The sequence below is a fragment of the Zavarzinia compransoris genome, assembly GCF_003173055.1.
GTDB lineage: Bacteria > Pseudomonadota > Alphaproteobacteria > Zavarziniales > Zavarziniaceae > Zavarzinia > Zavarzinia compransoris.
Window position 1 is genome coordinate 1 of record NZ_QGLF01000007.1, and the last position, 187,541, is coordinate 187,541.

The following is a 187,541-nucleotide window of genomic DNA, read 5'->3' on the forward strand; positions in this document are numbered from 1 at the left end:
CGACAGCCGCGACTGGGTCCCCACCACCGGCCAGGCCCAGTGGAAACAGGTCGCCATCTGGAACGTCATCTCAAAGCGCGTCACCTGGCTCACCATGGACTCACGCTGGCAGGACCTCGAACGTAACCCAACTCCCTCCCTCTTCGACGTCGACCAGCTCAGGGATTACAAGTAATCAACCAGCCGCCCCCATAATACGGGGCGGCACTTCCCGGACAGTCCCCGCCTGGGCCCCCCCAGGTTACTCGGGCAACGCGTTCCAACCGACGCGTTGCCCGCTTTTTATTGTCGAAAATGATCGATGCCCGGGGCGGCGCTTTGATCATTTCGTCTAGTCGATCAGGCCGCTTTGCACGCAAGCATGCCGCACCGCAACAGGACGGTAGCCCCGTGCCGGCGAAGAGGGCAGGGAAACCCGATGCCTTGGCCTTCCGGCCTTCTGGTTGCGATGCAAAAGGTTCCAGGGTCGCGATCGGAAAAAACCTTGGCACGCTGCTTGCAAAACATCGGGGGAAGGCGGCAGGCAATGCCCAAAAGACAATGCAGACAGGGAAGCGAAACGCCGATGGTTATGACAGCAGCCGACAGCCCGCCGCTCGACCTGGCGGCGCGCTGGATCCGGGTGACGGAAGTCAAGGCGCCGTTCGTCCTGTTCGAGTTCACCCTCGGCGATCCGGACCTGATGGTCGAGATGATCATGCCGCTCGACGCCCTGCTCGAATTCCGCGAGGCCCAGCACGCCGAACTGGATATCGCCGAGGGGGCCGTCGGCGCCTTCACGGCCCTCGCCCGCAAACAGTGACCAGCGATCAGGTTCGGAGGAAACCGGCTCATGACCATTGAAATCAAGACCGCAACCATACAGCCGCGGCGCCAGACCTACGCCAATGTGGCGCGCCGGCTGGGGGCGGACAAGCCCGCGTCGCGCTATGACGAATCCATGTTCGACCTGCAGGCGACCGGCGAATTTCACTACCGGCCGACCTGGGCGCCCGATTTCGAATTGTTCGACGCCCGCCGCACCGCGATCGTGCTCGAAGACTGGCACGTGCTGCGCGACCCGCGCCAGTTCTACTACGGCACCTATACGATCGCGCGCTCGCGCATGATGGAAGCGGCCGAAAAGGCCTTCGCCTATGCCGAGCGCCGCGGCCACCTGAACGGCCTGGCCGAGGGCTGGGCCCGTCTCGTGCATCACTATCTCCTGCCGCTCCGCCACTACGAGTGGGGCGCGAACATGAACAATTGCAACATCACCGATATCGGCTTCGGCTCGACCATCACCGAAGCGACCATGTTCGCGACCATGGACCGGCTCGGCATCGCCCAGGTGATCAGCCGCATCGGCCTCTTGCTGGACGGTGGCACCGGCGGCAGCCTGACGGCGGCCAAGGCGGCCTGGCTGAACCACCCGTCGTGGCAGGGGCTGCGCCACGCGATCGAGGATCTGCTGGTCGAGGCGGACTGGTTCGAAGTCTTCGTCGCCCAGAACCTGGTCATGGACGGCCTGATCTATCCCCTGGTCTATCGCGCCTTCGACGATGCCGGCCAGGTCCACGGCGGGGCCGCGCTCTCGCCGCTGACCGAATTCATGCTCGACTGGTTCGACGAAACCGCGCGCTGGGTCGATGCGGTCGTCGGCGCCGCGGCGAAGGAATCGCCGGCCAATGCGCTGCATCTGTCGCGCTGGGCCGCCGCCTGGACCGGCCGCCTGCGCGAAGCCCTGCAACCGCTGGCCCAGGACGTGCTGGGCGACGGTGCCGCCGGCATTCTCGACGCGCTGGCCGCGGATCTTGCCACCCGTTGCCGCAAGATCGGCCTCGAAGCCTGAGGGAAAGCATCATGGCCAAGGTTTCCATCACCCTGCAGAACACCGACGAGGCCCGCAGCCTGGTCGAGGCCATCGTCGCCGACAATCCGGCCGCCGAGGTTTCGCGCATGCCGGCGCTGACCAAGATCGACTGCGAGGGCAGCCTCAGCGTCCGCCGCGAAACCGTCGAGGCGCGCCTCGGCCGGCGTTACGACCTTCAGGAACTCCAGCTGTCCCTGATCTCGCTCGCCGGCAATGTCGAGGAAGACGACGACAGTTTCACCCTTGCCTGGGCGCCGGCTGCCCCCACCGCCAAATCCTGAGGAGACCGATCGATGAACGCGATGCCGCCGCTGCAGAAGCAGCGCAAACTGAGCCTCAAGGAACGCTATGCGCATCTGACCCGCGGCCTCGGCTGGGAAACCACCTACCAGCCGATGGACAAGGTCTTCCCCTATATCAGCTATGAGGGGATCAAGATCCACGACTGGGATGCCTGGGAAGACCCGTTCCGCCTGACCATGGACGCCTACTGGAAATACCAGGCGGAGAAGGAGCGCAAGCTCTATGCCGTGATCGAGAGCTTCGCCCAGAACAACGGCCACCTGAACGTGACCGACGCGCGTTACATCAATGCGCTGAAGCTGTTCCTGACCGGGGTCTCGCCGCTCGAATATTCGGCGCACCGGGGCTATGCCCATGTCGGCCGCCACTTCGTCGGCGCCGGCCCGCGCATCGCCTGCCAGATGCAGGCCATCGACGAACTGCGTCACGCCCAGACGCAGATCCACACGATGAGCCATTACAACAAGTTCTTCGACGGCCTGCACGACGCCCGCCACATGCACGACCGCGTGTGGTACCTGTCGGTCCCGAAGTCCTTCTTCGAGGATGCCTGTTCCGCCGGCCCGTTCGAATTCCTGACCGCGATCTCGTTCAGCTTCGAATACGTCCTCACCAACCTGCTGTTCGTGCCCTTCATGTCGGGCGCCGCCTACAACGGCGACATGGCGACCGTGACCTTCGGCTTCTCCGCCCAGTCGGACGAGGCCCGCCACATGACCCTCGGCCTCGAGATCATCAAGTTCATGCTCGAGCAGGACGAGGGCAATGTTCCGATCGTGCAGAAATGGATCGACAAGTGGTTCTGGCGCGGCTACCGCCTGCTCGGCCTCGTCTCCATGATGATGGACTACATGCTGCCGAAGCGCATCATGTCCTGGGCGGAAGCCTGGGAGATGTATTTCGAGCAGGCCGGCGACGCCCTCTTCGAGGACCTGTCGCGTTATGGCATCCGCAAGCCGAAGTACCACGAGGTCGCCTCGAAGGAGAAGCACCGCCTCAGCCACGAGGTCTGGTCGATCTTCTACAACTACACCCATGCCGCGGCCTTCCACACCTGGCTGCCGTCGGAAGAGGAAATGAAGTGGCTGTCGGCGAAATATCCCGACACGTTCGACAAGCACTATCGCCCGCGCTTCAAGTGCTGGAGCGAGATGCAGGCCGAGGGCAAGCGCTTCTACAACCCGACCCTGCCGCAGCTCTGCGTGACCTGTCAGATCCCGATGGGCTTCACCGAGCCGGACGATCCGACCACGATCTGCTTCCGCTCGACCGAATACAAGGGCGAGCGCTTCCACTTCTGCTCGGACGGCTGCAAGGACATCTTCTGCGACGAGCCGGAGAAATACGTGCAGTCCTGGCTGCCGGTGCACCAGATCTATCAGGGCAATTGCGGCGGCGCCGAGGTGAAGGACGTCCTCGCCTGGTATCACCTGAATTTCGGCGTCGACAATTTCGACTACGAAGGCTCGCCGGATCAGAAGCTGTGGGACGAGTGGCAGGCCCAGAAGGCGTCCAACGCCGTCTGACCGAACGGGTGCGGGCGCGGCCGGGCGCCCGCACCGAAAGAAAAAGGGAGGAATCATGACTGTCGCAGCTATCGGCCGATACGAATTCAAGTCGCGTGACCGGCTGGAATATTTCCACGGCAACCAGGTCGTCTATTTCCACTGGGAAGAACACCTGATGTTCTGCGCCGGGCTCGCCCTGCCGCTGCCGCCGACCATGCCGTTCCGCGCCATCCTTTCCGATGTGCTGCCCGGCTGTTACGGCACGCATCCCGACTGGGCGAGGATCGACTGGGGCAAGGTCACCTGGATGCTCGATTCCCGGCCGTTCAAGCCGGTACTCGACGCCAGCCTCGCCGACAACCACATCGGTCACAAGTCCCTGCTGCGTTTCTGGACGCCCGGTCTTCAGGGCATCGACGGCATTCCCACCTGCTGAGCGGACGGATCCTCGATGACCGGCAATACCTATAGCGTTACCGTCGAGCCGCTGGGCCAGACCGTCAAGGTCGAACCCGGGCAGACCATCCTCGATGCCTGCCTACGCAGCGGCATCTACCTGCCCTATCAGTGCAACCACGGGCTTTGCAGCACCTGCAAGGTTGCCGTGCTCGACGGCGAGGTCGACCTGGGCGATGCCTCCCCCTTCGCGCTGATGGATTTCGAGCGCGAGGAGGGGCGGGCGCTGGCCTGTTGTGCGCGGCCGCTGTCGGATGTCACCATCGAGGCCGATATCGAGGTCGATCCCGATGCCCGCAACTGCCCGGTGCTGGACATCGATTGCACGGTGGCCGAGATCAGGCCGCTGGCCCGCGACATCATCGGCATCTGGCTCGATCCCGGCGCCGCCGCCTTCGATTTCCAGGCCGGGCAATATGTCCAGCTCAAGATCCCGGGCGTCGACGGCGAGCGCGCCTTCTCGCTCGCCAATCCGCCGGGCAGCCGGCATCTCGAACTGCACATCCGCCAGGTGCCGGGCGGCAAGGGCACGACCTATCTGCACCAATCGCTGAAGGTCGGCGACCGGCTTGCCCTGTCCGGTCCCTATGGCCGCTTCTATGTGCGGGAATCCTCGTCCCTGCCGATGATCTTCATCGCCGGCGGGTCGGGGCTCTCCAGCCCGAAATCGATGATCGAGGACCTGCTGGCCCGCGGCTTCGACCAGAAGATCACCCTGCTGCACGGCGTCCGCCAGCGCCAGGATCTCTATTACGACGACCTGTTCCGCGCGCTCGAAGCCGCGCACGGGAATTTCGCCTATGTCCCCGTGCTGTCGGACCCGCAGCCGGGCGACGACTGGGACGGCGAGACCGGCTTCGTCCACGAGGCGGCGGTGCGCCGTTTCGACGGTGGCTTCCGCGGTCACAAGGCCTATCTCTGCGGCCCGCCGCCGATGATCGACGCCGGCATCCGCGCCCTGATGAAAGGCCGGCTGTTCGACCGCGACATCCATACCGAGAGTTTCCTGACCAAGGCGGACGACAAGGCGCCCCAGCGCAGCCCGCTGTCGCAGAGGATGTGAGCCATGACATCGCATCACCGGATCGAGATCGAGAATTGCGGCACCCATTTCCGCTGCCCGGAGAACGAAGGGGTGCTGCAGGCGATGGAACGCCAGGGGCGCCGCGCCATTCCGGTCGGCTGCCGGAACGGCGGCTGCGGCCTCTGCCTCGTCCTCGTGACGGCGGGCGATTTCAAGGCGGGACCGATGAGCAGGCGCCATGTCCCCTGCGGCGAGCCGGCGGGCCTTGCGCTGGCCTGCCGGGTCTATCCGCAAACCGATCTCAGGGTTCGGCTGGCGACCGACGAAGATCGCCAGTGGTCAAAACAACAATGCCCCGCGGGGCGGGACGGGAGGTAGAAAATGGCTATTTCGGGCGTGTTGCGCCCTGGCTATGTCCAGGTGCGCGTGTTGGACATGAAGGCCGCTCTCGAACACTATCGTGACCGCATCGGTCTCGACGTGGTTGCCACCGGCAACGACGGCAGGGTGTTCCTGAAGGCCTATGACGAATTCGACCATCATTCGGTCATCCTGCGCGAGGCCGACGAGCCGGGCATGGATTTCCTGGCCTTCAAGGTGGCGAGCGAGGGCGAACTCGACGTTCTTCACGAAAAGCTGCTGAACGCCGGCGTCGCGGTCGAGGAAATCCCCCCGGGCGACATGCCGGCGGTCGGCCGCCGTCTCACCTTCATCGCCCCGACCGGGCACCGGTTCGAACTCTTCGCGACCATCGGCCTCGACCCCACGGGGCCGATGGTGAACAACCCCGAACTCTGGCATGCCGAGCCTCGGGGCATGCGGGCGCTGCGCTTCGACCATTGCCTGCTCTACGGCGACGACATCGACGGCGCCAAGGCCCTGTTCAACGATATTCTCGGCTTCTCCACCACGGAACAGGTGGTCGCGCCGGACGGCACGGTCATCGCCACCTTCCTGTCGTGCAGCACCAAGGCCCATGACCTCGCCCTGGTGCGCCACGACGAGAAGGGCAAGCTGCATCACATCTCGTTCCTGCTGGAAAGCTGGAATGACATCGGTCACGCCGCCGATATCATGAGCCGTTACGAAATGTCGGTCGACATCGGCCCGACGCGCCACGGCATCACCCGCGGCCAGACCATCTATTTCTTCGATCCTTCCGGCAACCGGAACGAAGTCTTCTCTGGCGGCTATACCTTCTATCCCGACCATCCGGTCCGGACCTGGAGCACCGATTCCGTCGGCAAGGCGATCTTCTATTACGAGCGCGCGTTGAACGACCGTTTCATGACGGTCGTGACCTGATCGGGTGGTATCATGAGCACGGCAAAGATCCTGAATTTCATCGACGGCGCCTATCGCGAGGGCCGTTCCTGGTTCGAGAAGAGAAACCCTTGCGATAACCAGGTCTTCGCCGCAGTGGCGGAGGCCGGCAAGGACGAGGTGGATGCGGCGGTGGCGGCGGCCCGCAAGGCGCTGCGCGGGCCCTGGGGCCGGATGACGGTGCACGAGCGCGCCGCCATCCTGCACCGGGTGGCCGACGGCATCACCGCCCGCTTCGAGGAATTCCTGGCGGCGGAATGCCGCGATACCGGCAAGCCGCGTTCGCTGGCCAGCCATATCGACATTCCGCGCGGCGCCGCCAACTTCAAGATCTTTGCCGACCTGGTGAAGAATGTCCCGACCGAGAGTTTCGTCCTCGACACGCCGGACGGCAAGGGCGCGGTCAATTACGCCCTGCGCCGGCCGAAGGGCGTGATCGGCGTCATCTGCCCGTGGAACCTGCCGCTGCTCCTGATGACCTGGAAGGTCGGCCCCGCGCTTGCCTGCGGCAATACGGTGGTGGTCAAGCCGTCGGAGGAAACCCCCTCGACCGCGGCCCTGCTCGGCGAGGTGATGAACGAGGCCGGCGTGCCCCCGGGCGTCTATAATGTCGTCCACGGCTTCGGACCGGACAGCGCCGGCGAATATATCACCAGCCATCCGGACGTGAACGCCGTCACCTTCACCGGCGAGACCCGGACCGGTGCGGCGATCATGCGGGCGGGGGCGGGCTTCATCCGGCCGGTCTCGCTCGAACTGGGCGGCAAGAATCCGGCCCTGGTCTTCGCCGATGCCGATCTCGACAAGGCGATCGAGGGCACCATGCGCTCGGTCTTCGCCAATTGCGGCCAGGTCTGCCTCGGCACCGAGCGGGTCTTCGTCGAGCGGCCGGTGTTCGATCAATTCGTCGAGCGGCTGCGGACGGGCGCCGAGGGCCTCGTCATCGGCACGCCCGACGACAAGGCGGCCAACATGGGTCCCCTGGTGTCGCGCGAACACCAGTCCAAGGTCCTGTCCTACTATCAGAAGGCGCGGGATCTCGGCGCCGCGGTGGTGACGGGCGGCGGCACGCCCGAGGTGCCGGCGGCCCTGGCCGAGGGCGCCTGGGTGCAGCCGACGATCTGGACCGGCCTCGGCGACGACAGCGCGATCATGCGCGAGGAAATCTTCGGGCCGTGCTGCCACATCTCGCCCTTCGACGACGAGGACGAGGTGGTCGCCCGCGGCAACGATACCGAATACGGCCTCTGCTGTTCGATCTGGACCGAGAATGCCAGCAAGGCGCATCGTGTGGCGTCGCAGATGGATACCGGCCTCGTCTGGGTGAATTCCTGGTTCCTGCGCGACCTGCGCACGCCCTTCGGCGGCTCGAAGCGGTCCGGCATCGGGCGCGAGGGCGGCGTGCACAGCCTGGAGTTCTATACCGAACTCTCCAACGTCTGCGTCAAGCTGTAAGGAACCGATGACGTGACATCGACTCTGCTCAACGTCGAAGAGGCGGCGGCGCTGCTGCGCACCGCCGTCGCGACCGGCACGCCCATCGCGCCGCTGCGCGACCGGGTGCAGACCCCGGATGCCGCCACCGCCTATGCCATCCAGGAAGCCAACACGAAGCATTGGCTCGGCGAGGGCCGCCGGCTGGTGGGCCGCAAGATCGGCGCGACGTCGAAGGCCGTGCAGGGCATGCTCGGCCTCGACCAGCCCGACTACGGCATGCTTTTCGCCGACATGGCCTTCGGCGACGGCGAGACCATCCCGGTTTCCCGCGTCAGCCAGCCCAAGGTGGAAGGCGAGATTGCCTTCTTCCTGAAGGACGATCTCGACGGCGATCGCCTCACCCTCGCCGATGTCCTGCATTCGATCGACTATGCCGTCGCCGCGATCGAGATCGTCGGCAGCCGCATCGCCGACTGGAACATCAAAATCGTCGATACGGTGGCCGACAATGCCAGTTCGGGGCTCTATGTCCTCGGCAGCCAGCCGCAGCCGCTGACCGCTTTCGATCCCATTCTCTGCGGCATGGTCCTGTCGATCCGGGGCGAGCCGGCCTCGACCGGGGCGGGCGTCGCCTGCCTCGGCAATCCGCTGGTCGCGACCCTCTGGCTGGCGAAGAAAATGGTCGAGGTCGGCCGCCCGCTGAAGAAGGGCGACACCATCCTGTCCGGCGCGCTCGGGCCGCTGACCCCGGTCAAGGGCGGCGACGTCGTCGAATTGCGCATCAACGGCCTCGGCTCCGTCCGCTGCCGCTTCGAGGGGGAGGCCTGAGATGACGGCCCTGCATGAACTGGCGGTCCGGGTCGACGAGGCGGCGCGCACCGCGACCGCGATCCCGCAGCTGACCAACGACCTGCCGGATCTCGGCATCGACGATGCCTATGCCATCCAGGCCCTGTCGATCCGCCGCCGACTGGAGCGCGGCGAGCGCCGCATCGGCGTGAAAATGGGCCTGACCAGCCGGGCCAAGATGATCCAGGTCGGCGTCGACGAGGTCATCTGGGGCCGGCTCACCGATGCCATGCTGCTCGAGGAAGGCGCGTCCCTGTCGAAGAAGCGCTACGTCCACCCAAGGGCGGAGCCCGAGGTGGTCTTCCTCATGGGCCGGCGCCTGTCGGGCCGGGTGACCGCGCTCGAAGCCATGGCCGCGGTCGAAGGGGTGGCGCCGGCGATGGAAATCATCGACAGCCGCTACCAGGCCTTCCGCTTCGCCCTGCCCGACGTGATCGCCGACAATTCCTCGTCGTCGGGCCTCGTCATCGGCAGTTTCGTCTCGCCGCGGGTCGACCTGTCCAATCTCGGCGTCGTGCTTTCGGTCAATGGGACGCCGCGCCAGATCGGCTCGACCGCGGCCATCCTCGGCAACCCGGTGCGTTCCCTGGTCGCGGCCGCGCGCATGGTGGCGCAATGGGGCGAGAGCCTGGAGCCGGGCGATCTCGTCATGGCCGGCGGCGTCACCGCCGCCCATGCGCTCAGCGTCGGCGAATATGTCGAAACCAATATCGAGGCGCTGGGCCGCGTCGCCATCACCGTGGGGGAATGAGATGCCGATCATCAACGTCACCCTGATCGAGGGGCGCACGCCGGAGGTGAAGCGGGCGTTGATCAAGGAATTGACCGACGCCGCGGAACGCGCCACCGGCACGCCGCGCAACGCCGTCCGTGTCATCATCTGGGAAGTGCCGGCGGCCAATTTCGCCGTCGCCGGCGTGCCCAAGTCGGAATCGCCATGACCGCGGCAAGCGCCCTGCAGGGCCAGGCCGCCGACGACCGCGCCGCGGTCGTCACGGTCGAGGGCGGCGGCAGTTTCGTGCAGGGGGCGGGCGATGCCTCCCTGTTGCAGGCGGCGCTCCGCGGTGGCTTGGGCCTGCCTTACGAATGTTCGTCGGGCGGCTGCGGCTCGTGCCGCATCCAGGTCGTCGAGGGCGAGGTCGAAAGCCTCTGGCCCGAGGCGCCGGGCCTGTCGCCCCGCGACCGCCGCAAGGGCCTGCAACTCGCCTGCCAGACCAGGGCCTGCGGCAATGCCACCATCAAGGTCACCTTGGATGGCCATTGCGTGCCGAAAGTGCCGCCCAGGGTGATGCATCTTACCCTGGTCTCGGCCCGGGACCTGACGCGGGACATCCGCGAATTCCGCTTCGCCGCCCCGGGACCGGCCGAATTCATCGCCGGCCAATACGCCATCCTGCGCCTGCCGGACGGCCTGCGCCGCTGCTATTCCATGTCGAACCTGCCGAACGCGGAGGGTTACTGGGAATTCCAGATCAAGCGGGTGCCGGGCGGCAAGGCCAGCAACGGCCTGTTCGACATGGCGCCGGGCGCGGTCATCGGTCTCGACGGCCCCTATGGCCTTGCCCATCTGGTCGCGGAGTCCGCTCGTCCGGTGGTCTGCATCGCCGGCGGTTCCGGCCTGGCCCCCATGGTCTCGATCGCCCGGGCGGTCGGCGCCGATCCGGCGCGGCAGCTCGACTTCTTCTACGGCGGCCGCACGGCGGCGGATGTCTGCGGCGAAGCCCATCTTGCCGGCCTGCCCGGCTTCGGCGACACGCTGCGTTACCACCCGGTGGTGTCCAGCCTGGACGATCCCCTCAGCGCCGGCTGGACCGGGCTTTCGGGCTTCGTGCATGAGGTCGTCGGCCGTCACCAGGGCGACCGGCTTCGCGAGGCGGAAATCTATTTCGCCGGGCCGCCGCCCATGGCCGAGGCCCTGCAACGCCTGCTGATGCTCGACCTCAAGGTGCCCTTCGGCCAGATCCACTACGACCGCTTCTTCTGAGGCCAAGACCAACAATGGAAACGAACCCGGAAATCGGCCGGCGCATCGTGGCCGGCGGCATCGCCACCAATTACCACGATCTCGGCCAGGGCCAGCCCCTGCTGCTCATCCACGGCTCCGGTCCCGGGGTCTCGGCCTATGCCAACTGGCGCCTGACCATGGCGCCGCTGTCGGCACGGCGGCGGGTGCTGGCCCCCGATATCCTGGGCTTCGGCTATACCGAAAGCCCGCCGGGGCTCGAATTCTCGCTCGATCGTGCGGTCGGGCACCTGACCGCCTTCATCGATGCCCTCGATCTCGGTCCGGTCGATATCGTCGGCAATTCCTTCGGCGGCGCGCTTGCCCTGGCGCTGACCGTCCGCGCGCCGGAACGGGTGCGCCGCCTCGTGCTGATGGGCGCGGCCGGCATCGAATTCCCCCTGACCGACGGTCTCGACCGGGTCTGGGGCTATGAGCCGTCGCTCGAAAACATGCGGCAATTGATCGGGATCTTTTCCTTCGATGCCGCGCGGGCGACCGACGACCTCGTCCGCCTGCGTTACGAGGCGAGTATCAGGCCCGGGTTCCAGGAGCGCTTCTCGGCCCTGTTTCCGGCGCCGCGCCAGCGCTGGGTTTCGGCCCTGGCGACGCCCGAGCACGCGATCGCCGCGATCGACAAGCCGGCCTTGGTCCTGCACGGCCGCGAGGACCGGGTGATCCCGCCGAGCAACGCCGAACGCCTGTTCCGCCTGCTGCCCCGGGCGGAACTGCACATGTTCGGCCGCTGCGGGCATTGGACGCAGATCGAACATGCCGCGCGGTTCAATGCCCTGGTCGACGATTTCCTGGCGGGTGAGCCATGAGGTGGCGCTACCTGCTGGCCGCCCTGGCGGCCTTGGCGCTGCCGGCGGTCCCGGCCGCGGCGGCGGATTGGGTCGACGAATGGCAGGCGCTGGCGGCGCGGACGGGGTTCGAAGGGCACCGCAAGTTCGCCGACCTGCTGGCCGATCCGGCGGCCATCGCCCTGGTCCGCGACTGGGACGCCTATCGCGGCTATTCCGCCCGCAGCCTGATCGCCGCCGCCAAGCTCCCGCCCGAACTGAAGCCCGGCCTCGAAATCACCGCCGCCGACGCCGGCCGATACCCCTGGCTGAAGGACGTCCTGCCCGCGCCCAGCTACGACCGCCTGATGTCCAGCGACTGGTTCCGCTGGAAGAAGATCCGCATCGTCCCCACCACCCCTTACGTCGCCTCGCGCAAGCGCCTGGAGGCGACCAGGGCCGCCGGCGCCTTCTCCATCAGCCCCAAGGGCGAGTTGCTCGACGCCAAGGGCAATTTCGCCATGCTCACCGAGGCCGGCCTGCCCTATATCAAGCCCGCCAACGGCCTCGAACTCTACTGGGCCTTCCTTTCGCGCGGCGTCGGCAACGACAATGCCGCCCTGAAGCCCATGGAACTCGTCTCCTGCCAGCCGGACAACCGGGTCGAGCGGCGTTACGTCATGCATCTCTGGTGGCAGAAGATGCACGGGCGGGTCGACGTCAACCCGCTCGGCGCGATCCGGGGCGAGGACGACACGGTCGAGGCCGGCTCCATCGTCTTCCTCGCCCCGCGCGACATCAAGGGCTTGGCCGCGGTGCGGCGGCGCTTCGCCTCGGCCGACAAGCCGGACGCCTTCCTCGGCTATGTCCCGACCATGAAGCGCACCCGCATCCTCGGCGGCACCGACACCCAGGACCCCATGACCCCGGGGATCGAGGCGACCTGGGACGAATGGCGCCAGTCCTGGCTGAAGCCGGATCCGCGCAAGTTCGATTTCAACATCGTCGGCGAGACTTTCATCCTGTCGCAGCCGGAGGTGGGCCATGCCTATGACCCGGCGCAATATGCCGGCAACGAGTGCGAGATCGAGACCATCGACCTCGAACTGCGGCCGGTGTGGATCCTCGAGGTGGTCGACAAGACGGGCAACTACGTCTACGGCCGGCGCCGTCTCTATATCGACAAGGAATTCCACTACGCCCAGTACCAGGAAATGTACGACCAGCGCGGCCGGCTGTGGCGGGTGCTGGACGACGCCGGTGACTTCGACCCGGCGACCGGCCTGTGGATGGCCCGCAACTATGTCCTCTGGAACGTGATCGGCAACCGCTACAACCGCATCACCATGCAGGCCGATTGGTCCATCCTCACCCAGGACATGGCCCGCTTCCTCGATATCGAACGCCTGCGCGACTACTGACGCCCAAGGGCCCGCTTGCGCCCCCCGCCCCGGGGGCGCGGAGGGGGCGGGCCCGGCCGGGTCCCGTCGTCGGCGGCGACGCCGGGACCCGGCTCCCCTATTTCGATTCGAGGGTGTAGCGGCCGTCCCAATCCTCGGGCGGCGGGTCCAGGCGATAGACCAGGGCGCGGGCGCGATAGACGGCGGCGACCGGGTCCTCCGCCTCCAGCCTGGCGAAGGCCGCCTCCGCCGCCGCGAAGTCGCGCTTCAGGTAGAGGTCGAGGGCGGCGATGAAACCCTCGACCTGCCGCAGCCGCTCGGCCGGGACGTCGGCGCGCCGGCCGACCAGCTCGAAGATCGGCACGGGCAGCGACTTGCCCTTGACCACCAGCCGGTCGAGCGGGCGCAGCACGAAGTCGGGCCCCAGCCGCTCTGCCGTCGGCCCGCTGAGGATGATCTTGCTGCCGTAGTGATTGTTGGCGCTTTCCAGCCGCGAGGCGAGATTCACCACGTCGCCGGTGACCGTATAGTTCAGCCGGGTGCGCGAGCCCATGTTGCCCACCACCGCCTCGCCGCTGGCGATGCCGATGCGGGTGCCGAGGGGCTTCAGCCCGAAATTCGGCACCACCACGGTGCGGTTGAATTCGGCCAGCGCGGCCTGGGCGTCGAGCGCGGCTTCGGCCGCCAGGCGCTCCGCCTCCTCCTGGGTCAGGGGCGCGCCCCAGATCGCCATCACCGCATCGCCGATGAATTTGTCGATATAGCCGTCGCGCTTCTCGATCGCCTGGGTGATCACGGTCAGATATTCGTTCACCACGTCGACGAAACGTTCCGGCGTCGCCGCCAGCCGCTCGCTGAGCGAGGTGAAGCCGACCATGTCCGAGAAGAAGACGGTGACATGGCGCCGCTCGCCGCCGAGGCTGAGGGCATCCGCATCCTCGGCCAGCCGGTCGACCAGGGTCGGCGCCAGATAATGGCGGAACGCGTGGTGGATGCGCCGCCGCCCGCCGTCCTCGATCACGAAGCGATAGGCATAGAGGCCGGCGAAGAGGACGACGGCGCCGACGGCGAGCGGCAGCACGGGGACGACGACCCCGGCGGCGAAAGCCTGCACGGCGCCGGCGAAGAGAATGGCGATGGCGCCCGCGCCGACCAGGGCGCCCAGCGCCGGCTTCAGCTGGAAGAAGGCGATGTCGAGCAGCGCGAACCAGACGAGGCAAAGCAGGACGGTCGCGGTCAGGGGCAGGGGGATGAGCCAGGCGCCCTTGGCGATCGTATTGATGGCGGCGGCATGGATCAGCACCCCGGGCATGGAGGAGCGGGCGGCCAGCGGGCGGAAGCGCTCGGGATCGGCGGCGACGCGGCAGCGCGGCGGGTCGCGGCTGTCGTCGCCTTCGGTCAGGGCATAGCGCTTGGCGCCGCGGAAGCGGTCCTCGATGTCCAGCACCTCGCCGATCAGGACGATCTTGTCCTTGAAGGCGCGGGCCATATAGTCGGTATCGCCGGCCTCGATGCAGGCGTGGATGTCGGCCAGGCTGTAGGTCGGGACATCGCCGGGGCCGGTGTTGAAATTGATCAGGAAATCCTGTTCCGGCACGCGGAAGCCGCCCCTGGCCGCCAGTTCGGTGCCGAAGGAGGTCACGGTGCCGGCCCCGCCTTCCAGGCGGTAGCGGGCGATATAGGTCCGGACCACGTCGTCCGGATCGAAGGTGAGGTTGAGAAGGCGGATATTGGCGTCGCCCCGCGCCGCCACCCGCTGGCCGGGGTGGGGGCGCAGCACGTCGCGCGACAGGCGCGCCTCGCCCAGCACCAGCTTGCCCGCATCCGCCGCCTTGCGCAGGCTGATCAGGAACGGCCGGTCGCGGCCGGCCAGCAGTTCCGGCCGGTCCAGGGTGACCGGATAGATGACGTCGAAGCCGACCGCGGTCGCCCCGGCCCCGACCAGCCCGTCCAGCAGGCGGGCAAGCTGCGGCGTCCAGGCCACTTTCGGCGTCTCGGCGAAGGGCGGCGTGTGATAGGTCTGCTCGTCGATGGCGACGAGGACGACGTCCGAGCGCTCGGGCGGGAACAGCGGCCCGAACAGGGCGTGGCGCGCCGGGATCAGGAAATCGATCCCGGCCCGGGCCAGAAACTGGAACGGCCCGGTCAGGGTACAGGCCGTCAGCAGCAGGATCAGCGCCCCCGAAATCCCCAGCCGGCGGCGCAGCAGCGCCGCCCGTCCGAGAAAGCCGCTAGGGCTTGGCAACCGGCACCAGGCGATTGGCCAGCGTGTCCGGCACGGCGAGGGTCGGGTCGATCGAGAAACGCGCGACGCCGATCACCGCGCCGCCCGACCGCACCTCGACCCGATAGGGAATATTGGGCGTGAGGCGCGGCGCCGAGGCCGGATACTCGATATGGCCGTCCGTGCCCTGGCCGCTCCACACCAGTTCGGCGGGCGCGCGACCGGCGTTGTAGATGCGCACCTCGGCGGCACCGCCAGCCAGCCAGCGGAAGGCCGGGCTGCCGGAACGGATCACCCGGTCCTCCTCGGTATCGCCGAGCAGGTCGCCGGTGCCGCGCACCACGACCGCCCCCGCCTCGGTGGCGCCGGCGCCGATTTCAGCGGCGGCGACCTGGCAATTGGCGGCGACGGTCGAGGTGACCTTGCCGCCCTCGGCGGTGGCGCCATTGGGGCTGAAGCTCACCTTGCCGCCGACGATCGTCTCGCTGCGGCAGCCGGACAGATAGGACACCACCAGCCTGCCGTCGGTGCCGAGGTCGAAGCTCTGGCCGGCGAAGATGAAATCCATGAAGCCGATGCCGCCGGTGCCCGACACATCCTCGACCACGGCGATCGCATTGGTGCCGAGATGGGCGAGCGGCGCCTGGGCCCGCGCCGGCGCGAGGGCGGTGCCGAACAGCGCCAGGGCGGCGCCGATAGCGGCGAAGGTGACGCGTGCCGAGCCAAACCCCCGGCCCCGCATCCGGTCAAAGACGTTCATCATGGCCTTCCGTTCACATGAAGCGCCATGCCCCCCGGGGATGGCGCCATGGAAGAACAGTAGGATTATCACCGATTTAACGCTGTGACGCCAGTCACCCTAAATCAAGCATGGCACCCGAATTCAAACATGGCTGGAGAGGCCGGCGAGGCGCGCATCGCCGCCCGCGGCGGGGTCGGTGCCGGTGAAGGCGGCGAAGGTCTCGGCGATCACCGCGCGATCGAGGTCGCGGGTGATAAAGACGATGCGGCTGCGTCGGTCGCCGTCCGGCCAGGCGGGCAATTCCACCGCCGGGTGGAACAGGGTCTGCACGCCGTGGATCGCCACCGGCCGGTCGTGGCCGATCAGATTGACGATGCCCTTGATGCGCAGCAGGTTGGGGCCGCGGAAACTGGTCAGCACGTTCAGCCAGGATTCGAAGGCGAAGGGTTCGACCGGCTGGTCGATGGTGAAGCAGAAGGCCTGCACCCGGTCGTCGTGGCGGTTGACGTCATGGTGATGATGGCCGTGGTGCTCGTGATGCCCATGATCGTGATGGTCATGCGCCTCATAGGCTTCCGCCCTCAGCCAGCGCCCGACGTCGGCGCTTTTGCTGTTCGGATCGAACAGGCCAAGGCCGAGAACCGCCGCCGGCTCGATTGCCCCGGCGATCACCGTCACGCGCGGCGCCGCCGGGTTCAATAGCGCGAGGCGGGCCGCCAGCGCGGCCTGCTGCCCGGGCGTTGCCAGGTCGGTCTTGGTCAGCAGCAGGCGGTCGGCCATGGCGGCCTGTTTCACCGCCTCCTCGTGCTCGTCGAGGGTGGCCATGCCGTTGACCGCATCGACGGTCACCACCACCCCGTCCAGCCGGTAGCGGGCGGCGACCAGCGGATCGGCCATCAGCGTGTGGATGATCGGGGCGGGATCGGCAAGGCCGGTGGTTTCGATCACCACCCGGTCGAATTCCGGCACTTCGCCGCGCACGCGCTGCAGGAACAGGCGGCGCAGCGAATCGATCAGGTCGCCCTTCACGGTGCAGCACAGGCAGCCCGATTTCAGCAGGATCATGTCGTCCCGCGCATTTTCGACCAATTGATGGTCGAGGGCGATCGCGCCGAATTCATTGATGATGACGGCGGCCGTGCCCATGGCGGGATGGCGCAGCAAGCCGTTCAGCACGGTGGTCTTGCCGCTGCCGAGAAAGCCGGTCAGCAGGGTCACGGGGATGCCGGCATCGGCAGCGGGTGGGGGCAGGGGGGCGCTCATGTGGATGTTATAATATCACATTCGCGCCCCGGCAAGCCGGTCGGACGGGAGGGAGGTCAGCCGAGCCGGGCCTGCATGCGTTCGATCAGCATGGGCCAGCGGCGCAGGGAGATGAAATGGGCGGTGATCGCGGTCATGAAGCCGCGCTTCGTCCAATCCAGGATGACGTCGTCCGGCAGGGCGCGGAATTTTTCCTCGTTCACCACCTGGAAGCCGGACATGGCGTAGTTGCGGCCCTTGCGGTCGCGCAGTTCGACATTCCGCGGGATCAGCAGGTCGTGCTGGACCAGAAGCTCGGCGAAGGCGCGGGTGGCGATGAGTTGCTTCTGGAAGGCTTCGCAGAAGGCGAGCGAGGCCTTGGCGAATTCGCTCGCCTCGCCGTTCTCGAACAGGGCCTGGCCCTGGCTGCCGCCCTCGGCCAGGTTGGGGGCGGAACGGTCGATGCACAGCGTCAGCCGGTCCTGCTCGGGCAGTTCCAGGAAGATGAAGGGATAGCGCCGGATATAGGCCGGGATCGGCAGGCCCGGCAGCCAGCGGCCCTTGAGGTCGAGGAACAGGTTCTCGTTGTCGCGGATGCCGACGATCGCCACCGCGGCCGGCGACGGCCCGTTGGTGAAGACGATCGGATAGGCGCCGGCGCAATCGAGGAATTCCTCGGCGACGATGGGAATCGAATTGGCCTTGGCCGCGAACTTCAGGTGTTCGGGGGCCTTGACCCTCAGATTGCCGTGACGGGCCGGCGTCAGCACTTCGGGCTGGACGTAGAACAGGGGCAGGGCCGGGGCCGGGGTCTGCTGGGTGGTTTCGCTCACGGTACTTCTCTGGACGGTTTCGGTGCGCCCGCGCCGGGCGGGCGCCACTATAGGGGGGGCACCCGCCGGGTGCGAAGCTCAATCTTGGCCAAGGCGCGGATGGCGGCGGGCGAGATCCCGGCGGATCAGCGCCACATTGCGGCTGTTGGCCCGGAACAGCACGTCGGCATAGTCGCCGACCACCGGCACCAGGCCGATCAGCATGTCGAGCCCGACATTGCCGAGCATGCGCGCCATGGTCCAGCGCCCCACCCCCATGCGCCCGGCCTCGACCACGAAGCCGAGCGAGATCAGGGCGGTGACGAGATCGCCCGCCACCGGCAAGAGCCCGATCAGGGCATCGAGGCCGACCGGTTTCCGCACCAGGGGCAGGACCCAGCGCGCCTCGAGGAGGCGCGCCAGGGTGTCGAGCCGCTTCAGGCGGCGGGCGAGGTCGCCCGCGGCCGTGCCGGCATCAGGGCTTGTGCTTGTCATCGCCCGATTTCGCCGGCGAGCCGACGACCCAGCCGGTCGGCAGCGTCTTCCTGTCGTCCGGCCGCTCCTTCCGGGCCAGGGACACGATGATCGAGCCGAAGACCAGGACCGCGGTCGCGATCAGGGCATATTCGGTCGGGATGGTCTTGGCCCCGAAATAACCGTTCACCAGCATCTTCGCTCCGACCAGCACCAGGACGATGGACAGCGCATATTTCAGATAGTGGAACTTGTGGACGACGCCGGCCAGCGCGAAATAGAGCGCCCGCAGCCCCAGGATGGCGAAGACATTGGCGGTGAAGACGATGAAGGCATCCTGCGACACCGCGAGAATGGCCGGGATCGAATCGACCGCGAAGACGAGGTCGGACGCCTCGACGATGACGAGGGTCAGGAACAGCGGCGTCGCATAGAGCGCGCCGTCCCGGCGGATGAAGAAATGCTCGCCGTGGAAGCTCTCGGTCACCCGCATGCGCCGCTTGATGAAGCCGACCAGGCGGTTGTTCGCCATGTCCGGCTCGGCATCGGCGGCGAGCAGCATCTTGATCCCGGTGACGACCAGGAAGGCGCCGAAGACATAGATCAGCCAGTGGAAATTGGCGATCAGCTCGACGCCGGCGAAGATCAGCACCGCGCGCATGACCAGGGCGCCCAGGATGCCCCACAGCAGCACCCGGTGCTGGTATTCGGCCGGCACGCTGAAATGGGTGAAGATCAGGACGAAGACGAAGATATTGTCGATCGACAGGCTCTTCTCGATCAGGAAGCCGGTCAGGAAGGCCCAGCCGTCCTCGCTGCCGCGGAAATAGAACACGCCGGCGGCAAAGATCAGGGCGAGGGTGATATAGAACAGGCTGGTCCACAGCGCCTCCGAAACCTTCACGGCGCGGGGCTTGCGGTGGACGATGCCGAGATCGAGGGCGATCAGGACCAGCACGAAGGCGACGAAGCCGCCCCATGCCCAAAGCGACGTTTCCACGCCGAACCTCCCAAGTGACGCGGCGGCCGACACGGCCGTCCGACAGGTGGAAGGGTCCGACATCGAAGGCGTCGCCCAAGCGGCAGCCGACTTCCAGAGGGGCCCGGACCCAGATGAGGGCGCAGATGGTGACCTTCTTCGCAACTGCAAGAGGGCCGGCGGAAAATCTTTTCGGCCGGGGTGGGCCCACCTGAACCGGCCGGCCTGAACCGGCACCAATCCCGCATCGTGACCATCGGTGCGGGCGCCTGTCCCCCGGCGGGCGATCCGGCCCCGGTTTTCCAGCGTAAAGCCCGGCGCAGGGAGCCATAGGCATTTCGCCTGAACGCTTGGGGGAACCACAATGTCCAAATCCAATCCGGCGCGGATCAGCGGGCTTGCGCTCGCCATCGCCGCGGCCGGCGGCGCCGCGGCGCAGGCCCAGACCATCGATCTGCTGACCACCAGCGGCAATTTCCTGTCGATCGAGCAGAATGCGCCGGGCACCGTGACCTCGACCCGGACGGTCACCGGCCTTGCCGCCGGCGACAGGCTGCTCGGCATCGACTATCGCCCCGAGCGCGGCACCAACGGCTCGGGCCTGTCCTTCTCCAACAGCGTGTTCGCCTATGGCATCGGCGCGTCGGGCCAGCTTTACCGGATCAACCGGAATACCGGCGTCGCCACTTCGATCGGCAGCCTCAACGCCGGCCTGCCGTTGACCGGCACGGCCTTCGGCGTCGATTTCAATCCGGTGCCCGATCGCCTGCGCGTCAATTCGAATGCCGAGGAAAACCTGCGCATCGCCGTCGACGGCGTCGCCCCGGTCGCGATCGGCACCACGGTGGTCGACGGCGCGCTCAATGTCGGCGGCGTGGTCCAGCCGGCGAGCAGCATCGTCGGCGCCGCCTATACCAACAATGTCGAGGGGGCGACCACCACCACCCTCTATGTGATCGACAGCGGCACCGACCGTCTGCTGGTGCAGAACCCGCCGAACAGCGGCGGCCTGGACAGCAGCCAGGGCGGGCCTCTCGGCGTCAACACCAGCGAAAACGTCGGTTTCGATATCCTGACCGTCGGTTCCTCCAATATCGCCGTCGCCTCGCTCACCGATCCGGCGACCGGGCGGTCGTCGCTCTATACGATCAACCTCGCGACCGGCGCCGCCACCCTGATCGGCGCGATCGGCACCACCGCCCCGGTGGACGGCCTCGCCTTCAATACCCGGCCGGCGCAGCTCGCCAGCGGCAATGCGGCCGAGCGGGCCGTGGCCCAGGCCCTGTTCGGCTATGCCGGGACGCCGAATTCGGCCGATTTCACCAGTTTCCTCTCGACCGCCGGCCAGGTCGAACTGGGCGCCGGCGCCAGTCTCGGCGGCGAGATCTACCTCGAACTGCCCACGCTTTCGATCGCCCAGTCCCGGGCGACGGTCGATGCGGTCGCCAGCCGTCTGGCCGATCGTGACGCCGGTTCGTTCTGGATGGCGGTCATCGGCGGCGGTGCCGAGGCCGATGGCGCGCGGGGCCTGCGCGATTATGAATACGACCATGTCGGCGTCATCCTCGGCGGCGATGCGGTCGTCGGCGGCCTCACCGTCGGCGGCGCCTTCCAGCTCGGCGACGGCAGCCTGTCCCTGAAAAGCAGCGGCGACGATGCCGACCTCACCACCTATGGCTTCGTCGCCTATGCCCGCTATGCCTTCGGCGGCCTCGCGCTCGACGGCGTGCTCGGCTTCAATTCCGACAATTACGATGTTCGCCGCACCGGCGGCGCCGCGGCCAAGGTCGACGGCAACCGCTATACCGCGGGGCTGCGCGGCAGCTATGCCTTCAACCTCGGCGGCTTTTCCCTGGTGCCGGCCGCCGGCCTGACTTACGTGCGGTTCGATGCCGATCGTGCCCGCGAAACCGGTGCGGTGCCCCTCGTCGCCGATATCGGCGAGGTCGATTCGGTCACGTCGGACATCGGCTTCGAAGTGTCGCGCAGCTTTGCGATCGGCGACGGTCAGGCGATCGCACCCTATATCGGCGTCGCCTGGCAGCATGAATTCGCCGGCGAGCGCGATTATGCCGCCGGTTTCGCCCAGATCCCGAATGCCGGCAGGATCCGCCTGGCGGACGATGCGCCGAACGAGAACGCCCTGCTGGTCCGCGCCGGGTTCGACACGGTGCTGAGTGCCAAATGGTCGGTCTATGGCGGTTACCGCGGCGAATACGGCGACCGGATCACCGGCCACGACGTCCAGGGCGGCGTCCGCTACCGCTGGTAGGCCGGCCCTGCGGGAGGGGGCCATCCCCTCCCGCGTTGCCTCTCCGCTTTCGGGCGTTCCGCCTGCGGGCAAGTGGGGTTAGGCTGCGCGCGATGAAATCCGCGACGTTCTGGCGATCCCTTGCCCTCCCGTTCCTGCTGGCGCTTGCCGGCTGCGACCTTCTGTGGTCCGACCGCGACGATGTCTGGGCCGGGACGCGGGTCTATGTCCCCTGGACCGCAACCGGTGACGGGCAGGCGATCGACGCCAGCGTCCGCGATCTCATCGCGCGTGGCGGCACCGAGGGCGATCCGCTGGCGGGCCTGCTCCGCCCCGACACCCGGCTGCCGGTGATCGTGTTTCTCCATGGCTGTTCCGGCGACATGGCGGGGGTGCCCGAGCTTTTCGTGAAGAAGGGCTTTGCCGTCGTCGCGCCCTGGTCCTTTGCCCGGCCGGACCGGCCCGCGAGCTGCGGCGACGTCGGCCCCGAGACCCTGCGCTGGCGGCTCGACGAGGCGCGCTGGACCTTGGAGCGGCTGCGCGGCCTGCCCTGGGTCGACAGCCACGGCCTCGCCCTCATGGGGGCCAGCGAAGGCGGGCTCGCCGCCGCCCAATATGCCGATCTGCCGGCGGCGGTGGCGGCCGTCGTCATCATGGGCTGGACCTGCACCGACCGCGAGAACGCCGATTTCGACGGCCTGCGCGTGCCCGCCGACCGCGCCGTCTATGCCGTGGTCGGGGCGGACGACCCCCTGGTGGTCTCGGCCCGGCTGGGCGGCGATTGCGGCTATGCCCTGCGCGGCCGGGCCATGGCCCGCAACCAGGTGATCCGCGGCCTCGGCCATGCGGTGCCCGACAAGGCGGTCATCGACGATATCGCCGCCTTCATCGAGGAGGCGCGGCGACGCTGACACCCCTTGCATCGGCAGGGGTGCCGCTATTAATAATGCGTCGCAGAAGTGAGAGGCGGGCGACCTTCATCCGGCACCTGCCATGGAGGTAGGGATGATCAGCAAAACCTGGGCAATGCTGGCGGCGGTGGGCGCGCTCACCCTCGGCGCCATGGGTACCGCGGCGGCGGCGACGGACAAGGCGGCGGTTCTGAAGACCTATGGCGATATCGCCCAGGCGGTCTTCGAGGACAGCGTGACCACGGCCAAGGCCCTGAAGGCCGCGGTCGACAAGCTGGTGGCGGAACCGTCGCCGGCCAATCTCCTTGCGGCGCGCACGGCCTGGGCGGCGGCCCGCGTGCCCTACATGCAGTCGGAGGCCTATCGCTTCGGCAATGCCATCGTCGACGATTGGGAAGGCAAGGTGAATTCCTGGCCGCTGGACGAGGGGCTGATCGATTACGTCGCCCCGTCCTATGGCACCCAGTCGGACGAGAACGACTATTACACCGCCAACATCATCGCCAATAAGGACCTGAAGGCCTGCGACGACACGGATGCTTCGACCATCACCGAGGACCTGTTGCAGAACCTCCAGGGCGCGGGCGAAGTCGATGCCAATGTGGCGACCGGCTATCACGCCATCGAATTCCTGCTCTGGGGCCAGGACCTGAACGGCACCGGGCCGGGCGCCGGCAACCGCCCCTGGACCGACTATGCCAAGGGCGACGCCTGCACCAACGGCAATTGCGACCGCCGCGGCGCCTATCTGACGGTGGCGACCAAGCTGCTGGTGGACGATCTCGAATGGATGGCCAAGCAGTGGCAGCCCGAGGGCCAGGCCCGCAAGGAACTGGCGGCCAAGGGCCCGGACGGCGGCATCGGCACCATTCTCACCGGCCTCGGCAGCCTCTCCTACGGCGAACTGGGGGGCGAGCGGACCAAGCTCGGCCTGATCCTCCACGACCCGGAGGAGGAGCATGACTGCTTCTCCGACAATACCCATAATTCGCATTACTTCGACGTCCTGGGCATCATCAATGTCTACAACGCCCGCTACACGCGGGTGGACGGCAAGGTCGTGACCGGCCCGGCGCTGGCCGATCTGGTGCGCGAAGCCGATGCCAAGCTGGCCGCCGAAGTCGACGCCAAGCTGCTGGCGACCAATGCCGCCGCCACCGCGATCAAGCTGAAGGCCGAAGGCGGCGAGCATTACGACCAGCTGATCGGCGCCGGCAATGCGGAAGGCAACGGCCTGGTGCAGAAGCTGGTCGATACCCTGACCGATCAGACCAAGTCGTTCGAGCGGATCATCACCGCCCTGAAGCTGACGCCGATCCAGTTCGAAGGGTCGGACAGCCTGGACAATCCGTCCGCCGTCGCGAAGTAATCGCCGTATCGATCCTGTCGACGGGGCCGCAGCGCGGCCCCGTTCGCCATCGGGGATGTCTCGGTTGATCGGTTTCGGGCGTCTGCCGCGGCCCTTCGGGCTCGCCGTCCTGCTCGCCGTCGCGGCGCTGATCCTCGCGGCGCGCCCGCCGTTCGCCCGCGCGCTGTTCGAGCCGGGGGAGGAGAGGCCGGGCGGCGCCGCCACCGCGCTCAAGGCGCGGGACAGCCGGGCCTTCACCCATCCGTCCGCGGGCATGAGTCTGGACCGGCGGCTCGATTTCGGGCTCGGCGACGCCCTGTTCCGCAAGCGCTGGGCCTCGTCTCCCAGTTCGACCACGGCGTCCGACGGTCTCGGCCCCCTGTTCAATGCCCGCGCCTGCGAAAGCTGCCACCGCCGCGACGGCCGGGGCCAGGTGCCCGACCCGGGGGCGCCGGCAGTCTCTCTCGTTCTCCGCCTCGGCCTGCCGGGCGGCGGGGCGGAGCCGACCTATGGCCACCAGTTGCAGAATGCCGCGATCCAGGGCTTCCGCCCCGAAGGCCGCCTGACCTTGGCCTATGACGAAGTGCCGGTCGCCCTTGCCGGCGGCGAGGTCGCCAGCCTGCGCCGCCCGGCCTATGGCGTCGCCGACCTGGCGCAGGGGCCGCTGGCGCCGGATGTCCAGGTCTCGGCCCGCATCGCCCCGCCCATGATCGGCCTCGGCCTGCTGGAAGCGATCCCGGCTGCCGATATCGTCGCCCGCGCCGATCCGGACGATGCGGACGGCGACGGCATTTCCGGCCGCGCCCAGCGCCTCGGGCCCGAGGCGCGGCTCGGCCGTTTCGGCTGGAAGGCGGCCCAGCCCGATATCGCGGCCCAGGCCGCCGATGCCTTCGCCACCGACATCGGCCTGTCCACCCCCCTGATCCGCCGGTCGCGCGGCGACTGCACCGAGCGCCAGCCCGCCTGCCTGGCCGCGCCAGCCGGCGACGACCCGGCCGAAGGGGTGGAGGTCACGGCCCGCATGTTCGACCTGACCGTCTTCTACGCCCGCCATCTGGCGGTGCCGGCAAGGCCCGCCGCCCGCGACCCCGAGGTTCTGGCCGGCAAGGCCCTGTTCCTGGCCGCCGGTTGCAGCGCCTGCCATGTCCCCGCCTGGGTGACCGGGCGGGACGGGGTCGATCCCGAACTGGCCGGCCAGCGCATCTATCCCTATACCGACCTCCTGCTGCACGACATGGGCCCCGGCCTTGCCGACGGCAAGGCGGAGGGCGAGGCCGCCGGGGCGGAATGGCGCACCCCGCCGCTGTGGGGCATCGGCTTGACCGCCGAGGTCGGCGGGCGTACCGAATTCCTGCACGACGGCCGCGCCCGCAATCTCATCGAAGCCATCCTCTGGCATGGCGGCGAGGCGGAACGGGCGCGGGACGCCGTCATCGCCCTTTCGCCGGCCGAGCGGGCGCGGCTGATCACTTTCCTGCAGTCCCTGTAACGGAGCGCTGCCCATGCGCGAATGGCTGAAGATCCTGACCTTGGCCTCCCTCCTGGCCGGGCCGCCCGCCCTTGCCCGGGCCGACGACGAGGCGGAGGGCCCGGCCCTTTCCGCCGAGGCGGCGGCGGCCCTCGCGGCGATGAACGGCGCCATCGTCGATCGCCATGTCCTGCCCGCCTTCACGCGCCTCGCCGCCGCCGCCGCCGCCCTCGAGGCCGGGGCCGCGGCCTTCTGCCGCGCCCCGGACGAGGCCGGCCTCGACCGCCTGCGGGCGCTTTACGCCGATGCCTCCGACGGTTGGCAGGGCGTGCAGCATCTTCGCTTCGGGCCGCTCGAACTCTTCATGCGGTCGTCGCGGCTGATGTTCTGGCCCGACCCGCGCGACAGTGTCGGCCGCCAGCTCGCCGACCTGCTCGGCAAGGGCGATGCCGCCCAGTTCCGGCCGGACGCGCTGGAAAAGCTGAGCGTCTCGATCCAGGGCCTGCCCGCCCTCGAACGCCTGCTCTATGGCGACGACGCGGGCCTGCTCCTGGCCGGCAACGGCGATGCGGCGCTGCGCTGTGCCGCGGCGGCGGGCATCGCCGCCAATATCGCGCGCCAGGCGGCGGGCGTGCTTGCCGACTGGCAGGGCGGCAGCGTCGCCTATGCCGCCATGCTCAAAGCCGCCGGCGGGGGCAACGAATATTACCGCACTCCGCAGGAGGCGGCGGTGGAACTGTTCAAATCCCTGCATCTCGCCGTCGAGATGGTGGCGGACCGCAAGCTGTCCCGGGCCCTGGGCGACCGGCCGGGCGGGGCCAAGCCGCGCCTGCTGGAACAATGGCGCAGCGGCCGCTCGCTGGCCAATATCCGGATCGACCTTGCCGCCGCCCTCGATCTCTGGCGTTCCGGCATGGGCGATGTGGTCAAGGCGCGCGATGCCGTCCTTGCCGCCAAGGTCGACAAGGCGCTGGCCGATCTCGTCGCCGCGGCCGCCGCGATCGAGGGGCCGCTGGACAAGGCCCTGACCGATGCCGGACAGCGGCCCCGCCTGGTCGCGCTGGTCGCCGATGCCGGCGCCGCCAAGGCCCTGCTCGCCAACGAGGTGGCGCCGGCGCTGGGCATTCCGGTCGGCTTCAACGCGCTCGACGGGGATTGATCATGGCTGTCCGCGTTACCAGGCGCCGGGGCCTCGGCCTCATGGCGGCGGCGCTGGCCTTCGCGCGCCGGCCGGTCCTGGCCGCCCCTGCGGCGCCGCGCTGGTTCGGCACCCGGCTGACCGGCGCCGGCGCCGCCTTCGCCACCGCCTTCGACGATGCGGGCCGGGCGGTGATCGACCTGCCCCTGCCGGCGCGCGGCCACGGCGTCGCCGTCAGCCCCGACCGCGGCCATGCGGTGGTTATCGGCCGCCGGCCGGGCACCTTCGCCCTGGCGGTGCGGCTGGCGGACGGGGCAGTGGTCGCCCGCGCCGAAGCGGCGGCCGGACGGCATTTCTGCGGCCACGGCATTCACGGCGCCGACGGTCGCCTGTTCTTCGCCACCGAGACCGATTTCGAGGGGGAGCGCGGCCTGATCGGCGTCTATGACGTCGCCGAGGGCTATCGCCGGGTCGCGGAATGGGAGAGCGGCGGCCTCGATCCCCACGATGTCCGCCTGCTGCCCGGCGGGCGGCTGATCGCGGTCGCCAACGGCGGCATCCTGACCCATCCGGACGCGCCGGGGGCGAAGCTCAACCTGGACGAGATGGACTCGTCCCTCAGCCTGATCGACGTGGCGAGCGGCGCGATCGTCCACCAGTACCGGCTGGCGCCGGACCTGTTCCAGCTTTCCATCCGCCATCTCGCGATCGGGGCGGACGGCAGCGTCGCCTTCGCCATGCAGTCGGAAGGGCCGGCGGACCGTCTCGTGCCCCTCGGCGGCGTGCTGCGCCCCGACGGCACGGTGCAATTGCTGGAGATGCCGCGCACCGCCCTGGCCGATCTGCGGCAATATTGCGGCAGTCTGGCCAGCGACGCGGCGGGCCGGCATTTCGGCATGACCAGCCCGCGCGGCGGCAGCGCCGCCTTCTTCGCCTATGACGACGGCCGCTATCTCGGCAGCCGGTCGCTGTCCGACGTCTGCCCCATCGCCGCCGATCCGGCGCAGCCCGGCCGCTTCTATATCGCCGGCGGCCATGGCGGGATCGCGGTGGTCGGCCCGGGCGAGACCCGCCGCCTCGACGGCGACCTGGCCCGGACCGCGCTGTGGGACAATCACATGGCCCTGGTCAGCGCCCCTCAGTCGACGACGTGGTAGCCGCCGTCGACATAGGCGATATTGCCCGTGACCCCGGTCGAGAAATCGCTGACGAGGCCGGCGGCGATGGCGCCGACCTCGGCGATGTCGACCAGGCGCCGCGCCGGGGCGCGGCTGCGGGCCGCCTCGATCAGGTCGTCGAAATGATCGATGCCGGACGCCGCCCGCGTCTTCAGCGGCCCCGGTGACAGGGCGTTAACCCGGATCCCCCGGGGCCCCAGCTCGGCGGCGAGATAGCGCACGCTGGCTTCCAGCGCCGCCTTCACCGGGCCCATGACGTTGTAATGGTCGACCACTTTCTCGCTGCCGTAATAGCTGACGGTCAGCAGGCAGCCGCCCCGGTCCATCAGCGGTTCCGCCAGCCGGGCCATGCGGATGAAGGAATGGACCGAGACGTCCATGGCGGTGGCGAAGCCCTGGCGCGAGGAATCGACCACCCGCCCGTGCAGGTCTTCCTTGGGGCAGAAGGCGATCGAATGCAGCAGGAAGTCGAGCCGGCCCCAGCGGGCGCGGATCGCCTCGAACACCGCCTCCAGCGCCGCGTCGTCGGTCACGTCGAGGGGCAGGAGCAGGGCGGCGCCGACCTCTTCCGCCACCGGCCGGACATGGGCCAGGGCGCGCTCGTTCAGGTGGGTGACCGCCAGTTCCGCCCCGGCGGCGCGGAACAGCCGGGCGCAGCCGGCGGCGATGGACGAGCCGTTGGCGATGCCGGTGACGAGCCCGACCTTGCCCGCCAGCAGGCCGGCCAGGGGTTCAGGATTGATGGACATAGGACCCCGGGGCCTCCTCGATCGCCGCATAGCCCGCATCCGCATTGCCGAGGGGCGGGGGCGCCACCCGCGGGCGGTCGGCCTGCAAACCCTCGATCCAGCCGGCCCAGGCCGGCCACCACGAGCCGTCGCGGCGCGGCGCCTGCTGTTCGAAACGCTCGGGATCGACATGGGCGTCGGTCGCCAGCCGGTGGCCGATCTGGTAGTGGCGGCGCGGGTTTTCCGGCCCGGCCACGATGCCGGCGTTATGGCCGCCGCTGGTCAGCAGGAAGGTGACGTCGGTATCGGTCAATTGGTTGATCTTGTAGACGGAACGCCAGGGCGCCACATGGTCGGTCACCGTGCCGACCGCGAACACCGGCACCCGGATGTCGGTCAGGGCCACCGTATGCTCGCCGACCTTGAACTGGGCGCGGGCCAGTTCATTGTCGAGGAACAGGTGGCGCAGGTATTCGCTGTGCATGCGGAAGGGCATCCGCGTCGCATCCGCATTCCACGACATGAGGTCGATCAGCTTCTCGCGCTGGCCGAGCAGGTAGTCGTGGATCAGCCGCGACCAGATCAGGTCGTTGGAGCGCAGCAATTGGAACGCCCCGGCCATCTGCCCGGTTTCGAGGAAGCCGCGCTGCCACATCATGTCTTCGAGGAAGGTGACCTGGCTTTCGTTGATGAAGAGGGCGATCTCGCCCGGTTCGGTGAAATCGGTCTGGGCCGCGAGCAGGGTGAGCGAGGCGAGGCGCCGGTCGCCGTCCCGCGCCATGGCGGCGGCGGCGATCGACAGCAGGGTGCCGCCCAGGCAATAGCCGGCGGCATGGATCTTCTCGCCCGGCACGATGGCGCTGACGGCATCGAGGGCGGCCATGACCCCCAATTGCCGGTAATCGTCGAGCCCGAGGTCGCGGTCGCCGCCGTCCGGGTTCTTCCAGGAAATGATGAAGACCGTGTGGCCCCGCCCGGTCAGGTAGCGCACCAGCGAATTCTGGGCCGAGAGGTCCAGGATGTAATATTTCATGATCCAGGCCGGCACGATCAGGATCGGCTCGGCCTGCACCGTCTCGGTCGCCGGGGCATATTGGATCACCTCGGCCAGGCGGTTGCGCAGGATCACCTTGCCCGGCGTCGCCGCGAGATCGACGCCGACCTTGAAGTCGTCGCCCGCCGCCCGCTCGTGGGATAGCTGGCGGCCCAGGTCTTCGAGGAAATTCTGCGCCCCCCGCAGCAGGTTGGCCCCGCCTTGCAGGATCGTCTGTTCGAGGACGACCGGGTTGGTGAGCGGCGTGTTCGAAGGCGCGGCCATGTCCAGCAATTGCCGGGTGACGAAGGCGACGACGTCGCTGTGCTGGCGGGTGACGCCGCGCACGCTGGTGGTCGCCTCGTGCCACCATTGTTCGGTCAGCAGGAAGCTCTGGGACCACAGGTTGAAGGGAAAGCGTTCCCAGGCCGGGGCGTCGAACCGGTGGTCGCCCTTCTGGGCCTGGGCCGGATGGGTGGCGCCCGATTCCGGCTCGGTCATGCAGTGGAGGCCGAAGCGCAGCAGGTTGGCGGCGCCGGTCAGGCCCTTTTCCACCAGTTCGATCTGCTTGCCCGGCGAGCCCGCGAGATGCAGCCCCCAATCGGTGAAGGCGCCCAGCAGGGCGACCGGCGAAATGCCCCCGGTCAGCCGCGCCGCGGCGGATTTCGCCTTGCGGTCGAGGGTCGAGGTGAAGGCTCCGTCCATCGTCTACTCCGGATACTTGGCAGGTCGGCCGTTGTTGCGGCGCGATGGTGCGCTTTGAATGCAGCGCATCATTGACATGGATCATAGAGGAAAAGCGGTGGCATGATGATGTCATGCCTTAAGGGTTGCGGTCCGGTCGGAAGTGGGATGTCGGTATGTCCAGGGCGTTGCGGGTATTGATCGTGGTCGCGCTGGCGGCGGCTTTGGGTGTCGGCGGCTATTTCTACTGGCGCCATGTCCAGGCGGGCAGCCTGCCGGCGGGAATCGCCGGGGCCAACGGCCGGCTCGAAGCCGATCAGGTGGATGTCTCGACCAAGATGGCCGGCCGCGTCGTCGAAATCCTGGCGCGCGAGGGCGATTTCGTCGCCCGGGGCGCGGTGATCGCCCGCATGGACCGGGCGGAACTCGATGCCCAGGTCGCCGGCGCCGCCGCCCAGGTGGTGCAGGCGGAAAAGGCGGCCGCCGCCGCCGCGGCCAATGTCGCCCAGGCGGAAAGCCAGCAGGCCTTGGCCCGCCAGGAGTTCGAGCGGGCCGAAAGCCTGCAGCGGCGCGGCTTCCAATCGATCGAGGTGCTGGACCAGCGCCGGGCCCAGCTGGCGGCGGCGGAAGCCGCGGTCGCGGCGGCGCGGGCGACCGAAGCCCAGGCGACGGCGGCGATCGATACCGCCAAGGCCGGCCTCGACCGGCTGAAGACGCTGGCCGCCGATACCGAACTGGTGGCGCCGCGCGCCGGCCGGGTGCAATACCGGCTGGCGGAACCGGGCGAGGTGCTGGCCGCCGGCGCCCGCGTCGTCACCCTGCTCGATGTCGGCGAAGTCTATATGACCATCTATCTGCCGGCGGCCCAGGCCGGGCGGCTGGCGGTCGGCGGCGAGGCGCGGCTGGTGCTGGACCCGGTGCCCGATCTCGTCATCCCCGCCGCCGTCTCCTTCGTATCCGCCGAGGCCCAGTTCACGCCGAATGCGGTCGAAACCCGCGACGAGCGCGACAAGCTGATGTTCAAGGTGAAGCTGCGCATCGATCCCGCCCTGCTCGACGCCCACCGCGAACAGGTGAAGACCGGGGTTCGGGGCATGGGCTATGTCCGCTACGACGCCGGCGTGCCCTGGCCGGCGCAACTGGACGTGAGGCTGTCGAAGTGACCGCAGCGGTCGCGCGGCTGGCGGGGGTCGCGCACCGCTACGGCGCGGTCGCGGCGCTGCGCGGGGTCGATCTCGCCATTCCCGCCGGCGGCATGGCCGGGCTGATCGGGCCGGACGGGGTCGGCAAGTCGACCCTGCTCGCCCTGGTCGCCGGGGTCAGGCGCGGCCAGGCCGGCACCGTCGAGGTCCTGGGCGGCGACATCGCCCGCCGCCGCCACCGCCGGCATTGCCTGACCCGCATCGCCTATATGCCCCAGGGGCTGGGCCGCAATCTCTATCCCACCCTCTCGATCCGCGAGAACCTGGATTTCTTCGGCCGCCTGTTCGGCCAGCCGGCGGCGGAACGGGCGGCGCGCATCGCCGAACTGGTGGCGGCGACCGGGCTCGCCCCCTTCATCGACCGGCCGGCGGGCAAGCTGTCGGGCGGGATGAAGCAGAAGCTCTCGCTCTGCTGCGCGCTGATCCATGACCCGGATCTCCTGATCCTGGACGAGCCGACCACCGGCGTCGATCCGCTGTCGCGGCGCCAGTTCTGGGACTTGATCGATCGCATCCGGGCCCGCCGCCCGGGCATGAGCACGCTGGTCGCCACCGCCTATATGGAGGAGGCGGAACGCTTCGACTGGATCGCCGCCATGGACGACGGCCGGGTGCTGGCGACCGGAAAGCCGGCCGACCTGCTGCGCGAGACCGGCTGCACCACGCTGGAGGCCGCCTTCATCCGCCTGCTGCCGGCGGAACGATCGGCGGCGGCGGGCGTCACCGTGCCGCCGCGCGGCGGGGACGAGGCCGCCGTCGCCATCGAGGCGACGGATCTCACCTGCCGGTTCGGCGCCTTCACCGCCGTCGACCATGTCTCCTTCAGGATCGAGAAGGGGGAGATTTTCGGCTTCCTCGGCTCGAACGGCTGCGGCAAGACCACGACGATGAAAATGCTGACCGGCCTTCTCGCCCCCAGCGAGGGCGAGGCGCGCCTGTTCGGCCAGCCCCTGGATGCGGGCGACATGGCGACAAGGCGGCGCGTCGGCTATATGTCGCAGGCCTTCTCGCTCTATGGCGAATTGACCGTGCGCCAGAACCTGGACCTGCACGCCCGCCTGTTCCACCTGGGCGCGGCGGGGCCGGCGCGGGTGGCGGCGGTGATCGGCGATTTCGACCTGGCCGAGGTCGCGGACAAGCTGCCGGACGACCTGCCGCTCGGCATCCGCCAGCGCCTGCAACTGGCCGCCGCCGTGCTGCACGAGCCGGACATGCTGATCCTGGACGAGCCGACCTCGGGCGTCGATCCGGTCGCCCGCGACCAGTTCTGGCGCTATCTCGTCGACCTCGCCCGGGGCAAGGGCGTCACCATCTTCATCTCCACCCATTTCATGAACGAGGCGGAACGCTGCGACCGCATCTCCCTGATGCATGCGGGCAAGGTGCTGGCGGTGGGCACGCCCGCCGATCTCGCCGCCTCGAAAGGGCGGGCGCGGCTGGAGGATGCCTTCATCGCCTATCTCGAAGCGGCGGCCGGCCCCGCGGCCGTCGACGCCCCGGCACCGCCGGCCGAGGCGGCGGGGGCTGCCGCGGCCGGGGGGCAATTGTTCTCGCGCCGGCGCTGGTGGGCCTATGCGCGGCGCGAGGCGATGGAAATCCTGCGCGATCCGATCCGCCTCGCCTTCGCGCTCTTCGCCCCCGTCCTGCTGATGATCACCTTCGGCTACGGCATTTCCTTCGACGTCGAGGATCTGCCCTACGGCGTCTTCGACCAGGACCGGAGCCGGGAAAGCCGCGCCGTCCTCGAAGCCTTCGAGGGCAGCCGCGCCTTCGCCCCGGCGATCGCGCTGGCCGATCCGGCCGCGGCCGAGGCCGCGCTCCGCGACGGCACCCTGAAATTCGTGGTCGAAGTGCCGCACGGCTTCGGCCGCGACGTCCTGGCCGGGCGCCGGCCGGAACTGGCGGTCTGGATCGACGGCGCCATGCCGTTCCGGGCCGAGACCACGCGCGCCTACGTCCAGGCGGCGCTGGCCGCGCGTATGGCGGCGATCGCCCAGGACCTGGGCGCGCCGCTGTCCGGCGATGCCTTCGCCGTGGTCGGCCGCTTCCGCTACAACCAATCGTTCAAGAGCGCGCCGGCCATCGTCCCCGGCGTCATCATGCTGATGCTGGTGCTGATCCCGGCGATGATGACGGCGGTCGGCGTGGTGCGGGAGAAGGAGACCGGCTCGATCGCCAATTTCCGCGCGACCCCGGTCACCCGCTTCGAATTCCTGACCGGCAAGCAGGCGCCCTATGTGGCGATCGCCGCGGTCAGTTTCGCCATGATGCTCGTGCTCGCCGTCCTGCTGTTCGGCGTGCCGGTGAAGGGTTCCCTGGCGGCGCTGGTCGGCGGCACTTTCCTTTACCTGCTGGCGACGACCGGCTTTGGCCTGCTGATTTCCGCCTTCACCCGGTCGCAGCTGGCGGCGATCTTCGCCACCGCCATCGTCGCCATCATCCCGGCGGTGAATTTCTCCGGGCTCATGGTGCCGGTCTCCTCGCTGTCCGGGGGCGGGCGGCTGTTCGGCGTCGCCTTTCCCGCCGGCTGGTACCAGCAGATCAGCGTCGGCACCTTCACCAAGTCGCTCGGCCTCGGCGATCTCTGGGCCGATCATGCCATGCTGGCGGTCTTCGCCGTCGCCTTCATCGTCGCGGCCATGGCCTTCCTCTCGAAGCGGGAACGCTGAGATGAAACAGCGCCTCGCCACCATCTTCCGCCTCGGGGTCAAGGAACTGCGCTCGCTGCGTGCCGATCCGGTGATGCTGTTCCTCGTCTTCTACACATTCACCGTCGCGATCTATACGGTCGCGACCGGGGCCCGTTTCGACGTGCACGACGCCGCCGTCGCGATCGTCGACGAGGACGGCTCCGCCCTGTCGCGGGCACTTGCCGATGCGATCCGGCCGCCGCAGTTCAAGCCGGCGGTGCCCCTCGGCGCCGAGGCGATCGACCGGGCGATGGACGAGGGGCGTTTCGTCTTCGTCATCGATATCCCGCCCCGCTTCGAGGCCGATGTCCTTGCCGGCCGGCGGCCCGAGATCCAGATCAACGTCGATGCGACGGCCATGACCCAGGCCGGCAACGGCCTCGCCTATCTGCGCGGGGTGATCGCCGACACGGTGGGCGACCGCCTGCGGCGCGAGGCGCCGGCGCCCGACGGCGCGGTCGCCGTGATCACCAGGGCGCGCTTCAACCCCAATCTCGCCTCCGAATGGTTCACGCCGGTGATGCAGGTGATCAACAACATCACCATCCTGACCGTGATCCTGACCGGCGCCGCCTTCATCCGCGAGCGCGAGCACGGCACCATCGAGCATCTCCTGGTCATGCCGGTCCGCCCGATCGACATCATGCTGGCCAAGATCTGGGCCAACGGGCTGGTGATCGTGCTGGCGGCGGCGCTGTCCCTGCTGGTCGTGGTCGAGCGGCTGCTGGGCGTGCCCCTGGCGGGCTCGCTCGTCCTCTTCCTGGCCTTGGCCGTGGTCTATGAATTCTCGGTCGCGACCATGGGCATCCTGCTGGCCACCTTCACCTCGTCGATGCCGCAGTTCGGCCTGCTCGCCCTGCCGATCCTGATCATGATGAACCTCCTCTCCGGCAGCACCACGCCGATGGAAAGCATGCCGGCCTGGCTCCAGGGCGTGATGCAGCTTTCGCCCTCGACCCATTTCGTCGCGGCGGCCCAGGCGATCCTCTATCGCGGCGCCGGGATCGGCGTGGTCTGGCCGGTGCTGCTGGTGCTCGCCATCATCGGCGCCGCCTATTTCGCCATCGCCGCCCGGCGCTTCCGCCGCACCCTGGCCAGCCTCGGCGGCTGAGTCTCGAAGGCCGGGGTCAGGACAGGACCCCGGTCTCGCGGGCTTTGGCGATGGCGGCGGTGCGGGTGCGCACCCCCAGCTTGCCGAAGATATTGTGCAGGTGCCATTTCACCGTGGGCACGGCGACCAGCATGCGTTCCGCGATTTCCGCATTCTTCAGGCCGCTGGCGGCAAGGCTCAGGACTTTGATCTCGCCGCTGGTCAGGGCTTCGATCGGCATGTCGGCGACCGCCGCGGCCGAGGCCGGGGGCTGGTCCGGCACCGCGCAGGCCTTGGCGATCGCCTCGGCCACGGCAAGGCAGCCGGGGTCGCCGCCGCCGCCCAGCCGCCGCACATGGTCGAGCAGCAGGGGGGCGAGCGGCCGCAGCAGTGCGGCATCGTCGAGAAAGCTGCGATAGAGGCCGCGCGGCGCCGTGCGCTCGATCGCGGCCCAGACCGTCTTCAGCGCGGCGCCGGCATCGCCCTCGTCGACCTGGGCCGCGGCCTTCAGCACCGAGGCCCGGGCCCAGACGCGCAGCCGGCGCGAGGCCAGGGACTGGGCGAGAATGGGGCCGAGCAGGGCGAGGCCGGCGCGGCTGTCGCCCTCGGCGATGTGACGCCGGGCGACCGCAAGGCGCAGGCGCTCCAGGGTCGAGGGGGAGTGGCGGGCGTCGCCGTCGGCGAGAATGTCCAGTTCGGTCAGTTCGCCGTCGAACTGCACCGCCCGCCGGTCGTCCGGCTGGCGCAGCACGGTTTCGATCCGGGCCAGGCGCAGGTGGCTGCGGGCACGGTTGCCGAAGCGCCGCTCGATCGTGTGCTCCGCCTCGCGCGACAGGGTGAGGGCGGCGACCGCCCCGGCCTCGAGTTCGCGCAGCCGGATGGCGGTCTCGAGGCCGGCCATGGCGGTTTCGGTCACGCCGTGGCGCAAGCCCTCGACCAGGTTGCGTTCGAGCACCTGGGCCGCGGCCTGGGTCTGGCCGGTCTCGTAGAGGCATTCCGCGCGCACCAGTTCGCAGGTGCGCCGGATCGCACCCTGGCAGCCGGTATGGGCCAGGGCGCGTTCCATTTCGGCCAGGGCCTGCGCCGGGTTGCCGCCGTCGAGCGCCAGCAGGCCGGCGATGATCGCGATCCAGGTGTGGAGATAGGCGCTGTCGCTGCGCGCGGCATCGCCCCGCGCCTGGTCGAGGGCGACATTGGCCTTGACCGGGTCGAGCAGGGCATTGCAGGCCAGGGCCAGCGCCAGGGCGGCGATCACCCGGTCCATGGTGCGGGCGCTGCGGTAATCCGTCAGCCAGCGGCCGGCCTCAGCGCGGACGAGGTCGAAATCGTCGTAACCGAAGGCGACCAGCAGGCGCAGCAGTTGCATGCGTGCCTTGTCGTCGCCGTTCATGGTGGCGAGGCTGGGCGAATGTTCCAGCAGGTGGGCGGTATCGGCGCGGTCGCCCTGGAAGGCCCGGCCCCGGCCGACGCGAAAGGCGCTTTCCGGGGTCAGGGTGACGGCGGCCGGCAATTCCTCGCCGCGCAGCGGGATGGGCTGGGGCCCTTGCGGCCGGTTGCCCGCCCGCTCCAGCCAGCGGGCGGCGCGGTCGGCCTGCCCGGCCCGCAGCCAGCAGCGCGCGGCGGCGATACCGTCGCCGCGGCGCTCGAACCAGATCGCGGCCCTCTCCAGCAGGTGCTGGCAGCGCTGCGGCTGTTCCCGCCGCAGGCGGGCGAGAAGATAGTCGCGGAACAGGGGATGCAGGCGCAGGTCTTCGCTGTTGCCGCCGGCGAAGGCGACGAAGGGGCAGGTATCGGTCAGCGCCTCGAATGTGTCGATCGGGCCGCTGTCCAGCAGTTCGGCGATCAATTCGGCCGGGGCCGTGCCGATCGGGCCGAGAATGGTGGCGGCGGCGCGCGGGGCCGGCGGCAGTTCCTCCAGGCAGCGGTCGAACAGTGCCTCGAATGCCGGGCTGGCGCCGGACAGATCGGCGGCGATGGCGGCGAGGCTTTCGCCGGCGCGGTGCCGGCGCACCGCCATCTGCAGCGCCAGCGGCCAGCCCCCCGTCCGCTCCAGCAGCCGGGCCAGGCCCTGTTCCTCGTCGGCACTCAGGGGGCCGGGAAACAATTGCACCGCTTCCTCGGCGGTGAAGGCCAGCGCCTCCATGCCGAAATCGGCCAGCTTGCTGTCCAGCATCGGGCTGCCCAACCCGCAGCGCAGCTTGAAGCGCGAGGCGACGACGACCCGGATCTCGCCCCGGCCGCCGTGCAGCAGGTCGACGATCAGGGCGCGCTGGGGCTTGTGGTCGGCAAGGTCGAAATCGTCGACGATGAAGGTGACCGGCGCATTCGCCGCCGCCGCCCGGTTCAGCAGGGCGGCCAGCATGCTGTCGGGACAGCGGGCGTCCTGCCCGGTCGCCAGTTCGACGGCGCGGCGCACCGAGGCGGCGAAATGCGCGGCTTCGCCATCGGGGCCGGCACAGGCGATGACGACGGCAGGCTGGCGCAGGCGGCGGCATTCCCGCTCGACGGCGGCAAGCGCCGTGGTCTTGCCCGTGCCTTCGGGCCCGACCAGGGTGGTGATCAGGTTGTTGTTCGCCGCCGCGATCAGCTGGCGTTCCAGGCGGGGCCGGGCGACGACGCCGTCGGCGGTGCCCGCACCCGGGTCCCGGCGCAGGGCGGGCTGAAGGGCTTCTGACCCGAATCGATGTGCGCGCAGTTCAACGGCAGGACGCGCCCCGCCCTCCATGTCGGCGAATGCCATTTCCCCCTCCCACGACCCTGCCCGCGTGTTGGCGGGGGGCCTTGTTGTCGTTATCCGGCGGCCGGAACCGCCGGTGAGCGGAATGCCCTACTTTTGATGGGCTGTTCCGTTTCCGCACCGCGGACCCCGGCGGGCGGGGAGGCGGGGGAAATCCCTTATGAAACAAAATCATATTTGAAATACCGTTTTAATCAAGTGCTCGGAATCGCCAAAATGAGCGATGAAACCGCCTCGGCGAAAGTCCCATTATGGGGGCGAAGCGCCCGGCGGGCCCTGGCTTCACCCATCCTTTGACTGGCAGGGTTTTTCGCCGCCCCCACCTAGTCTTGCCCTCGACCGCGGTCGAACCGCGACCCGGAACCAAAGAACGACAAAAACCTCGGGATATCAGGGGGGAAGATGAAGAAGATCGCCACGGCCGTTGCCGGCCTTGCCGCCATCCTTGCGAGCGGCGCCGCCTTGGCCAAGGTGCCGCAGGCCGAGGCCGACCGCCTGGGCCGCGACCTGACGCCGGTGGGGGCCGTCAAGGCCGGCAATGCGGACGGCGGCATCCCGGCCTATGACGGGGGCCTGACCAAGCCGCCCGCCGGCTATTCGCCCGGCATGCATCTGGTCGATCCCTTCGCCGGCGACAAGCCTACGGCGACGATTACCGCCCAGAACGCGGCGCAATATGCGGCCAAGCTCACCGCCGGCCAGCAGGCCATGCTGAAGCTCTATCCGAACTTCAAGATGCCGGTCTACCCGACCCGGCGCTCCTGCTCGCTGCCCGAACGGGTCTATGAGGCGACCAAGAAGAATGCGGTCACGGCGACCATGACCGAGGACCAGAACGGGCTGAACGACGCCCTGCTCGGCGTGCCGTTCCCGATCCCGCAGAACGGGGTCGAGGCGATCTGGAACCACCGCCTGCGCTATCGCGGCTTCAAGTTCCGCCGTTTCTTCGGCTCGGCCGCGGTGAACGGCAATGGTTCCTACATCATGTTCAAGAACCAGGACGAGGGCATCATCCATTACTCCGGCCCCGGCCGCGCCCAGATCGGCGACGTCAGCGATATCAAGCAGCTGAACAATATCGGCATTTCCTATCTGAACATCACCACGGCGCCCGCCCGCCTGGCCGGCTCCATCATCCTGGTGCACGACACCATCAATGCGAAGGAACTGCCGCGCCAGGCCTGGCAGTACAATCCGGGCACCCGCCGGGTGCTGCGCGCCCCCGAACTGTCCTATGCCAATCCGCTGATCAACACGGACGGTCTCGCGACCACAGACCAGTTCGACATGTATAACGGCGCCACCGACCGCTATAGCTTCGACCTGAAGCCGAAGCAGGAACTCTACCTCGGCTACAACGCCTATAAGCTCGCCTCCGACAAGGTCAGCTACAAGGAAATCCTGACCCCGAACCACCTGAACCAGGACTTCGCGCGTTACGAGCTGCACCGCGCGGTGGTGGTCGACGCCAAGCTGAAGGAAGGCGCCCAGCACGTCTATGCCCGCCGGGTCTTCTACCTCGACGAGGACAGCTGGAACATCGTCTCGGCCGATCTCTACGATACCCGCGGCGAGTTGTGGCGGGTCCAGGACGGGCCGATGATCAATTACTACGACCTGCCGCTGTGCTCGTCGGCGCTCGAGGTGACCTACGACCTGCAGTCGGGCCGCTATGTCGTCTTCGGCCTGAAGAACGAGGAAAAGATGCTGGATTGGAATGCCGGCAATGTCGATCCCTCGAATTTCACCCCGGACGCCATCCGCCGTCTGGGCCAGCGCTGAGACGGGGCAGGGGGCGATCATGGACTGCACGATGTTCCCCGGGCGGCGCTGGCGCGTCGCCCTGCCGCTGACGGCCGCCTGCGCGCTCGGCCTTGCCGCCACCGCCTCGGCCGTCGATTTCGAACTGACCGACGAGATCACCGGCTCGGTCATCGTCTCGCTGTCGACCGGCGCCCAGGTGCGCATGGCCGACCGCGATCCCCGGAACTACGGCTACTACTACGGCGGCGGCCTGATTTCGGCCGGCAATGACGACGGCAACCTCAACTACGACAAATACGACCTGATCAGCCAGGTATCGACGGCCCGTGCCGAGCTGAACCTCAACTGGCGGAACTACAAGCTCTATGCCCGCGGCATCGCCTTCTACGATTCCGTCGCCGCCAACAACGAACTGGCCGATTTCATGCCGGAATACCGCCCGAATTCCAGCGGGCAATATCCGGACGGGGCCGACAACCGCGCCGACTGGGATGTCGCGCTGCTCGACTATTATGTCCGGGGTAGTTACACGCTGTTCGACCGGCCGCTGAACGTCTCGGTCGGCAGCCAGATCCTGAACTGGGGCGAGGCGCTGTTCACCATCAACGGCATTTCGATGATCAACCCGATCGACGCGGGCAAGATCCGCGTGCCCGGGGCGGAACTGAAGGACGCCCTGATCCCGGTGCCGATGATCGCGGCCAATTACGAGATCGCCGACGGCCTTTCGATCGAAGCCTTCTACCAGCTCGATTTCGAGCCCTTCAAGCTCGACGCCTGCGGCAGTTTCTTCTCCTTCACCGACAATTTCTGCGACGGGGTGAAATTCGCCTCGGCCTTCACCGATCCGCACGATCCCCGCGCCTATACCACGGGCACCGGCCGCAACCCGGCGGATTACGACGATCCCAACCGCTCGAATATCTCGGTCAATCCGAAGATCCACGTGAAGGACGATCCGGATGTGAACGACTGGGGCGTGTCGCTGCGCTACTTCTCGCCCGAGCTGAACAATACCGAGTTCCAGTTCTACTACGTCAACTATACCTCGCGCCTGCCGTCCCTGCGCACGACGGCGCCGCAGACCTACGCCCCCGGCACCGGCGAGACCAATCTCGCCGGCCTGCCGGCGCCTTTGGTGCAGGGGTTGCTCAACCAGCTCGGCATCGACCAGTTGAACGCCCTGACCTCGGCCCTGTCCGGGCTTCTGGGCGGGCCGGTGACGGATCTCGTCGGCGCCCTGACCAACCCGCTGACCAATGCCCTGATCTCGCCCTCCTACGGCACCGCGCCCCGCTCGATCGTGCTCGAGAATATCGAGAATGCGACGCTCGACCTCTATTACCCCGAGCAGTTGCAGATGATCGGCTTCGCCTTCAACACCACCTATGATCCGCTCGGGGTGGCGATCAATGCCGAGATCAGCTGGAAGCACGATGTGCCGATCTGGATCTCGGAACCGGCCTTCCTCGCCGCCGGCTATAATGCCGCCGGCGGCGTGCCGATCGACCAGGCAACGACCGCGCTGACGCCGATCTGCATCGGCCCGGTCTGCGTGCCGAACCCCGGCATAGCACCCCTGCTCGAGACCGGCTTCAACAACCCGGACGACAATTACCTGCCCGGCGAGAACGTCTATCTCGACCGCCGCCACGATGTCTGGCAGGCGGCGCTGCGCTTCACCCAGATCCTGGGCGGCACCAGCTTCATCACCCAATTGCTCGGCGCCAACCAATTGTTCAGCCTGGTCGAGTTCGGCGCCCTCTACATCGATCTCGACGAGGGCGTGCAATATGCCGCCTATGGCCAGAACGGCTTTTCGGGCTTCCAGACCCGGCCGCTCAACGTCGGGCCGATCACCGTGGTCGATCCGATCCTGGCCACCTCGCTCGGGCCGCAGTTCCCGAACACCTGGAAGGCGCCCACCCAATGGTCGGGCGGCGTCCAGGGCCTTATCTTCTGGGATTATCCGAACATCATCGACGGGGTCACCATGACGCCGTCGATCGGTTTCTCCCACGGCCTGTTCGGCAATACCCCGGCGCCCACCCCGGGTTTCACCAAGAGCGTGACCGCCATGAACTTCGGCCTGAAGTTCGACTACCTGGAAAACTGGTCGCTCAGCGTCAACTATTTCAAGAGCTGGGGCGGCGGCGGCGGCAGCGGCGGCTCTCGCAATCCCTATGTCGATCGCGATTTCGTCGGCATGAACGTCTCTTATATTTTCTGATCTCCCGCCCGCCGGGCGACGCCGGAACGGGCCGGGCCGCGAGGTCCGGCCCGTTTTGCGTCGTCTCCGGCGATGTTCCCGATGACTGTCAGCGCTGCTGACATTGCGGCGGCCCGGCATTAAGGTGAGGCCGCGTTGTTCGGATTCCCGGGCGGGCTCGATGTCGGGGAACTGAACGTCCGTGCTGTCCGGCATGCCCTGCCAAGTTACGGACAATTTTGTAAGAATTTATTGTTTTAAAGGCCGAATGCGACATGCAGACGATGGTGCCGGTAATTCTTTGCGGTGGCTCCGGGACCCGCTTCTGGCCGGCGTCGACGGATGAGGCGCCGAAGCAGTTTCTGAGCATCTGGCAGGGGCTGAGCCTGTTTCAGATCACGGCGCAGCGCCTGGCCGCGGCCGGGTCGGCGGCGCCGCTGATCATCTGCAACAGGCTGCACGAGGCGGCGGTGCGCGAGCAGCTGGCGGCCATCGGCATCGACGGCGCGGTGACGCTGCTGGAGCCGGAGCGGCGGGATTCGGCGGCCGCGATCGCCGCGGCGGCGGCCTGGGTCGCCCGCAGCCATGGCCCCGGGCAGGTGCTCGGGGTGTTTCCGTCCGATCAGCTGATCCGCGACGATGCCGCCTTCCGGCAGGCGCTGGCGGTGGCGACGGCGGCGGCGGCGGCCGGCGATCTGGTCACCTTCGGCATCCGTCCCGACCGCCCGGCGACCGAGTTCGGCTATATCGAGCGCGGGGCCCCTTGCGCCGACCAGGCCGGGGCCTATCACGTCGCCAGCTTCCACGAGAAGCCCAAGCTGGAGACGGCGCTCGCCTATCTCGCCTCCGGTCAATTTGACTGGAACAGCGGCATGTTCGTGTTTGCGGCCGGGGCCTTCATGGCCGAGGCGGCCGTCTACATGCCCGGGATCCAGGCGGCGGCGGACGAGGCGGTCGCCGGGGCGCAGCCGGGGGCGCGGCCGGGCACCTATCTGCTGGAGCCGGCGGCCTTCCGCAGGGCGGAGAAGAATTCGATCGACTACGCCCTGTTCGAACGGTCGCGGAAGGTCGTGACCGTCCCGCTCGATTGCGGCTGGAACGACCTCGGAAACTGGCAGGCCGCCCATGCCGAACTGGAAAAGGACGGCGACGGCAATGTCATGCAAGGGGATGTGCGGGTCCTGGCGTGCCGCGACAGTATCGTGCTGACCGACGGGCTGCCCGTCCGCGTGCTCGGCGTCGACGGGATCGCCGTCATCGTGAGCGCCAAAGGGGTGCTCGTCTGCAAACTGGATCAGGCCGTGCGGCTCAAGGAAGTCTTGTGATGGCTTATTGAATCCCGAGCCAAGGCGATTGTATATTGCTGCGGCGCAATATTGATTGCCGATCCCATTGCTTCGGCGATGGGCTTGGATACGATGGAGCGGGATCTCCTGGGGGGCAGGCCAAGGGGGTCCGGACCAGATGTCTTAAACGGAACCGGCGCGAAGTTGCCGGGTGTCCGGCGGGAGTTGATTATCGCTGTCGGGTTGCGGGTAGTGCTGCAATTGTTTGTACCGGCAGAGACAATTGCCTGTTCAATGGCGTCCTGGCAGGGGGGGCAGGAACGGGTGTCATCGGGGGCGATGCAGAGAACAGGGCGCGGCTGTCCAGGGGGAATGCCGCGTTTCGGGTTCTCGATCCATCCGTGTGGCACAAGGGGGATTTGGAATGACGGGTTCGCATGCGCTTGAGAACGAATTCTCACTGCTGCGCCAGTGGCTGTTCGAGCAAGCCTTGCCGCTGTGGTCCACCGCTGCCGTCGACTTGCGGTCCGGCGGCTTTTTCGAGTGGCTGACGGAAGAAGGCGCCCCGGTGGAGGAACCGCGGCGGGCCCGGGTGACCGGCCGCCAGATCTATAGTTTCGCGATCGCCGAGCGACTGGGCTGGGACGGCCCGACCCGCGATCTGGTCCGGCACGGCCTGGTCAGCCTTGAAGGTTTCATCGGCACGAACGGCTTCGTGGTGCCCCTGAAGACGGTGGACGGCACGGTGCTGCGCCACGATTTCGATCTTTACGATCATGCCTTCGTTCTGTTCGGGCTTGCCGCGGCTGTCGGCACGGGCGAGCAATGCGTGCGCCTCGAGGCGCTGGCCGAGCAATTGCGCGGCCGCATCCAGGCCCATTTCGCCCACCCGGTGGCCGGCTTCCAGGAGGGGCCGCGCGGCTCGGTGGTGCTGAAAGCCAACCCGCACATGCATATGCTGGAGGCGGCACTGGCCTGGGAGGCGATTTCCGACGATCCGGCCTGGGGCGCGCTTGCGGACGAGATCGCCGAACTCTGCCTGGAAAAACTGATCGACCCGAAGACCGGGGCGCTGCGGGAATTCTTCGATCACGACTGGAACCTGATCGATGAGGCACCGGGCGACCTGGTCGAGCCCGGGCACCAGTTCGAATGGGCATGGCTTCTGAAACGCTGGGGCCTCAGCCGCAACCGGCCGGATGCGTTCCGGGCGGCGGACAGGCTGATCTGGGTCGGCGAAAGTTTCGGCATCTGCCGCGAGCGCGGCCTTGCCTTCAATGAATTGAACGGCGACCTTTCCATCCGCATCGGCACCAGCCGGCTCTGGCCCCAGACCGAGCGGATCAAGGCCCATGTCATCAGTTACGCGACCGCGGTCAGCGAACAGGCGGCCGAGACCTCCGCCCTCCTGGCGGTCGAATCGATCCGGGCGCTGCGGCGGTATTTCGATTACCCGCTGCGGGGCGGCTGGCACGAATATATCGATGTCGAAGGCCGGCCGATCCGCAACAATACCCGGACCAGCAGCCTCTATCACATCATCTGCGCCATCAGCGAAGTCGCCGACCTGATCGATACCGGCAACGCCCGCAGACAGCACCGGCAGGTCGCCAGGGCCGCCTCGTTCTAGAGTTTGTCTGCTTCATACTGAAGCAGACAAACTCCAGCCTTATGCGTGGCCGTTTGTCTTTTTAGATTTTGGCTGGTTCAGCCAAAATCGGACAAACTCCAGGCAGCCCCGGCATCGAAAAGCTCAGTGCTGGGAAAAGCTCAGTGCTGGCTTTCGGGCATGCGGACGGTCAGGCCGTCCAGCGCGTCGCTGACCACGATCTGGCACGACAGGCGCGAGCTTTCTTCCACACTCTCGGCGAATTCGAGCATCGAGGTTTCCAGATCCTCGGGCGCGGCGACCTTGTCCCGCCAGGCGTCGTCGACATAGACGTGGCAGGTGGCGCAAGCGCAGGCGCCGCCGCAATCGCCGTCGATGCCGGGGATATTGTTCTTCACCGCCCCTTCCATCACCGAGAGGCCGTTCTTCACCTCGACTTCGTGGCGGGTGCCGTTGTGCTCGATATAGATGATCTTCGCCATATTCGTCTTCCGTGCGCGGCGTCAGGCCGCGACCTCCTTCATTGAAACCGCATCATTGGCAAGTTTGTCGGCATCGACCGGCTTGCCGTTGCCGATCAGCATCTTGCCGGCCATGAATTCCGGCGGCGCGTTCACCGCCTCGACCGCGACCAATTGGCTGCCCTTCAGGTGGAAGACGGCGAATTTCGCCGCCTCGACCTTGCCGCGGATGACGATCCGGTCGGCATCGAAGGGAATGCCCGCGATCTGCAGTTTCAGGTCGTATTGATCGGACCAGAACCACGGCACTTCCGGGGCCGGTGCCTTGCGCCCGGTGATGGCGCTGGCGACCAGCTTCGCCTGTTCGAGCGCGTTCGGCACGCTTTCCAGGCGATGCATGCGGTTGTAGAGCGGCAGCGGCCGGCGGGTGACGTCGCCGATGGCAAAGATGGCGGGATCGCTCGTCCGGGCATTCTCGTCGACGACGATGCCGCCGTCGAGGGCGAGGCCGGCGGCGCCCGCGATCTCGTCGTTCGGGATAGCGCCGACGCCGACCACGGCGGCATCGCAGGCGATGACCCGGCCGTCCGACAGGCGGACGCCGGTGATCTTGCCCTCGTCGCCGACGAAAGCCTCGACCCCGGCATTCAGTTCGAATTCGACGCCCTGGGCCTGGTGATAATCCTGGAAGAAGCCGGACAGGGCAGGGCAGGCGACACGGGCGAGAACCCGGGCCTCGCGCTCGATCACGACCGAGGCCGCACCGAGCGCCCGGCCGCTGGCCGCGACCTCGAGCCCGACATAGCCGCCGCCGACGACGGCAAGGCGCTTGCCCGGGCCGATCGCGGTCTTCAGCTTTTCGGCATCGGCGGCGTTGCGCAGTTCGAGCACGCCGTAAAGATCGGCGCCGGGAATGGGCAGGCGGCGGGCCCGGGCCCCGGTGGCGATGACCAGCACGTCATAGTCGACGACATTGCCGTCCGAAAGGGTGACGGTCTTCGCCGCCCGGTCGATCGCCTTGGCCCCGACCGACAGGCGCAGGTCGATATTCTGTTCGACGTAGAAGGCGGCGGGTTTCAGCAGCAGGCTGTTGGCATCCGCCTCGCCCTTCAGCCAGGCCTTGGACAGGGGGGGGCGCTGATAGGGCGCATGGGGTTCGTCGCCGATCAGGGTGATCGGCCCGGCGAACCCATATTGACGCAGGAAGGCCACGGCCGATCCGCCGGCATGGCCCGCCCCCAGGATGACGATCCGCGCTTCCGGCGGCACTGTATTCTCGACCACTCGACACTCCCCTCTCTCGACCCGGCGACGGCGGCCTATAGGTTTGCTAGCTCTTTCCGTCGCGGACCGATATATCCGAAAAGATAGGCAGCCACTTTCCGCATCTGAATTTCTTCAGCCCCCTCCGTGATGCGATAGCGGCGATGATGCCGATATATATGCTCGAAGGGCTTGTGGCGGGAATAGCCTATTCCGCCGTGAACCTGCATGGCCCGGTCGGCGGCTTCGCAAACCAGGCGGTTTGCCCAATAGTTGCACATGGAAACCTTGTCCGACAGCCGCCGCTCGACCTCCGGCTTCGGCATCTGGTCCATCTCCCAGGCGGTCTTGCGGATCAGCAGGCGCAGCATCTCGGCCTGAGTCGCCAGTTCGACCAGGGGGAACTGGATGCCCTGGTTGCGCGCCAGTTCCTCGCCGAAAGGCTTGCGGGCGCGGGCGTAGCGCACCGCCTGCTCGATGCAATAGGTCGCGGCGCCGAGGCTGGAGGCAGCCTGGCGGATGCGGTTCTCGTGGACGAAATGCTGGGCGAGCGCAAGGCCGAGGCCGGGCTGGCCGAGGACCGCAGCCTCCGGCACGAAGACATCGGTGAAGGAGACCCTGGGGTGGTCGGTCGGCATGTTGAAGGTCCAGAGATATTCCTCGACCTTCACCCCCGGCGCGGCGGCCGGGACCAGCAGGGCGGTGATGCCCCGGGCCTCGCCCGCCCGGCCCTCGGTGCGGGCGAAGGTCAGGCAATGGGTGGCGGCGTGCATGCCGGTGGTCCACATCTTCTCGCCGTCGATGCGCCAGCCGGCGACACCGTTCCGGACCGCCCGGACCGCCGTGGTTTCCATATGGGTGGCGTCCGAGCCGTGCTCGGGCTCGGTCAGGCCGAAGGCGAGGCGGCGTTCGCCGCCCAGCATGCCCTGGATGAATTCCGCCTGCTGGTCCGGCGTGCCGAAGTCGCGGAACATCAGGACGAAGGGATTGTTGGCGACGATCGAATGTTCGTTCTGCAGGTCGCAGTGCAGGCCCAGGCCCCGGGCCGCCAGATGCTCGCGGATGACCGCCATCCACAGGTTGGAGCCGTCCTGCCCGCCGTATTCGCGGGGCAGGCCGAAGCGCAGGTAGCCGGCGGCATCGGCCCGGCGCCGGGCCTCGGCCAGCAGGGTTTCCCACTCGTGGCGGGGCAGGCCGCCGGCCTCCCAATCGGTGCGGGCCCATTCGCGGCGATGGTCGAAGAAGCGCATATTGTCGTCCGCCGCCTCCAGGGGCTGGATCTCGCGCGCGATGAAGGCGTCCATGCCGTCCAGATAGGCGACGAGGTCGGCGGGCAGGTTAAAGTCCATGGCTATGCTCTCCCCTGATTCTTCTCGTCGAGCCGCCGGTAGGCGGCATATTTCGGCTGGTCTACCGCCAGCTTTTCCCGGGTCGTCTCGATCAGATGCGCGATCAGGCCGGGACTGGCCGGGGTCAGCGCCCCGGCCCTGATCTGGTCCGCAAGCCGCGCGTTCAGCGCCTCGATCGTGCCGTCCTGGCCCAGAAGCGCGGTCAGGCGGGCGTGTTCGGCGGCGTCGCTGGCCGGGGTCAGGGCAATCTGCCGGGCGACGAGTTCGAGCGCATTGATCGAAACCCGGAGGTCGAAGGCGGTCCGCCCCGACACTTCGGGCAGGGCGCGGTCGCGCAGGAAGTCGATCACCGCGGCCAGGATGGCGTCGGGCTTGGGCATATCCTGCATGTCAGGCCGCCTCGCGCAGCAGGTTGAGGAGATCAAGCTCGGTCTCGGAAGCGCGGCGCCCGATGATGCAGCGCTCGACCGCATTGGCCGCGGCGAGGTCCAGCTGGTCGGCGTTGCCGGCGCAGATCACGCCCCAGCGCAGCGTGCCCAGCACTTCGAAGAAGCGGACCGCCGCGGCATCGACCGGCGCGCCGCCGGCGGCGGCATAGGCGGCATAAAGCGCCTCGCGCGTGCCGAAACCGCCGACCGGCAGGTCGATGGCGCCGAAACGCCAGGAATTGACCGCGATCCAGCCCAGGTCTTCGCGCGGGTCGCCCAGATGGGCCAGTTCCCAGTCCAGCACGGCCCGGACGCCTTCGGGCCCGACGATCAGGTTGCCGTTGCGGAAATCGCCGTGGACCAGGGCCGGCCGTGCGGGATCGGCCGGCACATGGCCGGCCAGCCAGCGCAGCGCCAGTTCGAATACCGGGCGGCGTTCGCGGAAACCGGCGACGGCCTCGGCCAGGGCATCGACCTTGGCGCGGTTGGTCTTCAGGCGGAGGCCGGCCACGCCGCCGGCATCGAGCCGGTGGATGGCGGCCAGGATGCGGCCGCATTGCCCGGCAAGCCCCGGCCGTGCCTCGGCGAAGGCGGGATCGCGCACGATCTTCTGGCCCAGAGTCTCGCCCGCGACGAAACTCATGACGAAGCCCTCGCCAAGCCCGTCGCCGGGCGCAAGGATGTGGACGACCGCCGGCGAGGGCACGCCCGCGGCCCCCGCGAGGCGCATCAGCGCCGCCTCGGTGCCGAGACCGGCGGCAAGGTCGCTCTGCCATTGCACGTCCGGGGCGCGGCGCAGGATGAAGCGCCGGCTTTCCCCCTCGGCCGCAAGCTCGAACAGCCAGGTTTCCTGGCTGGCCCCGCCCGACAGCCGGCGGCAGCCGGCAAGGCCGGTCGTGCCGGGCGCCAGACGGGGCGCCAGGGCTGACAGGGCGGCGCGAACGGCCTCGCTCATCAGCAAGACGGCGCCAAAGGCGCAACTGCGCCTCTCAGGGTACGGGTGCCCCGGTGCATTCTCCCCTCCCGCCCGGGATCGTCCGGGTCTCATTGTTTCGGGACTTGTGTCCCGGGTTTCTCTAATATATTAAAACATCGTATTAATAAAGCGGTCCGGGCACAACCCGAAAGACCCGAAAGAAGTGGAGGGAGGAGATATGAGCACCCGCGTTCCCCAGGACATCGCCAATGCGATCGTGGATCCTGTCGTCTTCGGCGATCCGGACCGGATGCACGAAGCCTATGGCTGGCTGCGCCGGAACATGCCGCTTGCCGTCGCCGAGCCGGAGGGCTTCGACCCCTTCTGGGTGGTGACGCGCCATGCCGACCTGCTCGAGGTCAGCCGGCAGAACGCCCTGTTTCACAATGGCGACCGCCCGACCACCATCGTGAACCGCGAGGGCGACCAGTTCGTCCGCCGCCTGACCGGCGGCAGCCCGCATCTCGTGCGCTCGCTGGTGCAGATGGATGCGCCGGACCACCCGAAATACCGCGCCCTGACCCAATCCTGGTTCATGCCCCAGAACCTGCGCAAGATCGAGGACCGGGTGCGGGCCATCGCCAAGTCGGCGGTCGACCGCTTCCTGAGCCGCGGCAGCGGCACTTGCGATTTCGTCGCCGATGTCGCCCTCGGCTTTCCGCTGCATGTGGTGATGGATATCCTGGGCGTGCCGTCCGAGGACGAGCCCCGCATGCTGCGCCTGACCCAGGAATTGTTCGGCGCCCAGGACCCGGACCAGGCCCGCATGATGGCCATGATGGACCCGGAACAGATCGTCATGATGCTGAAGGCGACGGTCGACGACTTCCAGGACTATTTCTCGGCCATTTCCGAGGACCGCCGCAAGACCCCCCGGGAAGACCTGGCGACCGTGCTGGCCAACAGCCGGATCGACGGCCAGCCGATCCCCGATTTCGACATGATGAGCTATTACATCATCGTCGCCACCGCCGGGCACGACACCACTTCGTCCTCGACCGCCGGCGCGGTCTGGGCGCTGGCCCGGGACCCGGAACAGTTCGACCTCGTGAAGAAGGACCCGGGCCTGATCCCCGGCCTCGTCGACGAGGCGATCCGCTGGACCACGCCGGTCAAGACCTTCATGCGCTCGGCGACCGAGGATACGGAACTCGCCGGCCAGAAGATCGCCAAGGATGACTGGCTGATGCTGTGCTATGCCTCGGGCAACCGGGACGAGACGGTGTTCGAGGATCCGTTCCGCTTCCGCGTCGACCGCAAGCCGAACCGGCACCTCGCCTTCGGCTATGGCGCCCACCTCTGCCTCGGCCAGCATCTGGCCAAGATGGAGATGCGGTTGCTGTTCGAGGAACTCATCCCCCGGTTGAAATCCCTCGAACTGGCGGGCGAGCCGCGGACCTCGCAATCGACCTTCGTGAATGGTCCGAAATCTCTGCCCATTCGCTACGAGATCGCCTAAATTCCGGTCCATGACCGACGAACGTTCGCCGCGCGGCGAAGATACACGCGAGAGAATCAAACAGGCGGCCCGCCGCCTGTTTGCCGATTTGGGGATCGACGCCGTCTCGATTCGCGACATTACCAAGGCCGCGGGACAGAAGAACGCCGGCTCGGTGAATTATTATTTCCGCTCCAAGGAAGCGCTGATCGCCGAATTGATCGCGGAAACCGCGGCGGTGGTCGAAGTGGCGCGCAACCGCAGGGTGGACGAGATGGAGGCGGCGGGCGGCCCCCATTCGGTGCGCGAGGTTCTGGCCATCCTGGTCAATGTCCCGCCCGAGGATGCCCGCGACCTGCCCGGCGGCCAGGAGGACGGCGTCGCCTTCCTGCGTCGGGTCATGGCCAGCCATGCCGAACTGATGTTCGAGGCGATCCACATCGATCTCGATTCGGCGACGCGCCGCTGCCTCGCCCATCTGCGCCGCATGCTGCCGCCGCTGCCGCCGGTTCTCCTCGCCCAGCGCCTGCGCTTTGCCATGCTGCATGCCTTTTCCGCCCTGTCGTCCCGGGTGCAGGCGGAGCGCGCCCCCGGCCTCTGGCCGCCCGGCTGGAACGAGGATCTGGCGCATCAGAACCTGATCGACACCCTCGAGGGCATGCTGTGCCAGCCGCCCTCGGCCCAGACGCTCGCCTTGGTGACGGCCTGACGGCGCCGGCTTGCCAGTTCTCGTGCCCCGGGGTTACCCTTGGGGCACTGTGAAGATTGCCGATGTCCTGGCCCGCGAGCGGCTGACCCTTACCGAATTCGCCCGGCGTGCCGGCGTTTCCGTCGCCGCCATGAGCCGCTACGCCAGCGGCCAGCAGATTCCGCGCCCCGACGCCATGCGCCGCCTGGCCGAGGCCTCGAACGGCTTGGTCGGGCCCAGCGACTTCTATGCCCCGGCAGGGCAGGGCCATGACCATCCCGACCCGGCGATGGCCGCCCGCCATTTCCTGGACAGCCACCCCGAGGTCCGCCACATCGATCTCGTCATCGCCGATACCAATGGCGTGTGCCGCGGCAAGCGGGCGTCGCGGGCCGAGGCGGTGGAGGTCATCGACCACGGCCTGAAACTGGTCGGCTCGCTCTTCGGCCTCGACATCCACGGCGAGAATGTCGAGGAGACCGGCCTCGGCATGGAAACCGGCGACCGCGACCAGATCGCCGTGCCCGTCGATGGCCGCATCCTGCCCATGCCCTGGGTCGGGCCCGATGCCGCCCAGATGCTGCTGACCCTGTTGTCGGAGGAGGGGGAACCCTTCTTCGCCGATCCCCGCCAGGTGCTGTCGGGGATCGTCGGGCAGTTCCGCGAGATCGGCCTCAACCCGGTCGTCGCCTGCGAATTGGAATTCTACCTGATCGACCGCAGCCGCACCGAACTCGGCGGGCCCCAGCCCGTCGCCTCGCCCTTCTCGGGGCGGCGCGACTGGTCGACCCAGGTCCTGTCGCTCGACGAGATGGATGCCCACCGCCAGGTCCTGGCCGATATCACCGCGGCGATGGAGGCCCAGGGCGTGCCGGTCACCGGCGCCCTGTCGGAATATGCGCCCGGCCAGTTCGAGATCAACACGCATCATGTCGCCGATGCCGCGACCGCCTGCGACCATGCCATCCTGTTCAAGCGGACCGTGCGGTCGGTCGCCCGGCGCCACGGCATCGACGCCACCTTCATGGCCAAGCCCTATGGCGGGATTTCCGGCTCCGGCCTTCATGTCCACGTCAGCCTCGCCGACGACAAGGGGCGGAACGCCTTCGCCCCCGGCCAGCCCCAGGCGGACGAGCGGCTGCGCCACGCGGTCGGCGGGTTGATGCGGGCGATGGCGGAATCGATGGCGGTCTTCGCGCCCAATGCCAATTCGTTCCGCCGCTTCCAGCTCGGCTCCTATGCCCCGGTGGCGCCGACCTGGGGGTTCGAGAACCGCACCGTATCGCTGCGCGTGCCGGGCGGCGACGCCCGCGCCCGCCGGGTCGAGCACCGGGTCTGCGGCGCCGATGCCAATCCCTATCTGGCGGTGGCGGCCATTCTCGGCGCCATGCATTGCGGCCTGACCGAACGCCTGGACCCCGGCCCGCCGATCGAAGGCAATGCCTACGATCTGGTCGCGCCCAGCCTGCCCCGGCATTGGTCGAACGCCCTCGATGCCTATGACGACGGCACCGTCCTGCCGCGCTATTTCGGCGAGCGCTATCACCAGCATTACGGCCGCCTGCGCCGCGCCGAATTCGAACGCTATCAGGCGGAAGTCAATCCGCTGGATCACGCCTGGTATCTCGACCGCTTGTGACGGGCCTTGCGCCCGCTCAGGCGGTGGCGGCCGGGGCCGCGATCAGCAATTCATGCGCCACCGGCACGGGAGTGGCGAACAGGTCGAGGACCGGGCAGTGGCGGTTCACCGCCTCGGTCAGTTCGGCATAGCGCGCGGCCGTTTCCGGGCCGTCGACCGTGACCTTGACCCGGATCGCCTGGAAGCCGGGGCGGACGCCGTCATCGACGCCGAAAAAGCCGCGCAGGTCGATATCGCCCTCGACCGCGACCTCCAGCCGGTCGAAGCGCAGCCCCAGCAGGGCCGCCCACACCCGATAGGTGATCGCCTGGCACGAGCCAAGGGCCGCCAGGGCATATTCGACCGGATTGGCCGCCGCATCGTCGCCGCCCAGCGAGCGCGGTTCGTCGACCAGGAAGGCATGGCCCGAGCCGGCCTTGATCTCGACCCGGGTGGTGCCGGTCAGCGTGCCGTCGGCGCGGAAACGGGCGCCGGCGGCGGCGGCATTCTCGGCCAGGGTGCTGCGCAGCGGCTGCAATTGTTCGGCAAGGGACATGTTCGGCCTCAATCAATCCTGCGGGGCGACATAGGTCATGACCAGATACATCACCGCATCCTCCCGCCCGGTATTGCGATAGGCATGCGGGATGTCGGCGGCGAAGCGGATGGCGTCGCCGGCGCCAAGCTCGTGGCGCTGCTCGCCCACGGTGATCTCGACCCGGCCGCGGGTGACCACGAGGTTCTCGATCGTGCCGGGGGCATGGGGATCGGCCACTTCATGGCCGAGGAAGGACAGGCGCAATTCATAGAATTCGGTGCGCCGGTCGCCGGTAACCGGGAACAGGGCGCGGGAAATGAAGCGGCCATCGCGGGAGGTCAGGCTTTTCGCCTGATCGGCGCGCAGCACCACCGTGCCGCCCTCGTCGACCGCGGTGGTCAGGGCCGAGAAGGGCACGCCCAGGGCCCGGGCGATCTTCCACAAGAGGCTGATGGACGGGGCCGAGCGGCCGAGTTCGATCTGGCCCAGCATGGAGCGGCTGACCCCGGAGCGGACCGCCAGGCGTTCGAGCGACAGGCCCTGGCGGGTGCGCAGGCGTTTCAGGTTTCGCGCCACCGTGGCGATCAGCGTTTCGCCCTCGTCGTCACCGGCGTGCATGGGGATCCTGGGGTTGGGGGGCGGCGAAACGGGGGCGGTCAGGATGGCGGCGTCGCTCACGGCCATTGCCCCGGGGAAAGGCCGGGGTGCCCGCACACGGCCGCGAAGCCCTGGGTCCCGCCGCCGTGGTTATATGCATCGACCATTTTCGTATCCCCCTGCCGCCAAATTCACACATCATATGAGAATGGAAATTTATGATCGTCAATGATGGTGTTGTTATAAATAAATATCATATTAATCGTGTTTAATAGGGCCGTGAAGAGTCCCCGGCCGCCCGGCCGGGGACCGGCTTCAGATCACCCAATCGGCGCTGTCGGGCGCAAGCTGGGCGATGGCGCCATGGTCATAGCCGATGCCGAGGCGATAGCCGCCGGCGGAAAAGGCGAGGCCGGCGACGATGCCGCCGGCCGGCCGTGCCTGTTCCAGCAGGCCGTAGTTCCAGGCGCTGTAGCGCAGGATTTCGCCGTCCTCGGTGCCGATGGCGATCACCGCCCCTTCGGCGCTGAAGGCGAAGGCGGTGATGCGCCGGCCGTTGCCCGGGCCGAACCAGCGCGGCTCCTGCGGCTGGCGCGGCGACAGGGCGAAGAGCCGGTCGCCGCTGGCGCCGAGAAGGACCGGATCGCCGGCGATATCCCGCGCCCAGGCGATCTCGACCGCCGGGGCGGGCAGGGTGAGGGCAAGGCCGCCGCGCCCGGTCTCCACCCGCCACAGGCCGATGCCGCCGCCGTAGAGCGACGCCGCCACCAGCCGCTTGCACGGGCTGAGCGCCACCTTGACCGGCGCGCCGCGGAACAGGATGGAGCGCAGCAGGACGCCGGCCTTGTCCGCATCCCGGATCTCGATGCGGCCGGCCCGCGCCGTGACCACCAGCCGGGCATCGACGGAGACGGCAAGGCTGCTCGGCGCCTCGGGCAGAAGGATGTTTTGCGCCTCGTCGGGGCCGATGATGGTCAGGTCGTGGTCGTTGGCCCAGACCAGATGGCCCCGGCTGCTGGCCGCGACCTGATCGATGAAGCGGTGCGGCCGGGCCGCCAGGGCCAGGATCTCGCCCGCCGGATCCACCGCCAGCAGGCGACCGTCGCTGCCGCCGGAAACGAAGCCGCTGCCATGCGGGTTGGCGAGAAGGCGCAGCGAGGTGCCGCGATGCAGGGCGATCTCGCGCCGGGCCAGATCGCGGTCGCCGGTATCGACGACGACCAGCGCGCCGTCGTCGCGGCTGACGCCCAGCCAGCGGGACGAGCGGTCGAAGACGGCGGCAGACGCGGGGGAGGGAGGAACGGAAGTCATGTCGCACCTCGAGGCGAGGAATAGGGAAGCCCGTCGCGGGCCGGTCGGTACCGGTCCGCCACAATTCTCGGACAGATGGGAAAAAGCCTGCGGGTCAGGCCATACAGCGGCGACAGGAACGCAGGGCGTTCCGGCCGGGGGCATCCTCGAACATGTCGCGGCAGCAGCGAAGGGCGGCCGGCATCGAACCCGTGAACACGATCATCCCTTTCAGGCATCCCCGCTCGCTCGTCGGCAGAGGAGCAAGGCACCCCGTCACCATGACTCGCGCGGGCAGGCCCGGCAAGGCATAGCTTTGCAAATTACATATGTGAATTGATATCTTTTAAAATAACATTATTTTATCGTTTTATATCCCCGGTCCGGCCGCCGTCAATGGGGGACGGCGGCCAGGCCCTTGTACAGGACGGGGCCCGTGGGCTGCCCGGTGGGCGAGCCGCTGGCGGGTTCCAGGGTGATTTCGTAAAGCTGTTCCGGCTGGGGCGTGGGCAGGCTGGCGCTACGCAACTCCGCACTCGCGTTGCGTTCGAGCAGGCCGAGGGGGACGGGCCCCCGCGCCCGGTCCCACAGGGTCCAGACCTGCAACGCCTTGCCGCTGGGCACCGGAATATCGGTGATCGGGACCAGTTTCACGCTGCCGTCGGCGAAGGCTTCGACGATGGCACCCGCCCGCCCCTCGGGCGAGAGCAGGACGGCGATCACCGCCGGCGTCTTCGGCTGGTCGAGGCCGGCGGCGACTGCGAGCAGCAGCAGCGCGGTCGCGAGGGCGGCGGTGCCGAAGCGCCACAAAGGCAGGCTGTTCCACCAGCCGCGCCACGGGCCGGAACGTGCGGCCGGGGCCGGGACGGCGGCGGGGGCCTGAAGGCTGGCCTCGATGCGCTGCCACAGGGCCGCATCGGGGGGAAGGGGGGTGGCCATGTCGTCGAGATCCGAAAAGCGCCGGCGCCAATAGGCGATCTCGGCGGCAAAAGCCTCGTCTTTTTCGGCCTCGCGGAGATCCGCGGCGGGCAGCAGGCCGAGCACGACTTCGGCGGCCCTGATGCGGCGGGCGTCCAGATCGTCCGTCATGCCAGGCACGCCCGCAGGGCCAGCAGCCCGCGCCGGATCCACGCCTTGACCGTGCCCAGCGGCACGCCCAGCCGGCCGGCGATCTCGCCATGGGAAAAGCCGCCGGCATAGGCGAGGATGATGCTGTCGCGGCGGGGCGCCTCCAGGGCCTGAAGACAGCGTTTCAGGGCGCTGGTCTCGGCCAGATCGGCGAAGACGGCGGCGGGATCGAGGGCCGGCACCGCCAGGGCCGCCAGGTGGTCAGGGTCCACGGCTTCCTCCTGCGCGCGGTCGCGCCGCATGTTGAGCGAGAGATGGCGCAGGATCGTATAGACCCAGCCCCGGGCCGAGCCGAGGCCGGGCTGGAACTGCGCCGCTTTCCGCCAGATCTGCACGAAAGTGTCGTGAACCGCATCTTCCGCCCAGTCGCGGCGTTGCAGGATGCGCTGGGCGACCGCGATCATGCGGCCGGCTTCGAGCGCGTAGAGCGCCTGCAGCGCCGATTTCTCGCCGCGGGCGCAGGCCATGATCAGGTCCTGGTGATCGGGCGTCGCTGGTCTCGGTTCGGTCACGCTGCTTCGTCCCCGCATTGCTGCCGGGATGAGTAACACGGCGGCGGGCCGGTTCGGATGCAGCAGAAGAAAAAATATCGGCTGCATCCGCCGGCCCCCGCCGCCGTGTTCATTCCCCGACGCCGCGGGAAGGCGTATTGGGGAGACGGAAGATGAAGACGGCATCCACCTTTCTGGCCGGCATTCTCGCCCTCGGGGCGGCCGGCGCGGAAGCGGCGACCATCGTCGGCCTGGCCGGCGGCGACACGCTGATCGCCTTCGACAGCGAAACCGCCAAGCCGGCCGCGCCGGTCCGGATCACCGGCAGCGAAAAACTGGTCGGCATCGACGTCCGCCCGGCGGACGGCCTGCTCTACGGCGTCACCGCCGAGGGCAAGGTGGTAACCATCGATGTGGCGACCGGGGCCGCCACCGCCGTCGTGACGCTGAAGACCATGTTGCCGGCCGGCGTCGTCGCCACCGTCGATTTCAACCCGGTGGCGGATCGCCTGCGCCTGATCGGCAGCGACGGCACCAACCTGCGCGCCAATCTGGCCGATGGCGCCGTCACCGTCGACGGCGCGCTGAATTTCGCCGGCCCGGGCGCAAGTCCGCGGATCGTCGCCGGCGCCTATACCAATGCGGTCGCGGGGGCCAAGGAAACCGTCCTGTTCGATATCGACGGCACCGGCGCCGCCCTGTTCCGCCAGGCCCCGCCGAACGACGGCGTGCTCAACCCCGTCGGCAAGCTCGGCATCGAGATCCAGGTGGCCGCCTTCGATATCGGCACCGACGGCAAGGGCGGCAATACCGCCTATCTGCTGGCGGCGGGGCGCCTGCACAAGCTCGACCTCGCCACCGGCGCGGCCACGGCCGTCGCCGGCGATCCGGCACTGGCCGCGGTGACCGATATCGCGGTCCTGCCGCTGCCCTGAATTCTTACCAGGTCGCCGGGGCGGTCCTGCCGGCCGCGCCGGCGGCTTTCCGGCCGGCCTGGTATCCCTGCACCCGGGCCGGCGGGGCGCCCGCGGCTTCACCGCCGCGGGCCGGGCCCGCCGGAGCGGGCGGCCCGGCGCGCAGTCCCGTTCACGGTTACACGCTGCCGGGATCGGGTCCCGGCAGCGTGTAACGTGGTATGTTGCTTACTTCTTTTTCGCGGCGGCCTTCTTCGGCGCCGGCTTTTCGGCCGGGGCCTTGGCCTTGGTCGCGGGCGCGGCCTTGGCGGCGGCGGCCGCCTTCGGGGCAGCGGCCGCCTTGGGCGCGGCCTTGGCCTTGGCGGGCTTGGCGTCCGGCTTGGGCGCCGCTTCCGCCTTGGCGGCCTTCGGCTTTCCGGCCTTGGCCTTCTTCGGCGGTTCCGCCACCGCCAGCGTCGCCGCCTGGCGGAAGGCGAGGCGGCTGCTCGCCTTGATCTTGATCGCTTCGCCCGTCTGCGGGTTGCGACCCTTGCGGGCGGCCCGTTTCTTGACCTCGAAGGTGCCAAGGCCGGGCAGGCGCAGCTTTTCGCCCTGCGCGGTGCGGGTGGCGATGAATTCGATCACGCCACGGAGTGCCTTGTCCGCCACTTTCGGCTCGAGGCCGGTGTGGGTCGCAAAGTCACTGATCAGTTCCTTGAAGGTCGCCAATGGATTTCTCCTCCCAGAGCGGCGAATCGGGACGAAGTCTCGGCTTCAGTCACCGAGGCCGCATTCTACATGTCATTTTCATGTTAAAAAGTGGCCTCATGCGGTGAAAGGCCCGTAAAATGCCGGAATTCACGATCGAAACTGCTCCAGACCCCGCTCCGCGAGCTTATCCGGCCTCGGTTTTTCTTCGCCGTCGCCTGCGGGGCGGTCCTTTGCCGCCGCCGGCCGGCCCCGGACTCGAGGCGGTCGCGGACTGGCTCCTGAACGATGCGATCGCCGCGCCGGACCTGCTCGAACTGTTCGACGGCCTGGTCCGGCGCCTGGCCGCGGCGGGCTTTCCGCTCGATCGGGCCAGCCTGCATATCGGCACCCTGCACCCGCAGGTCGTCGGCATGGCGTGGAACTGGAGCCGTGACGACGCCCTCTGCGACGAGGTGCGGGTCGGCGCCGCGGCGGCCGAAAGCCCGGCCTATCGGCGCAATCCGCTGTACCACGCGCTCGATCTCGGCGAGACCTGCCGTATCCGCCCGCTCGATCCCGGCGCGGCGGCGCGCTTTCCGATCGCGGCCGATCTCGCCGCCCGCGGCATTGCCGATTATCTCGCCCTGCCGCTGCGCAGCGGCGGTGTTCTCGGCAATGCGGCAACCATCGGCACGTGCCGGCCGGCCGGCTTTGCCGAGGCCGACCTGTCGGCGCTCGCGCCCGTATTGAAACTTCTTGCATTACATGTCGAGCGCCACACCATGATGCTGGTGGCGGCCAATGTGCTCGACGTCTATCTCGGGCCGGCGGCCGGGCGGCAGGTTCTGGCCGGCACCGTGGCGCGCGGGGCGGGGGCGCCGGTGCGCGCGGTGATCTGGGTTTCGGACCTGCGCGGTTTCACCGATCTGACGGAACGCCTCGACGGGCTCGACATGATCGCCCTCCTGAACGCCTATTTCGAGGCCTTGGCCGGCGCGGTGGTCGAGGCCGGGGGCGAAGTGCTGAAATTCATGGGCGACGGCCTGCTCGCCGTGTTTCCGCTGGCCGCCTTTGCCGGGGCGGGCGCTGCGGCCGGGGCGGCGCTGGCGGCGGCCGGTGCCGGGCTGGCGGCGGTCGAGGCGCTGAACCGGGCGCCGCCGCCCCGGCTCGCCGCGGTCGACGGCTGGGCGCCCTTGCGCAGCGGCATCGCGCTTCATCTCGGCGATGTCTTCTTCGGCAATGTCGGCGCGGCCGAACGGCTCGACTTCACGGTGATCGGCCCCGCGGTCAATGCCGCGGCCCGGGTCGAGGCGCTGTGCAAGCCGCTGGGGCAGGCGCTGCTGGTGACGGCGCCGGTGGCGGCGCTGCTCGACGATCCGGGGCCGTCCCTCGGCCATCATGCCCTGCGCGGTTTTCCCCACCCGGTCGAAATCTTCGCCCCCGCGGCGAAAGGGGGCAGGCCAGCGGCCGTCCGATCTGCTAACCAGACGGCGCAATGACGAGGGCAGTCCATGGCGCAAACGGCTTATGAGCAGATCGGGGGCGAGGCGGGGGTGCGCCGCTTGGCCCGCCTGTTCTATGAAACCATGGATTTCCTGCCCCAGGCCGCGGCCTGCCGGGCCATTCACCCGGCCGACCTGTCGGGCAGCGAGCAGAAGTTTTTCGAGTTCATGTCCGGCTGGCTGGGCGGGCCCGAGCTTTACGTCGCGAAATACGGCCATCCGCGCCTGCGCATGCGCCATTTCCCGGCCCCCATCGGACCGGAGGAGCGGGACGGCTGGCTGCTGTGCTTCGCTACCGCCTGGGCCGAGGTGGCGGCGGCCATTCCCTTGCGCGATCTCGTCATGCGCCGGGTGGTGGAACTCGCCCACCACATGCAGAACCGCGAGGCCTGACGATCCTCAGATCGGCGACAGCGCCTGATGCGGGCCGTCGGGCAGGCGGACCTCGATCGCATCGCCGGGGCTGACCGTGCCGTCGTCGAGGACGATGGCCATGACCCCGGCCTTCCGCACCAGATTGCCGGCGTCGTCGCGCCCGAGCACGGCCCGGGTCAGGCCGTTCTGGAAATGGTCGATCTGGATGCAGGGGTTGCGCAGGCCGGTGAGTTCGACCACCGCCGCGGGCCCGAGGCGAAGCCGGGTGCCGCGCGGCAGGGCCAGCAGGTCGAGGCCGCGGGTGGTGACATTCTCGCCAAGCTCAGCCGGCGCGACGGCAAAGCCGAGGCCGAGCAATTCGTCATGCAGTTCGCCGTGGATCAGGTGGACCTGGCGCAGGTTCGGCTGCATGCGGTTGCGCGCCACGCGCGAGCGGTGCTGCACCGTAACCCCAGAATGCGCATCGCCGACGACGCCGAAGCCGGCGAGCAGCCGGATGGCGGGCAGGGGCCGCTTGCTGAAGCCATGCGCCGGGCTGGCGGCAACGGTCGTAACGATCGGGGTGACGATCGGCGCGCTGGTCTCGATCATGGCCGGCTCCCTTCGGGTCCGGGCGGACCTTGACCCGCAAAGGGGGCGGCGCGCAAGGGATGAATTGTCGCGCGGATCTTGGGGCTGGATGATCCAGCCCCAAGGTCGGGGAAGGCGGCGGTTCAGGCGTGGCCGGCTTCGGTGATGGTCCAGATGTTGTAGGGCCCTTCATGGGCATGCAGCACGCCGCGCTGGCGCATGGCGGTGACGGCGCGGGCGACGAGGTCGCGGGCGTCCGCCTCTTCGGTATCGGCCATCATCAGGCGTTTCACCGCCGTATCGATGACCACGGGACGATTGGGGATTTCCCCGAGAGCCTGCACCTTGATGATCGCAGCCTGGATGGCCTGTTCGGCATCGGCAATGGTGGCAACCATGGCGATCTCCTTTCGTTGTTGGATCAACCGCAAGGGGGTCGTCGATCTTTCCGGCCCCGATCTTTCTGGGGTTAGGGGCAGGAAAGGCTCAGTCTTGAACCTTTAGCCCCCGAATATGGTCGAATGAAGGCGACGACGGGGAAATCCTAGCGCTGCGCGCCCTGCCAGTTCGATGCGACATAATAGGGCGCGTTCGAGGGCGGCAGCAGGGGCCGGCCCAGGATCAGGTCGGAGGCGCGCTCGCCGATCATGATGGTCGGGGCGTTCAGGTTGCCGGTAGTGACCGAGGGCATGATCGAACTGTCGACGACGCGCAGGCCATCGAGGCCGATCACCCGGGTTTCCGGGTCGACCACCGCCATCGGATCGTCCGGCCGGCCCATCTTGCAACTGCACGAGGGGTGATAGGCGCTTTCCACCTTGTCGCGGATGAAGGCGTCGATCGCGACATCGCCGGCGATGTCGGCGCCCGGCTGGATTTCCCGCCCGCGATAGGGGGCGAAGGCCGGCTGCTGGAAAATCTCCCGGGTCAGGCGCACGCAGGCGCGCATCTCCGCCCAGTCGTCCTCGTGGCTCAGGTAGTTGAAGAAGACCCGGGGCTTGTCCCGGGCATCGGCGGAGCGCAGCCGCACCCAGCCCCGGCTCTTGCTGCGCATGGGGCCGACATGGGCCTGGAAGCCGTGCTCGGTCGCCAGCGCATTGCCGTCATAGGAAACCGCCAGCGGCAGGAAATGATATTGGATGTCGGGATAGCGGATGCCCGCCCGGCTGCGGATGAAGCCGCAGCTTTCGAAATGATTGGTGGCGCCCAGCCCGTCGTGGCGCAGCAGCCAGCGCAGGCCGACCAAGGCTTTGGCGACGAAGCCCTGGCTGGAATAGAGTGTAACCGGCTTGGTGCAAGCCATCTGGAAATAGAATTCCAGGTGGTCCTGCAGGTTTTCGCCGACGCCCGGCAGGTGGTGGTGCACGGCGATGCCGTGGTCGCCCAGTTCCGCCCCCGGCCCGACCCCGGACAGTTTCAGGAGTTGCGGCGAATTGATCGGCCCGCCGGCCAGGATCACCTCGCGCCGGGCCCGCACCTCGACCTCCTGCCCGTCGCGGCGATAGGCGATGCCGGTGGCGCGCCGGCCCTCGAACAGGATGCGGGTGGCCAGGGCGTGCTGGCGCAACTCGATGTTCTTCCGGCGCAGCGCCGGCTTCAGATAGGCATCGGCCGCACTCCAGCGCCGGCCGCGCCAGGTCGTCATGTCCATCCGGCCGAAGCCTTCCTGCTGGTAACCGTTGATGTCGCCCGTCTCGGGATAGCCGGCCTGTTTCGCCGCCTCGATCCAGGCCCGGTAGAGAGGGTTGCGCAGCGTTCCATAGGAAGTGTGCAGCGGCCCGTCGCCGCCGCGATAGGCGTCGCCGCCCTCGCCCCGGCCCTCCGCCCGCTTGAAATAGGGCAGGACATTGGCATAGGACCAGCCGCTGGCCCCCTCCGCATCCCAGCGGTCGAAGTCGAGGGGGTTGCCGCGGACATAGACCATGCCGTTGATCGACGACGAGCCGCCCACCACCTTGCCCCGCGGCGTATGCATGCGCCGCCCGCCCAGGTGGGGCTCCGGCTCGGTCTCGTAGAACCAGTTGTATTTCGCCATGTTCATCGGGATCGACAGCGCGCTCGGCATCCGGATGAAGATCGAGCGGTCGGAACCGCCGTATTCGAGGATGAGGACGCTGTTCGTGCCCGCTTCGCTGAGGCGGCTGGCCAGCACGCAGCCGGCGGACCCGGCGCCGACGATGATGTAATCGAAGGTATCGCTGGCGGGCATGGTCAGGCCTCGACGGTGGTGCCGGCCTCGGCCGGGGACAGGATGGGGGCGGGGCGGGTGAAGGCGGCGACCCCGGCAAAATCGAGGGCGGGGCCCGCCGGCGGCGCCCCGCCGACCCAGACCAGGGGCGCCGCGATCCGCGCGGCAAGGCGCCGGGCCGCCGCCGCGTCGCTGCCGTAAAGGCCGACCGCGGCGGCCCCGTCCAGGCCGTCCGGATCGGCCGGCATCTCGACGATGCGAAGGCGGGCGCCGTCGCCCCGGGCGCACAGCAGGTCGCGGGCGGCCTGCGCGGCCCCGGCGGCGCCGGCATCGAGCAGGACGAGGACGATTTCGCCCGGGGGCGGCTCGATCCGGGCGGCAATTCCCGCCTGCCGGTTCAGGCCGCGCCCGGTCCCGAGCACGATATTGACGATCCCCGGCGGCAGCCCCGCCGCCTCCAGGGCGCGGACCAGGGCGAGGGCGGCCGGCGCCGTGCCCGGCGCCGCCACATGGACCAGGGCATTGCCGCCGGCGATCGCCAGCGCCGCGTGGCGGCAGGCGGTGTAGAAGGGGCGGTGGCCGCCGTCCGCGCCGGCGATGACGCCGAACGGCCGGCGTGGCCCGGCGTCGTTCAGGCGCAGCGCCAGTTCCGCGCCCTGTTCCAGCAGGTCGAGGGCGGCGGCGGCATCGTCGAGGCAGGCGGCGACGGCGCGGCCGCCCTGGCGGCTTTCTTGGGCGGCGATACTGTCGGCCTCGGCGCGGAGGCGGGCGGCGGCGGCGAAAAGCGCGCGGGCCCGCTCCCGGGCCGTGCCGGCGCCGCCCTCGCCAAGGGCCAGCCGGCCGGCGGCCACCGCCTCGGCCAGGGCGCCGCGCCCGCCCGCCGCCAGCGCGCGGCCGGCGATATGGTGGCCGGGCGGGGCGGCCGGCGGCGGCCGGCGCAATTGCGCCAATTGGCTGTCGACGAAGCCGGTGGCGATGGCGCGTGCCGTCGCGCTGTCGGTCTCGTCCGAGCCGGACAGGGTCGCGCGCAGCCACAGCCCGTCGATCACGGCGGCGACGGCAAGCGCCAGCCGTTCCGCCTGATGGGATGGCAGGAGTTCCTTGAGGGGGTGGCGCAGGTTCGACAGCATGCGCTGCTGGTAGACGTGCTGGATGCGCTTCAGGCGCGGCGAATGGATCACCTGCCCCCAGAAGGCCAGCCAGACGGTGCAGGTCTGGCGGTCGAATTCCTCCGGCGCCAGGTTGGCGTCGATCACCGCCTGGACCCGGGCGCGGGCGCTGGTCGCGGCCGCCAGGCAGGCGGCGGTGCGCCGGCCGACGCGGCGGGCGAGATGGCGCAGCGTCGCTTCCAGCAGGCCGTCCTTGTCGCCGAAATAATGCGCGACCAGGCCGGGGGAAACCCCGGCCCGGCGGGCGATCTGGCCGAGCGTCGTGCCGACGAAGCCCGCGTCCGCCATGGTCTCGATCGTCGTCTCGATCAACTGGCGGCGGCGGACGTCCTCTGGCTCCATGCGCGACATCGCTTCTCCTCAAGGTTCCGGCAGGTCAGGATTCCACCGATTGAATGGCCGTTCAATATGCCTTTGCGGCGATCCGGCCAGGGGCTTCCGGATGCCCAAAATCTGGGCAGATTTGTCGAATTATTCAAAGAAAAATCATGATGACAACCGGGCGGCATCGGTTTTGAATATCCGTTCAATGGTGGTGAATTCCCGTTCCCGGAGATCGATCGATGCTGCGCAAGAGCCTTATCGCCCTGGCCGTATCCGGCCTTGCCGTCACCGCCGCAGGCCACGCACGCGCGGCCGAACCCGCCGCCTGCAAGACCGTCCGCTTCGCCGATGTCGGCTGGACCGACATCACCGCGACCACTGCCGCCGCCTCGGTGGTGCTGAAGGCGCTCGGCTATGAGCCGAAGACCCAGGTGCTGTCGGTGCCGGTCACCTATGCCTCGATGAAGTCGAAGGATATCGACGTCTTCCTCGGCAACTGGATGCCGACCATGGAGGCGGACCTCCGCCCCTATGTCGACGACAAGTCGGTCGATGTCGTCGGCGTGAACCTCGAAGGTGCCAAATACACCCTGGCGGTGCCGGCCTATCTCTATGACAAGGGCCTGAAATCCTTTGCCGATATCGCCGCCTTCAAGGACCAGCTCGAGGGCAGGATTTACGGCATCGAGCCGGGCAACGACGGCAACCGCCTGATCCTGGACATGATCGCGGGCGACAAATTCGGCCTCAAGGGCTTCTCGCTGGTCGAATCCAGCGAGCAGGGCATGCTGGCGGAGGTGGAGAAGGCGACGCGTAAGGACCGCGGCATCGTCTTCCTCGGCTGGGAGCCGCACCCGATGAACGCCAAATTCGCCATGAAATATCTCGATGGCGGCGACGACGTCTTCGGCCCGAATTACGGCGGCGCCACCATCTATACCAATACCCGCGCCGGCTATGTCGCCGATTGTCCGAACGCCGGCAAGCTGATCGCCAACCTGAAATTCACCCTCACCCTCGAGAACGAGATGATGGGCGCCATCCTCAACGACGGCGAGGACCCGGAAAAGGCCGCCGCCGCCTGGCTGAAGGCCCATCCGGCGACGCTGGACGGCTGGCTCGACGGGGTCGCGACGATCGACGGCAAGCCCGGGCTTGCCGCGGTGAAGGCCGGCCTCGGCCTCTGACCGCGCGTTTCGGGCGGCGCGTTTCGGGCGGTGGGGGCGGCGATGGACGAGGTTACGCAGTGGCTTGTCGACCACAAGATTCCGGTCGGCAAGGGGATCGAGGCGGCGGTCAATTTCATCAAGGATTACAGCCTCGATTTCTTCGACTGGTTCTCGGACACGGTGAGCGCGGTCGTCGACGGGTTCACCGCGCTGCTGACCGGCACGCCGCCGCTTCTCCTCATTCTCGTCCTGGCCGGGCTGGCCTTCGCCCTGCGGCGGTCGTGGCGGCTGTCGCTTTTCGTCGCGCTTGCGCTGCTCTTCATTCTCAACCAGGGCTATTGGAAGGAGACGCTGGAGACCCTCTCCCTCGTCGTCTTCGCGACCATGGCGTCGATGGCGATCGGCGTGCCGGTCGGCATCGCGGCGGCGCGGCGGCCCTGGCTCTATAATGCCCTGCGTCCCATCCTGGACCTGATGCAGACCCTGCCGACCTTCGTCTACCTGATCCCGACATTGGTGCTCTTCGGCCTCGGCGCCGTGCCGGGGCTGATCTCGACCATCGTCTTCGCCCTGCCGGCGCCGATCCGCCTGACTTATCTCGGCATTTCCGCCGTGCCGAAAACCCTGGTCGAGGCGGGGGAGGCATTCGGCGCCTCGCGCACCCAGCTTCTGCTGAAGATCGAATTGCCCCATGCCCTGCCCACGATCATGGCGGGCCTGACCCAATGCATCATGCTGTCCCTGTCCATGGTGGTGATCGCGGCGCTGGTCGGTGCCGGCGGGCTGGGGGTGCCGGTGGTGCGGGCGCTCAATTCGGTCCGGGTCGCCATGGGGTTCGAGGCCGGCCTCGCCATCGTCGTCCTTGCCATCATCCTCGACCGGGTGTGCCGCCAGCCGGACCGGCCGAAGGGGCGCTGAGATGGCGGCGGTCGAATTCCAGGCGGTCGATATTCTCTTCGGCGCCGATCCCGGCGCCATCGCCGAGGCGACCCGGCGCATGGATGCCGGCGGCACGCGCGAGGATATCCTGGCCGCGACCGGCGTCATCGTCGGCGTTTCCCGCGCCAGCCTGAAGGTGAGGGCGGGGGAGATCTGCGTCCTCATGGGGTTGTCCGGGTCCGGCAAATCGACCTTGCTGCGCGCCGTGAACGGCCTCAACAAAATCTCGCGCGGCAAGGTCCTGGTCGCCGACGGCGAGCGCCAGGTCGATATCGCCGCCTGCGATGCGAAGACGCTGCGCCGCATGCGCACCACCCGCATCGCCATGGTGTTCCAGCAATTCGCCCTGCTGCCCTGGCGCACGGTGCGGGAGAATGTCGGCCTCGGCCTCGAACTGCGCGGCATGAAGCCGGCGGAACGCCGCCGCATCGTCGACGGGAAGCTGAAACTCGTCGCCCTCGACCGCTGGGCCGACAAATACGCCAGCGAATTGTCCGGCGGCATGCAGCAGCGCGTCGGCCTCGCCCGGGCCTTCGCCACCGATGCCGACATCCTGCTGATGGACGAGCCGTTCTCGGCCCTCGACCCCCTGATCCGCACCCGGTTACAGGACGAATTGCTGGACCTTCAGCGCAATCTGAAGAAGACGATCATCTTCGTCAGCCACGATCTGGACGAGGCGCTGAAGCTCGGCAATCAGATCGCCATCCTCGAGGGCGGGCGCATCGTCCAGGCCGGCACGCCGGAAGACATCGTGCTGCGCCCCGCCGACGATTACGTGCGGGAATTCGTCCGTCACATGAACCCGCTGAACATTCTCCGCGCCGGCGGCCTGGCGACCGCGATCGGCGACCTGCCCCGGATCGAGGGGGACGTCGTGCTCGATGCCGGGCGCGGCCTGCATCTCGCCCTTGACGGGGCGGGGCAGGCGCTGGCCGCCCGGCTGGCGGGGGCGGCGTGCCCGCTCTGGCCCCATGCGGCGGGGGAACTGCCGCCGGCGGGCGCCCTCGTCCTGGCGCCGCCCGACCTGCTGCTGCGCGAGGTGGTCGAACTGCGCCGGGCCAGCGGCCTGCCCGTGGTGCTGGCGGCCGACGGCCGGGTCAGCGCGCTGTGCCGCGAGGACGATCTCTTCGGCGCCCTGGCGGGGGACGGATGGCGCGCGTGAGGGGCCGGGTGTAAGGTCGGGCGATACGATTCCCGCTGCCGGTCCCGCCTTGTCCCGCCGTCTGCCCCCGCTCGTCGCCCTGCGTGCCTTCGAGGCGGTCGCCCGCCTGGGCGGCACGCGCCGTGCCGGCGACGATCTCAATGTCTCCCACACGGTGATCAGCCGCCACCTGCGCAATCTCGAGGATTGGGCCGGCGTCCGCCTGACCGAGCGCGACGGCCGGGGCATCGCGCTGACCCCCGAGGGCCGGCGCTATTTCGAGGCGATCGCGCAAGGCTTCGACCTGATCGCCGCCGCGACGGAAGAACTGTCGCCGAAGGGCGGCGCCGGCGAGATGCGCATCTTCTGCGTGCCGGGCCTTGCGGTCCGCTGGCTGACCCGGCGCCTTTCCGCCCTGGAGGCCGCGCTCCCGGGGGTCGAGATCGTGTTGCAGCCGACCGACCGTTCGCCCGATTTCGCCCGGGGCGAGGCCGATGCCGAGATCGGCTTCAACCTGCGCGGCCAGCCGGGCACGACCCTGGCGGCATTGCTGGCGCCCCGCTTCTTCCCGGTGGCGAGCCCGACCTTCGTCGCCCGCCGCGGCCCCTTCGCCGGCCCCGCCGATATGGCCGCCGCCCCCCTGATCCACGAGGAAAGCCGCGAGCAATGGCGCCAATGGCTGGCGCTGGCCGGGCTGGACCCGGTGCCGGCCCTGCACGGGCCCCGGCTGTGGCACGCGGATGCGGCGGTCGAGGCCGCCTTGCAGGGCCAGGGCATTGCGCTGGCCAACGCCCTGCTGGTCGGCGACGACCTTGCCGCCGGGCGCCTGGTCGAGGTGCTGGAAACCGACATCAGCCTCGGCACCTATGCCCTGCGTGCCCCCCAGGCCAGCTGGGGCGACCGCAACACCGCCCGCTTGCGGCACTGGCTGGCGGCGGCCATGGCCGGCAATGCGGCCGGCGGGGAGGGCGGATGATCGCCAGGCGGCCCCGGGCACTCGGCCGGCTGCCGCTTGGGAAACGGGACTTTGCGTGAACGGCAATGCCATTCCCCGCATGGGATGCGGAGATGATCCTTGCCTCCTGCGGAGAATGGCGGCATGAATCTCCGCAACGGGTGCGGTGATTATGGCCTATATCCACGGACGCAGCGACTGGCCGAATTTGCGCTGGAGCGATGAACGGATCGCCCGGCCTCTGGCCGCCATGCGTCATCGACAGGGGCGGCTGATCGGGCGCATGGAGGCGCTGGGCTTTCCGTTGCAGGAAGAGGCCGTACTTCATGCCCTGACCGAGGATGTCCTGAAGTCCAGCGAGATCGAGGGCGAGATACTGGACAAGGGTCAGGTCCGCTCTTCCATCGCCCGGCGTCTGGGCATGGACATCGGCGGATTGGTTCCAGCGGATCGCAATGTCGAAGGCGTTGTCGAGATGATGCTCGATGCGACCCGGAACTACGCAAAACCCCTGACCACCGAACGGCTGTTCGGCTGGCACGCCGCCCTCTTTCCCACCGGGCGCAGCGGCATGGCCCGCATCACGGTCGGCGCATGGCGTGACGATGCCACCGGCCCCATGCAAGTCGTGTCGGGTCCGATGGGACGCGAGCGTGTCCATTATCGGGCGCCGGCAGCCGCGCGGCTGGATACGGAGATGGCCCGGTTCCTCAATTGGTTCGAGAGTGCCGATCCCGATCCGGTGCTCAAGGCCGCGATCGCCCATCTGTGGTTCGTGACCATCCATCCGTTCGATGACGGCAACGGGCGTATCGCCCGCGCTATTGCCGATCTGGCCCTTGCGAGGGCCGAGGGCACGCCGCAACGCTTCTACAGCATGTCGGCCCAGATCAGGACCGAGCGCAAAGCCTATTACGACATGCTGGAAGCGACCCAGCGCGGCGATCTGGACATCACGCCGTGGTTGCTGTGGTTCATCGGCTGCCTGGACCGGGCGTTCGACGGTTCCGAAGCGATCCTTGCCGGCGTCATGCACAAGGCACGGGTGTGGGAGAGGCTGGTCGCCCAGCCCCTGAACGAACGGCAGCGCATGATGGTCAACCGGCTGCTCGACGGGTTCGAGGGCAAGCTGACCAGTTCCAAATGGGCGAAGATCGCCAAGACCTCGCCGGACACGGCGCTGCGCGACATCAATGATCTGGTTGAGCGGGGGATACTCGTGAAGGACCCGGCCGGTGGACGGAGCACCAGCTATTCCATCGCGCCGGAGGCTTGACTCCCGCCACCTGTCATTCAGCCTAGATCGCGCATCGGGCGGGGTCGAGTTCCCTGGGCAGGATGTCCGGAAACACGCCGTATAGACCCTGGCGGAATTCGAACAATTCGGCCAGGGCGTGGGCGATCGGCTTCACATTGCTTTGGTACGCCGCCGCCGGCAGGTTCTGCTTCATGTAGAAGGCAAGCCCGTCCAATTGGCCGATGATGCCGGCGGCCATGCCGTCCAGCCGGAGGGCCGTGTCCCTGTCCATGGTCCTTGTCCTCGCGGTTTGCCCAGGCCATGAAAGCGCCAAACGCCGTCTTTCTCCACAAGGTTCGCCGCCGGCACTTTTGTCCAAGACCGGCGATGCCGGCGCCGCCATGATCGGGCGATGACGACAGGACCCGACACCCCCACCCCCTGGACCGAATTCCGCGACGGGCTGACCACGGTCTTCCCGGCGATCGCCGCGGCTGTGCCCTTTGCCCTGCTGATCGGCGCGCTGGCCGTCGACAAGGGCTTGAGCGCGCTTGAAAGCGGCCTGATGTCGGCCCTGGTCTTTGCCGGGGCGTCGCAATTCGTGGCCCTGGACTCCTGGTCCGCGCCGGCGCCCTGGCTGGCGCTGGGGCTGACGGCCCTGGTGGTCAACCTGCGCCACGGCTTGATGAGCCTGTCGCTGGTTCGCCACCTCGGGCTGTTCCCGCGCTGGCTCCGCCCTCTCGCCCTGCTCCTGATGGTCGACGAATCCTGGGCCTTCGCCGAGGCGCGGGCGGCGCGCCACCCGCTGACGCCCGCCTTCTATGCCGGGCTGACCGTGGTCTTCTACCTGTCCTGGGTGGCGGCGACCCTGGCCGGGGCGGCCCTGGGCAGCCTGCTGCGCGATCCGAAGGCGCTGGGCCTCGACTTTACCTTCATCGCCATTTTCATCGTCCTGATTCTGGGCTTCCGCGCCCGGCCCGGCTTTGCCGCCATCGTGCCGGCCAGCGCCGGTACCGCCGCCCTGGTCGATGCCCTCTATCCCGGTCCCTGGTCGATCATGGCCGGGGCGCTGGCCGGGGTTCTGCTCGCCATGCTCCGGCCGGTGCCGGGGGCGAGGGAAGCGTCATGAGCCTCGACCTGCACACCGTGCTCGCCATTCTCGCCATGGCGGCGGCGACCGCCTTGCCCCGGCTGTGCGGGCTGCTGCTGCCTGCGGGCTTCCGTTTCCGCGGCCGGCTCGCCGCCGGTCTCGAGGCGATGCCGCCCGCCGTCCTCGCCGCCATCGTGGCGCCGACGCTGCTCACCACCGGCTGGGCCGAAACCCTGGCCGGGTTCGCCGTGATCCTGGCCGCCTGGCGCCTGCCCATGATCGCGGCAATCGCCACCGGCATCCTGGCCGCGGCCGGCTTCCGCGCCCTGATCGGCTGACGGCCCTGCGGAATGAACGTTCATTCCGCAGGGCGGGGAAGGGGGGGAGGGCTGCGCATTTATTTTTGCCGCGGTTCGCGCCACCCTGTGGCGTGCCGATTTCCGGTACGGCTTGCCCCGTGGCGCTGGCCTCGCTAGCTTGCGCGCCCGGCGGCAAGGTCAGTCCCGGCGATGGATGAGGTGAGACGATGGGCCCCTATGTACTGGTGGCGGTGGGTGGTGCTGCGGGGTCGGTGCTGCGCCTCGCGGTGGCGCGGCTGGCACAGGCGGCGCTCGGGGCCGGCTTTCCCTATGGCACGCTCGCGGTCAACCTGTCCGGCAGCCTGGTCATGGGCGCCCTCGCGGCCCTGTTCGCGGCGCGTGCGGGCGACGATCCGGCGCGCCTGTTCCTGATGACCGGGGTGCTGGGCGGTTTCACCACCTTTTCCGCCTTCTCGCTCGATGCCTATGGGCTGTGGGCGCGGGGCGAGGCGGGGGCGGCGGCGCTCTATGTCGCCGCGTCGGTGGTCCTGTCGATCGGGGCGCTGGTGGTCGGTTTCTGGTTGGTCAGGCAGGTTGTGGCATCATGAGCACGGTGGTTCTGCGCAAGGTCGAGGCGGCGGATGCGGACATGCGCCTGGACCGCTGGTTCAAGCGCCATTATCCCGACCTCGGCCACGGCCGACTGGAGAAATTGCTCCGCACCGGCCAGGTCCGGGTCAACGGCGGGCGGGTGAAGGCGGCCGACCGCCTGGCGACCGGCGACGAGATCCGCGTGCCGCCCCTGGGCGAGGCGCCGAAACCCACCGCCCCCAAGGCCGACGGCCCGCCGCCCCTGACCGGCAAGCTGGCCGAAATCGCCGCGTCGCTGAAGAAAGCCATCATCCATCGCGACGACCGGGTGATCGTGATCAACAAGCCGCCGGGCCTCGCGGTCCAGGGCGGCAGCGGCCTCAACGACGCCCATCTCGATGCCGCCTTGGACGCGCTCCGCTTCGGCGCGGCGGAACGGCCGAAACTGGTGCACCGGCTGGACAAGGATACTTCCGGCGTGCTGGTCCTGGCGCGCGACCGGCTGGCGGCATCGGCCCTGACCAAGGCGTTCCGCGCCCGCGATGCGGCCAAGACCTATTGGGCGCTGGTGGCCGGCGTGCCCCGGCCCGCGCGCGGCCGGATCAACCTGGCCCTGGCGAAGGAAGGCCCGGCCGGCCACGAGAAGATGCGCGCCGTCACCCATCCGGAAGACGATGACGACGCAAAGCGCGCCGTCACCTATTACGCCGTGGTCGAACAGGCGGGCGGGCGGGTCGGCTGGCTGGCGATGCGGCCGCTGACCGGGCGGACCCACCAGTTGCGCGCCCATGCCGCTTTCCTCGGCACCCCCATCGTCGGTGACGGCAAATACGGCGGGGCCGAGGCTTTCCTCACCGGCGGGGTCAGCCGCAAGCTGCACCTGCATGCCAGGGCGATCGACATCGCCCACCCGGACGGCGGCCGCCTGACGGTGACGGCCGAACTGCCGCACCACATGGTGGAAAGTTTCAAGCTCCTCGGCTTCGATGCCACGGCCGGGGCGGATGTCTTTGCGGAACTGGACGAATGAAGCGTTTCTGGAAACAGGCCGAAGCGGTCGAGACGGCCGGCGGCTTCGCCATCGCCCTGGACGGCAAGCCGATGCGCAGCCCGGCCAAGCGCCCCCTGGTGGTGCCGACCCGGGCCCTGGCGGAAGCGATCGCGGCCGAATGGAACGAACAGCCGGCGGACTTCAAGGCCGAGGCCCTGGTGCTCACCCGCTATGCCAATACAGCGGTGGACCGGGTGGCCGATCTCCGGCCGGACGTGGTCGCGGAACTGGCCCATTACGCCGGCACCGACCTCCTGTGCTACCGGGCCGTCGAGCCGGACGATCTGGTCGCCCGCCAGGCCGCGGCCTGGGACCCCTGGATCGAGTGGGCGGGCCGGCGCTTCGATCTCGCATTGCGGGTGACCGCCGGCCTGATGCCCATCGCCCAGGACGCGGCGGTGGTCGCGCGCATGGCCGCCGCCCTCGATCGCCGGGCCGACGCGGAACTGGCCGCCCTGCACACGCTGGTCGGCATTCTCGGCTCCCTGGTCCTGGCGCTCGCGGTCGCCGAGGGCGAATTGGCGCTCGACGACGCCTGGCAGGCGAGCCGGGTCGACGACGACTACCAGACGGAGAAATGGGGCGAGGACGCCGAAGCGGCGGACCGCGCCGCCCGCCAGCGGGCGGATCTCGGCCATGCCCATCGTTTCTTCGGCCTGCTGCACGCCTGACGGCGGGGCGTGCGGGGGGCATGCAACAATTTTGTCGCCGGCCGCAAGCCCCCTATCCGTCGCACTGGAACGTGCGACTATTTGATGATAACAGACCCCAGTCTTTCGCGTCCGCGGCACTATAGCGCGTTGCCGCACCGTAGCCGGCCGACCGGCGCGGTTCTTGGGGGGTCTGATGCACCATATTCTCCGCCAGCTCGAAAAAAAGCGTGAAGAGGCCCGTCTCGGTGGCGGGCAGAAGCGTATCGACGCGCAGCATGCCAAGGGCAAGCTGACCGCGCGCGAACGCGTCGAACTCCTCCTCGACGCCGGTTCCTTCGAGGAATACGACATGTTCGTCGAGCACCGCTGTTCCGATTTCGGGATGGCGGAGCAGAAGGTCGCCGGCGACGGCGTGGTGACCGGCTGGGGCACCATCAACGGCCGCCAGGTCTTCGTCTTCTCGCAGGATTTCACGGTCTTCGGCGGCTCGCTGTCCGAATCCCACGCCACCAAGATCTGCAAGATCATGGACATGGCCCTGAAGGTCGGCGCGCCGGTGATCGGCCTCAACGATTCGGGCGGCGCCCGCATCCAGGAAGGCGTCGCCTCCCTCGGCGGCTATGCCGACGTCTTCCTGCGCAATGTCGATGCCTCGGGCGTCATTCCGCAGATCTCGGTCATCATGGGGCCCTGCGCCGGCGGCGCGGTCTATTCCCCCGCCATGACCGACTTCATCTTCATGGTGAAGGACAGTTCCTACATGTTCGTCACGGGCCCCGACGTGGTGAAGACCGTGACCCAGGAAATCGTCACCCAGGAAGAGCTGGGCGGCGCCGTCACCCATACCGCCAAGTCGTCGGTCGCCGACAATGCCTTCGAGAATGACGTCGAGGCGCTGTACGAAACCCGCCGCCTGTTCGACTTCCTGCCCCTGTCGAACAAGGAAAAGCCGCCGGTCAGGCCCTTCTTCGACGATGTGGAGCGGATCGAGAACAGCCTGGACACCCTGGTCCCGGCCAACCCGAACAAGCCCTACGACATGAAGGAACTGATCGCGAAGATCGTCGACGAAGGCGATTTCTTCGAGATCCAGCCGGCCTTCGCCAAGAACATCATCACCGGCTTCGCCCGTCTCGAAGGCTCGACCGTCGGCATCGTCGCCAACCAGCCGATGGTGCTGGCCGGCTGCCTGGACATCGACAGCTCCCGCAAGGCGGCGCGCTTCGTGCGCTTCTGCGACGCCTTCAACATCCCGATCCTGACCCTGGTGGACGTCCCCGGCTTCCTGCCCGGCACGGCGCAGGAATACGGCGGCATCATCAAGCACGGCGCCAAGCTGCTCTTCGCCTATGCCGAGGCGACGGTGCCGAAGGTGACCGTGATCACCCGCAAGGCCTATGGCGGCGCCTATGACGTCATGTCGTCCAAGCACCTGCGCGGCGACGTCAACTATGCCTGGCCGACCGCCGAAATCGCGGTGATGGGCGCCAAGGGCGCGGTCGAGATCATCTTCCGCACCGAGATCGGCGACGCGGAAAAGATCGCGGCGCGGACGGCCGAATATGCCGCCAATTTCGCCAGCCCGTTCAAGGCGGCGAACCGCGGCTTCATCGACGAGGTGATCATGCCTCATTCGACCCGCCGTCGTGTGGCGCGGGCCTTTGCGATGCTCCGTAACAAGGAGATCCAGGTCCCGGCCAAGAAACACGACAATATTCCGCTCTGACCGGTTGGTGGGTTCAAAGATGTTCAAGAAGATCCTGATCGCGAACCGCGGCGAGATCGCCTGCCGCGTCATCAAGACCGCCCGCAAGATGGGCATCAAGACGGTCGCCGTCTATTCCGATGCGGATGCCGATGCGCTCCACGTCGAAATGGCGGACGAGGCCGTGCATGTCGGCGCCCCGCCGGCGGCCGAGTCCTATCTGATCATCGACCGGATCGTGAAGGCCTGCCTCGATACCGGCGCCGAAGCCGTTCACCCCGGCTATGGCTTCCTGTCGGAAAAGGCGAACTTCTGCGCGGCACTCGAAGCGCATGGCATCAAGTTCATCGGGCCGAACGTGCGCGCCATCGGCGCCATGGGCGACAAGATCGAGAGTAAGAAGCTGGCGGCCGCGGCCGGCGTCAACACCGTCCCCGGCTATCTCGGCGTCATCAAGGATACCGACGAGGCGGTGAAGATCGCCCAGGAAATCGGCTATCCGGTCATGATCAAGGCGTCCGCCGGCGGCGGCGGCAAGGGCATGCGCATCGCCTGGAACGAGGCGGAAACCCGCGAGGGCTTCCAGTCCGCGACCAATGAAGCCCGTTCGTCGTTCGCCGACGACCGCGTCTTCATCGAGAAGTTCGTGACCTCGCCCCGCCACATCGAGATCCAGGTGCTGGGCGACAAGCACGGCAACGTGGTCTATGTGAACGAGCGCGAATGCTCGATCCAGCGCCGCAACCAGAAGGTGATCGAGGAAGCCCCGAGCCCGTTCCTGGACGAAGCCACCCGCAAGGCCATGGGCGAACAGTCGGTCGCCCTGGCCAAGGAAGTGGACTACGACAGCGCCGGCACGGTGGAATTCATCGTCGACGGCGAGCGCAACTTCTACTTCCTCGAGATGAACACCCGTCTCCAGGTGGAACACCCGGTCACCGAACTGATCACCGGCATCGACCTCGTCGAGCAGATGATCCGCGTCGCCTATGGCGAGACGCTGGCGATCAAACAGGAAGACATCGGCATCAATGGCTGGGCGATCGAATCCCGCGTCTATGCCGAAGACCCGACCCGCGGCTTCCTGCCCTCGATCGGCCGGCTGACCCATTACGATCCGCCGGCGGAAGGGCCGGACGGCAATGGCGTCATCGTCCGCAACGACACGGGCGTGTTCGCCGGGGCCGAGATCTCGATGTTCTACGACCCGATGATCGCGAAGCTGTGCACCCATGCGCCGACCCGCGAACAGGCGATCGACGCCCAGCGCGCGGCGCTGGACGCCTTCTACATTCGCGGCATCAGCCACAACATCAGCTTCGTCTCGGCGGTGCTCGGGCACGAGCGCTTCCGCTCGGGCCGCCTGACCACCGGCTTCATCGCCGAGGAATTCCCCGACGGTTTCTCGGGCGGCACGGTCGATGCCCTGGCGCTCGACAATCTGACGGCGGCGGCGATCGCCCTGCATCGCCGCACCCAGGAGCGCGAGATCCGGATCTCGGGCCAGTTGACCAACCACGGCCGCAAGCTCCAGACCGAGTATGTGGTCCAGGTCGGCGACGACAAGCGCAGCGTCTCGGTCGAGAATGCCGAGGGCGGCTATGACGTCACCTTCGGCGGCCGGCTGCTCGCGGTCCGCACCGATTGGGTGCCGGGCTCGAAGCTGCTGCGCGGTTCGGTGAACGGCAAGCCGGTCATCGTCCAGGTCGAGAAGAAGGGCGAGGGCTTCCGCCTGTTCCATTCGGGCGCCGAGGTGGTGGTGTCCGTGCGCACGCCGCGCGCGGCCCAGCTCGCCGCCCTGATGCCGGTGAAGCTGCCGCCGGATACCTCGAAGTTCCTGCTCTGCCCGATGCCGGGACTGATCGTCTCGATCAATGTGAGCGAGGGCGAAGAGGTGAAGGCGGGCCAGACCCTCGCGGTCGTCGAAGCCATGAAGATGGAAAACGTCCTCAAGGCGGAACGCGACGGCAAGGTGGCCAAGGTCAAGGGCAAGAAGGGCGACAGTTTCGCCGTCGACCAGGTGATCCTCGAATTCGAGTGAGCGCAGGACCTGTTGTGATCGAAGGGCCCCGGCGCGAACCGCCGGGGCCTTTTGCTTTGGAGAGTGCAGGGCATGAAAACGATCCGCCTGATCATTTCCGGCCGGGTGCAGGGCGTCGGCTATCGCCATTTCGCCGCCGGCAAGGCGCGCCTGCTCGGCCTTGACGGCTGGGTGCGCAACCGGCTGGACGGCACGGTCGAAGTGCTGGCCCGGGGCGAGGCGGCGGTGCTGGACGAATTGGTCGCCGCCTGCCGCCTCGGCCCGCCGGCCGCCATCGTCGGCGGCATCGACAGCCGGCCGGCGGAGGACGTGCCCGCGCCCGGCTTCATCCAGCGCGAAACGGCGTGAGGCGGCCATGGCCGGGGCAACCGTAACCCTGTGGCGCCCGGTCGGGCCGGCGGAGCTGGACCTGATCCGGGCCGCCGGCATGCGCGCCTTTCCGCCTCGGCTGGCGGACCAGCCGATCTTCTATCCCGTCCTCTCCGAGGCCTATGCGATCAAGATCGCGCGGGACTGGAACGTGCCGGCCAGCGGCCTGGGCTTCGTCACCCGCTTCGAGGTGCGGCGCGATTATCTCGACCGCTACCGGCCCCAGCCGGCGGGGGGGCGCGAGCACCTGGAATATTGGATCCCGGCGGCGGCGCTGCCGGACTTCAACGCCGCGATCGTCGGGGAGATCGAGGTCAACCACGGTTTTCCCTGACGTCGAATGCAAATGGCGCAAGGAACCCCCAACCATGTCATGGGTTGACGTTCGTGGGGGCAATTGCAACATCTGGCGCATTCGCCTCGGAGCCTCGATGTACCGTTATCTGACCTGGGCTGTCGGCATTCTGGCCCTCGCCCCCGTGGTGGGCGCGATCGGCTACGACCTGACGATCGAACGCCTGGCCCTTGCCCATGCGGTGACCGCGCGGGAAGAGACCGTGCGCCCGGCGGGCGAGGTTTCCAACGAAGGCGTGGAGCGGATCGTGGTCATGCCGCTGCAGCCCGCCGAGGCGGACCGCCGCACGGTCCAGGTGAATGCCAGCGGGCCGGTGGTCGCCGCCACCCGCCAGGAGATGGGCTCCGCCGTCCATCTCCAGGGGGCGCCCGAGGTCTTCACCGAATCGGCCGCGGGCAGCGCTTGGGTGGAATTGTCGCCGGCGGTGGCGGCCAAGCTCGCCGGGCGCATGGCGCGCATCACCCTCTGGGCCCGGGCCGACCGGCAGAATCCGTCGCGCGAATTCGCCATGGCCCTGACCATCGACGGCGGCCCGGCCGAATGGACCCGCTTCACCACCAATACCGTCGCCTATGAAAGCTATGCCTTCAACGTGCCGGTGCCGGCCGATGCGGCGGGCAGGACCCTGCGGGTCATGATCATGCCGGACATGGACCAGAAGGGCGCCGCGATCGCCGCCAGCCACCTGATTATCGACCGCGTGCTCCGCCCCGGCGAGGCCGACCCCGCCACCATCGGCCAAGGTCGCTGATCGGTTCGTCGCTGATCGGGCCGGCGCTGATCAGGCTGCCGCAGACGACTGGTGGACCAGCGGCAGGCCGAACACATCCTCGAAGGTGTCGAGCAGGGCGATATCGACATCCGCCATCGTCACCGGCAGGCCGAGGTCGACGAGGGAGGTGACGCCATGCGCGCTGATGCCGCAGGGCACGATGCCGGTGAAATGGCCGAGGTCCGGCTCGACGTTCAGCGACAGGCCGTGAAAGGTCACCCAGCGCCGCACCCGGACGCCGATGGCGGCGATCTTGTCCTCGCGGGCGAAGGGGGCCTCGCCCCGGGCGACCCAGACGCCGACCCGGCCGTCGCGCATCTCGCCCGTCACGTTGAAGCGGGCCAGCGCCGCGATCACCCATTTCTCCAGCTTGCAGACGAAATCGCGCAGGTCCCGGCCGTGTTTCGCCAGGTCCAGCATGACATAGACCACGCGCTGCCCCGGCCCGTGATAGGTGAAGCGCCCGCCGCGCCCGGCGTCATAGACCGGGAAGCGCCCGGGGGCCAGCAGTTCGTCCGCCGCAGCACTGGTGCCCGCGGTATAGAGCGGGGGGTGCTCGACCAGCCAGATCCGCTCCCGCGCGGTGCCGGCGCGGATCGCCTCCACCCGCTGCTCCATGGCGGCGAGGGCGGCCGGGTAATCGGTCAGGCCCGGGGCGATGACCCATTCAATCACATTGGCAGGGGCGATCGCATCGGCGGGGGCGTCGGGCGGCGTGTCCATGATCGATCCTGTTAACCTGAAACTAAGGATGTCGGGTAAGACTGGCCTCATCCATCGGAGGGGTCAGCCTTGTCCGCAGTCGGCGAAGTCTTCATCGATATATCAGTGGTGCTCGGCCAGTCGACCATGCCCATTCATCAATTGCTGAAAATGGGGCGCGGCGCCGTCATCGAACTGGACGCGAAGGAAAGCGAGCCGGTGATGATCCTGGCCAACGGCCGGCCCATCGCGCGCGGGGAAATCGTGCTGTCCGGCGACCGCATCGCCGTTTCCGTCACCGAACTGCTGTTCGGCAACAATCGCTGAAACCGATCGCCCATGCGCCTGCATCATGGCAGGGGCGCAAGGGTGGCTCCCTGGCGGTTCAGGCGTATTGATCGACGATCTTGCCCATGCCCTCGGGGGCCTGGGGCGCGGCAGCTGCCGTCTCGACCAGGGCGAGCACGCTCTGGCGCTGGAAATCCGCATTCTGCCGCAGAAACGCGAGGGAAGCCTCGGTGCGGGTCTGGCTGGTGGTCATGGCCACGGCGAGCGATGCAAGGTCGGTCATGGTTTTTCTCCACCCCATCCTATAGCCCGTGCCCCCTTAACCACAAGTTAAAACAAAATAAAACTGTTCAATAAAACTGTTCAAATAGCCATTGCGTGGAAGGCGGTGAACCCCATATGGTCCGCAACCAATTTGCAATGCGGCGGAGTCCGTCGCAATGCCGTCGAGGTTTCCATGCTGCCGCTGGCGCTCGATCTGTCCAATCTGCCGGTCGCCGTCGTCGGCCGGGGCGATGTGGTGCTGAAGCGCCTGCGCCTGGTGGACGAGGCGGGGGCGCATTCGGTCGCGGTCTATGCGCTGGAGCCGGGGCCCGAGCTGGCGGCGGCGGCGGGCGACCGGTTGCGGCCGGGCGTGCCGGAGGCGGCGGCGCTGGCCGGGGTCCGGCTGGTGATCGTCGCCGGTCTCGAGCGGGGGCAGGCGGCATCGGTGGCGGCGGCGGCCCGGTCGGTCGGCGCCCTGGTGAATGTCGAGGATGTGGTCGAGCTTTGCGATGTCCATCTACCGGCGCTGGTCCGGCGGGGCGACCTGACCATAGCAGTCTCGACCGCGGGCCGCAGTCCGGCCCTGGCCCGGCGGTTGCGCCGCCATCTCGAGGGCGAGTTCGGCCCCGAATGGCAGGAGCGCCTGCGGGAACTGGGCGAGGCCCGGCGTGTTTGGCGTGAACAGGGTCTGACGCCGGGAGAGGTTTCCCGGCGCTCGGATGCATATCTGGATGAGAAGGGATGGCTGGCATGAACGCGCTTGCCGCCGATCGCAAGCAATGGGCCCGCGACCATGCGGCGGCCCTGCGCAATCTTTACGGCCCCCTCGACGGCGAGGGGCTGGTCAAGATCATGTCCCAGCTCGAATTCCGGGGCCGCATCGCCCTGGTCTCGTCCTTCGGCGCCGAATCGGCGGTCCTGCTGCATCTGGTCGCCAAGGTCGATCGCTCGATCCCGGTGATCTTCCTCGATACCGACAAGCTGTTCGGCGAGACCCTGCGCTATCGCGACCGCCTGACCCGGCTGCTCGGCCTGACCGACGTCCGCACCATCGAGCCCGACCCGGTCGAGGTCGAGCGGCGCGATCCGAACGGCGTCCTCTGGCGCGACAATCCGGACGCCTGCTGCCGGCTGCGCAAGGTCGAGCCGCTGGCCCGCGCCCTTGAAGGCTTCGATGCCTGGTTCACTGGGCGGAAGCGCTTCCAGACCAGCGAGCGCGCGGCCCTGCCCAACGTCGAATCGGCCAACGGCCTGGTGAAGGTCAATCCCCTGATCTCCTGGGACCAGGAGGCGCTGGAAGCCTATCGCGTCGCGTATAACCTGCCGCCCCATCCCCTGGTCGAGGACGGCTATGTCTCGATCGGCTGCATGCCCTGCACCGACCGGGTCGCCGATGGCGGCGAGTATCGCGACGGCCGCTGGGCCGGCACCGGCAAGCGCGAATGCGGCATCCACCTGGAGGCCGAGGGTTCCGGCATCTGAGCAGGAACCGGCGGCGCCCGGGCCCATGTGGCCGCGATCGGCGGCAAGCGCATTGCCGGTTTCCAATGCGCGAAATCGTGAACACTCGAAAACACGCTTGCTCCCGCGGGCCGGATTTGCTACCAACCGCGCCTGCCCGATGCGGTCGTGGCGGAATGGTAGACGCGCAAGCTTGAGGTGCTTGTGGGGTAACTCCCGTGGAAGTTCGAGTCTTCTCGACCGCACCAAACTGAAAAAGCCCGGACCTGCTGGTTCGGGCTTTTTTCATGCCCGCTGTTTTCGGAATGACGCACAATCGGCCGCGAATCTGCCGGTGACGGCCAAAAATCGAAATGCGGAGGAGCAATGAGCGAGCTTGTCCATTACGCCCGCCAGGGCGATGTCGGGGTCATCACCATCGACAGCCCGCCGGTGAATGCGCTGGGCCAGGCGGTGCGCGCCGGCCTGGCCGCCCGCCTGGCCGAGGCGCTGGCGGACGAGGGGGCGAAGACCATCGTCCTGACCGGCGCCGGCAAGGCATTCTCCGCCGGTGCCGATATCCGCGAATTCGGCAAGCCGCCGGCCGGCCCCTCCCTGCCCGAGGTGATCGATGCCTTCGAACTGTCGCCGAAGCCGGTGATCGCGGCGATCGGCGGGGTGGCGCTGGGCGGCGGTCTCGAACTGGCGCTCGGTTGCCATTACCGTGTCGCCTCGCCCTTCGCCAGCCTCGGCCTGCCCGAGGTGAAGCTCGGCCTCATCCCTGGTGCTGGCGGCTGCATCCGCCTGCCGCGCCTGACCGGGATCAGGGCGGCGGCCGATATCATGATCGCCGGCGAGCCCCTGGATGCCGCCAGGGCCGAGGCGGCGGGCATCGTCGACCGCGTGGCCGAGGGCGATGTGGTCGCCGCCGCGGTCCGCCTTGCCGGGGAAGGGGTGGGGCACCGCCGCACCCGCGACCTGCCGCTGGCGGGCGATGCGGAACTGCTGGCCGCCGTCACCCGCGACGTCGCCAAAAGGACCCGGGGCCTGTTCTCGCCGCTGCGCATCGTCGAGGCGATCGAGGCGGCGACCCGCCTGCCCTTCGAGGAGGCGCTGCGGCACGAGCGCGAGCTTTTCCTCTCCTGCCTCGCCTCGCCCCAACGCAAGGGCCTGATCCATGCCTTCTTCGCCCCGCGCGAGGCGGCCAAGGTCCCGGGCATCGGGCCCGAGGTGAAGCCGCGCCGGATCGAGACCGTGGGCATCATCGGCGCCGGCACCATGGGCGGCGGCATCGCCATGTCGTTCGCCAATGCCGGTATCCCGGTCACCCTGCTCGAAACCAGGGCGGAGGCGCTGGAGAAGGGCCTTGCCACCATCCGCGCCAATTACGAGGCGACCGCCGCCAAGGGCCGCATCACCGCGGCCGAAGTCGAGGCCCGGACCGGCCTCATCCGCGGCAGCCTGGACTATCAGGACCTCGCCGGTGCCGATCTGGTGATCGAGGCGGTCTTCGAATCGATGGCGGTGAAACACGAGGTATTCCGCACGCTGGATGCCGTCTGCAAGGCGGGCGCGGTGCTGGCGACCAATACTTCCACCCTCGACATCGACCGGATCGCCGAGGTGACGGGCCGGCCCCAGGATGTCGTCGGCATGCATTTCTTCAGCCCGGCCAATGTCATGAAGCTGTTGGAGAATGTCCGCACCCGGCGCACGGCCCCGGACGTCCAGGCGACGGTGATGGAGGTCGCCCGGCGCATCGGCAAGGTCGGGGTGATGGTCGGCGTCTGCTATGGTTTCGTCGGCAACCGCATCCTGCACGCCCGCAACCGCGAGGCCGTCGCCCTGGTCAACGAAGGCGCGACGCCGCAGCAGGTGGACAAGGTCCTGACCGATTTCGGCTTCGCCATGGGGCCCTTCGCCACCTCCGACCTCGCCGGCCTCGACGTCGGCTGGCGCATCCGGGAGGAAAGGCGGAAGGCCGGCGATCCGGAGGTCGACGCGCCGAACTGGCTGGATGCCCTGGCCGAGCGCGGCCGCTTCGGCCAGAAGACCCGGGCCGGCATCTACCGCTACGAGGCCGGCAGCCGCACCCCCGTCCCGGACCCGGAGACAGAAGCCCTGATCGCCGACTATCGCGCCGCCGCGGGCATCGCCACCCGGGCCGTGGACGACCGGGAAATCCTGGAACGCTGCCTGTTCATGATGGTGAACGAGGGCGCCCGCATCCTCGACGAGGGCATCGCCGCCCGCGCTTCCGACATCGACGCCATCTGGCTGAACGGCTACGGCTTCCCGGCCTATCGCGGCGGCCCCATGTTCTGGGCGGAACAGGAGGGGCTGGACAAGGTGGTGGCCGGGATCGAGGCCTATCACGCCCGCCTCGGCACCGGGCCCTGGGCGGTGGCGCCCCTGCTGCGGCGGGTGCTGGCCGCAGGCAGGGGCTTCGCCGGCTGATGATCCCACCCGGGCGCGGGCTTGCCCCCCGCGACCTGCCTCCTTATGGCCTTGAAGGAAGGGAAGCCGTTTTCCGCTCGATGGCCGCTTCGGCCGGGCACGCGACCGATTCCGACGACAGGTCTTCAAGAATGGGAGCAGGCCCTTGACGACGACGAAGAAGACACCCTGTGCCTGGGTCAGTCGAGCGTTCAAGACAACCTCGCTCACCCGATATATCGTGCCTGAGAACTACAAAGAAAATCTCGAAGAGATGGCAGATGTTGTTCTCCGCAACAGGCAAGGAATCCCTTTGCCATCGGAGCGATTTCCAAAAATCTTCTATGGAGAATATCCGGAAAGAAAAATCGAAAAACTGCCAGATCTCTTTGAGGCAAGTGGGTTTTGGATAATCTCGTCTCGCCTTTTAGATATTTTCCATTGTTTCAACATGGAGAACACATCATTTTATAAGATAAAGATTTTCCAGCACGATAATATTACACCTGTTGATGGGAATTATTACTGCATTAATTTTGGTGATCGAAAGGAAACGTTCCTGCCTGAAGCATCACCCAGAGCCAGGAAGATTTACCCTGACAAGGACATCTGGACCCTGAATAGTGCACCAAAGGATGACGATATTGCCCTTGCTGGCGCCGCACTTGACGGAGCGGACCTCTGGATCGAAGAGCCACGGTTTACCAGAGCTTTTTTCCTGAGCGACGGCTTGGTTACAGCCCTGCGGAAGGCAAAATTGACTCGCCATTTTGGCCTTTATCGATGCCGGATTCATCATCGCTCCGACGCGGCGATCTTTCACAACAGTATCATCTGAGACGGCGAACCGGTTTTCGCTTTGCCTGAAGAAATGCTATCCCGCCAGGGCGAGGGCGGAGAGCACCAGGGGCAGGCGGTCGTTGCCGAAATACATGTCCGTCCCGTCGACGAACATGGTGGGGGAGCCGAAGCCGCCCCGCTCGATCAATTCCGCGGTATTGGCGCGCAGCCGGTCCTTCAGGTCCGGCTGCGCGATCGCCCGGAAGAAATCCTCGCGGTCGAGGCCGACGCGGTCCAGCACCGGCGCGATCGCCGCATCCTGCGAGATATCTTCCAGCCGGCCCCAATAGGCTTCGAACAGGGCGCGGGCATAGGGGACGAGCACGCCCGCCGCCTCGGCGACGAAACAGCCGCGCATCGCCTTCACGCTGTTGACGGGGAAGACCGGCGGCTGGCCGATGGCGATGCCGGCCTCGCGCGCCCAGTCCTGAAGATCCTTGTGATAATAGCGCAGCTTCACCGGGTTCGGCTTTTCCCGCCAGGCATAGACGCTGTCGTTCACCGCGTTGAACACGCCCCCGACCAGGAACGGCCGGAACACGAGTTCGGCGCCGCCCGCGGCCGCCACCTGCTCGATGCGGGAGAAGGCGAGATAGGTCCAGGGACTGGAAATATCGAAGAAGAATTCGAGCTTCGGCACGGACGCCCCCCTTTGCTTTCTTGTTGTCGCCGGCGCCTGCCATGACACACTCCCCGGCGGTGCCGGGGCAAGCCCTTCGAGCGAACGGCCGATTCAGTGGATCGGCAAGGCGCTCGAATGTCCTTGAAGAGAATGCTTTCTCCAGGCCCAGCGACAGGAAAGGCAAATCCGATGACGGCGGCCCTGACCCTCTACACCAATCCCATGTCCCGCGGCCGGATCACCCGCTGGATGCTGGAGGAAACCGGCGTTCCCTATGACGTCCGGGTGCTGGACTATGGCACCACCATGAAGGCGCCCGAATATCTGGCGATCAATCCCATGGGCAAGGTCCCGGCGCTTCGCCACGGCGACCTGGTGGTGACCGAGGCGGCGGCGATCTGCGCCTATCTGGCCGATGCCTTTCCCGCCGCCGGCCTGGCCCCGGCCCTGGCCGATCCGGCGCGCGGAACTTATTACCGCTGGCTGTTCTTCGCCGCCGGCCCGCTGGAAGCCGCCGTCAGCAACAAGGCGCTGGGCGTCGACGTGCCGCCGGAGCGCCGCGCCCTGGTCGGTTACGGCTGTATGGCCGATGTCCTCGATACGCTCGAAGGGGCGATCGCGGGCAAGGACTATCTGCTGGGCGCGACCTTCAGCGCCGCCGACGTCTATGTCGGGGCGCAGGTTTCCTGGGGCCTGCAATTCGGCACGATCGAGGCCCGGCCCGCCTTCGCCGCCTATGCCGAACGGCTGGAGGCCCGCCCGGCCTGCCGGCGGGCGTCGGCGGCGGACGATGCCCTGATGCCGCCTTCGGCGTGATGGCGCCGGTCTTCTCCATCCTCGACCAGTCGCCGATCCGGGCCGGCGGCACCCCGGCCCAGGCGGTGGCGGAAACGGTCGAACTGGCGAAGCTGGGGGACCGGCTCGGCTATCACCGCTTCTGGTGCGCGGAGCATCACGCCTCCGCCGCCTTCGCCGGTTCGGCGCCCGAGGTGCTGATCAGCCATCTCGCCGCCGTCACCCGCCGCATCCGGGTCGGCAGCGGCGGGGTCATGCTGTCGCATTATGCGCCGCTGAAGGTGGCCGAAGCCTTCCGCATGCTGGAAACCCTCTACCCCGGCCGGATCGACCTCGGCCTCGGGCGGGCGCCGGGGGGCGATCATGTCGCCGCCGCGGCCCTGCGCGTCGGGCCGCAGGCCTATGGCCCCGAAGTCTTTCCCGAGCTTCTGGTCGATCTCTGCGGCTTCCTGCGCGGTTCTCTTGCCGCCGGGCACCCGTTCGCGCGGGTCCGGGCCCAGCCCCAGGGGCAGGGGATGCCGGATCTCTGGCTGCTCGGTTCCGGCGGCGATTCGGCGGCCTATGCCGGGGCGCTGGGGGCGGGCTTCGCCTATGCCCATTTCATCAACCCGGACAATCTGCGTTCGGCGCTCGAGGCTTACCGCCGCAGTTTCCGTCCCGGCCTCAACGACCGGCCGCGGGTCATGCTCGCGGTCTTCGCCCTCGCCGCCGACAGCGCCGCGGAGGCGCGGCATCTGGCGCGGACCCGGGACCTCTGGGTGCTGAACCTGCTGGCCGGGCGGGACATTCCCTTTCCCGATCCCGACAGTTTCGATCCCGCCGCCCTGCCCGAAGAGGCCCGCCGCCGGCTGGACCTGATGGCGGCGCGCGGCATCGCCGGTCCGGGCGACGAGGTCAGGACCCGATTGCACGAGATGGCGGAAACGGCCGGGGCGGAGGAAGTGATGGTGGTGACCATCACCCATGATTTCGCCGCGCGCTGCCGCTCCTACGAATTGCTGGCACCCCCGGCCTGAAAGGACCTCACTCCGCAGGCGGCGGAGGCGGGCCATCGGGGCCGCGGCCGTCGCCGCCGCGCCGGCCCCCATCGCCCCGGCCCCCATCACCCCGGCCCCCATCACTCCGGCCCCCATCACTCCGGCCAGGGCGGAAGCGCTTGCGGTCCTCGGGCGACAATTGGCCGGCGGCTTCGACGAAGGCGGCTTCCATCCGCTGCTCGACCGCGTCGCCGAGGCGGCGCACCCTTTCCAGGGTGGTGGCCAGCGCCGCCTTGTCCAGGGTTTCCGCCTCCATCAGGCGGCGCACCTCGCGCCGGGCCTCGCGCAGGGTTTCCACCGTCTCGCGCATGTCGCGGCGCGCCGCCCGCATGGTCTCGCGCACGATCTCCTGCCCGGCCGGCGACAACTCGCCGAACAGGCCCTCGACCGCCGAGGGGCTGCCCATGTTGAAGGGCGGCGGCGGCCCCCGGTGCGCCAGGATCAGGCCCGCGACCACCAGATTGGCGGCCAGCGACAGGGTGAGGGCGACGATCAGGCCGATGATCCAGCGCCGGTCAACTGTCATAATTCTCTCCTGTCAGCAGGGCCTGGAACTCGTAACCGGCATCGTCGCCGCCGGCGCTGTTGCCGAGGGGATCGGCGATCATCCCGGTCCAGCCCGCGAAGATGCCGAACAGCAGCGAGGCGGCCAGCGCGGCGGCGGCCGGCGCCACCACCCGCCGCGTCGGGAAGGGCACGACGTTGGCGCGGAGCGCCTGCCCCGAAGCCCGCGCCGCCGCCAGGATCCGCGTCTTCAGGGCGGCGAGGTCGGGGGCCGGGGCCAGGAGCGCGGCGGCGATCGTCGCCGCTTCGCGCTGGCGGGCCCGGGCGTCGTCCGATTCCGCCAGCAGGTGGCGGGCGGCAACGGCCCTGGGCACCGGCCAAAGGTCGAGATCGGGGCCGAAGCGGTCGAGATCGGTCTGGAACTGGGTCGGGGTCATCGGCTCTTGCGTCATTTCAACTGGCCTCCGCCGGGGCATAGGCTGACAGGCTGGACCGCAGGCTGCGCCTTGCCCGCACCAGGAGGGATTCGAGGGCACCCTCGCTCACCTCGAGGACGGCCGAGGCTTCGGCCTGGCTGAAACCGTCGACCAGGCAGAGGCGGACCGCCTGGGCCTGCCGCTCGGGCAGGCCGGCGAGCGCCGCTTCGAGGGCCCGGCCCAGCGCGTTGCGCAGCGCCGCCGCTTCCGGGTCCTCGCCGGGGTCGACCGGCTCGGGCACCTCGTCCAGCGCCGCCGGGCGGCGCCGGCGCATCTGGTCGAGGGCCAGATTCATCACGATGCGCCACAGCCAGGTGGAAACCCTGGCCTGCGGCTGCCAGTCGGCGGCACGGGTCCAGACGCGCAGGAAGGCTTCCTGCGCGATCTCCTCCGCGATCGCCGGGCTGCCGGTCACCCGCCGGGCCAGGGCGACGGCCCGCGCCAGGTGACGGTCCATGAGCAGGGCGAAGGCGGCCTCGTCGCCGCCCGCGATCCGCCGCATCAGGCTGTCGTCGTCCGCCGGGGTGCTGGCCTCGGGGCCTTTGCCCATCATCCGCTTCCGTCTTTCCGCGCATCGTAACGATCATGCAACGGACGTTGCGGTATTTTCCTGCGCCGCGCCTTAAGCCTTTTCGCGATCACATTGCTTCGCTAGCTTCGGCGCCGTCCGTCGGACCCCGGTCTGGCGTATCCCAGTCTGGGATCGGTCTCGAACGCGGAGGGTAACATGGGCGAGCCGCTGGCGCGCGAGACGGTCGAGGACAGGCAGGTCGGCCTGGACGACCAGCAGCGCACCGCCGTCATCGCCGCCCTCGACGACGGCGACCGCGAGGCGCTGCGCGCGGCCCTCGGCGACATCCATGTCGCCGACCTCGCCGACCTGATCGAGCAATTGTCCCACGAGCAGCGCCGCAGCCTGATCGAAAGCCAGGGCAGCGATCTCGACCCGGAACTCCTGTCCGAACTGCACGGCCCGGTGCTGGCCGAGGTGCTGGACCTGATCGGCCCGCGCGAGGCCGCCGCCGCCCTGGCGCAGATGGACTCGGACGATGCCGTCTACGTCCTCAACGAATTCGACGACGACCAGCAGCGCGAAGTCCTGGCCGAACTCGCCCCGGCCGAGCGCCAGGCCCTGCAGGCGAGCCTCGCCTTTCCGGAAGATTCCGCCGGCCGCCTGATGCAGCGCGACGTGGTCGCGGTGCCCGACTACTGGACCATCGGCCGCGTGCTGCAATACCTGCGCGGCGAGGCCGACCTGCCCGACCGTTTCTATGAAATCGTCGTCGTCGACGGCGAGAACCGCCCGGTCGGCACCGTGCCCCTCGACCGCATGCTGCGCACCCATGCGGATCTCGCGGTGGGGCTCATCATGGGCAAGGCCGAACATCTGGTCCCGGTCGACATGGACCAGGAAGAGGTCGCCTTCCTGTTCCAGCAATACCGCCTGGTTTCCGCCGCCGTGGTCGACCGCGAGGGGCGCCTTGCCGGCGTCATCACCGCCGACGACATCGCCGACGTGATCGAGGAAGAGGTCGAGGAAGACGCCATGCTGCTCGGCGGCGTCGCCGAGACCGACATTCAGGAATCGGTCTGGGACACCATCCGGCTGCGCTTCACCTGGCTGTTCGTCAACCTGGGCAATGCCTTTCTGGCGGCGTCGGTGATCGGCCTGTTCGACGGCACGATCGAGAAGATCGTCGCCCTGGCGGTCTTGATGCCGATCGTCGCCTCCATGGGCGGCAATGCCGCGACCCAGCCCCTGACGGTGGCGGTGCGCACCCTGGCGACCAAGGAATTGACCACCGCCAACGCCCGCCGCGTGGTGCTCAAGGAATTCTGGGTCGGCGCCATCAACGGCTCGGTCTTCGCCCTGATCGTCGGCATCATCGGCTTCGGCTGGTTCGGGGATTGGGAACTGGGGCTGGTGCTCGGCTGCGCCATGGTCATCAACATGATGGTGGCGGCGCTGGTCGGGGTGCTGGTCCCGATCGGCCTCGACCGTGTCGGCGTCGATCCGGCGATCGCCTCCGGGGTGTTCGTCACGACCGTGACCGATGTCGTCGGCTTCCTGGCCTTTCTCGGCCTCGCGACGCTTCTCCTGCTGTGAAGGGTGACAAATGGCGGCCGAAGGACTAGATGCTAGCCCCGAGATTGGCAGGAACACCGGCCCGATGGATCTGAGCATTGTCATTCCCGTCCTCAACGAGTCCGAAAACGTCGGGCCCCTGCTGGACGAGGTCCTGGCCGCCCTGCGGCCCCTCGGCATCGCCTTCGAGGTGATTTTCGTCGACGACGGCTCGACCGACGACACCGCCGCCCGCCTGGCGGCGCGGCAAGTCGATGCGGCGGAACTGCGCGTCGTCCGCCATGCCGGCCGCTATGGCCAGAGCATGGGGGTGCGGACCGGCGTACTGGCCGCCCGGGGCGCCTGGATCGGCACCCTCGACGGCGACCGCCAGAACGACCCCGCCGACCTGCCCAAGCTGTGGGCCGCCGCCAACGGCCCGGAACAGCCGGGCCTGATCGCCGGCGAGCGGATCAAGCGCAACGACAATTGGCAGAAGCGCTATGCCTCGCGCTTCGCCAACTGGCTGCGCCAGAAACTGCTGCGCGACGGGGTGAAGGATACGGGCTGCGGCCTGAAGATGTTCCGCCGCGACCTGTTCATCGAATTCCCGCATTTCGACCACATGCACCGCTACCTGCCGGCGCTGGCCCGGCGCCACGGCGCCAAGGTGCTGCCGGTGCCGGTGAACCACCGGGCGCGCGAGGCCGGCAGCTCGAAATACGGCACCCTCGACCGGGCCCTGGTCGGCGCCACCGATCTCTTCGGCGTGTGGTGGCTGATCCGCCGGTCCAAATTCCCGATCCGGCTGCGCGATGACGGCAGCCGCGGCTGACCGGCCGGCGGGCGGGGGCTGGACGGGGGGGCTGATTCTCCTCCTGCTTTGCCTTGCCATGTTCCTGCCCGGGATCAACCGGCTGCCGCCGACCGACCGGGACGAATCCCGCTTCGCCCAGGCGACCCGCCAGATGGTCGAGACCGGCGATTATGTCGACATCCGCTTCCAGGACGTGCCCCGGCACAAGAAGCCGGTCGGCATCTACTGGCTGCAAGCGGCCGCCGTCGCCGTAGCGGGCGAGGGGGCGGACAGCGCGATCTGGGTCTATCGCCTGCCCTCGGCGCTGGGGATCACGCTCGGCGTGCTCATGCTCTACGGCATCGGCCGGCGCTTCGCGGGTGAGGCGGTCGCCTTCGGCGCCGCTGCCCTGCTGGCCGCCGCCGTCGTCGCCAATATCGAGGCGCGGCTGGCGAAGACCGATGCCATGCTGCTGGGCGCCACCACCGGGGCGCTGGTCTGTTTCGGCCTCGTCTATGTCAGGGCCGCTTATATTAGGGCCGGGGCCGGGCGGCTGGCGGGCTGGGCCCTGCCGCTGGCGGGCTGGGCCTTCGTCGGGCTGGGCGTCCTGATCAAGGGGCCGATCACGCCGCTGATCGCGGCGCTCGCCGTCGCCGCCCTGCTGGTCGCCGACCGGGGGCGGGGCTCGAACCTCGCCTTCCTCAAGGGCTTGCGCATCCTGCCGGGGCTTGTGCTGGTCGCCGTGATCGCGGCGCCCTGGATCGTCGCCATCACCCTGCTGACCAAGGGCGCCTTCCTGGCCGATTCGGTCGGCGGCGACCTCGTGCCCAAGCTCCTCGGCGGGGAGGAAAGCCATGGCGCGCCGCCGGGCTATTACTTCCTCACCATGGCCGGGATGCTGTGGCCGGGGGCGGTGCTGGTCGGCCTGGGCCTGCCCTGGGCCTTTGCCCGGCGGCAATTGCCCTGGGTCCGCTTCGCCCTGGCCTGGGCGGTGCCCGGTTTCCTGCTGTTCGAACTGGTGCCGACCAAGCTGCCCCATTACACGCTGCCCTATTATCCCGCGCTGCTGCTGCTCGGCGTCGGCGCCGCGGTCGAGGGGTTCCGGCCGCTCACCCGGCTCGGCCGGGGCTGGCGCCTGCTGATCCTCGGCGTCTTCGCCCTGGTCGGCCTCGCGCTCGGGGCCGGGCTGGCCGGGATCGAATGGTATTTCAACGGCGGGCCGGGCGTGGCCGGGGGCCTTGCCCTGCTGGTCGCCCTGCTGGTCACGGCGGGCACAATCGTCCTGCTGCGGCGGGACGAGGTGCGGCGGGCGATCGCGGTCATGGCGATCGGGGCCGCCGCGCTCCACGCCACGGTCTTCGCCGCCATCCTGCCCGATGCGGAGGCCCTGTGGCCGGCCCGGGCCCTGCGGGCGCGGCTGGCCGAGGTCGGGGTCTTGACGGCGCCCGCCATGCAGGTGGTCGGCTATGCCGAACCCAGCCTCGTCTTCCTGACCCGCACCGACCTGAAGACCGCCAGCCCCGACGAGGCGGCCCGCCTGCTGCGCGAAGTGCCGGGGGCGGTCGTCCTGATCGAGGCCGGCTGGCGCGCGGCGTTCGATGCCGCACTCGGCGGGCTGGCGGTGCAGGACCTGGGGCATGTCCGGGGCATCAACGTCTCGCGCGGCAAGCCGGTCGACGTCGCCATCCTGCGGCGCGCCCCGTGACCGGGCGTCCCGCCCTGCCGGCCGTGCTCTGGGCCCTGGCCCAGGACACGCTGGTGGAGACGGTGCGCGCATTGCGCCGCCATCCTGTCGCCTATGGGGGGCTGGCGGTCGCCGTCGCGCTGCTGATCCTGTTCGTCGACCGGCCCCTGGCGCTTTGGCTGCACGGGGTGCCGGCCGACGAGCGCTGGTTCTTCCGCTCGATCAACGAGGTCGGGCGCTCGGGCTGGATGTTCGGCGCGGCCGGCTTGTGCCTGGCCGTCGCCCTGGTCGGGGGCTGGCGCCTTTGGGCGGTCCGGGCCGGCTTCGTCATCGGCGCCGTGCTCATGGGCGGCTGGGTGGTCAATGTCCTGAAGCTGGCTTTCGCCCGGGCGCGGCCGCGCCTGCTGGTGAAGGACGGTACCTTCGACTTTCACTTCTTCGAGATCAGCCCGGACTGGAATTCCTTTCCCTCCGGCCACAGTCAGGCCATCGCCGGTTTCGGCGCCGCGCTGGCCTGCATCTGGCCGCGTTTCGCCTGGGTCTTTCTCGGGCTCGCCGTGCTGCCGGCGGTGGCGCGCATGGTCATGCTCAATCACTATGCGGCGGATGTGGTGGCCGGCTATGCCACCGGCCTGACCGTTACCTATGCCTTGGCCCGCGCCTGTGCCGCGCGCGGGATCGGGCCCATAAAACAAGGGGAGAACAGATGAATCTCGGTCCGCTGCCCGATTTCGACGACGATCTCGGCGACGATATCCGCATGCTGCGCCAGTCGGTCGCGGCCTTCACCGCGGCGGAAATCACGCCGCGTGCCGCCGCCATCGACCGCGACAATGAATTTCCGCCCGACCTCTGGCCGAAGCTCGGCGCCCTCGGCGTGCTCGGCGTCACGGTCGAGGAGGACTATGGCGGTGCCGGCCTCGGCTATCTCGAACATGTGGTGGCGATGGAGGAGATCAGCCGCGGCTCCGCCTCGGTCGGCCTGTCCTACGGCGCCCATTCCAACCTCTGCGTCAACCAGATCCGCCTGAACGGCAATGCGGCGCAGAAGGACAGATACCTGCCGAAGCTCGTCTCGGGCGCATTCGTCGGCGCGCTGGCCATGTCCGAGGCGGGCTCGGGCTCGGACGTCGTCTCGCTGCGCCTCCGCGCCGAGAAGAAGGGCGACCGCTATCTTCTGAACGGCACCAAGTTCTGGATCACCAATGGTCCCGATGCCGATGTCCTCGTCGTCTATGCCAAGACCGATCCGGCGGCGGGCTCGAAGGGGATCACCGCCTTCCTGATCGAGAAGGGCATGGCCGGCTTCTCGGTCGGGCCCAAGCTGGACAAGCTCGGCATGCGCGGCTCCAATACCGGCGAACTGATTTTCGAGGATTGCGAAGTGCCGGCGGAAAACGTCCTGGGCACGGTCGGCGGCGGGGTCAAGGTGCTGATGTCCGGCCTCGACTACGAGCGCGCGGTGCTTTCCGCCGGGCCGCTCGGCATCATGCAGGCCTGTCTCGACGTCGTGATCCCCTATGTCCACGAGCGCAGGCAGTTCGGCCACGCGATCGGCGAATTCCAGCTGATGCAGGGCAAGCTGGCCGACATGTATGTGACGCTGGGCGCGGCGCGGGCCTATGTCTATGCGGTGGCGCGGGCCTGCGACCGGGGCAAGGTAACGCGGAAGGATGCTGCCGGCGCCATCCTCTATGCCGCGGAAGCCGCGACCCGCATGGCGCTGGAGGCGATCCAGGCCCTTGGCGGCAACGGTTACATCAACGATTATCCGACCGGGCGCCTGCTGCGCGATGCCAAGCTCTATGAAATCGGGGCCGGCACCAGCGAAATCCGGCGCATGCTGATCGGCCGCGAGCTGTTCGCCGAAACCGCCTGAGCGGGCGGGCGGCCATAGGGGACTAGCGATGTTTTTCCGCGTATTGGCGCTGATCGGCCTTATGCTGCTGCCCGCGGTCGCCTGGGGCGGGGGCGAGCCGGACTCGCCCGGCTGCATCCCGCCCGATGGCCGGGACTGGCTGATGGTCGGTGGGAACTGCCTGGGGATCGAGACGTTCGGCGCCGACAACCTGGGTCCCCGGCCGCAGCTCGTCGTCTTGCTGCATGGGGATTCCAGCCAGGGCGGGCCGGTCGACTATTTCTATCCCATCGCCCGCGAGATTTCCGAGGAAACGGACGTCGTTACCGTCGCCCTGCTGCGCCCCGGCTATGCCGACGGCCATGGCAAAGTGTCGGACGGCCGCAACTGGGGCCGGGTCGACGGCTATACGGCGGAGAATGTCGATCTCGTCGCCGCCGCGCTGAAGCAGTTGCGCCAGCGCTACAAGGCCCGGCGCCTGATCGTGCTGGGCCATTCCGGGGGCGCGGCGACCACGGCGATCCTGATCGGCAAGCACCCGGGGCTGGTCGATGTCGCCTTGCTGGTGTCCTGCCCCTGCGACATCGTCAAGTGGAACCAGATGATCCGCCGCCCGGCCTGGACCCGCAGCCTGCTGCCCATGGCCTTCCTCGACCGGGTGGACCGCGATACCGACGTCGTCGCCATGACCGGCACCGGCGACGGCTGGACCGCCCCGGCGACCGTGACCGGCTATGTCGACCGGCTGAAGGCCCGGGGCGTCGACGCCCGCTTCATCCCGGTGCCGGTGGCGGCCCATGATTTCAAGCCGCTGTGGCTGAACGGGGTGAAGCGCGAACTCGTCACCATCCTCCACGGCAACAACAGCTGAACCGGCCCTCCGCTCAGCCGATCCGGCGGATCAGGGCGGCGGTGAGGTCCCGGGTCGTCGCCGTGCCGCCCAGGTCGCCGGTGCGCACCTTGTCCTCGTTCAGGGTGAGGTCGATCGCCCGGGCCAGGCGGTCGGCCAGGTCGTGGCGGCCGACATGGCCGAGCATCAGGCCCGCGGCCATGAGCAGGGCCAGGGGATTGGCGATGCCCTTGCCGGCGATATCCGGGGCGGAGCCGTGCACCGCCTCGAAGATCGCGGCGGTCGCGCCGATATTGGCGCCCGGCGCCATGCCCAGCCCGCCGACGAGCCCGGCGATCTGGTCCGACAGGATGTCGCCGAACAGGTTGGTGGTCACGATCACGTCGAACTGCCAGGGGTTCATCACCAGCTGCATGGCGCAGGCATCGACGATCCGCTCGTCGACCGCGACCCTGCCCTCGTAGTCCTTGGCGATGATGCGGCCCTCTTCCAGGAACAGGCCGGTGATCGCCTTCAGGATATTGGCCTTGTGGACCAGGGTCACCTTCTTGCGGCCGTGCCGCACCGCATAGTCGAAGGCGTAGCGGATGATCCGCCGGCAACCCTCGCGGGTGGTGACGCCCTGGCTGACCGCGACCGCATGGGGATCGTCGCCGACGCCGATGAAATGCTCGTGGGCGACGTAGTAACCCTCGAGGTTTTCACGCATCAGCACGAGGTCGATATTCTCGAACCGCCCGCCGGGGATCAGGCTGCGCGCCGGCCGGACGTTGGCATAGAGCTTGAACGCCTCGCGCAGGCGGACGTTGACCGAACGGTAGCCACCGCCGGACGGCGTGGTCAGCGGGCCTTTCAGGGCCAGGCCGGTGCGGGCGATGCTGTCCAGCGTCGCCGGGGGCAGGGGGTCGCCGGCGGCCTCGATCCCGGCCATGCCGGCTGCCTGATAGTCCCAGGCGAAGGGGGCGCCCAGCGCCCCGAGGACCGCGACCACCGCTTCGACGATCTCGGGACCGATACCGTCCCCGGGGATGAGGGTTGCCGGGATCAGCGATTCCGTGACCATCGAGATATCTCCACCTTTTGAACGGTGCCCGGCTATTAGGCCTGTTGCCGGCGCTTGTCGACACCGACGAAAGGTGAAGCCGGCCATCGGGGCAGCCGCCGCCGCACCGGATCGTGACCGGCGTCACTCGACTTGTCCACGCTCTTCGCAGACAGTGGCGCGAACAGACAAGGGGGAACCGGATATGGACTTGGATCTGAGGCGTTATATCCAGACGGGACAGGTTTCCGAATGGGAGGTCGAGGGTACCAGCGGCGCCACGGTTTCGGTCGGCACCCCGGAACTGAAGGTCGAACTCAGCGCGTCCTATCTGCGCATGCCGCTGAAGCACCGGGGCACGGGGCGGAGCATCCTCTATCAGGGCGTCGGCGCCGGGGTCGGGGTCGGGGTCAGCCTGTCCATCCCCTTCGTCAACGCCAGCGGCGGGCCCGACGCCATGCCGTCCCTCGGCAGCCGCATCGTCAAGGGGCCGGCCTGGACCGAGCCGATGGGCCCGCGGGATTTCACCGGCCGCGCGCTCTTCGTCACCGGCAGCGCCCTGGGGCCCGGCCATTCGCAGGATGTCTCGGTCGTGCTGTTTGCCCGCAACCTGCCGCCGGTGCTCGACATCGCCTTGCGGGTCGGCAGCGTCACGGCGCTCGGCCCGGCGATGCAGGGCGCGGCCTTCCTGGCCTGCACCCGCGGCATCGCCCTGGTCTGGGGCCTCAGCCTGGCGACGACGCTGGGCGGCATCGGCGCCAATGCCATCATGTATCAGATCCTGCCGCCGCCGGCCTGATTGGCTGTGGCCTGATTGCTGATGGACTGATCGGCTATTTCAGGCCCGCGCGGTCGAGGGCGGCGGCGATCACCGCCGCGCCGGCGGCGACCGCGGCCGGGCCCACCCGCCGGGTTTCGGCCCGCAGCGCCGGGATCGACAGGCCGCGGGTGGCGCCGAGTTCCGCCCGATGGCCGATCAGCCAGCGTTCGATCTGTTCCGGCAGCACTTCGATGTGGAACTGGATCCCCAGGATATTGTTGCCGATGGCGAAAGCCTGGTTGAGGGTGATCCCGGTCGAGGCCAGGCGCACCGCGCCGTCCGGCAGGTCGAAAGTATCGCCGTGCCAGTGCAGCACGTCGACGCCGTCGAGAACGGCGAGCGGCGAGGCATGGCCGGCGGTGGTCAGGGTGACCGGCGCCCAGCCGATCTCCTTCTCCCGCCCGGGATAGACGGCGGCGCCGGCGGCCGCCGCGATCAGCTGCGCGCCGAGACAGATGCCGAGGAGCGCCCGGCCGCCCTCGATCCGCGCGCGGAGAAAGGCGATCTCGTCGCGCAGGAAGGGATAGACATCGTCCTCATAGACGCCGACCGGGCCGCCGAGCACGATCACCACGTCGTCCGCCAGGGGATCGAGGGCGGCGATATCGTCTATCCCCGCCTCGACGACGCGGATGGCGAAGCCCCTGGCGAGGAGGACCGCCTCGATCAGGCCGAGGTCCTCGAAAGCGAGATGGCGCACGACGAGACAGGTCCGGCTCATGGGGGGCCTCCAGCAACTTTGTGCCGCACAATTTTTGACGCGACGCAGCGCATGCGGTCAAGCGACCATTGTGTTGCCGTTCCGGTAACGAGCGCATGCAAGAGCCGCAATGGTCGCGCCGCGCCCTGCCTGCTATCGATCGATCCATGGCGCCGATCGATATTTTCCTGGTCTTCCTCGTGAACCTCATCTGGGGGTTCAATTTCATCGCGGCCAAGGTCGGGGTCGGCGAACTGCCGCCCATGCTGATGACCGGGATCCGCTTCTGCGCCATCGCCCTCGTGCTGTTCCCCCTGCTGTTCCGGGTCCCGCGCGATCAGATGCGGGCGGTGATCTGGGTCGCGATCACGGCCGGGCTGCTGCATTTCGGCCTGCTGTTCATCGGCATCGCCCGGGTCGGCGACGTCTCCTCGGCGGCGGTGGCGATCCAGCTGAACATTCCCTTCGTCACCATCCTCAGCGTCATCGTGCTGAAGGAAACCATCCGCTGGATCCGGATCGCGGGGATCGTGCTCGCCTTTGCCGGGGTGGTGGTCATCGGCTACGACCCCCAGGTCTTTTCCTATATCGACGGGCTGATGCTCTGCGTCGGGGCGGCCTTCGCCATGGCGGTCGCCATGATCATCATGCGGCGCATGCGCGGTGTCGGCGTCTTCGTCCTCCAGGCCTGGATGGGGGCGATCACCGGGCCGGCCATGCTGGCCCTGTCCCTGGTCTTCGAGGACGGCCAGGTGCAGGCGGTGGCCGATGCCTCGCTGCTCGCCTGGGCGGCGGTCGCCTATACCGCCTTCTGCTCGTCCCTGATCGCCCATGCCGCCAACTACCGGCTGCTGCAGCGCTATCCGGTGACCCTGACCGCGCCCATGATGCTGATGTCGCCCGTGCTCGGCATCGTCTTCGGCGTCACCCTGCTTGACGATACGCTGACCGTGCGGATGATCGTCGGCAGCCTGATGACCCTGGCCGGCGTCGGCATCGTGATGCTGCGGGAGAGGCGGATCGCCGGCACCGCCAGCTGACCCCGCGGGAGTTGCCCTGATGATCGAGCGTCCATCGCCCAATTTCGACGACCGGGGCGAGGCGCCGACGATCCTGATGATCCACTATACCGGCATGACCTCGGCCGCCGCCGCCCTCGACCGCCTGTGCGATCCCGCGGCCAAGGTCTCGTGCCACTATCTGATCGACGAGGACGGCACCCCATACCGTCTCGTTGCCGAGGACAGGCGGGCCTGGCATGCGGGGGCGGGGTCGTGGCGCGGGCAGGGCAACGTCAATGCCCGCTCGATCGGCATCGAATTGGTCAACCCCGGCCACGACTGGGGCTACCGGCCCTTTCCGCCGGCCCAGATGGCGGCCTTGAAGGCCCTGGGCCGGGCCATCGTCGAGCGCCACCGAATCGATCCCTTCGACGTCATCGGCCATTCCGATTCCGCCCCCGGCCGCAAGATCGACCCCGGCGAATTGTTCGACTGGGCGGATCTCGCCGGCGCCGGCATCGGCTTCTGGACCGCTGCGGCGGTCGCGCCGCCCGGCCCGGCGCTTGGGCCCGGCGACGAAGGCCCCGCGGTCCGCGACCTTCAGGCCGCCCTTGCCGCCTTCGGCTACGGCCTTGCGGTCGACGGCGTGTTCGGCGCGGAGACCGGGGCGGTGGTCGCCGCCTTCCAGCGCCACTGGCGGCAGGACAAGGTCGACGGTATCGCCGATGCGGGCACGAGGGCGCGCCTCGACCAGCTTCTCCGGTACTTGCCCCTTGCCGGGAGGGTGGCAAACCGTTAAGAGCCTGAACCGTCAGATGGCCGGGCGGCCGCCGCCGCGCAAGCGGGGGAGGAAAGTCCGGGCTCCACGGAAACACGGTGCCGGGTAACGCCCGGCGGGGGCGACCCCAGGGACAGTGCCACAGAGAGCAGACCGCCGGAACGCCGCGCCCTCGGGGGCGGCCGGCCGGCAAGGGTGAAAGGGTGCGGTAAGAGCGCACCGCGAGGCTGGCAACAGCATCGGCATGGTAAACCCCACCGGGAGCAAAACCAAATAGGGGCGGCGCGCCGGCTTGCCGGCAGGATCGTTTCCGATCCGTCGCCCGGGTCGGTTGCTTGAGGCGGTCGGCAACGATCGCCCTAGAGGAATGGCCGCCGGCCGTGGTCCGCCACGGTCACAGAACCCGGCTTACAGGCCATCTGACCTCAATTCCTTAACTCCTTGTCTTTTTGCCTCTCCGGCAAAAAGAAACCCCGGCCGGCTAGGGGGCCGGCCGGGGTTGCCGCCTGACGCTGTTGTCGTTTCAGGCGGCGCGTGTGATGACGATCCGTTGCCCTGTGGCCGGTGCCGCAGCCGGTTTGGGCAGCGTGACCGTCAGCACGCCCTTGTCCATCGTCGCCTTGACCGCCTGGGGGTCGAGGCCCGCCGGCACTTCCAGCGCGCGGGCGAAGCGGCCGGTCGCCCGCTCGATGACGTGGCGGGTCTCGCCCTTCTCCTCGCGCTCGATCTTCTTCTCGCCGCGCAGGGTCAGCAGGTTGCCGGTCAGGGTGACGTCCACATCCTCGTCCTCGAGGCCCGGCAATTCGGCCGTGACCACGATGGCGTCGTCGGTTTCAGTCACATCCATGCGCGGGGCCGCCGCGGGCAGGCCCGCCATATCGGCGAACAGCCGGTCGATTTCCTGCCTGACGGCGGCGAACGGGTGGCCGAGGTCGAACGGGGCCGGGGTCCGGGCGGTCGGGGTCATCAGAGTCCGGAGTTTCATGATCGATCCTCCTTTCCTTCCCGAAGGGGGGAATTCCCCCTGTCGCCTTTATAGATAGGGCGGCGGGCGCGGGTCTGCCTTGATCCCGGTCAATCCTTGCGCCCGCTTGCGCTTTTTCCGGCCTATCGCCATATGCTGTCGGCCATGGACGCATGCCTTCGATTCCTCGGCCCGACGTTCCGGCGCCTGCTGGCGCTGGTGCTGGTCTGCGCCTTGGGCGCGGCCGTCGCCGATATCGCCCCGCCGGCCCAGGCGGCGCCGGAACATTGCGCCGGCGATGCCGCGGCGAAGCCGGAGCGGCCCGACTGCTGCCTGGGCGCCCTCTGCCTGATGCATTGCGCCCTGCCGCTGCCGCCGGGGGCCGCCGTGGCCGAGGTCCGGCCCGCCGCCTTCCTGGCCTTCGAGGTGCCGGCGGCGGATCCTGCGGCCGGTCTCCTGCCGCCGCCGCCCCTGCCGCCGCCCCGCGTCCGCGCCTGAACCGAATTCGCCGCCGGTTCGCCCGGCCCCTTCGCTTCGGTAGGATGAACGTCATGACCTCTCACCCCACGCGGCGCCAGATGCTGGCCGCCGTATCCGCCGCCCTGACTGCACCCCATCTGGTCGCGCCCCGCCTTGCCCGGGCCGCGAGCCCGCCGTCTGTCCTTGCCGCCGAAACCCGCACCATCGAGGTGAAGGGGCGGGCGGCCAATGTCTTCGGCCTGACCGGGCCGGACGGCCGCCCGGGCCTGACCCTCGACCCCGGCCAGCGGTTCCTTTTCCGCCTGCACAACCGGCTGGCGGTGCCGACCATCATCCACTGGCACGGCCAGACCCCGCCGCCGGCCCAGGATGGCGTCACCGAGACCGGCTATGCCGGCCCGGTCGCGCCGGGCGATGTCGCCGACTACGATTTCGCCGCCCGCCCCGGCACCCATTGGATGCATTCCCACCTGGGGCTGCAGGAAATGCAGCTCCTGGCCGCGCCCCTGATCGTCCGCAGCGCCGAGGAGGCGGCGGCCGACGTGCAGGAAGCGGTGCTCTTCCTGCATGACTTCTCCTTCAAGGCGCCGGAGGAATTGCTGGCCGGCCTCGGCACCATGGACCACGGCGCCATGAATCACGGCGCCATGAATCACGGGGCGATGAACCATGGTGGCGGCATGGACCTGAACGACGTCGAATTCGACGCCTATCTGGCCAACGATCGCACCCTGGACGATCCCGAGGTGGTGCGGGTCGAGCGCGGCGGGCGCGTGCGCCTGCGCGTGATCAACGGGGCGGCGGCCACCGCCTTCTGGCTGGAGGTCGCGGGCGCGCCGGCAATGGTGCTGGCGGTCGACGGCAATGCCGTGGTCCCGGTCGCCGCCGGGCGGGTGCCGTTGGCCCAGGGGCAGCGGGTCGACCTGCTGATCGAGGTGCCGGCGGGCGCCGTCGTCCCGGTCTTCGCCCAGCGCGAGGGCGACCGCCAGCGCACCGGCCTGATCCTGGCGGCACCCGGCGCCGCGGTCGCCCGCCTAGACGGGATGGCGGCGCAGGCGGCACCGCCCGCCGACCTGTCCCTCGATCAGGGTCTGGCGCGGGCGGGGGCGGGGTCCGCACTGCCCGAGGGGGCGGCACAGCGCCTGCGCCTGACCGGCAGCATGATGCCCTATCGCTGGACGCTGGACGATCGCGCCTGGGGCGAGCACCGGCCGCTTGCCGCCGCGGCGGGCACCAGGATGCGCCTCGATTTCGTCAACGAGAGCATGATGGCGCACCCGATGCACCTGCACGGCCACCATTTCGATGTCGTCGCCATCGACGGTCGGCCCGTCGCGGGGCCGAGGCGGGACACGGTGCTGGTGCCGGCCGGGGCGACGGTCGGCATCGCCTTCGACGCCGATAACCCGGGCCGCTGGCTGCTGCATTGTCACAATCTGCTGCATATGGCGACCGGGATGATGACCGAAGTCCGCTACGGCTGACCCCGGCGCGGCGGCGGGCCCGGTACAGGGCCGCCGCCGCCCGGCTTTCGCCCGGGAAGACGGGCGAGCGGCGCTGCCCCGGCCGGGGCGGGGAACCGCCGCCAGAACCAGCCCCGCCCCCCGAACCATGCCTCATCCGGGCCCCGGCCCGCCGCCAAGGGCCGGCTTGGGCCGCTTTGGGACGGCGTGGGCAAAAGTGCCGAAAACCCGGTCCCGGCCGGGCGCCGGACCCCGCCGGCGGGGCCGCGGGGTCTTTCCCGCCGTAAACATTCGGACGATCGACAAAATACCGCCCGTTCCCCGGAACGCCAGGAAATCCGCCGCTCTTGACCCTGCCCGCCCGGGCGGGGTGGGGGCGTTTACCAGTTTTTTCCCAGCAGCGAACATTGACGGCCCAAAGAATCCCATGTTATCCCAAGTTATCCCATCCCGCGGGCGCGACATTGCCCCTGACCCGTCGCTTCGTGCGGGGTGGCGAGGGGGCATTGATGCTGGCGCTGTTCACGTCCACATACACCAACAAGGTGGACAAGAAAGGACGGGTTTCCGTCCCGCCGCCCTTCCGCGCGCTTGCCAGTTCCCAGGGGTTCAACGGCATCCACGTCTTCCCGTCGCTCGAAGAGGCGAAGCCCGAGACGGAAGTGACGGTCTATGGCGCGATCGACGGCTGCGGGGCCGAATATTTCAATCACCTCGCCGGCCGGATCGACCAGATGGATCCCTTCTCGGTGGAGCGGGAAGCCTTTTCCTTCTCCCTCTTCGGCGCTTCCCACACGCTGGCCTTCGACGGCGAGGGCCGCGTCGCCCTGCCGGAAAGCCTGATGGCCGAGGCCGGCATCACCGATACGCTGGTCTTCGTCGGCCTCGGCCGCTATTTCCGCATCTGGGAACCCAAGGCCCATGCGGAGAACAGCGCCCGCCTGGCCAGGATCACGCGGGAACGGCGCGCCAGCCTGGCGCTGGCCGGCCGGCCCCGCCCGGCCGACGGGGGGCAGGGCGCATGACCGGCCCCATGATCAATACCGACGGCCCCCATATCTCCGTCCTCGGCCGCGAGGTGGCGGAGGTCCTGGCGCTCCAGCCGGGCGAGACCGTGGTCGACGGCACCTTCGGCGCCGGTGGCTACAGCCGCGCCTTCCTGGCCGCGGGGCCTGCCCATGTCATCGGCATCGACCGCGATCCGACCGCGGTCGCCCGCGGCCGCGCCCTGGAGGCCGAGCATCCGGGCCGCTTCACCATGCTTCACGGCTGCTTCGGCGACATGGCCGGCCTGCTGGCGGCCCACGGCATCGGCGGGGTCGACGGGGTCGCCCTCGACCTCGGCGTGTCCTCCATGCAGTTCGACGAGGCGGCGCGCGGCTTTTCCTTCCGCGAGGACGGCCCCCTGGACATGCGCATGGGCGGCAGCGGGCGAAGCGCCGCCGACCTCGTTAACGAGACGGCGGAAGACGACCTCGCCAACCTGATCTACGACTACGGCGAGGAGCGGGCCTCGCGCCGCATCGCCCGCTTCATCGTCGCCGCGCGCGACGAGGCGCCGGTCACCCGTACCCGGCAACTGGCCGATATCGTCGCCCGCGCCATCGGCCGCGGCGCCGAGCGCGACCGCATCCACCCGGCGACCCGCACCTTCCAGGCGCTGCGCATCGCCGTGAACGACGAATTGGGCGAGCTCGACCGCGGCCTTGCCGCCGCCGAACAGGTGCTGCGCCCCGGCGGCCGGCTGGCGGTCGTTTCCTTCCACAGTCTCGAAGATCGCGCCGTGAAGCGGTTCCTTCAGCAGCGCGCAGGGGCAGAGGGTGGCCCCTCGCGCCACGCGCCCGTCCGTGCCGGCGGACGGGCGCCCAGTTTCGACCTCCTGTTCCGCGGCGCGGTCAAGCCGACGGACGAGGAGATCCGCGTCAATCCCCGTTCCCGCTCCGCCCGCCTGCGCGCCGCGCGCCGGACGGCGGCGCCGGCCTGGGCCGCATCCGAGGAGGGCCGCCGATGAGCCGTATCCTGACCCTGGCGGCCATCGGCCTTGCCATCGGGGCCGCCGCCACGCTCTACCAGGTGAAATACGAGGTTCGCCTCCTGGAGCGCGAGGCGCGGGAACTGCACCGCGGCGTCGCCCGCGAGCGCCAGTCGATCCAGGTTCTCGAAGCCGAATGGGCGTTCCTGAACCAGCCGTCGCGCATCCAGGATCTCGCCGAGCGCTATCTCGACCTGAAGCCCCTGAAGCCGGCGCAGGTGACGATGGTGGAGCGCCTGCCGCTGCGCCCGCTCACCCCGGTGCCGGAGGGCGAGGGGGCGCCCGATCCGCTGGTCGCCTCGGCCGTGCCGGTTCCCGCCAAGCCGACCCCCGCCAAGCCCGCGCCGGCTGCGGCCGCGCCGGCCCGTCCTGCAGCGGCCAAGCCCGCCCCGGCCAAGCCGGCGGCGCCGACCCCGGTCGCGACCGCCCCGGCCAAGCCGGCGCCCGCAAAGCCTGCCCCGGCGAAGCCCGCGGCGGCGGCCCCGGCCAAGCCGGAAGCGGCGCCCCGGCCCCCGGCCCCGGCCCCGGCCCCTGCTACCCGCCCGGCCGCGACCCGGCCGCCGCCCATGCCCGCCATTCCGGCGGCGCCCACCCGTTCGGCTTCTGCCCGGCCGGCGGCCCCGTCCGACGTCCTGCTCGACGACGTCGAACGGATCTTCACCGGGGCTGAATATTCCTATCCGACGGGGCGCCGATGACCGACTTCGATCCCGGCCCCGTGCCCCACGGCCCCCTGCCGCCCCTGAGCGCCGTCCATATCCCGGAAGGTGCGGCGATGCTGATCGGCCAGCGGCCGCGCGTCACCGCCATGCTGGACGGCCAGACCAAGCAGGCGATCGAGACCGGCCGCAACCGGCTGATGGTGCTGGGCGCCGTCTTCTGCTTCTGCTTTTTGGCGCTGGGCCTCCGCCTGTTCGATCTCTCGGTGATGAGCCAGCCGGACGATGTCCGCGTCGCCGGCCCGGTCGAGACCATGGTCGAGCGGGCGCCGATCACCGACCGCAACGGCACCGTGCTGGCCACCAACCTGACCACCGCCTCGCTCTATGTCGATACCAGCAAGCTGATCGATATCGACGAGGCGGTCTCGAAGCTGATGCGCGTGCTGCCCGACCTGTCGCGGGCCGAACTCGATGCCAAGCTGCGCTCGGGCAAGAGCTTCGTCTGGATCAAGCGCAACCTGACGCCGCGCCAGGAATATGAGGTGAACAGCCTCGGCCTGCCCGGCCTCGCCTTCCAGCGCGAGGAGCGGCGGGTCTATCCCTACGGCCGCCTGGCGTCCCATATCCTCGGCTTCGTCGATATCGACTCGAAGGGGATTTCCGGCGTCGAGGCGCGCTTCGACGACCTGCTGCGCGACCCCGCCCGCCACGGCAAGGCGCTGCAATTGTCGATCGATATCCGCGTCCAGCACGCGGTGACCGACGAGCTGGCCCGCGCGGTCCAGACCTTCCGCGCGATCGGCGGTTCCGCCATCGTGCAGGATGTCCGCACCGGCGAGATCGTGGCCATGGTCTCGCTGCCGGATTTCGACCCGAACAACCCGCGCGAGGCGACGCCCGAGAACCGTTTCAACCGTTCGACCCTCGGCACCTACGAGATGGGCTCGACGTTCAAGACCTTTAATACCGCGATGGCGCTGGATGCCGGGGTCGCCAAGCTGACCTCGGGCTATGACGCCACCCATCCGATCAAATACGGCCGCTTCACCATCAGCGACGACCATCCGAAGGCGCGCTGGCTGTCGGTGCCCGAGATCTTCATCTATTCGTCCAACATCGGCTCGGTGAAGATGGCGCTCGATGCCGGCATCGAGCGCCAGCGCGACTTCATGACCCGCTTCAGCATGACCCGGCGCCTGTCGGTCGAACTGCCCGAAGCCGGTACGCCCCTGGTGCCGAACCCCTGGCGCGAGATCAACGCGATGACCATCGCCTTCGGCCATGGCCTGTCGGTGACGCCGCTGCATCTCTCGACCGGGGTATCCGCCCTGATCAACGGCGGCATCTATTTCCAGCCCACCCTGCTGAAGCCCGACGAGGCCCGGCCGCCGGCGGGCGAGCGGGTGGTCTCGTCCAGGACCTCGGCGGCGATGCGCAAGCTGATGCGCCTGACCGTGACCATGGGCACGGGCAAGAAGTCGGAAGTGCCGGGCTATTGGATCGGCGGCAAGACCGGCACGGCGGAAAAGGTTGCGGGCGGCGGCTATGCCCGCAAGGCGCTGCTGTCCTCCTTCGTCTCCGGCTTCCCGATGACCGAGCCGCGCTATGTCGTCCTGGTCATGATCGACGAGCCGAAGGGCACCAAGGAAACCTACGGCTATGCCACCGGCGGCTGGACCGCGGCGCCGACCGTCGGCCGCATCGTCGAACGCATCGCCCCCATGCTCGGCGTGCTGCCGACCGACGGCCCCGATCCGGCGACCGAAGGCGGCGTGCTGATCGCCAACGCGACCGGCAAGGACTAGGGGAAAGAGATGGCGACGAAGCGCCTCGCCGACCTGATCCCCGGCCTCGACGGCGGGGCGATCGGCGCGATCGATATTGCGGCCGTCACCGCCGACAGCCGGCAGGCCGGCCCCGGCAGCCTGTTCTTCGCCCTGGCGGGGACGAAGGACGACGGCCGGCGCTATATCGCCGATGCCCTGGCCCGGGGGGCCGCCGCCATCGCCGCCGCCCCCGGCGCCGCGATCGAGGCGCCGGTGCCGGTGATCGAGGTGGCGGACCCGCGCCTGGCCCTTGCCCGCGCCGCCGCCGCCTTCTACGGCCGCCAGCCCGCGACCGTGGTCGCGGTGACCGGGACCAACGGCAAGACCTCGGTCGCCAATTTCGCCCGCCAGCTCTGGGCCGGGCTCGGCCGGCCTGCCGCCGCCATCGGCACCCTGGGCGTGACCACCGACGAGGGCGACCAGCCCCTGGGCGTGACCACGCCCGATCCGGTGGTCCTGCATCGGGTGCTGGCCGATCTCGCCGGCCGGGGCATCGACCATGTCGCGATGGAAGCCTCCAGCCACGGTCTCGACCAGCGCCGGCTGGACGGCGTGCGGCTGGCCGCCGGCGCCTTCACCAACCTGACCCGCGACCATCTCGACTATCACCGCGATTTCGCCGATTACCTGGCGGCCAAGCGCCGGCTGTTCGACGCCCTGCTGCCCCCGGGGGCGCCGGCGGTGATCAACCGCGCCGGCGAGGCGGGCGAGGCGATGATCCGCGCCGCCGCGGCCGCCGGCCTCAAGGTGGTGACCGTGGGCGGCGAGGGGGCGGATATCGCCCTCCTGCGCCGCCAGCCGACCCCGGCCGGCCAGGCCCTGCGCCTGGCCGTCTTCGGCGCGGCGGCTGCGGTCGAACTGCCGCTCGCCGGCGATTTCCAGGCCGCCAACGCCCTTGTCGCCCTCGGCCTGCTGGTTGCCACCGGGGTCCCGGCGGCGGATGCGGTCGCGGCACTCGGCCGGCTGACCGGCGTGCCCGGCCGGCTCGAACTCGCCGGGGTCCATGTCAGCGGGGCGCCGGTCTTCGTCGACTATGCCCATACGCCGGATGCGCTGGCCCGGGTGCTCGGGGCGCTGCGTCCCCATGTCCATCGCCGGCTGGTGGTGGTGTTCGGCTGCGGCGGCGACCGCGATCCCGGCAAGCGCCCGGAAATGGGCCGCATCGCCGCGACCGGCGCCGACCGCGTCATCGTCACCGACGACAACCCCCGCAGCGAGGAACCGGCAAAGATCCGCGCCCAGATCCTGGCCGCCAGCCCGGGCGCCGTCGAGATCGGCGACCGCGCCGCCGCCATTGCCGCCGCCCTGTCCGATCTCGCCGCCGGCGATGTCGTCGTCGTCGCCGGCAAGGGCCACGAGCAGGGCCAGACCGTGAAGGGCGAAACCCGCCCCTTCGACGACCGCACCGTGGTCCGGGCGGCCCTTCGCGTGCTGAAGGGCGGTGCCGCATGACGCTCGCCGCCGACCTCGCCCCGCTTTGGACCGCCGAGGATATCGCCGCCGCCACGGGCGGGCGGAAGCTGGCCGATTTTCACGTCGCCAATGTCGTCTTCGATTCGCGGCAGGTGCAGACCGGCGATCTTTTCGTCGCCCTGAAGGGTGCCCAGGCCGACGGCCATAACCATGTCGCCGGGGCGCTGGCCCGGGGCGCCGGCGGCGCCCTGGTCGCCCGCGTGCCCGACGGTGTCGCCCCCGATGCCCCCCTGGTCGTGGTCGGGGAGACGATGGCGGGGCTCGAAGACCTGGCCCGTGCCGCCCGGGCCCGGGCCGATGTGGTCGCGATCGGCGTCACCGGCAGTGTCGGCAAGACCGGGACCAAGGAAGCGCTGAAGGTGGCGCTGGGCCCGAGCGGGCCGACCCATGCCTCGGTCGGCAGTTTCAACAATCACGTCGGCGTGCCGCTGACCCTGGCGCGCATGCCCGCGGCCACCCGCTTCGGCGTTTTCGAGATGGGCATGAACCATGCGGGCGAGCTGACGCCGCTGTCGCGCCTCGTCCGGCCCCATATCGCCATCGTCACCACGGTCGAGCCGGCCCATATGGCTTTCTTCGAGTCGGTGGAGGCGATCGCCGACGCCAAGGCGGAGATTTTCGCCGGCGTGCCCGCCGGCGGCGCCGCCGTCCTCAACCGCGACAACCGCCATTTCGAGCGCCTGAGCGCGGCCGCCCGGGCCCGCGGGCTCCATGTCGTCGGCTTCGGCACCGGCGAGGGCTGCCATGTCCGCCTGCTCGATCTGGTGCTGAAGCCCGACCTGACCGTGGTCGACGCCATGGTCGGCAGCCGGCCGCTCACCTATAAGATCGGCGCGCCGGGGCGCCATTGGGCGATGAATTCGCTGGCGGTCATGGCCGCGGTCGAACTGGCGGGGGCGGATATCTCGCTCGGCGCGCTCGCCCTTGCCGATATGGCGCCGCCGGCCGGAAGGGGGCGGCGCCTGACCGTGACCCTGCCCAAGGGCGGCAGCTTCACCCTGGTCGACGAAAGCTATAACGCCAGCCCCGCCTCCATGCGGGCGGCCTTCGCCAATCTGGCGCTGTCGAGCCCCGGGCCCCGGGGCCGGCGCATCGCCGTTCTCGGCGACATGCGCGAACTGGGCGAGGCGGCGGATGCCCTGCACGCCGGCCTTGCCCCCGATCTCGTCGCTGCCGGCGTCGATCTCGTCTTCACCTGCGGGCCGCATATGCGCGCCCTCTACGACGCCCTGCCCGATGCCCTGAAGGGCCACCACGCTCCCGACTCGAAGGCACTAGCCACTTGTGTGTCGGGGGCCGTTCGTCAAGCAGATGTTGTGGTGGTGAAGGGATCTTTGGGCAGTTATATGGCCGCCATCATCGATACACTACTAAGGCTTGATTCGGCCGATTCGCCCCGTTGAGGGGGTGGATGGCTTTCGGGAAGCATCATGCTCTTCAACCTTCTGGCCCCTCTGGCCGACGAATTCGCGGTGTTCAACCTGTTCCGGTACCTGACCTTCAGGACCGGCGGAGCGACGCTGACCGCGCTGCTCGTCGCCTTCGTGCTGGGCCCGCGCCTGATCGCCTGGTTGAAGACCAAGCAGAAGAAAGGCCAGCCGATCCGCAGCGACGGACCGCAGAGCCACCTGCTGACCAAGCAGGGCACGCCGACCATGGGCGGCTTCCTGATCCTGATCGGCCTGGTGGTCTCGGTCCTGCTCTGGGCCGATCTGTCGTCCGGCTATGTCTGGGCGGTGACCACGGTGACGCTGGGCTTCGGCCTGATCGGCTTCGCCGACGATTATCTCAAGGTCTCCAAGGTCAATCCCAAGGGCGTGCCGGGCAAGCTCAAGCTCCTCCTCGAGATCGTGGTGGCGACCGGCGCCGTGGTCTGGATCGTCATGCTGACGACGCCGGACCATTCGACCGCGCTGGCCATTCCCTTCTTCAAGAACCTGCTGATCCAGCTCGGCTGGTTCTTCGTGCCCGTCGCGGTCTTCGTCATCGTCGGCGCGGGCAATGCGGTCAACCTGACCGACGGGCTGGACGGGCTGGCCATCGTGCCGGTGATGATCGCGGCGGGCGCCTTCGGCATCATCGTCTATCTCGTCGGCAATTTCCGCTTTGCCGATTATCTCCAGATCCACCATGTGGCGGGGGCGGGTGAGCTTGCGGTCTTCTGCGGCGCGCTGGTCGGCGCCGGGCTCGGCTTCCTGTGGTTCAACGCGCCGCCGGCCATGGTCTTCATGGGCGATACCGGCTCGCTGGCCCTGGGCGGGGCCCTGGGGGCGATCGCCGTCGCGGTGAAGCACGAACTGGTGCTGGCCATCATCGGCGGGTTGTTCGTCCTCGAAACCGTCTCGGTCGTGGTCCAGGTCATCTCCTTCAAGCTGACCGGCAAGCGGGTGTTCCGCATGGCGCCCCTGCACCATCACTTCGAACAGAAGGGCTGGTCCGAGCCGACCGTGGTGATCCGCTTCTGGATCATCGCCGTGGTGCTCGCCCTGATCGGCCTTTCCACCCTGAAGCTGAGGTGAGGCCATGATCGTCGCCGACAGCTTCAAGGGGCAAAGGGTCGCCGTCTTCGGCCTGGCCAAGACCGGGATTTCGGCCGCCCGCTCGCTGGCCCTCGGCGGCGCCACCGTGCTCGCCTGGGACGACAAGCCGGCCGCCCGCGACAAGGCGGCGGCGGAAGGGGTGGCGCTGGCCGATCTCCGCGCGGCGGACTGGTCGGGGATCGCGGCCCTGGTGCTGGCGCCGGGCGTGCCGCTGACCCATCCCGAACCCCACGACGTGGTCAAGCTGGCGCGGGCGGCCCAGGTCCCCGTGATCGGCGACATGGAATTATTCGCCTGCTCCAGCCAGCGGCTGGCGGGCACCCGCGTGGTCATGATCACCGGCACCAACGGCAAGTCGACGACGACGGCGCTGACCGCCCACCTGCTGGCGGCGGCGGGCGTGCCGGTCGCGGTCGGCGGCAACCTGGGCACGGCGGTCCTCGACCTCGAACCGCTGCCGGCGGGCGGCGTCTATGTCTTCGAGATCTCGTCCTACCAGATCGACCTGATCGACACGCTGGTGCCGGATGTCGCCGTCCTCCTGAACATCACGCCCGACCACCTGGACCGCCACGGCGGCATGGCCGGCTATGTCGCGGTCAAGGAACGCTTGTTCCGCGACCAGCGCCCGGATCAGGTCGCCATCGTCGGCATCGACGACGAGTTTTCGGCCGGGATCGCGGACCGGATCGCGGCGCGCGGCGGCGACCTGCGCCCGCTCGCGGTCGGGCAGGTGCTGGACGCCGGGATTTCCGCCCGGGACGGCACGCTGTACGAGGACGGTGTCGCCCGCTTCGACCTGACCGCGCTGCCGCGCCTGCCGGGAGCCCACAACTGGCAGAACGTCGGGGCGGCCTATGGCGCGCTTCGCGGCCTCGGCCTCGGGGCGGCGGCCATTCTCGCCGGTCTCGACACATTTCCCGGCCTCGCGCACCGCATGGAACAGGTGGGCAGCCGCGGCCCGGTCCGCTTCGTCAACGACAGCAAGGCGACCAATGCGGATGCGGCGGCCAAGGCGCTGGCCGCCTATGACCGCATCTATTGGATCGCCGGCGGCAAGCCCAAGGCCGGCGGCATCACCACGCTCAGCGCATTCTGGCCCCGCATCGCCCGCGCCTATCTGATCGGCGAGGCGGCAGAGGATTTCGCCGCCACCTTGCAGGGCCATGTCCCGGCCGTGATCACCGGCACCCTGGAGGCCGCGGTGGCGGCGGCCGCGCGTGATGCCGCCGCCGACCGCGATGGCGCCCCGGTCGTGCTGCTGTCGCCGGCCTGCGCCTCCTTCGACCAGTTCACCAGCTTCGAGGCCCGGGGCGACCGTTTCCGTGCCCTGGTGCAATCGCTCGGCGAGGTGGCGGCATGACCACCTTCACCTTCAACCGCACTGATAATTCGGTCGTCGGCCGCTGGTGGTGGACGGTCGATCGCTGGGCGATCATCGCGCTCACCCTGCTGATCACCATGGGCCTCGTCCTGACCCTGGCCGCCAGCCCGGCGGTGGCGGAGCGGATCGGCGTCGATCCCTTCCACTTCGTGCGCCGGCAGATCGCCTTCCTGGTGCCGTCCATCGGCGCCATGTTCGTGATCTCGCTGATGAACCCGGATCAGGTGCGGCGCCTCGCCTGCCTGGCCTTCGTCGTCTCGCTGGCGGCGCTGGCGGCGACCCTTGTCGTCGGTGCCGAGATCAAGGGCTCCCGGCGCTGGATCGGGGTCGGCTCGCTGTCGGTGCAGCCGTCCGAATTCGTCAAGCCGGCCTTCATCGTCGTCTCCGGCTGGCTGCTGGCGGAACGGCAGCGCCACCCGGGTTTCCCGGGCGGGGTGCTGTCCTGCGCCGCCTATCTCGCCACCGTCTCGATCCTGCTGCTGCAACCGGATTTCGGCCAGACCATCCTGATCACCGCCATGTGGGGGGTGCAGCTTTTCGTCGCCGGCCTGCCTATGATCGTGGTCCTGGTCCTGGGCGCGATCGGCATCGTCGGCGTCTTCGGCGCCTATTTCCTGCTGCCGCACGTGGCCTCGCGCATCGACCGCTTCCTGAACCCCGAAGCGGGCGACAATTACCAGATCGACCGGGCGCTCGAAGCCTTCATGTCCGGCGGCTTGTGGGGCCGGGGCCCGGGCGAGGGCACGGTGAAGCGCATCCTGCCGGACGCCCATACCGACTTCATCTTCGCCGTCGCGGGCGAGGAATTCGGCATGATCGCCTGCCTGGCGCTAGTCGCGATCTTCGCCTTCATCGTGCTGCGCCTGCTGGCCCGCATGCTGCAGGAAAGCGATCCCTTCGTGCTTTATGCCGGGACCGGGCTGGTGGCGCAGTTCGGCTTGCAGGCTTTCATCAACATGGGCGTGAACCTGCATATCCTGCCGGCCAAGGGCATGACCCTGCCGTTCATTTCCTATGGCGGCTCGTCCATGCTGGCGCTGGCCTTCGGCATGGGCATGCTGCTGGCACTGTCGCGCCAGCGGCCGGGCCACGGGCTTTACGGGGTCTACCGGTGAGCGGGCGGGGCGTCATCGTCCTGGCCGCCGGGGGCACCGGCGGCCATGTCATGCCGGCCCAGGCGCTGGCGGCGGAACTGCGCCGCCGGGGCCGCCGGGTCGCGGTCATGACCGATGTCCGGGGCGAGCGTTTCCGCGCCGGTTTCGGCGACGTGCCCTTCGCCGTGCTGCCGGCCGCGACCTTTGCCGGGCGCGGGCCGCTGGCCAAGCTGCGCGCCATCGCCGATATCGTCCGGGGCATTTTCCGGGCCCGCCGCCTGCTGAAGGATTGGGGCGCGGTTTCGGTGGTCGGCTTCGGCGGCTATCCGTCGCTGCCGCCGCTGGTCGCTGCCGTCACCCTGCGCCTGCCGACCTGCCTGCACGAGCAGAATGCCGTGCTCGGCCGGGTGAACCGGGTGATGGCGCCGCGCCTCACGGCGCTGGCCCTGTCGTTCGCCGCGACCCGCGGCCTTGCGGACAAGGACCGGGCGCGGGCCGTCTGCACCGGCAACCCGGTCCGCCCCGAGATCGTGGCGATCGCCGCGAAGCCCTATGCCGAGCCGACCGAGACCGGCCTGTTCCGCCTGCTCGTGCTCGGCGGCAGCCTGGGCGCCAAGGTGATGAGCGAGGTGGTGCCGGCGGCCCTGGCCCTGCTGCCCCCCGCCCTGAAATCACGCCTGCAAGTGACCCAGCAGGCGCGCGAGGACGAGGCCCGCGCCGTCGCCGGGATCTATGAGGCCGAGGGGATCGCCGCCGACCTCGCCCCCTTCTTCAACGATGTGCCGGAGCGCCTGGACTGGGCCCATCTGGTCATCGCCCGCGCCGGCGCCTCCACCGTCGCCGAACTGGCGGCGGCGGGCCGGCCCTCCATCCTCGTGCCCCTGCCGAGTGCCGCCGACGATCACCAGACCGTCAATGCCGCCGCCCTGGCCGAGGCGGGCGCGGCCTTCGCCGTGCCCCAGCCCGATTTCACCCCCCAGGACCTGGCCAAGCGCCTGCAACGCCTGGCCATGGTGCCCGCGCGCCTGGCCGAGGCGGCCCAGGCGGCGCGCGGCCAGGCCAAGGTCGATGCCGCCGCCCGCCTGGCCGACCTCGTCGAAAGCCTGAAACCGCACAGCATGATTTCGCGTCATTCGGAAAGGGTTGCCGCATGAGAGCGCTGCCGCTCGACATCGGGCCCATCCACTTCGTCGGCATCGGCGGCATCGGCATGTCCGGCATCGCCGAGGTGATGCATAACCTCGGCTACCGGGTCCAGGGCTCGGACATGGCCGACAGCGCCAATGTGAAGCGCCTGCGCGACGCCGGGATCCCGGTCGCCGTCGGCCATCGCCCGGAAAACCTGGGCGAGGCGCGGATCGTGGTCATTTCCTCCGCCGTCAAGGCCGGCAACCCGGAACTGGATGCGGCGCGCCAGCGCTTCATTCCCGTGGTGCGCCGGGCGGAAATGCTGGCGGAACTGATGCGCCTGCGCTGGTGCGTGGCGATCGCCGGCACCCACGGCAAGACCACGACGACCTCGATGATCGCCGCCCTGCTGGACGCGGCCGGCCTCGACCCGACCGTGATCAACGGCGGCATCATCAATGCCTATGGCACCAACGCGCGCCTCGGCGCCGGCGACTGGATGGTGGTCGAGGCGGACGAAAGCGACGGCACCTTCACCCGCCTGCCGGCGACCATCGGCGTCGTCACCAACATCGATCCCGAGCACCTGGATTTCTACGGCGATTTCGAAGGGGTGAAGAATGCCTTCCACCACTTCGTCGACAATGTGCCCTTCTATGGCTGCGCCGTGCTTTGCATCGACCACCCGGAAGTGCAGGCCCTGATCAGCCGCGTGCCGGATCGCCGCATCGTCACCTACGGCATGAGCCCGCAGGCCGACATAAGGGCGGTGAACGTTCGCTTCGCCGCCGGCGGCGCCGGCTTCGACGTCCAGATCACCGACCGGGTAAGCGGCGAGAAGCGCATGATCCGCGACCTGCGCCTGCCCATGCCCGGCGCCCACAATGTCCTGAACAGCCTGACCACGGTCGCCATCGCCCGCGAGATGGGCTTCGGCGACGAGGTGGTGGCCAAGGCGCTGGCGACCTTCGCCGGCGTGAAGCGGCGCTTCACCAAGACCGGCGAAGTGGGCGGCGTCACCGTGATCGACGATTACGGCCATCACCCGGTCGAGATCGCCGCCGTCCTGCGCGCGGCCCGCACCGCCTATGCCGGGCGGGTGATCGCGGTCGTGCAGCCGCACCGCTATTCCCGGCTGCACAGCCTGTTCCTGGATTTCTGCACCTGCTTCAACGATGCGGACACGGTGATCGTCGCCGATGTCTATGCCGCCGGCGAGGCGCCGCTCGAAGGGGTGGACCGCGATCATCTGGTCGAGGGGCTGCGCGCCCACGGCCATCGTCATGTCGTGCCGCTGCCGGGGCCCGAGGCGCTGGCCGGCATCGTCGCCCAGGCGGCGCGGCCGGGCGATCTCGTCGTCTGCCTCGGGGCCGGCAACATCACCCAATGGGCGGCGGCGCTGCCGGCCCAGTTGCAGGCCGAAATCTCCGGCCATGGCGCCGCCAAGGCGGGGCAGGGCTGACGATGATGACCGCCCCCCTTCCGCCGATCGCCCTGGCCGACCGCCTGCCCGCCATCAAGGGCCGGGTGACCGCGGGCGCGCCGCTGTCCGCCGTCACCTGGTTCCAGGTCGGCGGCCCGGCGGAAGTCATGGTCCGCCCCAAGGACCTGGAAGACCTGGTCACTCTGTTGAAGGGGCGGCCGCGGGACGTGCCGCTGCTCGTGCTCGGGGTCGGCTCGAACCTGCTGGTGCGCGACGGCGGGCTGGACGGCATCACCGTCCGCCTGGGCCGCGGCTTTGCCGGCATGGCGGCCGAGGCGGGGGCGCGGCTGCGTGTCGGCGCCGCCGCGCTCGACCTCAATGTCTCGTTGGCGGCGCGCGATGCCGGGATCGCCGGCCTCGAATTCCTGCGCGGCATCCCGGGCACGATCGGCGGCGCCTTCCGCACCAATGCCGGGGCTTACGGCGCTGAATTGAAAGACGTGCTGGTCGAGGCGACGGTGGTCGACGGCCAGGGCGAGGTTCATGTCCTCGGGCCCGAGGCATTCCACCTGACCTATCGCCACAGCGATTTCCCGGCCGACTGGATCGTGACCGAGGCCGTGCTCCAGGGCCGGCCGGGCGTTCCCGCCGAGATCGGCGCGCGGATGGACGAGATCGCGGCGGCGCGCGAAGGCTCGCAGCCGGTGCGCAGCCGTACCGGCGGCTCCACCTTCAAGAATCCGCCAGGCGCGCGGGCCTGGGAACTGGTCGATGCCGCCGGCTGCCGGGGCCTGCGCCGGGGCGGCGCCGTTGTCTCGGTCCAGCACTGCAATTTCCTGATCAACGAGGGCGGCGCCACGGCGGCCGACATCGAGGGGCTCGGCGAAGACGTCCGCCGCCGGGTTCATGAGCATTCGGGCGTTACCCTGGAGTGGGAGATCATGCGTCTCGGCCGTCACGCCGGCGATGCCGTGCAGGAGGCGGGCCGATGAGCGATGCCCGGCATATCGTCGTCCTGAAGGGCGGCCTGTCGACCGAACGCGAGGTCAGCCTCAATTCGGGTGCGGCCTGCGCCCGGGCGCTCAGGAACGCCGGCTTCGACCGCGTGACCGAACTCGACGTCGGCGCCGATGTCGCCCTGCGGCTCGCGGAACTGAAGCCGGACGTGGTCTTCAACGCGCTGCACGGCCGCTTCGGCGAGGACGGCTGCGTGCAGGGCATTCTGGAACTGATGCGCATCCCCTATACCCATTCCGGGGTGCGGGCGTCGGCCATCGCCATGGACAAGCCGGCGGCCAAGGTGGTCTTCGCCGCGGCCGGCCTGCCGCTGGCCGAAGGGGTGGAGACCACGGCGGGCGAGGCGGCGGAACGTCACCTGATGCCGCCGCCCTATGTGGTGAAGCCGACCAACGAAGGCTCCTCGGTCGGGGTTCATATCGTCCGGCCGGGCGACAACCGCTATCCCCGGGGTCTCACGGAGAGCTGGGAGGCGGCCAAGGCGGTGCTGCTCGAACGCTTCATCCCCGGGCGGGAATTGACGGTCGCGGTGATGCACGACCGTGCCCTGGCGGTGACCGAGATCCTGCCCGCCACGGAATTCTATGATTACGAGGCGAAATATGCCGCCGGCGGCTCGCGCCATGTCGTACCCGCCGCCATTCCCGATGCCGTGACCGAAAAGGCCAAGGCGCTTGCGGTCGCGGCCCATCGGGCGCTCGGCTGCCGGGGCGTCTCGCGCAGCGATTTCCGCTACGACGATACGCCGGGCGGCACGGGCGAACTGATCATCCTCGAAGTGAACACCCAGCCGGGCATGACCGCCACCTCCCTGGTGCCGGAACAGGCGGCCCATCTCGGCATGAGCTTCGAGGCCCTGGTGACCTGGATGGTGGAGGACGCGTCATGCGATCGCTGAACGACATCATCGGCGGCCTGCTCGGCGGCAAGCCCGGCAAGCCCCGCAAGCGCCGGGTGATGGAGGCGAGGCGCCGCCCGCTGGGCGAGGCGGTGGCACGCGGCCTGCCCGGTCTTGCCAATCTCGGCTTCCGGGGCAAGCTCGTGCTCGGCCTCGGCGGCGGCCTGCTGGTGATTGGCGGCCTGCTGGCGGCGACCGGCGCCCTGTCCGACGTCCGCGAACGGGCGGTCGCCGGCCTTGCCCGCATGGCCCATGACCGGGGCTTCATCGTCAACAGCGTCACCGTTTCGGGGCGCAGCGTGGTCAAGGCCGGGGACGTGCTTGCCGCCCTCGACATCCAGCGCGGCGACGACATCCTCACCCTCGACCTCGGCGCGGCGCGGGAACGGCTGATGAGCCTGTCCTGGGTCCAGGCCGCGACGATCGAACGGCGCCTGCCCGATACGATCCATGTTACCCTGGTCGAGCGCCGGCCCATGGCGCTGTGGCAGACCGGCGGCAAGATGCATCTGGTCGACCAGAACGGCATCGCCATCGTCGGCGAGGGCGCGCAACTGGCGCTCTATGCCAAGCTGCCCCTGATCGTCGGCGACGATGCGCCGAAATATGCCGCCGAACTGATCGACCTTCTGGCGCGCGAGCCGGCGATCGGCACGCGGGTGCAGGCGGCGGTGCGCGTGTCCAAGCGGCGCTGGAACCTGAAGCTCGACAACGGCGTCGAAATCCGCCTGCCCGAGGAAGGGGTGGCGGCCGCCTTCGACCGCCTGGCCGCGCTGGAGCGGACGGAACGCCTGCTGTCGCGCGACATCACCGTGGTCGACATGCGCCAGCCCGACCGGCTGGTGGTCCGCCTGTCGGACGGCGCGGTGCAGCAGATGGCCGTGCCCCCGGCCAAGAACACCTGACGGCGGAAGGGGAACGAGAACGCCATGGCCGCCGCCCGCAATGCCCTGATCGCCGCGCTCGACGTCGGAACGACCAAGGTTGCCTGCTTCATCGGCCGCATCGATGCGACCGGGCAGGTGCGGGTGATCGGCATCGGCCACCACGCCAGCCGCGGCATGCGCGCCGGCACCGTGACCGACATGGAGGCGACGGAACACGCGATCCGCGCCGCGGTCGAAACCGCCGAGAAGATGGCGGGCGAGACCATCCGCGACGTCTTCGTCTCCTTCTCCGGCGGATTGCCCCAGTCGCACACCATCGGCGTCGAGGTTTCGATCGCCGGCCACGAGGTGGGCGATCCCGATATCCGCAAGGTGCTGGAGCAGGGCAACCGGGTGCGCGCCGAGGCGCCGGACCGGGAATTGATCCACGCCATTCCCGTCGGCTACACGATCGACGGCTCGCGCGGGATCAAGGACCCGCGCGGCATGTTCGGCGAACGCCTCGGCGTCAACATCCATGTCGTCACCGCCCAGTCGGGGCCGGTGCGCAATCTTTCCGTCTGCATCAGCCGGGCCCATCTCGGCGTCGCCGGCATCGTGCTCTCGCCCTATGCCTCGGCCCTGTCGTGCCTGGTCGAGGACGAGATGGACCTCGGCATCACCCTGGTCGACATGGGCGGCGGCGCCACCTCGATCGGCGTCTTCTACGACGGCAGCCTGGTCCATACCGGGGTGCTGCCGGTCGGCGGCGCCCATGTGACCAACGACATTGCGCGCGGCCTGCTGACGCCGACCGCGCATGCGGAACGCATGAAGACCCTGTTCGGCAGCGCCGTGCCCGGCGCCAACGACGACCGCGAAGTGATCGACGTGCCGCAGATGGGCGAAAGCGACCACGGCGCCGCCAATCATGTGCCGCGCTCGGTTTTGAACGGCATCATCCGCCCGCGCATGGAAGAGACTTTCGAGCTGGTGCGGAACCATTTGCGTGACACGGGATTCGACAAGGTGGGGGGCCGCAAGGTCGTTTTGACCGGCGGTGCCTCCCAGTTGCAGGGCGTGCGCGAACTGGCCGCGAACGTCCTCGACAAGCAGGTGCGCATGGGGCGCCCGATCCGCCTCGCGGGGCTGGCGGAATCGACGGGCGGACCGGCCTTCGCCACGGCGGCGGGCCTTCTCACCTATGCGGCCCGGGCACCGATCGAAGCGGTGCTCGGTTCGGCCGAGGACCAGGGGGCGGGGCGGATCCGACGGATCGGCCGCTGGCTGAAACAGAACTTTTGAGCGTTTGTAACAAATCAGGGAACACCGGCCTGCGGGCCAATGGGTAAGGAGAGCAACATGTCGATTTCGCTGGGCGTGCCGGAACCGACCGAGCTGAAGCCGCGGATCACCGTGTTCGGTGTCGGCGGCGCCGGCGGTAATGCGGTCAACAACATGATCGAGGCGAAGCTGGAAGGCGTCGAATTCGTCGTCGCCAATACGGATTCGCAGGCTCTCGCCAACAACAAGGCCCCGCGCAAGATCCAGCTGGGGGCGGAGATCACCCGCGGCCTCGGCGCCGGCTCGAAGCCGGAAGTGGGCCGCATGGCCGCCGAGGAAACCCGCGACCAGTTGCTCGACGCCCTGACCGGCTCGAACATGGTCTTCATCACCTGCGGCATGGGTGGCGGCACCGGCACCGGGGCGGCCCCGGTGGTCGCGCGGGCGGCGCGGGAACAGGGCATCCTGACCGTCGGCGTGGTGACCAAGCCGTTCCAGTTCGAAGGCTCGCACCGCATGCGGACGGCCGAGGCGGGCATCGCCGAACTGCACCAGTATGTCGACACGCTGATCATCATCCCGAACCAGAACCTGTTCCGTCTCGCCAACGAGAAGACGACCTTCGCCCAGGCCTTCGCGATGGCGGACAATGTGCTGCACTCGGGCGTGCGCGGCGTCACCGACCTGATGATCATGCCGGGTCTCATCAACCTCGATTTCGCCGACGTGCGCACGGTGATGAGCGAGATGGGCAAGGCCATGATGGGCACGGGCGAAGCCTCGGGCGACAAGCGCGCCATCGAGGCGGCCGAGGCCGCGATCTCCAACCCGCTGCTCGACGACGTCTCGATGAAGGGGGCGCGCGGCGTCCTCATCAACATCACCGGCGGCATGGACATGACCCTGTTCGAGGTCGACGAGGCGGCGAACCGCATCCGCTCGGAAGTGGATCCGGAAGCCAATATCATCGTCGGCTCGACCTTCGACATGGAGATGGAGGGGCGGATGCGCGTCTCCGTTGTCGCCACCGGCATCGAGGCCGATCAGGCCATGCTGCCGCGCCCGGCCCAGCCGGTGCTGACCAGCGTGCCGCGCCCGGTCCAGGCCCCGGCCGCCAGCGCCCCGGTCTCGCCGGTGCTGCGTCCCGCCGCGGTCGCCGCGGCGACGCTCGGCGCCACCCATGCCGCCCCGGCCGCCCCGGCGGCGGCCCCCCAGCCGGCCCCGGTCGAGGTCGCGCCCGCGCTGCCCCTGACCGCGGTCGCCGAAGCCCCGGCGCCGATGCCGATGCCCGCGCCGATGCAGGCCCCGGCCGCCGCCAGCTATCCGCCGGCCTATCAGCAGTCGCCGCGGGTCAACCTCGGCGGGGCCCAGCCGATCCGCGAGACCGAAGTCCCGGCGCCCAAGCGCAGCGGCCTGCGCTCGCTGATCGAGAAGGTGACCGGCGCCGGCCCGCGTGCCGCGGCCCCCGAAGCCCAGGCCCGCGAGTTCGCCGTGCCCCAGGCGCCACAGCAGGCCTTCGGCTATGCTCAGCAGCGCCCGGCCTATGGCACGCATCCGCAAGCCCAGGGCACGGCGGCGATCTCGGTCGGTCAGGCCCAGCCCCAGGCGCCGATGGCCCAACCCCAGTTCGTCCAGCCCCAGCCCATGCTGCAGCAGGTGACGCAGCCGGCGCCCCAGGCGGCCCAGCCCAATCCCTCGCTGCTCGGCCGGATGGAAGGCGGCGAGCGGGGCGTTGCGCCGCGCAGCAGCGACGACCAGCTGGAAATCCCGGCCTTCCTGCGTCGCCAGGCCAACTGAGGGCTTGTCGCAGAACCGCGGAAGGTTGCAGAAAAGATAATGCGATCAATGGCTTATCGCTGTAACCTTCCGTAACAAAGAGTGATTTGAACCAGCCGGTGCCAGACCCTAAATCTGGCACCGGTTGTTTTTTGCGATGCGGTGAAATCCGTTCGGATTCGCCGGGTCGTTTGGCAAAGAGGTTGTCCGGTGATCGTTCTCCAGGCTCAGAAGACGGTGGCGGCCCAGGTGCATCTCGACGGCGTCGGGCTGCACACCGGTCAGCCTGTCCGCGTCACGCTGCTGCCGGCGCCCAGCGATCACGGCATCCTGTTCCGCCGCAGCGACGTGACCGACCGGGACAATGTCATCCCGGCGCAATATGACCATGTCCGCGACACCACGCTGTGCACCGTGCTGGTCAATGGCGCCGGCGTCTCGGTGCGCACGGTCGAGCACCTGATGGCGGCTTTCGCCGGCCTCGACATCGACAATGTGATCGTCGAGGTGAGCGGCCCCGAACTGCCGATCCTGGACGGTTCCGCCGCCCCCTTCGTCGCCATGATCGAGCGGGTGGGGACCAAGGCCCAGCGCCCGCCGCGCCGCGCGATCAAGATCCTGAAGCGCATTGAGGCGCGGATCGACGACAAGCTGGCCGCGCTCGAACCGGGCGAGGGTTTCGCCATCGATTTCGAGATCGACTTCGCCTCGCGCGCCATCGACCGCCGCCAGGGCAGCTATACGATCACCCCGGATGATTTCGGCGCTCTCCTGTCCGGTGCCCGCACCTTCGGCTTCCGCCAGGAAGTCGAGTTCCTGCGCTCCAAGGGCCTGGCCCTCGGCGGTTCGCTGGAGAATGCGGTGGTCGTCGACGGCGACGAGATCATGAATCCGGAAGGCCTGCGCTTCGCCGACGAATTCGTCCGCCACAAGGCGCTGGACGCCCTTGGCGATCTCTATCTCGCCGGGGCCCCGATCATCGGCCGCTTCACCGGCTTCAAGTCGGGCCATGCGCTGAACAACCGGCTGCTGCACATGCTGTTCGCCGACCGTACCGCCTGGACCTATGTCGCCGCGGTCGAGGATGTGGAGCCCCAGGCCGGCGCCACCTGGACGGAAGCGAGCGTCGCCGCCCCGTTCTGACCGATATCGTTTTCGATGGCAAAACCGGCGGGCCGCCTTGAAAAGGGCGGCCCGTCCCGTTTCCGGTTCTTCCCTTTTTGGGGCCCGGCGGGGCGGGCCGCGTATCGAGGTTGGCGTACCGCGATCCCTGGTGTAGCGTGTCGCGCACCTGAGGGACGGCGCCTGGTCGGCATCGGCCCGATTCTGGTTTTGGTCTGCTGGAGGCAGTGACGGTCGTGTCGCCCATTGGTACCTTAGCGCGCCTACGTTTCGCGGCCCTGGCCGTCGTCGTCGCCTCGCTCGCCGCCTGTTCGAGCAGCGCCCCCGAACCCTATGTCGAGCGCCCGGTCGAGCCGCTGTACAACGAGGCGGCGGACGCCCTCTCGCGCGAGCGCTATAACCGTGCCGCCGATCTCTTCCTCGAAGTCGAGCGCCAGCACCCCTATTCGATCTGGGCGACCAAGGCCCAGCTGATGGCCGCCTATTCCTATTACCAGGCGGAGAAATACCCCGAGGCGATCGATACCGCCCAGCGCTTCATCCAGCTCCACCCCGGCAACAAGGACACGGGCTACGCCTATTACCTCGTCGCCATCTGCTATTACGAGCAGATCGTGGACGTGGGCCGCGACCAGAAGAGCACGGAACAGGCGCTGAGCGCGCTCTCGGAAGTGGTCCGCCGCTTCCCCGACAGCGATTACGCCCGCGACGCCCGCCTGAAGCTGGACCTGACCCGCGACCACCTCGCCGGCAAGGAAATGGAAGTCGGGCGCTATTACCAGAAGCGGAAGCAATATCTGGCCGCGATCAACCGCTACCGCACGGTGATCGAGAAGTACCAGACCACGACCCATGTGCCGGAATCCCTGCACCGCCTGGTCGAATCCTACATGGCGCTCGGTCTCAATCCCGAGGCGCAGGCGGCGGCGGCGGTGCTCGGCTACAATTACCCGGGCAGCGCCTGGTATCAGGATTCCTACGCCCTGCTGACCGACGCCAACCTGCGGCCCCTGACCGACGATCGTTCCTGGATCACCCGGGCGTTCGACAGCACGCTCGACACTTTGTTCTGACCGACCGGGGAGAGGCGGGCCGACCGGCCCGCCCTTGTGTGGCATGCTCCTCAGACTGGCCATTCGCGATGTGGTGTTGATCGAGCGGCTGGATCTCGATTTCGCCGCCGGTCTTACCGTGCTGACCGGCGAGACCGGGGCGGGCAAGTCCATCCTGCTCGATTCGCTGGGCCTTGCGCTGGGCGCGCGGGCCGATTCAGGCTTGGTGCGGCCGGGGGCCGATCAGGCGGTGATCACCGCCGAATTCGCCCTGGCGCCGGACCATGCGGTCGCCGCCCTGCTGCGCGACCAGGGCTGGCGCCCGGAAGACACTTTGGTGCTGCGCCGGGTGGTGACCCGGGACGGCCGCAGCCGCGCCTTCGTCGACGACCAGTCGGCCAGCGTCGGCCTGCTCGGCCAGATCGGCGCCCTGCTGATCGAGGCCCATGGCCAGCATGACGACCGCGGCCTGCTGAACCCCGCCGGCCACCGCGACCTTCTCGATGCCTTTGCCGGCCACGGCGACCTGCTGGCCGCGGTACGTGCCGCCCATGGCGCCCATGGCAAGGCCGCGGCCGATCTTGGCCAGGCCGAGGCCGGCCTTGCCGCCGCCCGCCGCGACGAGGAATATCTGCGCCATGTCGTCGGCGAATTGCGCCATCTCGCCCCCGAGCCGGGGGAGGAGCAGCGCCTCGCCGCCGAACGCCACACCATGCAGGAGGGCGAGCGCGCTGCCGGCGACCTGGACGAGGTCGCCGCCATGCTGGACGAATACGGTGGCGTCGAGGCCCGCCTGCGCGGTGCCCAGCGCCGCCTGGAACGGGCCGCCGGCCGCCTGGGGCCGCTGCTGGAGCCGGCGCTGAACGCCCTCGACCGCGCGGCGCTCGAGGCGGAGGAGGCGGTCACCGCGCTGGCGGCGGCCCGCAGCGCCATCGCCTATGACGAGCGCCGCCTGGAAATCGTCGAGGAGCGGCTGTTCGCGCTGCGCGCCGCCGCGCGCAAGCACCAGGTCCAGCCCGACGCCCTGCCGGGCCTCGCCGCGACCCTGGAGGCGCGGATCGCCGCTCTCGATGCCGGCGAGGGCAAGGTGACGGCCTTGGCCGCGGTGCTGGACGGGGCGCGCCGGGCCTTGCAGGCCGCCTGCGCCCGCCTGCATGAGGCAAGGGTGGCCGCGGCGCTCCGCCTGGACCAGGGCGTCAACGGCGAGCTGGAGGCGTTGAGATTGGGCAAGGCCCGCTTCCGCACCCGGATCGAGCCGCTCGGCGACGGCCAATGGACGGCGGACGGGGCGGACCGGGTCACCTTCGAGGTTTCCACCAACCCGGGTGCGCCCTTCGGCGCCCTGATCAAGATCGCGTCCGGCGGCGAATTGGCCCGCTTCATCCTGGCCCTCAAGGTGGTGCTGGCCGGGGCCGGCACGGCGCCGACCATGGTCTTCGACGAGGTGGATCGGGGCATCGGCGGCGCTGTCGCCGATGCGGTGGGCGACCGGCTGGCCCGGCTGGCGGAACGGGCCCAGGTCCTGGTGGTCACCCACAGCCCGCAGGTGGCGGCGCGCGGCCGCAACCATTTCCGCATCGCCAAGGACAGCGACGGCGAGACCACCCGCACCCAGGTCACCACCCTGGACCCCAAGGCGCGCCGGGAAGAGATCGCGCGCATGCTGTCGGGGGCCGAGATCACCACGGCGGCCAGGGCCGCCGCCGATGCCCTGCTGAAGGCCGCGCGATGACCCCGACCGCCCCCGTGGAGACCCTCGATCCCGGCGAGGCCGAGGCGGAACACGCCCGCCTCGCCGCCGAGGTGCTGGATCACGAGCGGCGCTATTACGAGGACGACGCACCGGTCATTTCGGATGCGGATTTCGATGCCCTGGTCGCCCGCCTGCACGAGATCGAGGCGCGCTTTCCCGCCCTGAAGGCGGACAGCCCGACGCAAGGGGTGGGCGGGCAGGCGGCTGCGAAATTCGAGAAGGTCGCCCATGCGCGGCCGATGCTGAGCCTCGAGAAAGCCTTCACCGAGGACGACGTCCGCGACTTCCTGACCGGGGTCCGCCGCTTCCTCGCCCTTGGCGAGGAGATCGAGGTCGCGCTCTATGCCGAACCCAAGATCGACGGCCTGTCGCTGGCCCTGCGCTACGAGGACGGTGTCCTGGTCCAGGGCGCGACGCGGGGCGACGGCCGGGTGGGCGAGAATGTCACCGCCAATGTCCGCACCATCGCCGCCATCCCGGAACGGCTGGTCGGCGCCCCCGCCGTCCTGGAGGTGCGGGGCGAGGTCTATATGGGCCGGGCGGATTTCCTGGCCCTGAACGCGCGCCAGCAGGCGGCGGGCGAGAAGATCTTCGCCAACCCGCGCAATGCCGCTGCGGGATCGTTGCGCCAGCTCGATCCCGCGATCACGGCGGCGCGGCCGCTCCGCTTCTTCCTGCACGGCTGGGGCGAGGTTTCGGCCCCCCTGCCGCCGACCCAGGAAGCGGCGATGCAATGGCTGGGCAGCCTCGGCCTGCCGCTCAACCCCCGGGCCGTTCGCGCGCCCGACCTTGCCGCCGTGATGGCGGTGTTCGAGGGGCTGGCGGCGGAACGCGCCGCGATCGACTATGATATCGACGGCGTCGTCTACAAGATCGACCGGCTGGACTGGCAGGATCGCCTGGGCATGGTCAGCCGGGCGCCGCGCTGGGCCGTCGCCCATAAGTTCCCGGCGGAACAGGCCGAGACCCTGCTCGAAGGGATCGATATCCAGGTCGGGCGCACCGGCTCGCTGACGCCGGTGGCGCGGCTCGTGCCGGTCAATGTCGGCGGCGTCATCGTCGCCAACGCGACCCTGCACAATGAGGACGAGATCGCCCGCAAGGATGCCCGCATCGGCGACACGGTGGTGGTGCAGCGTGCTGGCGACGTCATCCCCCAGGTCGTGCGCGTCATCCTCGACCGCCGCCCGGCCGGCAGCCGGCCCTTCGTCTTCCCCGACCATTGCCCGGTCTGCGGCGCCACCGCCACCCGCGAGGAGGGCGAGGTGGTGCGCCGCTGCACCGGCGGCCTGACCTGCGAGGCCCAGGCGGTCGAACGCCTGCGCCATTTCGTCAGCCGCCAGGCTTTCGACATCGAGGGCTTGGGCGAGAAACAGGTCAAGGCGCTGTGGGACTGGGGCCTGATCAAAGGCCCGGGCGACATCTTCCGCCTGGAGGAGAATGACGCCGGCTCCCTGACCCCGCTTCGCGCGCGGGAAGGCTGGGGCTCGCAATCCGCCCGCAACCTGTTCGAGGCGATCCGCGAGCGTCGGCGCATCCCGCTGGTCCGGCTGCTCTTCGCGCTCGGCATCCGCCATGTCGGGCAGCGCAACGCCAGCCTGATCGCGCGCCATTTCGGCACGGTCGAGGCCCTGGCCGAAGCCTGCCTGACCACGCCCGAACGCCGCGCCCAGGCGATGGAGGAATTGCAGACCGTCGACGGCCTCGGCCCGATCGTGGTCCAGGGCTTCGAGCAATTCCTGGCCGAACCGCATAATGAAACCGTGCTGCGCGACCTGCTCGCCCTGCTGGAAGTCCAGCCGCCCGAGATCCGCGCCGCCGACAGCCCGGTCGCCGGCAAGACCGTGGTCTTCACCGGCACCCTGGAACGCATGACCCGCGACGAAGCCAAGGCCAGGGCGGAACAGTTGGGCGCCAAGGTCTCCGGCTCGGTCTCGAAGAAGACGGATATCGTGGTGGCCGGGCCGGGCGCCGGTTCCAAGCTGGCCAAGGCCGCCGACCTCGGCGTGACCGTGATGACCGAGGACGAATGGCTGGCCCTGATCGGGGGTTAGCGTGGCCGTTTGTCTTTTTCGATTTTGGCTGAATCAGCCAAAATCGGACAAACTCTAAGCCGTCACATCGAAGCCATAGAGCCAGTCGAAGCGCGACCGCGCGATCCCCGGCAGGACATGGCTGGCCAGCCACACCGGGGCAAGGCGGCGCCATTGTTCCGCCCGGCCGCGGGCATGGAACAGGCGGCCGTTCTCCATCGCCTGGCGCTGCACCCGGGTGGCGCGATCGATGCGCAGGCGCTCGTAAGCCTTCAGGGCCGCGACGGGATCGTCGTCGCCGGCAAGGCAACGGGCGAGGACATAGGCATCCTCGAACGCCATGGCCGCGCCCTGGGCCATGAAGGGCAGCATGGGATGGCAGGCATCGCCCAGCAGGGCGACGCGGCCGTCGGTCCAGCGCTTCAGCCGGTCGCGGCCGAACAGGCCCCAGAGGAATGTGTTCTCGACCGCGCCCAGGATTTCCTGCACGGTCTCGTGCCAGCCGGCGAAGGCCTGGCGCAACTCCGCGACGGCGCCCGGCTCGGTCCAGGATTCCCGGTCCCAGCGGGGCCGTTCCTCGATGGCGACGAAATTGACCAGGGCGCCGCCGCGCAGATAGTAATGAACGAAGTGGCGCCCCGGCCCGGCCCAGACCCCGGCGACCGGCGCCACCTTGGCCCGGTCCAGCCGCTCGGCGGGGATCGTGCCGCGCCACGCCACCTGTCCGGTGAACCGGGGGCGTTCCGCGCCCAGCATGCGCATGCGGACGGCGGAATGAATGCCGTCGGCGCCGATCAGGACGTCGCCCTCGACCTCGCGGCCGGAAATCAGCACGGCCGCCGCCGTGCGCTCGAAAGCGCGATAGGTCAATACCGGGCTGTCGATCGTGACCGCGATCCCCGCCGCCGTGCAGGCGGTCAGCAGCAGGTCGTGCAGGTCCGCCCGGTGGATCTGGACATAGGGAAAGCCATAGCGTTCGGCATGGGCGTCGCGCAGCCGGTTGCGGAAATAGGTGAAGCCGCTCCGCCCGTCGCGGATTTCCGCCGTCTCCGGCTCGAAGCCCCGGCGGCGCAATTCGTCCAGCAGGCCGAGGTGGGCGATCACCCGCGCCGCATTGGCACTGATCTGGATGCCGGCGCCGACCTCGGCCAGTTCCGGGGCGCGCTCCACCACCTCCACCTCGAAGCCCTGGCGGGCGAGGCACAATGCGGCGCACAGGCCTCCCAGGCCGGCCCCGGCAATGACGATGCGCTGTTTCCTGCTCATGGCCTTCCCGCTAGGCGTTACGGGGGCCGATAAAACCATGCGCCCGCGCCGGCGTCGATGCGCTGGATCAAGGTTTCGGGCCGCGATCGCCTCTTCTGCCGGCCGCCGGGATGGTCTCCACCCGCCGCCGCCGTTCGCTCGCCGCGACGGGCAGGCCGGCGGAGCGCTGGATGGCACATACGACGACCAGCGCCCTGCCGGCTCGCCGTGGGCCTCGGGGCAGGGCCGGCTCCACGGCTCCGGCCACGACGTCGGCCGGGGTGGCGAGCGGGTGGCCGAGACCAAGCGCTGGAAGAGAGGGCCATGGGCCGGCGTCGATGCGCTGGACCAGGGGGCCGACAACAGGCCCCATCGGCGAGTTGGGCGAGGATGGCGGCGGCCGGACCATCGGGCGCCGTTCCCCGCCTCGCGGTGTCCGGGATGGTCTCCACCCGCCTGTGCTGCCGTTCGCTCGCTGCGACGGGCAGGTCGGCGGAACACCGGATGCATAGACGACCAGCGCCCCGCCGGCGCGCAGTGGGCCTTCGGGCGGGGCCGGCTCCACGGCTCCCGGCGCGATGTCGGACGAGGTGGAGAGCAGAGGGCCGAGACCCCGTGCCGGAGGAGAGGGCCATGGGCCGGGGGCGATGCGCTGGATCAGGGTTTCAATATCAGGCCCCAGGCGGTGAGTTGGGCGAGGATGGCGGCGGCGGCTTCTGTCGCCGGCGGCTGGATCAGCAGGCGCCGTTCGCCCGCCGTCGCGGCTGTGATCAGGCGCGGGCGTCGGCGATAGGGGTGTTCTGCCGGCTCCGGCTCGGGCGGCGGGGTGGGCGGGGAGATGGCGGTGGCAATGGTTTCGACCCGGCCGCGCCGCCGTGCGCCGGCCGCAAACGGCAGGCCGGCGGGGGCGGCGGGATGGATAGTGACGACCAGCGGGCCCGCCAGGGTGGTGCGCCGCCGCGCGCCGCGGGGCAGGGCCTGTTCCACGGTCCAGGCCGCGCCGTCGCGGGCGATGGCGGTGGCGCCGGCCACCAGGGGCAGGCCGAGGCGGGCCGCGAGGAGATAGGGCAGTTGACCGCTGTCTTCGCCGCCCTGGGCGCGCTGTCCGGCCAGGATCAGCATGGGGGCGGCGGCGGCGAGATCGGCGGCCAGGGCCGGCAGGGGATCCGTCCCTGCCGGCAGGTCGAGGCGGCGGACAAGATCGAGGCCATGGCCGAGATAATCGCCGATCGCCTCGTCCGCCGGCCCGGCATGGAGGCCTATCACCGGGCCGAGGCCGAGGCCGAGACGCACCGCCCTGGTGTCGAGCGGCGAAGGGCAGGGCCGGCCCGAGACCGGGTGCAGGGCGCGGGACAGCAGGGCGACGATCATGGCCGGCCCCGCCCGCGCAGCAGGTCCAGCAGGGCCGGCATCACGGCCTGCGCGTCGGCGACGATGGCAAGATCGGCGCGCTCGATCATGGCGGCGTGAAGATCGGTGTTCACCGCGATCACATGCTCGGCCGCGGTGAGGCCTTGAAGATGCTGGGGCGCCCCGGCGATCCCGAACGCGACATAGCAGGTCGCGGACAGGACCGTGCCCGACGCCCCGACCTGGGCCGCCCGCGGCATCAGGCCGGCATCGCAGACCATGCGGCTGGCCCCCGGTGTCGCCCCAAGGGCCGCGGCAAGCGCCCGGAAGGCGGCGAAATCGCTGACGCCGTTGCCGGCGGCGATGACGAAGGCCGCCTCGCCCAGCGGCACGCGGGCCGGGTCGGCGGGCAGCGGCGTGACCCGGGCGATGGCGGCGGGCGGCACCGGGGCCGGAGCGTCCAGGACCAGCGTTTCATGCGCCGTGCCGCGCCAGGGGGCGACGCAGTCCGCCTGGATCGCGAGCAGGCGGGGCGGGGCCAGCCGCTGTTCCGCCCGCCGGCCCCGGGCCGGGCGGCAGGCCTCGGTCGCCGTCAGCCGTTCGATGTCGGAACAAAGGGCCTCGCCGGTCAGGGCGGCGACGCGGCGGGCCAGGTCTCCGCCGTCCGGCGTTTCCGGAAAGACGGCGTGGCGGGCGGCGAGAAAGGCGAGGGCGGCCGCTACCTGGGCCGCCTGGGCGGCGGGATCGTCGCCCGGCGGGGCCCAGGGCAGCAGGCGATCCGCCCCCAGCGGGCCGAGGCCGGCCGGATCGAACGGGCCGAGGACGGCGACGGCCCCCTCCGCCCCGGCCAGGAGGCGGGCGGCGCCCAGCACCTGCCGGTCGTGGCCGGTCGGGCGGCCGGCCTCGCCGTCGAGAACCGCCAGGATCATATGGCTGGGCCGCTCGATCCGGCGCGGGCGCGGCGCGGCGGCGGGTTCGGGGTCGGCCGGGACCGGGGCCGTGCCGGTCGCCCCCCGCGCCAGCCGTGGGCGGGGTGTGATGCGCAAGGTTTCCGCCGCCCGTTCCGCTCGGGGGTCGCGGCGGCGCCGGCCGCGTGCCGGGGCGGCCTCGATCGTGAAGCGCGGGCGCGTGCCGCCGGCCCTGCGGCGGGCGTCCCGTTCGGCGAAGGGATCGCGCCTTTTCATGCCGCGCCCTTCAGGGGCTCGGCCGCCAGCGCCGCCAGGGCAAGCTCGGCAAGGTCGCGCACCGCGGGGCGGGGGGCGGCGACGCCTTCCAGCATATTGGCGCAGCCGGGGCAGGCGACGGCGACCATGGGGGTGCCGGTCGCCGCGGCATCGGCCATGCGCATGTCGGGAATCCGGCGCGTCCCCGGCGTATCCGCCAGGGGGGCGCCGCCGCCGCCGCCGCAGCAGCGCGATCCCGGGCCATGGCGCTCCATCTCGACAAGGCGGAGGCCGAGGGCGGCGAGCAGCCGGCGCGGCGCGGCGAATTCCCCGTTGTAACGGCCAAGATAGCAGGGATCGTGATAGGTCGCCTGTCCGGCGACGGGGGCAAGCGGCAGGCGCCCGCCGGCGACCAACTCGTCCAGCAGGCTGCTGTGGTGCTGGACGGTGAAATGCCCGCCGAAGGCCGGATATTCATTGCGGATGACATGCAGGGCATGGGGATCGGCGGTGACGAGGCGGCGGAAGCGGACGGCGTTCAGCGCGGCGATATTCTCCCGCGCGAGGCGCTGGAACGTCGCCTCGTCGCCCAGCCTTCGGGCGAGATCGCCGCAATCCCGCTCCGCCTCGCCGAGGATGGCGAAATCGATCCCGGCCCGGCGCATCAGGGTGACCAGCGCCCGCAACACCCGGCCGTGGCGGAGGTCGAAGGCGCCTTCGCCCAGCCACAGCAGGACATCGACCTCGCGGGGGCCCGCCAGGGGCAGGTCCAGGCCGGCGGCGAAGTCGAGCCTGGCCGCCAGCGGGCGCCCGCCCGGCTCGTCGGCGAGGCGAAGGTCGGACAGGGGCTGCACCGCCTTGTCGGGCACGCGGCCGGCCTCCAGCACCTCGAAGCGGCGCAGGTCGACGATGGCATCGACATGCTCGATCATCATCGGGCAGGCCTCGACGCAGGCCCGGCAGGTGGTGCAGGACCACAGGGTTTCCGGCGCCAGCACATGGCCGATCACCGGCACCGCGGGGCCGCAGCGGCCGTCGATGGCGGGCGCGCCCGGATGGGGGCTGCCGGCATAGGCGGCAAGGTCGCCCGCCGGGTCCATGGCGGCGGCGAGATCCTGGACCAGGCGCTTGGGGTTCAGGGGTTGGCCGGCGGCGAAGGCGGGGCAGGCGTCCTCGCAAGCGCCGCATTGAACGCAGGCATCGAAGGACAGCAGGCGGTTCCAGGCGAAATCCCCGGCCGATGCCGTGCCCAGCTTCGGCGCCTCGAGGTCCAGCGGCCGCAGGGCGGTATCGCGCCCGCCGGCGAAACGGGCGGGCCGGGGATGGGCGGCCAGATGCAGGGCGCCGGCAAGGGCATGGCGCAACGGCCCGCGTTCCGCCTGCGCGGCCAGCCCGAACAGGCCGAACAGGGCCGGCGCCAGGGCCAGGGCCCCGGGCAGGCCGCTGCCCAGGGCGCCGTCGACGGCAACCCCCAGCGTCCCCCCGGCATAGGCGAGCAGCAGCAGGGGCAGCAGGGTGAAGCGCCCGGCGGAAAGACTGGCCGGCGCCACCGGCCGGCGCCGGGCCCGGACGGCCCAGGCCCCGGCGATCATCACGACGAAGGCGAGGGCGACCAGGGCCCAATAGGCCGGCACGCGCAGCCCCGGCACGATGCCGAGCGCGAGCAGGGCCGATCCCGCCACGAAGCCGCCGGCGACCAGGGCATGCATGCGCGCCGCCGCCGGCTTCCGCGCCACGAGCCGATGGACATCGACCAGATAGCGCCGGGGCAAGGCCGCCAAGCCGCGCCGCCAGTCGATGGGCGCTGGGCGTCCCGCCCGCCACAGCCGGGCGCGGCGACTGAGGCCGATGCCGGCGACCATCGCCGCCAGCCACAGGCCGATGACGAGGATCAGGCCGGCCATGGCCCTAGATATCCTTGCACAGGCGCAGCGCGTCGTAGAGCGCGGCGTGGATATTGCGCCCGGCGACCGCATCGCCGATCCGGTAGAGCTTCAGGCCCGGCGCCTCCGCCTGGGGCTGGGGCTTGCCGGCGACGAGCGCGTGCTGGTCGGTCTGGCCCCGGTTCACGGCCCGCGGTTTCAGGTCGAAATAGAGGCCGTCGACCGGCAGAGTGCCGCGCTCGACGATGATGTGATCGACCAGGCGTTCCTCTTCCTCGCCGGTCATGGTGTTGCGGAGGACGGCGACCTTGCGGTTGCCTTCCGGATAGATCTCCACCAGTTCCAGGTTGGGGCTGACGATCACCCCCAGGCGGTATAATTCGCGGAGATGAACCGGCTGGTTGGTGGTGCCCACTTCCTCCGCCGCCATGCGGTCGTGGGTCGCGAGTTCGACCAGGCAGCCCGCCTTGGCCACGGCCTCCGCGACCGAGGCGCCCTGATGCTGGCCGGTCTCGTCGTAGAGGAGGACGCTGCCGGCGGGCGCCAGCCGGCCCGACAACACGTCCCAGGTGGACGCCGCGTGATCCGGCAGGTCGCCCGGCACGCCGCCGGTGGCGACGATCACCACCTCCGGCGCTTCCGCCGCGATCAGGGCCGGGGTCGCCGCGGTGTTCAGGCGCAGGTCGACGCCGAGCCTTGTCACCTGCCCCAGCAGCCAGCGCGGGATGCCGGACAGCGCCTCGCGCCAGCCGGCCCGGGCGGCCAGGTTGATCTGGCCGCCGACCCGGCCGTCCTTTTCGAACAGGACCACGCGGTGGCCGCGTTCCGCCAGCACCCTTGCGGCTTCCAGCCCGGCCGGCCCGGCGCCGACCACCACCGCCGTCAAGGCCCTGGCGGCAGGCGAAATGACATGGGGCATGAAGGCTTCGCGCCCGGTCGCCGCATTCTGCAGGCACAGCGCATCGCCGCCGACATAGATGCGGTCGATGCAATAGCCGGCGCCGACGCATTGGCGGATGTCGTCCTCCCGCCCCTCGGCCAGTTTCCGCACCAGATGGGGATCGGCGATATGGGCGCGGGTCATGGCGACCATATCGACATGGCCTTCGTGGACGATGCGGGCGGCGGTGGCGAGATCGGTCACGCGCTGGGCATGGAACACCGGAATATCCACCTCGCGCTTGACCGCGCTCGCCAGGGATACGAAGGGCGCCACCGGAAAGGACATATTGGGCAGGATCACCGCATGGGCCATGTGATCCCGGGCATTGCCGCCGAGAATGTTCAGGAAATCGACCAGGCCGCGCCCGGCGTAATTGCCGGCGATATGCAGGCAATCGTCATGGGACAGGCCGGCGGCCAGCAATTCGTCGGCCGACATGCGCATGCCGATGACGAAATCGTCGCCGGTCGCGGCGCGCATCGCCTCCAGCACCTCGATGCCGAAGCGCATGCGGTTGTCCAGGGCGCCGCCATAGCGGTCGGCGCGGCGGTTGACGTCGGGGGCCCAGAACTGATCGACCAGATGGCCATGGGCGGCGGAAAGCTCGATCCCGTCCAGCCCGCCTTCCCTGGCCCGGCGGGCGGCCTCGGCGTAATCCCGGACGATGCGGGCGATCTCTTCCTCTTCCAGGATCTTCGGGATGGTGCGGCTGGCGGGTTCGCGCCGGGTGCTGGCGGAAACCGTGGGGAACCAGTTGTCGGTATCCCAGCGGGTGCGCCGGCCCATGTGGGTCAGCTGGATCATCAGGCGGGCGCCGTGGCCGTGCACCCGGTCGGCGAATTGGCGGAACCAGGGGATGATCGAATCGTCCGCGACCGAGATCTGGTTCCACGGCGTCGCCGGACTGTCGAGCGAGACCGAGGACGAGCCGCCGAACATGGTCAGGCCGATGCCGCCCCGGGCCTTTTCGGCGTGATAGAGCTGATAGCGTTCCTGGGGCTTGCCGTCCCTGCCGTAACCGGGGGCATGGCTGGTGCTCATCACCCGGTTGCGGATGGTGATTCCCTTGATGGTCAGGGGCTTCAGCAGGGCCTCGGCATGGGCGATCATGCGGAATTCCCCCGGTCTCAGGAGGCGCGGCCGGCGTGCAGGCTGCGTTCGGTGCGCGGCGGGCGGCCGAACTGGCTCTTGTACGCGGTCGAGAAATGGGCGGAGGACTGGAAGCCGCAGGCAAGGCCGATGTCGGTGACCGGCATGGCGGTCAGGCGCAGCAATTCCCGCGCCCGGCTCAGGCGCAGGTTCAGGTAATAATCGGCGGGCGAAGTGCCGAGATGGCGCTTGAACAGCCGTTCCAGCTGGCGGCGCGAAATGCCGATGGCATCGGCGACCTCGGGCATGGCGAGCGGGGCCTCGATATTGCCGGCCATCAGGCGGGCGGCCTCGGCCAGGGCGCGCTGGCCGGCGGCGGGCGGGGGATCGGGAAAGCGCTGGCGGTCGTCGCCGCCGCGCACCCGGTCGACGATGAATTGTTCCGAAACCTTGGCCGCCATGGCCCGGCCCAGGCGGGCGCGGATCAGCGCGGTCATCATGTCGAGGGGGGCGATGCCGCCGGTGCAGGTCAGGCGATCGCGGTCGATGACGAAGAGATCGTCCGAGAAATCGACATCGGGAAATTCCTCGCGGATCGCCGCCAGGTTCTCCCAATGGATGGCGCAGCGGTAATCGTCGAGCAGGCCCGCCTCGGCCAGGGCAAAGGTCCCGGTACAGAGCGCGCCCAGCGCCACCCCCTGGCGGTGCAGCCGGCGCAGGGCTTCCAGCAGGCGGCGATCGACGGCCTGGCGGACATCGACGCCGCCGCAGACGAAGACGCAGTCGAACGGCCCGGCCTCGACCACCGAATGGGTCGGGGTCATGCTGAAGCCGTTGGAGGCGACGGCGGGCGTGCCGTCCGGCGTGACCACGGCCCAGGCATAGGAATCGATGCCCGAGACGTAATTGGCCATGCGGCAGGCCTCGATCGCATTGGCGGTCGCGATCTGCGAGTAATTGGGCAGGGTGAGAAAGCCGAAACGGCGAAGGGCTGCGATATCGATGGGGGCGGCGGCCATCGGGGTTCGATCCTATCGTTCGATCACAAGGTCGGTCAGCGGTTTCGAGCAGCAGATCAAGGCGAGACCCTGGTCGATCTCGCGTTGGCGGATGCCGCCCGCGTGTTTCATCTCCACTTTGCCGGTGGCGATCCGGCTCTTGCAGGTGCCGCACAGGCCCCGGGTGCAGGAGGAGGGCAGGCGCATGCCGGCGGCCCGCGCGGCCTCCAGCACCGTGCGGTCGGCCGGGCAGTCGATCACCCGGCGGCTGCGGGTGAATTCGACGCGGAAGACCGGGGTATCGCCGGCCGGGGCGGCGGGGGCCGCTTCGGGCGTGGCGGCGCCGAAATCGAAGCTCTCCTCGTGGTAATGCGCCATGTCGAAGCCGAGCAGGCCGAGCAGGCCGCGCACCGCCGCCATATAGGGCGCCGGGCCGCAGGTGAAGACTTCGCGGCTGAGGAGATCGGGGACCAGGGCGCGGAGCCCGTCCGCCGTCAGCCGGCCGGTGAGGCCGCCCCAGCGCTCGCCCGGGCTGTCGGCCTCGCAGATCGCGTGCAGGCGGAACTGCGGCAGGTGGCGGGCGATGAGGGCAAGCTCGTCGCGGAAGATGATGTCGGCGGGGCTGCGGGCGCTGTGCAGGAAGGCGATGTCGGTCTCGAGGGCGAGGTCGTGGGTCTCCCGCGCCATGGCCATCAGGGGGGTGATGCCGCTGCCGCCCGAGAGGAAGAGATATTTGCCGGCCCTGTGGTGGCGATGGCAGAAATCGCCCATGGGGCCGGTCGCCCGGATCTCGCAGCCGGGGCGCATGTTGTCGTGCAGCCAGTTGGAGACCGGGCCGCCCGGCACGCGCTTGACCGTGATGGCGATGCGGTCGGGCCGGGTCGGGCTGGAGGAAATCGTGTAGCAGCGGTTGACGATGCCGCCGCCCACGGGCACGTCGAAGGTCAGGAACTGGCCGGGCACGAACTCGAAACGCGCCCCGTTCCGCGCGGCGAAGATGAAACTCTTCACATCCGCCGTCTCGTGGCGCACCTGGCGGCAGACCAGGATGTCGTCGGTCTCGGAGGTCCAGACGGTCATGGCGTCAGGCCGGCGGCGAGACGGCTGACGTACCAGTTGCAGAACTGGTCCACCAACCCCTCGGTGAAGGGGGAATAGGGGCCGGGCTCATAGGCCGGGCTGCGCACGCCGGCATGGGCCAGCTCGACGAGGTCGGCATCCTGGCGGTTGGTCGCCTGCCAGACCCCGGTCAGATTGTCGAGATCATAGTCCACCCCCTCGACCGCGTCCCGGTGCACCAGCCATTTGGTGCGCACCAGCGTGTTGTCGGCATCCAGCGGGATGACCGAGAAGGTGACGATATGGTCCGACATGAAGTGGTGCCAGGAATTCGGCTGGGTCCAGAACGACAGGCCGCCCAGCTGCGGATCGGTGAGCCGGCCCAGCAGGCGGCGGCTGGCGACGCGGGTGTCCAGGGTCTGGGACTGGCCGCTGCCGTCGATCGGCAGGCGCTGGGTACGGAAGCCGGTCACCATATCGTCGAGATGCTCGACCACGCGGGACGGCAGGCCGCCGGCCTCCCAGCGGGCGCCGAGATCGCAGACCATCCGGTCGTAGCGCGCCGCCTGGAGAAGGTCGGTCTCGTCCGCTTCCTCGGGCGAGAAGCCGAAGCCATAGGCGAAGAGGGGGATGGTCAGTTCCGGATGGTTGCCCGCGCAGTGGTAACACTCGCGGTTATTCTCCATCGTCAGCTTCCAGTTGCCCTTCTCGATCAGGTCGCTCTGGCAGGCGATCTTGCAGTTGGCGAGATCGTGGGGGGCGAGGTAGGGCGTCATCACCCGCGCCACGGCGTCGAAATCGGCCGGCGGCTCGTCGGCGAGGCAGATGAACAGCAGCCCGGCGAGGGAGCGCAGATGGACCGGCTTCAGGCCGTGGCAGGCACGGTCGAAATCCTTGCCCATATGTTCGGCGAACAGCAGCCTGCCGTCGAGCCCGTAGGTCCATTGGTGATAGCGGCAGACGAGATTGCCGACCGTCGCCTTCTCGCTGTCCACCAGCCTGGCGCCGCGGTGGCGGCAGACATTATGGAAGGCGCGGATCCCCATGTCGTCGTCGCGGACGATGAGGACCGACCAGGGGCCGATATCGACGGTATAGGCATCGCCGGGCTCCGGCACGTCGGGCTCGACCCCGACCTGGATCCAGTGGCGGCCGAAGATCAGGTCGAGGTCGGCGGCGAAGACGTCGGCAGCGGTATAGAAGGGGGCGGCCAGGCTGTGGCCGGGGCGCCGCGCCGCGATCAGGGACTGAAGTCTCTGGCACTCCCAGGCCGCCATGCCGCACCCCTTCGGTCATCCGTTGGTCACAGATCGATTGTGGTCCGCCGACGATTGTCCGACCTTATCACCGCCGACGAAAATTTGCCAATTTGCGACATCATTCGAACAGCCGGCCGGCGGCCACGGCACCGCCGCCCTGGCCCCGGTATGCCGCCCTTGCGTCGGTCGGGGTATAGCCGTGCTCGGCCTTGAACTGGCGCGAGAAATGGGCGCAATCCGAAAAGCCGGATTCGAGGGCGATATCGGTCACCGAGCGCTCGGTGGTGTCGAGCAGGAAGCGGGCATAGCGCAGGCGCAGGGCCCGGTAATGCGCTGCCGGCCGCTTGCCGATGGCGGCGATGAAAAGCCGTTCCAACTGCCGGGTGGACAGGCGCAGGCGCTCGGCGATGGTGCCTATCGGCAGGGGCGCGGCCAGATGCTGTTCCATGAGAAGAAGGGCGCGGCGCACCCGGTCGTCGCCCACCGTGTCGGCGACGGGGGGATGGGGCTGGGCGTCATGGCCGAGGCGGGCCTTGTCCAGCAGCATGACATGGCGGCTTTTCTGCGCCACGGCGCGGCCGATGTGGCGCTCGATCAGGAAGGTGGCGAGATCGGCGACGCCGCCGCCGCCCGAACAGGTGATGCGGTCGCCGTCAACGACATAGAGCCGGTCGGCGATCGGATGGTGATGGGGAAATTCGTTCAGGAAATCCTGGTGGTGATACCAGGATACGCAGCAGCGCCGCCCGGTCATCAGCCCGGCCCGGGCCAGCACGAAGGACCCGGTGCAGACCCCGACCAGGGTGACGCCGGCCGCCGCCGCCGCTTTCAGGTAATCGACGGTGGCGTCGTCCACCTGCGGCCCCGCATGCAGCACGCCGCCGACGACGACGATATAATCGAACGCCCGGGGCTCGACCAGGCCGCTGGTCCTGGTCACGGCGATGCCGCAACTGGCCCTGACCGGTTCCAGGCGCGCCGACATGATCGACCAGCGGCACAGAATGGGACGGCTGCGGTCGCCCTCGTCGGCGGCGAGGCGCAGGTGATCGGCGAACAGCGAAAAGGCCGACAGGGTGAAATTGTCGGCCAGCACGAAGCCGACCGACAGCGGCGGGCGGGGGAGCGGGGCGGCGGTCGCCGGCATGATCACCTCCTCGGTCAGCATTCGGTGAAATTGACGGCAAGGCCGCCTTGCGAGGTTTCCTTGTATTTCGACTGCATGTCGGCGCCGGTCTGGCGCATGGTCGCGATGACATGGTCGAGCGAGACTTGATGGGTGCCGTCGCCCCGCAGCGCCAGCGAGGCGGCGGCGATCGCCTTCACCGCGCCGAAGGCGTTGCGCTCGATGCAGGGGATCTGCACCAGGCCGCCGATCGGGTCGCAGGTCAGTCCCAGGTGATGTTCCATGGCGATCTCCGCGGCATTCTCGACCTGTTCGTTGCTGCCGCCAAGGGCCGCGGCAAGGCCGGCGGCGGCCATGGAACAGGCGACGCCGACCTCGCCCTGGCAGCCGACCTCGGCGCCCGAGATCGAGGCGTTCATCTTGAACAACCCGCCGATCGCGGCCGCCGTCAGCAGGAAGCGATGGGCGCCAGCCCGGTCGGCCCCGGGGCAATGATCGCGGTAATAGCGCAGCACGGCGGGGACGACGCCGGCGGCGCCATTGGTCGGCGCGGTCACGACCCGGCCGCCGGCGGCATTCTCCTCGTTCACGGCGATGGCGTAGAGACCGATGCGGTCCATCACCTCGTGCGGGGGGCGGGCATTGCCGCCGGCGTCGAGGCGGCGGCGCAGCAGGGCCGCCCGGCGCTTCACCTTCAGGCCGCCGGGCAATTCGCCCTCGGCCGCAAGGCCGCGATCGACGCAGGCCATCATCGTCTCGTGCACCCGGTCGAGATGGCCCTCGACCTCGGCAGGGGAGCGGAGCGCGGTTTCATTGGCGAGGACGAGATCGGCGACGGCAAGGCCGGAACCGGCGCAGCGGGCGAGAAGGTCGCGGCCGCTGCGGAAGTCATGGGGAACCGCGGGTGTTTCCGCCGGGGGCGTGCCGACCTCGGCCTCGCGCACGATGAAGCCGCCGCCGATGGAACACCAGGTGTCCTGGGCCAGCGGCGGGCCGGTTTCGCCGAAGGCGGCGAAATGCAGCGTATTGGGGTGGCGGGGCGGCTCGGCCGTGCCATCGAAAACGATGTCCCCGGCCGAGAAGGCGATGTCGTGGCCGCCGGCGAGGGCAAGGCGGCACTCGCGCTCGATCCGGGCGATCACGCCGTCGGCCGCATCCGCCGCCACCGTCTCGGGCTCGAAGCCGGCGAGGCCGAGGATCACGGCGCGGTCGGTGGCATGGCCCTTGCCGGTCCAGGCCAGCGAGCCGTAAAGGGTGACGCGGAGGCGGCGGACCGCGGGTCCCAACCCGTGGGCGAACAGGCGCGCCGCCCGCATCGGCCCCACCGTATGGGAGGAGGAGGGGCCGATCCCGATCTTGAACAGCTCGAAGACTGAAATCATGGGCCGGCCCCCGGCTTGGTCAGGTGGTGTATTCGAGGCGCGCTTCCAGGGTCAGGCCCCAGACATAGGCGGCGAAGGAGCGCCAGCAGCCGACATAGAAGCGCTCCGCACCCAGGCGCCACAGCAGGATCTCCGCCTTGCCGTACAGCGTCCGGGTGCACATGCCGATCGGGAAGCGCGACAGGTGCAGGTCGAGAAGGCAATGGGCGTTCAGCACCGCCTCGGCCGCCGGCCCCGCGATCTCGAAGGCGACATTGCGTTCGCCGACCGCGACCAGGGAATGAGGGATTTCCCCCATGGCCTCGGCGATGGCATCGGCAAGCCCCGGGCCTTCCTCCTCGGGCGCCATCAATTGCCATTCGTCGGGCCCGAGCCAGAGCACGGAACGCCGGCCGATGGCGGCGGAACGGCAGGCGTCCTGCGGCAGGGGCAGGCCGAAGGCGGCACCGGCGGCGGCGATGCCCTCGGGCCGGCGGACGCGCAGGATGAAGGCGGCGGCCGGCCCGCGCGGGGTGAGCACGGCCCCCGGCGCGGGTGGCGCCTCCAGGCGGTCGAAGGGGCTGCTGCGCTCAGGCATCGAGACGGGCTCCTTCCGGATCGTAGAACACCGGCGCCACCACCTTGACCGGGATGCTGCGCCCGGGCATGGGGATGTGCAGCGTTTCGCCGTGGCGGCTGCCGCCGCCGGCGACCAGGGCCAGGGCGATCGGCTTGCCGAGAACCGCGCTCCAATAGGCGGAGGTGACATGGCCGAGCGCGGTCAGGGGCAGGGGCTGGCCCGGATCGGCGACGATCTGCGCCCCTTCCTCGAGGACGCCCGAGCCGTCGATCACCTCCAGCCCGACCAGTTGCGGCCGCCCCGGCATGGTCATGGCGGCGCGCGACAGCGAGCGTTTGCCGACGAAATCGCCCTTCGTCTTCGCCACCATCCAGGCCAGGCCGACATCGGCCGGCACCTGGGTGCCGTCCGTCTCCTGGCCGACGATGATATAGCCCTTCTCGGCTCGAAGGACGTGCATCGTCTCGGTGCCATAGGGGGTGAGGCCGAAGGGCCGGCCGGCGGCAAGGACGGCCTCCCAGACCCTGCGGCCCTGCGAGGCGGGAACATTGATCTCGAAGCCGAGTTCGCCGGTGAAGCTGACCCGGAACAGGCGGGTGGGCACGCCCGCGATGAAACCCTCGCGCAGGCTCATGTGCGGCATGGCGGCGGGGGAGAGGTCGATGCCCTCGACCAGGGGGGCGATGACGGCGCGGGCCTCCGGGCCCTGGACGGCGATCACCGCCCATTCCTCAGTGGTCGAGGTCAGCCAGACGTCGAGTTCGGGCCATTCGGTCTGGAGGTAATCCTCCATCATGTGCAGCACGCGGGGGGCGCCGCCGGTCGTGGTCGTGACGTGGAAGCGGTCGGGCGCCAGGCGGCCGACGACGCCGTCGTCCATCACGAAGCCGTCCTCCCGCAGCATCAGGCCATAGCGGCACCGGCCGGGTTCCAGCTTGCTCCAGGCGTTGGTGTAGATGCGGTTCATGAAGGTGGCGGCGTCGGGCCCCACGACCTCGATCTTGCCGAGCGTGGTCGCATCGAAAATGCCGGCGGCGGTGCGCACCGCAAGGCATTCGCGGGCGACGGCGGCCTGCATGTCCTCGCCCCCTTGCGGGAAATAGCGGGCGCGCTTCCAAAGGCCGACATCCTCGAACACGGCGCCCTGGCCGGCGGCCCAGTCGTGGATCGGCGTGGTGCGCAGGGGATCGAACAGGTCGCCCCTTGCGGTGCCGGCGAAGATGCCGAAAGTGGTCGGCGTATAGGGCGGGCGGAAGGTGGTCAGGCCGACCGCCGGCACCGGCCGGCCGGTCAGGTCGGCGACGATCGCTAGCGCATTCAGGTTCGAGGTCTTGCCCTGGTCCGTCGCCATGCCCGTGGTGGTATAGCGCTTGACGTGCTCGATCGAACGGAAGCCCTCGCGGGCGGCAAGGGCGATATCCCTGGCCGTTACATCGTTCTGGAAATCGACGAAGGCTTTCACCCGCGCGGGATCGCGGCCGTGGGGCAGGGCGCCGGTGAAGCCGCCGGGCCCGGCGTCCAGGGCGGCGACGGCGAAGGCACGGCCGGCGGCGCCGTTGCGGCCGGCGCTGTCGCCGTCGGCAAGCACGGCGGCAAGGGCGGTGACGCCGCGGCAGGCCCCGGCGGAACGCTCGGCGGCGGCGGAGGCGGCGGGCAGGAAATTGCCGCTTTCCGCATCGAAGGCCAGCTTGCCGCGCGATTGCGAGAAGATGTGCAGGGACGGGGTGAAACCGCCCGACATGGCGACGAGATCGCAGGCGATCCGGCGCCCCGCGCCGCCCGCCGCCGGGGCGACGGTAACGGCGGAAACTCGCCGCCGGCCCCTGGTGCCCGTGATCACATGACCGGCCAGGATCGGCAGGCCGGCGCCACGTGCCGCCTCGACCAGCGGGCCCCCGACTTGTGTCCGCAGATCGACGATGGCGGCGACGGCAACGCCCGCCGCGTGCAAGGCCAGCGCCGCGCGATAGGCATCGTCGCTGGCGGTGGCGACGACGGCGGTCGTCCCCGGCCTCACGCCGTAGCGGGTGACATAGGTGCGGGCGGCATCGGCCAGCATGATCCCCGGGCGGTCGTTCTCGGGGAAGACCAGGGGGCGTTCCAGGGCGCCGGCGGCGATGACCAGCCTTTTCGCGCGCAGCTGCCACAGGCGTTCGCGCGGCAGGCGGGGATCGGGCGCCGCCAGATGGTCCGTCACCCGTTCCGCAAGGCCGAGGTGATTGTGGCCGTAATAGCCGAAGGCGGTGGTCCGGGGCAGCAGGGTTACATTGTCCCGCGCGGCCAGCACGGCCAGGGTTTCCGCCAGCCAGGTCGCGGCCGAGCGGCCTTCGATCGTCGCTTCGGTCTCGCCCAGCAGGGAGCCGCCCATTTCCGCCTGCTCGTCGCACAGGATGACGCGGGCGCCGTCTTCGCTGGCGGCCAGCGCGGCGGCAAGGCCGGCGGGGCCGGCGCCGATCACCAGGACGTCGCAATGGGCGTGGCGGTGCAGGTAGCGGTCGGGATCGGCGCCCTGCGGCACCTTGCCGAGGCCGGCCATGGCGCGGATCCTCGGCTCGTAGAACCTCGTCCAGGCCGCCTTGGGCCACATGAAGGTCTTGTAATAGAAGCCGGCGGGAAAGAAGGGCGAGAACAGGTCGTTCACCGCGCCGGCATCGAAGCCGAGCGAAGGCCAGCGGTTCTGGCTTTCGGCCTGCAATCCCTCATAGATTTCGACCTGGGTCGCGCGCAGGTTGGGGGTATAGCGGCCCTCGTCGCGCCGGACCGCGACCAGGGCGTTCGGCTCGTCCGAGCCGGCGGCGAGAATGCCGCGCGGCCGGTGATACTTGAACGACCGCCCGACCAGGTGAACGCCGTTGGCGAGCAGGGCGGAGGCGAGCGTATCCCCGGCAAAGCCGCGATAGGGCTTGCCGTCGAAGGTGAAAGCGACCGTTTTTTGCCGGTCGATGCGGCCGCCGATGCCGGTGCGAAGGGCGGGGCTCATTTCCGCTCCTCCCCGTCCGGGCGGGGTTGGCCCGGCTTGTAGGTGGCGGTGAAGCGGTCGGTCACCGTGTGGCGGACGGCGTTGAAGAAACGGCCGCAGCCATGGACATGGCGCCAGCGTTCGGCGTGCAGGCCCCGGGCATTGGTGCGCTTGTAGAGGAAATCGGCCCATTCCTCGTCGCTCAGCAGGGCGGGGTCGGCGGGGCGGGCGACATGGGCCTCGCCGCCGTGGCGGAATTCCAGTTCCGGCCGTTCGCCGCACCAGGGGCAGGTGATCAGCAGCATCTCCGCACCTCGTCAGTGGGCGACGGCCGCGGCGGCGGCCTCGTCGATCAGGAAACCGTCGCGGAAGCGGTCCAGGGTGAAGCCGGCGTTGATGGCGTGCGGGCTGCCGGTCGCGATCGTATGGGCGAAGACATGGCCCGAGCCCGGCGTCGCCTTGAAGCCGCCGGTGCCCCAGCCGCAATTGACGAAAAGGCCGGGCACCGGCGTCGTGCCGATGATGGGCGAGCGGTCGGGGGTGACGTCCACGATCCCGCCCCAGTTGCGCAGCATGCGCAGGCGCCGGTACATGGGCACCAGTTCGCAGATGGCGTCCAGCGTATGGGTGGCGATATGCAGGCCGCCGGTCTGGCTGTAGGAGGTATAGGCGTCGGTGCCGGCGCCGATCACCATCTCGCCCTTGTCGGACTGGCTGATATAGGCGTGAATCGTGTTGGACATGACCACGCAGGGGAAATCCGGCTTCACCGGCTCGGAGACCAGGGCCTGCAAGGGGAAACTTTCCAGCGGCATGCGCACGCCGGCCATGGCCATCACGACCGAGGTATTGCCGGCGGCGACGACGCCGATCTTCTTCGCGCCGATGAAGCCGCGGCTGGTCTCGACCCCGGTCACCGCGCCGTCGGCGCCGCGGCGAAGCCCCGTGACCTCGCAATTCTGGATGATGTCGACGCCCAGCGCATCGGCGCCCCTGGCATAGCCCCAGGCGACCGCATCGTGGCGGGCGGTGCCGCCCCGGCGCTGCAAGGTGGCGCCGACCACCGGATAGCGGACGTTCGGGCTGATGTTCAGGGGCGGGCAGAAATCCTTGGCCTGTTCCGCCGTCAGCCATTCGGCGTCGATGCCCTTCAGGCGGTTGGCATGGACATGGCGCTTGAAGGATTGGACGTCGTGGACGGTATGCGCCAGCATCAGGACGCCCCGGGCCGAATACATGACGTTATAGTTCAACTCCCGCGACAGGCCTTCCCACAGTTTCACCGCGTGCTCGTAGATGCCCATGCTCTCGTCGAACAGGTAGTTCGAGCGGATGATGGTGGTGTTGCGGCCGGTATTGCCGCCGCCGAGCCAGCCCTTGTCCAGGATCGCGACATTGCGGATGCCGTGTTCCTTGGCCAGATAATAGGCGGTGGCAAGGCCATGGCCGCCGGCGCCGACGATGACGACGTCATAGGCCGGCTTCGGTTCCGGGGTGCGCCATTGGGCCTGCCACGAGCGATGGCCGCCGAAGGCGCGCCGGACGAGGGAGAAGGCGGAGAATCTCTGCATGGGCCACCCTGCGGAAAGCAGGCCCCGATCATCGGCCGGGGCCCGCCATGTCGCGAGAATACAACCGCCGCCGGTCTTGTACGAATCCGACATCGGATTTTTTCCGGGCCGGGGGATTAGGGGATGGGATGGCAGCGTATACAAGGTATGACGCGTGATCTGTCCAAACTTCAGGTGAAGGGCGAAATCGGCCCCATGCGCCGCTATGCCCGGACCTTGACCAGGGACGAGGCGGCGGCGGACGACCTCGTGCAGGAAACCCTGCTGCGCGCCATCGAACGCTATGAGACGTTCCAGCCCGGCGGTTCGCTGCGCGGCTGGCTTTTGTCGATTCTGCACAATTGCTTCATCGACGGCCGCCGCCGCGAGATTTCCGAGGCGCGCCGCGCGGCCGAGGCCCCGCGCGAGGAAATCGCCGCCCCGGCCCAGGAACATGCGGTGCGTCTCGGCCAGGTCGCCCAGGCCTTCCTCGGCCTGCAGGCGGACCAGCGGGCGGCGCTTCATCTCGTCACCATCGAAGGGCTTGCCTATGCCGAGGCGGCCCAGGTACTGGATATCCCGATCGGCACGCTGATGTCGCGCCTGGGCCGGGCCCGGGCCGCGCTCCGTGCCATCGAGAACGGCAATCCCCGCGCCTTGCGCCTGGTCGGAGGGACCGATGACCGAAATCGCTGATCCCATCACCGGCGACGATCTCGAAGCCTTCGTCGACGAGCAGCTGCCGCTTGCCCGCCGGATCGAGGTTCAGGACCATCTGGCCCGCCACCCGGAACTGGCGGCGCGGATGATGGCGGACCTGAGCCATCGTGATACGCTGCGCCTTGCATTCGGGCGGGGCGATGACCATCTCTCGCCTGTGATCGTGGATTGCGTCGAAACCCTGTCGAGGAAGTTGCAGCCGCGCGGCGGCCTGCTGGGCCGGTTCCGCCATGCCGCGGCGGTCGCGGCGGTGGGCGTGCTCGGCTTCGGCCTGCATGCGGCGACGGAACCGGCGGCGGCCCCCGATACGGTGGCCTGGAGCCCGGCGCCCGGCTTCGTGGACGATGCGGTCAAGGCCCATCACCAGGCCCTGGAGCGCGGGGGCGTCGCCCATATCCCGGCCAGCCGGGTCGAGACCGAGGCGGTGCTCGGCCAGGCGGCGGCCCTGCCCATGCCCTCCCTGCCGGAAGGCTGGCAGGTGAGCGCGGTGCAGACCTATCCCTCCAGCTTCGGGCCGGGGGTCGAGATGGTCGTCGCCGCCGGCAGCCTGGGCACCCTGTCGCTCTTCGCGGTGCGGCCGGGGAATTTCACCGTGACGCCGGTGACGGTGGCCGCGGTGCCGGATCTGGCCGCGGTCTACTGGCAGGTGGGCGATGTCGCCTATGCCCTGACCGGCGGCCATGATACAGCAGCGCTCGCCCGGGTGGGGCGGTCGCTGTCCACCTCTCTCTACTGACTGACGCCGACAATCTTCACGCCAACAATCCTGACGCCAACGAATCTGACGAAGGAGTGACCCAAGTGAACAATCCGAACTACGCCTGGCAGGCCGGGGCACAGGTCCGCGGCGCCCAGTTCGACCTGGGCCTGCGCCAGCACATGCTGCGCGTCTACAACTACATGGGCCTTGGCCTGGTGATCACCGGCCTCGTCGCCATGATCGTCGCCTCGACCCCGGCGCTCTATGTGCCGATCTTCGGCACGCCGCTGAAGTGGGTGGTGATGCTGGCGCCGCTGGCCTTCATCTTCTTCTTCTCGTTCAAGCTCCAGACCATGTCGGGCGCCACGGCGCAGACCATGTTCTGGGCCTTCTGCGCGGTCATGGGCCTGTCCATGGCCTCGATCTTCCTGGTCTTCACCGGGACCAGCATCGCGCGCACCTTCTTCATCGCCGCCGGCATGTTCGGCGCGACCAGCCTCTACGGCTATACGACCAAGCGCGACCTGTCGCAGTTCGGCTCGTTCCTGATGATGGGCCTGATCGGCGTCGTCATCGCCTCGATCGTCAACATCTTCCTCGGCTCGACCATGCTGCAGTTCGTGGTCTCGGTCGTCGGCATCCTGGTCTTCGTCGGCCTGACCGCCTGGGACACCCAGTCGATCAAGGAACAATACGCCGAGAACTACGATGCGGAATCGAAGCAGAAGCTGGCGGTGTTCGGGGCGCTGTCGCTGTACCTGAACTTCGTCAACATCTTCCAGCTGCTTCTCAGCCTGACGGGCGAGCGCGAGTAAGCCCCCTCGCAATTGCCTGGGGAAGGGCGACGGCCGCGGCCGTCGCCCTTTTCGTTTCAGGTTTTCTGCACGAAGGCGCGGGTCTTGCCCGTATACAGACGACTTAGGGGCCGGTCATTGCCGCTCGCCCCCGGTGACGATGGTGCGGGCATTGGCGGCGAAGCGCTCGGCACCGTCGCCGCCCTTGAACAGGGCGGAGATGTCGACCGGGACCTTCAGGCCGCGCTCGACCGCCGGCCGGGCTTCGATCGCCGCCAGCCAGCGTTGCAGGTGCGGCAGGTCGTCGATCCCGACCCCCGACCAATGATGCGTGCGGGCCCAGCAGAAATTGGCGATATCGGCGATCGAATAGGCGCCGGCCAGGAATTCATGGTCGGCGAGGCGGCTGTCGAGCACGGTCAGCAGCCGCTTCGCCTCCCGCTGGTAGCGGTCGATGGCGAGCGGGATCTTCTCCGGCAGGTAGCGGTAGAAGACATTGGCCTGGCCCATCATGGGGCCGACGCCGCCCATCTGGAACATCAGCCACTGGATCACCCGCGACCGGCCCTTGGCATCCGCCGGCAGCAGGGCGCCGGCCTTTTCCGCGAGATAGATCATCAGGGCACCGGATTCGAAGACGGCGAAATCGCCCTCGTCGCGGTCGACGATGGCCGGGATCCGGCCGTTCGGGTTGATCGCCAGGAAGGCCGGCGCCTTCTGTTCCCCGGCCATGATGTCGACCGGGTGGACCGCGTAGGCGAGGCCCAGTTCTTCGAGGGTTACCGAGGCTTTCCAGCCGTTCGGCGTCGGCGCGGTGTAAAGGTCGATCATGGGCTCCCTCCGGTTCGCTTCAGGCGGCAAGAATGGCGGTGGCGTCGGGCCCCAGCAGGGGGGCGAGGCGGGCCCGGGCGGCGGCATCGAGAGCGCCGTGGATCACGCGCAGCGCCGCCAGGCATTTGGCCTGGTATTTGAACACCGGCTGGCGGTGGACGCTGCCGAGCAGGGGCACCGCCATTTCCGCATCGCCGGCGGCCAGCGCCCTTTCGTTGGCGGCGAGAAAGGGCAGATAGACCTCGGCCGCCAGCCGGGCCAGGGCGGCGACGGCCGGATCGGCTTCTGCCGCCCCTGCCATCCAGGTGCCCTCCAGCCCCGAGGCATCGTCGACGATCATCAGCCAGCGCCACAGCAGGGGGGCGTCGCGCCGCATCAGGGCGGACGGCGTGGGATCGACGGCGAGTTGCGACAATTGGCCGTAAAGGCCGAAATCCGCCAGCGACGGGCGCGAGCCGAACAGGAAGCCCCGGTCCGGCACCATGGCCTCGAGGATCGCCAGCAGCCGGCGATAGGTCTCGGCCAGTTGCGGCGCCTGTTCGGCGCCGCAGCCGACCAGATGCATGCGCCCGACCTGGCGGTCGCGGAATTCGGCGGCGAAGGCGGTCAGCATGTCGCGGCCATAGCCGCGCACGCGGTCGAAGACGATCGCCTCGCTCATGGTCCGCTGGTCGATTTCGGCGGTCCAGCGGTAGTGGAACATGACCTTGGTCAGCCATTCGTCGGCGAAATCCTCGATCAGCAGGCAGAGGAAGCGGGCGACCGGGTCGTCCGGCAGCAATTGCCTGTCGCCCGGCGCCTCGGCGCTGAAATCGAGGAGGAGAGGGGTCGAGTCATTGGCGAAGGTGCCGTCCGGGAATTCGACGATGGGAATGACCGCGGGGCGCACCCGGGTCATGACCTCGCCGTGTTCGAGGCCCATCTGCACCCAGACATGGGGCCGGCGCAGCCAGCGAAGCGCCGCGCGCACCTTCATCGAATAGGGCGAGCCCAGCGCCCCGTAGAGTTTCAGCATTTCTCCCCCCTCCTTTTTATATATCGCCGGTGTGGCTTCCGGCTCGGCTATCCTTCGTCGGGTGCCGACAGGCTGCGCAGCAGGGCGCGGCAGGTGGCGGTGGCGGCGGCAAGGAAGCCGGCGCGGTCGAACTGGTCGGGATGATCGAGTTTCCAGGTCGCCATCATGGTCACCGTGACCTGGAGGATGAGGCCGATGGCGAAGCCGCGCCGCGCCTCCGGCACCGGGTCGAGATGGCGGTGCATCTCGGCGACCAGCAGATTCATGCCCGGGTAATTCAGGCGGCGCGAGACATCGAGGATATCGAAGCCCGGGCGCGAGGTGAACTGGCGCAGGAAGCGCATATAGGCCAGCCCCTCCTCGCCGTCGCCCACTTCGTCGAGCAGGGGCTCGACCAGGGCGCGCAGGCAGGTGGCGAGGCTGGCGCGCGGCGCCTTCGTGCCGCGCGGGTTCATGATGTCCAGGCGCCGCTGGTCGATCGGCCGCAGGTATTTCAGCATCAGCGCGGCATAGAGCCCCTCGCGCGAGCCGAAGTGATATTGCAGGGCCGTCTGGTTGCGCTGGCCCGCCGCCTCGAGGATTTCGGCGGTGCGCACCTCGGCGAAGCCGCGCTCGCCGAACAGGCGAAGGGCACTCGCCATGATCGCCTCGCGCCCGCCCGGCAGCTTGCCGTCGGCGCCGCGCCTGCGGGCACGCTTGGCGCCTAACTTTTCCGTCCCTTCGTCCATCGTGCCTTCCGCGCCCGCCTGTTCCTTCTTTGATAATGGACGGCATTATCTTCCGCAAGGGCCTGACGGGTCGCAGCTTGCACCGATTGATGGAGTACATTAATGTTACCGATTAATGAGGGGGCGGCAAAGCCCCCGGCGCCGAGGACGGGGCGTAGGGGGATGGGGCGTAGCGGGAGGGGAGCATGCGGCAGGCGGCGGGCCTCTGGGGCCTGATCGGGATCCTTGGGGGCAGCGTGCTCGCGCCCGTCGCGGCCTCGGCTTTCGAGGCGGAATGGGGCGAGGTCAGCATTGCCGTGGTCACCTCCCTCAGCGTCGGCGCGCAGATGCGGCTGGAGGACCGGGACCCGCGCAATTACTGCGTCGCCAACGGCGGGCGCTATCCGAACACCAGCTGCAACACCGACGACGGCAACCTCAATTTCGAGCGATACGATCTCGTCGCCCTGCCGGCCCGGGCCAGTTCGGAACTGACCGCGACCTGGCGCGAGTTCAGCCTCTATATCCGCGGCACGGCGCTTTACGATGCCCTGCTCGACCGCAACGACCTGGCTGCCAACGGCTCGGCGGCGCGGGATTACAGCGGGGCCCTGTCGCCCCGGGCGCGCGATGCCGCCGCCCGGTCCCTCGAATTGCAGGACGCCTATGTGCGCGGCAGTTTCGATCTTTTCGGCAGGACGCTGAATGTCCGTCTCGGGCAGCAGACGATCATCTGGGGCGAGGCGCTGGCGACCCAGAACGGCATCAATGTCATCAACCCGGTCGACCTGTCGAAGCTGCGAGTGCCGGGCTCGGAACTGCGCGACGCCCTGGTCCCGGTGCCGGCGCTGTTCGCCAGCTATAACCTGGGCGGCGGCCTCTCGGTCGAGGGGTTCTATCAGTTCAGGTTCCGCCCGGTCCGCACCGAGGTCCCGGGCACCTTCTTCGCCACCAGCGATTTCGCGGGCGAGGGCGGGCGCGGCATCGGCGTCGGCGGCGATTACGACGAAACGGGCGCCGATACCACCACCGTCTCCATCCGCCGCACAAGGGACGAGGACCCGGACGACGCCTGGGAAAACTACGGCCTTGCCTTCCGCTATTATGCGCCCGAACTGAACGATACCGAATTCGGCTTCTACTACATCCATTACACCAGCCGGATCCCGGTGCCGCGGGTGACGGCCCCCGCCGCCGGCACCTATCAGACCATGGCCCCGGGCGGGGCGGCGCTGCTTGGCCCCTTCATTCCGCCGGAAGGGGTGGCGACCGGCACGGCCTCGCCCCTGCAAGGGCTGATCACCCAAATCCCGGGGCTGAACCCCCTGGCGCCCGTGCAGGCGAATGCGCGGAACAGCGATTTCACCTTCACCTATCCGGCCGGGATCGATGCCGTCGGCGTCAGCTTCAACACCAAGGTCGAGGCGACGGGAACCGCCCTCAACGGCGAGATTTCCTATAAGACCGGGGTGCCCGCCAATATCGACGAAACCACCTGGCTCAGCGATTTCATCAATGGCCTGTCGGAACTGCCGCTGGCGGGGCCGACCCAGCTCGGCACCAATAGCCATCGCCCGGGCCTGGTCTCGACCATCGGCCGGCGCCACGACGTGCTGACCTTCATCCTGCGCACGACCCAGGCCTTTGCCGAAAGCGACCTTCTCACCCGGCTGCTGGGGGCGACCGGTGTGCTCTGGGTCATGGAGGGCGGGCTGATCCATGTCGACCTGCCGGACACGGATGTCCTCGCCTATGAGGTGCCGGGCACCTATCGCACGCCGGGGACCGGCTTTGCCCAGGATGCCCTGCGGTACAAGCAGGAATACGCCACGCGCTGGTCCGGCGGCCTGACCACCATCCTTCAGGCGCAATATCCCGATATCGCGCCCAACCTGAACATGACCGCGGGCTTTGCCCATACCATCGGCCTCGGCGGCAATACGCCGCTCGCCGGCGGTTACGTCGAGCATGTCAACGCCCTGAACCTCTTCGTCCAGTTCGACTATCTGATCGACTGGCGGTTGCAGGTGAATTACGCCCTGTCGTTCGGCGGCGGCTTGCAGAACATCACGTCCGACCGCGATTTCGTCGGCGTGTCCCTCAGCTATCAATTCTGACCCGGGAAGCCGCGATGAAGACGATCCTGGCCCTTGCCGTCACCAGCCTGCTGGCCGCCGGCACTGCCGCGGCCGCCGGCGATCCCGACCGCCTCGGCGCCGATCTCACCCCCATGGGCGCGATCAAGGCGGGCAATGCCGACGGGTCCATCCCGGCCTGGAGCGGCGGCATCACCGTGCCCCCCGCCGGCTACCGGAAGGGCGGGCCGCTGGCCGATCCCTTCGCCGGCGAGAAGCCCGTCGCCACCGTCACCGGCGCCAATCTCGCGGCTTACGAGGCGTTGCTGCCGGCGGGGCAGGTCGCCATGCTGAAACGCTTCCCGACCTATAGGGTCGAGGTCTATCCGAGCCACCGCAGTTGTTCTGCGACCCCGGCGGTCTATGACGGCACGAAGCGGAACGCCACCCAGGCGCGGCTGACGGCGAACGGCAAGGGCCTGGCCGACGGCACCTTGGGCATTCCGTTCCCGATGGCGGCCAACGGCCTTGAAATGTTCTGGAACCACCGGCTGCGGCCGCGTGGCGGTTTCATGTTCCGGCGCTTCTTCGCGCTCGCCGCCGTCTCCAGCACCGGCGATTACCGCCTGACCAAGCTGCGCGACGAGGGCGTCAATCACCTGATGGGGCCGGGCCGCCGGGCACCGGGCGACGTTACCGGTCTCGCCGGCCTCGGCAATATCTGGATCACCTATATGGCGGTGACCACGGCGCCGGCGCGGCTGTCGGGCCAGATCACCCTCGTCTACGACAATATCGACGACGACGTCGGCCCGCGCCAGGCCTGGCAGTACAACCCGGGCACGCGCCGCGTGCTGCGGGCGCCCGAGCTTGCCTTCGATGCGCCGGGCACCAATGCGGACGGCCTCGCCACCATCGACCAGTTCGACATGATGAACGGCTCGCCCGAGCGTTACGACTTCAAGCATCTCGGCGACCGCGAGGCGATCATCGGCTACAACGCCTATCAGGCCAAGCTGATGCCCTATAAGGAATTGCTGACCAAGGGCCACATCAACCCGGCGGCGCTGCGCTACGAGAAGCACCGGGTCCATGTCGTCGAGGCGAGCCTGAAGGAAGGGGCGCGTCACATCTACGCCCGCCGCACCTTCTTCCAGGACGAGGACAGCTGGGGCTTCGTCGCCGCCACGCTTTACGACACGCGCGGCAACCTCTGGCGGTTCCAGGAGGCGCCGGTGGTCAATGCCTATGACGTGCCCTTCTGCGGCCCCGCCCTCGAGATCAGCCACGACCTTCAGGCCGACCGCTATCTTGCCTCGCAGATGACCAACGAGGAAAAAATGCCCGACTGGGACGCGAAGCTCAATCCGGACGATTTCACGCCGGACGCCCTGCGCGCCCTCGGCACCCGCTGAGCCGGGGGGAGGGGGCGATGGCGCGTGTCTTCCGCCGGCTGGCGGTGGTTGCGGCGGTGCTGGCCGTCGGCCTCGCCGCGGTCTGGTTCACCGCCGGCGACCGGCTGGTGCTGGCGCTGGCCGCGCGCATGGCCGGGGCCAATATGGCGGCGGACCGGGCCGCCACCCTGCCGGACGGCCTGCATCTCGCCGTCTGCGGCGCCGGCGGGCCGATGCCGGATGCGCTGCGCTCCGGGCCGTGCCAGCTCGTCGTCGCCGGGACATTCGCCTTCATGGTCGATGCCGGCTCGATGGGGGCGCGCAACCTGGCGCGCATGGGGTTCCGCAACGGCGGCATCACCGCGATCCTGCTGACCCATTTCCACTCCGACCATATCGATGGTCTGGGCGAGGCCATGATGCTGCGCTGGACCGCCGGCAGCAACCGGGAACCGGTGCCGGTCTACGGCCCGCCGGGGGTCGAGATGGTGCTCGAAGGCTTCCATCAGGCCTATGCCCAGGATGCGCAGTATCGCACCGCCCACCACGGGCCGGACGTGATGCCGCCCGGCGGCGCCGGCGGCGTGCCGAAAGTCTTCCCCGAGCCGCAGGGCGACGAGGGCGTGGTGGTCTTCGAGCGGGACGGCGTGAAAATCACCGCCTTTTCCGTGAACTATGCCCCGGTGCATCCGGCGGTCGGCTACCGCTTCGATTACAAGGGGCGCAGCCTCGTCGTCAGCGGCGACACCGGGCCGGCGCCGGTGCTGGACAAATTCGCCGCGGGCGCCGATCTCCTCGCCCATGAAGCCCTGGCGCCCGCTCTGGTCGCGGCCCTGGCCGAGGCGGCGGAGGGGGCGGGGCGGGGCAATCTCGCCCATGTGATGCACGACATTCCGGACTATCACACCACGCCCGCCCAGGCGGCGGCGCTGGCCGCCCGCGCCGGGGTGAAGCAATTGGTGCTGACCCATATCACCCCGCCGTTGCCCAGCCGCCTGCTCGACCGGGTCTTTCTCGACGGGGTGGCGGCGGTTTACGACGGGCCGGTGACCATTGCCCGCGACGGCGACCTGTTCTCTCTGCCCGCCGGCACCACCGCCATCGTCACCGAACATCTGTTCTAGGGGGCTGCCCATGAGCCTGAAGCGGCGGATCGGGGTCGCGGTTTCCGCGGCGATGACCAGCGAGCGGCTGGCGGCACGGCGCCGGCGCTGGCACGAAGTCGGCCGGCGGCTGCGCGGTCGGCCCCATGTCGTCCACTATTTCCACGATCTTGCCGATCCCTATTCGCTGCTCGCGGCCCTCGCCCTGCCGGCGCTGGCCGGCCGCCGGGGTGTCGTCGTCGAAGCCCATCTGGTGCCGCCGCCGCCGGATTGGGCGGCGCCGGAACGTGCACTGCTGGACGCCCATGCCCGGCGCGATGCCGCCGTGCTCGCCCGCCATTGCGGGCTCAACGTCCCGGCCTTCGACCGGGCGATGGCGCCGGCAGCCCTTGCCCTCGGTCAATCGCGGCTGGCGGAAGCGCTTGCCCGCGGCACTTTCATCGAAACGGCAGCGGCCATCACCGCCGCCGCCTGGCGGGGCGAGACGGGGGCGCCCGCCGCCGATGCCGCATCCCTGCTGGCGGCGGGGGCGGCGCTGCGCGACCGCCTGGGCCATTATCTGGGCGCCACCTTCCACTACGCCGGCGAATGGTACTGGGGGCTGGACCGCCTGCATTACCTGGAACGCCGGCTGGATGCCCTGGGCGCCCCGGGGGAAGGACCGTCGCCGCGCCATCCCCGCCCTGTTCTGCGCCTGGATCCTGCCCTGGCGGACCGCCTGGCGGGCCGGGAGCTCGACCTTTTCTTCTCCTTCCGGTCCCCCTATAGTTACATCGTGCTGCCGCGCGCCTTCGCGCTCGCCGATCACTATGGCGCGACGCTGAACCTGCGCTTCATTCTGCCCATGGTGATGCGCGGCCTGCCGGTGCCCCTGTCGAAGCGCCTCTACATCGTTCGCGACACCAAGCGCGAGGCGGGCGCCGAAGGCCTGCCCTTCGGGCGGATCGCCGATCCCCTGGGCGTGCCGGTCGAACGCGGCCTTGCCGTCCTGCACCATGCGCTCGGCCTGGGGGGCGGCCAGGGCCGGGCCTTTGCCCTGTCGTTCCTGCAAGGCGCCTTCGCCGAAGGGATCGACGCCGGCGGCGATGCCGGCCTCGCCCTGATGGCCGCAAGGGCCGGGCTGGACGCCAAGGCGGCCCTGGCCGCGCCCCGCGACGAGGGCTGGCGCGCGGTGGCCGAGGCCAACCGGCAGGCCATGGCCGGCCTCGGCCTTTGGGGCGTGCCGTCGCTGCGCTTCGGCGCGACCGCCGCCTGGGGCCAGGATCGCCTGTGGCTGATCGAGGAGACGATGATCGCCGCCGCGGAAAGGGTGTGAGATGCGCCTCGTCTCCTTCGTTGCCTGCGCGCTGGCCCTGATCGTGGCGCCGGCCGCGCTCGCCCTGGTCGGGGCGGGGCGGGTGGTGACCGCGGGCGTGCCCCGGGCCTGCCTGACCGCGATGCCGGCCCCGGTGGCCCTGCCCGCCGGCGTGGTCAATATGGGCGAGGGGGCGGTGCTGCCCGGCGAAGGCCCGGCGCGGCCGGTCGCGGTCGCCGGCTTCGAGATCGACGCGACCGATGTCACCAACGACCAGTTCGCCGCTTTCGTCGCCGCCACCGGCCATGTCACCCTGGCGGAACGGCTCGGATCCTCGCTGGTCTTCGTCGTCACCGGGGCGGCGGCCGATCTTGCCGATCCCGGGCAATGGTGGCGGGTGATGCCGGGGGCGAACTGGCGCCGGCCCGAGGGGCCGGGCAGTTCGCTGCGCGGCCGGGGCAGCCTGCCGGTGGTCCATGTCGCGCGAGAGGATGCGCTCGCCTATGCCCGCTGGCGCGGCCGCGACCTGCCGGGCGAGGCGGAATGGGAATATGCCGCCCGCGGCGGGCTGGCCCATGGCCGCTACCCCTGGGGTGACGCGCCCTCGACCGCGGCGCGGCCGCTGGCCAATACCTGGCAGGGCGCCTTTCCGGCCTACGACCTCGGCGCCGACGGTTACAAGGCGGCGGCGTCGCCGGTCGGCTGCTATCCGGCCAACGGCTTCGGCCTTTACGACATGGCGGGCAATGTCTGGCAATGGACCGCCGACACGACGCCGGCGGGCGAGCCCGTGATCAAGGGCGGCTCGTTCCTGTGTTCGGACGATTTCTGTTTCCGCGCCCGGCCGGCCGCCCGCCTGGGGGCGGCCGCGGACACCACTTCCAGCCACATCGGCTTTCGCACCGTGCGGCGGCCCGCGTCGGGGGATCGACCATGATGAAACGCCTGCTGATCGCCCTTTTCGTCCTGGCCGCCGTGCTGGCCGGGGCCTTCTTCGCCATCGGCGGGCGCGAGGGCGTGATCCTGCTGGCTGTGCGCTTCATGTCGCCCGCCGTCGCCGCGAACCGCGAGGTCGCCTGGGACGAGGGCCCGGCGACACCCGAAGGGCGCGGCGACCGGCCGAACGTCATCGTCATCCTGGCGGACGACCTCGGCTTCAACGACGTCGGCTTCTATGGCGGCGGCCGGGTGCCGACGCCGAATATCGACCGGCTGGCGCGCGAGGGGGTGAATTTCCCCGCCGGTTACGCCGGTAACGCCACCTGTGCGCCGTCGCGCGCCGCGCTGATGACCGGGCGCTATCCCACGCGTTTCGGCTTCGAATTCACCCCGGCGCCGATCGGCCTGGCCCGGGTGATCGGCCATTTCGACAGCACGGCGCCGGTCAAGCCGGTCTATCACGAGGAACGCGAAGCGGAGACCCCGCCGTTCGAGACCATGGGCCTGCCGGTCACGGAAATCACCATCGCCCGCCTGCTTCGCGACGCCGGCTATCACACGCTGCATCTCGGCAAGTGGCACCTGGGCGAGACCCGGGAGTTCCAGCCGAACGCCCATGGCTTCGACGAATCCCTCGGCTTCTATTCCGGCGCGTCGCTGTTCATGGACCCGAAGGACCCGGAGGCGGTCAACGCCTACCAGGATTTCGATCCGATCGACCGCTTCCTCTGGGCGGCACTGCCCTATGGCGTGCGCTGGAACGGCGGCGACATGTTCCGCCCCAAGGGCCACATGACCGATTACCTGACCGACGAGGCGGTGACGGCGATCGGGCGGAACCGCAACCGGCCCTTCTTCATGTATCTCGCCTATAACGCGCCCCACACGCCCTTGCAGGCGACGAAGGCGGATTACGACGCGGTCGCCGGTATCGCCGACCATACGGAACGGACCTATGCCGCCATGCTGCTCTCCCTCGACCGCAATGTCGGCCGGGTGCTGGCGGCCCTGAAGCAGGCGGGGATCGACGACCGGACCCTGGTCGTCTTCACCAGCGACAACGGCGGCGCCCATTACGTCGGTATCGACGGCCTGAACAAGCCCTATCGCGGCTGGAAGGCGAGTTTCTTCGAGGGCGGCATAAGGGTGCCCTTCTTCATGCGCTGGCCGGGGCATCTGCCCGCCGGCTCGACCTATGGCGCGCCGATTTCCCATTTCGACATTTTCGCCACCGCGGCCGGTGCCGCCGGCGTGCCCGTGCCGGCGGACCGGCCGATCGACGGCGTCGATCTCCTGCCCTTTCTGACCGGGGCCCGGGGCGGGCGCCCGCACGAGCGGCTGTTCTGGCGCTCCGGCCCCTACGAGGTGGTGCAGGCGGGCGACTGGAAATTGCAGCTGACCAATCTGCCGCCCCGGGACTGGCTGTTCGACCTGAAGGCCGATCCCGCCGAACGCCATGACGTTGCCGCCGCCAACCCGGAAAAGGTGGCGGAACTGAAAGCCATGCTCGCGGCCTTCCGGCAGGAACAGGTCAAGCCCCTGTGGCCGGCGCTGATCGAGGCGCCGGTGCCGCTGGACCATCCGCTGAACCGGCCATGGGCGCCGGACGACGCCCATATCTATTGGTCGAACTGAGGGCCGGGCAGGACCGTAAGCTCAGAACTCGTCGCCGCCGAAGCCGCCGCCATCGTCGAAACCGGCGTCGTCGAAGCCGCTGTCTTCGGGGGCGGGTTCGGCCGCCTGGGCTTCATCGCTGCTGAACAGGCCGGCGATGGCATTGCCGAGCAGCACGCCGCCGGCAACACCCATGGCCGTCTGCGCCGCGCCGGCCAGGAAGCCGCCGCTCGCCTGCGGCTGGGCGCCCGGGAAGGGGCCGCGGGCCGGAGCGCCGCCACGGGGCGCGGTGCCGGCTCGGGCCGGCGCGCGGCCGCCGCCGAACAGCCCGCCGAACAGGCCGCCCGCCGGGCGCCGCGCCTCGGCGACCTGGGCTTCCAGGTCCGCGATCCGGGCTTCGGCCGCCTGCAGGGCGTGTTCCTGCACGACGACGGTCTGGGCCAGGTAATAGGGGGCGGCGGATTGGGCCGCGATGCGCTCGTGGATGAAGGCTTCCGCCTCGGCGTCGCGCGGGGGCGACTGGCGTTCCACGGTCGCGAGCTTCCCGAAGAGGGCCTCGATGGCCTGCCGGTCGTTTCTGTCCATGATCAAGCTACTCCTGTCTTGCCGTTGCGCCCCGTGCCCCGCCCCCGCGGCGCAGGGGCGGGGCACGGAACCGCTGCTTTCCCGTCTGTTTACGAATGCCGGCCCCGTCTATTCCCGCCCGGCCCGAATTTTCCGGTGAAATAAAGGTTACAGACGGCGCGCCGGGCCCGGAATTCCTATGCAATCCCTATTTCTTTCCGGGGTGGCCGGTCTCGAACCTTTATGCCGCTTCGCGCCATAGTCTTGCCGGATTTTCGCCGGCGCAGGCCGGGCTGGACAGCCGCCTTTCATGACGGAGCGAGCGCTATGGATTTCGTCCTCATCGGCCTGACGGCCGCCTTCTTCGCGCTGGCGCTCGGCTATGTCCGGGCGTGCGACGCCCTGTAACCATGGAAGGATCGGAAATGCTTCTCGACTATGTGCTCGGCGGTGCCGTTTCCCTGATCGTCCTCGTCTATCTCACCTATGCCCTTATCCGTCCCGAGCGGTTCTGACCGCGCGGTGCCGGTGCTTGGAAGGTTCGTTCCATGACGTTCAACGGATGGCTTCAGATCCTCGTCTTCTGCGGGATCGTCATTCTGCTCATTAAGCCGCTCGGCGGTTACATGACCCGGGTCTTCAACGGCGAGAAGACGCTGTTGTCGCCCCTGTTCCGGCCGCTCGAGCGCGGCCTCTACCGCCTCGCCGGCACCAGCGCGGCGGAGGAACAGCATTGGACCACCTATACCGCCGCCCTGCTGCTGTTCAGCCTGGCGGGGATGGTGCTGCTCTATGCGCTCCTGCGCTTCCAGGACGTCCTGCCGTTCAATCCCGCCGGCTTCGGCCCGCTGTCCCCGGAACTTTCCTTCAACACGGCGGCGAGTTTCGTCGGCAATACCAACTGGCAGTCCTACGGCGGCGAAACCACGGTATCCTATTTCACCCAGATGGCCGGGCTGACGGTGCAGAATTTCACCTCCGCCGCCAGCGGCATCGCCATCGCGGTGGCGGTGATCCGGGCGTTCGCGCGGAAATCGGCGAAGACGCTGGGGAATTTCTGGGTCGACCTGACCCGCTCCATCCTCTACGTCCTGCTGCCGATCTGCGTGGTCGGGACGCTGGTCCTGGTCTTCCAGGGCGTGCCCCAGAACCTCGACCCCTATACGGTCGCGACCACGCTGGAGGGCGGGCAGCAGACCATCGCGCAAGGCCCCGTCGCCTCGCAGATGATGATCAAGCACCTGGGCACCAACGGCGGCGGCTTCTTCAACGCCAATGCCGCCCATCCCTTCGAGAATCCGACCGCGCTGGTCAACCTGATCCATATGGTTTCAATCTTCGCCATCGGCGCGGCGCTGACCAATGTCTTCGGCCGCATGGTCGGCGACGAGCGGCAGGGCTGGGCGATCTTCGCCGCCATGGGCGTGCTGTTCATCGCCGGCGTCGCTGTCTGTTATTGGGCCGAGGCGGCGGGCAACCCGCTGGTCCAGGCCCTCGGCATCGAGGGCGGCAACATGGAGGGCAAGGAAACCCGCTTCGGCATTTCCCTGTCGGCCCTGTTCGCCGTCATCACCACCGCCGCCTCCTGCGGCGCGGTCAATGCCATGCACGGCAGTTTCATGGCGCTGGGTGGCATGATCCCGCTGATCAACATGATGCTGGGCGAGGTCGTCATCGGCGGTGTCGGCGCCGGTCTCTACGGCATGTTGCTGTTCGTCGTGGTCGCGATCTTCGTCGCCGGGCTGATGGTCGGCCGTACGCCGGAATATCTCGGCAAGAAGATCGAGGCGCGGGAGGTGAAGATGGCCATGCTGGCGCTCCTCATCCTGCCGCTGTCGATGCTGGGCTTCACGGCCGTCGCCGTGGTCCTCGAGACCGGGGTCGCCTCCATGGGCAATCCGGGCCCCCATGGCTTTGCCGAGGCGCTTTATGCCTATGTCTCGGCGACCGCCAACAACGGCTCGGCCTTCGGCGGCCTGTCGGCCAATACGCCCTGGTACAATGTTACGCTCGGCATCGCCATCCTGATCGGGCGCTTCGCCATGATCGTCCCGGTCATGGCCATGGCGGGGGCGCTGGCCGCGAAGCGCGCCGTGCCCGCCTCCGCCGGCACCTTCCCGACCACGGGGCCGCTCTTCGTCGGGCTTCTGATTGGTGTCGTCCTGATCATGGGCGGGCTGGAATTCTTCCCGGCCCTGGCGCTTGGCCCCATCGTCGAACATCTGGCGCTGGCGGCCGGCCAGAGCTTCTGACCGCGGCGAAATCGAACGGTATTACAGGTGGAGCTTCGCATGAGCCCGTCAAAGAAGACCGCGAGCGTGCTTGACGCCCGCATCCTCCTGCCCGCCATGGGCAGTGCCTTCCGCAAGCTGAACCCCCGGAGCCTGGCGCGGAACCCGGTGATGTTCGTCGTCGCCCTGGTCGCCGCCCTGACCACGGTGCTGCTGGCCCGGGATATCGCGGCCGGGGCCCCGGATATCGGCTTCTCGTTCCAACTCGTGCTCTGGCTCTGGTTCACGGTGCTGTTCGCCAATTTCGCCGAGGCGGTGGCCGAGGGGCGGGGCAAGGCGCAGGCCGATGCCCTGCGCCGCACCCGCACGGAAACCCAGGCCAAGCTGCTCTCCGGCGACGGCCGGGACCACTACCGCGCGGTGCCGGGCACCAGCCTCAAGGTCGGCGATGTCGTGCTGGTCGAGGCGGGCGACATCATCCCCTCCGACGGCGAGGTGATCGAGGGCGTGGCCTCGGTCAATGAAGCCGCCATCACCGGCGAATCCGCGCCGGTGATCCGCGAATCCGGCGGCGACCGCTCGGCGGTGACCGGGGGCACGCAGGTGCTGTCCGACTGGATCCGGGTCCGCATCACCGCGGCGCCGGGCTCCACCTTCCTCGACCGCATGATCGCCCTGGTCGAGGGCGCCGAGCGCAAGAAGACGCCGAACGAGATCGCCCTGAACATCCTGCTGGCCGGCATGACCCTGATCTTCACCTTCGCGGTGATCACGATCCCGAGCTTCGCCGCCTATGCCGGCGGCTCGATCCCGGTCATCGTCCTGGTCGCCCTGTTCGTCTCGCTGATCCCGACCACCATCGGCGCCCTGCTGTCGGCGATCGGCATCGCCGGCATGGACCGCCTGGTGCGTTTCAACGTCCTCGCCATGTCCGGCCGCGCGGTCGAGGCGGCGGGCGACGTCGATACGCTGCTCCTGGACAAGACGGGCACGATCACCCTCGGCAACCGCCAGGCGGCGGCCTTCCGCCCGCTGGCGGGGGTGACCGAACAGGACCTGGCGGATGCGGCACAGCTGGCGTCGCTGGCCGACGAAACGCCGGAAGGGCGCTCCATCGTCGTCCTCGCCAAGGAGAAATACGGCATCCGCGGCCGCGACATGGCCGCCCTCCAGGCCCGGTTCGTGCCCTTCACCGCCCAGAGCCGGATGAGCGGCGTCGATGTCGGCGGCGCCGTGATCCGCAAGGGCGCGGTCGATGCCGTCCTCGCCCATGCCGGTCGGCCGGCGGCGGCGGCCGAGCCGGTGCGCGAGATCCGCGCGATCGCCGACGAGATCGCCCGCACCGGCGGCACGCCGCTGGCCGTCGCCCGGGACGGCCGCCTGCTCGGCGTGATCCACCTCAAGGATATCGTCAAGGGCGGCATCCGCGAGCGTTTCGCCGAATTGCGCCGCATGGGCATCCGCACCGTCATGGTCACGGGCGACAATCCGATGACCGCGGCCGCCATCGCTGCCGAGGCCGGGGTGGACGATTTCCTGGCCCAGGCGACGCCGGAGGACAAGCTCCGCCTGATCCGCGAGGAACAGGCCAAGGGCAAGCTGGTGGCCATGTGCGGCGACGGCACCAACGACGCCCCGGCGCTGGCGCAATCCGATGTCGGCGTGGCCATGAACACCGGCACGGTGGCGGCGCGCGAAGCGGGCAACATGGTCGATCTCGACAGCGACCCGACCAAGCTGATCGAGATCGTCGAGATCGGCAAGCAACTGCTGATGACCCGCGGCGCCCTGACCACCTTTTCCATCGCCAACGACGTGGCGAAATATTTCGCCATCATCCCGGCGATGTTCCTCGCCTTCTACCCGCAGCTCGGCGCGCTCAACGTCATGGGGCTGGCGACGCCCCAGAGCGCGATCCTCTCGGCGATCATCTTCAACGCGCTGATCATCGTCGCCCTGATCCCCCTGGCGCTGAAGGGGGTCGGATACCGGGCGGTCGGGGCGGGGGCGCTGCTGTCCCGCAACCTGCTGGTCTACGGCGCCGGCGGCGTGATCATTCCCTTTATCGGCATCAAGGCGATCGACCTCGCGATCACGGCCGTGGGCCTGGCCTGAAGGAACCTGCCATGTTCAAGCAATTGCAACCCGCCATCGTCATGACCGTCGCCCTGACGGTCGTCACCGGCATCGTCTACCCGCTCGGCATGACCGGGATCGCGCAGGCGCTGTTCCCGGATCAGGCCGGCGGCAGCCTGATCGAGCGCGACGGCAAGATCGTCGGCTCGGCCCTGATCGGCCAGGCCTTCGCTAGCGACCGCTATTTCCACGGCCGCCCGTCCGCGGCGGGGGCGGGCTATAACGCGGCCGGTTCCTCGGGCTCGAACCTGGCGCCGACCAGCGCCCGGCTGATCGAGCGCATCCGCACCGATGCCGCGGCGCTGAAGGCGGAGAATGCCGGCGCGCCGGTGCCGATCGATCTCGTCACCGCCTCGGGCAGCGGGCTCGATCCCCATATCACGCCCGAGGCCGCCTATGTCCAGATCCCCCGCGTTGCCAAGGCGCGCGGCCTGGAGGAAGCTGCGCTGCGCGCCCTGGTCTCATCCCATGTCGAGGGCCGGCAGCTGGGGATCCTGGGTGAGCCTGTCGTCAACGTGCTGGCCCTGAACCTGGCGCTGGATGCCGCCGGCTCGCGCTGAGCCCCGGGGCCGGGCCGCCTTTGCCACGAAACGGTGCCGATGACGGAAAACGATCTCGATACGGACAAGCGGCCTTCCCCCGACGCCCTGCTGGAAAGCGCCAACCGCGAGGGGCGAGGCCAGCTGAAGATCTTTCTCGGCGCCGCCCCCGGCGTCGGCAAGACCTATGAGATGCTGATGTCGGGCCGGGCGCGCCGGGCCGACGGTGTCGACGTCGTCGTCGGCGTCGTCGAAAGCCATGGCCGCAAGGAGACGGAGGCCCTGTTGCAGGGCTTCGAGATCATGCCCCGGGTGACGGTCGACTACCGGGGGCGGGTGCTCGACGAGATGGACCTGGACGGGCTCCTGGCGCGGAAGCCGGCGCTCGCCCTGGTCGACGAACTGGCCCATAGCAATGCCCCGGGCAGCCGGCACCACAAGCGCTATCTCGACGTTCTCGAACTGCTCGACCGGGGCATCGACGTCTATACCACCCTGAACATCCAGCATGTCGAAAGCCTGAACGACGTCGTCGCCCAGATCACGCGCATCCGGGTGCGGGAGACAGTGCCCGATTCCATCATCGACCGGGCCGACGATATCGAAATCATCGACCTGACGCCGGACGACCTGATCAAGCGGCTGCACGACGGCAAGGTCTATGTCCCGAAGACAGCGACCCGGGCGCTGGAGAATTACTTCTCGCCCGGCAACCTGACGGCGCTGCGGGAACTGGCCCTGCGCCGGACCGCGCAGCGGGTCGACGACCAATTGCTCAGCCACATGCGCTCCCACGCGATCCAGGGGCCGTGGGCGGCGGGGGAACGGGTGCTCGTCTGTATCGGCGCCTTCGCGCGGGGGCCGTCCCTGGTGCGCTATGCCCGGCGCCAGGCGGACCGGCTGCGCGCGCCCTGGGCCGCCCTCTATGTCGAGACGCCGCGCGCCCTCGGCATGTCGGAAGCGGACAAGGACCAGGTCGCCGCCACCCTGCGCCTGGCCGAGCAATTGGGCGGCGAGGCGATCATCCTGCCGGGGCAGGAGATCGCGAAGGAAATCCTGCGCTACGCGACGGCCAACAACTACACCCATATCATCGTCGGCAAGCCCGACAAGCCGCGCTGGCGGGAATGGCTCGGCGGCTCGCTGTCCCATGAATTGATCCGGGGGGCGGGCGATATCAGCGTCCACGTCATCTCCGGCCGGGCGGGGCCGCCGCCGGCCAACCGCGGGGTCGCGGCGGCGGCGGCCCCCCGGCTCGACCCGAAACCCTATGCGCTCAGCACCGCCTATCTCGGCCTCGCCCTTCTGGGCGGTGCCGTGCTCGACCGGTTCCTGGATGTCCAGAACATCGCCCTGGTCTTTCTCACGGCGGTGCTGGCCTCCGCCCTCAGCGGCGGGCTGTGGCCCGCGCTGTTCGCCTCCGTCGCCGGGGCGCTGGTGTTCAACTTCTTCTTCCTGGCGCCGCTCTATACGTTCACCATCGGCAGCCCGGAAAGCATCGTCGCCTTCGTCTTCTTCCTGGGCGTGGCGGTCGTCTCCAGCAATCTCGCCGCCCGCGTGCACCGGCAGGCGGCGGCGGCGCGACAGCGGGCGCGCATGACCGAGGATCTCTACCTCTTCTCGCGGAAACTGGCCGAGGCGGCCACCCTCGACGACGTGCTCTGGGCGACGGCCTATCAGATGGCGTCGATGCTGCGGGTGCGCGTGGTCATCCTGCTGCCGGAGAACGAGTCCCTTGCGGTCAGGGCGGGTTATCCGCCGGACGATACGCTGGTCGATGCCGATATCGCCGCCGCCCGCTGGGCCTGGGAACACGACCGCCCGGCGGGCCGCGGCGCCGAGACCTTGCCCGGGGCCGCCCGCCTCTACATGCCCCTGCGGACCGGTCGGCGGGCGGTCGGTGTCGTCGGCCTCGACAGCGACAGGCAGGGGCCGCTGCTCTCACCCGAGCGGCAGCGGCTGTTCGATGCCCTGGCCGATCAGGCGGCGCTGGCGATCGAACGCATCCAGCTCGTCGCCGATGTCGACAAGGCGCGGCTGGCCGCCGAGGCGGAAAAGCTGCGCGCCGCCCTGCTGCGCTCGATCTCGCATGACCTGCGCACGCCGCTGTCGGCCATCCTCGGCACCGCCAGCGCGCTGCGCGACTTTGCCCCAAGCATGCCCGAAGCCGACCGCGCCGACCTGCTGGCGACCGTGGTCGACGAGGCGGAGCGGCTGAACCGCTTCATCGCCAACCTGCTGGACATGACCAGGATCGAGGCCGGGGCGCTGGAGCCCAATGCCTCGGGCCATTTCGTCGGCGATATCGTCGCGACGGCGCTGCGCCGCGCCGCCAAGGTGACGGGGCCGCGCCGGATCGAGATCGACATGCCGGGCGACCTGCCCATGCTCAGGCTGGACGCGGTCCTGTTCGAACAGGTGCTGTTCAACCTTCTCGACAATGCCGCCAAATATACCCCGCCGGCCTCGACCATCGGGGTCCGGGCCTGGGCGGAGGGCGCCGCCGTCGCCATCCAGGTGACGGACGAGGGGCCGGGCATCCCGCCGGACAGCCTGGAGCGGGTCTTCGACAGTTTCTACCGTGTCGGCAAGACCGACAGCGTGCGGGCGGGAACCGGGCTCGGGCTTTCGATCTGCCGCGGCTTCGTCGAAGCCATGGGCGGCACGATCGCGGCCGGGAACCGGACCGACCGCAAGGGCGCCGTGTTCACCATCAGGATGCCGGTGCCCGACCAAACCCAGCTCTTGGACGAAGCGACATGACGGGCACCAACGTCAGGATATTGGTCGTCGACGACGAGCCGGCCATCCGCAAGCTGGTCCGCGTCGGCCTCGGGGCCCAGGGCTACGACATTCTCGAAGCGGGCACGGCGGCGCAGGCGATGGAGGCGGTCAGGGCCGGCCGGCCGGAACTCGTCCTGCTCGACCTCGGGCTGCCGGACATGGCGGGCCTCGACCTTCTGGCAAGGTGGCGCGCCCAGCCCCTGGACCTGCCCATCGTCATTCTGTCCAGCCGGACCGACGAGGCGGGCATCGTCAATGCGCTCGAGCTGGGCGCCGACGATTACGTGACCAAGCCGTTCGGCCTGAAGGAACTGGTGGCGCGCATCCGCGTCGCCCTCCGCCACCGGCTGCAGCAGCAGGGGGAACGGCCGGTGTTCCAGACCGGCGAGCTTTCGGTCGATCTCGTCCGCCGCCTGGTCAAGGTCGGCGGCCGGGACGTGAAGCTGTCGCCGAAGGAATACGAGATCCTGCGCATCCTGGTCCAGCATGCGGGCAAGGTGATCACCCACCGGCATCTTCTGGCCCAGGTCTGGACCGGGGCGACGGATGTCCAGTATCTCCGGGTCTATGTCCGCCAGCTGCGCCAGAAGATCGAGCGCAGCCCGGACGAGCCGCATTACATCCTGACCGAGACCGGCGTCGGCTACCGCCTGCGCGAGGCCGATCCCGAGCCTGCCCCTCCCGAGCCCGCACCTTGAGCGCGGTTCAGCGCACCGGCCCGAGCAGGAACTGGCGAAGCGCGCTGCGGCCGGCACGGCCGATCGCGATGGGCGACGCCAGCCCCGCCAGATGGACCAGGGCACTGTTGCGGTCCGGGGTTTCGATGCGCTCGATCCGTTCCGTATTCAGGATCAGGGAACGGCTGATGCGGCGGAACATGGGCTTCGGCAGCATTTCCTCCAGCCGCCCGATCAGGGCATTGGCCAGCAGCGGCGCCTCATCCTCCAGGTAGAGGCGGGTATAGTCGCGCTCCGCCTCCAGGCAGAGAATGCGCCGGCAGTCGACCATGCGCGTCTCGCGGCCGTTGGAAACCTGCACCGAGCGCGGCTGGGGGCGGGCCGCGGGCCGGTGCTGCTGGATCGCCGCCTCGGCCTTCAAGGTCCGCTCGAGGCGCTGCACGGCGACGGCGAAACGCGCCGGGTCCAGCGGCTTCAGCAGAAAATCCACGACCTGGAAATCGAAGGCGCGCAGCGCATGGTCCGAATGGGCGGTGACGAAGATCACCTTGGGCGGCCGGGCCAGGGCGGCCAGGAGATCGAAGCTGGTGGCCCCGCCGATTTCGATGTCGAGAAAGGCGGCGTCGGGCCGGGTCTCCTCGATCAGCCGGGCCGCCTCGGGGACGGTGGCGGCCTGGCCGACCAGGTCCAGCCCCGCGGCCTCGATCAGCCGGGCCAGGCCGCGGCGGGCCGCCGGCTCGTCGTCGACCAGGATCGCCCTCACCGGGGCATCCCTTCGAGGCGGAGCACGGTGAGCACGTCGCCCCCCTCCTGCCGGCGGCTCAGGTCATGGCGGCCCGGATAATGCAGGGCGAGGCGGGGTTCCAGGGGCGGCAGGGGGGTGCGCTGGCCCCGGCTGTCGTGGAAGCGCAGGTCGCCGCTGCTGCGGATCCCGATCGTCAGATCGTCGCCGGCGACGGCGAAGGTGACCTCGATCGCAACCTCGCCGTCGGCGTTCGGGATACCGCAGACGACCGCCGCCTCGACCAGCGGGATGACCAGGAAGGTGGGCAGCAGGCGGTCGCGGGCTTCCGGATCGGCCTCGATCCGGTGGACGAGGCGCCGGTCGTCGCGCAGGGCGTGAATGCCGAGAAACGAGCGGATGGCGCTGATTTCCGCGGCAACCGGGGCAAAGGGGATATCCGCCGTATCCATCGACAGGCGCAGGTAATTGGTCATTTCGCGCAGCCGGCTCAGGGCGCGCTTCGGCCGGTCGTTGATATCGACCGCAAGCAGGTTCAGGCCGCTGAAGATGAAATGCGGGTCCAATTGCTGGCGCAGGCGCCGGACTTCGGCGTGTTCCGCCTCGCGCTCCGCCTTCAGGGCGCGCAGGGCCGCCTGATTGGCCAGAAACTGGATATGCAGCCACAGGCCGGCGAAATTGAAGGTAGAGAAGATGAAGAAGTAATAGATGAAGCGATGCGCGATGTTCAGGTTCAGGCGGCCCATGCCGAAAGCCGCCTGGCGCTCGCTGACCAGGACCAATGCCAGCATGGCCACGGTCGAGACCAGGGCGAGGCCGAAGGTCACCGCCACCGCCCTTATATCGAAGCCCGAGGTCGCGCCGTGCCGGATCAGATACTGGTTGATGCCGAGGACGAGAACGAAGGCCGTGTCCATGGCCAGGGAAAAGGCGATCACGGCCGGCTTGTCGTCGAGGGCGCTGAAGCGGGCGATCAGGCCGAAGACATAGATTGAAAAGGCGCCGAACACGAAAAGAAGGACGGCGCCGCGATCACGCTTTTTCTCAGGCAGATCCATCGTGAAACCGCACGAAAAAATGGTAAAACCGGTCTCATGCTCGCGAACAAGAACCGAATCCTGCCGAACACTATAGGGCGTTGACGGGGTGTGGCCACGGGCCTTCTACAGCCGGATGGCCCGATTTCTCATTAACTATACCCGTTTCGTCGCCTAATTTTCCCGCTTCGTCGATCGCCGTTTGTTGCCCGGGGGGCAGGGCGCCAATGATCGGCCCGTATCGCCGCAGCCCATGAGGCGATCATTTTCCCCGGGCCAAGCCGCACGCCCGCTGGTAAGGCCATACTGGGGAAGCGGGCACCGGGGCGACCAGCGCCCGTGCCCAGGGGGATGGGATCGCCATGATGCCATCCCCCCTTTTTCCCGACCGTCGGGGATCACTCGGGCTCCCCCGCCAGGCGCAGGCGGACGATGGCCATCGGGCCTTCCTGCCGCATTTCGAAGCTGTGGCGCCCGGGGTAGTGAAGTTTCAGCCGGTTGCGCAGGTTGCTGAGCCCGGTGCCGGTGCCCGCCACCCCCTGGATCTGGCTGCCGAAGCGCAGGTCGCCGGTATTGCCGACGGTGACGAGAAGATCGTCGCCGGCAGCCTGGAAGCCGAGGGCGATCCGGATCAGGCCGTCGTCGCCGGCGAAGCCGTATTTCACCGCGTTCTCGACCAGGGGCTGGACGAGGAAGGTCGGGATCATCCGGTCGCGCGCCGCGCCGTCCACGTCGATGTCGTAGAGAAGGCGCGGCGCGAAGCGCCCGACCTGCACTTCCAGGTAGGAGTGCAGGGCCGCCACCTCGGCCGAGACGGGAATGAAGGGAATTTCCGCCGTATCCAGCGAATAGCGCAGGTAATTGGCCATTTCGCGCAGCATGGCCAGGGCCTTCTGCGGCTGGTCCATGATGTCGACGGCGATCATGTTCAAGCCGTTGAAGATGAAATGCGGGTCCAGCTGCTGGCGCAGGCGCCGCACCTCGGCGAGATTGACCTCGCGCTCGGCCGCCGCCACCCGCAGGTTTTCGCGAAAGCGGACATGAAGCCAGAGGGTGAGGGAATTCACCGTCAGCGGGATGAAGAAATTATAGGACGCCCGGTGCTGCAGCGGCATCTGCAGCGTGTGGAACTGCAGGAGCGCCGTGTCCTCGACCGCGACCGTCACCGCCACCATGAAGACCGAGGTCAGCGCCGACAGCAGCACGACGATGCCCCAGGCCGCGAGCCCCAGGTCGGCGATCCGGCTGCGGCGGATGAAGGCGCGGGACAGCAGCAGGACGGCGATCATCAGCGTGTCGATGCCGAGGGAAAACAGCCGCGAGGCCAGCGGTGTCGGCAGCACGTCGAAGCGGACGAGAATGCCGAAGCCGTAGATGATGAAGATCATGAAGGGGAACAGGCGCCAGAAATGATCCGTCTCCGGATCCCGGCCGTATTCCCCCCGCGGCTTCCGGTGCCGGCCGAAGCACCGCAGCGCGGCGAAAAGGCTGGTGCCCCCCCCGTCCTGACCATCGGCGGCCCCCGGCCCGGGCATGGATGATTTCGCGGCCAAGAGCGGCGCTTTCCTCGATAGTCGTGCCGGCCAAGGCTGGAAGGGCGGGCCGCGATTTGCAACGGTAACTTGATGCCTGCCCGCTTCGTCGACGAAACAGCCCGCTTCGTCGAGTAGGGCTTCCTCCCGCCCTCGGTAAGGATTTATTTACTAAGGGTTACCCCTTGGGGAAGGGGCGGGGAGTCGCGACCATGATCCAGGCGGAACGGCATCATCGGGACCAGTCGGGCGGCACGGCCGAGTGCTTTGGCCGCACCCCCCTGCGCCGCCTGCTGACGTCTTCGACCGCCCTGGTGCCGTCGCGCCTCGTGATGGTCGCACTTGCTGCCGGCTTCGGGGCCGGCGCCGCCCGGGCGCAGGACGGTTTGACGCTGCCGGCGGGCGGCGCGCTGGTCGGCGGCAACGCCACCGTCAGCACGCCCGAGGCCGGCCGCCTCGTCATCGACCAGTCCAGTGCCAAGGCGGTGATCGACTGGCAGGGCTTCGATGTCGGCGACCGGGCTTCGGTCCGCTTCAACCAGCCGGATGCCCAGGCGATCACCGTGAACCGGGTGACCGCGGGCGGCGCCAGCCGGATCGACGGCCAGGTTTCCGCCAACGGCAAGGTGGTGATCCTGAACCCCAACGGCGTGCTGATCGGCCCCGGCGGGCGGATCGATGCCGCCGGCGTTGTCGCCAGCACCTCGAAGATCGATGCCGATGCCTTCATGGCCGGCAACGGCAATCTCACCTTCACCCCTGGCGGCAATGCCGGGGCCGAGATCGCCAACGAAGGCACGATTACGGTCGAAGGGGCGGGCATCGCCGCCCTGGTCGGCCCCAATGTGCGCAACACGGGCACCATCAAGGCGGTTGCCGGCAAGGTGAACCTGGCGGCGGGCGAGACCTATACCCTCGATCTCGCCGGCGACGGGCTGATCGAATTGGCGGTCACCGGCTCGGGCCGCCGGCTCGACCAGGCGGGCGTGGTCGAGGGCGGCACGGTGGTGATCTCCGCCGATGCGGCGTCGGATGTGGTCGCCAATGTCGTCAATATCGGCGGCGTCACCCGCGCCACCGCGATCAGCGTCGATGGCGGCGAGATCGTGCTGGACGGCGGCGCGGGCGGCATTGCCGTCACCGGCACCGTCGATGCCTCCTCCGCCGCCGGGGCGGGGGGAACGGTCACGGTCACCGGCGCCACGGTCACCCTTGCCGGCGGCGCCAAGGTCAAGGCCGATGGCGCCACCGCCGGCGGCACGGTGCTGATCGGCGGCGACCGGCGCGGCGGCAAGGTCGAGGCGGAGAAACTGGTGCCGAAGCCGGTGCCGACCGCGGCCAGCACCACGGTCGAGAGCGGCGCCGCGGTATCCGCCACCGGCGGCAGCGGCCCGGGCGGCGCCATCGTCGTCTGGGGCGATCAGCGCGCCTCGGTTTCCGGCCTGCTCGCGGCCGGCGGCGCCGGCGGCGGCTTCATCGAAACCTCGGGGCTGGAAGTCCTGCTCGACGGCGCCGCGATCGACGCCGGCAGCGGCGGCCAATGGCTGCTGGATCCGACCAATTACAACCTGAACGCCGCCGCCGCGACGACGATCCAGAACACCCTGAACTCGGGCACCAATGTCCTGATCGAAACCGCCGACGCCGGCGCCGGCGCCGGCGACATCATTGTCGCCAGCTCCGTCATCTGGGGCAGCGGCGCCACCCTCGAACTGGCGGCCCATCGCAACATCACGGTGAATGCGAACCTGATCGCCAGCGCCGGCGGCGACCTGACACTGCGCGCGGACAAGAACGGCACCGGCACCGGCACGGTGACAGTCGCCGTCACGCCCGGGCTTACCGCCGGCAGCGTCTACAACATCTATTACAACCCGGCCGACACGGACAGCGACGGCCAGAAATACGACAATCCCGCCACCTATGCCGCCGGCGGCGGCGCCCGCACCGCCTGGATGCTGGTGAACAACGTCAACGACCTTCAGGCGATGCGGGACAATCTGTCCGGCACCTATGCCCTGTCGCGGGATATCGACGCCAGCGCCACCGCGACCTGGAACAGCGGTGCCGGCTTCGTGCCGGTGGGGGCCTCGGGCAGTTCGTTCACCGGCAGATTGGACGGCCAGGGCCATGTCATCGACGGTCTCTATATCCGCCGGACCGCTAACTATACCGGGCTTTTCGGAGAATCGGGCGGTTCGATCCGCAACCTCGGCCTGGTCGATGCCAATGTCACGGGCGGCCAATTCACCGGCGCCCTGGTCGGCAGGCAGGTGAGCGCCGGCACGGTCGCCAATGTCTTCGTCACCGGCACGGTTGCTGCACCCCTCGGCTACGTCGGCGGCCTCGTCGGCCTGGACGCCGGCAGTATCACCGATTCCTGGGCTTCGGCCACGGTCAGCGGAACCAACGTCTACGCCGGCGGCCTCGTCGGCCTCAGCAGCGGTGTCCTTGCCCGTGTGCATGCCTCCGGTGCTGTAACCGGGCAGAGTTATGTCGGCGGATTGGCCGGCTCGATCACCGGCGGCACGCTTACCGACGGTTATGCCACGGGGTCGGTCACGGCCTCCAGTGGCGCCGCCGGGGGCCTTGTCGGATGGGTGACCGGCTCCACCCCTGTTTCGATCGACCGCGCCTATGCCACGGGGGCGGTCACCGGCCCAAGCCGCGGCGGGCTTATCGGGATCATCTTGGTGGGTTTGGGTGCCATCACCCTGACCGATACCTATTGGGATGCTGCCACCACCGGCGTCGGCGTCGCCTATGGCAGCCTCTCCGGCATTGCATCGATCGACGCGACCAATATCGCCGCCCAGCCCTATGCCGCGGCCAGCTACACCGGCTTCAATTTCACCAATACCTGGTATATTGCCGAGGGCAGCACCCGCCCGATCCTGCGCAACGAATATTCGACCACGATCAGGACTGCGCACCAGTTGCAACTGATGGCGCTGAACCTCGGCGCGTCCTATACGCTCGCCAACGACATCGACTTCGGCGCCGAAATCGCCGCCGCCGGCGCGGTGTGGAACCCGGCCACCGGCTTCGTGCCGGTAGGGGCCGCGAGCAATTCGTTCACCGGCGCCTTGGACGGCCAGGGCTATGTCGTCGAGGGTCTCTATATCAGCCGGACCGGTAGCGATACCGGGCTTTTCGGGTATTCGGGCGGTTCGATCCGCAACCTTGGCCTGGTCGATGCCAATGTCACGGGCGGCAGTTACACCGGCGCCCTGGCCGGCAGGCAGTCGAGCGTCGGCACGGTCGCCAATGTCTTCGTCACCGGCACGGTTGCTGCAACCGGGGTCTCGGCCGGCGGCCTCGTCGGCGTGAACAACGGCAGTATCGCCGATTCCTGGGCTTCGGCCACGGTCAGCGGAACCGGCGCCTACGTCGGCGGCCTCGTCGGCACCAGCAGCGGCAGCGGTGTTCTTGCCCGTGTCCATGCCTCCGGTGCTGTAACCGGGCAGGTTTATGCCGGCGGATTGGTCGGCTCGATCACCGGCGGCACGCTCACCGACGGTTATGCCACGGGAACGGTCACGACCTCCAGCTCCAGCGCCGGGGGCCTTGTCGGATCGGTGAACAGCATCACCCCTGTTACGATCACCCGCGCCTATGCCACGGGGGCGGTCGCCGCCAGCGCGGTCCGCGGCGGGCTTATCGGGATCATCACGGTGGATTCGGGTAGCACCACCTTGTCCGTTACCCGTTGGGATGCCACCACCACCGGCGTCGGCATCGCCTATGGCGGCCTCATCGGCAGCCTGTCGATCGACGCGACCAATATCGCCGCCCTGCCCTATGCCGTGGCCAGCTACCCCGGCTTCGTTTCCAGCAATGCCTGGTACATTGTCGAGGGCAGCACCCGCCCGATCCTGCGCAGCGAATATTCGACCACGATCAGGAATGCGCACCAGTTGCAACTGATGGCGGTGAACCTCGGCGCGTCCTATACGCTGGCCAACGACATCGACTTCGGCGCGGCGCTGGCCAATGCCTCGGACGTCTGGAACCCGGCGACCGGCTTCGTGCCGGTGGGGGCCGCGGGCAGTTCGTTCACCGGCGCCTTGGACGGCCGGGGCCATGTCATCGACGGTCTCTATATCAGCCGGACCGGTAGCGATACCGGGCTTTTCGGATATTCGGGCGGTTCGATCCGCAACCTTGGCCTGGTCGATGCCGATGTCACGGGCGGCATTTACACCGGCGCCCTGGCCGGCAGGCAGTCGAGCGCCGGCACGGTCGCCAATGTCTTCGTCACCGGCGCGGTTGCTGCAACCGGGGTCTCGGTCGGCGGCATCGTCGGCGTGAACGAAGGCAGTATCGCCGATTCCTGGGCTTCGGCCACGGTCAGCGGAGGCAGCGGCTCCGCCGGCGGCCTCGTCGGCACCAGCAGCGGCAGCAGTGTCCTTGCCCGTGTCCATGCCTCCGGTGCTGTAACCGCGCAGAACTATGCCGGCGGATTGGTCGGCTCGATCACCGGCGGCACGCTTATCGACAGTTATGCCACGGGAACGGTCACGGTCTCCAACATCGGCGCCGGGGGCCTTGTCGGAGTGGTGATCAGCGTCAACCCTGTTACGATCATCCGCGCCTATGCCACGGGGGCGGTCGCCGCCGGCACGGCCCGCGGCGGGCTTATCGGGGTCATCACGGTGAGTTCGGGTAGCACCACCCTGTCCGCTACCCGTTGGGATGCCGCCACCACCGGCGTCGGCGTCGCCTTTGGCAGCCTCTCCGGCAGCCTGTCGATCGACGCGACGGATATCGCCGCCCAGCCCTATGCGGCGGCCAGCTACGCCGGCTTCGATTTCACCGATACCTGGTATATCGCCGAGGGCGACACCCGCCCGATCCTGCGCAGCGAATATTCGACCACGATCAGGAATGCGCACCAGTTGCAACTGATGGCGCTGAACCTCGGCGCGTCCTATGTGCTCGCTAACGACATCGACTTCGGCGCGGCAATCGCCAATGCCTCGGAGGTCTGGAACCCGGCGACCGGCTTCGTGCCGGTGGGCAGCACTGCCAATCCCTTCACCGGCCAGTTGGACGGCCAGGGACATGTCGTCGACAGCCTCTTTATCTATCGGCCCGGCATCGGACAGACCGGCCTGATCGGCCGGACTGCGAACGCGACCATCGGCAATATCGGCCTGGTCGATGCCGATGTCACCGGTGGAGCCCAGAGCGGCACGCTGGTCGGGCGCGCCGTGGGCGGCAGCATTGCCAACGCCTTCGCCACGGGCAAGATGACCGAGGCCGTGGTCGGGGCGGCGGTCGGCGGCCTGATCGGGGATCTGAGCGCGGGGACACTTGCCGATTCCTGGGCCGCCGTCGATGTGCTGTCGGACTATTACGCCGTGGGCGGGCTGGTCGGGTACGGCCAGGCGGTAACCATCATCCGGTCTCATGCCTCCGGCACCGTCTCCGGCGTGGGCAGTATCGGCGGGCTGGTCGGCCAGTTGGGCAGCGGTCTCGGCGCGAGCGTGGTCGACAGCTATGCGACCGGCGCCGTGACCGGGACGTCCGCCGTCGGCGGCTTGATCGGCGGCTATATCTACAATTCGACCTTGAGCAATGTCTATGCCAGCGGCGCCGTCAGCGGGAGTACCGATGTCGGCGGGCTGGTCGGCGGTCCTGCCGGGGCGGGGGCCATCACCGGCAGCAATGCCTATTGGGACGCGACGACCACCGGGCAGAGCCAGGGCATCGGCAATGCCACCGGCGCCGGCGGCCTTGCCGTCACCAACATCAGCGCGGCCCCCTATGTCGCCGCTTCCTATACCGGCTTCGTTTCCTCCAATGCCTGGTATATTGTCGAGGGCAGCACCCGCCCGATCCTGCGCAGCGAATATTCGACCACGATCAGGAATGCGCACCAGTTGCAACTGATGGCGCTGGACCTCGGCGCGTCCTATGTGCTGGCCAACGACATCGACTTCGGCGCGGCAATCGCCAATGCCTCGGAGGTCTGGAACCCGGCGACCGGCTTCGTGCCGGTGGGGACCTCGGGCAATCAGTTCACCGGCGCATTGGACGGCCGGGGCCATGTCATCGACGGTCTCTATATCAACCGGACTGGTGACGATACCGGGCTTTTCGGGCGGGCGAACGGTTCGATCCGCAACCTTGGCCTGGTCGATGCCAATGTCGCGGGCGGCGCCCGCACCGGCGCGTTGGTCGGCTACAATCTGAACGCCGGCGCGGTCACCAATGTCTTCGTCACCGGCACGGTTGCTGCAACCGGTAGCAACGCCGGCGGCATCGCCGGCGCGAGCGATGGCCGTATCACCGATTCCTGGGCTTCGGCCACGGTCAGCGCAACCATCGGCTACGCCGGCGGCCTCGTCGGCCTCAGCGGCGGTGTCCTTACCCGTGTCCATGCCTCCGGTGCCGTAACCGCGCAGAGCTATGCCGGCGGATTGGCCGGCTCGATCGACCGCGGTTCGGTCACCGACAGTTATGCCACGGGAACGGTCACGGTCTCCAGCATCGGCGCCGGGGGCCTTGTCGGAATTGTGAGCAGCATCGCCCCTGTTACGATCACCCGCGCCTATGCCACGGGGGCGGTCGCCGGCGCGGCCCGCGGCGGGCTTATCGGGATGATCACGGTGCTTACGGGTCCCGCCGACCTGATCGATACCTATTGGGATGCCGCCACCACCGGCGTCGGCGCCGCCTATGGCAGCCTCTCCGGCGGTGCATCGATCGACGCGACCAATATCGCCGCCAATCCTTATGCCGCGGCCAGCTACCCCGGCTTCGATTTCACCAATACCTGGTACCTTGCCGCGGGCAGCACCCGCCCGATCCTGCGCAGCGAATATTCGACCACGATCAGGAACGCCCACCAGCTGCAATTGATGGCGCTGGACCTCGGCGCGTCCTATGTGCTCGCCAACGACATCGACTTCGGCGCGGCAATCGCCAATGCCTCGGAGGTCTGGAACCCGGCGACCGGCTTCGTGCCGGTGGGGACGCTGGCGACCCCCTTCACCGGCGCGCTGGATGGCCAGGGCCATGTTATCGACGGGCTTACCATCAACCGTCCTGCTGCCAATCAGGTCGGCCTTTTTGGCCAGACCTCGTATGCGGTCATCGGCAATATCGGGCTGGCCAACGCCAGTGTAACCGGTGCCAGCGAGATCGGCGCTTTGATCGGGCGGGCCGTGGATGGCAGCATCACCAATGTTTTTGCCACGGGATCGGTGACTTCAGGATCGGGGACCGCGGTCGGCGGGCTCATCGGGAAATTGAGCGTGGGAACGCTTGCCGATGCCTGGGCGGATGTCGATGTGAGGGCCAGTTCCTTCGCCGCAGGCGGGTTGGTCGGCTTCAGCGAAGCGGCCATTGTCCGCGCCCACGCCTCCGGCACCGTCAGCGGCCAGGGCTATAGCGGCGGGTTGGTCGGCCAATTGGGCGGCCCGGGGGCGAGCATCACCGACAGCTATGCCACCGGCGCCGTGACGGGGACGACTGCCGTCGGCGGGCTGGTGGGCGCCTTTATAAGCAACTCGACCCTGACCAATGTTTATGCCAGCGGCACCGTCACCGGGACCAGCGCTGTCGGCGGGCTGGTCGGCGGCCCCAATGGAGGGGGGGCAACGATCACCGGCAGCAATGCCTATTGGGATGCGACGACCACCGGGCAGAGCCTGGGCATCGGCAATGCTACCGGCGCCGGCGGCCTTGCCGTCACCAATATCGGCGCGGCGCCCTATGCCGAGGCCAGTTACACCGGTTTCGATTTCACCAGCATCTGGTATATCGCGGAAGGCAATACCCGGCCGCTCCTGCGCAACGAATATTCGACCACGATCTACAGCGCCCATCAGCTGCAGTTGATGGCGCTGGATCTTGCCGCGTCCTATACGCTCGGCAGCGACATCGATCTGGGCGCGACGCGCGCCTATGCCGGCGAAGTCTGGAACACGGCGACCGGCTTCATGCCCATCGGCAACTCGACGACCGCCTTCTTCGGCGATCTCGACGGTGGCGGCCATGCCATCGACGGGCTCTACATCAACCGCGCCACCACGGACAATGTCGGCCTGTTCGGCCAGATGGGCGATTTCGCGGCCGACAGCGGCAGGATCTCCAATCTTGCCCTGACCAATTTCAATGTTTCCGGCAGCTCGTCGGTCGGCGGCCTGGTCGGAAGGGTCGTCGGCACGGCGGCGGCGACCCATGCCTTCGACACGATCACCCTTTCCGGCCAGGTGGCGGCTGCCAACTTCGGTGCCGGGGGCCTGATCGGCCAGACGATGGGCGGCAATGTTTCGGTCGGCACGATCCGGGCCGATGTGACCGCATCGGCCAACAGCACCGCCGGCGGCTTGATCGGCGCCTTCAGTGCCCCGACCCAGCAGGTCACGATTGCCGATGTGAACCTGACCGGCACCATGGCTGCCGCCAGCGGCGGTGCCGGGGGGCTGATCGGCTACAGCGATATCAGTGCGACCACCAGCCTGACGATCAGCGGTATTACCCTCGATGTCGCCGTTTCGGGTGGCAAGTGGATCGGCGGGCTGGCCGGCGGATTCGGTATCGCGACCTTGAGCAACCTGCGGGTTCTTGCCGTGGTGACCGGCACGCCCTCCTCCTATGCCGTCGGCGGGTTGGTAGGGCAGGGCAGCGGCAGCTTCACCGATGTCGAGGCGAAGGTGGACGTCACCGGCGGCAGCTATGTCGGCGGGGGACTTGGGCAGGCCCAAACGGCGGGCTCGATCAGCTTCGCGGATGTTTCCCTGACCGGCACCGTGAGAGGCTTGTCGGCCGCGGCGGAAAGCGACGTCGGTGGGCTGGTCGGGGATGGCGGTTCAAACGTCCTGACGATCAGCCGGACCTATGTCGGGGCCGCCGTCTCCTCCGCGGGGGGGGCCTTGGGCGGGCTCGTGGGCCATCATTTCGCCACCGTGAACATCACGGACAGCTACGCCACCGGCCCGGTCACCGCCGGGGGCAGCAATGTCGGCGGCCTGATCGGCCGGACCCTCAATGCCACGATCACGGACAGCTATGCCAGCGGTGCCGTTACCTCGTCCCTGGCGGGGGCCGCGACCGGCGGCCTGGTCGCCTCGGCGTTGGGGACGGTGAGTGTCACCACCAGTTACTGGGACCTGGGCACCACGGGCCAGAGCGCCAGTGTCGGCGGCGGCACCGGGATCGCCTCGGCCGATGCCCGCACCGAGGCCAGCTATGCCGGCTTCGATTTCACCAGCACCTGGTACATGGTCGAGGGCGAATTCCGCCCGATCCTGCGCAGCGAATATTCGACCACGATCCAGACCGCGCATCAGCTCCAACTGATGGCGACCAACCTCGCGGCGGATTACACGCTGGCCAATGACATCGACCTCGGCGCCGCCCTCGCCAACCCGGGCGAGGTTTGGGACACGGCCAAGGGCTTCCTGCCTGTCGGCGATAGTGCAACCAGATTCACCGGCACGCTGGACGGCCAGGGTCACGCCATCGACGGCCTGTTCATCGATCGGCCGGCGACCAACTGGGTAGGCCTTTTCGGCGTTATCGACGGGGCCGGCGCCGGCGTTGCCGACCTGGTCCTGACCAATGTCGATGTGACGGGCCGGCAATTGGTCGGCGCCGTCGCCGGGGTGGGTGAGCTGGGGACCCGTTTCAGCGATATTCTGGTGATCGGCGCCGTCGAAGCCGGCAATGGTTATGCCGGCCTGCTGGTGGGGTCGTTCAACAGCGGTGTCGCCACCAGAATCGCCGCGGAGGGCAGCGTCAAGGGGGGGACGGGGTACCTGGGGGGCCTGATCGGCAGTCTCACTATTGCGACCGTCAGCGACGCCTATAGCGGCGCGACGGTCATCGGCACCAACGCTTTCGCGGTCGGCGGCCTGATCGGCGGCACCTTCGGCGCCTCCGTCCTCCGCTCCTATGCCGTCGGCGATGTTTCCGTCGTTTCCGGCGCCAGTGAGGTCGGCGGCCTGATCGGCTTCGTGGGCAGCGCGTCCACCTTGACGGAAACCTATGCCAGCGGCCGGGTCACGGCCACCGGGCCGGATGTCGGCGGCCTCGTCGGCAGGTTCTCCGGCGCCGCGACCGCTACCGCCAGCTATTGGGATGTGACGACCACGGGCCAGGCGGCCAGTGCCGCGGGCACGGCGATCACGACGGCGCTGGGGGCCTTCACCGCCAATACTTATACCGGCTTCGATCTCGCCGGCACCTGGTACATGGACCCGGATGCGGCAGCGGGCAGCGCCGGCCGTCTCCGCCCCATGCTGCGCAGCGAATTCTCGACGACGATCCGCACCGCGCATCAATTGCAGTTGATGGCGCTGGATGTCGCCGCCGATTACACGCTGGCGAATGATCTCGACCTCGGCGCCTCCCTTGCCAATGCCTCGGACGTGTGGAAAGCCGCCACCGGCTTCATGCCGGTGCAGGCGGGGATCACCCTGTTCTCCGGCACCTTCGACGGCGGCGGCCATGTGATCGACGGCCTGGCCATCACCGGCAGCGGTTCCAGCCGTACCGGCTTGTTCGGGTATCTGTCCGGTGCGACGGTCACCGATCTCACCCTCGCCAATGTCGCCATCGTCGGCGGCACCTTTTATACCGGCGCGCTGGCCGGTGCGCCGGGCGTCGACGCCAGCCTGGTTTCCAATGTCCATGTAACAGGAACAGTTTCAGGCGGCAACTATGTGGGCGGTATCGCCGGCAGTTTCAACGGCACGCTGACCGGGTCGTCCAGCACGGCGACCGTCAGCACGACGGCCGAGGCGGCCGGCGGCCTTCTCGGCGAACTCGGCGGTAGCGGCAGCGTGATCGAATCCTGGGCTTCCGGCGACGTCAGGGCCGGGACCAATCTGGCCGGCGGTCTCGTCGGCGTGTTGCAATCCTCCTCCGCCGTCGCCCGGTCCTATTTCACCGGCACGGTGACGGCCGCCAATTATGCCGGCGGCCTCGTCGGCATCGCCAATTTCTCCGCGACGATCACCGACAGCTACGCGCTCGGCGCCGTGGTCGCGACCGGCACCTATGCCGGCGGCCTGGTCGGGCGCCTGAACGGCACCACGATCACGTCGAGCTACGCGGCCAATTACGTCACCGGCAGCAACAGCGGCGGGCTGGTCGGCCTCTATTCCTCCGGTACGGCCGCCAATGCCTATTGGGACACTGGGATCAGCGGCCGCGCCAATGCGGCGGGGTCCGGCACGCTCACCGGCACGTTCAGCGGCGTGCCCGCCGCCCAGCTGAAGGCCGGCCTGCCGCCGGGCCTTTCCGCGGCGGTCTGGGGCACGCTCGCGGATACCGCCTATCCCTATCTGGCGTGGCGCTTCCCCGCTGGGGTCAGCGTCCTGGCCGGCACCTCCGGCCTTGTCGGGCGCGGCGTTTCCTTCACCCTGGGGGGCGAGGTGGTCGGCCAGGCCATCGCCGGCGCCGACGGTTCCTTCTATGCCATGGTGGATCCGGTCGCCAGCGGCGGCATGGCCCTCGCCTGGGGGGACGGCCGCCTGGCCTCGACCGCGGGCGTGACCACCACCGCGCAATCCGCTTCCGCCCGCGACTTCGTTGCGGTGGCGGGGGCGACCGGCGGGCACGGCCTCGGCTTCAGCCTCAACACCGACGTGCTCGACGTCGCGACCGCCGGGGGCACGCTCTCCGCCGCGCTGGCGGCGATGGCGGCTGCCGCGGGCACCACCCCGGCCGCGCCCTATCTGTTCACGATCAGTGGCGGCGATCTCGCCGTCGCCGCGGGCAAGAGCCTGGAATTCGCGGCCGGGGGCAGCGCCTTCACCCTCGATGCCTCGATCGCCGCCACGGGGGCCGGCACCATTCTCCTGCGCCTGACCGCGGCCGACGGTACGCTCACCCTCAACAGCGGCGAAAGCCTGGGCGCGGCGGCGACCACCGGCGCCGCGGTCGTCGTGGTGGCGCCGAAGCTGGTGAACAATGCCGGGGCTTCCGCCCTTTCGGTTGCCGCCGGCGCCCGTTCTCTCGTCTATGCCGACGATTGGGCGACCTCCAGCCTGGGCGGCCTCGGCGGTGGGGACCGGAACATTTATAACGCCACCTATGGCAGCCTGGCGCCGGCCTCGGTCTCCGGCACGACATCGAAGATCGTCTGGAAGCGCCAGCCGACTTTGACCGTCACCGCGGCGGACGGCAGCCGGACCTATGGCGCGGCGTTTTCCGGCGGCTCGGTCAGTATCGCCGGCCTCGTGAACGGGGACAGCGCTGCCGCCTATACCGGTACCGCGGTGGTTGCGGATTCGACCGCCATTGCCGCCGATGCCGGCAATTACGCCGGCGGCCTGACCGCCAGCGGTCTCAGTTCCGCCGTCGGCTATGCGATCGCCTATCAGGCCGGCGCCTTGACGGTGGATCAGGCGGTGCTGACCGCGACCCTGACCGGCAGCGTGGTCAAGACCTACGACGGCACCGACAGCGCCACCCTGACGGCCGCCAACTACAGCCTCAGCCCGCGGCTGTTCACCGATGTCGTCTCGCTTCAGCCGGTGCTGTCCGGCACTTACGACAACGCCAATGCGGGGACGGGCAAGGTGGTGTCGGTCGCCGGCCTGGCCCTCACCGGTGCCGATGCCGGCAACTATCGCCTGGCCTCGACCGCGATCAGCGCCCCCATCGGTCAGATAAACGCGGCCATCGTGACCGTGACGGCGGGCCTTACCGGCTCCGTCAGCAAGATCTACGACGGCAACAACACGGCGACATTGACCGCGGCCAATTTCACGCTGACCGGCTACGCGCTCGGGGATGAGGTCGAACTGGTGCCGGTCCTGGCCGGCACGTTCTCGGGCACGGATGTCGGCGCCGGCCTCACGGTCACCGTCGCCGGTCTCAGCCTGACCGGCAGTGATGCGGCCAATTACGCGCTGGCCTCGACCACCGTTCAGGCCTCGATCGGGGAAATCACCCGGAAGACCCTGACCGCTGCCCTGGTCGGCACCGCCACCAAAGTCTACGACGGCGACACCGCCATTGCCCTGGCCGCCGGCAATTATCAGCTGAACGGCGCGGTCCTGGGCGATGGCGTCGCCCTGGTGCCGGACCTGACCGGCACATTGTCGAGCACCGGGGTCGGCACGGGAAAGACGGTGAGCGTCTCGGGCCTTGCCTTGTCGGGCCTGGACGCGGGCAATTACACCATCGCCTCCACCCTGTCGGGGAACATCGGCACGGTGGAGCAGCGCGCGATCACGGTCACCGCGACCAGCCAATCCCGCGTCTATGGCGACGCCAACCCGTCTCTGGCCTATTCGGTGACGGCCGGCACGCTCGTGGCCGGCGACAGCCTGAACGGTTCCCTGTCCACCCTCGCGACGCTCGCATCGCCGGTAAGCAGCTACCAGATCGCACAGGGCACGCTGAACAGCAGCAACAACGCCAATTACGCGATCACCTTCGCCCCCGGCACACTGACCGTAACCCCCGCCGCCCTGACGGTAACGGCGACCGCGGGCCAGTCGAAAGTCTACGGCGACCTCGACCCCGCGCTGGCCTACACGGCCACGGGCTTCAAGGCGGGCGACACGGCGGCCCTGCTGACCGGCTCTCTGACCCGGACCGCGGGCGAGAACGCGGGCGACTACGGGATCACGCTGGGCGGCGTCTCGGCGGGTGGGAACTATACGGTGAGCCTGTCGGGGTCGCCGAGCTTCCGGATCACGCCGGCGGCGCTGACGGTGACGGCGACCGCGGGCCAATCGAAGGTCTATGGGGACCTTGACCCTGCGCTGGCCTACACGGCCACGGGCTTCAAGGCCGGCGACACGGCGGCCCTGCTGACCGGGGCGCTGGCCCGGGCCGCAGGCGAGAACGCGGGCGACTACGGGATCACGCTGGGCGGCGTCTCGGCGGGCGGCAACTACACGGTGAGCCTGTCGGGCACACCGAGCTTCCGGATCACACCGGCGGCCCTGACGGTAACGGCGACCGCGGGCCAGTCGAAAGTCTACGGCGACCTCGACCCCGTGCTGGCCTACACGGCCACAGGCTTCAAGGCGGGCGACACGGCGGCCCTGCTGATCGGCTCTCTGACCCGGGCCGCAGGCGAGAACGCGGGCGATTACGGGGTCACGCTGGGCGGCGTCTCGGCGGGTGGGAACTATACGGTGAGCCTGTCGGGGTCGCCGAGCTTCCGGATCACGCCGGCGGCGCTGACGGTGACGGCGACCGCGGGCCAATCGAAGGTCTATGGGGACCTTGACCCTGCGCTGGCCTACACGGCCACGGGCTTCAAGGCCGGCGACACGGCGGCCCTGCTGACCGGGTCTCTGACCCGGACCGCGGGCGAGAATGCCGGCGACTACGGGATCACGCTGGGCGGCGTCTCGGCGGGCGGGAACTACACGGTGAGCCTGTCGGGCGCACCGAGCTTCCGGATCACACCGGCAGCGCTGACGGTGACGGCGACCGCGGGCCAGTCGAAGGTCTATGGGGACCTTGATCCTGTGCTGGCCTACACGGCCACAGGCTTCAAGGGGGGCGACACGGCGGCTCTGCTGACCGGGTCTCTGACCCGGGCCGCGGGCGAGAACGCCGGCGACTATGGGATCACGCTGGGCGGCGTCTCGGCGGGCGGGAACTACACGGTGAGCCTGTCGGGGGCACCGAGCTTCCGGATCACACCGGCAGCCCTGACGGTAACGGCGACCGCGGGCCAGTCGAAAGTCTACGGTGACCTTGACCCTGCGCTGGCTTACACGGCCACAGGCTTCAAGGCCGGCGATACGGCGGCCCTCCTGACCGGGTCTCTGACCCGGGCCGCGGGCGAGAACGCGGGCGACTACGGGATCACGCTGGGCGGCGTCTCGGCGGGCGGCAACTACACGGTGAGCCTGTCGGGCACACCGAGCTTCCGGATCACACCGGCAGCCCTGACGGTGACGGCGACCGCGGGCCAGTCGAAAGTCTACGGCGACTTCGACCCTGTGCTGGCCTACACGGCCACAGGCTTCAAGGCGGGCGACACGGCGGCCCTGCTGANAGCTTCCGGATCACACCGGCGGCCCTGACGGTAACGGCGACCGCGGGCCAGTCGAAAGTCTACGGTGACCTCGACCCCGCGCTGGCCTATACGGCCACAGGCTTCAAGGCGGGCGACACGGCGGCCCTGCTCACCGGCTCTCTGACCCGGGCCGCAGGCGAGAACGCCGGCGATTACGGGATCACGCTGGGCGGTGTGTCTGCGGGCGGGAAC

The 187,541-nt window shown here is 69.0% G+C and carries 159 protein-coding genes, 1 tRNA gene and 1 other RNA gene; 106 read left to right on the forward strand and 55 right to left on the reverse strand.

Annotated features, from left to right (window positions below; translation table 11 throughout):
* Window positions 1-565: 565 nt before the first annotated feature.
* Genes DKG75_RS23095 through DKG75_RS20685 form a run of 15 tightly spaced genes read left to right on the forward strand, consistent with a single transcriptional unit; the run spans window position 566 to window position 12,957 of the window.
* The gene (locus tag DKG75_RS23095; RefSeq protein ID WP_166646610.1) at window positions 566-802 is read left to right on the forward strand and encodes a phenol hydroxylase subunit; all 237 of its coding nucleotides are present in this window, start codon (window positions 566-568) and stop codon (window positions 800-802) included.
* Window positions 803-832: 30 nt separating this feature from the next.
* A complete protein-coding gene (locus DKG75_RS20620; protein ID WP_109923082.1) occupies window positions 833-1,831 on the forward strand; it encodes an aromatic/alkene monooxygenase hydroxylase subunit beta in 999 nt (332 codons plus the stop codon).
* 11 nt (window positions 1,832-1,842) lie between these two features.
* On the forward strand, window positions 1,843-2,133 hold the full coding sequence (locus tag DKG75_RS20625) for an MmoB/DmpM family protein (RefSeq protein WP_109923083.1): 291 nt from the start codon (window positions 1,843-1,845) through the stop codon (window positions 2,131-2,133).
* Between the two features lie 12 nt (window positions 2,134-2,145).
* On the forward strand, window positions 2,146-3,681 hold the full coding sequence (locus DKG75_RS20630) for an aromatic/alkene/methane monooxygenase hydroxylase/oxygenase subunit alpha (RefSeq protein WP_109923084.1): 1,536 nt from the start codon (window positions 2,146-2,148) through the stop codon (window positions 3,679-3,681).
* A 55-nt stretch (window positions 3,682-3,736) separates the two neighbouring features.
* A complete protein-coding gene (locus DKG75_RS20635; RefSeq protein WP_109923085.1) occupies window positions 3,737-4,099 on the forward strand; it encodes a phenol hydroxylase subunit P4 in 363 nt (120 codons plus the stop codon).
* Between the two features lie 15 nt (window positions 4,100-4,114).
* The gene (locus DKG75_RS20640; RefSeq protein ID WP_109923086.1) at window positions 4,115-5,182 is read left to right on the forward strand and encodes an NADH:ubiquinone reductase (Na(+)-transporting) subunit F; all 1,068 of its coding nucleotides are present in this window, start codon (window positions 4,115-4,117) and stop codon (window positions 5,180-5,182) included.
* Between the two features lie 3 nt (window positions 5,183-5,185).
* Window positions 5,186-5,521 carry a 2Fe-2S iron-sulfur cluster binding domain-containing protein gene (locus DKG75_RS20645; protein WP_109923087.1) on the forward strand — a complete coding sequence of 112 codons (336 nt, stop codon included), beginning with the start codon at window positions 5,186-5,188 and terminating at the stop codon, window positions 5,519-5,521.
* Window positions 5,522-5,524: 3 nt separating this feature from the next.
* Window positions 5,525-6,448 (forward strand): catechol 2,3-dioxygenase, encoded by a 924-nt coding sequence (locus DKG75_RS20650; RefSeq protein WP_109923088.1) that lies wholly within the window; start codon window positions 5,525-5,527, stop codon window positions 6,446-6,448.
* Between the two features lie 12 nt (window positions 6,449-6,460).
* Complete coding sequence (locus DKG75_RS20655) at window positions 6,461-7,921, forward strand: 2-hydroxymuconic semialdehyde dehydrogenase (RefSeq protein WP_109923089.1); 1,461 nt, start codon at window positions 6,461-6,463, stop codon at window positions 7,919-7,921.
* A 12-nt stretch (window positions 7,922-7,933) separates the two neighbouring features.
* A complete protein-coding gene (locus DKG75_RS20660; RefSeq protein ID WP_208112271.1) occupies window positions 7,934-8,731 on the forward strand; it encodes a 2-keto-4-pentenoate hydratase in 798 nt (265 codons plus the stop codon).
* Window position 8,732: 1 nt separating this feature from the next.
* On the forward strand, window positions 8,733-9,503 hold the full coding sequence (locus tag DKG75_RS20665; RefSeq protein ID WP_109923090.1) for a 2-keto-4-pentenoate hydratase: 771 nt from the start codon (window positions 8,733-8,735) through the stop codon (window positions 9,501-9,503).
* A gap of 1 nt (window position 9,504) precedes the next feature.
* Entirely contained in the window at window positions 9,505-9,693 is a 189-nt protein-coding gene (locus tag DKG75_RS20670) for a 2-hydroxymuconate tautomerase (protein WP_109923091.1), read from the forward strand.
* Complete coding sequence (locus DKG75_RS20675) at window positions 9,690-10,736, forward strand: 2Fe-2S iron-sulfur cluster-binding protein (RefSeq protein ID WP_109923092.1); 1,047 nt, start codon at window positions 9,690-9,692, stop codon at window positions 10,734-10,736. Before DKG75_RS20670 ends, DKG75_RS20675 begins: the two co-directional genes overlap by 4 nt.
* Before the next feature lie 14 nt (window positions 10,737-10,750).
* On the forward strand, window positions 10,751-11,578 hold the full coding sequence (locus DKG75_RS20680; protein WP_109923093.1) for an alpha/beta fold hydrolase: 828 nt from the start codon (window positions 10,751-10,753) through the stop codon (window positions 11,576-11,578).
* Complete coding sequence (locus tag DKG75_RS20685; protein WP_109923094.1) at window positions 11,575-12,957, forward strand: outer membrane lipoprotein-sorting protein; 1,383 nt, start codon at window positions 11,575-11,577, stop codon at window positions 12,955-12,957. Before DKG75_RS20680 ends, DKG75_RS20685 begins: the two co-directional genes overlap by 4 nt.
* A 97-nt stretch (window positions 12,958-13,054) precedes the next feature.
* Here the strand turns inward: DKG75_RS20685 and DKG75_RS20690 are convergent, their stop codons facing one another.
* From DKG75_RS20690 to DKG75_RS20715, 6 genes are all read right to left on the reverse strand, one after another.
* Entirely contained in the window at window positions 13,055-15,181 is a 2,127-nt protein-coding gene (locus DKG75_RS20690) for an adenylate/guanylate cyclase domain-containing protein (protein WP_109923095.1), read from the reverse strand.
* Complete coding sequence (locus DKG75_RS20695; protein WP_109923096.1) at window positions 15,168-15,923, reverse strand: hypothetical protein; 756 nt, start codon at window positions 15,921-15,923, stop codon at window positions 15,168-15,170. The genes DKG75_RS20690 and DKG75_RS20695 overlap by 14 nt, the downstream gene beginning before the upstream one ends.
* Window positions 15,924-16,043: 120 nt before the next feature.
* Entirely contained in the window at window positions 16,044-17,165 is a 1,122-nt protein-coding gene (locus DKG75_RS20700) for a CobW family GTP-binding protein (protein ID WP_109923097.1), read from the reverse strand.
* 56 nt (window positions 17,166-17,221) lie between these two features.
* Window positions 17,222-17,977: a SapC family protein gene (locus tag DKG75_RS20705; protein ID WP_166646604.1), complete on the reverse strand. Its 756-nt coding sequence runs from the start codon at window positions 17,975-17,977 to the stop codon at window positions 17,222-17,224.
* A gap of 78 nt (window positions 17,978-18,055) precedes the next feature.
* A complete protein-coding gene (locus DKG75_RS20710; RefSeq protein ID WP_109923099.1) occupies window positions 18,056-18,451 on the reverse strand; it encodes a DUF4112 domain-containing protein in 396 nt (131 codons plus the stop codon).
* The gene (locus DKG75_RS20715; protein WP_243746627.1) at window positions 18,432-19,430 is read right to left on the reverse strand and encodes a TerC family protein; all 999 of its coding nucleotides are present in this window, start codon (window positions 19,428-19,430) and stop codon (window positions 18,432-18,434) included. Before DKG75_RS20715 ends, DKG75_RS20710 begins: the two co-directional genes overlap by 20 nt.
* Before the next feature lie 343 nt (window positions 19,431-19,773).
* Between DKG75_RS20715 and DKG75_RS20720 the strand changes: the two genes are divergently transcribed.
* From DKG75_RS20720 to DKG75_RS20745, 6 genes are all read left to right on the forward strand, one after another.
* Entirely contained in the window at window positions 19,774-21,681 is a 1,908-nt protein-coding gene (locus DKG75_RS20720; RefSeq protein ID WP_109923101.1) for a DUF4394 domain-containing protein, read from the forward strand.
* A 92-nt stretch (window positions 21,682-21,773) separates the two neighbouring features.
* Window positions 21,774-22,571, forward strand: a complete 798-nt coding sequence (locus DKG75_RS20725; protein WP_109923102.1) for a dienelactone hydrolase family protein — start codon at window positions 21,774-21,776, stop codon at window positions 22,569-22,571.
* A gap of 94 nt (window positions 22,572-22,665) precedes the next feature.
* Window positions 22,666-23,940, forward strand: coding sequence for an imelysin family protein (locus DKG75_RS20730; RefSeq protein WP_243746625.1), 1,275 nt, complete (start codon window positions 22,666-22,668; stop codon window positions 23,938-23,940).
* Window positions 23,941-24,004: 64 nt separating this feature from the next.
* Window positions 24,005-25,408, forward strand: a complete 1,404-nt coding sequence (locus tag DKG75_RS20735; protein ID WP_243746623.1) for a di-heme oxidoreductase family protein — start codon at window positions 24,005-24,007, stop codon at window positions 25,406-25,408.
* 13 nt (window positions 25,409-25,421) lie between these two features.
* A complete protein-coding gene (locus DKG75_RS20740) occupies window positions 25,422-26,546 on the forward strand; it encodes an imelysin family protein (RefSeq protein ID WP_109923105.1) in 1,125 nt (374 codons plus the stop codon).
* A 2-nt stretch (window positions 26,547-26,548) separates the two neighbouring features.
* Window positions 26,549-27,682, forward strand: a complete 1,134-nt coding sequence (locus DKG75_RS20745; protein ID WP_109923106.1) for a DUF1513 domain-containing protein — start codon at window positions 26,549-26,551, stop codon at window positions 27,680-27,682.
* On the opposite strand, the gene fabI is transcribed toward DKG75_RS20745, so the two are convergent.
* Together fabI and DKG75_RS20755 are read right to left on the reverse strand one after the other, a co-directional pair.
* Entirely contained in the window at window positions 27,664-28,452 is a 789-nt protein-coding gene (fabI, locus tag DKG75_RS20750; RefSeq protein ID WP_109923107.1) for an enoyl-ACP reductase FabI, read from the reverse strand. The two genes, DKG75_RS20745 and fabI, sit on opposite strands and share 19 nt — an antisense overlap.
* Window positions 28,436-30,169, reverse strand: coding sequence for a PHA/PHB synthase family protein (locus tag DKG75_RS20755; protein WP_109923108.1), 1,734 nt, complete (start codon window positions 30,167-30,169; stop codon window positions 28,436-28,438). The genes fabI and DKG75_RS20755 overlap by 17 nt, the downstream gene beginning before the upstream one ends.
* 155 nt (window positions 30,170-30,324) lie before the next feature.
* Here DKG75_RS20755 and DKG75_RS20760 point away from each other — a divergent pair, with 155 nt between their 5' ends.
* From DKG75_RS20760 to DKG75_RS20770, 3 genes are read left to right on the forward strand one after another with little or no spacing between them, the layout of a single operon-like run.
* Entirely contained in the window at window positions 30,325-31,311 is a 987-nt protein-coding gene (locus tag DKG75_RS20760) for an HlyD family secretion protein (RefSeq protein WP_109923109.1), read from the forward strand.
* Window positions 31,308-34,019: a ribosome-associated ATPase/putative transporter RbbA gene (gene rbbA / locus DKG75_RS20765; RefSeq protein WP_109923110.1), complete on the forward strand. Its 2,712-nt coding sequence runs from the start codon at window positions 31,308-31,310 to the stop codon at window positions 34,017-34,019. The genes DKG75_RS20760 and rbbA overlap by 4 nt, the downstream gene beginning before the upstream one ends.
* 1 nt (window position 34,020) lies before the next feature.
* Window positions 34,021-35,151 carry an ABC transporter permease gene (locus tag DKG75_RS20770; protein ID WP_109923111.1) on the forward strand — a complete coding sequence of 377 codons (1,131 nt, stop codon included), beginning with the start codon at window positions 34,021-34,023 and terminating at the stop codon, window positions 35,149-35,151.
* Between the two features lie 16 nt (window positions 35,152-35,167).
* Here the strand turns inward: DKG75_RS20770 and DKG75_RS20775 are convergent, their stop codons facing one another.
* The gene (locus tag DKG75_RS20775) at window positions 35,168-37,870 is read right to left on the reverse strand and encodes a helix-turn-helix transcriptional regulator (RefSeq protein ID WP_109923112.1); all 2,703 of its coding nucleotides are present in this window, start codon (window positions 37,868-37,870) and stop codon (window positions 35,168-35,170) included.
* A 399-nt stretch (window positions 37,871-38,269) separates the two neighbouring features.
* On the opposite strand from DKG75_RS20775, the gene DKG75_RS20780 reads away from it, so the two are divergent.
* The 4 genes from DKG75_RS20780 (at window position 38,270) to DKG75_RS20795 (ending at window position 44,756) form a co-directional block, all read left to right on the forward strand.
* Window positions 38,270-39,649 carry a DUF1329 domain-containing protein gene (locus tag DKG75_RS20780; RefSeq protein ID WP_109923113.1) on the forward strand — a complete coding sequence of 460 codons (1,380 nt, stop codon included), beginning with the start codon at window positions 38,270-38,272 and terminating at the stop codon, window positions 39,647-39,649.
* Between the two features lie 19 nt (window positions 39,650-39,668).
* Window positions 39,669-41,861: a DUF1302 domain-containing protein gene (locus tag DKG75_RS20785; RefSeq protein WP_166646603.1), complete on the forward strand. Its 2,193-nt coding sequence runs from the start codon at window positions 39,669-39,671 to the stop codon at window positions 41,859-41,861.
* Window positions 41,862-42,115: 254 nt separating this feature from the next.
* Entirely contained in the window at window positions 42,116-43,165 is a 1,050-nt protein-coding gene (locus DKG75_RS20790; RefSeq protein ID WP_109923115.1) for a mannose-1-phosphate guanylyltransferase, read from the forward strand.
* Between the two features lie 385 nt (window positions 43,166-43,550).
* The gene (locus DKG75_RS20795) at window positions 43,551-44,756 is read left to right on the forward strand and encodes an AGE family epimerase/isomerase (RefSeq protein ID WP_109923116.1); all 1,206 of its coding nucleotides are present in this window, start codon (window positions 43,551-43,553) and stop codon (window positions 44,754-44,756) included.
* A gap of 140 nt (window positions 44,757-44,896) precedes the next feature.
* Here DKG75_RS20795 and DKG75_RS20800 read toward each other — a convergent pair whose 3' ends face one another.
* Genes DKG75_RS20800 through DKG75_RS20820 form a run of 5 tightly spaced genes read right to left on the reverse strand, consistent with a single transcriptional unit; the run spans window position 44,897 to window position 49,191 of the window.
* Window positions 44,897-45,217: a 2Fe-2S iron-sulfur cluster-binding protein gene (locus tag DKG75_RS20800; RefSeq protein WP_109923117.1), complete on the reverse strand. Its 321-nt coding sequence runs from the start codon at window positions 45,215-45,217 to the stop codon at window positions 44,897-44,899.
* Between the two features lie 21 nt (window positions 45,218-45,238).
* Window positions 45,239-46,480 carry an NAD(P)/FAD-dependent oxidoreductase gene (locus tag DKG75_RS20805; RefSeq protein ID WP_208112251.1) on the reverse strand — a complete coding sequence of 414 codons (1,242 nt, stop codon included), beginning with the start codon at window positions 46,478-46,480 and terminating at the stop codon, window positions 45,239-45,241.
* A 35-nt stretch (window positions 46,481-46,515) separates the two neighbouring features.
* On the reverse strand, window positions 46,516-47,808 hold the full coding sequence (locus DKG75_RS20810) for an acyl-CoA dehydrogenase family protein (RefSeq protein WP_208112250.1): 1,293 nt from the start codon (window positions 47,806-47,808) through the stop codon (window positions 46,516-46,518).
* Window positions 47,809-47,810: 2 nt separating this feature from the next.
* Complete coding sequence (locus tag DKG75_RS20815; RefSeq protein WP_109923120.1) at window positions 47,811-48,197, reverse strand: DUF6285 domain-containing protein; 387 nt, start codon at window positions 48,195-48,197, stop codon at window positions 47,811-47,813.
* A 1-nt stretch (window position 48,198) separates the two neighbouring features.
* Entirely contained in the window at window positions 48,199-49,191 is a 993-nt protein-coding gene (locus tag DKG75_RS20820) for a phosphotransferase family protein (RefSeq protein ID WP_109923121.1), read from the reverse strand.
* 199 nt (window positions 49,192-49,390) lie between these two features.
* On the opposite strand from DKG75_RS20820, the gene DKG75_RS20825 reads away from it, so the two are divergent.
* From DKG75_RS20825 to DKG75_RS20835, 3 genes are read left to right on the forward strand one after another with little or no spacing between them, the layout of a single operon-like run.
* Window positions 49,391-50,671, forward strand: coding sequence for a cytochrome P450 (locus tag DKG75_RS20825; protein ID WP_109923122.1), 1,281 nt, complete (start codon window positions 49,391-49,393; stop codon window positions 50,669-50,671).
* Between the two features lie 10 nt (window positions 50,672-50,681).
* Entirely contained in the window at window positions 50,682-51,359 is a 678-nt protein-coding gene (locus tag DKG75_RS20830; RefSeq protein WP_166646576.1) for a TetR/AcrR family transcriptional regulator, read from the forward strand.
* Between the two features lie 49 nt (window positions 51,360-51,408).
* On the forward strand, window positions 51,409-52,977 hold the full coding sequence (locus DKG75_RS20835; RefSeq protein WP_166646575.1) for a helix-turn-helix domain-containing protein: 1,569 nt from the start codon (window positions 51,409-51,411) through the stop codon (window positions 52,975-52,977).
* Window positions 52,978-52,993: 16 nt separating this feature from the next.
* On the opposite strand, the gene DKG75_RS20840 is transcribed toward DKG75_RS20835, so the two are convergent.
* The 5 genes from DKG75_RS20840 to DKG75_RS20860 all read right to left on the reverse strand — a co-directional run bounded on the left by DKG75_RS20840 (window position 52,994) and on the right by DKG75_RS20860 (window position 57,021).
* Window positions 52,994-53,512 carry an OsmC family protein gene (locus DKG75_RS20840; RefSeq protein WP_109923125.1) on the reverse strand — a complete coding sequence of 173 codons (519 nt, stop codon included), beginning with the start codon at window positions 53,510-53,512 and terminating at the stop codon, window positions 52,994-52,996.
* Between the two features lie 12 nt (window positions 53,513-53,524).
* On the reverse strand, window positions 53,525-54,172 hold the full coding sequence (locus tag DKG75_RS20845) for a helix-turn-helix domain-containing protein (protein WP_243746596.1): 648 nt from the start codon (window positions 54,170-54,172) through the stop codon (window positions 53,525-53,527).
* A gap of 234 nt (window positions 54,173-54,406) precedes the next feature.
* A complete protein-coding gene (locus tag DKG75_RS20850; RefSeq protein ID WP_109923127.1) occupies window positions 54,407-55,402 on the reverse strand; it encodes a WD40 repeat domain-containing protein in 996 nt (331 codons plus the stop codon).
* Window positions 55,403-55,774: 372 nt separating this feature from the next.
* The gene (locus tag DKG75_RS20855) at window positions 55,775-56,470 is read right to left on the reverse strand and encodes an anti-sigma factor (protein ID WP_109923128.1); all 696 of its coding nucleotides are present in this window, start codon (window positions 56,468-56,470) and stop codon (window positions 55,775-55,777) included.
* Complete coding sequence (locus DKG75_RS20860) at window positions 56,467-57,021, reverse strand: sigma-70 family RNA polymerase sigma factor (RefSeq protein ID WP_208112248.1); 555 nt, start codon at window positions 57,019-57,021, stop codon at window positions 56,467-56,469. Before DKG75_RS20860 ends, DKG75_RS20855 begins: the two co-directional genes overlap by 4 nt.
* A gap of 152 nt (window positions 57,022-57,173) precedes the next feature.
* Between DKG75_RS20860 and DKG75_RS20865 the strand changes: the two genes are divergently transcribed.
* Window positions 57,174-57,935: a DUF4394 domain-containing protein gene (locus DKG75_RS20865; RefSeq protein ID WP_109923129.1), complete on the forward strand. Its 762-nt coding sequence runs from the start codon at window positions 57,174-57,176 to the stop codon at window positions 57,933-57,935.
* 207 nt (window positions 57,936-58,142) lie between these two features.
* On the opposite strand, the gene DKG75_RS23825 is transcribed toward DKG75_RS20865, so the two are convergent.
* Window positions 58,143-58,622, reverse strand: coding sequence for an HU family DNA-binding protein (locus tag DKG75_RS23825; RefSeq protein WP_109923130.1), 480 nt, complete (start codon window positions 58,620-58,622; stop codon window positions 58,143-58,145).
* A gap of 212 nt (window positions 58,623-58,834) precedes the next feature.
* Between DKG75_RS23825 and DKG75_RS20875 the strand changes: the two genes are divergently transcribed.
* Window positions 58,835-60,082: an adenylate/guanylate cyclase domain-containing protein gene (locus DKG75_RS20875; RefSeq protein ID WP_109923131.1), complete on the forward strand. Its 1,248-nt coding sequence runs from the start codon at window positions 58,835-58,837 to the stop codon at window positions 60,080-60,082.
* Window positions 60,083-60,094: 12 nt separating this feature from the next.
* Window positions 60,095-60,478 (forward strand): group II truncated hemoglobin, encoded by a 384-nt coding sequence (locus DKG75_RS20880; RefSeq protein WP_109923132.1) that lies wholly within the window; start codon window positions 60,095-60,097, stop codon window positions 60,476-60,478.
* A gap of 6 nt (window positions 60,479-60,484) precedes the next feature.
* On the opposite strand, the gene DKG75_RS20885 is transcribed toward DKG75_RS20880, so the two are convergent.
* From DKG75_RS20885 to betI, 4 genes are all read right to left on the reverse strand, one after another.
* A complete protein-coding gene (locus DKG75_RS20885; RefSeq protein ID WP_208112246.1) occupies window positions 60,485-61,051 on the reverse strand; it encodes an MOSC domain-containing protein in 567 nt (188 codons plus the stop codon).
* A 122-nt stretch (window positions 61,052-61,173) separates the two neighbouring features.
* Window positions 61,174-61,428 carry a hypothetical protein gene (locus DKG75_RS20890; protein WP_109923133.1) on the reverse strand — a complete coding sequence of 85 codons (255 nt, stop codon included), beginning with the start codon at window positions 61,426-61,428 and terminating at the stop codon, window positions 61,174-61,176.
* 146 nt (window positions 61,429-61,574) lie between these two features.
* Entirely contained in the window at window positions 61,575-63,239 is a 1,665-nt protein-coding gene (gene betA / locus DKG75_RS20895) for a choline dehydrogenase (RefSeq protein ID WP_109923134.1), read from the reverse strand.
* 2 nt (window positions 63,240-63,241) lie between these two features.
* Window positions 63,242-64,729: a choline-binding transcriptional repressor BetI gene (gene betI / locus DKG75_RS20900; RefSeq protein WP_166646574.1), complete on the reverse strand. Its 1,488-nt coding sequence runs from the start codon at window positions 64,727-64,729 to the stop codon at window positions 63,242-63,244.
* Window positions 64,730-64,950: 221 nt separating this feature from the next.
* On the opposite strand from betI, the gene DKG75_RS20905 reads away from it, so the two are divergent.
* From DKG75_RS20905 to DKG75_RS20925, 5 genes are all read left to right on the forward strand, one after another.
* A complete protein-coding gene (locus DKG75_RS20905) occupies window positions 64,951-65,898 on the forward strand; it encodes a choline ABC transporter substrate-binding protein (protein WP_109923136.1) in 948 nt (315 codons plus the stop codon).
* A gap of 42 nt (window positions 65,899-65,940) precedes the next feature.
* A complete protein-coding gene (gene choW / locus DKG75_RS20910; protein WP_109923137.1) occupies window positions 65,941-66,798 on the forward strand; it encodes a choline ABC transporter permease subunit in 858 nt (285 codons plus the stop codon).
* A 1-nt stretch (window position 66,799) separates the two neighbouring features.
* Window positions 66,800-67,984: a choline ABC transporter ATP-binding protein gene (gene choV, locus DKG75_RS20915; protein WP_109923138.1), complete on the forward strand. Its 1,185-nt coding sequence runs from the start codon at window positions 66,800-66,802 to the stop codon at window positions 67,982-67,984.
* A 49-nt stretch (window positions 67,985-68,033) separates the two neighbouring features.
* Complete coding sequence (locus DKG75_RS20920; RefSeq protein WP_109923139.1) at window positions 68,034-68,939, forward strand: LysR substrate-binding domain-containing protein; 906 nt, start codon at window positions 68,034-68,036, stop codon at window positions 68,937-68,939.
* A gap of 151 nt (window positions 68,940-69,090) precedes the next feature.
* Window positions 69,091-70,194 (forward strand): Fic family protein, encoded by a 1,104-nt coding sequence (locus DKG75_RS20925; protein ID WP_425086501.1) that lies wholly within the window; start codon window positions 69,091-69,093, stop codon window positions 70,192-70,194.
* 22 nt (window positions 70,195-70,216) lie between these two features.
* Here the strand turns inward: DKG75_RS20925 and DKG75_RS20930 are convergent, their stop codons facing one another.
* A complete protein-coding gene (locus tag DKG75_RS20930; RefSeq protein ID WP_109923140.1) occupies window positions 70,217-70,447 on the reverse strand; it encodes a hypothetical protein in 231 nt (76 codons plus the stop codon).
* A 120-nt stretch (window positions 70,448-70,567) separates the two neighbouring features.
* On the opposite strand from DKG75_RS20930, the gene DKG75_RS20935 reads away from it, so the two are divergent.
* From DKG75_RS20935 to DKG75_RS20980, 10 genes are all read left to right on the forward strand, one after another.
* Window positions 70,568-71,284: an AzlC family ABC transporter permease gene (locus DKG75_RS20935; protein ID WP_109923141.1), complete on the forward strand. Its 717-nt coding sequence runs from the start codon at window positions 70,568-70,570 to the stop codon at window positions 71,282-71,284.
* A complete protein-coding gene (locus tag DKG75_RS20940) occupies window positions 71,281-71,583 on the forward strand; it encodes an AzlD family protein (protein WP_109923142.1) in 303 nt (100 codons plus the stop codon). The genes DKG75_RS20935 and DKG75_RS20940 overlap by 4 nt, the downstream gene beginning before the upstream one ends.
* Window positions 71,584-71,771: 188 nt before the next feature.
* Window positions 71,772-72,152 (forward strand): fluoride efflux transporter CrcB, encoded by a 381-nt coding sequence (gene crcB, locus DKG75_RS20945; RefSeq protein ID WP_109923143.1) that lies wholly within the window; start codon window positions 71,772-71,774, stop codon window positions 72,150-72,152.
* Window positions 72,149-73,165, forward strand: a complete 1,017-nt coding sequence (locus DKG75_RS20950) for an RluA family pseudouridine synthase (RefSeq protein WP_109923144.1) — start codon at window positions 72,149-72,151, stop codon at window positions 73,163-73,165. The genes crcB and DKG75_RS20950 overlap by 4 nt, the downstream gene beginning before the upstream one ends.
* Entirely contained in the window at window positions 73,162-73,857 is a 696-nt protein-coding gene (locus tag DKG75_RS20955) for an ATP12 family chaperone protein (protein WP_109923145.1), read from the forward strand. Before DKG75_RS20950 ends, DKG75_RS20955 begins: the two co-directional genes overlap by 4 nt.
* A gap of 175 nt (window positions 73,858-74,032) precedes the next feature.
* Window positions 74,033-75,565: an acyl-CoA carboxylase subunit beta gene (locus tag DKG75_RS20960; RefSeq protein WP_109923146.1), complete on the forward strand. Its 1,533-nt coding sequence runs from the start codon at window positions 74,033-74,035 to the stop codon at window positions 75,563-75,565.
* Window positions 75,566-75,584: 19 nt separating this feature from the next.
* Window positions 75,585-77,585 (forward strand): acetyl-CoA carboxylase biotin carboxylase subunit, encoded by a 2,001-nt coding sequence (locus DKG75_RS20965; RefSeq protein WP_109923147.1) that lies wholly within the window; start codon window positions 75,585-75,587, stop codon window positions 77,583-77,585.
* A 72-nt stretch (window positions 77,586-77,657) separates the two neighbouring features.
* Entirely contained in the window at window positions 77,658-77,933 is a 276-nt protein-coding gene (locus DKG75_RS20970; RefSeq protein ID WP_109923148.1) for an acylphosphatase, read from the forward strand.
* 7 nt (window positions 77,934-77,940) lie between these two features.
* Entirely contained in the window at window positions 77,941-78,288 is a 348-nt protein-coding gene (locus DKG75_RS20975; protein WP_109923149.1) for an ADP-ribosylation/crystallin J1, read from the forward strand.
* A 97-nt stretch (window positions 78,289-78,385) separates the two neighbouring features.
* The gene (locus DKG75_RS20980; RefSeq protein WP_109923150.1) at window positions 78,386-79,060 is read left to right on the forward strand and encodes a hypothetical protein; all 675 of its coding nucleotides are present in this window, start codon (window positions 78,386-78,388) and stop codon (window positions 79,058-79,060) included.
* 30 nt (window positions 79,061-79,090) lie between these two features.
* On the opposite strand, the gene lipB is transcribed toward DKG75_RS20980, so the two are convergent.
* Window positions 79,091-79,804, reverse strand: a complete 714-nt coding sequence (gene lipB, locus DKG75_RS20985; protein ID WP_109923151.1) for a lipoyl(octanoyl) transferase LipB — start codon at window positions 79,802-79,804, stop codon at window positions 79,091-79,093.
* A gap of 69 nt (window positions 79,805-79,873) precedes the next feature.
* Between lipB and DKG75_RS20990 the strand changes: the two genes are divergently transcribed.
* The gene (locus DKG75_RS20990; protein WP_109923152.1) at window positions 79,874-80,110 is read left to right on the forward strand and encodes a FliM/FliN family flagellar motor switch protein; all 237 of its coding nucleotides are present in this window, start codon (window positions 79,874-79,876) and stop codon (window positions 80,108-80,110) included.
* A gap of 58 nt (window positions 80,111-80,168) precedes the next feature.
* Here the strand turns inward: DKG75_RS20990 and DKG75_RS20995 are convergent, their stop codons facing one another.
* Window positions 80,169-80,354 carry a putative motility protein gene (locus tag DKG75_RS20995; protein ID WP_166646573.1) on the reverse strand — a complete coding sequence of 62 codons (186 nt, stop codon included), beginning with the start codon at window positions 80,352-80,354 and terminating at the stop codon, window positions 80,169-80,171.
* A gap of 174 nt (window positions 80,355-80,528) precedes the next feature.
* Here DKG75_RS20995 and DKG75_RS21000 point away from each other — a divergent pair, with 174 nt between their 5' ends.
* From DKG75_RS21000 to DKG75_RS22825, 5 genes are all read left to right on the forward strand, one after another.
* Window positions 80,529-81,089 carry a precorrin-2 dehydrogenase/sirohydrochlorin ferrochelatase family protein gene (locus tag DKG75_RS21000; protein ID WP_109923154.1) on the forward strand — a complete coding sequence of 187 codons (561 nt, stop codon included), beginning with the start codon at window positions 80,529-80,531 and terminating at the stop codon, window positions 81,087-81,089.
* Window positions 81,086-81,817 (forward strand): phosphoadenylyl-sulfate reductase, encoded by a 732-nt coding sequence (locus DKG75_RS21005; protein ID WP_109923155.1) that lies wholly within the window; start codon window positions 81,086-81,088, stop codon window positions 81,815-81,817. The genes DKG75_RS21000 and DKG75_RS21005 overlap by 4 nt, the downstream gene beginning before the upstream one ends.
* A 141-nt stretch (window positions 81,818-81,958) precedes the next feature.
* Window positions 81,959-82,044: transfer RNA gene (locus tag DKG75_RS21010), tRNA-Leu, on the forward strand.
* Window positions 82,045-82,162: 118 nt separating this feature from the next.
* A complete protein-coding gene (locus DKG75_RS21015; protein ID WP_109923156.1) occupies window positions 82,163-84,232 on the forward strand; it encodes a 3-hydroxyacyl-CoA dehydrogenase NAD-binding domain-containing protein in 2,070 nt (689 codons plus the stop codon).
* 145 nt (window positions 84,233-84,377) lie between these two features.
* Window positions 84,378-85,049 carry an imm11 family protein gene (locus DKG75_RS22825; protein ID WP_133637056.1) on the forward strand — a complete coding sequence of 224 codons (672 nt, stop codon included), beginning with the start codon at window positions 84,378-84,380 and terminating at the stop codon, window positions 85,047-85,049.
* A gap of 36 nt (window positions 85,050-85,085) precedes the next feature.
* Here the strand turns inward: DKG75_RS22825 and DKG75_RS21020 are convergent, their stop codons facing one another.
* Entirely contained in the window at window positions 85,086-85,691 is a 606-nt protein-coding gene (locus DKG75_RS21020) for a 2-hydroxychromene-2-carboxylate isomerase (protein WP_109923157.1), read from the reverse strand.
* A gap of 171 nt (window positions 85,692-85,862) precedes the next feature.
* Here DKG75_RS21020 and DKG75_RS21025 point away from each other — a divergent pair, with 171 nt between their 5' ends.
* Window positions 85,863-86,489 carry a glutathione S-transferase family protein gene (locus tag DKG75_RS21025; protein ID WP_109923158.1) on the forward strand — a complete coding sequence of 209 codons (627 nt, stop codon included), beginning with the start codon at window positions 85,863-85,865 and terminating at the stop codon, window positions 86,487-86,489.
* Window positions 86,489-87,484, forward strand: coding sequence for an LLM class flavin-dependent oxidoreductase (locus DKG75_RS21030; RefSeq protein ID WP_109923159.1), 996 nt, complete (start codon window positions 86,489-86,491; stop codon window positions 87,482-87,484). Before DKG75_RS21025 ends, DKG75_RS21030 begins: the two co-directional genes overlap by 1 nt.
* A 7-nt stretch (window positions 87,485-87,491) precedes the next feature.
* Here DKG75_RS21030 and DKG75_RS21035 read toward each other — a convergent pair whose 3' ends face one another.
* Genes DKG75_RS21035 through DKG75_RS21045 form a run of 3 tightly spaced genes read right to left on the reverse strand, consistent with a single transcriptional unit; the run spans window position 87,492 to window position 89,038 of the window.
* Entirely contained in the window at window positions 87,492-88,031 is a 540-nt protein-coding gene (locus DKG75_RS21035; RefSeq protein WP_109923160.1) for a periplasmic heavy metal sensor, read from the reverse strand.
* Window positions 88,021-88,461, reverse strand: coding sequence for a hypothetical protein (locus DKG75_RS21040; protein ID WP_109923161.1), 441 nt, complete (start codon window positions 88,459-88,461; stop codon window positions 88,021-88,023). Before DKG75_RS21040 ends, DKG75_RS21035 begins: the two co-directional genes overlap by 11 nt.
* A gap of 1 nt (window position 88,462) precedes the next feature.
* Entirely contained in the window at window positions 88,463-89,038 is a 576-nt protein-coding gene (locus tag DKG75_RS21045; protein WP_243746594.1) for a sigma-70 family RNA polymerase sigma factor, read from the reverse strand.
* A gap of 174 nt (window positions 89,039-89,212) precedes the next feature.
* Here DKG75_RS21045 and mgtE point away from each other — a divergent pair, with 174 nt between their 5' ends.
* From mgtE to DKG75_RS21075, 6 genes are all read left to right on the forward strand, one after another.
* Complete coding sequence (gene mgtE, locus DKG75_RS21050; RefSeq protein WP_109923162.1) at window positions 89,213-90,592, forward strand: magnesium transporter; 1,380 nt, start codon at window positions 89,213-89,215, stop codon at window positions 90,590-90,592.
* Window positions 90,593-90,656: 64 nt separating this feature from the next.
* Window positions 90,657-91,385 carry a glycosyltransferase family 2 protein gene (locus tag DKG75_RS21055; RefSeq protein WP_109923163.1) on the forward strand — a complete coding sequence of 243 codons (729 nt, stop codon included), beginning with the start codon at window positions 90,657-90,659 and terminating at the stop codon, window positions 91,383-91,385.
* Complete coding sequence (locus DKG75_RS21060; protein WP_109923164.1) at window positions 91,366-93,051, forward strand: ArnT family glycosyltransferase; 1,686 nt, start codon at window positions 91,366-91,368, stop codon at window positions 93,049-93,051. Before DKG75_RS21055 ends, DKG75_RS21060 begins: the two co-directional genes overlap by 20 nt.
* Entirely contained in the window at window positions 93,048-93,740 is a 693-nt protein-coding gene (locus DKG75_RS21065; RefSeq protein ID WP_109923165.1) for a phosphatase PAP2 family protein, read from the forward strand. Before DKG75_RS21060 ends, DKG75_RS21065 begins: the two co-directional genes overlap by 4 nt.
* On the forward strand, window positions 93,737-94,909 hold the full coding sequence (locus DKG75_RS21070) for an isovaleryl-CoA dehydrogenase (protein WP_109923166.1): 1,173 nt from the start codon (window positions 93,737-93,739) through the stop codon (window positions 94,907-94,909). The genes DKG75_RS21065 and DKG75_RS21070 overlap by 4 nt, the downstream gene beginning before the upstream one ends.
* Window positions 94,910-94,937: 28 nt before the next feature.
* A complete protein-coding gene (locus DKG75_RS21075) occupies window positions 94,938-95,759 on the forward strand; it encodes an alpha/beta hydrolase family protein (RefSeq protein WP_109923167.1) in 822 nt (273 codons plus the stop codon).
* A gap of 13 nt (window positions 95,760-95,772) precedes the next feature.
* Here the strand turns inward: DKG75_RS21075 and DKG75_RS21080 are convergent, their stop codons facing one another.
* Entirely contained in the window at window positions 95,773-96,801 is a 1,029-nt protein-coding gene (locus DKG75_RS21080) for an isocitrate/isopropylmalate dehydrogenase family protein (RefSeq protein WP_109923168.1), read from the reverse strand.
* A 190-nt stretch (window positions 96,802-96,991) separates the two neighbouring features.
* Between DKG75_RS21080 and DKG75_RS21085 the strand changes: the two genes are divergently transcribed.
* Window positions 96,992-97,579, forward strand: coding sequence for a hypothetical protein (locus tag DKG75_RS21085; RefSeq protein ID WP_133637053.1), 588 nt, complete (start codon window positions 96,992-96,994; stop codon window positions 97,577-97,579).
* A gap of 34 nt (window positions 97,580-97,613) precedes the next feature.
* On the opposite strand, the gene DKG75_RS21090 is transcribed toward DKG75_RS21085, so the two are convergent.
* On the reverse strand, window positions 97,614-98,321 hold the full coding sequence (locus DKG75_RS21090) for a glutamine amidotransferase (protein ID WP_109923170.1): 708 nt from the start codon (window positions 98,319-98,321) through the stop codon (window positions 97,614-97,616).
* A 146-nt stretch (window positions 98,322-98,467) separates the two neighbouring features.
* Between DKG75_RS21090 and DKG75_RS21095 the strand changes: the two genes are divergently transcribed.
* From DKG75_RS21095 to rnpB, 3 genes are all read left to right on the forward strand, one after another.
* A complete protein-coding gene (locus DKG75_RS21095) occupies window positions 98,468-99,340 on the forward strand; it encodes a DMT family transporter (RefSeq protein ID WP_166646572.1) in 873 nt (290 codons plus the stop codon).
* A gap of 19 nt (window positions 99,341-99,359) precedes the next feature.
* Window positions 99,360-100,100: a peptidoglycan recognition protein family protein gene (locus tag DKG75_RS21100; RefSeq protein ID WP_109923172.1), complete on the forward strand. Its 741-nt coding sequence runs from the start codon at window positions 99,360-99,362 to the stop codon at window positions 100,098-100,100.
* Between the two features lie 12 nt (window positions 100,101-100,112).
* Window positions 100,113-100,506, forward strand: an RNA gene (gene rnpB / locus DKG75_RS21105) — RNase P RNA component class A.
* 96 nt (window positions 100,507-100,602) lie between these two features.
* Here rnpB and DKG75_RS21110 read toward each other — a convergent pair.
* Window positions 100,603-101,064 carry an Hsp20/alpha crystallin family protein gene (locus DKG75_RS21110; protein WP_208112241.1) on the reverse strand — a complete coding sequence of 154 codons (462 nt, stop codon included), beginning with the start codon at window positions 101,062-101,064 and terminating at the stop codon, window positions 100,603-100,605.
* 144 nt (window positions 101,065-101,208) lie between these two features.
* Between DKG75_RS21110 and DKG75_RS21115 the strand changes: the two genes are divergently transcribed.
* From DKG75_RS21115 to ligA, 22 genes are all read left to right on the forward strand, one after another.
* Window positions 101,209-101,541: a hypothetical protein gene (locus DKG75_RS21115; RefSeq protein WP_133637051.1), complete on the forward strand. Its 333-nt coding sequence runs from the start codon at window positions 101,209-101,211 to the stop codon at window positions 101,539-101,541.
* A 53-nt stretch (window positions 101,542-101,594) separates the two neighbouring features.
* The gene (locus tag DKG75_RS21120; RefSeq protein WP_208112239.1) at window positions 101,595-103,007 is read left to right on the forward strand and encodes a multicopper oxidase family protein; all 1,413 of its coding nucleotides are present in this window, start codon (window positions 101,595-101,597) and stop codon (window positions 103,005-103,007) included.
* A 488-nt stretch (window positions 103,008-103,495) separates the two neighbouring features.
* Complete coding sequence (locus tag DKG75_RS21125; protein ID WP_109923175.1) at window positions 103,496-104,011, forward strand: division/cell wall cluster transcriptional repressor MraZ; 516 nt, start codon at window positions 103,496-103,498, stop codon at window positions 104,009-104,011.
* Window positions 104,012-104,022: 11 nt separating this feature from the next.
* Entirely contained in the window at window positions 104,023-104,997 is a 975-nt protein-coding gene (rsmH, locus tag DKG75_RS21130) for a 16S rRNA (cytosine(1402)-N(4))-methyltransferase RsmH (RefSeq protein WP_425086502.1), read from the forward strand.
* On the forward strand, window positions 104,994-105,716 hold the full coding sequence (gene ftsL / locus DKG75_RS21135) for a cell division protein FtsL (protein ID WP_109923177.1): 723 nt from the start codon (window positions 104,994-104,996) through the stop codon (window positions 105,714-105,716). Before rsmH ends, ftsL begins: the two co-directional genes overlap by 4 nt.
* Window positions 105,713-107,485, forward strand: a complete 1,773-nt coding sequence (locus DKG75_RS21140; protein WP_109923178.1) for a peptidoglycan D,D-transpeptidase FtsI family protein — start codon at window positions 105,713-105,715, stop codon at window positions 107,483-107,485. The genes ftsL and DKG75_RS21140 overlap by 4 nt, the downstream gene beginning before the upstream one ends.
* 9 nt (window positions 107,486-107,494) lie before the next feature.
* The gene (locus DKG75_RS21145) at window positions 107,495-108,958 is read left to right on the forward strand and encodes a UDP-N-acetylmuramoyl-L-alanyl-D-glutamate--2,6-diaminopimelate ligase (protein ID WP_109923179.1); all 1,464 of its coding nucleotides are present in this window, start codon (window positions 107,495-107,497) and stop codon (window positions 108,956-108,958) included.
* On the forward strand, window positions 108,955-110,382 hold the full coding sequence (locus DKG75_RS21150; protein WP_109923180.1) for a UDP-N-acetylmuramoylalanyl-D-glutamyl-2,6-diaminopimelate--D-alanyl-D-alanine ligase: 1,428 nt from the start codon (window positions 108,955-108,957) through the stop codon (window positions 110,380-110,382). Before DKG75_RS21145 ends, DKG75_RS21150 begins: the two co-directional genes overlap by 4 nt.
* 27 nt (window positions 110,383-110,409) lie before the next feature.
* Window positions 110,410-111,498, forward strand: coding sequence for a phospho-N-acetylmuramoyl-pentapeptide-transferase (mraY, locus tag DKG75_RS21155; protein ID WP_109923181.1), 1,089 nt, complete (start codon window positions 110,410-110,412; stop codon window positions 111,496-111,498).
* Window positions 111,499-111,502: 4 nt separating this feature from the next.
* Window positions 111,503-112,882: a UDP-N-acetylmuramoyl-L-alanine--D-glutamate ligase gene (gene murD / locus DKG75_RS21160; RefSeq protein ID WP_109923182.1), complete on the forward strand. Its 1,380-nt coding sequence runs from the start codon at window positions 111,503-111,505 to the stop codon at window positions 112,880-112,882.
* Window positions 112,879-114,018, forward strand: a complete 1,140-nt coding sequence (gene ftsW, locus DKG75_RS21165) for a putative lipid II flippase FtsW (RefSeq protein WP_109923183.1) — start codon at window positions 112,879-112,881, stop codon at window positions 114,016-114,018. Before murD ends, ftsW begins: the two co-directional genes overlap by 4 nt.
* A complete protein-coding gene (gene murG, locus DKG75_RS21170; protein ID WP_243746593.1) occupies window positions 114,015-115,151 on the forward strand; it encodes an undecaprenyldiphospho-muramoylpentapeptide beta-N-acetylglucosaminyltransferase in 1,137 nt (378 codons plus the stop codon). Before ftsW ends, murG begins: the two co-directional genes overlap by 4 nt.
* On the forward strand, window positions 115,148-116,587 hold the full coding sequence (murC, locus tag DKG75_RS21175) for a UDP-N-acetylmuramate--L-alanine ligase (RefSeq protein ID WP_109923184.1): 1,440 nt from the start codon (window positions 115,148-115,150) through the stop codon (window positions 116,585-116,587). Before murG ends, murC begins: the two co-directional genes overlap by 4 nt.
* A gap of 5 nt (window positions 116,588-116,592) precedes the next feature.
* Window positions 116,593-117,540: a UDP-N-acetylmuramate dehydrogenase gene (gene murB / locus DKG75_RS21180; RefSeq protein ID WP_109923231.1), complete on the forward strand. Its 948-nt coding sequence runs from the start codon at window positions 116,593-116,595 to the stop codon at window positions 117,538-117,540.
* Window positions 117,537-118,463, forward strand: coding sequence for a D-alanine--D-alanine ligase (locus DKG75_RS21185; protein ID WP_109923185.1), 927 nt, complete (start codon window positions 117,537-117,539; stop codon window positions 118,461-118,463). Before murB ends, DKG75_RS21185 begins: the two co-directional genes overlap by 4 nt.
* Window positions 118,451-119,368: a cell division protein FtsQ/DivIB gene (locus DKG75_RS21190; RefSeq protein WP_109923186.1), complete on the forward strand. Its 918-nt coding sequence runs from the start codon at window positions 118,451-118,453 to the stop codon at window positions 119,366-119,368. Before DKG75_RS21185 ends, DKG75_RS21190 begins: the two co-directional genes overlap by 13 nt.
* A gap of 24 nt (window positions 119,369-119,392) precedes the next feature.
* Window positions 119,393-120,634 carry a cell division protein FtsA gene (gene ftsA, locus DKG75_RS21195; protein WP_109923187.1) on the forward strand — a complete coding sequence of 414 codons (1,242 nt, stop codon included), beginning with the start codon at window positions 119,393-119,395 and terminating at the stop codon, window positions 120,632-120,634.
* Window positions 120,635-120,691: 57 nt separating this feature from the next.
* Entirely contained in the window at window positions 120,692-122,410 is a 1,719-nt protein-coding gene (gene ftsZ, locus DKG75_RS21200; protein WP_109923188.1) for a cell division protein FtsZ, read from the forward strand.
* Between the two features lie 189 nt (window positions 122,411-122,599).
* The gene (gene lpxC, locus DKG75_RS21205; RefSeq protein WP_243746592.1) at window positions 122,600-123,532 is read left to right on the forward strand and encodes a UDP-3-O-acyl-N-acetylglucosamine deacetylase; all 933 of its coding nucleotides are present in this window, start codon (window positions 122,600-122,602) and stop codon (window positions 123,530-123,532) included.
* A 224-nt stretch (window positions 123,533-123,756) separates the two neighbouring features.
* Entirely contained in the window at window positions 123,757-124,584 is an 828-nt protein-coding gene (locus DKG75_RS21210) for an outer membrane protein assembly factor BamD (protein ID WP_109923233.1), read from the forward strand.
* A 43-nt stretch (window positions 124,585-124,627) separates the two neighbouring features.
* The gene (gene recN, locus DKG75_RS21215; protein WP_109923189.1) at window positions 124,628-126,295 is read left to right on the forward strand and encodes a DNA repair protein RecN; all 1,668 of its coding nucleotides are present in this window, start codon (window positions 124,628-124,630) and stop codon (window positions 126,293-126,295) included.
* Entirely contained in the window at window positions 126,292-128,370 is a 2,079-nt protein-coding gene (gene ligA / locus DKG75_RS21220) for an NAD-dependent DNA ligase LigA (RefSeq protein WP_109923190.1), read from the forward strand. Before recN ends, ligA begins: the two co-directional genes overlap by 4 nt.
* 54 nt (window positions 128,371-128,424) lie before the next feature.
* Here ligA and DKG75_RS21225 read toward each other — a convergent pair whose 3' ends face one another.
* From DKG75_RS21225 to DKG75_RS21290, 14 genes are all read right to left on the reverse strand, one after another.
* A complete protein-coding gene (locus DKG75_RS21225; protein ID WP_109923191.1) occupies window positions 128,425-129,615 on the reverse strand; it encodes an FAD-dependent monooxygenase in 1,191 nt (396 codons plus the stop codon).
* A gap of 636 nt (window positions 129,616-130,251) precedes the next feature.
* Window positions 130,252-130,965 (reverse strand): electron transfer flavoprotein subunit beta, encoded by a 714-nt coding sequence (locus DKG75_RS21230; RefSeq protein ID WP_109923192.1) that lies wholly within the window; start codon window positions 130,963-130,965, stop codon window positions 130,252-130,254.
* The gene (locus DKG75_RS21235; protein WP_109923193.1) at window positions 130,962-132,128 is read right to left on the reverse strand and encodes an FAD-binding protein; all 1,167 of its coding nucleotides are present in this window, start codon (window positions 132,126-132,128) and stop codon (window positions 130,962-130,964) included. The genes DKG75_RS21230 and DKG75_RS21235 overlap by 4 nt, the downstream gene beginning before the upstream one ends.
* Window positions 132,125-134,011: a DUF3483 domain-containing protein gene (locus DKG75_RS21240; RefSeq protein WP_109923194.1), complete on the reverse strand. Its 1,887-nt coding sequence runs from the start codon at window positions 134,009-134,011 to the stop codon at window positions 132,125-132,127. Before DKG75_RS21240 ends, DKG75_RS21235 begins: the two co-directional genes overlap by 4 nt.
* A 4-nt stretch (window positions 134,012-134,015) precedes the next feature.
* Window positions 134,016-136,043 carry an NADH:flavin oxidoreductase gene (locus DKG75_RS21245; protein WP_109923195.1) on the reverse strand — a complete coding sequence of 676 codons (2,028 nt, stop codon included), beginning with the start codon at window positions 136,041-136,043 and terminating at the stop codon, window positions 134,016-134,018.
* 17 nt (window positions 136,044-136,060) lie between these two features.
* Entirely contained in the window at window positions 136,061-137,041 is a 981-nt protein-coding gene (locus DKG75_RS21250) for a GlxA family transcriptional regulator (protein ID WP_109923196.1), read from the reverse strand.
* A gap of 12 nt (window positions 137,042-137,053) precedes the next feature.
* Window positions 137,054-138,100, reverse strand: a complete 1,047-nt coding sequence (locus tag DKG75_RS21255) for an FAD-binding oxidoreductase (RefSeq protein ID WP_109923197.1) — start codon at window positions 138,098-138,100, stop codon at window positions 137,054-137,056.
* Window positions 138,097-139,356 carry an aromatic ring-hydroxylating oxygenase subunit alpha gene (locus DKG75_RS21260; RefSeq protein ID WP_109923198.1) on the reverse strand — a complete coding sequence of 420 codons (1,260 nt, stop codon included), beginning with the start codon at window positions 139,354-139,356 and terminating at the stop codon, window positions 138,097-138,099. The genes DKG75_RS21255 and DKG75_RS21260 overlap by 4 nt, the downstream gene beginning before the upstream one ends.
* 100 nt (window positions 139,357-139,456) lie before the next feature.
* Complete coding sequence (locus DKG75_RS21265; protein WP_109923234.1) at window positions 139,457-140,485, reverse strand: GlxA family transcriptional regulator; 1,029 nt, start codon at window positions 140,483-140,485, stop codon at window positions 139,457-139,459.
* A 14-nt stretch (window positions 140,486-140,499) separates the two neighbouring features.
* Window positions 140,500-141,846 (reverse strand): L-serine ammonia-lyase, encoded by a 1,347-nt coding sequence (locus DKG75_RS21270; protein WP_109923199.1) that lies wholly within the window; start codon window positions 141,844-141,846, stop codon window positions 140,500-140,502.
* Window positions 141,847-141,865: 19 nt separating this feature from the next.
* On the reverse strand, window positions 141,866-142,423 hold the full coding sequence (locus DKG75_RS21275; RefSeq protein ID WP_109923200.1) for a sarcosine oxidase subunit gamma: 558 nt from the start codon (window positions 142,421-142,423) through the stop codon (window positions 141,866-141,868).
* Window positions 142,416-145,385: a sarcosine oxidase subunit alpha family protein gene (locus DKG75_RS21280; protein WP_109923201.1), complete on the reverse strand. Its 2,970-nt coding sequence runs from the start codon at window positions 145,383-145,385 to the stop codon at window positions 142,416-142,418. The genes DKG75_RS21275 and DKG75_RS21280 overlap by 8 nt, the downstream gene beginning before the upstream one ends.
* Window positions 145,382-145,669 (reverse strand): sarcosine oxidase subunit delta, encoded by a 288-nt coding sequence (locus DKG75_RS21285; RefSeq protein WP_109923202.1) that lies wholly within the window; start codon window positions 145,667-145,669, stop codon window positions 145,382-145,384. Before DKG75_RS21285 ends, DKG75_RS21280 begins: the two co-directional genes overlap by 4 nt.
* A 12-nt stretch (window positions 145,670-145,681) precedes the next feature.
* Entirely contained in the window at window positions 145,682-146,935 is a 1,254-nt protein-coding gene (locus DKG75_RS21290; RefSeq protein ID WP_109923203.1) for a sarcosine oxidase subunit beta family protein, read from the reverse strand.
* Between the two features lie 147 nt (window positions 146,936-147,082).
* On the opposite strand from DKG75_RS21290, the gene DKG75_RS21295 reads away from it, so the two are divergent.
* From DKG75_RS21295 to DKG75_RS21305, 3 genes are all read left to right on the forward strand, one after another.
* Window positions 147,083-147,610 (forward strand): sigma-70 family RNA polymerase sigma factor, encoded by a 528-nt coding sequence (locus tag DKG75_RS21295; RefSeq protein ID WP_109923204.1) that lies wholly within the window; start codon window positions 147,083-147,085, stop codon window positions 147,608-147,610.
* The gene (locus DKG75_RS21300) at window positions 147,594-148,370 is read left to right on the forward strand and encodes an anti-sigma factor family protein (RefSeq protein WP_109923205.1); all 777 of its coding nucleotides are present in this window, start codon (window positions 147,594-147,596) and stop codon (window positions 148,368-148,370) included. Before DKG75_RS21295 ends, DKG75_RS21300 begins: the two co-directional genes overlap by 17 nt.
* Before the next feature lie 143 nt (window positions 148,371-148,513).
* Window positions 148,514-149,149 (forward strand): Bax inhibitor-1/YccA family protein, encoded by a 636-nt coding sequence (locus tag DKG75_RS21305; RefSeq protein ID WP_109923235.1) that lies wholly within the window; start codon window positions 148,514-148,516, stop codon window positions 149,147-149,149.
* Between the two features lie 114 nt (window positions 149,150-149,263).
* On the opposite strand, the gene DKG75_RS21310 is transcribed toward DKG75_RS21305, so the two are convergent.
* The 3 genes from DKG75_RS21310 to DKG75_RS21320 are packed head-to-tail and all read right to left on the reverse strand — an operon-like array spanning window position 149,264 to window position 151,702.
* Window positions 149,264-149,959: a glutathione S-transferase family protein gene (locus DKG75_RS21310; protein ID WP_109923206.1), complete on the reverse strand. Its 696-nt coding sequence runs from the start codon at window positions 149,957-149,959 to the stop codon at window positions 149,264-149,266.
* Between the two features lie 19 nt (window positions 149,960-149,978).
* Window positions 149,979-150,974, reverse strand: coding sequence for a glutathione S-transferase family protein (locus tag DKG75_RS21315; RefSeq protein WP_109923207.1), 996 nt, complete (start codon window positions 150,972-150,974; stop codon window positions 149,979-149,981).
* 47 nt (window positions 150,975-151,021) lie between these two features.
* The gene (locus DKG75_RS21320) at window positions 151,022-151,702 is read right to left on the reverse strand and encodes a TetR/AcrR family transcriptional regulator (RefSeq protein ID WP_109923208.1); all 681 of its coding nucleotides are present in this window, start codon (window positions 151,700-151,702) and stop codon (window positions 151,022-151,024) included.
* A 185-nt stretch (window positions 151,703-151,887) separates the two neighbouring features.
* On the opposite strand from DKG75_RS21320, the gene DKG75_RS21325 reads away from it, so the two are divergent.
* The 6 genes from DKG75_RS21325 to DKG75_RS21350 are packed head-to-tail and all read left to right on the forward strand — an operon-like array spanning window position 151,888 to window position 160,121.
* Window positions 151,888-153,798: a DUF1302 domain-containing protein gene (locus DKG75_RS21325; protein ID WP_109923209.1), complete on the forward strand. Its 1,911-nt coding sequence runs from the start codon at window positions 151,888-151,890 to the stop codon at window positions 153,796-153,798.
* Between the two features lie 14 nt (window positions 153,799-153,812).
* On the forward strand, window positions 153,813-155,171 hold the full coding sequence (locus DKG75_RS21330) for a DUF1329 domain-containing protein (RefSeq protein WP_109923210.1): 1,359 nt from the start codon (window positions 153,813-153,815) through the stop codon (window positions 155,169-155,171).
* 17 nt (window positions 155,172-155,188) lie between these two features.
* Window positions 155,189-156,274: an MBL fold metallo-hydrolase gene (locus DKG75_RS21335; protein ID WP_109923211.1), complete on the forward strand. Its 1,086-nt coding sequence runs from the start codon at window positions 155,189-155,191 to the stop codon at window positions 156,272-156,274.
* A gap of 10 nt (window positions 156,275-156,284) precedes the next feature.
* On the forward strand, window positions 156,285-157,568 hold the full coding sequence (locus DKG75_RS21340) for a DsbA family protein (RefSeq protein WP_208112235.1): 1,284 nt from the start codon (window positions 156,285-156,287) through the stop codon (window positions 157,566-157,568).
* Between the two features lies 1 nt (window position 157,569).
* A complete protein-coding gene (locus DKG75_RS21345) occupies window positions 157,570-158,484 on the forward strand; it encodes a formylglycine-generating enzyme family protein (protein WP_109923212.1) in 915 nt (304 codons plus the stop codon).
* On the forward strand, window positions 158,481-160,121 hold the full coding sequence (locus DKG75_RS21350) for a sulfatase (protein WP_208112222.1): 1,641 nt from the start codon (window positions 158,481-158,483) through the stop codon (window positions 160,119-160,121). Before DKG75_RS21345 ends, DKG75_RS21350 begins: the two co-directional genes overlap by 4 nt.
* Before the next feature lie 21 nt (window positions 160,122-160,142).
* Here DKG75_RS21350 and DKG75_RS21355 read toward each other — a convergent pair whose 3' ends face one another.
* The gene (locus DKG75_RS21355; RefSeq protein ID WP_109923213.1) at window positions 160,143-160,685 is read right to left on the reverse strand and encodes a DUF2076 domain-containing protein; all 543 of its coding nucleotides are present in this window, start codon (window positions 160,683-160,685) and stop codon (window positions 160,143-160,145) included.
* A 404-nt stretch (window positions 160,686-161,089) separates the two neighbouring features.
* Between DKG75_RS21355 and DKG75_RS21360 the strand changes: the two genes are divergently transcribed.
* From DKG75_RS21360 to DKG75_RS21385, 6 genes are read left to right on the forward strand one after another with little or no spacing between them, the layout of a single operon-like run.
* A complete protein-coding gene (locus DKG75_RS21360) occupies window positions 161,090-161,179 on the forward strand; it encodes a K(+)-transporting ATPase subunit F (protein ID WP_109923214.1) in 90 nt (29 codons plus the stop codon).
* Window positions 161,180-161,212: 33 nt separating this feature from the next.
* Window positions 161,213-162,916 carry a potassium-transporting ATPase subunit KdpA gene (gene kdpA, locus DKG75_RS21365; protein WP_109923215.1) on the forward strand — a complete coding sequence of 568 codons (1,704 nt, stop codon included), beginning with the start codon at window positions 161,213-161,215 and terminating at the stop codon, window positions 162,914-162,916.
* Between the two features lie 39 nt (window positions 162,917-162,955).
* Window positions 162,956-165,010 (forward strand): potassium-transporting ATPase subunit KdpB, encoded by a 2,055-nt coding sequence (kdpB, locus tag DKG75_RS21370; RefSeq protein ID WP_109923216.1) that lies wholly within the window; start codon window positions 162,956-162,958, stop codon window positions 165,008-165,010.
* Window positions 165,011-165,021: 11 nt separating this feature from the next.
* Window positions 165,022-165,591, forward strand: coding sequence for a potassium-transporting ATPase subunit KdpC (gene kdpC / locus DKG75_RS21375; protein ID WP_109923217.1), 570 nt, complete (start codon window positions 165,022-165,024; stop codon window positions 165,589-165,591).
* 39 nt (window positions 165,592-165,630) lie between these two features.
* Window positions 165,631-168,333 carry a sensor histidine kinase gene (locus DKG75_RS21380; protein WP_109923218.1) on the forward strand — a complete coding sequence of 901 codons (2,703 nt, stop codon included), beginning with the start codon at window positions 165,631-165,633 and terminating at the stop codon, window positions 168,331-168,333.
* Window positions 168,330-169,052, forward strand: a complete 723-nt coding sequence (locus tag DKG75_RS21385; RefSeq protein ID WP_109923219.1) for a response regulator transcription factor — start codon at window positions 168,330-168,332, stop codon at window positions 169,050-169,052. Before DKG75_RS21380 ends, DKG75_RS21385 begins: the two co-directional genes overlap by 4 nt.
* 7 nt (window positions 169,053-169,059) lie before the next feature.
* On the opposite strand, the gene DKG75_RS21390 is transcribed toward DKG75_RS21385, so the two are convergent.
* The 3 genes from DKG75_RS21390 to DKG75_RS21400 all read right to left on the reverse strand — a co-directional run bounded on the left by DKG75_RS21390 (window position 169,060) and on the right by DKG75_RS21400 (window position 172,363).
* Complete coding sequence (locus DKG75_RS21390; protein WP_109923220.1) at window positions 169,060-169,794, reverse strand: LytR/AlgR family response regulator transcription factor; 735 nt, start codon at window positions 169,792-169,794, stop codon at window positions 169,060-169,062.
* Window positions 169,791-170,831, reverse strand: coding sequence for a sensor histidine kinase (locus tag DKG75_RS21395; protein WP_109923221.1), 1,041 nt, complete (start codon window positions 170,829-170,831; stop codon window positions 169,791-169,793). The genes DKG75_RS21390 and DKG75_RS21395 overlap by 4 nt, the downstream gene beginning before the upstream one ends.
* Before the next feature lie 377 nt (window positions 170,832-171,208).
* Window positions 171,209-172,363 carry a sensor histidine kinase gene (locus DKG75_RS21400; protein WP_133637049.1) on the reverse strand — a complete coding sequence of 385 codons (1,155 nt, stop codon included), beginning with the start codon at window positions 172,361-172,363 and terminating at the stop codon, window positions 171,209-171,211.
* Between the two features lie 311 nt (window positions 172,364-172,674).
* On the opposite strand from DKG75_RS21400, the gene DKG75_RS21405 reads away from it, so the two are divergent.
* Window positions 172,675-187,356 (forward strand): MBG domain-containing protein, encoded by a 14,682-nt coding sequence (locus tag DKG75_RS21405; protein ID WP_425319016.1) that lies wholly within the window; start codon window positions 172,675-172,677, stop codon window positions 187,354-187,356.
* Between the two features lie 53 nt (window positions 187,357-187,409).
* Window positions 187,410-187,541 (forward strand): MBG domain-containing protein (locus tag DKG75_RS23890; RefSeq protein WP_425319017.1); only part of this gene is annotated, 132 nt, incomplete at its 3' end.

Coding starts and splice junctions, on each gene's coding strand:
- DKG75_RS21315 (WP_109923207.1), bottom strand. CDS start 150,974: ATGCTGAAACTCTACGGGGCGCTGGGCTCGCCCTATTCGATGAAGGTG.
- ligA (WP_109923190.1), top strand. CDS start 126,292: ATGACCCCGACCGCCCCCGTGGAGACCCTCGATCCCGGCGAGGCCGAG.
- DKG75_RS20670 (WP_109923091.1), top strand. CDS start 9,505: ATGCCGATCATCAACGTCACCCTGATCGAGGGGCGCACGCCGGAGGTG.
- DKG75_RS21225 (WP_109923191.1), bottom strand. CDS start 129,615: ATGAGCAGGAAACAGCGCATCGTCATTGCCGGGGCCGGCCTGGGAGGC.
- DKG75_RS20680 (WP_109923093.1), top strand. CDS start 10,751: ATGGAAACGAACCCGGAAATCGGCCGGCGCATCGTGGCCGGCGGCATC.
- DKG75_RS21000 (WP_109923154.1), top strand. CDS start 80,529: ATGCTGCCGCTGGCGCTCGATCTGTCCAATCTGCCGGTCGCCGTCGTC.
- DKG75_RS20685 (WP_109923094.1), top strand. CDS start 11,575: ATGAGGTGGCGCTACCTGCTGGCCGCCCTGGCGGCCTTGGCGCTGCCG.
- DKG75_RS20950 (WP_109923144.1), top strand. CDS start 72,149: ATGAGCACGGTGGTTCTGCGCAAGGTCGAGGCGGCGGATGCGGACATG.
- lipB (WP_109923151.1), bottom strand. CDS start 79,804: ATGGACACGCCGCCCGACGCCCCCGCCGATGCGATCGCCCCTGCCAAT.
- DKG75_RS20965 (WP_109923147.1), top strand. CDS start 75,585: ATGTTCAAGAAGATCCTGATCGCGAACCGCGGCGAGATCGCCTGCCGC.
- DKG75_RS20855 (WP_109923128.1), bottom strand. CDS start 56,470: ATGACGGACGATCTGGACGCCCGCCGCATCAGGGCCGCCGAAGTCGTG.
- DKG75_RS20995 (WP_166646573.1), bottom strand. CDS start 80,354: ATGACCGACCTTGCATCGCTCGCCGTGGCCATGACCACCAGCCAGACC.
- DKG75_RS21320 (WP_109923208.1), bottom strand. CDS start 151,702: ATGGACGAAGGGACGGAAAAGTTAGGCGCCAAGCGTGCCCGCAGGCGC.
- DKG75_RS20710 (WP_109923099.1), bottom strand. CDS start 18,451: ATGACAAGCACAAGCCCTGATGCCGGCACGGCCGCGGGCGACCTCGCC.
- DKG75_RS21265 (WP_109923234.1), bottom strand. CDS start 140,485: ATGCCGGCGACCGCCGCCCCGCTCCCCCGCCCGCCGCTGTCGGTCGGC.
- murC (WP_109923184.1), top strand. CDS start 115,148: ATGAGAGCGCTGCCGCTCGACATCGGGCCCATCCACTTCGTCGGCATC.
- DKG75_RS21070 (WP_109923166.1), top strand. CDS start 93,737: ATGAATCTCGGTCCGCTGCCCGATTTCGACGACGATCTCGGCGACGAT.
- DKG75_RS23095 (WP_166646610.1), top strand. CDS start 566: ATGGTTATGACAGCAGCCGACAGCCCGCCGCTCGACCTGGCGGCGCGC.
- DKG75_RS21095 (WP_166646572.1), top strand. CDS start 98,468: ATGGCGCCGATCGATATTTTCCTGGTCTTCCTCGTGAACCTCATCTGG.
- DKG75_RS20815 (WP_109923120.1), bottom strand. CDS start 48,197: ATGCAGGATATGCCCAAGCCCGACGCCATCCTGGCCGCGGTGATCGAC.
- DKG75_RS20620 (WP_109923082.1), top strand. CDS start 833: ATGACCATTGAAATCAAGACCGCAACCATACAGCCGCGGCGCCAGACC.
- ftsA (WP_109923187.1), top strand. CDS start 119,393: ATGGCCGCCGCCCGCAATGCCCTGATCGCCGCGCTCGACGTCGGAACG.
- DKG75_RS20655 (WP_109923089.1), top strand. CDS start 6,461: ATGAGCACGGCAAAGATCCTGAATTTCATCGACGGCGCCTATCGCGAG.
- murB (WP_109923231.1), top strand. CDS start 116,593: ATGACCGCCCCCCTTCCGCCGATCGCCCTGGCCGACCGCCTGCCCGCC.
- DKG75_RS20810 (WP_208112250.1), bottom strand. CDS start 47,808: ATGGACTTTAACCTGCCCGCCGACCTCGTCGCCTATCTGGACGGCATG.
- DKG75_RS20830 (WP_166646576.1), top strand. CDS start 50,682: ATGACCGACGAACGTTCGCCGCGCGGCGAAGATACACGCGAGAGAATC.
- DKG75_RS21385 (WP_109923219.1), top strand. CDS start 168,330: ATGACGGGCACCAACGTCAGGATATTGGTCGTCGACGACGAGCCGGCC.
- DKG75_RS20700 (WP_109923097.1), bottom strand. CDS start 17,165: ATGAGCGCCCCCCTGCCCCCACCCGCTGCCGATGCCGGCATCCCCGTG.
- kdpA (WP_109923215.1), top strand. CDS start 161,213: ATGACGTTCAACGGATGGCTTCAGATCCTCGTCTTCTGCGGGATCGTC.
- DKG75_RS21040 (WP_109923161.1), bottom strand. CDS start 88,461: ATGACGCAAGAGCCGATGACCCCGACCCAGTTCCAGACCGATCTCGAC.
- DKG75_RS20865 (WP_109923129.1), top strand. CDS start 57,174: ATGAAGACGGCATCCACCTTTCTGGCCGGCATTCTCGCCCTCGGGGCG.
- ftsZ (WP_109923188.1), top strand. CDS start 120,692: ATGTCGATTTCGCTGGGCGTGCCGGAACCGACCGAGCTGAAGCCGCGG.
- DKG75_RS20780 (WP_109923113.1), top strand. CDS start 38,270: ATGAAGAAGATCGCCACGGCCGTTGCCGGCCTTGCCGCCATCCTTGCG.
- DKG75_RS20840 (WP_109923125.1), bottom strand. CDS start 53,512: ATGTCCCTTGCCGAACAATTGCAGCCGCTGCGCAGCACCCTGGCCGAG.
- DKG75_RS20650 (WP_109923088.1), top strand. CDS start 5,525: ATGGCTATTTCGGGCGTGTTGCGCCCTGGCTATGTCCAGGTGCGCGTG.
- DKG75_RS20960 (WP_109923146.1), top strand. CDS start 74,033: ATGCACCATATTCTCCGCCAGCTCGAAAAAAAGCGTGAAGAGGCCCGT.
- DKG75_RS21125 (WP_109923175.1), top strand. CDS start 103,496: ATGCTGGCGCTGTTCACGTCCACATACACCAACAAGGTGGACAAGAAA.
- DKG75_RS20825 (WP_109923122.1), top strand. CDS start 49,391: ATGAGCACCCGCGTTCCCCAGGACATCGCCAATGCGATCGTGGATCCT.
- DKG75_RS20755 (WP_109923108.1), bottom strand. CDS start 30,169: ATGGACGGAGCCTTCACCTCGACCCTCGACCGCAAGGCGAAATCCGCC.
- DKG75_RS20930 (WP_109923140.1), bottom strand. CDS start 70,447: ATGGACAGGGACACGGCCCTCCGGCTGGACGGCATGGCCGCCGGCATC.
- ftsL (WP_109923177.1), top strand. CDS start 104,994: ATGAGCCGTATCCTGACCCTGGCGGCCATCGGCCTTGCCATCGGGGCC.
- DKG75_RS20775 (WP_109923112.1), bottom strand. CDS start 37,870: ATGGCATTCGCCGACATGGAGGGCGGGGCGCGTCCTGCCGTTGAACTG.
- DKG75_RS20785 (WP_166646603.1), top strand. CDS start 39,669: ATGGACTGCACGATGTTCCCCGGGCGGCGCTGGCGCGTCGCCCTGCCG.
- DKG75_RS21015 (WP_109923156.1), top strand. CDS start 82,163: ATGAGCGAGCTTGTCCATTACGCCCGCCAGGGCGATGTCGGGGTCATC.
- DKG75_RS21305 (WP_109923235.1), top strand. CDS start 148,514: ATGCTGCGCGTCTACAACTACATGGGCCTTGGCCTGGTGATCACCGGC.
- DKG75_RS21330 (WP_109923210.1), top strand. CDS start 153,813: ATGAAGACGATCCTGGCCCTTGCCGTCACCAGCCTGCTGGCCGCCGGC.
- DKG75_RS20645 (WP_109923087.1), top strand. CDS start 5,186: ATGACATCGCATCACCGGATCGAGATCGAGAATTGCGGCACCCATTTC.
- DKG75_RS21005 (WP_109923155.1), top strand. CDS start 81,086: ATGAACGCGCTTGCCGCCGATCGCAAGCAATGGGCCCGCGACCATGCG.
- DKG75_RS20635 (WP_109923085.1), top strand. CDS start 3,737: ATGACTGTCGCAGCTATCGGCCGATACGAATTCAAGTCGCGTGACCGG.
- fabI (WP_109923107.1), bottom strand. CDS start 28,452: ATGTCCATCAATCCTGAACCCCTGGCCGGCCTGCTGGCGGGCAAGGTC.
- DKG75_RS21120 (WP_208112239.1), top strand. CDS start 101,595: ATGACCTCTCACCCCACGCGGCGCCAGATGCTGGCCGCCGTATCCGCC.
- DKG75_RS21080 (WP_109923168.1), bottom strand. CDS start 96,801: ATGGTCACGGAATCGCTGATCCCGGCAACCCTCATCCCCGGGGACGGT.
- ftsW (WP_109923183.1), top strand. CDS start 112,879: ATGACCACCTTCACCTTCAACCGCACTGATAATTCGGTCGTCGGCCGC.
- mgtE (WP_109923162.1), top strand. CDS start 89,213: ATGGGCGAGCCGCTGGCGCGCGAGACGGTCGAGGACAGGCAGGTCGGC.
- DKG75_RS20905 (WP_109923136.1), top strand. CDS start 64,951: ATGCTGCGCAAGAGCCTTATCGCCCTGGCCGTATCCGGCCTTGCCGTC.
- DKG75_RS20770 (WP_109923111.1), top strand. CDS start 34,021: ATGAAACAGCGCCTCGCCACCATCTTCCGCCTCGGGGTCAAGGAACTG.
- DKG75_RS21100 (WP_109923172.1), top strand. CDS start 99,360: ATGATCGAGCGTCCATCGCCCAATTTCGACGACCGGGGCGAGGCGCCG.
- DKG75_RS21350 (WP_208112222.1), top strand. CDS start 158,481: ATGATGAAACGCCTGCTGATCGCCCTTTTCGTCCTGGCCGCCGTGCTG.
- DKG75_RS21185 (WP_109923185.1), top strand. CDS start 117,537: ATGAGCGATGCCCGGCATATCGTCGTCCTGAAGGGCGGCCTGTCGACC.
- DKG75_RS21270 (WP_109923199.1), bottom strand. CDS start 141,846: ATGATTTCAGTCTTCGAGCTGTTCAAGATCGGGATCGGCCCCTCCTCC.
- DKG75_RS21235 (WP_109923193.1), bottom strand. CDS start 132,128: ATGAAAAGGCGCGATCCCTTCGCCGAACGGGACGCCCGCCGCAGGGCC.
- DKG75_RS21150 (WP_109923180.1), top strand. CDS start 108,955: ATGACGCTCGCCGCCGACCTCGCCCCGCTTTGGACCGCCGAGGATATC.
- DKG75_RS21115 (WP_133637051.1), top strand. CDS start 101,209: ATGGACGCATGCCTTCGATTCCTCGGCCCGACGTTCCGGCGCCTGCTG.
- DKG75_RS20880 (WP_109923132.1), top strand. CDS start 60,095: ATGGCGCAAACGGCTTATGAGCAGATCGGGGGCGAGGCGGGGGTGCGC.
- DKG75_RS21240 (WP_109923194.1), bottom strand. CDS start 134,011: ATGGCCGGCCTGATCCTCGTCATCGGCCTGTGGCTGGCGGCGATGGTC.
- DKG75_RS20955 (WP_109923145.1), top strand. CDS start 73,162: ATGAAGCGTTTCTGGAAACAGGCCGAAGCGGTCGAGACGGCCGGCGGC.
- DKG75_RS21145 (WP_109923179.1), top strand. CDS start 107,495: ATGGCGACGAAGCGCCTCGCCGACCTGATCCCCGGCCTCGACGGCGGG.
- DKG75_RS21345 (WP_109923212.1), top strand. CDS start 157,570: ATGCGCCTCGTCTCCTTCGTTGCCTGCGCGCTGGCCCTGATCGTGGCG.
- DKG75_RS21275 (WP_109923200.1), bottom strand. CDS start 142,423: ATGCCTGAGCGCAGCAGCCCCTTCGACCGCCTGGAGGCGCCACCCGCG.
- DKG75_RS20640 (WP_109923086.1), top strand. CDS start 4,115: ATGACCGGCAATACCTATAGCGTTACCGTCGAGCCGCTGGGCCAGACC.
- DKG75_RS21060 (WP_109923164.1), top strand. CDS start 91,366: ATGACGGCAGCCGCGGCTGACCGGCCGGCGGGCGGGGGCTGGACGGGG.
- murD (WP_109923182.1), top strand. CDS start 111,503: ATGATCGTCGCCGACAGCTTCAAGGGGCAAAGGGTCGCCGTCTTCGGC.
- DKG75_RS21110 (WP_208112241.1), bottom strand. CDS start 101,064: ATGAAACTCCGGACTCTGATGACCCCGACCGCCCGGACCCCGGCCCCG.
- DKG75_RS21340 (WP_208112235.1), top strand. CDS start 156,285: ATGAGCCTGAAGCGGCGGATCGGGGTCGCGGTTTCCGCGGCGATGACC.
- DKG75_RS20740 (WP_109923105.1), top strand. CDS start 25,422: ATGCGCGAATGGCTGAAGATCCTGACCTTGGCCTCCCTCCTGGCCGGG.
- DKG75_RS20760 (WP_109923109.1), top strand. CDS start 30,325: ATGTCCAGGGCGTTGCGGGTATTGATCGTGGTCGCGCTGGCGGCGGCT.
- DKG75_RS20970 (WP_109923148.1), top strand. CDS start 77,658: ATGAAAACGATCCGCCTGATCATTTCCGGCCGGGTGCAGGGCGTCGGC.
- DKG75_RS20800 (WP_109923117.1), bottom strand. CDS start 45,217: ATGGCGAAGATCATCTATATCGAGCACAACGGCACCCGCCACGAAGTC.
- DKG75_RS21140 (WP_109923178.1), top strand. CDS start 105,713: ATGACCGACTTCGATCCCGGCCCCGTGCCCCACGGCCCCCTGCCGCCC.
- DKG75_RS20925 (WP_425086501.1), top strand. CDS start 69,091: ATGGCCTATATCCACGGACGCAGCGACTGGCCGAATTTGCGCTGGAGC.
- DKG75_RS21360 (WP_109923214.1), top strand. CDS start 161,090: ATGCTTCTCGACTATGTGCTCGGCGGTGCCGTTTCCCTGATCGTCCTC.
- DKG75_RS20940 (WP_109923142.1), top strand. CDS start 71,281: ATGAGCCTCGACCTGCACACCGTGCTCGCCATTCTCGCCATGGCGGCG.
- DKG75_RS20790 (WP_109923115.1), top strand. CDS start 42,116: ATGCAGACGATGGTGCCGGTAATTCTTTGCGGTGGCTCCGGGACCCGC.
- kdpC (WP_109923217.1), top strand. CDS start 165,022: ATGTTCAAGCAATTGCAACCCGCCATCGTCATGACCGTCGCCCTGACG.
- DKG75_RS20820 (WP_109923121.1), bottom strand. CDS start 49,191: ATGAGCGAGGCCGTTCGCGCCGCCCTGTCAGCCCTGGCGCCCCGTCTG.
- DKG75_RS21295 (WP_109923204.1), top strand. CDS start 147,083: ATGACGCGTGATCTGTCCAAACTTCAGGTGAAGGGCGAAATCGGCCCC.
- DKG75_RS20725 (WP_109923102.1), top strand. CDS start 21,774: ATGAAATCCGCGACGTTCTGGCGATCCCTTGCCCTCCCGTTCCTGCTG.
- DKG75_RS21055 (WP_109923163.1), top strand. CDS start 90,657: ATGGATCTGAGCATTGTCATTCCCGTCCTCAACGAGTCCGAAAACGTC.
- DKG75_RS21045 (WP_243746594.1), bottom strand. CDS start 89,038: ATGATGGGCAAAGGCCCCGAGGCCAGCACCCCGGCGGACGACGACAGC.
- DKG75_RS21035 (WP_109923160.1), bottom strand. CDS start 88,031: ATGACAGTTGACCGGCGCTGGATCATCGGCCTGATCGTCGCCCTCACC.
- DKG75_RS21230 (WP_109923192.1), bottom strand. CDS start 130,965: ATGATCGTCGCCCTGCTGTCCCGCGCCCTGCACCCGGTCTCGGGCCGG.
- DKG75_RS20695 (WP_109923096.1), bottom strand. CDS start 15,923: ATGATGAACGTCTTTGACCGGATGCGGGGCCGGGGGTTTGGCTCGGCA.
- DKG75_RS21075 (WP_109923167.1), top strand. CDS start 94,938: ATGTTTTTCCGCGTATTGGCGCTGATCGGCCTTATGCTGCTGCCCGCG.
- DKG75_RS20890 (WP_109923133.1), bottom strand. CDS start 61,428: ATGGTTGCCACCATTGCCGATGCCGAACAGGCCATCCAGGCTGCGATC.
- DKG75_RS21255 (WP_109923197.1), bottom strand. CDS start 138,100: ATGACCGTCTGGACCTCCGAGACCGACGACATCCTGGTCTGCCGCCAG.
- choV (WP_109923138.1), top strand. CDS start 66,800: ATGGCGGCGGTCGAATTCCAGGCGGTCGATATTCTCTTCGGCGCCGAT.
- kdpB (WP_109923216.1), top strand. CDS start 162,956: ATGAGCCCGTCAAAGAAGACCGCGAGCGTGCTTGACGCCCGCATCCTC.
- DKG75_RS20720 (WP_109923101.1), top strand. CDS start 19,774: ATGTCCAAATCCAATCCGGCGCGGATCAGCGGGCTTGCGCTCGCCATC.
- DKG75_RS21250 (WP_109923196.1), bottom strand. CDS start 137,041: ATGGCCGCCGCCCCCATCGATATCGCAGCCCTTCGCCGTTTCGGCTTT.
- DKG75_RS20745 (WP_109923106.1), top strand. CDS start 26,549: ATGGCTGTCCGCGTTACCAGGCGCCGGGGCCTCGGCCTCATGGCGGCG.
- DKG75_RS21190 (WP_109923186.1), top strand. CDS start 118,451: ATGCGATCGCTGAACGACATCATCGGCGGCCTGCTCGGCGGCAAGCCC.
- DKG75_RS20885 (WP_208112246.1), bottom strand. CDS start 61,051: ATGATCGAGACCAGCGCGCCGATCGTCACCCCGATCGTTACGACCGTT.
- DKG75_RS21260 (WP_109923198.1), bottom strand. CDS start 139,356: ATGGCGGCCTGGGAGTGCCAGAGACTTCAGTCCCTGATCGCGGCGCGG.
- DKG75_RS21280 (WP_109923201.1), bottom strand. CDS start 145,385: ATGAGCCCCGCCCTTCGCACCGGCATCGGCGGCCGCATCGACCGGCAA.
- betI (WP_166646574.1), bottom strand. CDS start 64,729: ATGGAGCCAGAGGACGTCCGCCGCCGCCAGTTGATCGAGACGACGATC.
- DKG75_RS21380 (WP_109923218.1), top strand. CDS start 165,631: ATGACGGAAAACGATCTCGATACGGACAAGCGGCCTTCCCCCGACGCC.
- DKG75_RS20665 (WP_109923090.1), top strand. CDS start 8,733: ATGACGGCCCTGCATGAACTGGCGGTCCGGGTCGACGAGGCGGCGCGC.
- betA (WP_109923134.1), bottom strand. CDS start 63,239: ATGCCCGCCAGCGATACCTTCGATTACATCATCGTCGGCGCCGGGTCC.
- crcB (WP_109923143.1), top strand. CDS start 71,772: ATGGGCCCCTATGTACTGGTGGCGGTGGGTGGTGCTGCGGGGTCGGTG.
- DKG75_RS21030 (WP_109923159.1), top strand. CDS start 86,489: ATGGCGCCGGTCTTCTCCATCCTCGACCAGTCGCCGATCCGGGCCGGC.
- DKG75_RS20850 (WP_109923127.1), bottom strand. CDS start 55,402: ATGACTTCCGTTCCTCCCTCCCCCGCGTCTGCCGCCGTCTTCGACCGC.
- recN (WP_109923189.1), top strand. CDS start 124,628: ATGCTCCTCAGACTGGCCATTCGCGATGTGGTGTTGATCGAGCGGCTG.
- DKG75_RS21025 (WP_109923158.1), top strand. CDS start 85,863: ATGACGGCGGCCCTGACCCTCTACACCAATCCCATGTCCCGCGGCCGG.
- DKG75_RS21310 (WP_109923206.1), bottom strand. CDS start 149,959: ATGATCGACCTTTACACCGCGCCGACGCCGAACGGCTGGAAAGCCTCG.
- DKG75_RS20795 (WP_109923116.1), top strand. CDS start 43,551: ATGACGGGTTCGCATGCGCTTGAGAACGAATTCTCACTGCTGCGCCAG.
- DKG75_RS21335 (WP_109923211.1), top strand. CDS start 155,189: ATGGCGCGTGTCTTCCGCCGGCTGGCGGTGGTTGCGGCGGTGCTGGCC.
- DKG75_RS21300 (WP_109923205.1), top strand. CDS start 147,594: ATGACCGAAATCGCTGATCCCATCACCGGCGACGATCTCGAAGCCTTC.
- DKG75_RS21355 (WP_109923213.1), bottom strand. CDS start 160,685: ATGGACAGAAACGACCGGCAGGCCATCGAGGCCCTCTTCGGGAAGCTC.
- DKG75_RS21325 (WP_109923209.1), top strand. CDS start 151,888: ATGCGGCAGGCGGCGGGCCTCTGGGGCCTGATCGGGATCCTTGGGGGC.
- DKG75_RS20980 (WP_109923150.1), top strand. CDS start 78,386: ATGTACCGTTATCTGACCTGGGCTGTCGGCATTCTGGCCCTCGCCCCC.
- DKG75_RS20630 (WP_109923084.1), top strand. CDS start 2,146: ATGAACGCGATGCCGCCGCTGCAGAAGCAGCGCAAACTGAGCCTCAAG.
- DKG75_RS20975 (WP_109923149.1), top strand. CDS start 77,941: ATGGCCGGGGCAACCGTAACCCTGTGGCGCCCGGTCGGGCCGGCGGAG.
- DKG75_RS21290 (WP_109923203.1), bottom strand. CDS start 146,935: ATGCAGAGATTCTCCGCCTTCTCCCTCGTCCGGCGCGCCTTCGGCGGC.
- DKG75_RS20675 (WP_109923092.1), top strand. CDS start 9,690: ATGACCGCGGCAAGCGCCCTGCAGGGCCAGGCCGCCGACGACCGCGCC.
- DKG75_RS21285 (WP_109923202.1), bottom strand. CDS start 145,669: ATGCTGCTGATCACCTGCCCCTGGTGCGGCGAACGGCCGGAACTGGAA.
- DKG75_RS21245 (WP_109923195.1), bottom strand. CDS start 136,043: ATGATCGCCCATGCCGAGGCCCTGCTGAAGCCCCTGACCATCAAGGGA.
- DKG75_RS20625 (WP_109923083.1), top strand. CDS start 1,843: ATGGCCAAGGTTTCCATCACCCTGCAGAACACCGACGAGGCCCGCAGC.
- mraY (WP_109923181.1), top strand. CDS start 110,410: ATGCTCTTCAACCTTCTGGCCCCTCTGGCCGACGAATTCGCGGTGTTC.
- choW (WP_109923137.1), top strand. CDS start 65,941: ATGGACGAGGTTACGCAGTGGCTTGTCGACCACAAGATTCCGGTCGGC.
- DKG75_RS21395 (WP_109923221.1), bottom strand. CDS start 170,831: ATGGATCTGCCTGAGAAAAAGCGTGATCGCGGCGCCGTCCTTCTTTTC.
- DKG75_RS20730 (WP_243746625.1), top strand. CDS start 22,666: ATGATCAGCAAAACCTGGGCAATGCTGGCGGCGGTGGGCGCGCTCACC.
- DKG75_RS21090 (WP_109923170.1), bottom strand. CDS start 98,321: ATGAGCCGGACCTGTCTCGTCGTGCGCCATCTCGCTTTCGAGGACCTC.
- DKG75_RS20935 (WP_109923141.1), top strand. CDS start 70,568: ATGACGACAGGACCCGACACCCCCACCCCCTGGACCGAATTCCGCGAC.